The 184,829-nt window shown below is 38.0% G+C and carries 169 protein-coding genes, 30 tRNA genes, 11 rRNA genes, 4 pseudogenes and 2 other annotated features (2 of these 216 cut by a window edge); of the genes and pseudogenes, 16 read left to right on the top strand and 198 right to left on the bottom strand.

Annotated features, from left to right (window positions below):
• The 14 genes from O1A01_RS01415 to O1A01_RS01350 all read right to left on the bottom strand — a co-directional run.
• Positions 1-1,071: ribosomal RNA gene (locus O1A01_RS01415) — 23S ribosomal RNA — on the bottom strand; it reaches 1,865 nt to the left of the window's first position.
• Between the two features lie 418 nt (positions 1,072-1,489).
• Positions 1,490-3,041: ribosomal RNA gene (locus O1A01_RS01410) — 16S ribosomal RNA — on the bottom strand.
• Together the 16S and 23S rRNA genes with 11 tRNA genes alongside form the textbook arrangement of a ribosomal RNA operon.
• A 110-nt stretch (positions 3,042-3,151) precedes the next feature.
• Positions 3,152-3,225: transfer RNA gene (locus O1A01_RS01405), tRNA-Gly, on the bottom strand.
• Positions 3,226-3,241: 16 nt separating this feature from the next.
• Positions 3,242-3,315: transfer RNA gene (locus tag O1A01_RS01400), tRNA-Pro, on the bottom strand.
• A gap of 19 nt (positions 3,316-3,334) precedes the next feature.
• Positions 3,335-3,411, bottom strand: a tRNA-Arg gene (locus O1A01_RS01395).
• Positions 3,412-3,485: 74 nt separating this feature from the next.
• Positions 3,486-3,569, bottom strand: a tRNA-Leu gene (locus tag O1A01_RS01390).
• A 12-nt stretch (positions 3,570-3,581) separates the two neighbouring features.
• A tRNA-Leu gene (locus O1A01_RS01385) sits at positions 3,582-3,665 on the bottom strand.
• A gap of 10 nt (positions 3,666-3,675) precedes the next feature.
• Positions 3,676-3,750: transfer RNA gene (locus O1A01_RS01380), tRNA-Gln, on the bottom strand.
• 12 nt (positions 3,751-3,762) lie between these two features.
• Positions 3,763-3,838 (bottom strand) — tRNA-Asp (locus O1A01_RS01375).
• Between the two features lie 31 nt (positions 3,839-3,869).
• Positions 3,870-3,946 (bottom strand) — tRNA-Met (locus tag O1A01_RS01370).
• 220 nt (positions 3,947-4,166) lie between these two features.
• Positions 4,167-4,238, bottom strand: a tRNA-Glu gene (locus tag O1A01_RS01365).
• A 10-nt stretch (positions 4,239-4,248) separates the two neighbouring features.
• Positions 4,249-4,339, bottom strand: a tRNA-Ser gene (locus tag O1A01_RS01360).
• Between the two features lie 3 nt (positions 4,340-4,342).
• Positions 4,343-4,417, bottom strand: a tRNA-Asn gene (locus O1A01_RS01355).
• Positions 4,418-5,051: 634 nt separating this feature from the next.
• Positions 5,052-5,507, bottom strand: a complete 456-nt coding sequence (locus O1A01_RS01350) for a SprT family protein (RefSeq protein WP_066417820.1) — start codon at positions 5,505-5,507, stop codon at positions 5,052-5,054.
• Positions 5,508-5,587: 80 nt separating this feature from the next.
• Here O1A01_RS01350 and cmpA point away from each other — a divergent pair, with 80 nt between their 5' ends.
• On the top strand, positions 5,588-5,719 hold the full coding sequence (cmpA, locus tag O1A01_RS01345; RefSeq protein ID WP_094366254.1) for a cortex morphogenetic protein CmpA: 132 nt from the start codon (positions 5,588-5,590) through the stop codon (positions 5,717-5,719).
• A 22-nt stretch (positions 5,720-5,741) separates the two neighbouring features.
• Here cmpA and O1A01_RS01340 read toward each other — a convergent pair whose 3' ends face one another.
• From O1A01_RS01340 to acpS, 14 genes are all read right to left on the bottom strand, one after another.
• Positions 5,742-7,925: a Tex family protein gene (locus O1A01_RS01340; protein ID WP_270065414.1), complete on the bottom strand. Its 2,184-nt coding sequence runs from the start codon at positions 7,923-7,925 to the stop codon at positions 5,742-5,744.
• 194 nt (positions 7,926-8,119) lie between these two features.
• Entirely contained in the window at positions 8,120-8,719 is a 600-nt protein-coding gene (locus O1A01_RS01335; RefSeq protein ID WP_270065413.1) for a PP2C family serine/threonine-protein phosphatase, read from the bottom strand.
• Positions 8,716-9,501, bottom strand: coding sequence for an RNA polymerase sigma factor SigB (gene sigB / locus O1A01_RS01330; RefSeq protein WP_270065412.1), 786 nt, complete (start codon positions 9,499-9,501; stop codon positions 8,716-8,718). The genes O1A01_RS01335 and sigB overlap by 4 nt, the downstream gene beginning before the upstream one ends.
• Positions 9,476-9,952 (bottom strand): anti-sigma B factor RsbW, encoded by a 477-nt coding sequence (gene rsbW, locus O1A01_RS01325; RefSeq protein ID WP_270065411.1) that lies wholly within the window; start codon positions 9,950-9,952, stop codon positions 9,476-9,478. Before rsbW ends, sigB begins: the two co-directional genes overlap by 26 nt.
• 22 nt (positions 9,953-9,974) lie before the next feature.
• Positions 9,975-10,283: an STAS domain-containing protein gene (locus O1A01_RS01320; protein ID WP_270065410.1), complete on the bottom strand. Its 309-nt coding sequence runs from the start codon at positions 10,281-10,283 to the stop codon at positions 9,975-9,977.
• Positions 10,284-10,392: 109 nt separating this feature from the next.
• The gene (locus O1A01_RS01315; RefSeq protein ID WP_270065409.1) at positions 10,393-11,397 is read right to left on the bottom strand and encodes a PP2C family protein-serine/threonine phosphatase; all 1,005 of its coding nucleotides are present in this window, start codon (positions 11,395-11,397) and stop codon (positions 10,393-10,395) included.
• Between the two features lie 16 nt (positions 11,398-11,413).
• Complete coding sequence (locus tag O1A01_RS01310) at positions 11,414-11,815, bottom strand: anti-sigma regulatory factor (RefSeq protein ID WP_270065408.1); 402 nt, start codon at positions 11,813-11,815, stop codon at positions 11,414-11,416.
• 4 nt (positions 11,816-11,819) lie between these two features.
• Positions 11,820-12,176 (bottom strand): STAS domain-containing protein, encoded by a 357-nt coding sequence (locus O1A01_RS01305; protein WP_270065407.1) that lies wholly within the window; start codon positions 12,174-12,176, stop codon positions 11,820-11,822.
• Positions 12,173-13,000: an STAS domain-containing protein gene (locus O1A01_RS01300; protein ID WP_270065406.1), complete on the bottom strand. Its 828-nt coding sequence runs from the start codon at positions 12,998-13,000 to the stop codon at positions 12,173-12,175. Before O1A01_RS01300 ends, O1A01_RS01305 begins: the two co-directional genes overlap by 4 nt.
• A 293-nt stretch (positions 13,001-13,293) precedes the next feature.
• Positions 13,294-13,644: a type II toxin-antitoxin system endoribonuclease NdoA gene (gene ndoA / locus O1A01_RS01295; protein WP_066417781.1), complete on the bottom strand. Its 351-nt coding sequence runs from the start codon at positions 13,642-13,644 to the stop codon at positions 13,294-13,296.
• A 4-nt stretch (positions 13,645-13,648) separates the two neighbouring features.
• The gene (locus O1A01_RS01290; RefSeq protein ID WP_066417778.1) at positions 13,649-13,930 is read right to left on the bottom strand and encodes a CopG family ribbon-helix-helix protein; all 282 of its coding nucleotides are present in this window, start codon (positions 13,928-13,930) and stop codon (positions 13,649-13,651) included.
• 146 nt (positions 13,931-14,076) lie between these two features.
• Positions 14,077-15,237, bottom strand: a complete 1,161-nt coding sequence (alr, locus tag O1A01_RS01285) for an alanine racemase (protein WP_270065405.1) — start codon at positions 15,235-15,237, stop codon at positions 14,077-14,079.
• A gap of 152 nt (positions 15,238-15,389) precedes the next feature.
• Positions 15,390-16,418, bottom strand: coding sequence for a LolA family protein (locus O1A01_RS01280; protein WP_268874278.1), 1,029 nt, complete (start codon positions 16,416-16,418; stop codon positions 15,390-15,392).
• Between the two features lie 162 nt (positions 16,419-16,580).
• Positions 16,581-16,940 carry a holo-ACP synthase gene (gene acpS / locus O1A01_RS01275; RefSeq protein ID WP_066417765.1) on the bottom strand — a complete coding sequence of 120 codons (360 nt, stop codon included), beginning with the start codon at positions 16,938-16,940 and terminating at the stop codon, positions 16,581-16,583.
• 74 nt (positions 16,941-17,014) lie between these two features.
• Between acpS and O1A01_RS01270 the strand changes: the two genes are divergently transcribed.
• Positions 17,015-17,740, top strand: coding sequence for a rhomboid family intramembrane serine protease (locus tag O1A01_RS01270; RefSeq protein WP_270065404.1), 726 nt, complete (start codon positions 17,015-17,017; stop codon positions 17,738-17,740).
• 32 nt (positions 17,741-17,772) lie between these two features.
• On the opposite strand, the gene O1A01_RS01265 is transcribed toward O1A01_RS01270, so the two are convergent.
• The 6 genes from O1A01_RS01265 to O1A01_RS01240 all read right to left on the bottom strand — a co-directional run bounded on the left by O1A01_RS01265 (position 17,773) and on the right by O1A01_RS01240 (position 25,192).
• A complete protein-coding gene (locus O1A01_RS01265; protein ID WP_066417761.1) occupies positions 17,773-19,245 on the bottom strand; it encodes a PH domain-containing protein in 1,473 nt (490 codons plus the stop codon).
• Positions 19,235-19,714, bottom strand: a complete 480-nt coding sequence (locus O1A01_RS01260) for a PH domain-containing protein (protein WP_066417758.1) — start codon at positions 19,712-19,714, stop codon at positions 19,235-19,237. Before O1A01_RS01260 ends, O1A01_RS01265 begins: the two co-directional genes overlap by 11 nt.
• 73 nt (positions 19,715-19,787) lie before the next feature.
• Positions 19,788-20,753: a UV DNA damage repair endonuclease UvsE gene (gene uvsE, locus O1A01_RS01255; RefSeq protein ID WP_066417756.1), complete on the bottom strand. Its 966-nt coding sequence runs from the start codon at positions 20,751-20,753 to the stop codon at positions 19,788-19,790.
• Positions 20,754-20,878: 125 nt separating this feature from the next.
• Positions 20,879-22,387: a degradosome RNA helicase CshA gene (locus tag O1A01_RS01250; RefSeq protein WP_066417754.1), complete on the bottom strand. Its 1,509-nt coding sequence runs from the start codon at positions 22,385-22,387 to the stop codon at positions 20,879-20,881.
• Between the two features lie 282 nt (positions 22,388-22,669).
• Positions 22,670-24,034: a UDP-N-acetylmuramoyl-tripeptide--D-alanyl-D-alanine ligase gene (locus O1A01_RS01245; protein WP_270065403.1), complete on the bottom strand. Its 1,365-nt coding sequence runs from the start codon at positions 24,032-24,034 to the stop codon at positions 22,670-22,672.
• An 87-nt stretch (positions 24,035-24,121) separates the two neighbouring features.
• The gene (locus tag O1A01_RS01240; protein ID WP_066417749.1) at positions 24,122-25,192 is read right to left on the bottom strand and encodes a D-alanine--D-alanine ligase; all 1,071 of its coding nucleotides are present in this window, start codon (positions 25,190-25,192) and stop codon (positions 24,122-24,124) included.
• A 667-nt stretch (positions 25,193-25,859) separates the two neighbouring features.
• Between O1A01_RS01240 and O1A01_RS01235 the strand changes: the two genes are divergently transcribed.
• Positions 25,860-27,713, top strand: a complete 1,854-nt coding sequence (locus tag O1A01_RS01235) for a M4 family metallopeptidase (RefSeq protein ID WP_270065402.1) — start codon at positions 25,860-25,862, stop codon at positions 27,711-27,713.
• A gap of 173 nt (positions 27,714-27,886) precedes the next feature.
• On the opposite strand, the gene O1A01_RS01230 is transcribed toward O1A01_RS01235, so the two are convergent.
• From O1A01_RS01230 to O1A01_RS01205, 6 genes are all read right to left on the bottom strand, one after another.
• Positions 27,887-30,013 (bottom strand): beta-propeller domain-containing protein, encoded by a 2,127-nt coding sequence (locus tag O1A01_RS01230; RefSeq protein WP_270065401.1) that lies wholly within the window; start codon positions 30,011-30,013, stop codon positions 27,887-27,889.
• A 195-nt stretch (positions 30,014-30,208) separates the two neighbouring features.
• Positions 30,209-30,829, bottom strand: a complete 621-nt coding sequence (locus O1A01_RS01225; protein WP_066417746.1) for a nitrite reductase — start codon at positions 30,827-30,829, stop codon at positions 30,209-30,211.
• Positions 30,830-30,844: 15 nt separating this feature from the next.
• On the bottom strand, positions 30,845-31,696 hold the full coding sequence (locus O1A01_RS01220) for a DUF8832 domain-containing protein (protein WP_066417740.1): 852 nt from the start codon (positions 31,694-31,696) through the stop codon (positions 30,845-30,847).
• 12 nt (positions 31,697-31,708) lie between these two features.
• Positions 31,709-34,129 (bottom strand): heavy metal translocating P-type ATPase, encoded by a 2,421-nt coding sequence (locus tag O1A01_RS01215; RefSeq protein WP_270065400.1) that lies wholly within the window; start codon positions 34,127-34,129, stop codon positions 31,709-31,711.
• 78 nt (positions 34,130-34,207) lie between these two features.
• Positions 34,208-34,414, bottom strand: coding sequence for a copper chaperone CopZ (copZ, locus tag O1A01_RS01210; protein ID WP_066417736.1), 207 nt, complete (start codon positions 34,412-34,414; stop codon positions 34,208-34,210).
• Between the two features lie 14 nt (positions 34,415-34,428).
• A complete protein-coding gene (locus tag O1A01_RS01205) occupies positions 34,429-34,764 on the bottom strand; it encodes a metal-sensitive transcriptional regulator (protein WP_270065399.1) in 336 nt (111 codons plus the stop codon).
• An 88-nt stretch (positions 34,765-34,852) separates the two neighbouring features.
• On the opposite strand from O1A01_RS01205, the gene O1A01_RS01200 reads away from it, so the two are divergent.
• On the top strand, positions 34,853-35,413 hold the full coding sequence (locus O1A01_RS01200; RefSeq protein WP_270065398.1) for a TVP38/TMEM64 family protein: 561 nt from the start codon (positions 34,853-34,855) through the stop codon (positions 35,411-35,413).
• On the opposite strand, the gene O1A01_RS01195 is transcribed toward O1A01_RS01200, so the two are convergent.
• Entirely contained in the window at positions 35,410-36,363 is a 954-nt protein-coding gene (locus tag O1A01_RS01195) for a nuclease-related domain-containing protein (protein WP_066417730.1), read from the bottom strand. The two genes, O1A01_RS01200 and O1A01_RS01195, sit on opposite strands and share 4 nt — an antisense overlap.
• A gap of 951 nt (positions 36,364-37,314) precedes the next feature.
• Complete coding sequence (gene helD / locus O1A01_RS01190) at positions 37,315-39,615, bottom strand: RNA polymerase recycling motor HelD (RefSeq protein WP_270065397.1); 2,301 nt, start codon at positions 39,613-39,615, stop codon at positions 37,315-37,317.
• A 253-nt stretch (positions 39,616-39,868) separates the two neighbouring features.
• On the opposite strand from helD, the gene bioB reads away from it, so the two are divergent.
• Positions 39,869-40,882, top strand: coding sequence for a biotin synthase BioB (gene bioB, locus O1A01_RS01185; RefSeq protein ID WP_270065396.1), 1,014 nt, complete (start codon positions 39,869-39,871; stop codon positions 40,880-40,882).
• An 83-nt stretch (positions 40,883-40,965) separates the two neighbouring features.
• Complete coding sequence (locus O1A01_RS01180; RefSeq protein WP_066419789.1) at positions 40,966-41,529, top strand: hypothetical protein; 564 nt, start codon at positions 40,966-40,968, stop codon at positions 41,527-41,529.
• 45 nt (positions 41,530-41,574) lie between these two features.
• Here the strand turns inward: O1A01_RS01180 and O1A01_RS01175 are convergent, their stop codons facing one another.
• Positions 41,575-42,426, bottom strand: a complete 852-nt coding sequence (locus O1A01_RS01175) for a VOC family protein (protein WP_270065395.1) — start codon at positions 42,424-42,426, stop codon at positions 41,575-41,577.
• Positions 42,427-42,617: 191 nt separating this feature from the next.
• Between O1A01_RS01175 and O1A01_RS01170 the strand changes: the two genes are divergently transcribed.
• From O1A01_RS01170 to O1A01_RS01160, 3 genes are all read left to right on the top strand, one after another.
• Entirely contained in the window at positions 42,618-42,944 is a 327-nt protein-coding gene (locus O1A01_RS01170; protein WP_066419786.1) for a winged helix-turn-helix transcriptional regulator, read from the top strand.
• Positions 42,945-43,002: 58 nt separating this feature from the next.
• The gene (locus O1A01_RS01165) at positions 43,003-43,923 is read left to right on the top strand and encodes a carbohydrate kinase family protein (RefSeq protein ID WP_270065394.1); all 921 of its coding nucleotides are present in this window, start codon (positions 43,003-43,005) and stop codon (positions 43,921-43,923) included.
• 88 nt (positions 43,924-44,011) lie between these two features.
• Complete coding sequence (locus tag O1A01_RS01160; protein ID WP_066419784.1) at positions 44,012-44,290, top strand: AbrB/MazE/SpoVT family DNA-binding domain-containing protein; 279 nt, start codon at positions 44,012-44,014, stop codon at positions 44,288-44,290.
• Positions 44,291-44,368: 78 nt separating this feature from the next.
• On the opposite strand, the gene O1A01_RS01155 is transcribed toward O1A01_RS01160, so the two are convergent.
• The 26 genes from O1A01_RS01155 to O1A01_RS01030 form a co-directional block, all read right to left on the bottom strand.
• Positions 44,369-44,764, bottom strand: coding sequence for a secondary thiamine-phosphate synthase enzyme YjbQ (locus tag O1A01_RS01155; protein WP_270065393.1), 396 nt, complete (start codon positions 44,762-44,764; stop codon positions 44,369-44,371).
• Positions 44,765-44,779: 15 nt separating this feature from the next.
• Positions 44,780-45,796, bottom strand: coding sequence for a phosphotransferase enzyme family protein (locus O1A01_RS01150; RefSeq protein ID WP_066419782.1), 1,017 nt, complete (start codon positions 45,794-45,796; stop codon positions 44,780-44,782).
• A 147-nt stretch (positions 45,797-45,943) separates the two neighbouring features.
• Positions 45,944-46,306 (bottom strand): hypothetical protein, encoded by a 363-nt coding sequence (locus tag O1A01_RS01145; protein ID WP_066419781.1) that lies wholly within the window; start codon positions 46,304-46,306, stop codon positions 45,944-45,946.
• A 101-nt stretch (positions 46,307-46,407) separates the two neighbouring features.
• Complete coding sequence (locus O1A01_RS01140; protein ID WP_270065392.1) at positions 46,408-48,048, bottom strand: AMP-binding protein; 1,641 nt, start codon at positions 48,046-48,048, stop codon at positions 46,408-46,410.
• Positions 48,049-48,185: 137 nt separating this feature from the next.
• Positions 48,186-48,734 carry a histidine phosphatase family protein gene (locus O1A01_RS01135; RefSeq protein WP_066419778.1) on the bottom strand — a complete coding sequence of 183 codons (549 nt, stop codon included), beginning with the start codon at positions 48,732-48,734 and terminating at the stop codon, positions 48,186-48,188.
• A 76-nt stretch (positions 48,735-48,810) separates the two neighbouring features.
• A complete protein-coding gene (locus O1A01_RS01130; RefSeq protein WP_066419777.1) occupies positions 48,811-49,389 on the bottom strand; it encodes a hypothetical protein in 579 nt (192 codons plus the stop codon).
• A gap of 194 nt (positions 49,390-49,583) precedes the next feature.
• The gene (gene guaD, locus O1A01_RS01125) at positions 49,584-50,981 is read right to left on the bottom strand and encodes a guanine deaminase (protein WP_270065391.1); all 1,398 of its coding nucleotides are present in this window, start codon (positions 50,979-50,981) and stop codon (positions 49,584-49,586) included.
• 163 nt (positions 50,982-51,144) lie between these two features.
• Positions 51,145-52,950, bottom strand: coding sequence for a glutamine--fructose-6-phosphate transaminase (isomerizing) (gene glmS / locus O1A01_RS01120; RefSeq protein ID WP_066419775.1), 1,806 nt, complete (start codon positions 52,948-52,950; stop codon positions 51,145-51,147).
• Positions 52,951-53,386: 436 nt separating this feature from the next.
• A complete protein-coding gene (gene glmM, locus O1A01_RS01115; protein WP_270065390.1) occupies positions 53,387-54,733 on the bottom strand; it encodes a phosphoglucosamine mutase in 1,347 nt (448 codons plus the stop codon).
• Positions 54,734-54,751: 18 nt separating this feature from the next.
• Positions 54,752-55,993 carry a CdaR family protein gene (locus O1A01_RS01110; protein ID WP_066419770.1) on the bottom strand — a complete coding sequence of 414 codons (1,242 nt, stop codon included), beginning with the start codon at positions 55,991-55,993 and terminating at the stop codon, positions 54,752-54,754.
• Positions 55,986-56,819 (bottom strand): diadenylate cyclase CdaA, encoded by an 834-nt coding sequence (gene cdaA / locus O1A01_RS01105; RefSeq protein WP_066419768.1) that lies wholly within the window; start codon positions 56,817-56,819, stop codon positions 55,986-55,988. Before cdaA ends, O1A01_RS01110 begins: the two co-directional genes overlap by 8 nt.
• Before the next feature lie 122 nt (positions 56,820-56,941).
• Complete coding sequence (locus O1A01_RS01100) at positions 56,942-57,574, bottom strand: anti-sigma factor family protein (protein WP_270065389.1); 633 nt, start codon at positions 57,572-57,574, stop codon at positions 56,942-56,944.
• Between the two features lie 17 nt (positions 57,575-57,591).
• Positions 57,592-58,155, bottom strand: coding sequence for an RNA polymerase sigma factor SigW (gene sigW, locus O1A01_RS01095; RefSeq protein ID WP_066419765.1), 564 nt, complete (start codon positions 58,153-58,155; stop codon positions 57,592-57,594).
• A gap of 305 nt (positions 58,156-58,460) precedes the next feature.
• Positions 58,461-59,327 carry an arginase gene (gene rocF / locus O1A01_RS01090; protein ID WP_066419795.1) on the bottom strand — a complete coding sequence of 289 codons (867 nt, stop codon included), beginning with the start codon at positions 59,325-59,327 and terminating at the stop codon, positions 58,461-58,463.
• Positions 59,328-59,561: 234 nt separating this feature from the next.
• Positions 59,562-59,637, bottom strand: a tRNA-Ala gene (locus O1A01_RS01085).
• A 73-nt stretch (positions 59,638-59,710) separates the two neighbouring features.
• Positions 59,711-59,783, bottom strand: a tRNA-Lys gene (locus O1A01_RS01080).
• A 1-nt stretch (position 59,784) separates the two neighbouring features.
• A tRNA-Gln gene (locus O1A01_RS01075) sits at positions 59,785-59,859 on the bottom strand.
• An 82-nt stretch (positions 59,860-59,941) separates the two neighbouring features.
• Positions 59,942-60,025, bottom strand: a tRNA-Tyr gene (locus O1A01_RS01070).
• Positions 60,026-60,041: 16 nt separating this feature from the next.
• Positions 60,042-60,117, bottom strand: a tRNA-Val gene (locus O1A01_RS01065).
• Between the two features lie 12 nt (positions 60,118-60,129).
• A tRNA-Glu gene (locus O1A01_RS01060) sits at positions 60,130-60,204 on the bottom strand.
• Positions 60,205-60,218: 14 nt separating this feature from the next.
• Positions 60,219-60,292: transfer RNA gene (locus O1A01_RS01055), tRNA-Thr, on the bottom strand.
• Position 60,293: 1 nt separating this feature from the next.
• Positions 60,294-60,368, bottom strand: a tRNA-Asn gene (locus O1A01_RS01050).
• A 9-nt stretch (positions 60,369-60,377) separates the two neighbouring features.
• A 5S ribosomal RNA gene (rrf, locus tag O1A01_RS01045) occupies positions 60,378-60,494 on the bottom strand.
• Positions 60,495-60,572: 78 nt separating this feature from the next.
• A 23S ribosomal RNA gene (locus tag O1A01_RS01040) occupies positions 60,573-63,507 on the bottom strand.
• Between the two features lie 417 nt (positions 63,508-63,924).
• Positions 63,925-65,476 (bottom strand): 16S ribosomal RNA (locus O1A01_RS01035).
• Between the two features lie 271 nt (positions 65,477-65,747).
• Entirely contained in the window at positions 65,748-65,993 is a 246-nt protein-coding gene (locus O1A01_RS01030) for a hypothetical protein (RefSeq protein ID WP_066414147.1), read from the bottom strand.
• A 158-nt stretch (positions 65,994-66,151) separates the two neighbouring features.
• On the opposite strand from O1A01_RS01030, the gene pdaB reads away from it, so the two are divergent.
• Positions 66,152-66,919, top strand: a complete 768-nt coding sequence (gene pdaB / locus O1A01_RS01025; RefSeq protein ID WP_066414142.1) for a polysaccharide deacetylase family sporulation protein PdaB — start codon at positions 66,152-66,154, stop codon at positions 66,917-66,919.
• A 23-nt stretch (positions 66,920-66,942) separates the two neighbouring features.
• Here the strand turns inward: pdaB and O1A01_RS01020 are convergent, their stop codons facing one another.
• Complete coding sequence (locus O1A01_RS01020) at positions 66,943-67,545, bottom strand: KinB-signaling pathway activation protein (protein ID WP_066414140.1); 603 nt, start codon at positions 67,543-67,545, stop codon at positions 66,943-66,945.
• Between the two features lie 155 nt (positions 67,546-67,700).
• On the opposite strand from O1A01_RS01020, the gene gerD reads away from it, so the two are divergent.
• Entirely contained in the window at positions 67,701-68,354 is a 654-nt protein-coding gene (gene gerD, locus O1A01_RS01015) for a spore germination lipoprotein GerD (RefSeq protein WP_443081793.1), read from the top strand.
• Between the two features lie 57 nt (positions 68,355-68,411).
• On the opposite strand, the gene O1A01_RS01010 is transcribed toward gerD, so the two are convergent.
• The 6 genes and pseudogenes from O1A01_RS01010 to galE form a co-directional block, all read right to left on the bottom strand.
• Positions 68,412-69,455, bottom strand: coding sequence for an Mrp/NBP35 family ATP-binding protein (locus tag O1A01_RS01010; protein ID WP_066414138.1), 1,044 nt, complete (start codon positions 69,453-69,455; stop codon positions 68,412-68,414).
• Positions 69,456-69,605: 150 nt separating this feature from the next.
• Positions 69,606-70,316: an N-acetylmuramoyl-L-alanine amidase CwlD gene (cwlD, locus tag O1A01_RS01005; protein ID WP_270065388.1), complete on the bottom strand. Its 711-nt coding sequence runs from the start codon at positions 70,314-70,316 to the stop codon at positions 69,606-69,608.
• Between the two features lie 60 nt (positions 70,317-70,376).
• Positions 70,377-70,820, bottom strand: a complete 444-nt coding sequence (locus O1A01_RS01000; RefSeq protein ID WP_066414133.1) for a DUF2521 family protein — start codon at positions 70,818-70,820, stop codon at positions 70,377-70,379.
• A 112-nt stretch (positions 70,821-70,932) separates the two neighbouring features.
• Positions 70,933-71,409: an AarF/UbiB family protein gene (locus O1A01_RS00995; RefSeq protein ID WP_066414130.1), complete on the bottom strand. Its 477-nt coding sequence runs from the start codon at positions 71,407-71,409 to the stop codon at positions 70,933-70,935.
• Between the two features lie 355 nt (positions 71,410-71,764).
• Positions 71,765-72,376 carry an NAD(P)H:quinone oxidoreductase gene (wrbA, locus tag O1A01_RS00990; protein ID WP_066414128.1) on the bottom strand — a complete coding sequence of 204 codons (612 nt, stop codon included), beginning with the start codon at positions 72,374-72,376 and terminating at the stop codon, positions 71,765-71,767.
• Positions 72,377-72,657: 281 nt separating this feature from the next.
• A pseudogene (galE, locus tag O1A01_RS00985) lies at positions 72,658-73,647 on the bottom strand (UDP-glucose 4-epimerase GalE).
• A gap of 135 nt (positions 73,648-73,782) precedes the next feature.
• Between galE and O1A01_RS00980 the strand changes: the two are divergent.
• Positions 73,783-74,763: a glycosyltransferase family 2 protein gene (locus O1A01_RS00980; RefSeq protein WP_066414124.1), complete on the top strand. Its 981-nt coding sequence runs from the start codon at positions 73,783-73,785 to the stop codon at positions 74,761-74,763.
• Positions 74,764-75,040: 277 nt separating this feature from the next.
• Here the strand turns inward: O1A01_RS00980 and rpsI are convergent, their stop codons facing one another.
• The 64 genes and pseudogenes from rpsI to O1A01_RS00660 all read right to left on the bottom strand — a co-directional run.
• Positions 75,041-75,433, bottom strand: coding sequence for a 30S ribosomal protein S9 (rpsI, locus tag O1A01_RS00975; RefSeq protein WP_066414122.1), 393 nt, complete (start codon positions 75,431-75,433; stop codon positions 75,041-75,043).
• A gap of 21 nt (positions 75,434-75,454) precedes the next feature.
• Positions 75,455-75,892, bottom strand: coding sequence for a 50S ribosomal protein L13 (gene rplM / locus O1A01_RS00970; RefSeq protein WP_066414119.1), 438 nt, complete (start codon positions 75,890-75,892; stop codon positions 75,455-75,457).
• Between the two features lie 151 nt (positions 75,893-76,043).
• Positions 76,044-76,790: a tRNA pseudouridine(38-40) synthase TruA gene (truA, locus tag O1A01_RS00965; protein ID WP_066414118.1), complete on the bottom strand. Its 747-nt coding sequence runs from the start codon at positions 76,788-76,790 to the stop codon at positions 76,044-76,046.
• Positions 76,791-76,803: 13 nt separating this feature from the next.
• Positions 76,804-77,601 (bottom strand): energy-coupling factor transporter transmembrane component T family protein, encoded by a 798-nt coding sequence (locus O1A01_RS00960; protein ID WP_066414117.1) that lies wholly within the window; start codon positions 77,599-77,601, stop codon positions 76,804-76,806.
• The gene (locus tag O1A01_RS00955) at positions 77,591-78,466 is read right to left on the bottom strand and encodes an energy-coupling factor ABC transporter ATP-binding protein (protein WP_066414115.1); all 876 of its coding nucleotides are present in this window, start codon (positions 78,464-78,466) and stop codon (positions 77,591-77,593) included. Before O1A01_RS00955 ends, O1A01_RS00960 begins: the two co-directional genes overlap by 11 nt.
• The gene (locus O1A01_RS00950) at positions 78,451-79,278 is read right to left on the bottom strand and encodes an energy-coupling factor ABC transporter ATP-binding protein (protein ID WP_066414112.1); all 828 of its coding nucleotides are present in this window, start codon (positions 79,276-79,278) and stop codon (positions 78,451-78,453) included. Before O1A01_RS00950 ends, O1A01_RS00955 begins: the two co-directional genes overlap by 16 nt.
• Positions 79,279-79,484: 206 nt before the next feature.
• Positions 79,485-79,847 (bottom strand): 50S ribosomal protein L17, encoded by a 363-nt coding sequence (rplQ, locus tag O1A01_RS00945; protein ID WP_066414109.1) that lies wholly within the window; start codon positions 79,845-79,847, stop codon positions 79,485-79,487.
• 74 nt (positions 79,848-79,921) lie between these two features.
• Positions 79,922-80,866: a DNA-directed RNA polymerase subunit alpha gene (locus tag O1A01_RS00940; RefSeq protein ID WP_066414107.1), complete on the bottom strand. Its 945-nt coding sequence runs from the start codon at positions 80,864-80,866 to the stop codon at positions 79,922-79,924.
• Between the two features lie 172 nt (positions 80,867-81,038).
• Positions 81,039-81,428 (bottom strand): 30S ribosomal protein S11, encoded by a 390-nt coding sequence (gene rpsK / locus O1A01_RS00935; protein ID WP_066414105.1) that lies wholly within the window; start codon positions 81,426-81,428, stop codon positions 81,039-81,041.
• Between the two features lie 25 nt (positions 81,429-81,453).
• Positions 81,454-81,819, bottom strand: a complete 366-nt coding sequence (rpsM, locus tag O1A01_RS00930) for a 30S ribosomal protein S13 (RefSeq protein ID WP_066414103.1) — start codon at positions 81,817-81,819, stop codon at positions 81,454-81,456.
• 22 nt (positions 81,820-81,841) lie between these two features.
• A complete protein-coding gene (gene rpmJ, locus O1A01_RS00925) occupies positions 81,842-81,955 on the bottom strand; it encodes a 50S ribosomal protein L36 (protein WP_003156543.1) in 114 nt (37 codons plus the stop codon).
• A gap of 39 nt (positions 81,956-81,994) precedes the next feature.
• Positions 81,995-82,213, bottom strand: coding sequence for a translation initiation factor IF-1 (gene infA / locus O1A01_RS00920; RefSeq protein ID WP_025909748.1), 219 nt, complete (start codon positions 82,211-82,213; stop codon positions 81,995-81,997).
• Entirely contained in the window at positions 82,213-82,527 is a 315-nt protein-coding gene (locus tag O1A01_RS00915; protein WP_066414100.1) for a KOW domain-containing RNA-binding protein, read from the bottom strand. The genes infA and O1A01_RS00915 overlap by 1 nt, the downstream gene beginning before the upstream one ends.
• A 13-nt stretch (positions 82,528-82,540) precedes the next feature.
• Complete coding sequence (map, locus tag O1A01_RS00910) at positions 82,541-83,287, bottom strand: type I methionyl aminopeptidase (RefSeq protein WP_066414097.1); 747 nt, start codon at positions 83,285-83,287, stop codon at positions 82,541-82,543.
• Positions 83,287-83,937, bottom strand: a complete 651-nt coding sequence (locus tag O1A01_RS00905; protein ID WP_066414094.1) for an adenylate kinase — start codon at positions 83,935-83,937, stop codon at positions 83,287-83,289. The genes map and O1A01_RS00905 overlap by 1 nt, the downstream gene beginning before the upstream one ends.
• A 58-nt stretch (positions 83,938-83,995) precedes the next feature.
• The gene (gene secY / locus O1A01_RS00900) at positions 83,996-85,288 is read right to left on the bottom strand and encodes a preprotein translocase subunit SecY (protein ID WP_066414090.1); all 1,293 of its coding nucleotides are present in this window, start codon (positions 85,286-85,288) and stop codon (positions 83,996-83,998) included.
• Complete coding sequence (gene rplO / locus O1A01_RS00895; protein ID WP_066414087.1) at positions 85,288-85,728, bottom strand: 50S ribosomal protein L15; 441 nt, start codon at positions 85,726-85,728, stop codon at positions 85,288-85,290. Before rplO ends, secY begins: the two co-directional genes overlap by 1 nt.
• 31 nt (positions 85,729-85,759) lie before the next feature.
• Complete coding sequence (gene rpmD / locus O1A01_RS00890; RefSeq protein ID WP_066414084.1) at positions 85,760-85,942, bottom strand: 50S ribosomal protein L30; 183 nt, start codon at positions 85,940-85,942, stop codon at positions 85,760-85,762.
• A gap of 13 nt (positions 85,943-85,955) precedes the next feature.
• Positions 85,956-86,456, bottom strand: a complete 501-nt coding sequence (gene rpsE / locus O1A01_RS00885; protein WP_066414081.1) for a 30S ribosomal protein S5 — start codon at positions 86,454-86,456, stop codon at positions 85,956-85,958.
• Positions 86,457-86,476: 20 nt separating this feature from the next.
• Positions 86,477-86,839 (bottom strand): 50S ribosomal protein L18, encoded by a 363-nt coding sequence (gene rplR / locus O1A01_RS00880; protein WP_066414078.1) that lies wholly within the window; start codon positions 86,837-86,839, stop codon positions 86,477-86,479.
• A gap of 34 nt (positions 86,840-86,873) precedes the next feature.
• The gene (gene rplF, locus O1A01_RS00875) at positions 86,874-87,410 is read right to left on the bottom strand and encodes a 50S ribosomal protein L6 (protein ID WP_066414070.1); all 537 of its coding nucleotides are present in this window, start codon (positions 87,408-87,410) and stop codon (positions 86,874-86,876) included.
• Between the two features lie 31 nt (positions 87,411-87,441).
• A complete protein-coding gene (rpsH, locus tag O1A01_RS00870; RefSeq protein ID WP_066414068.1) occupies positions 87,442-87,840 on the bottom strand; it encodes a 30S ribosomal protein S8 in 399 nt (132 codons plus the stop codon).
• A 30-nt stretch (positions 87,841-87,870) separates the two neighbouring features.
• Entirely contained in the window at positions 87,871-88,056 is a 186-nt protein-coding gene (locus O1A01_RS00865) for a type Z 30S ribosomal protein S14 (protein WP_066414066.1), read from the bottom strand.
• 31 nt (positions 88,057-88,087) lie between these two features.
• Positions 88,088-88,627, bottom strand: coding sequence for a 50S ribosomal protein L5 (rplE, locus tag O1A01_RS00860; protein ID WP_066414063.1), 540 nt, complete (start codon positions 88,625-88,627; stop codon positions 88,088-88,090).
• Positions 88,628-88,652: 25 nt separating this feature from the next.
• On the bottom strand, positions 88,653-88,964 hold the full coding sequence (rplX, locus tag O1A01_RS00855) for a 50S ribosomal protein L24 (RefSeq protein ID WP_066414059.1): 312 nt from the start codon (positions 88,962-88,964) through the stop codon (positions 88,653-88,655).
• Between the two features lie 37 nt (positions 88,965-89,001).
• Positions 89,002-89,370 (bottom strand): 50S ribosomal protein L14, encoded by a 369-nt coding sequence (rplN, locus tag O1A01_RS00850; protein WP_066414058.1) that lies wholly within the window; start codon positions 89,368-89,370, stop codon positions 89,002-89,004.
• 45 nt (positions 89,371-89,415) lie between these two features.
• A complete protein-coding gene (gene rpsQ, locus O1A01_RS00845) occupies positions 89,416-89,679 on the bottom strand; it encodes a 30S ribosomal protein S17 (protein ID WP_066414056.1) in 264 nt (87 codons plus the stop codon).
• Positions 89,680-89,699: 20 nt separating this feature from the next.
• The gene (rpmC, locus tag O1A01_RS00840) at positions 89,700-89,900 is read right to left on the bottom strand and encodes a 50S ribosomal protein L29 (protein WP_066414054.1); all 201 of its coding nucleotides are present in this window, start codon (positions 89,898-89,900) and stop codon (positions 89,700-89,702) included.
• Positions 89,890-90,324, bottom strand: a complete 435-nt coding sequence (rplP, locus tag O1A01_RS00835) for a 50S ribosomal protein L16 (RefSeq protein ID WP_066414051.1) — start codon at positions 90,322-90,324, stop codon at positions 89,890-89,892. The genes rpmC and rplP overlap by 11 nt, the downstream gene beginning before the upstream one ends.
• 2 nt (positions 90,325-90,326) lie before the next feature.
• Complete coding sequence (rpsC, locus tag O1A01_RS00830; protein WP_066414047.1) at positions 90,327-90,983, bottom strand: 30S ribosomal protein S3; 657 nt, start codon at positions 90,981-90,983, stop codon at positions 90,327-90,329.
• 3 nt (positions 90,984-90,986) lie between these two features.
• On the bottom strand, positions 90,987-91,328 hold the full coding sequence (gene rplV / locus O1A01_RS00825) for a 50S ribosomal protein L22 (protein ID WP_066414042.1): 342 nt from the start codon (positions 91,326-91,328) through the stop codon (positions 90,987-90,989).
• Between the two features lie 19 nt (positions 91,329-91,347).
• Positions 91,348-91,626: a 30S ribosomal protein S19 gene (gene rpsS, locus O1A01_RS00820; RefSeq protein WP_066414040.1), complete on the bottom strand. Its 279-nt coding sequence runs from the start codon at positions 91,624-91,626 to the stop codon at positions 91,348-91,350.
• A gap of 57 nt (positions 91,627-91,683) precedes the next feature.
• Positions 91,684-92,514 carry a 50S ribosomal protein L2 gene (gene rplB, locus O1A01_RS00815; protein ID WP_066414038.1) on the bottom strand — a complete coding sequence of 277 codons (831 nt, stop codon included), beginning with the start codon at positions 92,512-92,514 and terminating at the stop codon, positions 91,684-91,686.
• A 32-nt stretch (positions 92,515-92,546) separates the two neighbouring features.
• The gene (gene rplW / locus O1A01_RS00810; protein ID WP_066414036.1) at positions 92,547-92,834 is read right to left on the bottom strand and encodes a 50S ribosomal protein L23; all 288 of its coding nucleotides are present in this window, start codon (positions 92,832-92,834) and stop codon (positions 92,547-92,549) included.
• The gene (gene rplD, locus O1A01_RS00805) at positions 92,834-93,457 is read right to left on the bottom strand and encodes a 50S ribosomal protein L4 (RefSeq protein ID WP_066414033.1); all 624 of its coding nucleotides are present in this window, start codon (positions 93,455-93,457) and stop codon (positions 92,834-92,836) included. Before rplD ends, rplW begins: the two co-directional genes overlap by 1 nt.
• A gap of 25 nt (positions 93,458-93,482) precedes the next feature.
• Positions 93,483-94,112 (bottom strand): 50S ribosomal protein L3, encoded by a 630-nt coding sequence (gene rplC, locus O1A01_RS00800; protein WP_066414025.1) that lies wholly within the window; start codon positions 94,110-94,112, stop codon positions 93,483-93,485.
• Positions 94,113-94,147: 35 nt separating this feature from the next.
• A complete protein-coding gene (rpsJ, locus tag O1A01_RS00795) occupies positions 94,148-94,456 on the bottom strand; it encodes a 30S ribosomal protein S10 (RefSeq protein WP_066414024.1) in 309 nt (102 codons plus the stop codon).
• A 533-nt stretch (positions 94,457-94,989) separates the two neighbouring features.
• Entirely contained in the window at positions 94,990-96,180 is a 1,191-nt protein-coding gene (gene tuf, locus O1A01_RS00790) for an elongation factor Tu (RefSeq protein WP_066414023.1), read from the bottom strand.
• 115 nt (positions 96,181-96,295) lie between these two features.
• Positions 96,296-98,374, bottom strand: coding sequence for an elongation factor G (gene fusA / locus O1A01_RS00785; protein ID WP_066414021.1), 2,079 nt, complete (start codon positions 98,372-98,374; stop codon positions 96,296-96,298).
• A 99-nt stretch (positions 98,375-98,473) separates the two neighbouring features.
• Positions 98,474-98,944, bottom strand: a complete 471-nt coding sequence (rpsG, locus tag O1A01_RS00780; protein ID WP_066414018.1) for a 30S ribosomal protein S7 — start codon at positions 98,942-98,944, stop codon at positions 98,474-98,476.
• 42 nt (positions 98,945-98,986) lie between these two features.
• Complete coding sequence (gene rpsL / locus O1A01_RS00775) at positions 98,987-99,409, bottom strand: 30S ribosomal protein S12 (RefSeq protein ID WP_066414016.1); 423 nt, start codon at positions 99,407-99,409, stop codon at positions 98,987-98,989.
• Positions 99,410-99,510: 101 nt separating this feature from the next.
• Positions 99,511-99,759: a 50S ribosomal protein L7ae-like protein gene (locus tag O1A01_RS00770; RefSeq protein ID WP_066414014.1), complete on the bottom strand. Its 249-nt coding sequence runs from the start codon at positions 99,757-99,759 to the stop codon at positions 99,511-99,513.
• A 190-nt stretch (positions 99,760-99,949) separates the two neighbouring features.
• Complete coding sequence (rpoC, locus tag O1A01_RS00765) at positions 99,950-103,543, bottom strand: DNA-directed RNA polymerase subunit beta' (protein ID WP_066414012.1); 3,594 nt, start codon at positions 103,541-103,543, stop codon at positions 99,950-99,952.
• A gap of 51 nt (positions 103,544-103,594) precedes the next feature.
• Positions 103,595-107,149, bottom strand: a complete 3,555-nt coding sequence (rpoB, locus tag O1A01_RS00760) for a DNA-directed RNA polymerase subunit beta (RefSeq protein WP_066414009.1) — start codon at positions 107,147-107,149, stop codon at positions 103,595-103,597.
• A 244-nt stretch (positions 107,150-107,393) separates the two neighbouring features.
• A complete protein-coding gene (locus tag O1A01_RS00755; RefSeq protein ID WP_066414007.1) occupies positions 107,394-107,999 on the bottom strand; it encodes a class I SAM-dependent methyltransferase in 606 nt (201 codons plus the stop codon).
• 145 nt (positions 108,000-108,144) lie between these two features.
• Complete coding sequence (gene rplL / locus O1A01_RS00750) at positions 108,145-108,507, bottom strand: 50S ribosomal protein L7/L12 (RefSeq protein WP_066414005.1); 363 nt, start codon at positions 108,505-108,507, stop codon at positions 108,145-108,147.
• A 67-nt stretch (positions 108,508-108,574) separates the two neighbouring features.
• On the bottom strand, positions 108,575-109,075 hold the full coding sequence (gene rplJ, locus O1A01_RS00745) for a 50S ribosomal protein L10 (RefSeq protein WP_066414001.1): 501 nt from the start codon (positions 109,073-109,075) through the stop codon (positions 108,575-108,577).
• 40 nt (positions 109,076-109,115) lie between these two features.
• Positions 109,116-109,260 (bottom strand) — a sequence feature (ribosomal protein L10 leader region).
• A 49-nt stretch (positions 109,261-109,309) separates the two neighbouring features.
• The gene (gene rplA / locus O1A01_RS00740) at positions 109,310-110,011 is read right to left on the bottom strand and encodes a 50S ribosomal protein L1 (RefSeq protein ID WP_066413999.1); all 702 of its coding nucleotides are present in this window, start codon (positions 110,009-110,011) and stop codon (positions 109,310-109,312) included.
• Between the two features lie 115 nt (positions 110,012-110,126).
• Positions 110,127-110,552, bottom strand: a complete 426-nt coding sequence (rplK, locus tag O1A01_RS00735) for a 50S ribosomal protein L11 (RefSeq protein WP_028397322.1) — start codon at positions 110,550-110,552, stop codon at positions 110,127-110,129.
• Between the two features lie 171 nt (positions 110,553-110,723).
• The gene (gene nusG, locus O1A01_RS00730; protein ID WP_066413996.1) at positions 110,724-111,257 is read right to left on the bottom strand and encodes a transcription termination/antitermination protein NusG; all 534 of its coding nucleotides are present in this window, start codon (positions 111,255-111,257) and stop codon (positions 110,724-110,726) included.
• 155 nt (positions 111,258-111,412) lie between these two features.
• Positions 111,413-111,595: a preprotein translocase subunit SecE gene (secE, locus tag O1A01_RS00725; RefSeq protein ID WP_066413994.1), complete on the bottom strand. Its 183-nt coding sequence runs from the start codon at positions 111,593-111,595 to the stop codon at positions 111,413-111,415.
• Between the two features lie 30 nt (positions 111,596-111,625).
• On the bottom strand, positions 111,626-111,775 hold the full coding sequence (gene rpmG / locus O1A01_RS00720) for a 50S ribosomal protein L33 (protein ID WP_084380300.1): 150 nt from the start codon (positions 111,773-111,775) through the stop codon (positions 111,626-111,628).
• 71 nt (positions 111,776-111,846) lie between these two features.
• A complete protein-coding gene (gene sigH / locus O1A01_RS00715) occupies positions 111,847-112,560 on the bottom strand; it encodes an RNA polymerase sporulation sigma factor SigH (RefSeq protein ID WP_213083728.1) in 714 nt (237 codons plus the stop codon).
• Positions 112,561-112,565: 5 nt separating this feature from the next.
• Entirely contained in the window at positions 112,566-113,075 is a 510-nt protein-coding gene (locus O1A01_RS00710) for an NYN domain-containing protein (RefSeq protein WP_066413988.1), read from the bottom strand.
• Positions 113,076-113,077: 2 nt separating this feature from the next.
• The gene (gene rlmB / locus O1A01_RS00705) at positions 113,078-113,824 is read right to left on the bottom strand and encodes a 23S rRNA (guanosine(2251)-2'-O)-methyltransferase RlmB (protein WP_066413986.1); all 747 of its coding nucleotides are present in this window, start codon (positions 113,822-113,824) and stop codon (positions 113,078-113,080) included.
• The gene (locus O1A01_RS00700; protein ID WP_270065387.1) at positions 113,817-114,242 is read right to left on the bottom strand and encodes a Mini-ribonuclease 3; all 426 of its coding nucleotides are present in this window, start codon (positions 114,240-114,242) and stop codon (positions 113,817-113,819) included. Before O1A01_RS00700 ends, rlmB begins: the two co-directional genes overlap by 8 nt.
• Positions 114,243-114,245: 3 nt before the next feature.
• Complete coding sequence (gene cysS / locus O1A01_RS00695; RefSeq protein ID WP_270065386.1) at positions 114,246-115,646, bottom strand: cysteine--tRNA ligase; 1,401 nt, start codon at positions 115,644-115,646, stop codon at positions 114,246-114,248.
• Entirely contained in the window at positions 115,643-116,302 is a 660-nt protein-coding gene (gene cysE / locus O1A01_RS00690; protein WP_066413981.1) for a serine O-acetyltransferase, read from the bottom strand. The genes cysS and cysE overlap by 4 nt, the downstream gene beginning before the upstream one ends.
• A 448-nt stretch (positions 116,303-116,750) precedes the next feature.
• Positions 116,751-116,981 (bottom strand) — a binding site (T-box leader).
• 36 nt (positions 116,982-117,017) lie between these two features.
• Positions 117,018-118,469 (bottom strand): glutamate--tRNA ligase, encoded by a 1,452-nt coding sequence (gene gltX, locus O1A01_RS00685; RefSeq protein ID WP_270065385.1) that lies wholly within the window; start codon positions 118,467-118,469, stop codon positions 117,018-117,020.
• Between the two features lie 154 nt (positions 118,470-118,623).
• Positions 118,624-119,100 carry a 2-C-methyl-D-erythritol 2,4-cyclodiphosphate synthase gene (gene ispF / locus O1A01_RS00680; protein ID WP_066413979.1) on the bottom strand — a complete coding sequence of 159 codons (477 nt, stop codon included), beginning with the start codon at positions 119,098-119,100 and terminating at the stop codon, positions 118,624-118,626.
• 2 nt (positions 119,101-119,102) lie between these two features.
• Positions 119,103-119,795: a 2-C-methyl-D-erythritol 4-phosphate cytidylyltransferase gene (ispD, locus tag O1A01_RS00675; protein WP_270065384.1), complete on the bottom strand. Its 693-nt coding sequence runs from the start codon at positions 119,793-119,795 to the stop codon at positions 119,103-119,105.
• A gap of 23 nt (positions 119,796-119,818) precedes the next feature.
• Positions 119,819-120,910 carry a PIN/TRAM domain-containing protein gene (locus O1A01_RS00670; RefSeq protein ID WP_066413970.1) on the bottom strand — a complete coding sequence of 364 codons (1,092 nt, stop codon included), beginning with the start codon at positions 120,908-120,910 and terminating at the stop codon, positions 119,819-119,821.
• A gap of 117 nt (positions 120,911-121,027) precedes the next feature.
• Positions 121,028-122,092 carry a DNA integrity scanning diadenylate cyclase DisA gene (disA, locus tag O1A01_RS00665; RefSeq protein ID WP_066413967.1) on the bottom strand — a complete coding sequence of 355 codons (1,065 nt, stop codon included), beginning with the start codon at positions 122,090-122,092 and terminating at the stop codon, positions 121,028-121,030.
• A 1-nt stretch (position 122,093) separates the two neighbouring features.
• Positions 122,094-122,708: pseudogene (locus O1A01_RS00660) on the bottom strand (magnesium chelatase domain-containing protein); the annotation flags it as partial.
• Positions 122,709-123,075: 367 nt separating this feature from the next.
• Here O1A01_RS00660 and O1A01_RS00655 point away from each other — a divergent pair.
• A complete protein-coding gene (locus tag O1A01_RS00655; RefSeq protein WP_270065383.1) occupies positions 123,076-123,438 on the top strand; it encodes a helix-turn-helix domain-containing protein in 363 nt (120 codons plus the stop codon).
• Positions 123,439-123,581: 143 nt separating this feature from the next.
• Here O1A01_RS00655 and O1A01_RS00650 read toward each other — a convergent pair whose 3' ends face one another.
• The gene (locus O1A01_RS00650) at positions 123,582-123,815 is read right to left on the bottom strand and encodes a helix-turn-helix domain-containing protein (RefSeq protein WP_270065382.1); all 234 of its coding nucleotides are present in this window, start codon (positions 123,813-123,815) and stop codon (positions 123,582-123,584) included.
• A 140-nt stretch (positions 123,816-123,955) separates the two neighbouring features.
• Here O1A01_RS00650 and O1A01_RS00645 point away from each other — a divergent pair, with 140 nt between their 5' ends.
• The gene (locus O1A01_RS00645) at positions 123,956-124,471 is read left to right on the top strand and encodes a hypothetical protein (protein WP_270065381.1); all 516 of its coding nucleotides are present in this window, start codon (positions 123,956-123,958) and stop codon (positions 124,469-124,471) included.
• Positions 124,472-124,562: 91 nt separating this feature from the next.
• On the opposite strand, the gene O1A01_RS00640 is transcribed toward O1A01_RS00645, so the two are convergent.
• The 53 genes and pseudogenes from O1A01_RS00640 to spoIIE form a co-directional block, all read right to left on the bottom strand.
• Entirely contained in the window at positions 124,563-127,658 is a 3,096-nt protein-coding gene (locus O1A01_RS00640) for a type I restriction endonuclease subunit R (protein ID WP_270066359.1), read from the bottom strand.
• 1 nt (position 127,659) lies between these two features.
• Entirely contained in the window at positions 127,660-128,937 is a 1,278-nt protein-coding gene (locus tag O1A01_RS00635; RefSeq protein WP_270065380.1) for a restriction endonuclease subunit S, read from the bottom strand.
• Positions 128,927-130,438, bottom strand: coding sequence for a class I SAM-dependent DNA methyltransferase (locus O1A01_RS00630; RefSeq protein WP_270065379.1), 1,512 nt, complete (start codon positions 130,436-130,438; stop codon positions 128,927-128,929). Before O1A01_RS00630 ends, O1A01_RS00635 begins: the two co-directional genes overlap by 11 nt.
• 330 nt (positions 130,439-130,768) lie before the next feature.
• Positions 130,769-130,912, bottom strand: a complete 144-nt coding sequence (locus O1A01_RS00625; protein WP_270065378.1) for a hypothetical protein — start codon at positions 130,910-130,912, stop codon at positions 130,769-130,771.
• A 44-nt stretch (positions 130,913-130,956) separates the two neighbouring features.
• The gene (locus tag O1A01_RS00620) at positions 130,957-132,318 is read right to left on the bottom strand and encodes a nucleotidyltransferase (protein WP_270065377.1); all 1,362 of its coding nucleotides are present in this window, start codon (positions 132,316-132,318) and stop codon (positions 130,957-130,959) included.
• Positions 132,319-132,335: 17 nt separating this feature from the next.
• Entirely contained in the window at positions 132,336-133,421 is a 1,086-nt protein-coding gene (locus tag O1A01_RS00615) for an SAVED domain-containing protein (RefSeq protein ID WP_270065376.1), read from the bottom strand.
• A gap of 176 nt (positions 133,422-133,597) precedes the next feature.
• A complete protein-coding gene (locus O1A01_RS00610; protein WP_270065375.1) occupies positions 133,598-134,248 on the bottom strand; it encodes a peptide arginase family protein in 651 nt (216 codons plus the stop codon).
• 51 nt (positions 134,249-134,299) lie between these two features.
• A complete protein-coding gene (locus tag O1A01_RS00605; protein WP_270065374.1) occupies positions 134,300-135,058 on the bottom strand; it encodes a phospholipase D-like domain-containing protein in 759 nt (252 codons plus the stop codon).
• Between the two features lie 732 nt (positions 135,059-135,790).
• The gene (gene radA / locus O1A01_RS00600) at positions 135,791-137,194 is read right to left on the bottom strand and encodes a DNA repair protein RadA (RefSeq protein WP_270065373.1); all 1,404 of its coding nucleotides are present in this window, start codon (positions 137,192-137,194) and stop codon (positions 135,791-135,793) included.
• Between the two features lie 17 nt (positions 137,195-137,211).
• Positions 137,212-137,886, bottom strand: coding sequence for a hypothetical protein (locus O1A01_RS00595; protein WP_270065372.1), 675 nt, complete (start codon positions 137,884-137,886; stop codon positions 137,212-137,214).
• 12 nt (positions 137,887-137,898) lie between these two features.
• Complete coding sequence (locus O1A01_RS00590; RefSeq protein ID WP_270065371.1) at positions 137,899-139,647, bottom strand: hypothetical protein; 1,749 nt, start codon at positions 139,645-139,647, stop codon at positions 137,899-137,901.
• Between the two features lie 3 nt (positions 139,648-139,650).
• Positions 139,651-142,626, bottom strand: coding sequence for a helix-turn-helix domain-containing protein (locus O1A01_RS00585; RefSeq protein WP_270065370.1), 2,976 nt, complete (start codon positions 142,624-142,626; stop codon positions 139,651-139,653).
• 13 nt (positions 142,627-142,639) lie between these two features.
• A complete protein-coding gene (locus O1A01_RS00580; protein WP_270065369.1) occupies positions 142,640-143,920 on the bottom strand; it encodes a site-specific integrase in 1,281 nt (426 codons plus the stop codon).
• A 192-nt stretch (positions 143,921-144,112) separates the two neighbouring features.
• Positions 144,113-144,877, bottom strand: a pseudogene (gene radA / locus O1A01_RS00575) (DNA repair protein RadA); the annotation flags it as partial.
• Between the two features lie 141 nt (positions 144,878-145,018).
• A complete protein-coding gene (gene clpC, locus O1A01_RS00570; protein WP_066413956.1) occupies positions 145,019-147,460 on the bottom strand; it encodes an ATP-dependent protease ATP-binding subunit ClpC in 2,442 nt (813 codons plus the stop codon).
• Positions 147,457-148,548 (bottom strand): protein-arginine kinase McsB, encoded by a 1,092-nt coding sequence (locus tag O1A01_RS00565; RefSeq protein ID WP_066413954.1) that lies wholly within the window; start codon positions 148,546-148,548, stop codon positions 147,457-147,459. The genes clpC and O1A01_RS00565 overlap by 4 nt, the downstream gene beginning before the upstream one ends.
• A gap of 2 nt (positions 148,549-148,550) precedes the next feature.
• On the bottom strand, positions 148,551-149,093 hold the full coding sequence (locus tag O1A01_RS00560) for a protein-arginine kinase activator protein McsA (RefSeq protein ID WP_066413952.1): 543 nt from the start codon (positions 149,091-149,093) through the stop codon (positions 148,551-148,553).
• A gap of 14 nt (positions 149,094-149,107) precedes the next feature.
• Positions 149,108-149,569, bottom strand: coding sequence for a CtsR family transcriptional regulator (locus O1A01_RS00555; RefSeq protein WP_066413950.1), 462 nt, complete (start codon positions 149,567-149,569; stop codon positions 149,108-149,110).
• A 230-nt stretch (positions 149,570-149,799) separates the two neighbouring features.
• Positions 149,800-149,892: pseudogene (locus O1A01_RS25385) on the bottom strand (hypothetical protein); the annotation flags it as partial.
• Between the two features lie 1,121 nt (positions 149,893-151,013).
• Positions 151,014-151,130, bottom strand: a 5S ribosomal RNA gene (gene rrf, locus O1A01_RS00550).
• A 78-nt stretch (positions 151,131-151,208) separates the two neighbouring features.
• Positions 151,209-154,143: ribosomal RNA gene (locus O1A01_RS00545) — 23S ribosomal RNA — on the bottom strand.
• A 291-nt stretch (positions 154,144-154,434) separates the two neighbouring features.
• A 16S ribosomal RNA gene (locus O1A01_RS00540) occupies positions 154,435-155,986 on the bottom strand.
• A 111-nt stretch (positions 155,987-156,097) separates the two neighbouring features.
• Positions 156,098-156,173 (bottom strand) — tRNA-Ala (locus tag O1A01_RS00535).
• 27 nt (positions 156,174-156,200) lie between these two features.
• Positions 156,201-156,277, bottom strand: a tRNA-Pro gene (locus O1A01_RS00530).
• 4 nt (positions 156,278-156,281) lie between these two features.
• Positions 156,282-156,358, bottom strand: a tRNA-Arg gene (locus tag O1A01_RS00525).
• Positions 156,359-156,376: 18 nt separating this feature from the next.
• Positions 156,377-156,465 (bottom strand) — tRNA-Leu (locus O1A01_RS00520).
• 9 nt (positions 156,466-156,474) lie between these two features.
• Positions 156,475-156,549: transfer RNA gene (locus tag O1A01_RS00515), tRNA-Gly, on the bottom strand.
• Between the two features lie 13 nt (positions 156,550-156,562).
• Positions 156,563-156,643: transfer RNA gene (locus O1A01_RS00510), tRNA-Leu, on the bottom strand.
• A gap of 5 nt (positions 156,644-156,648) precedes the next feature.
• Positions 156,649-156,724: transfer RNA gene (locus O1A01_RS00505), tRNA-Lys, on the bottom strand.
• Between the two features lie 196 nt (positions 156,725-156,920).
• Positions 156,921-156,996, bottom strand: a tRNA-Thr gene (locus O1A01_RS00500).
• A gap of 27 nt (positions 156,997-157,023) precedes the next feature.
• Positions 157,024-157,099: transfer RNA gene (locus O1A01_RS00495), tRNA-Val, on the bottom strand.
• Between the two features lie 9 nt (positions 157,100-157,108).
• A 5S ribosomal RNA gene (gene rrf / locus O1A01_RS00490) occupies positions 157,109-157,225 on the bottom strand.
• A gap of 116 nt (positions 157,226-157,341) precedes the next feature.
• Positions 157,342-160,276: ribosomal RNA gene (locus tag O1A01_RS00485) — 23S ribosomal RNA — on the bottom strand.
• A 291-nt stretch (positions 160,277-160,567) separates the two neighbouring features.
• Positions 160,568-162,119 (bottom strand): 16S ribosomal RNA (locus O1A01_RS00480).
• Between the two features lie 453 nt (positions 162,120-162,572).
• Entirely contained in the window at positions 162,573-164,057 is a 1,485-nt protein-coding gene (lysS, locus tag O1A01_RS00475) for a lysine--tRNA ligase (RefSeq protein ID WP_066417976.1), read from the bottom strand.
• Between the two features lie 164 nt (positions 164,058-164,221).
• Positions 164,222-165,220, bottom strand: coding sequence for a tRNA dihydrouridine synthase DusB (gene dusB, locus O1A01_RS00470; RefSeq protein WP_066417977.1), 999 nt, complete (start codon positions 165,218-165,220; stop codon positions 164,222-164,224).
• Positions 165,221-165,238: 18 nt separating this feature from the next.
• Complete coding sequence (locus tag O1A01_RS00465) at positions 165,239-165,448, bottom strand: helix-turn-helix domain-containing protein (protein WP_066417979.1); 210 nt, start codon at positions 165,446-165,448, stop codon at positions 165,239-165,241.
• Positions 165,400-165,918 carry a 2-amino-4-hydroxy-6-hydroxymethyldihydropteridine diphosphokinase gene (gene folK, locus O1A01_RS00460; RefSeq protein WP_270065368.1) on the bottom strand — a complete coding sequence of 173 codons (519 nt, stop codon included), beginning with the start codon at positions 165,916-165,918 and terminating at the stop codon, positions 165,400-165,402. Before folK ends, O1A01_RS00465 begins: the two co-directional genes overlap by 49 nt.
• Positions 165,915-166,280 (bottom strand): dihydroneopterin aldolase, encoded by a 366-nt coding sequence (gene folB, locus O1A01_RS00455; RefSeq protein ID WP_066417984.1) that lies wholly within the window; start codon positions 166,278-166,280, stop codon positions 165,915-165,917. The genes folK and folB overlap by 4 nt, the downstream gene beginning before the upstream one ends.
• Complete coding sequence (gene folP, locus O1A01_RS00450; protein WP_084380524.1) at positions 166,273-167,052, bottom strand: dihydropteroate synthase; 780 nt, start codon at positions 167,050-167,052, stop codon at positions 166,273-166,275. The genes folB and folP overlap by 8 nt, the downstream gene beginning before the upstream one ends.
• 49 nt (positions 167,053-167,101) lie before the next feature.
• Complete coding sequence (pabC, locus tag O1A01_RS00445) at positions 167,102-167,995, bottom strand: aminodeoxychorismate lyase (RefSeq protein ID WP_066417986.1); 894 nt, start codon at positions 167,993-167,995, stop codon at positions 167,102-167,104.
• A complete protein-coding gene (gene pabA, locus O1A01_RS00440; protein ID WP_270065367.1) occupies positions 167,979-168,572 on the bottom strand; it encodes an aminodeoxychorismate/anthranilate synthase component II in 594 nt (197 codons plus the stop codon). Before pabA ends, pabC begins: the two co-directional genes overlap by 17 nt.
• A complete protein-coding gene (gene trpE, locus O1A01_RS00435; protein ID WP_066417990.1) occupies positions 168,569-169,999 on the bottom strand; it encodes an anthranilate synthase component I in 1,431 nt (476 codons plus the stop codon). Before trpE ends, pabA begins: the two co-directional genes overlap by 4 nt.
• A 231-nt stretch (positions 170,000-170,230) precedes the next feature.
• Positions 170,231-171,157 carry a cysteine synthase A gene (gene cysK / locus O1A01_RS00430; RefSeq protein WP_066417993.1) on the bottom strand — a complete coding sequence of 309 codons (927 nt, stop codon included), beginning with the start codon at positions 171,155-171,157 and terminating at the stop codon, positions 170,231-170,233.
• 96 nt (positions 171,158-171,253) lie between these two features.
• Positions 171,254-172,192, bottom strand: a complete 939-nt coding sequence (locus tag O1A01_RS00425; protein ID WP_270065366.1) for a peptidylprolyl isomerase — start codon at positions 172,190-172,192, stop codon at positions 171,254-171,256.
• 11 nt (positions 172,193-172,203) lie between these two features.
• A complete protein-coding gene (gene hslO, locus O1A01_RS00420; protein ID WP_270065365.1) occupies positions 172,204-173,085 on the bottom strand; it encodes an Hsp33 family molecular chaperone HslO in 882 nt (293 codons plus the stop codon).
• A gap of 15 nt (positions 173,086-173,100) precedes the next feature.
• A complete protein-coding gene (locus tag O1A01_RS00415) occupies positions 173,101-173,880 on the bottom strand; it encodes a type III pantothenate kinase (protein WP_066417999.1) in 780 nt (259 codons plus the stop codon).
• A gap of 245 nt (positions 173,881-174,125) precedes the next feature.
• Positions 174,126-176,063 carry an ATP-dependent zinc metalloprotease FtsH gene (gene ftsH, locus O1A01_RS00410; protein WP_270065364.1) on the bottom strand — a complete coding sequence of 646 codons (1,938 nt, stop codon included), beginning with the start codon at positions 176,061-176,063 and terminating at the stop codon, positions 174,126-174,128.
• An 86-nt stretch (positions 176,064-176,149) separates the two neighbouring features.
• Positions 176,150-176,698, bottom strand: a complete 549-nt coding sequence (gene hpt, locus O1A01_RS00405) for a hypoxanthine phosphoribosyltransferase (protein ID WP_066418004.1) — start codon at positions 176,696-176,698, stop codon at positions 176,150-176,152.
• 1 nt (position 176,699) lies between these two features.
• Positions 176,700-178,115 carry a tRNA lysidine(34) synthetase TilS gene (gene tilS, locus O1A01_RS00400; RefSeq protein WP_270065363.1) on the bottom strand — a complete coding sequence of 472 codons (1,416 nt, stop codon included), beginning with the start codon at positions 178,113-178,115 and terminating at the stop codon, positions 176,700-176,702.
• A gap of 115 nt (positions 178,116-178,230) precedes the next feature.
• A complete protein-coding gene (locus O1A01_RS00395) occupies positions 178,231-179,220 on the bottom strand; it encodes a protein kinase domain-containing protein (protein WP_270065362.1) in 990 nt (329 codons plus the stop codon).
• The gene (locus tag O1A01_RS00390) at positions 179,186-179,923 is read right to left on the bottom strand and encodes a VWA domain-containing protein (protein ID WP_066418010.1); all 738 of its coding nucleotides are present in this window, start codon (positions 179,921-179,923) and stop codon (positions 179,186-179,188) included. Before O1A01_RS00390 ends, O1A01_RS00395 begins: the two co-directional genes overlap by 35 nt.
• Positions 179,924-180,010: 87 nt before the next feature.
• Positions 180,011-182,488 (bottom strand): stage II sporulation protein E, encoded by a 2,478-nt coding sequence (spoIIE, locus tag O1A01_RS00385; protein ID WP_270065361.1) that lies wholly within the window; start codon positions 182,486-182,488, stop codon positions 180,011-180,013.
• Between the two features lie 292 nt (positions 182,489-182,780).
• On the opposite strand from spoIIE, the gene O1A01_RS00380 reads away from it, so the two are divergent.
• Both O1A01_RS00380 and O1A01_RS00375 read left to right on the top strand, forming a co-directional pair.
• Positions 182,781-182,857: transfer RNA gene (locus O1A01_RS00380), tRNA-Met, on the top strand.
• Between the two features lie 8 nt (positions 182,858-182,865).
• Positions 182,866-182,937: transfer RNA gene (locus O1A01_RS00375), tRNA-Glu, on the top strand.
• A gap of 187 nt (positions 182,938-183,124) precedes the next feature.
• On the opposite strand, the gene O1A01_RS00370 is transcribed toward O1A01_RS00375, so the two are convergent.
• The 4 genes from O1A01_RS00370 to yabP all read right to left on the bottom strand — a co-directional run.
• Positions 183,125-183,544: a S1 domain-containing RNA-binding protein gene (locus O1A01_RS00370; protein ID WP_066418018.1), complete on the bottom strand. Its 420-nt coding sequence runs from the start codon at positions 183,542-183,544 to the stop codon at positions 183,125-183,127.
• Between the two features lie 78 nt (positions 183,545-183,622).
• Positions 183,623-184,018, bottom strand: coding sequence for an FtsB family cell division protein (locus O1A01_RS00365; RefSeq protein ID WP_066418020.1), 396 nt, complete (start codon positions 184,016-184,018; stop codon positions 183,623-183,625).
• Positions 184,019-184,031: 13 nt separating this feature from the next.
• On the bottom strand, positions 184,032-184,670 hold the full coding sequence (yabQ, locus tag O1A01_RS00360; protein WP_270065360.1) for a spore cortex biosynthesis protein YabQ: 639 nt from the start codon (positions 184,668-184,670) through the stop codon (positions 184,032-184,034).
• On the bottom strand, positions 184,667-184,829 hold the 3' portion of the coding sequence (gene yabP, locus O1A01_RS00355; RefSeq protein ID WP_066418030.1) for a sporulation protein YabP. The gene runs 143 nt beyond the window's last position; only the last 163 of its 306 coding nucleotides appear in the window; the start codon falls outside the window, past its right edge; its stop codon occupies positions 184,667-184,669. Before yabP ends, yabQ begins: the two co-directional genes overlap by 4 nt.

The raw sequence follows: 184,829 nt of genomic DNA, 5'->3' as shown, positions 1-184,829 counted from the left end.
TCCACTTAACGTATACTTTGGGACCTTAGCTGGCGGTCTGGGCTGTTTCCCTCTTGACTACGGATCTTATCACTCGCAGTCTGACTCCTGAGAAACAAGTCTTTGGCATTCGGAGTTTGACTGAATTCGGTAATCCGATGAGGACCCCTAGTCCAATCAGTGCTCTACCTCCAAGACTCTTTACTCAAGGCTAGCCCTAAAGCTATTTCGGAGAGAACCAGCTATCTCCAGGTTCGATTGGAATTTCTCCGCTACCCACACCTCATCCCCGCACTTTTCAACGTGCGTGGGTTCGGGCCTCCATTCAGTGTTACCTGAACTTCACCCTGGACATGGGTAGATCACCTGGTTTCGGGTCTACGACCACGTACTATGACGCCCTATTCAGACTCGCTTTCGCTACGGCTCCGTCTCATCAACTTAACCTTGCACGTAATCGTAACTCGCCGGTTCATTCTACAAAAGGCACGCTATCACCCATTAACGGGCTCTAACTACTTGTAGGCACACGGTTTCAGGATCTTTTCACTCCCCTTCCGGGGTGCTTTTCACCTTTCCCTCACGGTACTGGTTCACTATCGGTCACTAGGGAGTATTTAGCCTTGGGAGATGGTCCTCCCAGCTTCCGACGGGATTTCTCGTGTCCCGCCGTACTCAGGATCCACTCAAGAGAGAACGAGGTTTCAACTACAGGGTTTTTACCTTCTATGACAGACCTTTCCAGGTCGCTTCGTTTACCCCGTTCTTTTGTAACTCCGTATAGAGTGTCCTACAACCCCAAGAGGCAAGCCTCTTGGTTTGGGCTAATTCCGTTTCGCTCGCCGCTACTCAGGAAATCGCGTTTGCTTTCTCTTCCTCCGGGTACTTAGATGTTTCAGTTCCCCGGGTCTGCCTTCCATACCCTATGTATTCAGGTAAGGATACTACTCCATTACGAGCAGTGGGTTTCCCCATTCGGAAATCTCTGGATCAAAGCTTACTTACAGCTCCCCAAAGCATATCGGTGTTAGTCCCGTCCTTCATCGGCTCCTAGTGCCAAGGCATCCACCGTGCGCCCTTAATAACTTAACCGTCGACAAATGATAAGCGTCGCATCTCTTCGTCAGCTTCCTTCGCTCACGTCCTCATGTACGCTTTTGTACACTCCGGCGCTCGCTCAGTCGCTTCCTCGACCTGCTCGCTTCTAATTTGTCTTAGTATTCAACCTAAAATTAGGTTTCGTTGATAACAGCGAATTGTTATCATTAGAAAATTACTAAGATGAACGATACTTGTGAATGTATCTTGATTACTTATATTATCTAGTTTTCAAAGAACATGGCTACTGACTTCAATCACATCGTGATTAGCTTCGTAGCTTAACCTTCATGCTACTCTTGCTGCTTAAGGAATCCATCATCGTGGATTTCACTTGCAGACGCAAGCGCAATATTAATAGAGAGAATGATCTCTCAAAACTAAACAAAACAATGAGCGTGATTTTCCTTAGAAAGGAGGTGATCCAGCCGCACCTTCCGATACGGCTACCTTGTTACGACTTCACCCCAATCATCTGTCCCACCTTAGGCGGCTGGCTCCAAAAGGTTACCCCACCGACTTCGGGTGTTACAAACTCTCGTGGTGTGACGGGCGGTGTGTACAAGGCCCGGGAACGTATTCACCGCGGCATGCTGATCCGCGATTACTAGCGATTCCGGCTTCATGTAGGCGAGTTGCAGCCTACAATCCGAACTGAGAACGGTTTTATGGGATTGGCTCGACCTCGCGGTTTTGCTGCCCTTTGTACCGTCCATTGTAGCACGTGTGTAGCCCAGGTCATAAGGGGCATGATGATTTGACGTCATCCCCACCTTCCTCCGGTTTGTCACCGGCAGTCTCCTTAGAGTGCCCAACTAAATGCTGGCAACTAAGAACAAGGGTTGCGCTCGTTGCGGGACTTAACCCAACATCTCACGACACGAGCTGACGACAACCATGCACCACCTGTCACTCTGTCCCCCGAAGGGGAACGCTCTATCTCTAGAGGTGGCAGAGGATGTCAAGACCTGGTAAGGTTCTTCGCGTTGCTTCGAATTAAACCACATGCTCCACCGCTTGTGCGGGCCCCCGTCAATTCCTTTGAGTTTCAGTCTTGCGACCGTACTCCCCAGGCGGAGTGCTTAATGCGTTAGCTGCAGCACTAAAGGGCGGAAACCCTCTAACACTTAGCACTCATCGTTTACGGCGTGGACTACCAGGGTATCTAATCCTGTTTGCTCCCCACGCTTTCGCGCCTCAGCGTCAGTTACAGACCAGAGAGTCGCCTTCGCCACTGGTGTTCCTCCACATCTCTACGCATTTCACCGCTACACGTGGAATTCCACTCTCCTCTTCTGCACTCAAGTCTCCCAGTTTCCAATGACCCTCCACGGTTGAGCCGTGGGCTTTCACATCAGACTTAAGAAACCGCCTGCGCGCGCTTTACGCCCAATAATTCCGGACAACGCTTGCCACCTACGTATTACCGCGGCTGCTGGCACGTAGTTAGCCGTGGCTTTCTGGTTAGGTACCGTCAAGGTGCGAGCAGTTACTCTCGCACTTGTTCTTCCCTAACAACAGAGCTTTACGACCCGAAGGCCTTCATCGCTCACGCGGCGTTGCTCCATCAGACTTTCGTCCATTGTGGAAGATTCCCTACTGCTGCCTCCCGTAGGAGTCTGGGCCGTGTCTCAGTCCCAGTGTGGCCGATCACCCTCTCAGGTCGGCTACGCATCGTTGCCTTGGTGAGCCGTTACCTCACCAACTAGCTAATGCGCCGCGGGCCCATCTGTAAGTGTTAGCCGAAACCAACTTTCAATATAGTACCAGGAGGTACTATATATTATCCGGTATTAGCTCCGGTTTCCCGAAGTTATCCCAGTCTTACAGGCAGGTTGCCCACGTGTTACTCACCCGTCCGCCGCTAACTTCTTTAAAGCAAGCTCTAAAGAAGTTCGCTCGACTTGCATGTATTAGGCACGCCGCCAGCGTTCGTCCTGAGCCAGGATCAAACTCTCCGTAGAGTATTTGATTGCTCAAAATGTTGCTGACTTATCGTCAATTTATTGTTTTGTCGATTTTAAAAACCGACTTGCACGCTATTGTTTTGTTTAGTTTTCAAAGAACATTTTATTGGAGCGGGTGATGGGAATCGAACCCACGACATCAGCTTGGAAGGCTGAGGTTTTACCATTAAACTACACCCGCTAAATTATATTTCAAATCGGGAAGACAGGATTTGAACCTGCGACCCCTTGGTCCCAAACCAAGTGCTCTACCAAGCTGAGCTACTTCCCGTCTACTATTTTAAAAATAATGGCGCGCCCGAGAGGACTCGAACCCCTAACCTTTTGATCCGTAGTCAAACGCTCTATCCAATTGAGCTACGGGCGCTCGTTTTAGCGACTTATCTATAATATCATTTCGTTTTTACTAAGTCAACACTTTTTTTATTTTATTTCTTTCGATGCGGTCGAGAAGACTCGAACTTCCACGGGATTACCTCCCACTAGGCCCTCAACCTAGCGCGTCTGCCATTCCGCCACGACCGCTCAAAAATACGATGGTGCGGGTGAAGGGACTCGAACCCCCACGTCAAAGACACTAGATCCTAAGTCTAGCGCGTCTGCCAATTCCGCCACACCCGCTTTTATAAGTTGGCTGGGCTAGCTGGATTCGAACCAACGCATGACGGAGTCAAAGTCCGTTGCCTTACCGCTTGGCTATAGCCCATAAATATTATAGTGGCGGTCCCGACGGGAATCGAACCCGCGATCTCCTGCGTGACAGGCAGGCATGTTAACCGCTACACCACGGGACCTCTTGTTATAATAAATTTTTTAAATAAAGATTGGTTGCGGGGGCAGGATTTGAACCTACGACCTTCGGGTTATGAGCCCGACGAGCTACCGGACTGCTCCACCCCGCGACGATAAAATAGGTCACAATTCCACGCTTCCAAACCGTTTTACCGGACTGTCGCTTCCTCTTCTGGTAGTTCTGAGAAGTTGAATGCGTTGGGGCAACCTTTAGCGTATTCGTTGAATTATTTCTCACCACTACATGACGGGACCCCTAAAACACAAAAACTTCTTTAGGGATAGAAATGGGAGGCAAAACTTTTGTTCTGCATCCCATTTTCCTTAATATGACCCGTACGGGATTCGAACCCGTGTTACCGCCGTGAAAGGGCGGTGTCTTAACCGCTTGACCAACGGGCCAAACATATGATGGCGGAGAAGGAGGGATTTGAACCCTCGCGCCGCTTACACGACCTACACCCTTAGCAGGGGCGCCTCTTCAGCCACTTGAGTACTTCTCCGTATGGCTCCACCAGTAGGATTCGAACCTACGACCCTTCGGTTAACAGCCGAATGCTCTACCGCTGAGCTATGGTGGAATAATAATTATGTTTACTTTTACGAGAAACGGTTTTAGTTGAACCGAATGTCCTCGTCTCAGGAAGCCTAATCAAGCAGCGGCTCGCCGAGTACAACTCGCAGTAATTTCATCGAAGCAATTGCTCGTTGCTCTACCGCTGAGCTATGGTGGAATAATAATTATATTTACTTTTACGAGAAACGATTTCAGTTAAGCCGAATGTCCTCGTCTCAGGAAGCCTAATCAAGTAGCGGCTCGCCGAGTACAACTCGCAGTAATCTCATCGAAGCAATTGCTCGTTGCTCTACCGCTGAGCTATGGTGGAATAATAATTATATTTACTTTTACGAGAAACGATTTCAGTTAAGCCGAATGTCCTCGTCTCAGGAAGCCTAATCAAGTAGCGGCTCGCCGAGTACAACTCGCAGTAATCTCATCGAAGCAATTGCTCGTTTCTCTACCGCTGAGCTATGGTGGAATAGTGAACCATTTGTCCAAAACATTATGAGTCGGACAAGTTTTATTTTACTTTCACTTCTTTAAAATGTCAAGGCTATTCAAGATAGGAATTTTTCCTAATTTTCCGAAGTGCCTTAGCTTTTGTGAGAAGCGACCTTGATAATTTATCACATCTGAAAACAGAAGTCAATATTTTATTTTTCTTGTAATCTCCCTTTACACTTCCCGCATACGTAACGGTTAATATCAACCTTTCTTCTCCTTCTATATTGTAATCCACAGCCAGTACATTCATAGTGTCGATAGCTGCCAGTTGTACGCTTTTGCTTCAACCCTTCTATCGGTTGGCAAAACCTTGGTGCCCCCACTTTTTTTAGAAGTACTTTGAAATCTTGATCCCTATGTTGATAGCCTTTTCCTTGAATATGCAAATGATAATGGCAAAGTTCATGTTTTATTATTCCAATGAGTTCATCCAGTCCGAACTCTTCATAATACTTTATGTTTAATTCTATGTCGTTTGTATGCGTTAAGTACCTTCCACCTGTTGTTCGCAGCCGATGATTAAAGTAAGCTCTATTTACGAACGGCCTTTGGAAGTATTCCAATGAAAGTTCTTCTACTAACATCTGTACTTTTTGATCATCCATAACAATCCCTCACTCGAACCAATACGTAATAAAATGCATAGTATGATAATACCTTAAAAAAAGATAAAGGTGGTATGCATATGCCTACATGGTTTATGAAACAAATGCAACGTGCCTACAAAGAAAAAAATCGATATCAAATAAAGCTTTTAAATCAATGTTGGTATTTTTATTATGAAAAACAAAACACAACAGATATAAAAGAAGACTAGACGAACTAGTCTTCTTCTCTATTTAAACCGTTTGTAGTTCTGGTTGTAACATAGTTAGAGCTACTCGGCCTTTTTTCACATCCACATCTTCTACCCATACAGTAACAATATCTCCTACCGAAACAACATCTAGCGGATGCTTAACATATTGATTACTAAGTTTGGAAATATGCACTAAACCATCCTGTTTAACACCGATATCGACAAAAGCACCAAAATCTACGACGTTTCTTACCGTGCCTTCAAGCTCCATGCCAGGTAATAAATCTTCTAATTGAAGTACATCTTGTTTTAATATCGGTTTAGGCATATCATCCCTCGGATCTCTTTCTGGTCGTACTAGAGATTCCATTATATCTCGTAACGTTACTTCACCAATTTCTAATTCTTCCGCCATTTGTTTTACATCTAACTCTTTTATCGCAGCTTGTAATTGTTCCGTTCCTATGTCACTGACCGACAAATTCAGTTTATCCAATAATGTTTTTGTCGCACTGTAGCTTTCAGGGTGAATGCTCGTGCGATCGAGTGGATTTTTCCCATCGATTACTCGTAGGAACCCAATACATTGCTCAAAAGTCTTAGCTCCTAAGCGAGGAATCCCTTTCAATTCTGATCTACTCGTAAAACGTCCTAGTTCCTCACGCTTTTTTACAATATTCGTTGCGACCGTTTTAGATAATCCAGATACATATTGCAATAGCGAGGTAGATGCGGTATTAACATTCACACCAACTTGGTTAACAACCGTTTCGACGACAAAGTTTAACGACTCTGCTAATCGTTTTTGTGTTACATCATGCTGATATTGACCAACCCCAACTGATTTCGGATCAATTTTTACTAATTCAGCTAAAGGGTCTTGAAGTCTACGAGCGATCGAAGCTGCACTTCTTTCCTCTACTTGTAGGTCAGGGAACTCTTCACGGGCCAATTCCGAAGCAGAATAAACACTTGCTCCTGCTTCATTTACAATTAAGTAGAAAGTGGATAGTCCATTATCTTTTAACACCTCTGCAACAAGCTGTTCTGTTTCTCTCGATGCCGTACCATTTCCTACCGCAATTACTTCGACATTATATTTTGTTATTACTTTTATCATTTCATCTTTTGCTTGTTGACGTTTATTTACGGGTGCATGCGGATAAACAACTCCTATATGCAGTAACTTTCCAGTTGCATCAACAACAGCAAGTTTACATCCTGTCCGATAGGCAGGGTCTACACCAAGTACAACCTTGTCTTTTAATGGTGGTTGCAACAGAAGTTTTCTTAAGTTTTCGGAAAATATATGTATCGCCTGCTCTTCCCCTTTTTCCGTTAACTCTTTTCTAATTTCTCGCTCAATTGCTGGTTCAATTAACCTTTTATAACTATCCTCCATTGCTTCCTTCACAATGATTGTAGCCGGAGAACTTGAAGTTTTGACGACTCGCTTTTCTAAAAAAGTATGTATTTTATCAACAGGAGCCTTTATCGAAACTTTTAATATCTCTTCTTTTTCGCCGCGATTTAAAGCTAAAATGCGGTGAGGTAAAATTTTGCCCACTGGTTCTTCATATTCATAATAAATGGTATATACTCCACGCTCATCTTTTTCTTCATCTTTTACTGATGAGGTAATAACACCTTGTTTAAAAGTAATATCACGAATCCATTGACGGAAAGAAGCATCATCTGAGACAACTTCCGCGATAATGTCTTTTGCTCCTTGGATAACTTCTTCAACTTCTCTCACTTCTTTTTCTTCTGAAAGGAATTTAGAAGCTTCTTCTTCCACCTTTACATTTAGAGGAAATGTAAGTAACCAATTGGCGAAAGGCTCTAATCCTTTTTCTTTTGCTACAGTCGCTTTCGTTCTTCGTTTCTGTTTATAAGGTCTGTATAGGTCTTCTACTTGCTGAAGCTTGTCCGCTTTCATTATTTGACTTTTTAACTCTTGCGTCAGCTTCCCTTGCTCTTCTATAAGACGAAGTACTTCTTCTTTTCTTTTCTCAATATTTTGCAAGTACTGCCATTTCTCAAAAATATTTCGAATTTGCACTTCATCTAACGAACCCGTTTGTTCTTTTCTATATCTGGCTATAAAAGGGACTGTATTGCCTTCCTCAATCAATTCAATGACTTTTTTTACTTGCCCTTTTGGAATTTGTATATCATGAGATAGCTTTTGCAACAATTGCTGTTCTTTTTCATTCCATTCCAACCTACTAACCTCCTAGTCAATCCTTCTATATTCATCATATCAAAATCTTTCTAAAACAACAAAAGAGCATATAGATACAAACATTGCCCTTAAATGTTAATTTATCATAATCATGATTGCTGCTTGTCCTAGATGTAACAATAAAAATTTATAGTTTCATAAAACGAAGAAAAAGGCTAACAAGTCGTTAGCCACTATAAAAATTCCCCTGATATTATCGTTACGTCATCTTCCCCTTCATTTGAGTGATACTTTACTAGTTTCATCAGTAAGGAAGGTGGTAACATTCCTTTTAAGTAATTTCGAACAGAAGGAATTTCAATTCCATCAGAGTATATAAAGAATCTTGTACCTGCCTCGTAAACATAAGAATGTGTTTTCATTTTCAATGGTTTACCGGACAAGTATCCTTTCACCGGTAACGGATATATTAATTTTTCATCAGGAGGATATAAAAAAAAGCGAATATTTCCGATACAGCTGTATTCCAGCCTTTCCTGTTCGTAATACACTTTAAGTATAGAGACAGCCGCTCCTCTTTTTAATCGCAAACTTTTATTACATTCTTCCATAATAGTGGCGACATTTTCGTTTTCATATTCCCTCGCCACTTCAACTACAGATTTAGATGATTCGTAGGCATACTCACCACTACCAAGCCCATCAGCTACTACACATATGAAAAAGTCATTCGTTGCGTTAATGTAGTAACTATCTCCACAATAATATTTACCATTCTTCGCATTTTGATATGCACTCACTTGTACATGACGATGTGTTAGTTGTTCGATCATGTTAAAATCTCCGAATCTAATTGTTCTTTCCCTATTGCCTTTTTCAGTTTTTCTAAAGCTTTCCTCTGTAGTCTAGAAACGTGCATTTGGGAAATACCGAGGCGATCACCCGTTTCTTTTTGACTTAAGTTTTCAAAAAAGATACATTCAATAATTTGACGTTCTCTTTCCGATAGAACAAAAAAGGCTTTCTTAAGTAACAGTCGGTGGTCTACTTTTTCATATCCATCTTCTGTTGAGCCAACTACATCCAATATCGTTACTGTACTACCGTCAGAATCCGCTTCAATCGCGTTATCAACCGATAGCGTTTGATAGTTTTGCCCCATCTCCATAGCTTCTAGCACTTCTTCTTCTGAAACCTCTAAAAACTCAGCTATCTCTATTACTTTCGGCGACCTTTGGAATTTTGTCGTTAACTCCTCAACCGCTACTTTTATACGGGGACCAATCTCTTTAATTCTTCTGGGCACATGTACGCTCCAAGTTTTATCTCGCAGGAACCTTTTTATTTCTCCAATAATAGTAGGAACTGCAAATGCTTCAAAACTTCTTCCAAAACTCGCATCATAACGCTTCATCGCCCCTAGAAGCCCTATCATACCAACTTGGGATAAATCTTCATGGAACGCTTTACCTTTTGAATATTTCCTAGCAAGCGATTCCACAAGCGGTTTATAGTGCTCCACTAATTGTAATTGGGCCTCTTTACATTCATTTTGTTGATATTGGAGTAGTAGCTGGTCAACATCTAGTTTATTGGGCTGAGACTTTTTCTTCATCCCATTCCACCTGCTCTCCTTGTAGATACTTTGTCATAAACACCGTTACGCCTTGATTATTGTGCACTTTGACGGTGTCCATTAGCGTTTCGATTAGGAATAGTCCTAAACCTCCTTCAGGCAAAGTTTCCACAGGGTGGGATTTCGAGATTGGACCAAGTTCATTTTTGATTTCTTCAAAATTAAAGCTTTGGCCATTATCCGCAACAACTAACTCTAGACGATTAGCATAGACACCGAATCCGATACGGATATTCCCACTTTCTTCCCCCTGATAAGCGTGGTCCACTACATTCGTACAAGCTTCACTTATTGCGATTTTCATATCTTCTATTTCATCATAGGAAAATCCCATGCGATTTGCGATTCCAGAGAGGGATAACCGAATGACTCCCACGTATTCTGGTTTAGCTGGGTATACCATCTCAATATAATCGTACGTGCGATTCATCTTTTTCTGCACCACCTTGAACTTATTTTACTTTCATAATTCCAGCTAAGCCTGTTATATCAAATAATCTTTTTAAACGAGAAGATAAACCTGTCAGCACGAACTCTCCCTCGTTTTCTTTAACTAATTTAAAAAAACCTACAAACATACCTAAACCAGTACTGTCCATATAACTAACTTCAGATAAATCAAACACAATTTTGCCATTAAAGTCATGTAATATAGGACTTACACTTTCCTTAATTTTCGGAACAGTAAAAGCATCTATTTCACCAGTTAAGAAAACGGTCGTTTGTTCGTTTTCTGCATTAATCTGGATATCCATATTCATCAGCTCACCCCATTAAAAAATAGTTATCTATTGTATAAAAGGATATTACTACCCATTGTTTTCGAGACTAGCACACTCACTACTGTTTTAATACCCGTTTTTACTCATATTAAACACTTCTTTTTAAAATGATTAGTGTAAAATCATCACGTAATGAAAAGTGTTGTAATTTCTCTAACTTTTTAAATACTGTTTCCGCTATTTGTTGAGGATGTTCATCAATACTTTCCTGAATCATTTGAGTAATAAGGTCAATTTCAATAAATCCATCTTCCGTTCTACACTCCGTAACACCATCCGAATACAGCACTACCATATCGTTCTTTTGGATTTGTTTTTCATATTGAACATACTTAGCCTTTGGGTCTACACCTAGCACAATACCTCTTGCCTCAATTTCAACAAACTCACTTGTATCCGAATCGTAATACAAAGGTGGTTCATGCCCCGCAGATGAATACGTAAATAGATGGTCATTTAAGTCATACATTCCATAAAACATCGTAATAAACATACTTGCATCAATATTTTGTTCAACCACTCTATTTAAGTTGCTTAGTATATAAACAGGATCTTTACTAGTATCAGATACACTGTCCATTGCATACTTAATCATCGACATGCACATTGCTGCTGGTATCCCTTTTCCTATAACATCTGCAATTGCAACACCGAAAGAATGATCGTCTTGTAAAAAGTGAAAATAGTCACCACTCATCTTTTTAGCAGGAACACTAACTACACCAATTTCCACCTCAGGTAAATTAGGGATTTTCGTCTCTAATATTGTCTGCTGCACTCTTGCTGCTATATCAATTTCCGTTTGCAATTCTTGCTGTCTATCTATTAAACTTTGATGACCACGATATGCTATTCCGTACCCTATCATTACTTCTAATAAAAAATCTAACGAATGAAGTATATCATCTGCTATTTCAGGTGAAAGATTTTGTAGCATCGATTTATGTACACTAATTATTTCATCCGGAGAAATCTTTTCAGCTAATAATTTTCTACTAAATTCTTGACCTCTATATAAGATTTCCTCCGATTGGTCTCGTAAATAAGCAGATAGAATCTCTTTATATGTCTTTTCAAAGCCTTGTAGCTTCATAAGTCTACCTCCTAGATTATCGAACCCATTTCACCGCCTCGATTCGAGTACCTTCTCCAACATTAGAGTCAATTTGAAAGTTATCCATTAACCGCTTAACACCAGGAAGCCCCGCTCCAAGCCCCCCAGAAGTGGAATATCCATCTTCCATCACTTGCCTAATATTAACAATTCCTGGGCCGTTATCTTGCGCAATAATACGCAGCCCCGTTTTATTATATTCCGTCACTGCTTCTAAACAAACTTGACCTGTTCCCGCATATAAATAAATATTTCGCGCTAACTCGGAAATAGCAGTAGTAATTCTCGCCTGGTCAACCGTACCAAAGCCCATTTCTTTCGCCACATTTCTACCCATTTGACGAGCCGCTACTATATCCCACTCATTTCTAATCGTAACACAGGATTGGACAGTCATCTTTCTAATCCTCCAATTCCTGTTGTAATTTCTCCAAACCTTTTTCTAGATCAAGCGCTGTTAACACTTCATCTAAATGAATGCCCAATTCTACTAGAGTAATAGCTACTGCAGGCTGAATACCAGTAAGAACAACTTGGGCTCCCATTAATTTGGACATACTTATAACGTCACCTAATACTTTCGCAATAAAAGAGTCAATCATATCGATTGATGTTAAATCAATTACAACTCCACTTACTCCTGTCTCATGAATCCGATTTAAGAGATCTTCTTGGAATTGTAAAGCTGTCTGATCATCTAATTCCCACTGAATTGAAATTAGAAGACAGTCGTAAAGTTTTAAAATAGGTATTCTCAATGACGATCCCCCACATTCACTATCGTTCTATTTGTCATTTCTAATGCCGCTTCCATCCCTTTTTTCAATGAATTTTTCGTAATAATTTGGTCAAGGTTAATGCCTAAATTCACTATCGTTTGAGCAATCTCTGGACGAATACCTACTAACAGGCAGTTAGCACCAACAAGTCTAACTGCTTCTGCTGCTTGAATGATATGTTGCGCAACCATCGTATCTACTACCGGAACACCAGTTATATCAATTAAAACTACTTCCGCACGATGTTTTACTACTCCTTGTAGTAAATTTTCCATAATTTGTCTAGCTCTCTCTGTATCGATTGTACCAACTAACGGCATGACAGAAATTCCTTCAAATACTGGAATTAAAGGCGCAGCTAATTCCTGTAGAGCAATCTTTTGCATTGAAACTGTATGCTCCCATGAACCAGTGTATGTTTTTATTATTTCATCTTGAACTGGTTTCAGCCAATTGTCTAAGTCTGATTGCAACTTTAGTTTAAGTGTGTCATCTTTTTGAACAGACATTAGTTCAAATATAGTATTTTTAAATACTGTTAGTCCTTCGGTTACATAAATTAACGGCCATCCGAAACGAATAATTCGATTTGCAAAATCATGTAAAACGGTAGAAAGGTCATCTAAATCTTGACTAATATTATTTAAAAGCAAATTAATATATTCTCTGCTAGTCGTTATGTACATTTTCTCTGAAATGACTTGGTATTCTTTCTTTTCCCCAACCTCATCCATCTTATAAATCCATTTTTCCGATATTTTTTCCTCATTTTCTATAATAAACTGTAAAATTTCTCTTTTCATTTAACTCTTCCCCTTTACACATTGTTCCGTTATTCGAACTTTGCACTACTACAACTATAAAAGCTAATTGTTTTGACTGTCAATTGGATTTGTTTAAACGTTTCGAAATACTCAATCTTTTAGTGCTAATAAACTATCGTAACGTACTTTATATACCCATTTACACATTAAATGAAACTTCTTAGCATTTGATATATATTAGGCCGCTTATGAGTTAGCATATTCTACTTTTTTGTAAAAAGTATAAAAAAAAAGCACCTCATACTGAAAGAGGAGCTCATACTATTGCTATATTAAAAATCAATAAGACCTAAACTTATTTGTAAAGCCTCGTCAACTCGATCCATCATCTCTTCATCAAGATGAGTGATTTTGTCCGTTAATCTTTGTTTATCAATGGTTCGAATCTGTTCTAACAATATTACAGAGTCACGTTCAAAGCCATAGCGTTTCGCATCAATCTCGACATGTGTCGGGAGTTTAGCTTTTTGAATCTGTGCTGTTATGGCTGCTACGATAATGGTCGGACTAAACCGGTTACCAATATCGTTTTGTATAACCAGAACTGGTCGAACGCCTCCTTGCTCAGACCCAACTACAGGGGATAAATCAGCAAAATAAACGTCACCGCGTTTGACAATCAATTGATTACCCCCCGCTAACTAAGCGCTCAACTGTATGCTCTGCCTCATATTCTGCTAGAAATGCTTCTGATGCAATATTTAGGTTGATCTTTGCCATTTCCATATAGCCACGTCTCATAGATTCACGTATTTGTCGCTTTTTGCGCTCTCGAAGATACATTTTTGTAGCTTGATAAATTAACTCATTTCGATTTCCGTTTTCCTGTTTCACTAATCCATCTAATTCGGATACTAAGTTTTGAGGTAATCGAACCATAATTTCAGTTGTTGCGCTGGATTCTGACACAGCTTACACCTCCAAGAACTACAGACCATTAATACTATTCCAAATACCATAATACCATTATTATAAATAATTGCAAAGCTAAAATTACATTCCTTCTCTATTATCCACCAAACGACTTCTGTTTTATGCATAAGAATGTTTTAACATTAGTTGTCCAGTAAATAATTTCTCACTTCCATTATACTCTTATTTCTCCGAAAAATACGTGGCACTCGATAACTTATCATACAAGGTATTTCGTAATTTATTGTATCTAATAAACGTGCAATATCATTGCTACTAATTTTCTCTTCTTTTTGAGCGCCAATAAGGGTTACTCTAGTACCGATAGGAAGTTCATGCGGTAGTCGAATCATTAATTGATCCATACATATTCTACCTACGATTGGAACTCTTTTTCCATCTACTAATACGTGAGCACCATGTAATTTTCTTAACCAGCCATCAGCATAACCGATTGGTACTGTACCTATCCACTCTTCCTCTTCCGCTGTATAGGTAGCTCCATAGCTAACAGATTGTCCGACTGCTAACTTTTTTACATGCACAAGTTTTGACTGAAGGGAAAAGGCTTCCTGCAGCTCAAAAGGAAGTAGATGTATCATTTCGTTTGAAGGAGTTAGTCCATACATAGCAATACCTAATCGAACGGCATTAAATACTTTATCGGGAAAGCGAAGTGCTGTTGCACTATTTCCACAATGAATCATACGAATGGATGTTTTTTCTTTTATAAAACCAATCATATCCGTTAATGTTGTATATTGTTGTTCAAAATAAGTAGTATCTAATTCGTCTGCAGTTGCAAAATGTGTGTACACTCCTTCTAATTCAAACGAAGAGGTTTCATCTACTAGTTGTAAAACTTCATCCACCTCTCTCATGGAAGTAAAACCAAGTCTCCCCATTCCTGTATCAAGCTTTAAATGAATTTTTAATGGATTTTTGCCGTTCAGTTGTTGAATTGCTTCGACTAACCAATCTTTTCGAAAAACCGTTAAAGTTATATTTTCCTGTAAGGCAATATTAATATCTTTCACTCTAGACGCACCTAATACAAGTATTGGTGCCTTTATCCCTTGCTGCCTTAAAGACAGAGCTTCATCTATAAAAGCGACCGCTAAATATGTGGCACCTGCATCTAACGCTGTTTTGGCGACTTGAGCATCACCATGTCCATAAGCATTCGCCTTCACGACCGCAATAATACTAACCCCATCTGGTAAAAAACTTTTCATTGACTGTACATTGTTATAAATACAATCTAAATCTACTTCCACCCAAGAGTCTCGATGAAAACTTGACATGGCTTTAAGCACTTCCTTTAATACTGTATACTTTGTCCTTTTATCTTATCTAAAATAGGCAAAAATGTCACTTTGAATATTGTTAGATTAGTCAAAAAATTATAAAATAAGACAAAATAACAGGCCCAATAATGGACCTGTAATATGAACATTTATTTTATTACTTGACCTTGAACAGATCGCGCTACCATTAGCATCTCATCTTTTGATAGGTCATTGGAGGCTAACATGTAGTCTACTCCGTTAAGCGTCCAAGTTATCGTATTTTCTGTTAGCGCACCGACCGTAAAGCCTAAATCTACTGGCTCGCCACTCATAAATGATACTGTACTAACAGGAGCTACATACGCTGTTTCTTGTACTAATGTAAAGGATTTATCTCCTTCATACGTCATAATGACGCGTTTTCCAGTTTCTGTAGCAATTTCTTGCTCGTCTTTCAACTCTGTACCAGCTGGAGTATCTTCTGGATAAAATACACTGAATGATTTACTTTCTTCATTTACTGCACCCATCGTTGGAAGCTCTTCATCTAGTCTCATGCTTGTCATATTTTTCTCTACATTAAACGAGTCATCGTCAAATTTAGAGTTAAACTCTACGTCAGAGAATTCTACAAGCACTAATACACGTCGGTCCGGATCTAACACTTTTACCGAAACTGGTGTGTAATCTTTCCCTAATGTAATTTCTTGCATTGGTAACAATTTATTGTTCTGATAATTCGTTTTCGTTTCAAATACATACCCATCTTCCGTTGCCGTAAAAGTAGCTTCCGGATCATTAATAATATCATTAACTAACGATTCGTATAAATAAGCTTGACTGCTATTTTTCGGCCAATCGCTTTGAAAACGGAAGCTTTTGTTTAACGCTGGAGTTAATACAAATACTCCTTCATCGTTACGAATAATCATTTGGTTTTGATCTTTTTCAGAGTTTTTTAAGTTCACGCGATAAAATGTTGGTTTTTTATGCCAAATTTCCACTTCGTAAACTTGAGGTTCTGCACCAGTTTGCAACGTCATCTTTGCATTCGCTTTGTAACCTGTCATCTCCGAAACTTTTTCTTTTAGAGCTCCTGTTACATCTTCTTGTGACTTTGTACCACACCCTGCTAAAATTAGGACTGACACAATACTTACTGCTAATAATAGCCAAATCTTCCTCAATTCCTTCATCTCCTTTGCCTTATACATGTTTACCTATTTGAGAAAAGTGAGAATTGTAGAGGAATATATGTTACTAGTTAAAAGGTCAACTAGTAATTGGATACCTCGTACGTGACACCTTGTCTCTCTTTCTAGAACATGTATATGAGCGGAGTTTTAGGAATATGCAGACTAGCTTGACAAGCTTTCAATAATTACTTGTGCAACTGCATATTGTTCACTATGAGAAATAGAAAGATGGATATTTTCTCCTACAGGCTTTTGAATATATGGTTTACCTGTCGGCTCATTAGCGATGACAATATCATGAAAACTTAAATGTTTGCCAATTCCTGTACCATACGCTTTAGAAAAGGCTTCTTTTGCCGCAAATCGACCTGCTAAAAATTCAAGTTTCCGTTTTCCTTTTAATGTATGGAATTGCGTCCGTTCTTCATCTGCAAGTATTCTATTTATAAACGATGGTTGACGTTCCATCAATTTTTCAATTCTTGAAAGTTCAATAATATCGATACCGATTCCTTTTATCATACGATCACCTTTTTTTCATATATAATAGAGATGTCCAATTAAATATAATTACGTTTATATAAAGGAGAGATTCCATGTTTGTTCGAACCGAAAATTTTCGTACGTTTACTCGATTATATCCTATTATTACCGCTTTAACCGTTATACATATTGTATTATGGTTGTTTATCGCTCTACCTTTCCCATTTTCAAACCTTTTTTACCAAACGACTGTAGGCTTTAACTTTGCTGTAGAACAAGGAGAATGGTGGAGATTAATAACACCTATTTTTTTACACGGTTCTTTAACACATCTTTTATTTAATTCTATTTCTCTCATACTGTTTGGTCCCGGATTGGAACGTATATTAGGGAAAGTGAAATTCTTGGCCCTATACTTTGCTGGTGGAATCATTGCCAATATTGCTACGTTCCTTTTAAAACCTTCTATGTATGTCCACCTAGGAGCATCAGGCGCGATTTTTGCGTTATTTGGAATTTATATTTATATGGTGTTTTTTCGTCCAGAACATATTAGCTCCTCGAACGCACAAATTGTCATCGTTATTCTCGGAGTCAGCTTAGTTATGAGTTTATTAGGTGGTGGAATGCGGAATATTAATGGTACCGCTCATCTTTTTGGCTTCTTAAGTGGTTTTGCTTTATCGCCAATTTTCGTTGGTCGTGGAAACTATACTCGTTCGCTACGAGATATTTTCCCCCGCGGCATGACACAACGAAGAAGCGGTTCCAGTTCACAAAATGTCGTTTGGATTATATTAATCGCTCTTGTTATTTTAGGGATATTGAGTCAATTCTAAAAACAATGGATGAGGAACATTCCTCATCCATTTTATTTTTTATAGGAGTACCACTTATACACATTTGCTCCGTCTTTTACTTTTACATCTATCACTTTAAAGTTTTTAAACGTGAAGCTTGACTTAATTGCCGCTTCTAACGTTCCTACATTTTGACGACGTTGAAATAAAGACTCTCGCCACTCAAGTGACTGTATTCGCTTTTTCTTTAAAATTACTTTATTTTTGTTAATGATTCTAAACGATAGTTGAAGTAGGTCTCCGTCTAACTTCCAACCTCCATCCCTATAACGAAAATAAGCTAACACGCCCGCTATCGGGATTAGTAGCAGGGCAAAATATCCATATGGTGGAATAAAATAAGCGAGTAGTCCACTGACAACAATAGCAGGAACGACATGACGAACTAAATAACGGACAAGTGCTATTTTAGGTAAAGGATGTACATCCTCCTGTAACTTATAATCCGGAACAAAGTCATGTAGCCATTTGCTTACGTCCTTATTCTTTAATAACGGAAATAAAATAGTAGAGTGATCGGATTCTTGTCCAGAAGAGCTCCCTGCACTCTCCACATAAACGGTAGCAAATCCAAGCGGTTGTCGTAATAAGTTTTGCGTTACCCGAATAGCTTGAATTCTTTCGAGCGGAATGGTCATCTGTCTTTTTTCTATTATTCCTCTTGATATAACGATCTCATCTTCACGCTTTACAACGGTAAAATTTCCATACTTTATCATTGTCATTCCAATTGAAATAATCCATGAAATGAACAAAACTAGAAAAATGAAAATAGAAATAATAACAACGCTTCTTTGCAAAAATTCGCCAAACTGGGTAAACACCCTTTCATAAGGAATAAATTGTTCTAATTGAGTAGCAGTCGCAAACACACCAGATAAAACAACACCGATACCTCCAGATGTTGTACCAACTATTAGTAAATCTCCCCACGTTATGCGATATGTATGTGTGATTTCTTCTTGCACTTCTATGTTTTCTTCTACTTCTTTTTCATTGCTATCTATTTCGAAACTTGGTGCATTCTCTACTATTTCCTTTTTCTTCGCTAATAAAATGTTACGCAACTCTTCTGCTTCTTCCTTTGTTACAGCCGAGATCATCACATCAGCTTCTTGTCCTCCGCCCGCAGTTTCCACTTGCAATTTAACGATTCGGAATAACCGTTGAATGATTCCTGCAGACGTATCGATGGATTGTATCCTTTCAATCGGAATAAACCGACGCTTTCTTACAAAAATTCCGTACTCTGTTCGTAATTCACCATTTTCCACCCAGTAATAATAACGGAGCCACTGTAACACCCCAGTTAACAATGCCGCCAATAAACCGAAAATCATGAAAAAAATCGAAAAAAGGTTAAATGAATTACCAGCAGCACCAAAAATAAAAATGAAAATAAACGGCACAATTAAATCTTTTAATTGTTTAATAAACAACACTACTGTAGCGGCTGGATGCATTCGTCTTCGTTCAAACATCATCTTCCGCCACCCTCGCTAACGTTGAAATACGATCGCGAACTTGATCGGCCTCTTCTTCTCCTAATGCAGGTATTTCATGCATTTTGGCGGCTGTTGATATATGTACAGTTGCTAATTTATAGTATCTTAAAAACGGACCTTGATTCGTATCAACATGTTGTACTCGGACCATTGGTATGAGCGTTCGTTTCTTAACAATAATACCATGTTGCAATTCAATTTCTTGTTCATGTATTTCATAACGCCAACGCCTCCATTTTAATGTCGGCAATATCCATATATTAATAACACACGATATAACAAAAATGGCGATGGCGATATAAATAATCCATGTTGGCCAATTAAAAAAGCGAACAGCCCATATTCCTCCAACTAGTAAAGCTAAATTAAATACAGCCTGTAGTGATGCAATGACTCTCCACACTGTAAGTGCTTTTCGATGAATTCTCTGTGTAGGTTCAGGTCTCATATTTCTCTCTCCTTCCACATTTACTACTATACTTTAATTAAAGTACACTTTCTCATTAATTGGAAGGGTTTTATTAAACAATACTAAATGAAGCTCCATCTAACATTTCCACGTTTGGATATTTTTTTATATCTTTTACTAATTGAAAGAGAGCGTGGTCCTTCATTTTCGCTTCTATCATACAATCAATCTCCGGAACACTTCCCTTTATTTTATTTAAAAAATCCATAAACATATCTGGATCAATATAGTCGGAATGAGCTCGGAACATTTTATCATCTTTAGGGCTAGAAATATGCATTTTTATTGGAAGTGGAGAGTGGGACCATGTACTTACAATTCTTTCCCATTCTTCTTCCCAATTCTCATTGTCATGGTTGGCTATGTGATGGTGGTAATCGAATACTAACGGGATGTTTAATTTTTCACAAAGGTATAATGTATCTTGGATATGAAAAGTTGTATCATCGTTTTCTAACATAATCATTTCTTGTAGAGGTTGCGGTAATAACGACCAATTATGAATAAATTGTTCTAGTGCTTGTTCCTTGTCGTTGTAGGCTCCACCAACATGTAGAACACAACGATGCGTTGGGTCAATTCCCATTCCTTTAAGCAAAGCTCTATGCATAGCAAGTGTTTTAATACTTTGATTCATAATATCTTTTTTAGTGGAGTTTAATAAAACAAAATGATCCGGATGAAAGTCAACACGAATAGGATGTGCTTTTAAAAATTCACCTATCTCTTTTAATTTTGATTTTAGCGGTTGTATGTAGTTCCAATCTGCTAATTCTTCATGATTCGCAAGCGGTATTAATTTTGAACTAAAGCGAAAAAAACGTATATTATTACCAACATTATGTTTCAACAAACGTAAACAGTTTTCTAAATTTTCAATTGCGATACGCTCTAACTTCTCAATTGCTGCTTCACGGTCTGCTAATGTTTGAAATTGCTTAAACGTCATCGTTTTAGACGGAGAAGCATTTGCTACCGTGACACTCATCGCTACATATCCAAGCTTTACAATAGTCATTATATTAACTCCTTTTCCCTAGTACATTCTTCAATAATATTCCCTTTAAAAAGCTAATAAAAACTATTTCCTTTTATCATAAGTATAAAAAAAACTGTTCTCTATAATAGAGAACAGTTTCCTCTTTAGACGCGCTCTTTACGAGAGCGTTTATAGCCGCCACCTTGACGTTTGTTACCTGAAGGTTTATTGTTACTTGGACGTTTAGACCAATTATTGTTTTTACCTTTTCCACCGCTTCCGCCACGAGAACGGTTATCCCTAGAGTCTTTACGGTAAACCGGTGATTCTTCCGTTAATTTAACCGGAGTTTGATCTGGTTCATTCGTTAATACCTTTAATGCTGCACAAATTATTGATACAGAATCATGCTCTTCAAGAAGTTGTTCTGCAGCATTACGATAGTAGTTAAGGTTATCCCCTTCAATCGCAGCTGTTAACTTCTCCATGGAAACTTTTTGCTTACCTTCTAATGCTTCATCAAGAGTAGGAGCTTTCATTTTTTCCATTTTACGCTTCGTTACTTTTTCTACATGGTTTAAGTAACTCATTTCGCGAGGCGTTGCGAATGAAATTGCTAGACCACTTTTTCCTGCACGGCCAGTACGACCAATTCTGTGAACATAGCTTTCAGGATCTTGTGGTAGGTCGAAATTATATACGTGTGTTACGCCAGAAATATCTAGACCACGCGCTGCAACGTCTGTCGCAACAAGAACTTCAACAGTACCTTCTTTAAATTTACGAAGTACACTCATACGTTTCGCTTGGGTTAAATCTCCATGAATACCTTCTGCTGCATATCCACGTACATTTAACGCTTCCGCTAATTCGTCAACACGACGTTTTGTACGACCGAAAACAATCGCTAATTCAGGTGATTGAATATCTAAAAGACGAGTTAACACATCAAACTTCTTCTTCTCATGAGTTTCAATGTAATATTGTTGGATATTAGGCATTGTTACTTCTTTCGCTTTAACTTTTACATTTACCGGTTCAGTCATAAAGCGTTCAGCGATTGCTCTAATTTGCGGAGGCATTGTTGCTGAGAAAAGAAGTGTTTGGTGCTCGGCAGGAACTTGCGCTAAAATTTTCTCAATATCCTCAATAAAGCCCATGTTTAACATTTCATCTGCTTCATCAAGTACAACTGTATGCACATTTTGTAAACGGATTGTTTTTCTATTAATATGGTCTAAAACACGACCTGGAGTTCCGACAACAATATGTGGGAATTTCTTTAAAGAACGGATTTGGCGATTAATATCTTGTCCTCCAAATACCGATAAAACACGAGCTCGCTTATGGTAGCTCGCTTTATATAATTCTTCTGCAACTTGAATTGCTAATTCTCTAGTTGGAGCGATAACGATCCCTTGAATGTTGTTGTCATTAACATCAATTTTCTCAATTAACGGTAAACCGAACGCAATCGTCTTACCTGTTCCTGTTTGCGCTTGACCTATTACATCTTTTCCTTGAAGCGCAATCGGAATTGTTTCACCTTGAATTGGAGTTGCTTCCTCAAACCCCATTCTTTCAACTGATTTCATCAATTGTTCTGATAAACCTAAATCTTTAAATAAAGCCAAATTATTCCTACTCCTATCTATACAAATTAATCTATTCATTACGGGCGAAGGTTATTGGTTATAAATAGAAATGTGAAAAACACATTCTGTAATCATAACACTACTGTTACACAATTGCAATAAGACCAATTATTCAATACAGTCTTCACGATTACTTTCCTTATCATCATAATTTATGTTTTTACTCTTTATTAAACAAGACAATAAAGAATTGATTCCACAAATTTAACCTTCCAGTTAATGAACGATTGATGTTATGCTTCCGTCAATAGTTTTAGCTTTGTTAGCCCTTCTATATTCATTTATTCTCGCATATTTTTATTAGGATAAGCTTTGAACTACTTCTTCTAGTTTCATTCCGCGAGAGCCTTTAACTAAAACGATATCACCAGGCTGGACAAAACCATTTAAAAAACTAATTAGTTCCTCTTTCGATTGAAAAGCAGTGACATTCGATTTCTTCATAGCACTTTTAGCACCTGCCGCAATATCCGTTCCTAACGGTCCAAACGTAAAAACATAATCAATATCTTTTCCGCTTACATGTGCACCTGTATCGTAATGAAATTGTTTTTCGTCTTCCCCTAGCTCCAGCATGTCAGCTAATACAGCAATTTTTCTGTTAAACCCTTTTAGGCTAGCTAAAAGGTCAATAGCCGCCTTCATCGACGTAGGACTTGCGTTATAAGCATCATTTATTAGTGTTACTTTATTTTTCCCATGCACCACTTCATTACGCATGCCTGTAATAGAAACATTTTCTAAACCTTCCATTATACTTTGATGACTTACATTCAGATGATGGGCAACTGCAATGGAAGCAACAGCATTCATTACATTGTGTTGACCTAAAACAGGAATAGTATACGTCAATCCGTTTACAGAAAACCTTGTATTATCTTTACTAATTTCTTCGATAGTTGTTTTATAATCATTTTTTTCCTTCATACCGAATGTAATTATTTCAAAAGGCATGGACGATACGTTTTCCGTCAATAACGGCTCATCCCCATTAATAACTAAAATCCCTTTTTCCTTTAGCCCTACCGCGATTTCTAATTTCGCTTTTGCTATTCCCTCTCGACTACCTAATTCCTGCAGATGTGATTCTCCAATGTTTGTTATGATAGCCGCATCTGGTTTTGCAATTTCAGATAACAGTTCAATCTCTCCAAAATCACTCATACCCATTTCTAACACAGCAACCTCTGTATCTTCCTGCATAGAAAGTAACGTTAACGGAAGACCTATATGGTTATTATAATTACCCGCTGTTTTATGTACTCGAAACGTTGTTTTTAATAAAGATGTAACAATATCTTTCGTCGTTGTCTTCCCATTGCTTCCTGTTATACCTATTACGGTTAACTGTAGTTCATCGCGATACACTCTAGCCATTTGCTGAAGAGCTTCTACTGTATCTTCTACTAATATGAGTGGTATTTTAGTCGGTGGGTTTGGCTCACTTTTTTGCCAGAGAGATGCTGCAGCTCCTTTTTCCTTTATCGCCTGTTCTACAAATTGATGCCCGTTAAAATTTTCACCGACGATTGGTATGTATAAACTATTTGTTAAATCTTCTCTCGTATCTTTTGTCACTCCGTGTATTACAACATCCTTAAATTGAGCGTCTACTAGACTGCCGTTAGCCATCATTGCAACTTGAGATAATGTGCGTTTAATCATTGTAATACCTCCTTTAATCTCTATGTTTTTTTATAACTGTTAACGTATAAACAAGGGAGAACGATTCGTCCTCCCCCTACCCTACAATCAAAATGTAAACTTGATTTTTTGTTTTTCATCATGTCTATCTTTTGCTAGTTGCACGAGTCTTTCAATTAATTCTGGGTAAGCAACCCCAGTGTGTTGCCATAATAAAGGAAACATACTATATGGAGTAAAGCCTGGCATCGTATTTACTTCATTAATGTATAACTCACCATCTCTTGTTAAGAAGAAGTCGGCGCGTACTAGCCCTGAGGCATCGATTGCTTTAAAAGCTTTGATCGCCATTTCTTTAACACTTTCATACGTTTGCTCATCCACTTCAGCAGGGATGATCATTGCTGTATTTCCGTCTTCATACTTCGCTTTATAGTCATAAAATTCTTTTTTCGGAACAATTTCACCTAAAACAGAACATTGAGGCTCGTCATTTCCTAACACACCTATTTCAATTTCTCTTGCATTTTCTAAGCCCTGCTCGACAATAATTTTTCGGTCAAAATCAAAAGCTTCTTTAAAAGCAGAAGCGAGTTCTTCGCGGTTTTTTGCCTTATTAATCCCAACACTAGAACCTAAGTTAGCAGGCTTTACGAATACAGGATAACCTAACTCCTCTTCCACTTTTTTATAAGCTAATTCGTCATTTTTCTCCCATTCAGAACGGAGGAAATGTACATATCCGACTTGTGGTAAACCAGCTTGAGCAAAAAGTTGCTTCATTATTACTTTATCCATTCCAGCTGATGAAGCTAAGACTCCGTTACCGACATAAGGTAAATTTAATAGTTCTAACATTCCTTGCACCGTACCGTCTTCTCCATTTGGACCATGTAGCAGAGGGAAAATGACAGGTTTGTCGTCTGTTTGTTCATTAACCTCTGTTAATGCTAATGGAGCAATGGAAGTGCCTTTATCAGTTAGTTGCAATTGTGCTACACTTTCTACTTCCCCTGTCAGTTGTTTCCCGCGTACCCATTGGCCTTCTTCTGTTATAAATAACGGGAAAACATTAAATTTATCTTTATTTAATGCTTTCGTTACCGCTAATGCAGTTTGCAAAGATACTTTATGCTCTGCTGATTTTCCACCATATAATAAATGAAGCGTTGTTTTCATAAGGCTCCCCCTACATAAATATATTATCTACTCAAATTATTCATCACACTAGTATCGTTTTATTATAGCACTTTCTAACAATTGTTCGAAACGTCAACCTTTTATTTAGTCCGTCCACTAATCGACAAATTTTCTTTTCCTGGGAAATATAATGTCTAAATGTGTCATCAGCCTATTTTCCATACCATTTGTTTCATAGTATGCCTCGTAGGCTCGTTTCGTTAAAGGAAGTTACTTCAACAGGTGAATTATACTGATTAAAACGTGAATGAACAACTATTCTTTATAAATTTTTCCCTACAATCGATACAGGTAAATGTTCATATTTTGCACAAATACACTTAACAGAAGACTATCGTACTAAATGGTCGACAATTTTTTTAAAATGGCTTCATCCTCGTATCTTTCACGTTGTCCCTATTTCCCTATTTTTCAGTTAAAAAACTTTTCTTTTTTAACTATTCAATCTGCCAAATAGACTAACTAATTATTTTTCATCGGACTAACGTATGAAAAATTTTTTTCATGCGTTTATTTACATCGCACCAATTGACAGAATCTTCTGTTGATATTTCCTTTCCATTCTTTTACGCTCAAGTTAGTCAAAGTATCATTCAGGTTCCGGTATTTTCGACTAACTAAATAAAATAGGAAAGAGGGATGTTTTTTGAGAAAGTTGATAGCAATATTCGCAGTATTCGTTTTACTAGGTAATCTTTTTTTCTCTAGTGGGTCATCGTTTGCAGCAGGCGATTCCCTATCTGAATTCAAAACATTAAATAAAGGCGACGTTAAGGTTGTTAAAGTAAATGATCAAAAGGGCCCCCCATCATTCGTTACTGGGTTACTTTCTGAAAAACATAATAGGGCCGATGCTCAAAATGCAAAAAAGTTTTTAAACAAACATAAACATTTTTTCCAAATGAATAACCCTACTACTGATTTAACAGAAATTCGTACCAATACAGATGAACTTGGCATGACACATATTAGATTTCAACAAACAAAAAACGGCATCCCAGTTGAACACCATCAATTAAATGTACATTTCAATGAAGAAAACGAGATTGTATCAGTAAATGGGACATTTAATACGAAAATAGACGAGTTACATATTAATACTACACCTGGAATTGAAGAGTCTGCCGCTTTACAAATGGCAAAAGAAGAAGTAAACGCACCTGAAGAGGTAGATATCGAACAGTCGGAGCTTGTTATTTATCCAGTTGAAAATAACTCCCGCTTAGCTTACAAAATTAACTTAGAATATTACAACGAAGAACAAGGGAACTGGAACGTATATGTAGATGCTCATACAGGAGAAATCATCGATAGCTACAATGCTATGTATGGGTTAGGGTTTTTTAGTGATATTTTAGAATTTGCTTCAGTTGAATCGGAAGAATCTAATCACGGACCGAACCCAAGAGCAATTGAAAGGGCTAGTCGTCTAAAACCAGCAGGTGGCTCTGGTTTAGGTACAACTGGTGTAACGAAAAATTTAGATCTATCTCACGGAAATATTCCAACAAGCGGTGAAGGATCTACTTTCTACTTAGCGGATACAAGAGTACCCGGAATGGATGGTATTTTTACTTATAATATGAGAAACACTAGCAATCAAATTTGGTTATATTCTAACAAGGATGCGTCATGGAAAGATGTTTTATACGCTGGTGACAGTAGTTCTTGGGAAGCGGTTGGACAAGGTCCGGCTGTTGATGCTCACGCAAACTCTAAAATTGTTTATGATTATTTCTTAAACAATCATGGACGTAACTCGTTAGACGATAACGGAATGGCCATTCGCTCTCGTGTTCATTACGGAAGAGCATACAACAACGCGTTCTGGAGTAATGGTATTGCAATGATGACGTACGGTGACGGTGACGGTAGACAATTTATCCCACTAGCCTCTCTCGATGTTACTGCACATGAGATGGTACATGGAATTACTCACTATAACGGTGGCTTACGTTACCGCTTTGAAACAGGAGCTATTAACGAAGCATATTCTGATACGTTTGCAAGCATCGTGGATGACCGTAGTTGGGATGTTGGTGAAGATATTATGGGATCGGATTGGATCGCTGATGGCCGTACAGCCTTACGTAGCAGCGAAGAACCTGGTAAATTCAAAGTTGGTGCTCAATATTGGGCTTATAGTATCGATGGAGAAGGACGTTATCCAGCACATATGGATGAGTACTATTACCTTCCTGCTAATATGGATAACGGTGGGGTACACATTAACTGTACTATTTTACAACATTCTGCGTATTTAGTTTCTGAAGAATATGGAATGGGTAGAGAGGTTGTAGCAGACACTTGGTACCGTGCGTATGATTATTTGCATTACGATGCTTCATTCGCTGAGTTTCGCGAAGCAATTCTTCAATCTGCTACCGATCTATATGGGGAAGGCAGTGACGAATATAATGCATTTTTAAGTGCCTTTGATGATATCGGTCTTTACGAAGGCTGGTCTAGCAGTGACAACCCAAGACCGCCACTAAATTAACGCGTTCTTATTAGAAACACATTCAACTCTCGAGCTTTAGACGATGCGAGTTGAGTGTGTTTCTTTTTTGATATAGTGGATATAACGCTCTATATAATTTCTTAATTACTACGCCAAAAAAGGTTGCCCCGTACGAAAAAGGCAACCTTTTTTGCAACTTCAATTATTTGAAACTACCAGCTTATTTTATGTGTCGATATTTTATTAGGCGAAACAGCGTACAAATAATCGTTAATATAGAGCACCCTCAAAATACCATCCTCCCACGATTCGTAACTGTTCGTTTTTTCAGCATGTGTAATTTCATCATGAAGCGTAAATCCTTTTTTCGGATCAATTCCATATACAAGTGCCCCTTGGAACTGTAAAAGTCCCCTTTCGTTGTATGTTGTAATCGGAAAGGCAAAAATATCTTTTTCTTTGTTGAACAACAATGCTTTATGGTCGTGATTTAGAGGAGAATAAGAAAATTCATTGCCTACAATTTCAGAAAATTTCTCTGTCGGATTAGTCGGATCACTAACATCAAATAATGATATTTTCACACCATCTTGCACAACTCGCGGCTGAACACCTATTTCTCCCTTTTCTAAACGTGTATGATGACCAAAACCAATTAAATGATTTTCATCGTACGGATGAAGATAATTACTGAATCCTGGAATTTTCAACTCTCCTAACACTTTTGGCCCATAAGGATCACTCAAATCGAACACAAATAGTGGATCTACTTCTTTAAAGGTTACGATATATCCTTTATCTCCCATAAAGCGTGCGGAGTATATTCTTTCCCCTCTAGCTAAATCCTCCACCGTACTTATAATATTTAGTTGATCATCTAGGATAAATAGATTATTAGAGGATGGAGAGCGCTCATCCCAAGCATCCCCTTTCGTCGTTGCTACTCGGAAATAGCCATTATGTTCATCCATTGAAAACTGATTTAAGAGTCGCCCATCAACTGTTCCAGTATTGACAAACTCAATATTTGGACCGTTAATAGAAAACTTATAAATATCAGTATGCATTGTCCCATAAAAAGAATCTTCCACATTATACGTTGGAACGGTCGTATAAAGGTGCTCTCTGTTCATGTATAGCTCTTGACCACTTCCCAAATACGACACGGTAGAAATTTCTTCTGTTGAATCCTTAATGTTTATTGCTATTATATTCATAAAGTTATTTTCATTCGACTCTGGAATATAATAAATATCTTCGTACTCTGGTTGTGAAATTTTCGTATCTGCCCCTGAGATAGTGTCCATATATCTTGGCCGTAAATCTATTTCACTATTTTCACTTAACTCCCATATATTCGGATATAAATTTGTAATTAAATACACGTAGTCATCTATTTTTCTCGATGTTAAATAATGCCCCTCTAATGAGACTGCTCGCAATTCAACTGGCTCTTCTTTATTCGTAATGTCATAAATTATTACCTTTGCAGATTCATAAATAGGAAGTATCGCCATCCCCCCTCGAGCATTGTTTCCTGCATATGATTTCCAGTCGTTTCCGATTACTACTAACCTATTTCCATCAACATAAAGTTGGAACGGGGAAAAGTTTTGATAACGTACTTCCGCGACCTTTTCAACATTTTCAACCGGTTGTGCTTTGGTGATGGTTAATCTATTATCTATCACTTGGTAAATATAGCTTCCATCCGTTTTCACGATATCCGCTTCATCGACACCAGTAACTTGTATGTTAGTTTCGGAGTATTCCGCCTCTGCGCCACTCATCGCCATTCCACTATCGCTGCTGTCCATTGCTTCGTCTGATGAAGTAAAGGTTTCACCACGCGCCCAGCCAAAGAAGCTTTTTGTTTCCTTTTGCAACTCTTTTAGACGTTGGGAAAATAGTTGATTGAGTTCCTTCTTTGATGTAACAGACGGTAAATTCTCTTTCGCGTCGAAAACTACTTCTAAACCTGATCGAATTTTTTCCCCATTTATCGATTTTATTTTATTACTAAGCTTTAGTTTGTATGGTCCCATATCGATGTCATATCCGTTAGAAGGTGGCAAAATACTTATTGTGTTACTGGTACTATCAACAGTTATAGGAACCCGTTCGCCATTTTTATTTGTAACAAATATCGTCTCGTCCGTTAATGATTGTTCGTCAATCTCTTCTGAGACATTAAACACAAACTTTTTATTCGATAATACAATTAACGGACCATTTCCATAGCCATTTACAACATACGGCTTACTGTAATAATAAATATAGCCAAAAATGGTTACGACGAGTGCTACTAATAACGAAAAGATAATCGCCTTTTTGTTCACGCTCCATACCTCCTACACGTATCTTTCTTACCTCGTTAGACGTTACCTCTTGGAAAACGTTACAGCTTATTTAGAAAATAGAGATAGGGTTTTCAGGTGTGTAAATATTCGAATAAAAAATGAAGGTGTTTTAGAGGACGTAACAGCTCGACTGCAATAAAAACGGCAGGAATCACTAAGATTCCCACCACCGACTTACATTGCATGTTCTTTTAAATTATCTAGCCCGAACCGATGAACAAATTTCGTAAACGGTTCGCGTTTCTTACCATTTTCCGCATATATATTAATTAACTTTTCTACTATTTCGTAAAGCTTCTGTTCTTCTAATTTTTCAGCAAATATCACACCAGTCATAGCATCTTTCCCTTTTGCTTTTCCACCAACATAAAGATCGTAATGTTCCTTCATTTTTATTACACCTATGTCATTGACTAATGGTTCACCGCAAGCGACTGGACAGCCTGTGTAGGCAGGTCGAAGTGTAAAAGGAACAGGTTTTCCAGCGATTCTTTTATTTAATTCGATTGCAACAGGCATTCCCTCTTCTTCTGCCCCTTTACAGAAATTACACGTCCGTAAGCTTTTCACGAAATTACCGACCGGATAAACAGATAAACCTACACGCTCGAACTCTGCTACTATTTCATCCATTTTCTCCTCGGGAATATCGATATATAGCTGTTGAAATGTTGTGAGCTCTAATTCATCATTTTCATCCATATAAGAAGCAATTAACATCAGTTGTTTCGGCGTTAATTTTGCCCCAAAGCCTATTCCACCGTTTATCGCTAATTTCACATTTTTTTCTTCCAAGCTATGCCGTCCCCTTTATTCCGTGATTTCGATTACGAAAGGAAAATCGTATACTTTTCCATCTAATTTGAATTCTGCCCACAATTTATATAGCCCAGCCTCCGTAAAGTGAGCATTAAATGTCGGATTCACATCATTTGTTGGATGAACATGGATGAACTGCTCCATGCTTTCATCAATAATTACAACATGACCTAATGCTCCTAAATACTGTTCTGGCTCCCCGCCATCAATCTCAAATTGCAATAGTACATCCCCTTGAACAGAAAAGGACGGGCTAGTTAACGTTACCTCGTATCCATTTGTCGTTTTCGTCCAATTTTGTTCTGCCGTTAGATCGGGGCCATGTTCATGGTGAGCATGATCTCCCATCATCAGTGACAGTGGCTCAATCTCATATGCTAAATTAGTAGGGACAATATCAACGTATACTTTATACATCCCCTCACTGAGCAAATGGTCTGCTTCAAACACACCAGGAGCTATCCGCTCAGGATGAAGGTGTAAAAATGTCTCCATATCCTCACTTACGACGATTAAATGCATATATTTTTCATGGTTCATTTTCAAATCATCTACCGGATTATTCTCTTCATCTAGCAATGTTACTACTAACTTATCATCCTGTGATTCGATGTTTGGAAATACTTCGTTCTCGCTATGTGAGGGTGAATCGCCATGGTCGTGGTGCGCATGGTCGTCACTGTTTTCTTCCTCATCATGAGCGTGTTGCTCTGGAGTTTGTTTCTCTGCGTCATGTTCACTTGCATGATCAACTGGTTCATTATCTACAAAAGCTCCTACAATATAGTAAGCACCAATGACAACTGCTAAATACGCAACTGCTGCTATTACCCATTTTTTCAAAAGAATCATCCTTTACAGTTTCACTTTTTGAAGACGTAACGCATTTAATACGACAGATACAGAACTAAATGCCATCGCGGCTCCAGCTACCCAAGGGGCTAATAAGCCTATCGCTGCAATCGGTATCCCCATCGAATTATAAGCGAATGCCCAAAATAAATTTTGACGAATGTTTCTAATTGTTTTTTTACTCATAATAATCGCGTCTGCAATACTATTTAGATCGCCACGCATTAACGTAATATCAGCTGCTTCCATTGCTACGTCTGTACCAGTACCAATTGCCATCCCAATATTAGCTGTTGCTAAAGCCGGCGCGTCGTTTATACCGTCCCCAACCATCGCAACCTTTTTTCCTTCTCCTTGCAGTTTTTCAATCTCCTTCGCTTTTCCTTCCGGTAACACTTCTGCTATGACACGATCTATCCCTACTTCTGCAGCAATTGCTTTTGCCGTACGTTCATTGTCTCCAGTTATCATAATAACCTCTATATTTAAAGCTTTCAGACGCTTAATTGCTTCAGCCGAAGTTTCTTTTACTGTATCGGCAACTGCAACAATTCCAACGAACTCATTGTCAACTGCAATGAGCATGGCTGTTTTCCCAACGTTTTCGAGCTCTTCCATTTTAGTTAATGTGCTTTTTTCAATAGTCACTTCATACTTATTCATCAGTTTTCTTGTACCAATTAATACTTTTCGCTCTTCAACAATAGCTTCAATACCGTAGCCGGGTATCGCTTCAAATGCAGTTGGGTCCACAACCGTAATCCCCTTTTGTTGAATACCTTCTACAATTGCTTCAGCTAACGGATGCTCTGATTGTTTTTCTGCACTTCCTATTAAAGCTAGTATTTCTTGTTCTTTTTCCTCGTTTACAAACAAAACATCGGTAAGTGTTGGTGTTCCATTCGTTACCGTTCCAGTTTTGTCTAAAACAACTGTGTCGATATGATGTGTTTGTTCTAAATGCTCTCCACCTTTAAAGAGAACTCCTAGTTCTGCAGCACGACCCGAACCCGCCATTATGGAAGTAGGTGTTGCTAGCCCAAGAGCACATGGACATGCGATAACAAGGACAGCAATTAATTTTACGAGCGCTCCCCCGAAATTCCCTGGATCTACAACTACATACCAAATAACAAATGTTAAAATCGCAATGATTACAACGATAGGTACAAAAATACCAGAAATTTTGTCCGCTAAACGTTGAATTGGCGCTTTCGATCCTTGCGCTTGTTCTACAACTTTAATAATTTGAGCTAAGGCTGTTTCACGTCCAACCTTTGTTGCTTTCATTTTTAAGAAACCATTTTTATTAATGGTTGCACCGATAACAGGGTCACCTACTGTTTTATCGATTGGTAAACTTTCTCCCGTTAACATCGATTCATCAACAGCGGAACGGCCTTCGATAATTTCCCCATCGACAGGAATTTTCTCTCCAGGCTTTACATAAAGAATATCGCCCACCATTACTTTTTCTAACGGAATTTCCTGTTCCACTCCATCACGTACAACTGTAGCCGTTTTTGCTTGAAGGCCCATTAATTTTTTTATCGCTTCCGATGAACGGCCTTTTGCCCTCGTTTCAAAAAGTTTCCCTAAAATAATAAGCGTTATAATAACGGCACTCGTCTCAAAGTACAAGTCCACCATATGAGCATTTGTGCCAATTGCTTCAATTCCTAAATAAATGCTATAGAAATAAGCCGCGGACGTACCTAGTGCAACGAGCACATCCATATTGGCACTTTTATTTCGGAGTGATTTGTACGCTCCTACGTAAAATTGCCACCCGATGTAAAATTGCACTGGAGTTGCAAGAGCTAATTGAACCCACGGATTCATAAACATTTCTGGCAAGTAAATAAACGAAGTAAACGAAAAGTGACTAACCATCGCCCATAGTAGGGGAAGAGTTAAAATCGCGGAAAAAATAAATTTCCCTGTTTGCTTTTCTAATTCTTTTTGTCGAAAGTCAACCCGTTCTTTTTCATTTTCTACCTTTTCCATGGCACCGTAGCCAGCTTTTTCAATTCGAGCAATAATGTCGGCCACGCTAAGTTCGGCTGGATTAAATTCGACTGTTCCAGTTTCTAACGCTAAGTTAACATTCGCGCTATGGATACCTTCCATTTTGCTTAGAACTCTTTCTATACGACTAGAACACGCTGCACACGTCATTCCTGTAATATCGAACTCCGCTTTTTCGGAAATAACTCCGTACCCTAGCTTTTCTACACGACTTTCTAAATTGGCAACTGTAATTTTTTTAGCGTCAAATTGAACTTTTGCCGTTTCCACCGCAAGGTTCACGTTAGCTTGCTCGACACCGTCCATTTTATTTAACACTTTTTCTATTCTCGTTGAACATGCAGCACACGTCATTCCAGTTATCTGCATCGTTACTTCTTTTGAGTTAGAACTCATTGCGGATCCCTCCTATACCACACGGGGGTATATTTATATGAAAAGAAAACGTGCCCTTATGTCAGCACGTAGTATCTATTACTCTACATCGTAACCTTCTTCATCGATTACTTCTTTAATTTTATTAACTGAAACTTTGGAGCCATCAAAGTCCACTGTCACTTTACCAGCTGATAAATCAACTTGAACTGTTTGAACTCCATCTAATGTTCCAACGCTACCTTCTACTGCTTTTACGCAATGACCACATGACATTCCGCCAACATTTAACGTTACTTGTTCCATCTTTATCTCTCCTTTTATTTCATTAATCGTTTTACGGTAACTAATAATTCATCGACTACTTCTGTGTCGCCTTCTTGAATACGTTCGACAATACAAGACTTCATATGCCCTTCTAATAGCAATTTACCAACACTATTTAGCGCAGATTGAATAGCCGCGATCTGTGTTAATACGTCATCACAGTAAGTATCCTCTTCAATTAGCCTTTTTACTCCACGCACTTGGCCTTCAATCCTATTTAAACGAGATGTAAGATTTTTTTTATCCTCTTCAGAATGATGACTTTTTCTAACATCAGATTTCGTATGACAACATGAATCCTGTATACTTTTATCAGTAAGGTTTTCCATCACTTGACCCCCTGTCAATTATAGATTAACATACCCCTATATGGTATGTAAAGTGAAAATGTTTGAATATTTTGTGGAGGTTCCATTAATGGCTCAAGATATAGTTTTGGAATGGCTTCAATCCGCTGGAGCGTTAGCAATTATTATTAGTATTATCATCAATATCTTAATTAGTATTTTAGCGATCATTCCGAGTGTTTTTCTAACAGCCGCTAACATTACGTTTTTCGGCTTTTGGCAAGGCACGGTTATCTCATTTCTAGGCGAATCTGTCGGGGCGATTGTAAGCTTTTATTTATACCGCATGGGGGTAAAAACTTTTGCACCAAATATACTTGATCGTTACAAACCTTTAAGGAAGCTACAGAATACTAGCGGCTGGGAAGCCTTTTATTTAATCGTAGCCTTTCGCCTGTTCCCTTTTGCACCATCCGGTTTGGTGACGTTAGCTGGTTCACTAAGTAGTATGAGTTTAGTTTCCTTTGCCCTTGCAAGTTCAATAGGGAAAATTCCCGCCTTGTTAATCGAAGCTACCTCTGTTTACTATGTGCTCGAGTGGAATTGGGTTGGGCAAGTGATATTAATTATATTTTTTATTATGGTCGTTGGATATTTAATAAAAAGAGGAAAAAGGGTAGACCGAAGTTAGTAGGGGATGTGGTAGGTGCGGTTTTTTTGTGCGCCATTGGGTTTTAGGCCTAGTGAACGGATCATGTGATTAGATGTCGATTTCGATTTAATTCTCATAAAATATCTAAACTGATTATTGGTAATCGTACTAGAAAACAGATATCGGAAATCTAGTAACGAACTCTTTAATAACTGCACTAAGGTAAAGTTACATTCATTTTTACATATCCATCCTTTTGGCTGCTTCGTTATTTCTAAACTATAACAAATTGGGCAATGCGGTCCTACTATTAAGTCAGTTTGCTCCATGCTAAACCTTGTCATATAATCTAATTTTTCTTCAACATGCTTCTTTAAGAGTAATTTTTTTAATTTTTTCATCTCATTCTCAGTGAAGAGTTTCGTTTTATACTTTGATTCCAAATTATCAATTCTAATAGGGAGACTCGGGCTTCTAATCACTTCCTCAAGGTATATAGAAGATTTTATTATGGCTTTCTTGTTACTAATTACAACTAATGTTTCTATAGGTACGGGACGAAACTTATTTTCCACTAACCAATTACTCAATTTCTTCCGTTGCCTATTTGTTTGTACAATAGGATAATCAAATACCTCTTCTACCCCATTAAGTGTCCGAATTAACTGTTGGTATTGATGATCAAAAAACAAGATACCAGCTAAGTTTTTCACCTCTATAATTAATAAATATTTAGGGGTGATTATTAGATTATCCATCTGAAAGAAACTTTCCCCTTCGTAAATTCTTAGACCGGTCATGACATGATAGTTTTCTTTAGGAATTTCTTTTAAATAAAAATCTACTGCCTTTTCGCCCTTATATCCTGCCATCATTATTCCATATTCTTCTTCAATTTGTAGCCGTGCATGATGATTATCAGGTAGCCTCCGCAAAAGCGCTTCTAACGTTAATATCTTCACCGGTAATTTCCGTTCTTCTATTATCATAACATCACCCTTTCCAGTTCAAATAATTGTTATCATGATTTTTTTGATATATCCACTTGAGAAAAAGCTAGTTTTTATGTTCTGAAATTCTTTTTGTAATAACAAATGTTCATTTTGGCTTTGCAAACTTACGTTTTTGTATTAATTTTATTCATTATTATGTTTGGATGTACTTTCTTATTGGTTGTGCTTATTCTGAACAACACAACAGACATTCCGGACATTCAACCTTGATTTTCTGTTCAACATCCACTCACTTCTGCGCAACTACACCTTGTTTGGGTGTAACTTTCCTATCTATTCAACCCTTCTGATCAACACAACGGGATTTGCGTTCAACATCTTTCATTTTCTGTTCAACATCCTCTCACTTCTGCGCAACTACACCTTGTTTGGGTGTAACTTTCCTATCTTGTCTGGTCTTCTGAACAATATAACAGAGATTCCGTTCAACATCTTTGAGTTTCTGTTCAACATCCTCTCACTTCTGCACAACTACACCTCGTTTGGGTGTAACTTTCCTATCTATTCAACCCTTCTGATCAACACAAGGGGATTTGCGTTCAACATCTTTTATTTTCTGTTCAACATCTCACTCACTTCTGCACAACTACACCTCGTTTGGGTGTACCTTTCCTTTCCTGTCTGGCCTTCTGAACAATACAACGGGATTTCCGTTCAACATCTTTCATTTTCTGTTCAACATCCACTCACTTCTGCGCAACTACACCTTGTTTGGGTGTAACTTTCCTATCTATTCAACCCTTCTGATCAACACAACGGGATTTGCGTTCAACATCTTTTATTTTCTGTTCAACATCCCACTCACTTCCGAATCAGACACTTTACTATTTCCTGCCTAATCTCCGTTTAATAACACCTCACTTTCAATTCCAACAACAACACCCCCTCCACAACTGCAGAGGGGGGTAAACTAAACAAAACCATATCCTATTTATATTCTACTAATCCTTCTCCCACATGCTCTAATAAGAACACGGACGGGGAGTGGCCGAACAACGTCAAACGATGTAACGGGCGGGTCATCGCGACGTATAATAGCTTCAATTCGATCTCGTTCAAGCTGTAAACCTCGTCGACCGACCATAGCAATACCGCATCGAACTCTAGTCCTTTCGCGAGTTGTGAGTGTACAATAACGACGTCCTCTTGGTTGATCTCTTCGTTTTCGCGTAACAATTGGGTATTGTATACCCCATTACCGTATTTACTCATAAGCTTCTCCAACTTGACACTTTCTTTTTCTGTTTTTCCTATAATTGCGATTGTTTTCATTCCATCGTCATATAGTCTACTTATTTCCGCTAAAACGAGTTCAACGGCCTCCGCCTCATTAGCCCATTCATAAAAGACTGGTCTAGTACCGTGTCGTACGACTGGTTCGACCTTGGGTAAGTCTAGTGGCAACAGCGCCAGCACCTCATTTGCCACTTGCATAATTTCGACTGTTGTACGGTAGCTTTTTTGCAATGTTGTATAGGTGGCTCGCGGGAAAATTTCTTCCTTTACGAGGTGCCAATCGTTAATACCTCTGTAGGAATGAATTCCTTGTGCAAGGTCCCCAACAATTGTAAACATATCCGTATTTAGTGCACTCTTCAAAGCGTACAGTTGAAAATAGCTATAATCTTGCGCTTCATCAATAACGACATTACGTGCTCGCAACTCTTTTGGAACCCCGAACAGGTGATGCTGTAAGTAAAGAAGACTAGCTAAGTCCTCAACTTCAAATTTCCGCTTAGTACGCAACTTCCCCTGATAATCACAGAAAAAATTAATTTGATAATCATCTAAAATATCGGAAGTGTATTTTTTTAACACAGAACGACTTGTAAATAGCTCATCAAAATAATGATATAAATCATGCTTGGCAACTTGTTTTAAGTAAGCTCGTACCGCTGTTCGCGACTCCTTCTGAATTTCTTCCATTAGCTCGTCTTTTTTATCCATCGCCTTTGTTACGTAGCTTTTTCGCTTTGCTGGGTCTAATTTTAACTTAAACAAAGCCTCTTCAATTTTGTCTTCATAAAATTTGTCGACCTTTTGTAAAAGTATTTTCTTTTCCGTTCGGACGATATTTTTAAGCACTTCGCCAACTTTTTCTAATCTACGATAATAAGGTAAATAGTTATACTGCTCTACTATTAATTTCTCGACCCTTTCCCCACTATATAACTTAAACTTCGATAAATAAAAATCCCCACGCGGGACAATCGATTGCAATACATCTTCTAAGTAACGATTGATAATGTCCTTTAACTCCAATGAACCTTTAAAACTAGAAATCCATTGAACCATTTCGGCATTATTCAAACTGCCATCTATAAACTTACTTAATTTTTCTGATGGCGGGACAAGTTGCACCTTTTTCCCGATACAGCCCTTCACATAATCTATTAGCGTCGTTTGCAAAATACGGTCGACTCCCAATTCTGGAAGGACGTCCGATATGTAATCAATAAACAAATTATTAGGCGCTAAGATCATGAGCTGCTCTGGACGAAATTGTTCTGCGTACGTATAAATAAAATACGAGATTCGGTGTAACGCAATCGTCGTCTTACCACTTCCTGCTGCACCTTGCACAATAATCGGTTTATTTAAGTCTGCACGAATAATCCGGTTTTGTTCTTCTTGAATCGTCGTTACGATGTCTGTTAACCGATTACTCGAACTACCAGCTAACGACTCTTGCAACAATTCATCCGTTGTTGTTAAATCCACATCGCGAATTTCTTGCAATTCACCGTCTTCAATGATGTATTGCCGTTTTAACGAGAGGTTTCCTTCGTAACATTCCCCTTCTGCTTCATAATTGACTTCGCCAAGTCGGCCATCGTAATAAAGGTTCGCAATTGGAGAACGCCAATCGACAATAATTGGATCTTGTGTTTCACGATCAAATAGAGATGCTTTTCCGAAGTAGAGGATTTCTTCTACCTCTTTTCCATCTCTAAGAAAGTTAATTCGAGCGAAATAAGGTTTGTTATAAATCTTTTTTAAATTTCGTATCTCTTCTTGCGTCCGTTGAAGCAAATTCGCATTCATCGACATGTTTAAATAGCTTAAACTACTGTCCTTTAAATCAATGCCTTCTAATGATTCTTTTGCATTTTTCTTAAATGTTTCCTCGTCTAGCTCGGAAGCTTGAATGACCATTTCCATATACTTTTTCGTAAACGTTAACCGCTCTACTTCTTCTTGAAAATCCGGGTGTTGCCTTTTTCCCAAACGATTCACTCTCCTACTATGCTTTTTTTAGGAAACGAATAAAAACCATGAACACTTATCCATGGACTACTCTCTGTATTTTCTTGGGTGTTGCAACAAATAGTTTCGGATTTATATGCCGGATTTACTATTATAAGCCTTGTTACAATTATTTGCAATTTTCTTTTTTATATAAAAAATACATTGATACATAAAAAGGTTATATGTTAACTTAAATATAATAAAAGTTAACATATAAGACAGGGGGATAACGATGAATTTTTCAACAGTAGCTCAAGATGTAATAAACGGGTACGAACTATCAAAAGCGGAGGCTCTATCTATTTTACAGACTGATAACGGAAAGATATTAGAACTGGTGAACGCTGCTTACTTAATTCGTCACCACTATTATCAAAATAAAGTAAAGCTAAATTTAATTATTAACGCAAAAAGCGGCCTTTGTCCGGAAGATTGTGGGTATTGCGCTCAATCTTTTAGAGCAGACACCGAAATTGATACATACCCTATCGTTAGTAAGCAGACTATTGTCGAGGGAGCTAGAGAAGCAAAAAGAAAAAAAATCGGGACGTATTGTATCGTTATGAGTGGTAGAAGACCGACTCACCGGGAAGTGAACATTGTCACGGATTCGGTAAAAGAAATTAAAGATGAAATGGATAATATTAAAATTTGTGCGTGTTTAGGGCTTGTTAATAATGAACAAGCTGCACTGTTAAAAACCGCCGGTGTTGACCGCTTCAATCATAATATTAATACAAGTAAAGAACACCATGAGCAGATTACGACGACTCACACGTATGACGATCGTATTGATACGTTACAGGCTGTTAAACAAGCAGGTATTTCCCCATGCTCAGGTGTTATTTGTGGAATGGGAGAAACGTTAGAAGATATTGTCGATATGGCATTCTCCTTAAAAGAGCTAAATGTCGATTCCATTCCTGTCAATTTCTTGCATCCGATAAAAGGAACGAAATTAGAGAATTTAAATGAACTTACACCAATTAAATGTTTGAAAATATTATCATTATTCCGCTTTGTTAATCCAACAAAAGAAATAAGGATTTCAGGTGGAAGAGAGCACAATTTAGGAACATTACAAAGCTTAGGGCTATATATAGCGAATTCTATTTTCGTAGGTGATTATTTAACAACACGTGGACAAGAGGTTACAGAAGATTACAAAATGATTGAAGATCTCGGATTTGAAATAGAGGATAACCCTTTTGAGACAGACGCAAAACAATTTCATGTTCACTGTTAATTTTTCCTTTCAATATTATTACAATTGCGTTAAAATATAGATGTTTGCTAAATTTCAGAAATTTTAGGCGGGTGATCACTCCTATGAAAAATTACGAAACGAAACATCTATATATGGCAAGTGCACTTATTGCTCTAGTAGCAATGCCATTAGTATTACTTGTAGGTCCATTTATATTACAAGGGATATTTTTCGATAGTACTTCCGTTTTCCTTTTACAAACACCAGTTTCTTCTCGGTGGATTTTTGCCTTTTCTTGTATAGCGTTAGCCATTTTTCTCATTTTGGCAGCATTCTTTTCAAGATTTGCGCCTTTACTTACAGTTGTAGGTGCACTCTTTTGTTTACTCCTTATCGGAGCAGGAACTTACAATTATCAATATTTAAGTCAAGAAGAGATATCATGGAGTGAACCACTTTCCTTTAAAGTTAATACGTATGCTTGGGACGAAATTGAAGAAGTCATTCTCCATGTACCTGAAGAAAAGCAAGATGGAGAAAAAGAAAAACATCGGATGGAATTTATTTTCCAAGATGGAAGTACAGTTTCTTTTATACGTGATATAGAATTTACGGATATTTATCACTATTTTAGCGCGTTAAGAAGACAACATAACTTTAAATATAGTTCAACCAATAATATGTAAACAAAAAGGAGTGTGACCTTATAGTCATACTCCTTTCTTTTTGCATTAAACTTGAAGAACAATACGATTTTTAGATGGATCCTTTGTAGTGATCACTCCATCCGCTTCTTCTACGGTTGCACCAATCGCTTTGAGCTGTTCTACTGTTTTTCCTCTTGATTCTTCGTCTGGGAGTACTAACGTAAAAGTATGGAGACCAACACTATCCTCCGCTGCTGGAGGTGCACCAACCCCTGCCCACGTATTCAAGCCGATGTGATGATGATACTTACCTGTTGAAATAAAGAACGCTTGCCCTCCGTATCGACATACAACTTCAAAACCTAGACCTTCACAGTAGAAATTTACTGTTTCTTTTGTATCCGCGACATGAAGGTGAATATGACCCATTACCGTTTCTGCTGGAAGTCCGGTCCACTTTTCTCCACCTGCTTCTTTCAGTACACCTTCCACATCCATCGGTCTTGTATCCATTAATACTTCTTCCCCTTGCCATTGCCATACTTCTTTTGGACGGTCAGAATAAATTTCAATTCCATTTCCATCTGGATCTGCTAAATATAAAGCTTCACTAACGAGGTGATCAGATGCGCCCTGGACTGGATAACGAGTGTCGATGAAGTGCTGAATTACTTTTCCTAAATCTTTGCGTGTTGGTAATAATAATGCATAATGATATAGCCCTGTCGTTCTTGGGCTTTTTGGAGTTGCGTTTTCTATTTGTTCAATCGTTAAAAGCGCTCTCTTCCCATCAGTAGTTAAATCTGCTTTATTTGCAGTTTTCGATAAAACTTGAAAGCCGATTACATTTTTATAAAATTCTAATGATTGTTCTAAGTTAGCTACTTTTAAGTGTACATTACTCACAAAAATGTTGGGTTTTGTATGAAATCCCATTTCTCTACACCTCTTTTTAATTTTCTATACTTAATATATCCTATTGTTTAAACAACACTATACTTACTTTATGTAAGTAATTATATTTTAGTAATTTCATGTCGTCAAGTATTATATTTTCCAATTATAGTTTATTATTTATTTATCTTCTTACCGTGAATGTAGTAAAATAAAACTAGGAGTGATCGCCAATGAATAATAAACAAATTTGTTCTAGATTTGAACAAGCAATGGGTTTTTTTAGTCAACGATGGACTGGGCTCGTCATTTATCAATTAATGAATGGACCTCAGCGGTTTTGTTCCATAGAATCAGCAATTGGTATTAGCGGAAGAGTACTTTCAGAAAGACTAAAGGATTTAGAAAGCGCCGGGATTGTAAAACGTGAAGTTTTTCCAGAAACACCTGTACGAATAGAATATTCCTTAACGGAAAAAGGATTATCTCTTCAACCAATAATGAAAGAAATAGAAAATTGGTCTCAAACATGGTTAAAAGCTGAAGAAGTTGCAGAATAAATTAGCACACTTCTTATAGCTTTTTCTTTTTATATTTTTTTTCAGTAGGAGTTTACGTATGAAATATGTATTAATTTATGGAGATGTTCTTATTGATCAATTTTCTACTCGTGTAGAAAATAATCAGTGCGAGAAGTTTTTAGGTGGTGCCACTGTTAATGTTGCGGTCGGTGTTAGACGGTTAGGAGTCCCTACAAATTTTGTGACAGTCTTTGGGGAACAAGAAGATTCTACATTTGCAAAGACTAGGCTATTAGAAGAAGGGGTAGACATTACCTATTCACAAACTGTACCGCACAAAATGCTTAGCAACGTTTATGTGAACCTTCTTCCAAACGGTGACCGGATATTTAATCGATATGAAGATAGTACCCCTACTATTCAAGTAACAAAAGAAGCTTTTCAACCGAGTGTTTTCCATGAGGCTTCCATTTTCCACTTTAGTTCCGGTACGATGTTCCAACAGAATGCACTTGAAACAACAATGCATGCCGTGACCGTTTCGAATAAGAATGGTTTAATTGTATCTTTTGATGCAAACATCCGCCCGCTTCGATGGGAAAACGAAGAAATTTGTCGGGAAACGATTACGTCATTTTTACCCTTTGTAGACGTGTTAAAAGTAACAGAGGAAGAGCTTTACTTTCTAACAAAAACAAACAATCGAGCAATGGGCGTTCGAAAACTTGCACCATATCAACTTCCACTTATTTTTGTTACGGCAGGTGAGAAAGGCACATACGCTATTTTTCACGGTATAACATACTATGTACCTGCTGAAAAAGTGAAGGTAATTGACACTACAGGAGCTGGTGATGCTTTTATGGCTAGTATTTTATCTTCCATTTATAAAGAAGGTATTCCTGAAGACGAGTCTTCTTTAATCAAATGTACGAAGCTTGGAAACAAAATAGGTGCGCTAGCGACAACGAAGCGTGGAGCTATTACTGCCTTGCCTAAAGATACAATATTAAAATAAAATATTGCAACTTATTAGAAAATAGTGTAAATTTCCTAACAACTTCTGTTATAATAAACACAAATATACTTTAAAGGGTGAAAGCATTATGCAAGCGACTGGTGTTGTTCGTAAAACGGATACACTTGGAAGAATCGTTATTCCAAAAGAAGTAAGAAAAAACTTTAACATTAACGAAAATGATGGTCTTGAAATATTTGTTGAGAATGATATGATAATTCTCCAAAAGTACAAGCCTCAAAAGGAATGTGTAATGACTGGAGAAATTAGTGACCAAAACTATACTTTCGCTAACGGTAAAGTCACTCTAAGCCGTGAGGGCGTAGACCTATTATTAAAAGAATTGCAACAAATAGTAAATGAGTAAAAGAAATAGCCGTGCTATTTCTTTTTTTGTTGGTTAAAAAACCTAATCGCAAGTATAAACGATTAGGCTCTTAACTATTTATAATAATTTCACAAAAAATGTACGCGTTCTCGGCCCATCCCATTCACAAAAATAAATACCTTGCCATGTACCTAAAAGTAGGCGACCATTCTCGATAATGACATGTTGAGAAGCACCAACTGTACTTGCTTTCATATGTGCTGCTGTATTTCCTTCCATGTGATGGTCTAGTTCATGATGCCAAGGATACATTTCATCAAATCGGCGAATCATATCTCTTTTCACGTCTGGATCCGCATTTTCGTTTATTGTAATTCCTCCTGTTGTATGCGGACAATAGACAATTACCGCTCCATCTGTTAAACCGTGCTCTGTAACATACTGCTGGATAGTATCTGTCACCTCTATCATTTGATCACGTTTCTTTGTATGGATAGTGATTTTTTTCAGCATAACATTCTTTCCTTTCTACTTTGCTATTATTTCCTTTAATACATCTATATTTAATTTTACAATAGGCTCATCTTCCTTAAGACGCTCTCCAATTTGTTGTACAAGTTCTTTCGTTTTATTATCCGCTACCTCCAAATTCACTTTTTTATGAAAGACGGTATATAGCACATAATCTCTAAACTTTATAAACATCGGAATTTTTTCAAGCCATTCTTCCGATAGCGAATTTTCTTCTACATAACCGATTAAAAAATGAGAAAGCATCTCTTGTCCAAATTCGGACCTCTCCTCTAACGTTTCATTTCGATGGGCAAACCAAACTGAGTAGTAAAGCGGGATGGCAATATCACTAATATAGTGAAAATACATGCTATCATCAAAATCAAACACATGAATTTCTCCTTCATGATAGAAAAAATTTCCCGGATGAATATCTGAATGAATAAGGCCAAACACATCTTCTGTTTCCGGTAATTGTTGTAATTCTTTTACTAACTCATTACCACCTTGTATAATATCGCGATCCTCTTCCTTCAAATAGAGGTGAAACTGTAACAAGTCATCTTCATCCCAACGAGGCCTTTCTCTCTTCTCTTCCTTATACAACTTAGTCAATTTATGCATTTTACCAGTCACTTTTCCCCACTCTTTAAAAAGTGCTGACCCAAACCTATTATCATTTCCTCTTATAATTTCACCTGGTGCCTTATTAAAAAGACACACATAAAAAGAGGAACCATTAACAGTTACTTCTTCCACCAATTCACCCATAATAGATAGGTGAACGAGAGAAACGTTTACTCCATGATCATGAAGGTAATTGATCCATTGAACTTCCGCTTCGATCTCTTTTTTTGTACGATGTGAATCATGTGTTAATCTTAGAATATAAGGTTTTCCTTCTTTATGTACTTCATAAACATAGTTTTCAAAGTCTCCTAATTTTTTGGACTGTATCGTACTAGCATTATATTTTTGCGCCGCTTCTTCCAATAGTTCCATACTGAATAACTTTTCAATCCATTCTTCCATATAGCCCACCTCACTGTAGATTTGTAACGAATATATTCTATTCTTCACTCTCTAATCCTGCTTTTAAGGAATGTAAAATGAAAGTTATTTGACTACAACAGTATGTTTAATGACTTAAAAAAGCCTGTCCAATAAGAGAACAGGTTTTTAGTCTTTATAAACTTCTAGCACATGGTACTTTGTTGTGTAATCAGAATCCACGAATGGAATGACATAAACATCATCTCGCTCTAGGACAGTGTATATCTCACCTTTTTTTAACCCGTACGAGTTAGACGAAAAATCTCTTTCTGGAAACTCAGAATCCCAATATTTCACTACGCCGATTTCTTCTTTTAACGTATAGTCACCTTCTGTAGCTGACCCGGAAACAAAATATATTTGATCATGAAATTTTACAAGCTCCATATGCTCATCATCATTATATGTGTTGACAATCATGTTAACTAATATCCCACTCATAATTAACATAATTGCACCGACACCTAGTAATACGATTTTTTTATTCACGTTTACACCTTCTTTCAATTACACTACTCATTATATCAAACAAGGATGAAAATGCATTTAAAAATTAAAACGCTAAAACAAAATGTTTTAGCGCTTTCATCCTATTTCACACTTAATCTTCCAAGAGCTTCTTCCCTTAATTTATATTTTTGAATCTTCCCAGAGGCTGTCATCGGGTACTTTACCGTAAATTCTATGAAACGAGGAATTTTATGACGAGATATTTTCCCTCTACAAAATTCTTTTAATTCTTCATGTGTAGCTGTTTGACCTTCTTTCAATATAATCCAAGCCATTACTTCTTCTCCATACTTCTCGTCTGGTACACCAATTACTTGCACATCTAATACTTTCGGATGTTGGTAGAGGAATTCTTCTATTTCGCGAGGATAAATATTTTCCCCTCCACGAATTATCATATCTTTTAATCTTCCCGTTATTTTGCAATATCCACTTTCATCCATTACAGCCAAGTCACCAGTATGGAGCCACCCATCTTCATCAATTGCCTCACGTGTTGCTTCTGGATTGTTGTAATAACCTTTCATTACATGATAACCTCTCGTACATAGTTCACCTTGAACCCCAATTGGTACTTCTTTATTTGTACCTGGCTCCACTATCTTTACTTCAACATTAGGAAGTGCTTTTCCTACTGATGATACCCTTAACTCTATTGGATCATCGGTTCTCGTTTGTGTAATAACTGGTGATGATTCTGTTTGACCATATGCTATTGATATTTCATCGGCCCCCATTTTCTCCACTACAGCCTTCATCACTTCAATTGGACAGTTGGAGCCTGCCATTATTCCTGTTCGTAACGTTGATAGATCGAACGATTCGAAGTTTTCCAAGTTTAATTCGGCAATAAACATTGTCGGAACTCCATGGAGTGCGGTACATCTTTCATCTTGAACAGTTTGCAGTACCTTTTCTGGATGAAACTCTACTAACGGTACAATGGTTGCCCCTACGTTAACACATGCTAATACACCTAGCACACAACCAAAACAATGGAAAAATGGAACTGGGATACACATTCTATCCTCATACGTTAGCTTCATACAATTTGCAATGTTGAGTCCATTATTTACAATGTTGGAGTGTGTAAGCATGACCCCTTTCGGAAAGCCAGTCGTCCCAGAAGTATACTGCATATTTATTACATCGTCATAATGCAACGAGTTCATACGAAACTGTAGTTGCTCCTCCGTTATTTCCTTCCCTTTTTCTATCACATCTTGCCAATTAAATGTACCTTCATATTTCTTTTCACTCAGCACAATTACGTTTTTTAACTTAGGTAGCCTTTTACTAACCAATTTACCTGGCTCACTGCTTTTTAATTCCGGCACGAGGCTATACAACGTATCAATATAAGAGTGGTCACGAAATTGCTCAATTAAAATAATCGTCGAAGAATCCGATTGCTTTAACAAATATTCTAATTCGGCTTCACGATAATTTGTATTAACCGTTACTAATACAGCCCCCATTTTACCTGTCGCAAATTGCGTAACAAGCCATTCTGGTGTATTCGTTGCCCAAATTGCTACATTTTCTCCTTTTTCAATACCTAAAGCCATAAACCCTCGTGCCGCTTGCCTACAAACTTCATTAAATTGTTCATATGTATATCTCAGACCTCTATCCGCATAAACAACTGCTTCTCGCTTTCCTTGCCGCTTTGCAACATTTTCTAACAGTTCCCCTACCGTTACCTTCAATAAATTAGCCATTCCGTTATCCCCCTTTTAAAAAACGAAAAGTGCATGCGGTAAACATGATGGATACTTTGAACGATGAACGCATGTCAGATAATTAATATTTTAACAGAATATTTAAAATTATTAAATCGTTTTAACTGGCGCAAGAATTAGCTCATACTCCAAATACGTTCTATAGCTACATCTGTTCCTAAAAAAGTTATTTTAAATACATCTGGATTTGTTAACGATTGCCACTCTTTAAAACCAAAAGTGGGCTCGTAATTCTTTAATATTAACGACATTAAATTTCCGTGTGTTGCGACAACTGATACTTTACTATCACTTCGGACTATTTCGTTTATGACAGAACTCCCTCGTTCCATTGCTTGGAAACTAGACTCTCCACCTGGAAATGTTAGGTCTAGCCTTTTAAAAGATTCTTCTAGCATATGTAACCAATTAGGGTGATCATGTTCACTCAATACTCTTTCCCCTAGCCGTTCGTCTTTAACAAGCTGAAGTTGTAGCATGTCGGCTAACGGTTGAACAGATTGAAAAGCCCTTGAAAATGGACTAGTAATAATGGTATCAATCTGTTTATTCGATAAAAATTCAGCTAACACCTTCGCTTGTTCTATCCCTTCCACTGTTAATTGCGCATCAAACTTCTGTCCATCTGCTTTACAATGTCTTACGAGATAAATTATTTTTACCATTTTTCCACGTTCCTCTCATCTCCTAAATGTTAGATTACAGAAAGTAAAAAAAGGCTTATTATAAGCCTTGCTGATCCTACATATCCACTATAACTTCATTATTCTGCACACTACTAACTGACAGTGAGTTCCTACTATTTAAATAACTATTTATACATCCTTCATACTCTAGCTGAAAGTAAGGGGCCAAGCGAAGGTCATTTGGTGTTAGTAGAGTAAGAGGTTTTGGGAAATGTATGTTGTCACACTCTGACAAAACACGCCCCACAAACTGAGAACAACAAAAAGCGTAATCTCTACTAAATTGTATATTAAGCATTATTGCGAACAAACCTATAAAATTATATTTATACTTTTGCTTCTCTCTTTCTATCATTCCAATATAATTTTTCATATTTATTAATTGCTCTTTCGTTACTTCACAACTATAAATAGCACAGGTAGCACCTGAAAATATCGGTGAACTCGTATTCTCTTTAACAAACCCTCCAATAAAAGGGTTCCTTGGCTGTTTCCGACCAAAACTATATAATTCTACTAGTTCTTTATCAAAAGCAATCGAAGCATGATTATAAGGTGTTCCCGTATATAACTTAATCATTTTTGTCAGTACAGTTCCTGTATCAGAAAGTACTAAATATATTTTTTCCCCCATGGACTCGCTCTCCCTAACGAATGCAATTCCCTCTGCACTCACGTCTTTATCATATTTTAGAAAAAACTTCTAAAAAGGTTAACGTACTCGAGAAATATTTCTTATAGAACTTAAGACGTATTTGGAGAACTTTAAGTTTCAAAAATATTAATAAATTTTAGAGTTTTTTGGTGAAAAATAGAAAAAGGGCAGAACTATAATCCGCCACTTTCTATCAGAGCTAGTCTCCCTTCCCTCTTATGCACTTTTTTCCCTTGTACCCACACTTCACGAATATTTTCTGGACGGGCGTGATACAGCATTTTTTGAAAGATATCTAACAACTCTTCATGATCATCGTAAATTGGTAATTTGGCAGACGGGACCTTTGTATCAATAATTTGAATGTCCCAAGTATACTTTTCTTGAATACGACCGATAGGTAAACTTAAACTTTCTCCTCCTCCAGCCGTTGCGAAAAAAAATGCTTCGTTAACTGTAATACTGGAACCTTTTACTCCTCTTATATCAGCTGGTAAAGTTGTATTTACCCCGTCTTCGAGCATTCTTGAAGAAATAACAGCCTGCTTAATATTATCATATAGACTTGGTGAAAACCCTCCCGAAATATCTGTACCTAACCCAATTTCAACACCTTTTGCATGAAGACGGGCTACCGGCAGAACACTATTAGCAAAATAAGCATTAGATATGGGACAATGGCAAACCGCTGTTCCAGTTTCTATAAAAAGCTCCACATCGGATTCATCTAAAAAGTTGCAATGGGCCATTACTGATTTTTCTCGTAATAAGCCAAAACCATCAAGTGCGAAGGCATCATTCTTTTGAAATCTTGTTTTTACAAACTGGTGTTCCCAATCACTTTCACTACAGTGGGACTGCACATGTGTATCATATTTAGCAGCTAATTTACCTAATCCCTCTAACGCTTCATCTGTACAACTCGGAATAAAGCGCGGGGTAACGACTGGGTAAACACCTTGTTTCGTTGACTCGGCTAATTCTTTTACAGCTAAAATAAAATGTTCCGTTTCTTCAAGGGCAGTAGCAGTATTTGTGTCACGATAGTATTCTGGATTTTGTTCCACATCATCCATTACTACTTTCCCCACAAGTCCTCTTTGACCTTTTTCCGCACAAATTTCAGCTAGTAATAAACTCGATTCTTTATGCACAGTCGCAAAATAAAGAGCAGTCGTTGTACCATTTGCGAGCAACGTACTAACTAAGTCTTTATATACCTCTTTCGCAAAATTCATGTCCGAAAACTTTGATTCTATTGGGAAGGTATACGTATTCAACCAATCGTAAAGAGGGATATCTAATGCCGTACCTGCTTGCGCCCATTGTGGAGCATGTACATGTAAATCAACAAATCCAGGTAATATATATTGACCTCTCTCTAAACGGTGAAAATTGTTCGTTCCACCGTACAGGTTTAAAATGATATCGTACTCTTCCTCTTCTGGCGCAACGATTTTTTCAATCATTCCGTCCTCGTTAATGCAAAAAAGATGATCTTTTATTACTTGTATTTCTTTTGAAGATTTACTTGTAAATGCAGTACCTTGAAAGATAACCGAATATCTCATTTATATTTCACCCTATTGTACGTTTTTTATTTAATTAAAATAAATTATAGTAGAGAAAATACGTTAAGTCTATATAAAATACGAATTTTAAGGTGAAAGCGGATATAAATGAAGCAACCATAAAAAACCTCTACTTCTAATTGAAGTAGAGGTCAAAAAATAATTATTCAACTGTTACAGACTTCGCAAGGTTACGCGGCTTATCAACGTCACAGTCTCTGTGAAGTGCTGCATAGTAAGCAATTAATTGTAACGGAATAACTGAAACTAATGGTGTTAACAATTCGTGTACTTGTGGAACAACGAATGTATCTTCTTCAGTATCTAACCCTTTCATTGAAATGATACAAGGGTTTGCACCACGTGCTACTACTTCTTTTACGTTACCGCGAATGCTTAAGTCTACATGCTCTTGTGTAGAGATTGCGATAACTGGTGTCCCGTTTTCAATTAGAGCAATTGTTCCGTGTTTTAATTCTCCTCCAGCGAATCCTTCCGCTTGGATGTAAGAGATTTCTTTTAATTTTAAAGCTCCTTCTAAACCAACATAGTAATCCATCGTACGTCCGATAAAGAAGCAGTTTCTCGTTGTTGATAAGAAGTCACGTGCAATTGATTCGATTTCTTCTTTTGTATCACATAGTACTTCCATTGCAGCAGCAACAATTCCTAGTTCTTTTACTAAATCAAATTCTAAAGAATATCCTTTCGATTCTGCTAGCACAGATGCAAAGATAGCTAATACTGCAATTTGAGCTGTATATGCTTTTGTTGAAGCAACCGCAATTTCAGGACCAGCATGCAATAACAATGTGTAATCTGCTTCACGGGAAAGAGTCGACCCAGGTACATTTGTAACCGTTAATGTTGGGTATCCAAGCTCCTTCACCTGAACTAATACTGCACGACTATCTGCTGTTTCACCACTTTGAGAGATGAAAATAAATAACGGTTTCGCAGATAGGATTGGCATATTGTAGTTAAATTCACTCGCAACATGTACTTCTACTGGAACCTTTGCTAATTTTTCAATCATTTGGCTTCCTACAAGACCCGCATGATAGCTCGTTCCTGCCGCTACGATGTAAATACGATCTGCATCATTTACAGCATTTAAAATGTCTGAATCAATTGTTAATATTCCATTATCGTTTTGATACTTTTGAATAATTTTACGAACAACTAATGGTTGCTCATCGATCTCTTTTAACATGTAATGTGGGTATGTGCCTTTTTCAATATCACTTGCGTCTAACTCAGCTGTATAAGGAGAGCGTTCTACAATTTCACCTGTTAACTTTTTAATAGTTACAGATTCACGCTTCACAATAACAATTTCTTTATCCATAAGCTCTACATATTGATCCGTTACTTGGATCATCGCCATCGCATCACTAGCGACAACATTAAATCCGTCTTTACCGATACCAACTAGTAATGGGCTTTTGTTTTTACCAACAAAAATAGTTTCATCATTTTCGTTATCGATTAAAGCAATTGCGTAAGATCCTTTTAAAATAGATAACGTATGGCTAAATGCCTCTTCTACAGAACGACCTTCGTTAACAAACTTTTCAATAAGCTGTACTACTATTTCTGTATCTGTATCACTAATAAAGTTAACATCTTGTAAATATTCTCTTTTTAAGATGGCATAGTTCTCAATAACACCATTGTGTACTAATGTAAAGCGGCCAGATGTACTTCTGTGTGGGTGAGCATTCACCTTGCTAGGCACACCATGAGTTGCCCAGCGTGTGTGACCGATTCCAACAGTAGCTTTTACACTATCGTCTACAATGGTACGCAAATCCGCAATGCGTCCTTTTTCTTTAAACACATGCACACCTTCATTATTAATAACAGCAATTCCAGCTGAGTCATAACCACGATATTCTAATTTTTCTAAGCCTTTTAGTAAAATTTCTTTCGTATCTTGAGTTCCAATATATCCTACAATTCCGCACATAAGTTAGTTTCCTCCCAAAAAGTAAGGGACTAAACTACACCTAATAAGGGGCAGATTTAGCCCCCACATTTATATTTAATATTGTTTCAATCATGTTTTAATCTTTGTACATAAAGTTGCCTCTATGGTTTTAATTAAAACGTTACAGTTGTGACTGAACAACCGGAAGGTATCCGCCGAACTTTCGATAAACCTTCTCCTCGTCAACTAAACTCTTTTCCGCTCACAGTTTAGTTCAGGCGCTTTTCTATTTTCCCCCACTATGCTCCTTTCTATCTTCGAATAAAGACAATATTTATCTTACACATGATTAGGATAATCGTCAATCAAAATCATTAGTATTCCCCTAGAATTGAAGTAAGATACTTATAAAAAAGATATGCAGTACTAGCATTTTTCGTGCTAGTATACATATCTTTTGTTAGGAATAGTAGCGTTATTCTGTTCCCATTTCTGCTTTTACTACTTCCACTATTTTGTTCACATATTGTTCGCAAAGTTCCTCAGTTGGAGCTTCTGCCATTACACGAACTAAAGGCTCTGTACCTGATGGACGTACTAACACTCTTCCGTTTCCATCCATAGCTGCTTCTACTTCGTCAATTACCGATTTCACACGATTATTATCTGTAACATGATATTTATCTGTTACTTTTACGTTCACTAGTAATTGCGGAAACTTTGTCATTTCGGCTGCTAACTCTGAAAGGCTTTTCTTCGTTGCTTTCATTATATTAACAAGCTGTAACCCGGTTAACATTCCGTCACCAGTCGTGTTGTAATCGAGGAAAATAATATGACCTGACTGTTCTCCACCAAGTTGATAGTTTCCTTTTTTCATTTCTTCCACTACGTATCGGTCCCCAACTGCTGTTTGCTTCGTACCAATTTCAATAGCTTCTAATCCTTTATAGAAACCTAAATTACTCATTACAGTAGAAACGACCGTATTATGACGAAGGCGTCCTTGTTCACTTAAATATTTTGCACATATAAACATTATTTGGTCACCATCGACGATTTGACCTTTTTCATCAACTGCTATTAGGCGGTCTCCATCTCCATCAAATGCTAATCCAACGTCAGCACCCTTTTCAACAACTAGTTTTGCCAACTCTTCAGGGTGAGTTGAACCTACACCATCATTAATATTTAAACCGTTTGGTGAAGTTCCCATCGTAGAAATATCTGCCTCTAAATCTGCAAATAAGTGCGTTGCTAATGATGAGGTTGCACCATGTGCACAATCTAGAGCTACATGTAGACCAGAAAAATCTTCATCCACTGTTTGTTTTAAAAATTGTAGATACTTTTGTCCACCTTCAAAATAATCGTTTACCTGCCCTAAATCAGAACCTACTGGACGAGGAAGTTTGTCTACTTCTTGATCAAGCAACGCTTCTATTTCTGTTTCCTGTTCATCTGACAATTTAAAACCATCTGGTCCAAAAAATTTAATACCGTTATCTTGGACTGGATTATGGGAGGCTGAGATCATTACACCTGCTTGAGCACCTAATGCTTTTGTTAAATATGCTACACCAGGAGTCGATAGAACACCAAGACGCATTACTTCTGCTCCTGTTGACAATAGACCAGCTACTAACGCTCCTTCTAACATATGTCCAGAAATTCGCGTATCACGGCCTATTAATACTTTAGGACGGCTTTCATCTTTCGTAAGTACGTATCCACCAAAACGACCTAATTTAAATGCAAGTTCTGGTGTTAATTCTGAGTTTGCAATTCCACGAACACCATCCGTACCAAAATATTTTCCCATTCTTTTATTCGCTCCTTTTTATTCCTTTTCCGTTAAATTTACCTTTATAGTAGATTGGGGTACTTCCCACGTTACATTTTGAGGTCCATTTACTTCAAGGGACACTTCATGTTCTCCTACTCCTAAGTCGGTAACATTTATATATAATTCCATATCATTGCTACGTAAGTCGGCTAATACAGTCGGTGACCCTAATACCGTTAAATCTAGCCTTCCGGTCTCTGGATCTAAAAAATTTAATTCTAAGTTATCGGATAGTCCAACTGACCGGATTGATAAGTTCGGAAAAGTTTTTTCTTCTTCTCTTTCCACTTCTACTCGAATCGAAACTGTCTCTGGTACCACTCGTCTAACACCTTCTGGTACAGGTACCTTTACTTCTATCTCTGTTGTTTCCGTTATTTCTGACAAATCAATACTGATATTATCAAGAAACTCTATTTTGTCAATAACATTCTTCGGTCCATAAATTGTAATTTCTTTCGTAAGTGGTTCTATATTCGTAATACTTAAATCATCTTCAAGCGTCCCTTTACGGCTCACTCGGAATGGTACATTTTTGTAAGGACTAGTTATCGGAACACTTACATCAACAACAGGTGGTTCTACTTCGACATTCAACACGTTACCATCACGATCATAGACGGTCACGGTCGATTCTGCTTCAAGGGACTCATTAATACCATCTAAATCAACCCTTGCCTTTACGAGTGCAATTCTATCTATCAACTCTTTAGCACCTGTAACTTTTACAACGTTTGGTTTAACTATCGGTTGTTCTGGCTGATATCCCTCTTCAATCTTATTCCGATTTATAAAGTCCACTTCAACTGGGAAATCTCTCGTTACCTTTTCATGTATTGTTATATTTGCAACTGCAGGCTCAATTATAACATCGAGTTTGTCAGATACATTTTGGTAAAGTATTTGCACTTCATGTGTTCCAATTTGTAAATCTGTTAAGTTAACAAACACTTCTATCTCTCGCTGCACAGCTGCAGGTTTTACAATAGAAGTAGGGCCTTCCATCGTGACAACAACCGTTTGTGGTATTCCTGAAACAACTAAGTTCTCCCGGTCATAATAAGCACTAACCGAAACATCTGTAATCGTTTCTGTATCACGATTTGAAAGAGGCGGAAAAGCAGTTGTTTCTGCTTGATTAGCTGTATTATCAATATTCGTAGACAAGTACAATGTTAGTGCTAATAATAGAGCAATGATTTTCATTGCCCAACGGTTATCAAATAGTTTATCCACTCTTCTTCCCCCTCCATTGCCAACGTGTTGAAGAAGCAGATTTGTTTTTTGCTTGCATTTCTTTTTCTAACAACTCTTGAAATGCTTCTGGCTCTAAATCACGGTGTAATTCACCGTTTTTTGTAAGGGAAATACTTCCTGTTTCCTCTGAAACAACAATTGTAATGCTATCTGTTACTTCACTTATACCTAATGCAGCACGGTGTCTTGTACCTAACTCTTTTGATATAAATGGACTTTCTGATAATGGCAAATAACAAGCAGCGGCAGCAACTTGATTTTTTTGCAATATTACCGCTCCATCATGCAACGGAGTATTTGGTATAAAAATATTGATTAATAATTCGGACGAAGTTTTCGCATTAAGCGGTATACCAGTTTCTATGTAATCACTTAATCCTGTTTCTCTTTCAATACAAATAAGCGCTCCAATACGACGTTTTGCCATGTATTGAACAGACTTCGTGATGGCTTCTATCGTTTTTATTTGTTCTTCATCCTCTGGTACGTTACTTCGTGAGAATAGCCGTCCACGACCTAAATGTTCTAACGCACGACGTAACTCTGGTTGAAAAATGATGATAATCGCTAAAAATCCCCAAGTTAGTGCTAGGTCCATTAAATATTGTAATGTTTTTAAACCAAGTAAGTAACTAAAAACTCTTACTAAAACGATAACAATAATTCCTTTTAACAACTGAACCGCTTTAGTTCCCCTAACAATGGTAATTAGTTTATATACAACAAACCATACTAATAAAATATCTATAATACTGGCTAAATAGCTCAAGATTGGATAGTCTCCAATGGGTAGTCCAAAAGGCATTCTCACACTTCCTCATCTGTACAAGAATATGTACGAAAACGTATCATTCGTATTATAACATATATAATAGATATTTTACTCAAACAAACAAGCTTAGAAAATATATTCTAAGCTTGTTTTTATTATTCTTTCACAACTGCAATTGCTTTAGTAAAAATTGTTTTGATTTGATACCAGACCCAATCAAATATTTCATTAATTTCTTTTATTTCCCCTGTTACATTGCCGGCAGAAGCTAAATAATTTTCCCCGTCCAATACAGACCCATTAATGACGGTAACATTGCCATTTACTTCTCCTTCAATTCGGATATTACCATTTCTCACTATTACATCACCTTGTACGATTTCCCCTTCTGGTACGATGACTATTTCATTTTCTACAATGAGGTTAGGCTGTTTTGAAAAAGAGAATTCATTGTTGCCTTGATAACTTCCAAACAGGCTCCCAGTCATTAATATAATAAAAATGGATGCAGCTACTAATAATGGATGCGCTCGGAACCAGCGGTTAACACTTATCGTTTTCTTTTCTTTCGGTAATGCTGCCATCACTTTGTTTGTAAAATCCTCACTCGGAGTAACATGTGAAGTACTTTGGACTAAAGCAATTGCCTTTTCTAACTCATGAAAGTGCTGATAACATCCTGTACACTCCTGTAAATGAGATTTCAATAGTTTTTCTTTTTCCTCTTCTAAATCCCCATCTAAATAATTATGAATATCTGTGACGATGGAATCAGGACACTTCTTCATTAATAACACCTCCGATACTATACATGGCGCAATTGCTTTCGTAGAGCCTCTCGCCCTCTATGAATTCTAGTTTTTACTGTGTTAATTGGTAACTCTAATATTTCACTAATCTCTTTTAGTGACAGTTCGTCGATGTACTTTAAAACAATTACTGAACGATACTTGTCTGGTAATTTTAATATTTGTTGTTGAATTTCCCCTTGTAGTTCCAAGGTCTCAATTTCATCCTCTGGCAGTACAACATCTGCAGCAACCTGAGAGTACATATTTAAACCTTCTGTACCAGCTACCTCCGCGTCTAAATAATAGTCCGGTTTCTTTTTTCTAATTCTATCGATGCACAGATTTGTAGCAATTCGATAAAGCCAAGTAGAAAACTTCCGCTTCAGATCATAACTATGAATGTTAACATAAGCACGTATGAATGCTTCTTGAGATATATCTTCTGCTTCATGTGCATTACCAACCATCCGATAACATAGCTGATATATTTTGTCTTTGTAAAAATCGACAATATCTGCAAATGCATCTTGGTCTCCCTTTTTTAACTGTTTTATTCTTCTTTTTATTAAGTCTTCCATACCCTACCTCCGCTTGTTGCGGTCGTCTATATTATACGGCCTATATTCAAAAAGGTTTCAAATATTTCTTTCTAACTATTATTTTAACAAAAACAATAATACATTTGTTAAAAATAAGGAAATATTGAGAAATATTATCAATTATCTTGAAGTGAGAGTTTTTAGATTAGTTTATTTAATACACTCCTTCTCTAGGATGTAATAATGTGATTCTTCCTATAAAAAAGAAAAGCCAGCTGTTTATAAGCTGAGCTTTCTTTTCTAATGTTGTAGCATATAAATCTTGTCTTTGTCACCTTTTGTTTTTATAATAGTTTTTCACCAAATAATGATCCCATTAATGCAACAGCCACTTCAGCCGTTTTATTTCGTTCATCTAAAATAGGGTTAACTTCCACAAATTCAGCAGAAGTTATTAGTTTTGATTCCTCTAACATTTCCATAGCAAGATGGCTTTCTCGGTATGAAATTCCACCATTAACAGGTGTACCTACACCTGGAGCATCATGAGGATCTAACCCATCTAAATCTAATGATAAATGGACTCCATCCGTTCTTTCTTTTAAATAATGAATTGCTTCATCCATTACAGCAGTCATACCTAATCGGTCAATTTCATGCATTGTATATACTTTGATTCCTTTTTCTTTAATTAACTTTCTCTCACCTTCATCTAATGATCTAGCACCGATAATGACAATATTTTCAGGTTTAATTTTTGGGGCATAGCCACCAATAGAAGTTAATGATTGGTCACCTAATCCAAGGCTAACCGCCAATGACATTCCGTGAATATTACCAGAAGGAGATGTTTCTGCCGTATTTAAATCCCCGTGGGCATCATACCAGATAACTCCTAAGTTATTAAAGTGTTTAGCAACACCTGCAATGGATCCAATAGCAATGCTATGATCTCCTCCAAATATTAACGGAAACTTCCCTTCTCTAAATACCCCATCTACTTTAGAGGCTAATAATACATTAGCATCTGCCACAGCTTTTAAATTCTTTAAATTATTTTCAGAGTTAGCGTTTCTATCTGCACTACCAATTTCTATATCACCAAGATCTTCAATTTCTAAATTTAAATTTTCTAAGCGTTCTACTACACCAGCGTATCGAATAGCACTGGGTCCCATGTCAACGCCTCTTCTCATTTGACCTAGGTCCATTGGAACACCAATGATCGCGATAGACTTTTTCACCGTAATTCCTCCTTCTACTCTCTTACCCTCTACTACATTGTATCTGTTAAGCTGAGGTTGGCTCAACTCGACAAAATAATGAATATATATACACAAGACTTCTCATTTTCTTTACATGTACTAATAACGTTATGAAAATATAAAGAAGCGCTAGATATAATTCTAGCGCTTTTATATTTTTATGTACGTATTTAAGATAGTTGGTGGAGCCTAGCGGGATCGAACCGCTGACCTCCTGCGTGCAAGGCAGGCGCTCTCCCAGCTGAGCTAAGGCCCCAAAAAAAGTAGTTAAGAGGAATAGTTCTTCGAAAAGAATCAACTACCTCTGAACTACTTCCGTTAAATATCTATGTGCCATGAAGGACTCGAACCTTCGACCCTCTGATTAAAAGTCAGATGCTCTACCGACTGAGCTAATGGCACTTGGCTGGGCTAGCTGGATTCGAACCAACGCATGACGGAGTCAAAGTCCGTTGCCTTACCGCTTGGCTATAGCCCAATGTGAGTTGTATGTTATATCCAATTATGTACTATTTATCCTTCCTTAATTAAGGGGAATTATACATAGCAGATAAATTAAATGGTGGAGGGGGACGGATTCGAACCGCCGAACCCAAGGGAGCGGATTTACAGTCCGCCGCGTTTAGCCACTTCGCTACCCCTCCATATGTGAGTTGGTAATGGTGGAGGATGACGGGATCGAACCGCCGACCCCCTGCTTGTAAGGCAGGTGCTCTCCCAGCTGAGCTAATCCTCCGAATATAAAAAATGGTGACCCGTACGGGATTCGAACCCGTGTTACCGCCGTGAAAGGGCGGTGTCTTAACCGCTTGACCAACGGGCCATACTGTTTTCGTAAGCTTCCAACCGGGCTCGAACCGGTGACCTCTTCCTTACCATGGAAGTGCTCTACCTAACTGAGCTATGGAAGCATGGCTCCACCAGTAGGATTCGAACCTACGACCCTTCGGTTAACAGCCGAATGCTCTACCGCTGAGCTATGGTGGAACAATGTTAGCCTGGCAACGTCCTACTCTCGCAGGGGGACAGCCCCCAACTACCATCGGCGCTGAAGAGCTTAACTTCCGTGTTCGGTATGGGAACGGGTGTGACCTCTTCGCCTTCATCACCAGACATATTTAGTTGAAAGAATTATTCTTTCAAAACTAGATAATATATTTTCATCAAGATCATTCATATCGTTCATTTAAATTGGTTAAGTCCTCGATCGATTAGTATTCGTCAGCTACACGTGTCGCCACGCTTCCACCTCGAACCTATCAACCTGATCATCTTTCAGGGATCTTACTAGCTTGCGCTAAAGGAAATCTCATCTTGAGGGGGGCTTCATGCTTAGATGCTTTCAGCACTTATCCCGTCCGCACGTAGCTACCCAGCTATGCCTTTGGCAAGACAACTGGTACACCAGCGGTGCGTCCATCCCGGTCCTCTCGTACTAAGGACAGCTCCTCTCAAATTTCCTACGCCCACGACGGATAGGGACCGAACTGTCTCACGACGTTCTGAACCCAGCTCGCGTACCGCTTTAATGGGCGAACAGCCCAACCCTTGGGACCGACTACAGCCCCAGGATGCGATGAGCCGACATCGAGGTGCCAAACCTCCCCGTCGATGTGGACTCTTGGGGGAGATAAGCCTGTTATCCCCGGGGTAGCTTTTATCCGTTGAGCGATGGCCCTTCCATGCGGAACCACCGGATCACTAAGCCCGACTTTCGTCCCTGCTCGACTTGTAGGTCTCGCAGTCAAGCTCCCTTGTGCCTTTACACTCTACGAATGATTTCCAACCATTCTGAGGGAACCTTTGGGCGCCTCCGTTACTCTTTAGGAGGCGACCGCCCCAGTCAAACTGCCCACCTGACACTGTCTCCCGAGCCGATAAGGCTCGCGGGTTAGAATTTCAATACAGCCAGGGTAGTATCCCACCGACGCCTCCACCGAAGCTAGCGCTCCGGCTTCTCAGGCTCCTACCTATCCTGTACAAGCTGTACCAAAATTCAATATCAGGCTACAGTAAAGCTCCACGGGGTCTTTCCGTCCTGTCGCGGGTAACCTGCATCTTCACAGGTACTATAATTTCACCGAGTCTCTGGTTGAGACAGTGCCCAGATCGTTACGCCTTTCGTGCGGGTCGGAACTTACCCGACAAGGAATTTCGCTACCTTAGGACCGTTATAGTTACGGCCGCCGTTTACTGGGGCTTCGGTTCAAAGCTTCGCGCCGAGGCGCTAACCTTTCCCCTTAACCTTCCAGCACCGGGCAGGCGTCAGCCCCTATACTTCGCCTTACGGCTTCGCAGAGACCTGTGTTTTTGCTAAACAGTCGCCTGGGCCTATTCACTGCGGCTCTCTCGGGCTTTAACACCCTAACAGAGCACCCCTTCTCCCGAAGTTACGGGGTCATTTTGCCGAGTTCCTTAACCAGAGTTCTCTCGCTCACCTTAGGATTCTCTCCTCGCCTACCTGTGTCGGTTTGCGGTACGGGCACCATATTCCTCGCTAGAAGCTTTTCTTGGCAGTGTGGAATCAGGAACTTCGGTACTATATTTCCCTCGCCATCACAGCTCAGCCTTTAGGATAAGCGGATTTGCCTACTTATCCAGCCTAACTGCTTGGACGCACATATCCAACAGTGCGCTTACCCTATCCTCCTGCGTCCCTCCATCGCTCAAACGGAATGAGGTGGTACAGGAATATCAACCTGTTATCCATCGCCTACGCCTTTCGGCCTCGGCTTAGGTCCCGACTAACCCTGAGCGGACGAGCCTTCCTCAGGAAACCTTAGGCATTCGGTGGAAGGGATTCTCACCCTTCTTTCGCTACTCATACCGGCATTCTCACTTCTAAGCGCTCCACCAGTCCTTACGGTCTAGCTTCAACGCCCTTAGAACGCTCTCCTACCACTGTTCGTAAGAACAGTCCGCAGCTTCGGTGATACGTTTAGCCCCGGTACATTTTCGGCGCAGAGTCACTCGACCAGTGAGCTATTACGCACTCTTTAAATGGTGGCTGCTTCTAAGCCAACATCCTGGTTGTCTAAGCAACTCCACATCCTTTTCCACTTAACGTATACTTTGGGACCTTAGCTGGCGGTCTGGGCTGTTTCCCTCTTGACTACGGATCTTATCACTCGCAGTCTGACTCCTGAGAAACAAGTCTTTGGCATTCGGAGTTTGACTGAATTCGGTAATCCGATGAGGACCCCTAGTCCAATCAGTGCTCTACCTCCAAGACTCTTTACTCAAGGCTAGCCCTAAAGCTATTTCGGAGAGAACCAGCTATCTCCAGGTTCGATTGGAATTTCTCCGCTACCCACACCTCATCCCCGCACTTTTCAACGTGCGTGGGTTCGGGCCTCCATTCAGTGTTACCTGAACTTCACCCTGGACATGGGTAGATCACCTGGTTTCGGGTCTACGACCACGTACTATGACGCCCTATTCAGACTCGCTTTCGCTACGGCTCCGTCTCATCAACTTAACCTTGCACGTAATCGTAACTCGCCGGTTCATTCTACAAAAGGCACGCTATCACCCATTAACGGGCTCTAACTACTTGTAGGCACACGGTTTCAGGATCTTTTCACTCCCCTTCCGGGGTGCTTTTCACCTTTCCCTCACGGTACTGGTTCACTATCGGTCACTAGGGAGTATTTAGCCTTGGGAGATGGTCCTCCCAGCTTCCGACGGGATTTCTCGTGTCCCGCCGTACTCAGGATCCACTCAAGAGAGAACGAGGTTTCAACTACAGGGTTTTTACCTTCTATGACAGACCTTTCCAGGTCGCTTCGTTTACCCCGTTCTTTTGTAACTCCGTATAGAGTGTCCTACAACCCCAAGAGGCAAGCCTCTTGGTTTGGGCTAATTCCGTTTCGCTCGCCGCTACTCAGGAAATCGCGTTTGCTTTCTCTTCCTCCGGGTACTTAGATGTTTCAGTTCCCCGGGTCTGCCTTCCATACCCTATGTATTCAGGTAAGGATACTACTCCATTACGAGCAGTGGGTTTCCCCATTCGGAAATCTCTGGATCAAAGCTTACTTACAGCTCCCCAAAGCATATCGGTGTTAGTCCCGTCCTTCATCGGCTCCTAGTGCCAAGGCATCCACCGTGCGCCCTTAATAACTTAACCGTCGACAAATGATAAGCGTCGCATCTCTTCGTCAGCTTCCTTCGCTCACGTCCTCATGTACGCTTTTGTACACTCCGGCGCTCGCTCAGTCGCTTCCTCGACCTGCTCGCTTCTAATTTGTCTTAGTATTCAACCTAAAATTAGGTTTCGTTGATAACAGCGAATTGTTATCATTAGAAAATTACTAAGATGAACGATACTTGTGAATGTATCTTGATTACTTATATTATCTAGTTTTCAAAGAACATGGCTACTGACTTCAATCACATCGTGATTAGCTTCGTAGCTTTACTCCATGTTGCTCTTGCTGCTTAAGGAACCCATCATCGTAGAGTTCACTTGCAGACACAAGCGCAATATTAATAGAGAGAATGATCTCTCAAAACTAAACAAAACAATGAGCGTGATTTTCCTTAGAAAGGAGGTGATCCAGCCGCACCTTCCGATACGGCTACCTTGTTACGACTTCACCCCAATCATCTGTCCCACCTTAGGCGGCTGGCTCCAAAAGGTTACCCCACCGACTTCGGGTGTTACAAACTCTCGTGGTGTGACGGGCGGTGTGTACAAGGCCCGGGAACGTATTCACCGCGGCATGCTGATCCGCGATTACTAGCGATTCCGGCTTCATGTAGGCGAGTTGCAGCCTACAATCCGAACTGAGAACGGTTTTATGGGATTGGCTCGACCTCGCGGTTTTGCTGCCCTTTGTACCGTCCATTGTAGCACGTGTGTAGCCCAGGTCATAAGGGGCATGATGATTTGACGTCATCCCCACCTTCCTCCGGTTTGTCACCGGCAGTCTCCTTAGAGTGCCCAACTAAATGCTGGCAACTAAGAACAAGGGTTGCGCTCGTTGCGGGACTTAACCCAACATCTCACGACACGAGCTGACGACAACCATGCACCACCTGTCACTCTGTCCCCCGAAGGGGAACGCTCTATCTCTAGAGGTGGCAGAGGATGTCAAGACCTGGTAAGGTTCTTCGCGTTGCTTCGAATTAAACCACATGCTCCACCGCTTGTGCGGGCCCCCGTCAATTCCTTTGAGTTTCAGTCTTGCGACCGTACTCCCCAGGCGGAGTGCTTAATGCGTTAGCTGCAGCACTAAAGGGCGGAAACCCTCTAACACTTAGCACTCATCGTTTACGGCGTGGACTACCAGGGTATCTAATCCTGTTTGCTCCCCACGCTTTCGCGCCTCAGCGTCAGTTACAGACCAGAGAGTCGCCTTCGCCACTGGTGTTCCTCCACATCTCTACGCATTTCACCGCTACACGTGGAATTCCACTCTCCTCTTCTGCACTCAAGTCTCCCAGTTTCCAATGACCCTCCACGGTTGAGCCGTGGGCTTTCACATCAGACTTAAGAAACCGCCTGCGCGCGCTTTACGCCCAATAATTCCGGACAACGCTTGCCACCTACGTATTACCGCGGCTGCTGGCACGTAGTTAGCCGTGGCTTTCTGGTTAGGTACCGTCAAGGTGCGAGCAGTTACTCTCGCACTTGTTCTTCCCTAACAACAGAGCTTTACGACCCGAAGGCCTTCATCGCTCACGCGGCGTTGCTCCATCAGACTTTCGTCCATTGTGGAAGATTCCCTACTGCTGCCTCCCGTAGGAGTCTGGGCCGTGTCTCAGTCCCAGTGTGGCCGATCACCCTCTCAGGTCGGCTACGCATCGTTGCCTTGGTGAGCCGTTACCTCACCAACTAGCTAATGCGCCGCGGGCCCATCTGTAAGTGATAGCCGAAACCATCTTTCAATATAGTACCAGGAGGTACTATATATTATCCGGTATTAGCTCCGGTTTCCCGAAGTTATCCCAGTCTTACAGGCAGGTTGCCCACGTGTTACTCACCCGTCCGCCGCTAACTTCTTTAAAGCAAGCTCTAAAGAAGTTCGCTCGACTTGCATGTATTAGGCACGCCGCCAGCGTTCGTCCTGAGCCAGGATCAAACTCTCCGTAGAGTATTTGATTGCTCAAAATGTTTGCTGACTTATCGTCAATTTATTGTTTTGTCGATTTTAAAAACCGACTTGCACGCTATTGTTTTGTTTAGTTTTCAAAGAACATTTTTCAACGCCGCTTCAGAAGCGACTTTTATAATTTAACATGTTTCACACTCAATGTCAACATGTTTTTTCAATTTTTTATCGCCCCGTTTTTATACTGTATCGGAACGACGAAATATAATATAACATCCTTTTATATTCGCCGTCAATATTTTTTCAAAAAAAATTACATAAATTCGTTTCCTTGTACATTAGTATAATTGTGTCTTCTTCTTATGTACTTAACACACTCTGAATGTGGTGCAATTCTCGTATATAATTTATATAACAATTGATATCTTTCTTCCATAGCATGCTTCACTAGATGATCTATTCGATTATCATCAAAGTCCAATAACAGTTCCTCTAGCTCTCTTTTTAATAAATATTCCATTTCTTTTACCTCTTTTTTGTTTAATAGCATGCCTATCAATGTTGGGCCACCTCTTCTAATTTTTTCGGTCCATACTATTTTTTTCCACAAATCAATGTTTTATGAAACCTTTTTTTAAAAAAATGTTCATTATTAGCATAAGTTTTGTCCAAATGAATACTTTTTAGTAAGGACTTGTACAAGAAAGGTGTGGAATGATGAACTTTTTCTTTATCATTAACGGAAAAAAATTAAAGCAAACTGCAATTATATTAATTGCAGCATTTTTTACTGCTGGTATTTTATATATAGAGAATATCTCATATCAGTCAGTGTTCTCTTCTAAGGATGGACCTAAAGCTATTTACAAAGGAGAGGGAAATGAAAAAGAGATTGCATTAACTTTTGATATTAGTTGGGGAGATGAAAAGGCTATCCCAATTTTAGATGTTTTAAAGGAAAATGGAATTTCTGGTGCTACTTTTTTTCTATCAGCCTCATGGGCAGAGCGACACCCACAAATAGTAGAAAGAATTACAAAGGATGGACATGAAATTGGGAGTATGGGCTATAGTCACGAGCATAGCTATACCGAAATGGAACCAGCAAAAGTGAGAAGGGATATCCTACAGGCACAAGATGCATTCCGGAAATTAGGTGTGAAAAATATACAATTACTCCGTCCACCAAACGGAAGCTTTAATAAAGAGATTTTACAAATTGCCAATTCGTTAGGCTTTACTATAATTCATTGGAGTGTTGATTCACATGACTGGATGAGCCCTGGTAAAGATATTATTGTAGATAATGTAATTAAAAACCTTAAAGGCGGAGATATCATCCTGCTACATGCTTCCGACTCAGCAAAGCAAACGAAAGATGCTCTTCCGGATATTATTCAACATATAAAGAACGAAGGTTATGAAAATAAAACTGTTTCTCAATTAATTACAAATGCAAAAGCAAATAGCTCTGAAATAAAATAAAAAAAACGTCCTTTTGGACGTTTTTATTTTTGAACCGATTGTTGATTAATTTTATGCAATATTAATAATTGATACGAATTACATGCTAGTAGTGGAAACAGCATTAATAAAAGCCAAGCGGGCTCGTTAGCTCTCAATACCGGAAACCATTCTACTGTTGTTACGACTACCATAAAGAATATCGCAGGTACGAACGCATGTTTATTAGTTTGGCCACTTTTAATATAAGCAACTAAAAGAGAATAAATGAGAAGGAATATAGGAATTGCTAAGTAAGGTAGTAAGCTCTCCCCCTCGTTTGCGAATGCAATATATCTAAAATATACTAAGTCAAATAATACAAAAACAATCAATACGATTTGCACAAGCTTCCAATACGATTTAAAAATTCCTAAACCGAAACGGTGCACTGTTAAATAAGCAAAAAAGCCCATTTGGCTTACAACACTAAATATAAGTCCTACTCCAATAAACCAAAATGTTACTGATAATATTTCTAATATTTCTCCATTAATAAATAAATCTTGATGTTCATTCCACCTAACAACAAATCCTACAATTACAGTAGAAACTGCTCCAATTAATAAAGTGGTTAGGAACAAACGTACCCAATTTCGACTATTCACTTTCAGTTCCTCCAAGAAAAGATTAAAATTCCTCCCTTGATTGTATCAACTGGTAATTGAAAAATCCACCTTCTCGCAATTTCAAATTTGTATATTTCGTAAAAATTTACCCATATTAAATATAGCTAATACATTTATGAAAGGAGCTGTCTTCTTTGAAAAGGCTGCTTTTATTGCTCCTATTAACAATATTTTTCCCTATAAGCATGGTCGGCTGTGCACCAAATGACCAAGGTGGTGGGCAGGCTGATTACGATCAAACAAAAAAGATGGTTGTCGATATTCTAAAAACTGATGAAGGTAAAAAGGCTATTCAGGAAGTATTACAAGATGAAGAATTAAAGCAAGAACTAGTATTAGATCAGCAAATTGTAAGCCAATCTATCGAACAAACTTTAACAAGTGAAAACGGTGCAAAATTTTGGACGAAAATTTTCCAAGACCCTAAGTTTGCTGAGTCTTTTTCTAAAAGTATGGAAAAAGAGCATGAACAGTTAATAAAAGACTTAATGAAAGACCCAGAATACCAAGGTTTAATGATGCAAATTTTACAAGACCCGGAAATGCAACAGCAATATATAAAAATAATGAGTAGTAAAGAAATGCGTAGCCATTTACAACAAGTAATAACAGAAACGTTTGAAAGTCCTCTATTCAAAGCAAAAATACAGGAAATATTATTAAAAGGTGCAGAAGAAATGCAAGGTGGTCAGCAAGGTCAAGGTGGAGAACAACAGCAAGGTGGCGGTGGCCAAGGAGAAAGTGGCGGCGGTGGCGGCGGCCAAGGTGGTGGAGGAGGAGGAGGTTAATCTTCCTCGCAAAAAGTGGTAAAAGAGGAACCGTCCATGACGATTCCTCTTTTATATTTATGCTAGTTCTACTACTTTCTGGGCAATATCTAAATAAATTTTCCCTAAACGATGGTCATCCTGATATACAGAAGGCGCAAAATCTTCATCATCCCAATCAGGCTGCTGCAAAGGAAGTTGTCCAAGTAAAGGTGCCTGTAGTTCTTCAGACAGCTTTTCACCGCCACCTTTTCCAAACACATATTCCTTCTCTCCTGTAACTTTGCTTTCAAAGTATGACATGTTTTCAATAACACCGATTACTTGATGGTCTGTTTTGATAGCCATTGCACCCGCTCTAGCCGCAACGAAAGCAGCAGTTGGATGAGGGGTTGTTACGATAATTTCTTTACAGGATGGCAACATAGAGTGCACATCCAGTGCTACATCACCAGTCCCTGGAGGTAAGTCTAACAACAAGTAATCTAACTCTCCCCATTCTACTTCTGTAAAAAAGTTATTTAACATTTTTCCTAACATCGGGCCTCTCCAAATTACAGGAGAGTTGTCTTCTACAAAAAAGCCCATCGAAATAACGCTCACTCCTTTTCTTTCTACCGGAATGATTCGTTCTCCTCTTATTACAGGTCGTTTTGTAATTCCCATCATATCAGGAACACTAAATCCATAAATGTCTGCATCAATAAGCCCTACTTTTTTGCCAAGACGAGCTAACGCAATTGCTAAGTTAACAGATACCGTTGATTTACCGACTCCACCTTTACCACTCGCTATAGCAATGAATGTTGTTTTATTATTATTTAATAAGTTTGTTGTATTTTCTGTTGCCACTCCAAATTGAGCTAACGTTTCTTCTGGTAACTCGGAAAAACGAATCCCAACAGTCGTTGCCCCAGCGGATTTAAGTCCATCTACAATCATTGTTTGAAGCTGCATTTGCTCAGGAGTACCAGTTTTTGCGATTGCTACTTTTACACTCACATGATTTTTTTCCTCTTTTATTGAAATGTCCTCAATTGCGTTCAATTCTACTAGAGATTTATGTAAAAAAGGATCTTGAAGATTACCAAGTACTTCAATAACTTTGTCTTTTGTTATCACGTTGACCCCACCCTTATGTATTTTGAATTCGTTTACAATATTAGTATAACATATCGTTATTCTTTTGGAGAATAAAGAAACTCACACTTTCAAAGTATGATTTTATATAAAACAAATATAAGCCCGCTATTTAAGCGAGCTTGATTTTTACTATTCTGGTGCTTCTACTTCATTCGTATAATGGCGCATAATTCCGTTATAAATAGATGCCGCTAACGCTTTTTGATATTCTTCAGATCGTAATAGTTCTCGCTCGCTAGGATTGGATAAAAAACCAACTTCCACTAATGCACCTGGTATATTCGCATGCTTTAATAAATAAATTCCATTTATGGATTTTGCACTTCTATTTGTGTTTTCTAAGTTTTTTCTGAATTCGTCTTGAACAAATTTGGCAAGACGTTGGTTTTCTTCTATTGATCGATAATAAAATGTCTGGGCCCCCCGCCATTTTGGTGAAGGAATGGCATTAAGATGTATACTTAAAAAGAGATCCGCATCCGAATGGTTAATCATTTCCACTCTTTTTCGTAAGTCTTCCGCTTTTCTTCTACTATAGCCCCTTGTACCTTCACTTGCTAGGTCTACATCCTCTTCCCTTGTCATCATGACTAATGCACCTTGTTCTTGTAAAAAATCTTTTAAATATAAGGATACTTGGAGAGCAACGTCTTTTTCTAAAATATCTCCCCCTACCGCTCCACCGTCAGGGCCACCATGTCCAGGGTCTAAAATTATAATTTTCCCGGACAAAGGTAAATTCCATTGCTCCCACGTATCTTTGTTAAAAAATTGAAATTGAACGATATATATCAACAAAAGAGCTCCGGTAAGAAAAGCCCAAAACTGCCATTTTCTCATACATTCCCCTCCCGCATGTCCTCCTTACACTATATGGGACAAGGGGGGAGTTTATGATTATTAATGTAGTCTCATACGATATCTTTTTATGCTTTTTTCAAAACCATCTCTCCACCAATATAAAATAAACGATTCACATTTATAATAAAACGATTCGCATTCCATATCACTTTCACAAAATACTCCCCAATATAGAAAGTAATCGTATAAAGTATCAATTAAATATTTCTCTTCTCTATAGCATCTTGTTCGCACCTTTTCTTCATTCTCTCCTTGGTAACCAAACTTTCCATATGAGGCGCCTAACAAATACGCTTCAATTGCTACATCAAGACAACCTTCCTCCACCGCTTCGATAGGACGCCCATTCATCTTTAGTTGTGGTCCAAAAAACTCTCTTACCTTGTTTCTCAAGAGCTCTACTGAGATTTCACGAAGCATTTTCCGCTCATATTTCTGTTGCTTTTCTCTTCGCTTCTCTTTAAAGGTTGTGACTACATTCATTTTTCTCACCCTTTCATACAAATAGTGTTTAACCTGTAAACACACCTCATGCGTAGAAAGAATGAGTACGTTTTTCCAAGAAAGGAAATGTCCTTAGATTATATAAAATGACTTATTTATGCATTCTTGCTTTTTCCCAACGCTTAAATAAAGGGGGATCTAATTTTTCTAGTTGTTGTAAAAAAACTGTTAGATACCCCAATTTTTTTAATCCTCTATAAAGGTGAATAGGATAATCTGTTTTATATCTAAAAGCACTAACATGATCTATAACTTTGATATTTTGGTCATCCTTTACAAAAATATGCCTTAATCGAGCATCAATTCTATTGAACTTTATATGTTCTAAATCCTTCAGCATTAATACTAATTCTTTAGCAAGTTCTTTACTTAATACTTTTCTTTGCTTCAAATATACATCCAACGGTTTTCCTTCTATATATTCCATTACATTATAGTTTTGCCCTGTTTTATATAATTTAGGAAGATAGTTAGTTCCTGCTCCATGTTTTAATGCCTTCGCTTCTTCCCTAGCATCCCCACGCTTCTTATATATTTTAATACATGTGTCATGAGATAACTTGTACACTTTTCCTTCACTACCAGCACCTATACATTCGTTATTTTCCTTTATATAATCGATATTTACCTCTATAAATAAACCCTCCTTTTTATGCCAAAATATTTGATATATATTATGTAATTTATTGTAAATAAGTTCTCCTTATCTCCTACGCACTAATACAATTTTATTTCCTATAAAAGCCTTTTTTACTTTTCTATTCAACAATATTCACTTAGGTATTTATACAACATATAATAAAAAGCTCGCTATTTAAGCGAGCTTCCTATAAAATCTATCCATTACTGCAACTTCTTTCGTATGATGTTATTTTTGAGAGATTCTACCTTGCCTTCTAGTGAACACACTTTAATCCAATAACCTATTGATTTCCTTTCTTAACCCACTCCGCAACGGTAACCGTCCGTTTCGCCTGGTGTTTTACTGCCACTTGAACATCTTCAATCATTTTCCCATCTTGCCCAACTGTAACACTTGTCCCATATGGATTTCCACCTGCCCCAAAAAGAACTGGGTCTGTATATCCTGGAGCTGCAATAATAGCACCCCAATGCATCATAGAAGTGTACAATGAAAGTATAGTCGCTTCTTGTCCACCGTGTGGATTTTGTGCTGAAGTCATCGCACTAACAACCTTATTTACCGTTTTACCGCTAGCCCATAGTCCACCTAAAGTATCAATGAATTGCTTCATTTGAGACGGCATATTTCCAAAACGTGTCGGCACACTAAAGATAATTGCATCTGCCCATTCAATGTCATCAGCTGAGGCAACTGGAACGTCTTTCGTAGCTTCAACAGTCGATTTCCAAACTTCATTACCTTCAATGACTGATTGTGGTGCTAATTCTTGTACTTTTAATACTTTAACTTCAGCACCTGCTTCTTTCGCTCCTTCTTCTGCCCATTTTGCTAACTGATAATTAGTTCCGCCCATACTGTAGAATACAACCGCTAATTTTGCATTTGACATATTTTCTATCTCCTTTTACTCTCAAGTTTTATATTGTAGCCCAATTATCTTATTCCCATAATGAAGAAAGTTTATTATTATTTCTATCAAGCTTTGAGGATTTCATACTTTTTTATAGAAACAAAAAGGGTACCTCATTATAATTGAGATACCCTCTGAATGTATTGCCACCTTTTTAAGAAAAAAGCACGACGATCGCTTTTAAGGCCGTATTTCTTACGCTTCTTTATGTGTGCATATTATATGGAGAAAAGCGATGTTGCCCCTTTACCGTATACTTTTTATTTGCTCTTATAACCTTTAGGAAAGCGTGAAAACCACTTCCAAGCAGTTTCAATCATATCCTCCAATGAGTACTTTGGCTCCCACCCTAATTCTTTAGAAATCTTTTCTGAAGAGGAGATCAATTTGCTAGGGTCACCTTTTCGCTTTTGCTTATATAGTATAGTTGCTTCCTTACCGGTAACTTTTTCACACTTATTAATCACTTCTTTTACAGTAAACCCTTCTTCATTACCGACATTGTAAATTTTATTTATTGCCTTCTCTTTTTTTAGGCCTTCAAGTGCTAATATATGTGCATTCACTAAATCAGTAACATGGATATAATCACGAATACACGTACCGTCCACCGTATCATAATCATCGCCAAAAACACTAATATGTTCTGATCTGCCAAGTAAGTGAAAGAGTATATTTGGAATCAAATGTGTTTCAGGTTGATGGTCTTCACCAATTCTTCCAAAGTGATCTGCCCCAGCTGCGTTAAAATAGCGTAAAATTATATAGTTTAATCTATAAGCAATAGAAAAATCTTTAATAATTTGCTCAATCATTAATTTTGAATGACCGTAAGGATTAATTGGGGCTGTTAAAGTTGATTCATTTATTTTTTCTATATTAGGATTTCCATAAACTGCACAAGTTGAGGAAAAGATTAAGTTGGTAATCTGGTGCTTTCTCATCATTTTAAGTAATGATATCGTACCCGCTACATTATTTTCATAGTACTTCAAAGGTTCTGTTATTGATTCTCAAACATAACAATTGGCAGCAAAATGAATGACATTCGATATTGAATAATTTTCAAATATATTTGTTAATAAGTTTGTATCTTTCATATCACCTTTTGTAAAAATGGCTCTCTTATCAACGGCTTCAATATGTCCCGTAGAAAGATTATCTAATACAACCACATCATATTTATGATCAAGTAAACTTTTGACTGTATGACTACCAATATACCCTGCTCCACCTACTACCAATATCATAATTTCCCTCCACATTTAAAACTTTTATTCCATTATATTCATTTATCATTTTAATTAATGACTGCATTTACCCCGTGTCAAAGATATACGGAATTCATACATTATCTTAAGCAATAAATCGAGGGGAGAGTTTCTATGTTAGTTTCCATCGTTATGGCAGTTCATAATGGAGAACAGTATTTGAAAGATGCGATTGTAGGAATTTTGGAACAAACCTATAGTAATATCGAAGTTATTATTGTTAATGATGGCTCATCTGACAAAACAAAGGAAATTTTAGATAGAATAACTGATAAGCGAGTTCACGTTTTACATTTAAGAAGAAACAAAGGAGCAGCTATTGCACTTAATCTTGGAATTGATCATGCAAAAGGGAAATGGATTGCTATTCATGATGCTGATGATATCAGCTATCCTGAGCGAATTGAAGAACAAGTCAAACATATTAAAAATAATAAAAATTTAGTAGCGGTAGGTACATTTATAGAATGTATGGACAAAAAAAACAGAACACTACCACAAAATTTGGGTCGAAACAAATTTACGAGTCATAAAGAAATTCGTTCCTTACTCTATACGGGTTGTCCACTAACCCACGGTTCGGTAACGTTCCTAAAGTCAGCTTTTTATGAAGCTGGGAAATATAATCCTATGTATAAAATTGCATATGACTATGAATTATGGTGCCGTCTTATTAACATAGGGACAATTGAAAATATTCCAAAGGTTTTATATAAGTATAGAATTTATAAAGAATCTTTATCTCACAAAAACGACGAACTTACTTCTATAGAATTATTCACTTCTTTTTCAAAATTTCTATTAACGAATAATTTTTCTCATAAGAGTAAAAAGCCAACCTTTGTTTTAGTTGGAACGATAAATGGGTGTAATAAATTTATTCAAGCTACAAAAAAAAATGTAAGGGTTAGAAAAACGATTCCAATTAAAACAAAAAAGGCAAGCTCTGAAATTATTAACTATATTCAAAGCAAAGATATAGACGGAGTGATCGTACTAGGAAGGCCAAGAGATAAGAAAGACTTATTAAACGATTTAATAAATGCTGGTATGAAAAAAAATAAAAATTTATTTGATCTTTGGAGTGGAATATAACAATAAATTAAATTCCTTAAAAACTAGCAAGGGTGTCTAAAAGTTGACAGAAGCTTGAGTCACCCCTTTATTTTTGAAATCAAATTGGTTTAATACAATACAGCCATCAATCACAATGACTACTATTACACTTTAATAATTACTAAATCTACTTCTTGAGTTTTTCTATAAAAAACCTCCATAGCAAGGACCATGGTGTGACAAAATTATATACTCTTTTATTTAATAAAAAAGACTCTTTCCACCGAAGTGAAAAGAGTCTTGAAACGTAAATATATTAACGTTTTGAGAACTGAGGCGCGCGACGTGCACCTTTAAGACCGTATTTTTTACGCTCTTTCATACGTGCGTCACGAGTTAATAGACCTGCGCTTTTTAAAGTTGCGCGGTACTCAGGATCTGCTTGTAATAGTGCACGTGCGATACCGTGACGGATAGCACCAGCTTGACCAGTGTAACCTCCACCGTTTACGTTTACTAATACATCATAGTTTCCTACAGTTTCAGTAGCAGTTAATGGTTGCTTTACAACGTTACGTAAAGCTTCGAATGGAATATAGTTTTCAATGTCACGGTCGTTGATTACGATACGTCCGTTACCAGGTACTAAACGTACGCGAGCAACAGAGCTTTTACGACGACCAGTTCCGTAATATTGTACTTGTGCCAAAGTAATACCCTCCCTTTTTTATTATCCGCGAAGTTCGTAAACTTCCGGTTGTTGTGCTTGGTGTGGATGTTCGTTACCAGCATAAACGTGTAACTTTTTGAACATTTGACGTCCAAGACTTCCTTTTGGAAGCATTCCACGGATAGCAAGCTCTAACATTCTTTCAGAGTAGTTTGTACGCATTTCTAGAGCAGTTCTAGATTTTAAACCACCTGGATGTTGACTATGACGGTAATAAATTTTATCAGTTAATTTTTTACCAGTTAATTCGATTTTAGATGCATTAATTAGAATTACATGATCTCCAGTGTCTACGTTTGGAGTATATGTTGGTTTATGTTTACCACGTAAGATGGACGCTACTTCACTAGAAAGACGACCTAAAGTTTTACCTTCAGCGTCAATCACGTACCATTTACGATTTACTTCGCTAGCTTTCGCCATGTAAGTTGTACGCATTGTTTTCCCTCCTAAAAAAATAAAAACTTTTACTCTTATATTATTTCAACACGATGAAACTCTTCCGGGGCTTTATCGTGGGGCTGAAATACATACCATAGGATATCTTATAACTTTCTGGCTCTAATGTCAAGAAAATGTTACACCAGGATTAGTTGTCATTGTAAACAACATTCCATAAGTATAAACCATGCGCAGGTGCTGTTTTACCAGCCTGTTCACGATTTCCCTCTTTTAGAATAGTTGTTAGATTATTAGCATTTATTTTACCTCTTCCAACATCTAACAATGTACCTACAATGATTCGAACCATATTATATAAAAATCCATTGCCTACTACACGAAAAACAAGAACATTTTCTTCTTCATAAATGTCTAGTTCATAAATCGTCCGAACTTTATCTTCTATTTCTGTCTTACTAGAACAAAAACTAGTAAAATCGTGAGTTCCAATTAAATATTGTTTAGCCACTTCCATCGAAGCAATATTTAATTTAAACGGATAGAAATATGTGTAGTGACGTTGAAAAACATCTTGCCGCTCCCCAATCCATACTTTGTATCGATACTCTTTTTGAACTACAGAAAAACGAGCATGAAACGATGAAGGAACCTCTTCTACCGAGAGAATTCGAATATCTGCTGGTAGCTTCGTATGCATAGCATATGGCCATTTTTCAGGTGGTATGTGTAGATTCGTATCAAAATGAATTACTTGACCAGCAGCATGCACTCCCGCGTCTGTTCTCCCGGATGCATACACTTTTACTTTTGATCCTTTATGAAGCTGATTCAAAGCACTTTGGAGCTCTCCTTGAACAGTTCTTCCATTCGGTTGGATTTGATAACCTTCGAAATTTGTACCGTCGTATGCGATTGTTGACTTTAACCTTTTCATATTCATACTCCCATTATGTCCGAATAAAGATAAGGATAATCGTCAGAACTACTAATCCTATTAACATAACAGTGTCTTTTCCACCCCAATGTAACAATCGATATTTCGTTCTACCTTCCCCACCTTGATAGCCTCGTGCCTCCATCGCAATTGCTAGCTCCTCAGCACGCTTAAATGAACTAATAAATAGCGGGACAAGGAGCGGAACTAACGCCTTTACACGATCCTTTATAGGGCCTGAGGAAAAGTCGACACCTCTAGCACTTTGCGCCTTCATGATCTTGTCCGTTTCTTGTAGTAACGTTGGAATGAATCGTAAGGAAATTGACATCATTAACGAAAGTTCATGAACTGGTACTTTCCACTTTTTTAATGGCCCAAATAATGTTTCCATCCCATCCGTCACTTCAATTGGAGTCGTCGTTAACGTCAAAATCGTCGTAATAGTAATTAAATAAAGAAATCGTAAAGAAATAAAAATAGCTTGTCTAATTCCTTCTTCATAAATAGAAAGTGGCCCAATTTGGAATAAGAGCTCTCCACCTCTTGTTAAAAAAATATGGAAGACCATCGTAAACAATATAATCCATATTATCGGCTTTAGTCCTTTTAATATAAATGTGATCGGAATTTTTGTAAGTGCCGTAACGAATAAAACATACAGACCTAATATAAGATATGCCCACGTATTATTAGCAAGAAATACGATAAAAACAAATAAAAAAACTAGTATTAGTTTAGCTCTAGGATCCATTCGATGAACAAATGAGTCTTTAGGAACATATCTGCCAATAATTAGGTTATTTAACATCTGTATCCCCCTCTTTCAAAAGAGATACAACTATTTCTGTAGCATCACTTAATGTTAAAGCAACTTTTCCTGATTGCTTATTCAGCCTACTTTCTAACTCTTTTATAAAGCGAACGGTTTCTGGAACATCTAAGCCAAGCTGTTGCAACGTTTCATATTGCTCAAATATTTCTATCGGACTTCCTTGTAAAGCGATAGTCCCTTTACTCATTACGATAATTTGATCAGCATATTTTGCTGCATCTTCCATACTGTGTGTAACTAAAATGGTTGTCATCTCTTTTTGTTTATGCAATGAGTAAAATAAGTCCATTATCTCTTCTCGGCCTCTTGGATCAAGTCCTGCTGTTGGCTCGTCTAAAACTAATATTTCAGGCTCCATTGCTAAAACACCCGCAATTGCCACCCTTCTCATTTGACCACCACTTAAATCAAAAGGAGAAACTTCTAAATATTTTTCATCAAGCCCAACTAATCGAAGTGCTTCTCTAGCTTTTCTTTTCGCTTCTTTCTCTGATACACCAAAATTCATAGGACCGAAACAAATATCTTTTTCTACTGTTTCTTCAAAAAGCTGATGTTCTGGAAACTGAAAAACAATTCCAACTTTTTTCCTTAATGATTTAATTTTTTTTTCTTTTTCATTTGCGCTGATTTTATATTCTCCAATATGCAGAGAACCACTAGTCGGTTTTAATAAGGCGTTTAAATGCTGTAGTAATGTCGATTTCCCAGAACCAGTATGCCCGATAATTGCAGTATAACTATTAGAGAGGATCGTTGTATTTATATGATATAGAGCCCTTCGTTCAAAAGGGGTGTTTTTTTGATACGCATGTTCTAAATCCCTTATCGTAATTTCCATAGCTCTTCTATCAACCCTTCACTACTAATTACATCCCCGATACGTATGCCATGCTTTTCAAGCTTATCTCTAAGTTTCACAGCAAAAGGCAAATCTAACCCAATGTCCTTTAGTTGTTGCCCTAAACGAAAAATATCTTTAGGTGTTCCTTCTGCAAACACTTTTCCTTCATTTAACACATAAACACGATCAGCTAAGGCAGCTTCTTCTAAATCATGTGTAATGGATAATACAGTAATACCTAACTCATCCTTCAAACTTCGAAGCGTATTTATTACCTCTATTCTTCCCTGTGGGTCCAACATACTCGTAGCTTCGTCCAAAATAATGATAGAAGGCTGTAGTGCAATAATACCCGCTATCGCTACTCGTTGCTTCTGTCCTCCTGATAACTGATGAGGCTCCTGGTCAAAATACTGTTCCATCCCCACTTTATTAATGGCATGATGTACTCTAGTGACCATTTCATTACGAGGCACACCTAAATTTTCCAATCCAAATGCAACATCATCTTGAACAGTAGTCCCTACGAATTGATTATCCGGATTTTGAAAGACCATGCCAACTTTTTTCCTTATTTGCCATACTGTCTCTTCGGTTAATTCAATAGCATCAATAAAAACAGATCCAGATGTAGGCATTTGTAAACCGTTTAATATTTTTGCAAAAGTAGATTTTCCAGAACCGTTATGACCAACAATCGCAATCCATTCTCCACGTTCTATTTGCAAAGATAATTCGTGTATAGTTTGCTCTTCCTGGTTTGGATATTGAAATGAAAGATTTTCAACCGTTAAAATAGGATCTTTCATGATACCCCCTCCTCTCTGCTCTTCTATCTCATCTTAGTATACTTTCTCTCACTATAGAAAAAAAGCCCTTTCCTTACCTTTCGTCACCTACACTTACGATGCGAAACTACTTCAGAATGGGTTGTGAAAAAAGATAATATTAAAAAAATAAAGGGCTAGAATCAGTCATTACAACTGTCCGCCCTTCTATTTATGACTAATTATAATTAGACTAGTTCGATAATAACCATTGGTGCACCGTCTCCACGACGAGGTCCAAGCTTCATGATACGAGTGTATCCGCCTTGGCGCTCTTCATAGCGAGGAGCAATGTCACCGAATAATTTTTGTACTGCGTCTTGACCAGTTTCTTCGTTAGCAACTTCTTTACGAATGAAAGCAGCTGCTTGACGTCGAGCATGTAAATCTCCACGCTTACCAAGAGTGATCATCTTTTCAACTACAGAACGTAATTCTTTAGCACGAGCTTCAGTCGTTTCAATACGCTCGCTGATGATTAAATCAGTTGCTAAGTCGCGTAATAACGCTTTACGTTGAGCACTTGTACGTCCTAACTTTCTGTAACCCATCTTGAGGTCCCTCCTTTGTTGAAAGTATGGATAAGTTCAAACACATAAAGATGCCTAGTTTTCGTTACAAAAAACTAGTCATCTTTACGTAGGCCTAAACCAAGTTCTTCTAATTTATGCTTCACTTCTTCTAGTGATTTGCGACCTAAGTTACGAACTTTCATCATATCTTCTTCAGTTTTATTAGCAAGCTCTTGTACAGTATTAATTCCTGCACGTTTTAAACAGTTGTAAGAACGAACAGATAGATCTAGTTCTTCAATAGTCATTTCTAGAACTTTCTCTTTCTGATCTTCTTCTTTTTCAACCATAATTTCTGCATTTTGAGCTTCGTCCGTTAATCCAACAAATATGTTGAGATGTTCCGTTAAGATTTTAGCTCCAAGCGCAACTGCTTCTTGTGGTCCAATGCTACCATCAGTCCATACATCTAACGTAAGTTTATCGTAATTACTTACTTGACCTACACGAGTATTTTCTACAAAGTATGAAACACGAGAAACAGGAGTAAAAATAGAGTCAATTGGAATTACACCAATTGGTTGATCTTCACGTTTGTTTCCATCCGCTGGTACGTATCCACGTCCTCTTTTAGCAGTAAAGCGAATACGTAAGTGTGCGTCTTTTGCTAACGTCGCAATATGAAGGTCGGGATTAAGAATCTCAACGTCGCTGTCATGAGTAATATCTGCGGCAGTAACCGTTCCTTCACCTTGTACGTCAATTTCTAACGTTTTTTCTTCATCTGAATAGATTTTTAACGCTAGTTTTTTAACGTGCAAGATTATAGTAGTAACATCCTCTACGACGCCTTCAATTGTTGAGAACTCATGGAGTACACCATCTATTTGAATAGATGTAACAGCGGCACCAGGGAGTGAGGATAGTAGGATACGACGTAAGGAGTTACCCAAAGTAGTACCATATCCACGCTCAAGTGGTTCGACAACGAATTTACCGAAATTGGCGTCGTCGCTGATTTCAACCGTTTCGATTTTTGGTTTTTCGATTTCTAACATTCATAACCCTCCTTCAAAACGTCGAAACCCCGGAAAGACATTTTTATGTCTAACCGAAATTCCCATATGGTATGTCCCGAATGTGCACAACAACATTTAATATTATCTGTATGTTCTTTTTTTCTTTAACATAAGCCATTATTGCCAAAAATAAAAATTTTATACAGACAAATTAAACACGGCGACGTTTTGGTGGACGGCAACCGTTATGAGGTACAGGAGTTACGTCTCTAATAGCAGTTACTTCAAGACCAGCTGCTTGTAAAGCACGGATAGCTGCTTCACGACCAGCTCCAGGGCCTTTAACTGTAACTTCTAAGCTCTTTAAACCATGCTCCATAGCTGTTTTCGCAGCAGTTTCTGCAGCCATTTGAGAAGCAAACGGAGTTGATTTACGAGAACCTCTAAATCCAAGAGCACCAGCACTTGACCAAGAAAGTGCATTTCCATGTACGTCTGTGATTGTTACAATCGTATTGTTGAATGTAGAACGGATATGCGCAACACCAGTTTCAATATTCTTTTTCACACGGCGTTTACGAGTATTAGTTTTACGTGCCATAACTGAAATCTACCTCCTTACTTTATTATTTCTTTTTGTTCGCTACTGTACGACGTGGACCTTTACGAGTACGAGCGTTGTTCTTAGTGTTTTGACCACGAACAGGTAATCCACGACGATGACGTAATCCACGGTAACATCCGATTTCGATTAGACGTTTAATGTTAAGTGAAACTTCACGACGAAGGTCACCTTCTACTTTTAAACGATCCACAACATCACGGATTTTTCCAAGTTCTTCTTCTGTTAAATCACGAACGCGTGTATCTTCAGAAACACCAGCTTCTGCAAGTACTTTCGCTGCAGTCGTACGACCAATACCGAAAATATATGTTAAAGATACTACAACGCGTTTGTCACGTGGAATATCAACACCAGCAATACGTGCCATAATTGCGCACCTCCCTCAATAATTATCCTTGTTTTTGTTTATGTTTAGGGTTTTCACAGATAACCATAACTTTACCTTTTCTGCGGATAACTTTACATTTTTCGCAGATCGGCTTAACAGATGGTCTCACTTTCATCTTATATACCTCCTTGATAGTACGGAGTGCTGTAATAATTTATTTGAAACGATACGTAATTCTACCGCGAGTTAAATCATAAGGAGAAAGCTCTACTGTAACTTTATCACCAGGAAGTATTCGTATGAAGTGCATACGGATTTTTCCAGATACGTGAGCTAACACAGTATGGCCATTTTCCAATTCTACTTTAAACATCGCATTTGGTAAAGTCTCAAGAACCGTACCTTCTACTTCAATTACATCGTCTTTCGCCATTAATTAAGTTCTCCCTTCTTCAAATCAGTAACATGCTCATTGACAAAATTTAAGAGCGCAAAACGCAATTTGCTATTTGTCACACGACCTGTTTCCATAATACTGTTCTGAACTTCTGGAGACACGTAATCAAAAAATTCAAGGTGATGAATATTTTTCTTCTTAGGTCGGTCGAATTTTCGCTTATCTCCATCTGCCAGGACGACAAAACGTTCATCAAGAATTTTAACAACGAGAGCAAACTGACCTGAATCTCTGCCCTGTACAATCCTTACTAACTGTCCGACTTGTGGTAAAAAGTTCTGATTACTCATCTTCTTTCACCGACTAAGCTTTAGTTAGAATTTCGTAACCTGTTTCTGTAATCGCAATTGTATGTTCAAAGTGAGCACACATTTTACCGTCAACAGTTACAACTGTCCAGTTGTCTTCTAACGTTTTTACATAGCGAGAACCTGCATTCACCATCGGTTCAATCGCAAGTACCATTCCAGGTTTTAACCTTGGTCCTTTATTAGGAGGACCATAGTGTGGAATTTGAGGATCCTCATGTAAGTTTTGACCAACTCCATGACCAACATACTCTCTTACTATAGAAAAGTTATTTGCTTCTACAAAAGTTTGTATCGCATGAGAGATGTTTGAAAGTCTTACATTTGGTTTCGCTTCTTCCAAACCTTTAAACAATGATTCTTCCGTAACCTCTAATAAACGTTGGGTATCTTCAGAAATAGTTCCTACTGGATAAGTCCAAGCAGAATCTCCATGATAGCCGTTTAATTTTGCACCAATGTCAACGCTAATGATGTCACCATCTTTTAGAACTCGGTTACCCGGTATTCCATGAACCAGTTCTTCGTTTACAGAAGCACAAATACTACCCGTAAATCCATTATACCCTTTGAACGAAGGTGTTGCATTATGACTCCTAATGAAGTCTTCTGCAATTTTATCAAGCTGCTTCGTCGTAACGCCGGGAACAATGTGTTTTTTTAGTTCTTGATGCGTTAACGCAACTATTTTACCTGCTTCCTTCATGATTTCAATCTCACGAGGAGTTTTACAGATAATCATTACGCGCGTCCTCCAAGCAACTCAGTTATATCAGAGAATACTATGTCGATTGCTTGCTGACCGTCAATATTTCGCAAATATCCTTTAGACTCATAAAAATCTAACAAAGGTTTTGCTTGTTTAATGTTTACCTCTAAACGGTTACCAACTGTTTCTGCATTATCATCAGCACGTTGATATAATTCACCGCCACACTTGTCACAAACACCTTCATTTGCAGGAGGGTTGAAAACTAAGTGGTAAGTGGATCCACATTCTTTACAAATACGTCTTCCTGTTAAACGTTCTAATAATATGCTTTGATCTACATCTATATTAATAACATAATCAAGTGTACGACCAAGCTGATTCATTAGTTCCTCTAGCGCTTCTGCTTGAGGTACTGTTCTAGGGAAACCGTCTAGTAAGAATCCGTTTTGACAATCTTCTTTTTCCAGTCTTTCACGAACGATACCGATCGTTACTTCATCTGGGACAAGTTGTCCTTGATCCATAAAAGATTTAGCCTTAAGGCCTAGTTCAGTTTCTTCCTTCATTGCAGCCCTAAACATATCTCCGGTAGAAATATGAGGGATATTATATTTTTCGACAATACGTTCTGCTTGAGTACCTTTACCGGCACCAGGAAGTCCCATAAGAACTAAATTCATTCTTTTGCCCCCTCAATATCTGATGAAGCAGTGGGATAATTGATATCCCATCACTTCATTATTTAATAAATCCTTTATAATGACGCTTAACTAACTGACTCTCCAATTGTTTCATCGTATCTAGGGCAACCCCAACAACGATAAGCAAGCCAGTTCCACCTATTTGTACAGCAGGTGGTAGTTTAGCTAAATCCATAAAGATTACAGGAAGGATAGAAATGACTGCTAGGAAAAGAGCCCCAACGAACGTTAATCGATAGATAATTGTTGTTAAATACTCTTGTGTATTTAAACCAGGACGAATTCCTGGGATATATCCACCTTGTTTTTTCAAGTTATCTGCCATTTGTTCAGGATTAGACTGTACAAATGTGTAGAAATACGTAAAGGCAATAATTAATGCTACATATATTACCATACCAATCGGTTGAGTATAATCAAATACCGTTTGAATCCATTCAGTCGTACTATTAGTACCAAAGAAAGATGCAATTGTTGGTGGAGTGATAATAAATGAAACTGCAAAGATTACAGGAATAACTCCCGCAGCATTAACTTTTAACGGTAAATGTGATGTTTGCCCTCCAACAGGATTACGACCAGAATTACCTTTCGCATATTGGATCGGAATCTTTCGTAATGCTTGTTGAATAAAGATAACACCGACAATAACTGCTAATATTGCTAAAACGATTAAAGCAACAATAACAAGGTTTAGGAATAATTGGTCTCCTGCGCCTTCTATTAATTGTGCATAAACTTGGTTAGCGCCATTAGGGATGGCTGCAACGATACCAGCGAAAATTAAAATGGAAATACCATTACCAACACCATGGGCTGTGATTTGTTCACCAAGCCACATTAAAAATGCTGTTCCTGCTGTTAATACAATTGCAATCGTTACATACGTCGTAAACGATGGATTCATAATTAGTTGGCCACCCATTAAATTATTAAATCCAATCGACATCCCGATACCTTGGATAAAGGCAAGGACGATTGTAAAGTATCTAGTGAATTGAGCTAGCTTTCTTCGGCCAACTTCACCTTGCTTAGACCATTCCGTAAATTTAGGTACAACATCCATTTGTAGTAATTGTACTATGATAGATGCAGTAATATACGGCATGACACCCATTGCAAAGATGGAGAAATTCTCTAACGCTCCTCCACCAAATGTATTCAAAATACCAAATACATTAAATTCATCACTGAATCTTAATACTTCACGTTCTACACCAGGTACTGGAATGAACGTCCCGATACGAAATATTACTAACATAATTAGGGTGAACAAAATTTTGTTTCTAATGTCACCCACACGCATAAAATTGGAGAATGTCTGGAACATTAAATCACCTCTACAGTTCCGCCAGCTGCTTCGATTGCTTCTTTGGCTGAAGAGGAAAACTTATGTGCACGAACAGTTAGCTTTTTATCGATTTTACCGTTACCTAATACTTTTAAACCTGCGTTTAACTTACTTACTACACCAGTTTCAATAAGTAATTCAGGTGTTACTTCAGTACCTTCTTCAAATCGATTTAACGCTTCAAGGTTTACGATTGCAAACTCTTTGCGGTTGATGTTCGTAAATCCACGCTTTGGTAGACGTTGGAATAGAGGTGTTTGACCACCTTCAAATCCAGGACGAACGCCACCACCCGAACGAGCGTTTTGACCTTTGTGTCCTTTACCAGAAGTTTTACCGTTACCAGAACCTGTACCGCGACCTACACGATTACGCTCTTTACGGGAACCTTCTGCTGGTTTTAACTCATGAAGTTTCATTGTGGCACCTCCTTATTATGAAAACTTATTTTTACTGCTCTTTTACAGTTACAAGATGAGCTACCTTGTTAATCATACCGCGGATAGCTGCATTATCCTCATGAACTACAGTTTGATGTAGTTTTTTAAGTCCAAGTGTTTCCACAGTAGTACGTTGATCTTGTGGACGACCAATAACACTGCGAGTGAGGGTGATTTCTAATTTGTTTGCCATTGTTTTTCCCTCCTTATCCTAACAGTTCTTCTACCGTTTTACCACGCAATTTAGCAACGTCCTCTGCACGTTTTAATTGCTTTAATCCGTTTACTGTAGCACGAATCATGTTAATTGGTGTGTTAGATCCTAAAGATTTAGATAAGATGTCTTGAACTCCAGCTAACTCAAGTACCGCACGAACCGGTCCACCAGCGATAACCCCAGTACCTTCTGAAGCAGGTTTTAATAGGATTTCACCAGAACCAAATTGTCCTAATACTTGATGTGGAATAGTAGTACCAACGATAGGTACAGCTACTAAGTTTTTCTTCGCATCTTCGATTGCTTTACGAATTGCATCAGGTACCTCTTGTGCTTTACCAGTACCGAAGCCAACATTACCGTTTTTGTCACCTACTACTACAAGAGCAGCAAAGCGGAAACGACGTCCACCTTTTACAACTTTCGCAACGCGGTTAACAGTAACAACGCGTTCTTCAAGTTCTAATTTATTTGCATCAATACGACTCATCAGTGTCCCTCCTTTGTCGATTAAAATTCTAGTCCAGCTTCACGTGCAGCATCTGCTAATGCTTTCACACGTCCATGATATAAATATCCTCCGCGGTCAAATACTACGGATTTAATTCCTTTTTCTACAGCGCGTTTTGCAACAAGTTCTCCAACTTTTTGAGCAGCTTCTACGTTTCCACCGTTCTCAAGAGAAAGCTCTTTATCTACAGAAGATGCACTAACGATCGTTACAGAGTTAGTATCATCAATTAATTGTGCATAAATGTGCTGATTTGAACGGAATACATTCAAACGCGGACGAGTAGCTGTTCCTGATAATTTTGAACGAACACGAGCATGTCTTTTCTTACGAGTAGAATTTTTATCAGGCTTAGTAATCATCGAGCAGTCACTCCTTTCTTCTCATTATGCTGTATTACTTCGCAGTTTTACCTTCTTTACGACGTACATATTCACCTTCGTAACGAATTCCTTTACCTTTGTAAGGCTCAGGTGGACGAACATCACGAATGTTTGCTGCTAAAGCACCAACGCGTTCTTTGTCGATTCCTTTAACAACGATTTTTGTATTAGCAGGAACTTCAACTTCAATTCCTTGTTCTGGAGTAATTTCTACAGGATGAGAATATCCTACGTTAAGAACTAGTTTGTTACCTTGTTTTTGAGCACGGTAACCTACCCCGATAAGTTCTAATCCTCTTTCAAAACCTTTAGATACACCTTCAACCATGTTCGCTAATAGAGCACGAGTTGTTCCGTGTAATGCACGGTGTTCTTTGTTGTCAGTTGGACGAGTAACAGTGATTACGTTCTCTTCAACATTGATAACCATATCTTCGCTGAAAGTACGAGTTAATTCACCTTTAGGTCCTTTTACTGTAACAGTGTTGTTGTTGTTAGTGATTGTAACACCACTTGGTAGTTCAATTAGTTTTTTACCTACACGTGACATAGAGTTACACCTCCGTTCATTTCAAAAATTATTACCAAACGTATGCTAATACTTCTCCACCAGTTTGCTTTTGACGAGCTTCTTTGTCAGAAATTACACCTTGAGAAGTAGAGATGATCGCAATACCTAATCCGTTAAGTACACGAGGTACTTCGTCAGCTTTTGCATATACACGTAAACCTGGTTTACTAATACGCTTTAAGCCTGTGATTACACGCTCATTGTTCGCACCATATTTTAAGAAAATGCGAATGATACCTTGTTTGTTATCCTCAATATATTCAACATCACGAATGAAACCTTCACGTTTTAAGATTTCAGCTACTTCTTTTTTGATTTTAGAAGCAGGAATTTCAAGCTTCTCATGACGTACTGTATTCGCATTGCGGATGCGAGTAAGCATATCTGCAATAGGATCTGTCATAACCATTAATTTTACCTCCTTCCCTAATTTCGGGTTTTACCAACTTGCTTTTTTCACGCCAGGAATTTGGCCTTTATAAGCTAATTCACGGAAACAAATACGGCAAAGCTTAAATTTACGAAGTACAGAGTGTGGACGTCCGCATCTCTCGCAACGTGTGTAAGCTTGCACTGCATGTTTAGGTGTACGCTTTTGTTTCGCAATCATTGATTTTTTAGCCACATTTTCGCCTCCCTTTTACCAGTCAATGGTATTATTTTTGGAATGGCATACCGAATGAAGATAATAGCTCACGAGCTTCTTCATCTGTGTTAGCAGTCGTAACGATAACGATATCCATACCACGCACTTTACTAATTTTATCGTAGTCAATTTCAGGGAAGATAAGCTGTTCTTTTACACCCAAAGTGTAGTTTCCACGACCGTCGAATGACTTTTTAGAAATACCACGGAAGTCACGCACACGTGGTAAAGAAACAGATACTAACTTATCTAAGAATTCGTACATACGCTCACCGCGTAATGTAACCTTTGCACCGATAGGCATTCCTTCACGAAGACGGAAACCAGCGATAGATTTTTTTGCTCTTGTTACAACAGGTTTTTGACCAGTGATTAAGCCTAGCTCTTCAACCGCGTTATCTAACGCTTTTGCGTTAGCAACCGCATCACCGACTCCCATGTTGATAACGATCTTTTCAAGTTTTGGAGCTTGCATTACAGATTTATAGTTAAACTTGCTCACTAGAGCAGGAACGATTTCTTGTTGATATTTTTCTTTTAGGCGGTTCATCTAAAGTACCTCCTTTCTTTACTGTCTATTTATCTAATTGTTCACCAGATTCTTTTGCAACACGTACTTTTTTACCGTCTACTACCTTATAACCAACACGAGTTGGTACACCTGTTTTAGGGTCTAAAGGCATAACGTTTGATACATGAATAGGTGCCTCATGGCTAATGATTCCACCTTGTGGGTTTGCTTGGGAAGGTTTAGCGTGTTTTTTCACGATGTTTACACCTTCAACAAGTACTCTGTCTTTTTTAGGGAAAGCCTGTAGGATTACACCTTGCTTACCTTTATCTTTTCCAGAGATAACTTGAACTTTATCACCTTTTTTTACATGCATCTTTTTGCACCTCCTTAGGAAACAAAACTTTATCTTATTAAATAACTTCTGGAGCTAAAGAAACGATCTTCATGTAGTTGCTATCACGTAATTCACGAGCAACAGGTCCGAAGATACGAGTTCCGCGTGGACTCTTGTCATCCTTGATAATTACACATGCATTCTCATCAAAACGAATATAAGAACCATCAGTACGTCGAACTCCACGTTTTGTACGTACAACTACAGCTTTTACAATGTCACCTTTTTTAACAACGCCTCCTGGTGTTGCTTGTTTCACTGTACAAACGATAACATCACCAATATTTGCATAGCGACGTCCAGTTCCACCTAGAACTTTAATTGCAAGTACTTCACGAGCGCCAGAGTTGTCAGCAACTTTCAAACGACTTTCTTGTTGAATCATACATGGTACCTCCCTTCGGAATGTTTATATCCGAACTTTATATAATTATATAATTACTGCTTTTTCTACAACCTCTACTAAACGGAAACGTTTTGTCGCCGATAACGGACGAGTCTCCATGATTTTAACGATATCGCCAGTTTTAGCTAGACCGTTTTCATCATGCGCTTTGTACTTTTTAGAGTACTTTACACGTTTACCATATAGTGGGTGAGTTTTGTAAGTCTCTACTAACACTGTAATTGTTTTGTCCATTTTATCAGAAACAACACGTCCAGTGTAAACCTTACGTTGGTTACGTTCACTCATTCCCGCGAACCTCCTCTTCATTATTTATTAGAAGCGATCTCTCTCTCGCGAATAACAGTTTTCATACGAGCGATTGACTTACGTACTTCGCGAATACGAGTAGTGTTTTCTAATTGACCAGTCGCTAATTGAAAGCGTAGGTTGAATAATTCTTCTTTTAATGATTTAACTTTTTGTTCGATCTCAGCAGTGGTTAAATCACGGATTTCATTAGCCTTCATTAGATTCACCACCAATTTCTTCACGTTTTACGAATTTACATTTAACAGGTAGTTTATGTGCTGCAAGACGAAGTGCTTCGCGTGCAACTTCTTCAGATACACCAGAAATTTCGAACATAACCTTTCCTGGTTTTACAACAGCTACCCAACCTTCAGGAGCACCTTTACCGGAACCCATACGTACTTCAAGAGGTTTTGCAGTATATGGTTTTGAAGGGAAAATTTTAATCCAAACTTTACCGCCACGTTTCATGTAACGAGTCATCGCACGACGTGCAGCCTCGATTTGACGGTTTGTAATCCAAGAAGCTTCAGTTGATTGTAAACCGAACTCACCGAAGTGAACTTCTGTACCGCCTTTAGCTTTACCGCGCATTTTTCCACGGTGTTCGCGACGATATTTAACGCGTTTAGGCATTAACATAATTATTTTCCTCCTTCCTCAGTGTTCTTCTTTGTAGGAAGGACCTCTCCACGATAAATCCATACTTTCACACCTAATTTACCATAAGTTGTATCAGCTTCAGCTGTACCATAGTCGATATCAGCGCGAAGTGTATGAAGTGGAACAGTACCTTCACTGTATTGTTCAGAACGAGCAATGTCTGCTCCTCCTAGACGACCAGAAACCATTGTTCTAATCCCTTTTGCTCCTGCACGCATAGCACGTTGGATTGATTGCTTTTGCGCACGACGGAATGAAACGCGGTTTTCTAACTGACGAGCAATGTTATCAGCAACTAACTTTGCATCTAAATCAGCTCTCTTAACCTCCATAATGTTGATGTGTACACGTTTACCAGTTAACTGGTTTAAAGCTTTACGTAAAGCTTCAACTTCTGTACCACCCTTACCAATTACCATACCAGGTTTAGCAGTATGAACTGTGATGTTTAAACGGTTAGCCGCACGTTCGATTTCTACTTTAGAAACAGAAGCGTCGCTTAAGCGTTTTGTGATATATTCGCGTACTTTGATATCTTCATGTAAAAGATTAGCATAATCTTTTCCAGCGTACCATTTAGATTCCCAATCGCGAATGATCCCGACACGAAGACCGACTGGATTTACCTTTTGACCCACAGCTTATCCCTCCTTCTTTTCTGATACCACGATAGTGATGTGGCTAGTGCGTTTATTAATTTGGCTTGCGCGACCCATAGCGCGTGGACGGAATCTCTTTAATGTTGGACCTTCGTCAACGAATGCTTGAGAAACAACTAGGTTGTTAGCGTCCATTTCATAGTTATGTTCTGCGTTTGCGATAGCAGATTTTAGAACCTTTTCGATAATTGGAGAAGCTGCTTTCGGTGTTAAAGTTAAGATAGAAATAGCTTCACCAACTTGCTTACCTCGAATTAAATCCATTACTAGGCGTGCTTTACGAGGAGCAATACGAACTGTTCTTGCAACAGCTTTTGCTTGCATGTAAATGCCTCCCCTCTAATTAACGTTTAGTTTTCTTATCATCATTTGCATGACCTTTGTAAGTACGACTTGGAGCGAATTCACCAAGTTTGTGACCTACCATATCTTCAGTTACATATACCGGTACATGTTTACGGCCATCATATACTGCAATCGTATGACCAATAAATTGCGGGAAAATAGTAGAACGACGAGACCAAGTTTTTACAACCTGCTTGGATTCAGTTTCATTTAACTTTTCTACTTTTTTCATTAAATGATCATCTACAAAAGGCCCTTTTTTTAAGCTGCGACCCATTTGGAAACCTCCCTTCGTGATTGCTCTACGGTTCCTATGAACCGTAGTACAACCCCGTTATTTTTTACGACGACGAACGATAAATTTATCAGACTTGTTTTTCTTCTTACGAGTTTTGTAACCAAGAGTTGGTTTACCCCAAGGTGTCATAGGTGACTTACGTCCGATTGGAGAACGTCCCTCACCACCACCGTGTGGATGGTCGTTAGGGTTCATTACAGAACCACGTACAGTTGGACGAATACCTAACCAACGAGAACGTCCAGCTTTACCAATGTTGATAAGTTCATGTTGCTCGTTACCTACTTGACCTACAGTAGCACGACAAGTAGCTAAGATCATACGAACCTCACCAGAATTTAAACGTACTAATACGTATTTTCCTTCTTTACCAAGTACTTGTGCAGATGTACCTGCAGAGCGAACTAATTGTCCACCTTTACCTGGTTTTAATTCGATATTATGAATCACCGTACCAACTGGAATGTTGATTAATGGTAATGCATTACCTACTTTAATATCTGCCTCTGGACCAGCCATTACTTCTAAACCTACTTTTAAATTTTTCGGAGCTAGAATGTAACGTTTTTCTCCATCAGCATAATGAATTAACGCGATGTTTGCAGAACGGTTTGGATCATACTCGATTGTAGCAACGCGTCCTGGTATACCATCTTTATCGCGTTTGAAATCGATGACGCGGTATTGACGTTTATGTCCACCACCTTGGTGACGAACTGTCATTTTACCTTGATTATTACGACCACCTTTTCTCTTAATTGGTTGAAGTAGAGACTTTTCTGGTTTGTCAGTTGTAATCTCAGCAAAATCAGAAACTGTCATTCCACGACGACCGTTAGAGGTTGGTTTGTATTTTTTAATCGCCATCATGTTTCCCTCCTTTTTCGTAAATTTATGAATTATACCTCGAAGAACTCGATTGGTTCACTATCTTTAGTAAGTGTTACAACTGCTTTTCTACGACGGTTAGTTAATCCGCTGTAACGACCTACACGACGGAATTTCCCTTTGTAGTTCATGATGTTAACTTTTTCAACTTTTACGCCAAAGACAGCTTCAACAGCGTCTTTTACTTCAGTTTTATTAGCTTTAACATCTACTTCAAAAGTGTATTTCATCTCTGTCATTAAGTCAGTAGAACGCTCAGTGATAACGGGGCGCTTAAGAACATCACGATGATCTCTCATTATGAAAGCACCTCCTCTAATTTTTGAACAGCGTCTTTCGTAAAGATTACTTTGTCATGGTTCACAACATCAAGCACGTTTACACCATTCGCAGCAATCACTGTAACTCCTGGAATATTACGCGCAGATAGAACAACGTTTTCGTTGTCATCACCAGTAACGATTAATGCTTTACGAGTGATATCAAGGTTTGATAAGACACCCTTCATATCTTTTGTTTTTGGTGCATCAAATGCTAAACCTTCTAATACTAATACTTCGTTTTCTTTAACTTTAGATGATAAAGCTGATTTGATAGCTAAACGACGTACTTTTTTAGGTAATTTATAGCTGTAGCTTCTTGGAGTTGGACCGAATACGATACCACCACCACGCCATTGTGGAGATCTAATAGATCCTTGACGTGCACGACCAGTACCTTTTTGGCGCCAAGGCTTACGTCCACCGCCTGCTACTTCTGAACGACCTTTTACTTTATGAGTTCCTTGACGTAATGAAGCACGTTGCATCATGATAGCATCAAAGATAACACTGTTATTTGGTTCGATACCGAATACAGCATCATTTAACTCGATTTCACCAACTTGAGAGCCAGTTTGGTTAAATAATGATACTTTAGGCATTTACAGTTCCTCCTTTCCTACACAATTACTTCGCTTTAACAGCAGTTTTAACTGTAACTAATGCTTTTTTAGGACCTGGTACATTACCTTTTACTAAAAGTAAGTTACGCTCAGCGTCCACACTAACGATTTCTAAATTTTGAATAGTAATACGATCTCCACCCATACGTCCTGGTAATAGTTTACCTTTGAAAACGCGGTTAGGAGCTACAGGACCCATTGATCCTGGACGACGATGGTAACGAGAACCGTGGGACATAGGTCCACGAGATTGTCCGTGACGCTTAATAGCACCTTGGAAACCTTTACCTTTAGAAATTCCTGTTACATCTACCACATCGCCTTTTGCGAATACATCTACTTTGACTTCTTGACCAACTTCGTATTCTTCTAAGGTAACTCCATTAATTTCACGAATGAAGCGCTTAGGTGCAGTGTTTGCTTTTGTAGCATGACCTTTTTCAGGTTTGTTCGCTAATTTTTCACGCTTATCATCAAAACCTAATTGGATAGCTTCGTATCCATCAGTCTCAACTGTTTTCTTTTGAAGCACTACGTTTGGAGCAGCTTCGATTACAGTTACAGGGATAAGATCGCCGTTTTCAGCAAAAACTTGAGTCATACCGATTTTTCTTCCTAAGATTCCTTTGGTCATGAGTCACACCTCCATTATAAGTATTATTTATTTCATTAAAGTTTAATTTCAATGTCTACACCAGACGGTAAGTCCAAACGCATTAAAGAATCAACCGTTTGTGGTGTTGGGTTTACGATATCGATTAAACGCTTATGCGTACGCATCTCGAATTGTTCACGAGAATCTTTGTACTTGTGTACAGCACGCAAGATTGTGTAAACAGATCTTTCAGTTGGAAGTGGAATCGGTCCAGATACAGCAGCACCAGAACGTTTTGCAGTTTCCACGATTTTCTCAGCTGATTGATCAAGAATTCTGTGATCATAAGCTTTTAAACGAATGCGAATTTTTTCTTTTGCCATTATTTTCCCTCCTTCTTTCGCCTATTTACTCATAGACATTCTCCGCGGAAATTAACCTGAGACACTCGCCATGGCAAAGCGGCCGGGTGTGTCAGCAACCTTCCGTTTCATCGCAAGTCAAAGACCAACATTATTTATTATACATAACTATAATATATAATGCAAATGTTTTTTTGTGTATCTGTGAGCACTTAACTATTATAACTAGTTACTATTAAGATTGCAATAAAAGTTATGCATTCTACTACTAATCAGTTATTACCAATTAATTGTTTAATGATTCCACCCAAACATATTTTTCTCTCTATTAATATAGAAGAAACTAGTCGTTATATAACGTCGGCATTGAGGAAGAATACTTACTTTGCAGTATCTGTCTCCTAGAAAACTGCTAATGTTAGTAAAGGGAGCTTGATAGGACTCGGACCTGGAATGTAGTATATATAGTTGATTTAATTATAAACTGTTTAAATAATAGTAAAACATATAAAAAAGCTGGTATGTTTACACATACCAGCTTTTAATCTGTAAAATTACTCTTGAATAGTTGCTACTACTCCAGCACCTACAGTACGTCCACCTTCACGGATAGAGAACTTAGTTCCTTCTTCGATCGCGATTGGAGCGATTAGTTCAACAGTCATTTCGATGTTGTCACCAGGCATAACCATTTCTACACCTTCAGGAAGGTTACAGATACCAGTTACGTCAGTTGTACGGAAGTAGAACTGAGGGCGGTAGTTAGAGAAGAATGGAGTATGACGTCCACCCTCTTCTTTAGATAGTACGTAAACCTCAGCTTTAAATTTTGTATGTGGAGTGATAGTACCAGGCTTAGCTAATACTTGGCCACGTTGGATATCGTCACGAGCTACTCCACGAAGAAGTGCACCGATGTTGTCTCCAGCTTCAGCATAGTCAAGAAGCTTACGGAACATCTCTACTCCAGTTACAGTTGTTGATTTTGGCTCTTCAGTTAAACCGATGATGTCGATAACGTCACCAACTTTAACTTGTCCACGCTCAACACGTCCAGTTGCAACTGTTCCACGACCAGTGATCGAGAATACATCCTCAACAGGCATCATGAAAGGCTTATCAGTGTCACGTGTTGGAGTTGGAATATACTCATCAACAGCGTTCATTAGTTCGATAATTTTTTCTTCCCACTCAGCTTCTCCTTCAAGAGCTTTAAGAGCAGAACCTTTAATTACAGGAATGTCGTCTCCAGGGAAATCGTACTCAGAAAGTAAGTCACGTACTTCCATTTCAACTAGTTCTAATAATTCTTCGTCGTCTACCATATCACACTTGTTCATGAATACAACAAGGTAAGGTACACCTACTTGACGAGATAAAAGAATGTGCTCACGAGTTTGTGGCATTGGACCATCAGCAGCAGATACTACTAGGATACCACCGTCCATTTGAGCAGCACCAGTGATCATGTTTTTAACGTAGTCAGCATGTCCTGGGCAGTCAACGTGTGCATAGTGACGAGTGTCAGTTTCGTACTCAACGTGAGAAGTTGAGATAGTGATTCCACGCTCTTTTTCTTCAGGAGCTGCGTCAATCATATCATAACCCATTGCTGCACCTTTACCACTGCGCTTTGCAAGTACAGTTGTGATAGCAGCTGTTAAAGTTGTTTTACCATGGTCAACGTGTCCAATTGTACCGATATTGGCATGCGTCTTGGAACGGTCGAATTTTTCTTTAGCCATTCGTAATTCCTCCTTAATTTACAATAAAAGTTTTTATTTATATGAGATGCTAGAAAGCGAATCTCACTTTATAGCCTACATAATTATTTATAAAGGATGATAACTATAAAATCAATTATTCACCTTTATTTTTTTTGATAATTTCTTCTGAGATCGACTTAGGTACTTCTTCATAATGGTCGAAATGCATTGTGAACACACCGCGTCCTTGTGTATTAGAACGTAATGATGTAGCATAACCGAACATTTCAGAAAGTGGAACCATTGCACGAACTACTTGAGCGTTACCACGAGCTTCCATACCTTCTACACGTCCACGACGAGCAGTGATACCACCCATGATATCTCCCATATATTCTTCTGGTGTTACTACTTCAACTTTCATAACTGGCTCTAAGATTACTGGGTTACATTTAGAAACTGCGTTTTTAAGAGCTAAAGAAGCAGCAATTTTAAACGCCATCTCACTAGAGTCAACATCATGGTAAGATCCATCTACTAGAGCAGCTTTCACATCGATTAATGGGTAACCAGCAAGAACACCGTTAGCCATAGCATCTTCAAGACCAGCTTGAACTGCAGGAACGTATTCACGTGGAACTACACCACCAACGATTTTGTTTTCGAATTCAAAACCTTTACCTTCTTCGTTTGGTTCGAATTCAATCCATACATGTCCGAATTGACCACGACCACCAGATTGACGAGCGAATTTACCTTCAACTTTAGCAGATGCACGGAACGTTTCGCGGTAAGCAACTTGTGGAGCACCCACATTAGCTTCTACCTTGAATTCACGTTTCATACGGTCTACTAAAATGTCTAAGTGAAGTTCACCCATACCAGCGATAATTGTTTGACCTGTTTCAGGGTCAGTATGTGCGCGGAATGTTGGATCTTCTTCTTGTAATTTTTGCAACGCTGTAGTCATTTTGTCTTGGTCTGCTTTAGATTTAGGTTCAACAGACAACTGAATTACCGGCTCTGGGAATTCCATAGACTCTAGAATTACTAGGTTTTTGTCATCACATAGAGTGTCACCAGTTGTTGTATCTTTTAAACCAACTGCAGCCGCGATATCTCCAGAATATACAATGGAGATTTCTTCACGAGTGTTTGCGTGCATTTGTAGGATACGACCTACACGTTCACGTTTACCTTTTGTAGAGTTGATAACATAAGATCCAGAGTTTAATGTACCGGAGTACACACGGAAGAATGTTAATTTCCCTACATATGGGTCAGTCATAACTTTGAATGCTAGTGCAGCGAATGGAGCGTCGTCACTAGACTCACGAATTACTTCTTCTTCTGTATCAGGAATAATACCTTTAATAGCAGGTACATCAGTTGGTGCTGGTAAGTAATCGATAACTGCATCCAACATTAATTGTACACCTTTATTTTTGAAGGCAGAACCACAAATTACTGGATAGAATTCAACATTTACTGTACCTTTACGGATAGCAGCTTTGATTTCATCTATTGTTAGTTCTTCACCTTCTAGGTATTTCATCATTAATTCTTCATCAAGCTCAGCAACCGCTTCGATTAAACTATTGCGGTATTCTTCTGCTTGCTCTTTGTATTCTTCAGGGATTTCACGAGCCTCAGTACGAGTCCCTTGATCATCCTCATAGTAATACGCAACATTTTCTACTAGATCAATAATACCGTTGAACTGATCTTCTGCACCAATTGGTAATTGGATTGGGTGAGCGTTCGCTTGTAAACGATCATGTATTGTACCTACAGAGTATAAGAAATCCGCACCAATTTTGTCCATTTTGTTTACAAATACGATACGTGGTACTCCGTAAGTTGTTGCTTGACGCCAAACAGTTTCTGTTTGTGGCTCAACTCCAGATTGCGCATCTAGAACTGCAACCGCACCATCAAGTACACGTAGTGAACGCTCAACTTCAACTGTGAAGTCTACGTGTCCAGGAGTGTCAATGATGTTTACGCGGTGGCCTTTCCATTGAGCTGTTGTAGCAGCAGATGTAATCGTGATTCCACGTTCTTGCTCCTGCTCCATCCAGTCCATTTGAGAAGCACCTTCATGAGTTTCACCAATTTTATGGATACGTCCAGTGTAGAATAAAACACGCTCAGTTGTAGTTGTTTTACCAGCATCGATGTGAGCCATGATACCGATATTACGTGTTTTTTCTAAGGAGAACTCTCTTGCCATTGGGTATTTCTCCTTCCTATAGTAAGTATAGATTTTATTATTTTATACCTAAAGCTGTTAGGCGGATTGCACGTAACAGCTTTAAGTTTGTATGTGATCTTACCAGCGGTAGTGAGCAAACGCTTTGTTTGCTTCTGCCATTTTATGCATGTCTTCACGTTTCTTAACGGAAGCACCTGTGTTGTTTGCAGCATCTAGGATTTCGTTAGCTAAACGCTCTTCCATCGTTTTTTCTCCACGAAGACGAGAGTAGTTAGTTAAATAACGAAGACCTAATGTGATACGGCGCTCAGGACGCACCTCAACTGGTACTTGGTAGTTTGCACCACCAACACGACGAGCTCTTACTTCAAGAACTGGCATGATGTTTTTAAGTGCTTGTTCGAACACTTCCATTGCATCTTTACCAGAACGCTCGCTTACTAGTTTGAATGCATTATAGATGATTGCTTGAGACTTACCTCTTTTTCCATCGATCATCATTTTGTTAATTAAACGAGTAACTAACTTTGAATTATAAAGTGGATCTGGTAACACGTCTCTTTTCGCAACTGGGCCTTTACGTGGCATAGTATTTCCTCCTTTCAAGCGATATTCTTGTATGTTTTAATATTATTTCTTAGCAGCTTTAGGTCTTTTTGCTCCGTACTTAGAACGACCTTGCATACGGTTGTTAACTCCAGCAGTGTCAAGTGCACCACGTACGATATGGTAACGTACCCCCGGTAAGTCTTTTACACGACCTCCACGGATTAACACAACACTGTGCTCTTGTAGGTTGTGCCCGATACCTGGGATATAAGCAGTTACCTCGATACCGTTAGTTAAACGTACACGAGCATATTTACGTAATGCTGAGTTTGGTTTTTTCGGTGTCATAGTACCAACACGAGTACAAACTCCACGCTTTTGCGGAGACGTTAGGTTAGTTTGAGCTTTTTTAAAGCTGTTATAACCTTTGTTTAAAGCAGGTGACTTAGAAGCAGTCGTTTTGCTTTCGCGTCCTTTACGTACTAATTGGTTAATAGTAGGCATTATTTGTTTCCTCCTCCCTAAATTTTTAAGACCACACATCCAGGTGGTTCATTTTAAATTAAAAAACAAAGTCTTTGTGTTTAAAAGCACAAAAACAGTTTTTATTTAATGATTGCAACAGCAGAAGCTCCCACTTCAATTCCACAAGCTTTGCCAAGCTTTTTCATAGAATCTACTTTTGTGATAGGCACGTTATGCTCTATTGCAGTTTGGATGACTTTTTGTGTAACTTTCACATCAGCATCATCTGCAATAACTACTTCTCTAGCTGTTCCTGCTTTCAGCGCCTTCACTGATTGTTTTGTACCAACAATGAAGTTCGTAGCCTGCATTACTTTTTCATAAGACATATAATATATCCTCCAAAGCAACAGGTTATATAAGCACCTTTGCTATATTATCACCTTTGTTTTTAAAAGTCAACTTTATTTAAAAGAAAAATCATAATAAGAAGTTGAGTGCATATTATATACTCTCACTTTCTATTAGTTATTCTTTAAAATAGATTGCCGGGCGAGATCCGCCCGACAATCACTTTATTTATTCAGCCGGAACTGCTTCTTCGTCCGTTTGCTTTGATAATTCAAATTTACGGTAACGATTCATTCCTGTTCCTGCAGGTACTAATTTACCAATAATTACATTTTCCTTTAATCCTAATAATTCATCGCGCTTACCTTTAATTGCAGCATCTGTTAGGACACGAGTTGTTTCTTGGAATGATGCAGCAGATAAGAATGAATCAGTTTCAAGAGATGCTTTTGTAATACCTAGTAATACAGGGCGACCAATTGCTGGTATACGACCTTCTAGTAATACTTTTTCATTTGCATCTGTAAATTGGTGAATGTCGAGCAGAGTTCCAGGTAATACATCTGTATCTCCCGCGTCGATAACACGTACTTTACGAAGCATTTGGCGAACCATTACCTCTACGTGTTTATCTCCTATTTCTACCCCTTGCATACGATAAACTTTTTGTACTTCTAAAAGTAAATATTCTTGAACTGCGTTCATATCTTTTACTCTTAGTAGCTCTTTCGGATCGATAGAACCTTCTGTAAGCACCTGTCCGCGCTCTACTTCACTGTTAACAGCAACCTTTAATCTTGCTGTATACGGTGCAGTATACGTTCTAGTTTCTACTTCACCTTGGACAACAATCTCTTGTTGACGATCGCGACCTTCATTTATCGCTGTTACAACTCCTGAAATTTCAGAAATAACTGCTTGACCTTTCGGGTTACGAGCTTCAAATAACTCTTGAATACGCGGTAAACCTTGTGTGATATCGTCTCCTGCTACCCCACCTGTATGGAACGTACGCATTGTAAGCTGAGTTCCTGGTTCTCCGATGGATTGAGCCGCTATAATTCCGACAGCTTCCCCAACTTCTACTTCTAAACCAGTCGCTAAATTACGTCCATAACATTTCTTACAAACACCGTGTCTTGTGTTACAAGTGAATACGGAACGAATCCAAGTAGTTTCAATACCTGCATCTACAATAATTTTAGCGATATCTTCAGTTATTAAGCCGTTTTCTTCAACAAGTATTTCACCTGTCTCTGGGTGTTTAACATTTTTTCTAGCATAACGACCAATTAGTCGTTCTTCTAGTTTTTCTACTACCTCTGTACCATCCTTTAGAGAAGATACTTCTAAACCACGGTCTGTACCACAGTCTTCTTCACGAACGATTACATCTTGCGCCACATCAACAAGACGACGAGTTAAGTAACCAGAGTCGGCTGTTTTTAACGCTGTATCTGCTAGACCTTTACGAGCCCCGTGGGTAGAGATAAAGTACTCTAATACGGTTAAACCTTCACGGAAACTAGATTTAATCGGTAACTCAATAATACGACCAGATGGGTTTGCCATAAGTCCACGCATACCAGCTAACTGTGTAAAGTTAGATGCGTTACCACGGGCACCAGAGTCACTCATCATAAAGATATGGTTTAGACTTGGTAGGGAAGCCATTAGCTTACCTTGAATATTATCCTTTGCAGCACTCCAGATGGCAATTACACGATCATAACGCTCTTCTTCCGTAATTAAACCACGGCGGAACTGCTTAAGAACAGTGTCTACTTTTGTTTGTGCTTCTGTTAAAATTTCTTCTTTTTCTTTCAATACTACGATATCAGCCACACCAACTGTAATACCAGCTTTTGTCGAGTATCTAAATCCTAGGTTTTTCATTCTATCAAGCATTTTTGATGTTTCAGTAATTTTGAAACGCTTAAATACCTCTGCAATGATATTACCTAAAATTTTCTTTTTAAATGGATCGATTAGCGGTTGTGCCACAATAAATTCTCTCACATTTACTCCCGGCTCAATGAAGTACTTAGATGGTGTTTCTTTTTCCAAGTTATATTGAGTAGGCTCATTAATGTATGGGAACGACGTTGGTAAAATTTCATTAAAGATCATTTTTCCAACAGTTGTAACGATAAGTTTTCTTCTTTGTTCTTCAGTAAACGTTTCGTTCGTTAAAGATCCTGCGTGAACTGCGACACGTGAATGTAAATGTACATATCCGTTTTGGTATGCAATTAGTGCTTCATTTACATCTTTAAACACCATACCTTCCCCTACTGCACCTTCTCTTTCAAGAGTTAAGTAATAGTTACCTAAAACCATATCTTGAGAAGGAGTAACAACAGGTTTTCCATCTTTAGGGTTAAGGATGTTTTGAGCAGCTAACATTAGGATACGTGCTTCTGCTTGCGCTTCTGCAGATAGAGGTACGTGAACAGCCATTTGGTCACCGTCGAAGTCAGCGTTGTAAGCTGTACATACTAACGGATGCAAACGAATCGCACGACCTTCTACTAATGTAGGTTCGAATGCCTGAATTCCAAGTCTATGTAACGTTGGAGCACGGTTTAGTAGAACCGGGTGTTCTTTAATAACACTCTCTAATACATCCCAAACTTCAGGTTGAACTCTTTCGATTTTTCGTTTTGCACTCTTAATGTTATGCGCAAGTCCTCTTTCAACTAGCTCTTTCATAACGAAAGGCTTAAATAGTTCAAGTGCCATCTCTTTTGGAAGACCACATTGATACATTTTTAAGTTCGGACCAACGACGATAACAGAACGTCCAGAGTAGTCAACACGTTTACCTAATAAGTTTTGACGGAAACGACCTTGTTTCCCTTTTAACATATGTGATAGGGATTTCAATGGACGGTTACCCGGTCCAGTAACAGGACGCCCACGTCTACCGTTATCAATTAGTGCGTCAACCGCCTCTTGAAGCATACGCTTTTCGTTTTGAACGATAATGCTTGGCGCACCAAGATCTAACAAACGTTTTAAACGATTGTTTCTGTTAATAACACGGCGATATAGATCGTTTAAATCAGAAGTTGCAAAACGACCACCGTCTAACTGTACCATCGGACGAAGTTCTGGTGGAATTACCGGCAGAACATCTAAAATCATCCATGAAGGTTCATTACCAGACCCTCTAAATGACTCTAAAACTTCAAGGCGCTTGATTGCTCTTGTACGTCTTTGTCCTTGTGCTGTTTTTAATTCTTCTTTTAATGTATCTACTTCTTTTTCTAAATCGATATCAGATAAAAGTTTTCGAATTGCTTCTGCTCCCATAGAAGCTTGGAAAGTTTGCCCGTATTTTTCACGATACGCACGATATTCCTTTTCTGAAAGCAATTGCTTTTTCTCGAGTGGTGTATCTCCCGTTTCCGTTACAACGTAAGAAGCAAAATAAATTACTTCTTCCAGCGCACGCGGTGACATATCTAGAACAAGACCCATTCTACTTGGGATTCCTTTGAAATACCAAATGTGTGATACAGGTGCTGCAAGCTCAATATGCCCCATACGCTCACGGCGTACTTTTTGTCTCGTTACTTCAACTCCACAACGATCACAAACTACTCCTTTATAACGGACACGCTTATACTTACCACAGTGACACTCCCAGTCCTTTGTTGGACCGAATATTCTTTCGCAAAATAAGCCGTCTTTTTCAGGCTTAAGTGTACGATAGTTGATTGTTTCCGGTTTTTTTACTTCTCCGAAAGACCATGATCTGATCTTATCCGGAGAAGCTAAACCTATCTTCATATATTCAAAGTTATTAACATCTAGCAAGGGGCCTACCTCCCTTATAATATACAGGTTTTACCCAAATGCCTGTCAGCACTATTCTTTCACTACTGTTTCTTTTACTTCTTCTTCATTTGCGTTTACGTTTAAGCTTTCAGAAGAAGGATCTTCATCATCTTCTAAGTCACGCATTTCAATCTCTTCATCGTCTCCAGATAGGATTTTAACATCCATTCCTAAACTTTGAAGTTCTTTGATTAATACTTTGAATGATTCTGGTACTCCTGGTTCAGGTACATTCTCACCTTTAACGATCGCTTCGTAAGTCTTAACACGTCCTACAACATCATCCGACTTAACTGTCAAGATTTCTTGAAGTGTATAAGCTGCACCGTAAGCTTCAAGTGCCCAAACCTCCATCTCACCAAAACGCTGACCACCAAATTGTGCTTTACCACCAAGCGGCTGTTGCGTAACTAATGAGTACGGGCCAGTGGAACGAGCATGTAATTTATCGTCAACCATGTGGGCTAACTTAATCATATACATAATTCCTACAGAAACACGATTATCGAACGCTTCACCAGTTCTTCCATCGTAAAGAACAGTCTTCGCATCACGCGCCATTCCTGCTTCTTCTAACGTACTCCAAACATCGTCCTCCGTTGCACCATCAAATACAGGAGATGCTACATGAATTCCAAGTCTACGAGCTGCCATTCCTAAGTGAAGCTCTAGCACCTGACCGATATTCATACGAGATGGAACTCCTAATGGGTTTAACATGATGTCAACAGGTGTTCCGTCCGGTAAATATGGCATATCTTCTTCTGGTAAGATGCGGGAAATAACCCCTTTGTTACCATGTCGTCCAGCCATTTTGTCACCTTCGGAAATCTTACGCTTCTGAACGATGTAGACACGAACTAGTTGATTAACTCCTGGAGGTAGTTCATCTCCATCTTCACGATTAAACACTTTTACATCTAGAACGATTCCTCCACCACCATGTGGTACACGTAGAGATGTATCACGAACTTCACGAGCTTTTTCACCAAAGATTGCATGTAAAAGTCTTTCTTCTGCAGTAAGTTCCGTTACACCTTTAGGAGTTACTTTACCTACTAATAGATCGCCATCCTTTACCTCTGCACCGATGCGAATAATTCCGCGCTCATCTAAATTCTTTAATGCATCTTCCCCTACGTTAGGAATATCTCTTGTAATTTCTTCTGGTCCAAGCTTCGTATCACGGGACTCAGACTCATACTCTTCAATATGAACAGAAGTATATACATCATCTTTTACAAGGCGTTCACTCATAATGATAGCATCCTCATAGTTGTAACCATCCCATGTCATGAATGCAACCATTACGTTTCTACCAAGAGCAAGTTCCCCTAATTGCATAGATGGGCCGTCAGCGAGGATTTCTCCTTTTACCACTTCATTGCCTACTGCTACGATTGGGCGTTGGTTATAGCAAGTACCTTGGTTCGAACGGATGAACTTTTGTAAGCGATATTTATCTAAATTACCTTTTACTTTTTGTCCGTCTACCTCTTCGATACGACGAACATGAACTTCACGAGCCTCAACACGCTCTACAATTCCAGGATATTTACAGATTACTGCAGCACCTGAATCTCTTGCAGATACATGCTCCATACCAGTACCAACAATTGGTGACTCTGGATTTAGTAAAGGAACTGCTTGACGTTGCATGTTCGCTCCCATTAATGCACGGTTTGAGTCGTCATTCTCTAAGAACGGGATACAAGCCGTTGCAGCAGAAACTACCTGCTTAGGAGAAACGTCCATGTAGTCAATTCGTTCGCGTTTTACTACTGTGTTTTCACCACGGAAACGAGCTACTACATTTTCATCTAAGAAAGATCCATCGTCACCTAGCAGTACGTTTGCTTGGGCTACAACGTAATTATCTTCCTCATCTGCTGTTAAGTAGTCGATTTGCGAAGTTACTTTACCAGTCTCCGGATCAACCTTACGGTAAGGAGTTTCAATAAATCCAAACTTGTTTACCTTTGCAAAAGAAGATAACGAGTTTATTAACCCGATGTTTGGACCCTCTGGAGTTTCGATCGGACACATACGACCGTAGTGAGAATAGTGAACATCACGAACCTCAAATCCAGCACGTTCACGAGTTAAACCACCTGGTCCTAAAGCAGACAATCTTCTCTTATGTGTTAATTCTGCAAGTGGGTTTGTTTGGTCCATGAATTGTGAAAGCTGAGAGCTTCCGAAAAACTCTTTAATAGATGCGATAACAGGACGAATATTAATTAACTGCTGCGGAGTAATCGTGTTTGTGTCTTGAATAGACATTCTTTCACGTACTACACGCTCCATTCTGGATAACCCAATTCTAAACTGGTTCTGTAAAAGTTCACCAACAGAACGTAAACGACGGTTACCTAAATGGTCAATATCATCTGTATCTCCAACTTGATGTAGTAAATTAAAGAAATAACTAATAGAAGCAATAATATCTGATGCAGAAATATGTTTAACGTTTTCCTCGATAAACCCATTTCCGATTACATTAATTTCCTTTTCTCCATCAGCATCACTTGGTGCATAAATCTTAATTGATTGAAGAGCAACTTCCTCTTCAACAACACCGCCAGATGGATGGAACGAAACTAATCCAATACCGTTTTCTAAGTAAGGTAGGATACGATCTAACGTTCTGCGATCTAACATAGTCCCTTTTTCTGCGATAATTTCACCAGTTTCAGGGTCAACTAATGTTTCAGCTAACGTTTGATTAAATAATCTGTTTTTTATATGAAGCTTTTTGTTGATTTTGTAACGACCAACACTTGCTAAGTCATATCGTTTTGGATCGAAGAATCTTGATTCTAACAAACTTTTTGCGTTCTCAACTGTTGGTGGTTCACCTGGACGTAAACGCTCATAGATTTCTAGTAGCGCTTTTTCCGTACTTTCTGTATTATCTTTATCAAGCGTGTTGCGTAAATACTCATTATCACCTAATAAATCGATAATCTCTTGATCCGAACCGAATCCTAGCGCACGCAAAAGAACCGTTACCGGTAGTTTACGAGTACGATCGATACGAACGTACACAACATCTTTCGCATCTGTCTCATATTCTAACCAAGCACCACGGTTTGGGATAACAGTAGCTGTAAAGCCCTTTTTCCCGTTTTTGTCCATTTTCCCATTGTAATAAACACTTGGTGAACGTACTAATTGCGAAACGATAACACGTTCTGCACCATTAATTACAAACGTACCAGTATCCGTCATTAACGGGAAATCGCCCATAAATACATCTTGGTCTTTAACTTCCCCTGTTTCTTTATTAATGAGGCGCACTTTTACACGTAAAGGTGCTGAGTATGTAACATCTCTTTCCTTCGATTCATCTACTGGATATTTCGGCTCTCCAAGGCTATAATCAATAAATTCTAATGATAGATTTCCAGTGAAATCTTCAATAGGAGAAATATCGTGAAACATTTCTCTTAAGCCTTCATCTAAGAACCATTGGTAAGATGAAGTTTGAATCTCAATTAAATTTGGTAATTCTAACACTTCACTAATGCGAGCATAACTTCTGCGTTGGCGGTGTCGTCCGTATTGAACTAGTTGACCTGTCAACTGATTCACCCCTCGTATCTAGCGTAATTGATGGAATACTACTATTATTTTTAGCAATAAAACTAATAAATGCTAAAAAAGAAAAATGGCTTCTAATAGAAAACCACATTTTTACTTAACGCTCTATTGATTTTACTATCTTTTCCATATGTACTAAATTTATACACAAAAAGTGCGCAAAGTTTTACAACACATGAAAATACATATTGGCATTAAACAATGCTACCACAAGTAAAAAAAGTCGTCAACCTTTTTTTGATTTTATGATATAATAACCTTTTTTCTTCAAAACCACTTCGACTTCTTCAAAAACTTCATTTAATTTATCTATAGCCGAGGGAGCTCCTTGCTTCTTTTGAATAACTACCCACAATTCCCCTCCGTTCACTAAGTGTTCATAAGAAGTTTCTAAAATTTCATGCACAACTTTTTTCCCAGCCCGAATAGGTGGATTTGTTAAAATAGCTGCAAAAGTGTCGCTCTTTTCTAAACCTTTTAAAGCATCGCTTTTCTTTATTTCTATATTATCAACTTCGTTTTGAACCGCGTTTTGTTTCGCTAATTGTAACGCTCTCTCATTTACATCTACCATTTTAATGAGTCTATCCTGAAACTGTTTCGCCAAAGTTATGCCAATAGGTCCATAGCCACAACCTACATCTAATACATCTCCCTCTACCAACGGCATTTCAAACGCTTCGATCAACACCTTTGAACCGAAATCAATTTCATTCTTTGAAAACACACCAGCGTCAGTTGTAAAACTTAAAGTAAAATCTCTCAACTTGTACTCCCAAGTTTTTCTGTCACTTTCGACCGTTGGATTTTCTGAATAATAGTGATTACTCAATTGTATTTACCCTCCTTTTTCTCAATGTAAATGCAATAAGACAACATAAAAATTAGCAACTTTATTATTATGTCTTATTCCCATTAATCTTACACATTTATATACATAAAAAAAGCCCGCTAAATTAATAGCGAGCTTTTTGTTATTACTTAACTTCTACAGAAGCTCCAACTTCTTCAAGTTTAGCTTTCATTTCTTCAGCTTCTTCTTTAGATACGCCTTCTTTAAGAGCTTTAGGAGTGTTGTCTACTAATTCTTTAGCTTCTTTTAATCCTAAACCAGTGATTTCACGTACTACTTTGATAACTTTGATTTTTTGTCCACCAGCAGATTCAAGTACTACGTCAAATTCAGTTTGCTCTGCAGCAGCTTCACCAGCACCAGCAGCAGCAACAGCTACAGGAGCTGCAGCAGTTACACCAAACTCTTCTTCGATTGCTTTTACTAAGTCATTTAATTCTAAAACAGTCATATTTTTAACCGCTTCAATGATTTGTTCTTTAGTCATTGTTATTTCCTCCTTGTTTTTAAGTGATTCATTTATAAAAAAATCTAGTTAACTTGCTTTAAGACAATTATGCGCCTTGTTCTTCTTTTTGATCTGCAACTGCTTTTGTTGCAAGAGCAAGGTTACGAATAGGAGCTTGAAGGACGCTAAGCAACATAGAAAGTAAACCTTCGCGAGACGGAAGTTCCGCAAGAGCTTTTACCTCTTCTAAAGTAGCAACATTACCTTCGATTACACCCGCTTTAATTTCTAACGCTTCATGCTTTTTAGCGAAATCATTTAAGATTTTCGCAGGAGCAACTACATCTTCTTTAGAGAAAGCGATAGCGTTTGGTCCTGTTAATGCATCGTTAAGACCTGCTAACTCAGCAGCTTCTGCTGCACGACGAGTTAATGTGTTTTTGTAAACTTTGAAGTCGATGCCCGCATCCCGTAATTGCTTACGTAATTCTGTTACTTCCGCAACATTTAGTCCACGGTAATCTACTACAACTGTCGAAACTGACTCGCGTAGTTTTGCAGCGATTTCATCAACTACTTGTTTCTTCATTTCAACTGCTTTGCTCATTATTACACCTCCTAATAAAGTGATATATCCTTATACCGTTTGGTGTACATAAAAAATACCTCCATCAGACATGGAGGTATGAATTTAATCGTTAAAACGAGAAAGTTTTACGTTCAAATTACACCTCGGTAGGAAATTAAGCCTTTAAGGGCACCTACTGTCTACGGTACAAACAATATTTATTTCAACACAACGTTATTTATTATAACCGCGTGTATTTATAATGTCAATATGTTAGTTTTTTACAGTGAAAGTAGATGGATCCACTTTAACACCAGGGCCCATTGTAGAAGTTACAGAAACGTTTTTCACGTAAGTTCCTTTAGCCGCAGCTGGTTTCACTTTTAACATAGTTTCATAAATTGTAGCGAAGTTTTCAGCAAGTTTGTCGTTTTCGAAAGATACTTTTCCGATTGGAACGTGGATGTTTCCAGCTTTATCTACACGATACTCTACTTTACCTGCTTTAATTTCATTAATTGCTTTTGTTACGTCAAAAGTAACTGTACCAGTTTTAGGGTTCGGCATTAAACCTTTAGGTCCTAACACACGACCAAGTTTACCAACTTCACCCATCATGTCTGGAGTAGCTACGATAACATCAAAATCAAACCAACCTTGTTGGATCTTGTTGATATAGTCTGCATCTCCAACGAAATCTGCTCCAGCAGCTTCTGCTTCTTTCGCTTTTTCGCCTTTAGCAAATACTAACACACGTTGAGTTTTACCAGTACCGTGTGGTAATACTACTGCACCACGAATTTGTTGGTCGTTTTTACGAGGGTCAACTCCTAAACGGAATGCTACCTCTACAGTTGCATCGAATTTAGCGATGCTAGTTTTCTTCACTAATTCAATTGCCTCTTCAACAGAGTAAGCTGTTGTGCGGTCAACTAATTTAGCTGCTTCTACATATTTTTTACCTTTTTTTGCCATTTTAAAAATCCTCCTTATGTGGTTTTAGCGGAATAACCTCCCACGAATAAAGGTTGCGAATTGGCCAAGACCTTTTTCGCAACCTAGAACAAGAAAAGCTAACAGTTACATAGGATTAGTCTTCAATAACGATACCCATGCTGCGAGCTGTACCTTCAACCATGCGCATTGCAGCTTCTACGCTTGCAGCGTTAAGATCCGGCATTTTTGTTTCCGCAATCTCGCGTACTTTATCGCGCTTAACTGTAGCTACTTTATTACGATTTGGTTCACCAGAACCTGACTCAATACCAGCTGCTTTTTTAAGTAAAACTGCAGCAGGTGGAGTTTTCGTAATAAATGTAAATGAACGGTCTTCAAATACCGTAATTTCAACAGGGATAATTAATCCAGCTTGATCAGCTGTACGAGCGTTAAACTCTTTACAGAAACCCATGATGTTAACACCTGCTTGACCTAATGCAGGACCAACTGGTGGAGCTGGGTTTGCCTTACCTGCCGGAATTTGTAATTTTACCATTTTTATTACTTTTTTAGCCACGAGACACACCTCCTTAAGTCCGTGATGTGGTATTTGGGATTGCTCCCTCCCACTCATCCTAATTCTTTATATTATGAGATAAAGAATATTTAATATTAGAACATCTCAATTGAGACATACTGACCTTTGAAATAATATCATTTTCCTTCGATAATTTCAAGTTCTTTTCAATTATAATTTTTCTATCTGTGAAAAATCAAGTTCTACCGGTGTTTCTCTACCAAACATATTTACTAAAACTTTTACCTTATGTTTCTCTTTGTCCATTTCATCGATAAACCCAGTAAAATTAGCAAATGGACCTTCTTTTACTTTAACAGTTTCTTTTAATTCAAAATCAACATCTAACTGTTTTTCTTGCATTCCCATTCTCTTTAAAATGGAATTAACTTCCTCTGGTAGTAGCGGTGTTGGCTTTGAACCAGATCCAGCAGATCCAACGAATCCTGTTACACCTGGAGTGTTTCTTACTACATACCACGAATCATCTGTCATGACGATTTCTACTAACACGTAACCAGGGAATACTTTTTTCTTTGCTACTTTTTTCTTTCCATTCTTTAATTCTGTTTCTTCCTCTTCCGGTACAACAACTCGGAAGATTTTATCTTGCATATTCATTGATTCTACTCTTTTTTCAAGATTCGCCTTTACTTTGTTTTCGTATCCTGAATAAGTATGAACGACGTACCAGTTCTTTTCCATCCGCAAGGACTTACTGTCCGTCCCCCCTCTATTTATATATTTTTACCAAATGAAAAAACCCGGTAACCGGGCTTTTTTTGTCAATCGATATTATTCACATTATACCATGATTTGCGAGCCGTTATTCAACCATAAATGAAAATATACATAAAAAATTAATTAATAAGGAATCGCATAAGTGCAGAAAGACCTGTATCAATAACAGCAAAGAAAATCGCAACAATAAGAACGGTTACAACAACTGTAATCGTGTATCTAGTTAGTTCTTTTTGTTTTGGCCAGCTTACTTTCTTCATTTCTCGTTTGACACCACGGAAAAAGTTAGTTAAACGTTGCATCGATGTTACCTCCACCTAGAATAGTACGAACTACTTTGTTTCTCGATGTATCGTGTGTATGTTACATACTTTACAAAACTTATTTATCTCTAAACGAACGTTGCTTTGTTTTTCACTTTTCATCGTTGTATAATTTCTAGCTCCACAATTAGAGCAGGCAAGTACAACTTTTTTGCTCATCTTTTATCACCACTTGACAATTTAAGTCTTTAAAACTTTACCATATTGGTAATCTAAGTGTCAACAAAGCATTAAAGTGTTATTTCTCTAAGTTCTAAATATCTTTCTAACTTACGTTTTACTCTTTGTAAAGCGTTATCAATAGATTTGACGTGTCGGTTTAAATCTTCTGAAATTTCTTGGTAAGAACGACCATCTAAGTAAAGGGAAAGAACCTTTCTTTCAAGATCACTTAGTAACTCCTCCATCTTCACTTCAATATCATCAAATTCTTCTTGATTTATTATTAATTCTTCTGGATCTGACACTTTTGCTCCTGAAATAACATCCATCAACGTACGATCTGATTCTTCGTCGTAGATAGGCTTGTCCAAAGAAACATAAGAGTTAAGTGGAATATGCTTTTGTCTTGTTGCTGTCTTAATAGCAGTGATGATTTGTCTTGTAATACAAAGCTCTGCAAACGCCTTAAAAGAAGTAAGCTTGTCTTCCTTAAAGTCACGAATTGCTTTATATAACCCAATCATCCCTTCCTGAACAATATCTTCACGATCCGCTCCGATAAGAAAGTAAGAACGCGCCTTCGCTTTTACGAAGTTTCTATATTTATTAATTAAGTAATCTAGCGCTTCACTATTTCCATCATGAACTAATTCCACTACTACTTCATCTTCCATTACATCAAAGTTTGTTATTCGATCTCTCTGGCCGCTAACTATCACACGCATCCCCCCGATCGCACAGTAGATAGCAATATTATACAGTACATAGAAAAAGAGCGTCAACCCACTTAACGCTCCCCTCTTCTCCATTTTTCGAATTTTTTTAAAATTATATCATCTAATTCAATTCGTTTTGATGGTTTTTCATTTTTGAAGTTTGTTACTTTTTTCCTAATTCTTGATTCGATAACATTTACTTCTGTTAATAGCTCCCTCGCTGACTTTCTTAACGCACCTTGTCCAAAAATGGCCCATTGTTCGGTAAAATCAGAAGTTGCTACATGAATTTGTGTTCGTATATTTGAAAGCTCTCTTGCTAATTTTTCTATACGTTCATCTGCTGTCTCATTTTCTCTAGTATAAATAACATCGACTCTGGAGTTTGTATATTTTTTTTCTACACCTTGAGTTAAATGAGCGTCAAATATAATAATGACTTGATAACCAGTATAAGCTTGATATTCGGCCATTTTTGACACTAAAATATCTCGTGCAAGTGCAAGGTCTTCTCCTTTTAACCTTCTAAGTTCGGGCCATGCCCCGATAATATTGTATCCATCCACAAGTAGGATATCCATTTTTATTTTTCTCCAATTGGGTATCTTTTCCTATACACTTCGTACATAAGGAGGCTCGCCGCTACAGAAGCATTTAACGATGTAACTTTTCCAACCATCGGTAAAGAAAGGAGGAAATCACACTTATCCTTTAACAATCGACTCATTCCTTTACCTTCACTGCCGATAATTAATCCTAACGGTAGCGTACCGTCCATATTCCGATAGTCATCGCTACCTTTTGCATCTGTTCCAAATATCCAAAGCCCTTTATCTTTTAGCTCGTCCACTGTTCGAGCTAGATTTGTTACTCTTACTACTGGAATATGTTCAATGGCTCCTGTTGACGCCTTTGCTACCGTAGCAGTAAGTCCGACTGCTCGTCTCTTCGGAATAATAATACCATGAGCACCAATCGCATCAGCTGTTCTCATAATAGATCCTAAATTATGAGGATCCTCTAGTTCATCTAAAATGAGGAAAAATGGAGATTCTTGTCTTTTTTCTGAAAGTGCAAATAAGTCATCTAACTCCGCATAATCATATGCCGCTACAGATGCAATTACTCCTTGATGGTTCCCTTCAATCATTTGATCTAACTTTTTTTTCGGAACATATTGTACAAGGACATTCGACTCTTTTGCTAGATGTACCACTTGTTGGATTGATCCTTTTGCAGCGCCTTCTGCAACCCATAACTTGTTAATTTCCCGCTTTGCCTTCAAAGCCTCTAGTACGGGATTACGACCAATAATAAATTCTTTAGACATTTTTCGCACCCCTTTCTTCATCAATTAATTTTAGACATAGTTCGATAATTTCTATCATTCTTTCTGTTTGTTCCGTTACGTATAAAAAGCCAATTAGTGACTCGAATGCAGTAGCGTATCGGTATATTTGCACATCTGTATTTTTCGGTACAGTTCCAGATTTTGCATTTCTACCTCGTCTTACTACTCCTTCTTCCTCTAGAGTAAACGGTAATATTTCCTTTAACTGTTGAAGCAATTTTGCTTGAGCCTTTGCTGAAACATATTTGGTTGCAATTTTATGCAATTGATGTGGCCTAACGTTACCTTGCTGTAATAAATGAAGTCTTACATATTGCTCATAGACGGCGTCGCCTAAATAAGCTAAAGCTAAACTATTTAATTGACGTCCGTCTATTGCTTTCTTTTCTACATTCACTTTTTAGCCTCTTTTCCATCTCGTTCCTTGAGCTGTATCTTCTAAAATAATGTTTCGCTCTTTTAATTCATCTCTAATTTGATCGGCTAAGGCAAAATCTCTATTTTTCCTTGCATCTATTCTTTGTTGTATAAGCTGTTCAATTTCTTCATCAAGTAGTTCCGCTTTCTCCTTTAATGTTATTCCAAGAACATTTACTAACTCATCATATAAATTAATAAAAGAAGTTAAAACGTTCGTTGATGTGTTTTTTTCATTTAAATAAAGATTCGCTTGCTTCGCGAGATCAAATAAAACAGAAATGGCATTAGCTGTATTAAAATCATCATCCATTGCCTCTTCAAACTGCTCTTTCAAACTAGTGATGCTAGATAACCACGCTGCGTCATTATCTGTTAAGTTAGCAGCACTGGTTAATCGATGTTGCAAGTTATTATAAGATGTTTTTAATCTTTCTAATCCATTTTTAGTATTTAGAAGTAACTCTTCACTAAAATTAATTGGATGACGATAATGAACAGATAGCATGAAAAATCTAATTAACATCGGATCATACTGTTTAATAATGTCATGAACTAAAATGAAATTCCCTAGTGATTTGGACATTTTTTCATTATCGATATTAATATACCCATTGTGCATCCAATATTTTGCGAATTCTTTCCCATTCGCTGCTTCTGATTGAGCAATTTCATTTTCATGGTGAGGGAAAGCTAAGTCTTGACCGCCTGCATGAATATCTATAGATTCTCCTAGGTATCTTTTAGCCATCGCAGAGCATTCGATATGCCAACCCGGTCGCCCTTTCCCCCATGGACTATCCCAATATATTTCTCCTTCTTTAGCAGCTTTCCATAGTACAAAATCTAACGAATCTTGTTTTTTCTCACCAACTTCTATTCTTGCCCCTAGGCGAAGTTCATCAATTGCCTGATGTGATAACTTACCATACCCATCAAATTCTCTCGTTTTATAGTAAACATCGCCTTCAGATTCATAAGCATACCCTTTTTCGATTAACGTCTCGATAAACGTAACAATTGTATCAATATTATCCGTAACTCGAGGGTGCACTGTCGCTCGTTTGCAACCTAGTGCTTCAACATCTTCAAAATAGGCAGAAATAAATCGATCTGCAATCGTTGGGACATCTTCACCAAGTTGATTTGCTGCTTTTATTAATTTATCGTCCACATCCGTAAAATTCGAAACAAAATTAACATCAAAACCTCTATATTCTAAATATCTTCTTACCGTGTCAAACACGATTGCAGGTCTCGCATTTCCTATATGAATATAGTTATAAACAGTTGGTCCACAAACATACATTTTTACCTTACCAGGCTCTAATGGAATAAAAGGTTCCTTCTGTCTTGATAACGTATTAAAAATTTGAATGGTCATTCTTTCGTGCCCTCTCTTTCTGTAACCTTTATCAACTCTTTTTGAAGTTCTTCCATTTGTTTTTCTAACTCTTTAAATCTGTCAGCAATTGGATCCGGTAAGTCTTGATGGTTTAAATCTTTACTTCTGGCTATTTTTATTCCATCTTGAATAACGACTTTTCCTGGAATACCTACAACTGTTGAATGAGGCGGTACGTCTTTTAAGACGACTGATCCCGCTCCTACTTTAGAATTTTCTCCAATAGTAATGGAACCTAATACTTTTGCACCAGTTGCTATTAACGCGTTATCATGAATGGTCGGATGTCTTTTTCCTTTTTCTTTTCCCGTACCACCTAACGTCACCCCTTGGAACACAGTAACATTATTCCCTATTTCACACGTTTCTCCAATGACAACCCCCATGCCATGGTCGATAAAAAATCTTCTTCCTATTTTTGCGCCAGGATGAATTTCTATGCCAGTAAAGAAGCGACTGACTTGAGAAATAACTCTTGCTAAGAAGAAAAATTTACGTTTATATAATCCGTGAGCTAGTCGGTGTGACCATATAGCATGTAAACCTGAATACGTTAAAATTACTTCTAAATAACTTCTAGCAGCTGGGTCCTGTTCAAACACTACTTCAATATCCTCTTTTAATAACCGAAACAATTTTCTCCCCTCCTTAAATTTTCCCGTGAAATGTAAAGAACAAACGCGTGAGTACATTTGAATGGATGTCTACCATGAAAATAGACTTCATTATGAAATTTAGCATTTCATTATAAGCAACATTGATTAACGTTTTAAGTTAGTCCGTTTCACTTCGCTACAGGTGTTCGCTTTCCGCGGGGAGGGAGCTGAGCCTCCTCGGGCTAAAGCCCTGTGGGGTCTCAGCCTTCCCTCTTCTCCCGCAGGACAAGGAAGGCTTCGGCAGCGTTACATCGCACGAAGGAAAATGCGCTAGCATTTTTCGAGGAGTCTCACACCTTCCGCTACGTTCCACTCTCAGTTCTTAATTTTGAAAGGCAAAACATTATAGCAGTTCTACATATTCCACTTATCGCAGACTTCCCACGTGAGTAAATTCAAATAAAAAAGTCTCTGTGTCTTTTAAAGACACAGAGACGCTTTTTGGCGCGGTTCCACTCTGTTTGGGTATAGTAAAAAACTATACATCCCACTTTTCCTCATAACGGGAGGCGACCGCTATTACTTACTAGGTAAGTACTGTTTAGTAATAGACTCCGAGGTGCATTTCAAAAAGTTTTTTCATAAATCGCTTTCAGCCGATGACGATTCTCTCTAATATGAAAAGGTACTTTTCTACTCTCCTCATCTTCGTTCTTTATTGATACTTATACTATATTACTTTTTCTTCAATTTGTTAACTAATTAGTTTTTCTAATCGTGCTAATACCGTTTCTTTTCCTAGTAGCGATATAGCTTGTGGTAGTTCAGGTCCGTGTGTTTGGCCAGTTGTTGCTACTCGAATTGGCATAAATAGCTTTTTCCCTTTATGACCAGTTGCTTTTTGTACGTGTTTAATCGATTGCTTAACATTATCTGCAGAAAAATCTTCTACATTTTTTAGTTCCTCTGCAAAAGCACTTAACACTTCTGGAACCTGGTCTTCAGCTAGCACTACCGATGCTTCTTCATTGTATTCAATATGCGTCTTAAAGAACATTTCTGTTAGCTCTACAATTTCAGCTCCGAAACTCATTTGCTCTTGGTAAAGAGAAATAAGATCTTTTGCCCATTGTTTCTCCGTATCAGACATATTCTCTTGGAAACGACCAGCTTTAATTAAATGCGGTAAAGAAAGTTCTACCACTGTGTCTAAATCTAACTTTTTCAAGTATTGATTATTCATCCATGTTAATTTTTGTGTATCAAATACAGCCGGAGATTTAGATAAGCGGGCAGGATCGAAAATATTAATAAACTCCTCTTTCGAGAAAATTTCCTCTTGGCCGACCGGTGACCAACCTAATAGTCCTATAAAATTAAAGAGAGCTTCCGGTAAATATCCTAGTTCCTCATATTGCTCGATAAATTGAATAATACTTTCGTCTCGTTTACTTAATTTTTTACGCTCTTCGTTTACGATTAAAGTCATATGACCAAATTGTGGAATATCCCAGCCAAATGCTTCGTATATCATCATTTGTTTAGGAGTGTTAGATATATGATCATCTCCACGTAATACGTGAGAAATTTGCATTAAATGGTCATCTACTGCAACTGCAAAATTGTAAGTAGGTGTTCCATCCTTTTTCACAATTACGAAGTCACCAATTCCATCCGATTCAAAGGCAACTTCTCCCTTTACCATATCATTAAACTTATAAACTTTCCCTTCTGGAACTCGGAAACGAATACTTGGTTGACGTCCCTCGTTAACGAATGCATCTTGTTGCTCTTTCGTCAAATTACGATGTTGACCTGAGTATCGTGGCATTTCTCCACGGGCGATTTGTGCTTCGCGTTCTGCTTCTAACTCTTCTTCCGTGCAATAGCATTTATATGCAAGTCCTTTTTCCACTAGCTCATCATACAGTTTTTTATAAATTTCATTGCGCTCTGATTGGCGATATGGACCGTACTCTCCTCCCATATCAACACTTTCATCCCAGTCGATTCCTAGCCATTTTAAAAATTTTAGTTGGCTTTCTTCTCCACCTTCAATATTACGCTTTTTATCAGTATCTTCAATACGGATAATAAATTTGCCATTTTGATTACGAGCAAATAAATAATTAAAAAGTGCTGTTCGTGCGTTTCCAATGTGTAGATGTCCTGTTGGACTTGGCGCATAACGTACACGTACTGTCATTGTATGTAACCTCCGCTAATTAATTGGCTCTGTTAAACTAATGACCGACTTGTCATAACACAGCCTTTTTATTTTATGTAGACCTTTTTTTATCTTTAAAAATCTATTGCTTATTTTATCATCTATTACAATGAGTTAAAAGTATTCACTTTATCTATTTTTTTACGATTAGTACTGCCGCTTGAGAAGCAATTCCTTCCTCTCTTCCAGTAAAACCTAATTTTTCTGTTGTTGTTGCTTTAACATTCACCCGATCAACTGTACTGTTTAATAGTTGTGCGATTCGTGCACGAATGCTTTCAATATGAGGTGCCATTTTCGGCTTTTGTGCAATAATTGTACAATCAATGTTGCCTAATGTATATCCTCTTTCCTCAACCATTTTCCATACTTGTTGCAATAACTCAGCAGAGTCTGCATCTTTAAAATTAGGATCTGTGTCAGGAAAATGCTTTCCAATATCACCTTCACCAATTGCTCCTAAGCAAGCATCGGCTACCGTATGTAAAAGAACATCTGCATCTGAATGACCTAATAGTCCTCTTTCGTACGGAATTGTAATTCCACCGATAATGAGAGGGCGCCCTTCTGAAAATTGATGAACGTCAAATCCTTGTCCAATTCGAAACATATCTATCTTCCTCCGCTTTGTTTTTCTAATATAGCTTCAGCATACAGTATATCATCAGGAGTAGTAAGCTTAATATTTTGATAATCTCCTTCAACAATATGAACAGGAATACCTATCTCTTCTACTAAGCTAGCTTCATCCGTCCCAATAAATCCTTTTTCCTTCGCTACTTCATGCGCTTTTTCTAATACAGAAACACGAAAAGCTTGTGGGGTCTGGATCGCCCACAAGCTAGATCGCTCCATTGTTTCTAGTACTACACCATCATCACTTACTCGTTTAATTGTATCTTTAACTCGGACTGCTGCAACAGATGCTCCTTTTTCCGCTGCGACATCTACTAAACGATGAATGATATTATGAGTAATAAACGGTCTTGCCCCATCATGCACTAGTACAATTTCGGCATCCTTCAGTGATTGTAATCCGTTATATACACTATGTTGCCTTTCAGCACCACCAGTGACAAGCTTTCTTGCTTTCGTTATTTTGTGTTGTGTTAATAACGATTCTACCAACTGTTTCTCATTTGGATTAATCACAAGAATAATCTCATCACAACGCTCATCCATTTCAAATATATTTAATGTATGAATCATGACAGGTAATGCTTGCAACTCAATAAATTGCTTGTTTTTACCAGCGTTCATTCTTTTACCTTGACCGGCAGCTGGAATAATTACTTGATATTGCATACGTACTCTCCATTTAGCATTTTTTACAGTGCTTTTTCTAGTAATTTAGGTTTTGCAAAAATCATACGCCCGGCAGAGGTTTGAAGCACACTCGTAACCAACACTTCGATATGTTTGCCGATAAAGTCTCTTCCTTCTTCCACAACGATCATCGTCCCATCGTCTAAATATGCCACACCTTGATTATGTTCTTTCCCATCCTTAATTACTTGTACCGTTAATTCTTCTCCTGGCAAAACTACTGGTTTGACGGCGTTAGCTAGATCGTTAATGTTTAACACGTCAACATTTTGAAGCTCACAAACTTTATTTAAGTTAAAATCATTTGTTACGACGACTCCAGAAGTCAATTTAGCTAATTTTACAAGTTTACTATCGACTTCTTGAATGTCCTCAAAATTCCCTTCATAAATCTCAACTTTAATCGAAAGCTCTTTTTGAATTCGGTTTAGTATATCTAAACCACGTCTTCCTCTATTACGTTTTAACACATCCGAAGAATCTGCAATGTGCTGTAATTCTTCTAAAACGAAGCGCGGAATAACTATAGTTCCTTCTAAAAATCCTGTTTGACATATATCTGCTACACGACCGTCAATAATGACACTTGTATCTAATATTTTAAGCTTTTTGGAGGAAAGGTCAACTTCCTCTTCTTCCAGCACTTTTTTCTTACCGAACTTACCAGAAATCGAGAAAAGACCAACTAATTCATCTCTCTTTTTAAACCCAACTTGGAATCCTAAATAACCTAATAAAATCGTTAGGAAAATTGGTATTACTGTACTTACTAATTGAAATGGTATTTTCCCTAAAGGGATAACCGCAAGAAATGCAACAATCAAACCAAAAATTAATCCTAAACTACCAAATAACACGTCTGTAACAGGTGCTTTAACAAGTGATTCTTCCATCCATTTAATGAATCCAACTACATAATCAACTAACCAAAAAGTAAGGATAAAAAATATAATTGCTCCTAAAATAGCAACCGTATAAGGCTTCGTTAATAATGTATCTCCCCAACCAAATAGATAAAACAATTCAGGGATAAAGAAGATGCCTAGCATCCCACCAATAACGACGAAGAAAATTTGAACAATGCGCCTTAACATTGTGTCACCTCCCTATATTCATTATAAACAGTTTTGACCGATTATAACGTGTTGAAACAATCAAAATGAATATTTGTTAGATTTTTGACACGTTTTTGAAATATCAACGTCATTTTTCTAAATTTGGCGATCAATTTGTAATTGATCTTGTATTCTTTTTAGCCCTTCTTTAATTTTACGGGCCCTCACCTCTCCAATACCATCAACTTCATCTAATTCTTCTACGGTTGCTTTAATAATATGTTTCAAATTTTTAAAGCTACAAACTAAATTTTCAATAACAAGTGGTGGTAATCTTGGAATTTTATGAAGAATTCGATACCCTCTTGGGTACACTAGCTCTTCAACATTAACAAAATTAGAAAAACCTAATAACTTTAAGACGATACTATCTTCTAAAAGTTCTGTGTTTGCCATACTTTGTAGTTTTTTTATAATTTGTGCAGCATCCATTTCTTTATCGACACAATAATCTTTTATTAATAGAGTTGCTTCATCTTCAACATGAGACAGTAACTCAGTCATTTGTAAACGGATAAGTCGACCTTCTGTTCCAAGTTCATTTATATAACTAATAATCTCATTTTTAATGCGAAGGACCATTTCTATTCGGTGTATAACTTGTAATAGTTCAGACAACGTTACTTGCTCTTCGAATTCTAATGCACCTAAATTAGTAATTCCCTGCTCTAGCACCGTTGTATATTTTTCTAACGTTTGGATAGCTTGGTTTGCCTTAGTGAAAATAACGCCGATATCTTTTAATGCGTACCGGTAATTACCTTTATACAATGTAATAACGTTTCGCCTTTGAGATATAGCAACAACTAAGCACCCTGTCTGTTTTGAAACTCGTTCTGCGGTTCGATGCCTCATTCCTGTTTCTGTTGATAATATCGTTGGGTCTGGTGTTAATTGAGCATTTGCATACAAAATTTTCGTTCCTTTTTCATTTAAAATAATCGCACCATCCATTTTTGCTAATTCGTATACATAGGCAGGGCTAAATGCACAATTAATATAAAATCCACCATCAACTATTTGTTTTACTTTGTCATTAATACCTAGGACTACTAAACCACCCGTTTTTGACCGTAAAATATTGTCCATACCTTCACGAATAGGTGTTCCTGGTGCAATAAATTGCAGTATTTCTGCTTTTATTTTTTCACTCGTTTCCATGTTAACCTCCTAGTGTGTACTTCAGGGCTTGATTAATTGTGGAAACTCCTAGGATTACAATACCTTCTGGTGGGGTCCATCCTCCTAAATTTCGTTCTGGAATAATAATACGTTTAAATCCAAGCTTTGCCGCTTCCTGTACACGTTGCTCAATACGCGACACTCGCCTAACTTCTCCGGTTAATCCGACTTCTCCAATTACAACATCAGTAGCTTCTGTAGATTGGTTTCGAAAACTTGAAGCTATACTTACAGCAACTGCTAAATCAATCGCAGGCTCATCTAGTTTGACTCCTCCAGCTACTTTTAAGTACGCATCTTGATTTTGTAATAACAGCCCTGCTCTTTTCTCTAAAACAGCCATAATTAACGAAACACGATTATGATCGATTCCTGTTGCCATCCTACGAGGATTACCAAAACTTGTTGGTGAAATAAGTGCTTGTATTTCGACTAGGACTGGTCTTGTACCTTCCATTGAGGCAACAACTGTAGAACCGGCAGCTCCCTTAGAACGTTCTTCTAAAAAGATTTCCGAAGGATTGGCAACCTCTCGCAACCCTTCCTCCTTCATTTCAAATATTCCCATTTCATTTGTAGAACCAAATCTATTTTTTTTGGAAAGCCTAAAGATTACTTTTTAATTTCTTTAATTTTTTAAACGTTATTTTTTTACAATTTAAATCTTGAACAACTCCTTTTATATACATATTATATTTTATTTCCATTATATCCTCCTTTGTTGTTTTAATTAAATTATTTTATTTCAACATAACTATTTCTTTCCCCTAAATTTAGGTAACCAAAACCCTTAATTAATAAACAAACATTACTTTACTGAAATTTTATTGACTATAGTTTATAGTCATTGCTTATAATCAACAAAAACATAAGTTTATTTATTTTTTATTGACTTTAGACATAAATGGTAGTAAATTCTATATTAAGTAGTTTAATTCTAATTAATAGGAGTTGTTAAAGGGATGGGAACAAGATCATTTGGTGAAATTTTAAAAGAGAAAAGAATGGAAAGAGGCTTATCACTAAGGCAACTTTCCGAAATATCCAATATTGAAGCCTCGTACATAAACCGTTTAGAAAAAGGAGATAGAGAGAATCCTGGTTTTTCAACTGTTTGTGCATTAGCTAAAGCCTTAAATGTAAGTGGAGATGAAATTCTTAATTCATTTGGATACGAACAATTGGGTTCTAATCAAAAATCAGAAGTAACTGAAGTAGACTCATTAATACAAGGATATATTACCGAGGTAGATGCGAAAGGTTATATTCCAAGAATTATATCCTTGCTTGAAGATGCTCGGCATGAATATCAAAATAAGAATTAATAAATTCTCAACACCGTTTCTAATGTTTCTAATAAGTTTGAACTATTTAAATATAAGAGAAGAATAACTTTCCTATTCTTATGTTATTCTTCTTTTAATTCTAAACTACGCTAATTATGGCCTTTATTATCGTTAAGCAAATTTCAATTATTATCCTCTACTAATTTTTCAACTTCTTTAATTAACTCATTTGGCCTTATATCTAATTCTTTAGCTAATTTAAAAATACTTGCCAACGTGGGGTTCCTCTTTCCTCTTTCAAGTAAACTTATATAGGTTCTATCCAATTCACAATTGATTGCGAGTTTTTCTTGTGATATTGACTTTCCTTGTCTGCATTTTCTCAAAACTATACCAAATGCTTCTTCCGTATTCATTTACATCACCTTATTCTTTTTATTAAATACTCAAAGAAATGCGATGTTCAGTCTACGGACTATAGTCTGCAAAACTTATAAAATTGTGGTAAACTAAGTTATGACTTTTTATAATTAATCATTTTTTGGAGAGCTGAGTTATGAATGATATCCATAACATATTAGAAAAATCACGATTACCTATACAACTAAAAGATTACTTTAGTGAAAGTAAGAAAATACAAAAACTTTTAACAGAAAAACTAATTCATGACATTGAAGATTTGTATTTATATTACGATTCTTTATACTATTTTGAGCTAACTGAGTTTGGGGTACGAGTGATTGACTCATTAATAAGGTGTAAAGATTTTACAACTTATTACTTCTATCTAAAGAAAATCTTAGATAATCACTTAGAGGTTGAATGGAAAAATAAAAATAACTCTATTATTATAAGTACAGATTATATTACCGAGTTGTTTAAAAAATCTGCATCAGAAATTATAGAGTTGTTATCTATTGATTCGGATGAAAAATTAGATCATTTAAATTATCAATTAGGGAAATTAGAATTGATTAATGAATTAATAGATGATGATGATTTTATAGAGTTTTACGAAAAAATTATCCAGTTGAAAGATGATTACTACTACCACAAAAAGGATCAACAATAACTTTAATCTTAATATAAGTATATAAAGAACCAAAAACAGCATTTGGGAGTACAAAAGTTCCCAAATGCTGTATAAACTGTTTCATAATTACTTAGTAATTTAAATCAAATTCTAATTGTGCCATTAACTCTGCTTGTTTTATTACTGTTTCAACGGCTTCCTTTTGCAAATCTGGTGGGTAGCCGTACTTTTTAAGTAACCTTCTGACAGATACACGCATCTTAGCTCTCGCTGACTCTCGCAAATTCCAATCGATACTCATATTCTCTTTTATAGACTTAGTTAATTCATGTGCTATAAGTTTAAGTGTATCATCACCTAATACTTGTTCCGCTGTTTCATGTGATGCTAATGCATCATAGAAGGCGATTTCTTCCTTTATTAACCCTGCTTCTTCTCCACGTTTATATGCTGAATCCATTTCCTTCGCTAAAGCAATTAACTCTTCAATAACTTTTGAAGTTTCTATTGCCCTCTTATTATATTTATTTAAAGCACCTGTAAGCATCTCAGAAAATTTACGTGCTTGAATTAAATTTGTCCGTTGGACACTTTTTACTTTTCCGTTTAGTAATTTATTCAATAATTCAACAGCCAAATTTTTATGTGGCATTGCTTTAACATCTTCTAAGAACTTATCAGATAGTATTGATATATCTGGATTTTCTATTCCAAGAGACTCATAAATATCAATTACCTCTTCTGAAATAACTGATTTAGAGATTAGTTGGTTAATTTTCGCTTCCATTTGTGCATTTGTTTTCTTTTTACTGCCATCACCAATGCTCTTTATCAGACTTGCTTTAACCGCTTTAAAAAATCCAATATCAGCATTTAAGTCCTGTGCTTCTGGTGTAGTTGCACATAAAGCGAAAGCCTTGGAAAGCTCTGTTACAGTGTTTATGAACCGTTTCTTTTCTACCTCTTCAAGTCCCAAAACATAATCCATTGTCGAAACAATCGCATTCATTCTCTCAGTAGCTTTTTCAGAGAGATATCCACTGTAGTCATGTTCATACAGCATCTCAAGAATTACTTCATATTTCTCTAACATGATGTTGACTGCAACGGATGTATCAACACCTGCTGTTGCCTTATCACTTTCTGTATATTGGTGTAGGGCTTCTTTTAAGCTATCTGCAATTCCAATATAATCAACAATTAAACCACCTGGCTTATCTTTAAACACACGATTAACTCTTGCAATTGCTTGCATTAAATTATGACCTTTCATTGGCTTATCAATATACATCGTATTCATAGAAGGTACATCAAATCCTGTAAGCCACATATCTCTTACTATAACAATTTGGAGTGGATCATCATTATCCTTCATACGTTTCGCCAAATATTCACGTCTTTTTTTATTCCCGATGTAAGGTTGCCATTCAGCAGGATCACTTGATGAACCTGTCATAACGATTTTAATAACCCCTTTATCATCGTCATCAGAATGCCATTCCGGCCGCATTTCTATGATTGTTTTATATAAATCTATCGCAATTCTACGTGACATAACAACAGCCATGGATTTTCCAAATATGGCTTCTTGTCTTTCCTCGAAATGCTTAATTACATCTTCTGCTAACCGTTTTACTCTTGATTCAGCACCCGCCAAAGCCTCTAAACGTGACCATTTTGACTTCAAACGTTCTTTTACCGACTGTTCTTGGTCTTCTGTAATCTCTTCATATTCATCATCTAAGCGAAGGTCGCTTGGCAAATCTAAAGGAATAATCCGACTTTCATAGAAGATTTTAACGGTTGCACCATCTTCAACTGCTTGTGTCATATCGTAAATATCAATATAATCTCCAAATACAGCTGGTGTGTTTTTATCTGTCGCTTCAACAGGTGTTCCTGTAAATCCTACGAACGAAGCATTTGGCAAAGCATCTCGAACATATTTCGCAAAACCATACTTCGTTTCAGCATGTTTGCCACGAACTGTTGCAGAAAAGCCATATTGCGACCTGTGTGCTTCGTCTGCCATTACAATGACATTAGAACGATCCGTTAGACATGGCATATTGCCATCTTCATCAGGTGTAAACTTTTGTAATGTTGTAAAAATTATGCCTCCTGATTCAACAGATAGGAGTTGACGGAGTTCATCACGATTATTTGCTTGGCTTGGTGTTTGACGCAAAATGTCACTTGAAATAGAAAACGTATTGAACAATTGGTCATCTAAGTCATTTCGGTCTGTAAGTACAACTAAAGTTGGGTTATTCATTGCTTGAATTAGTTTTCCTGCATAGAATACCATGGACAAACTCTTACCACTACCTTGCGTATGCCAAACGACACCAATTTTTCTGTTACCTTGTACAGCTATTTTTGCCTTCTCTACCGCCTTATTTACTGCATGATACTGATGATACCCTGCCAGGATTTTGTATGTATTTTCTCCATCTGTTTGAAATAAAATGAAGTTTTTGATGATGTCCATTAACCTTGATGGTTCTAACATACCTTTTAGTAACACTTCTAACTGAGAAAGAGATCTTGGGGCAAGTTCAAGACCATCAATAGTTCGCCACTTCATAAATCGTTCTTCATTAGCTGTTAGTGAACCTGTACGGGCATTTACACCATCACTGGTAACCATGAAGGCATTGTAACGAAAAAGTGAAGGTATCGTTTGTTTATATGTTTGGAGCTGATTATATCCCTCTGAGATGCCTGTATTTTCATTTGTAGCGTTTTTTAATTCAATAACGACCAATGGTAATCCATTCACAAACAAGATCACATCAGGTCTTTTATTGTACTTTCCTTCGATAATGGTAAATTGGTTGACCGCTACGATATCATTAATCGCTGAATTTTCAAAATCAAACAACCATACTTTTACTGTTGGGTTGTAGCCCTCTGAACCTTGCAATTCTATGTCTAAACCATCAGTCACCATGCGATGAAATTTTTGATTATTTATTACCAGATTTGGAGATTCATTCGCTTCAATTCTTTGCACCGCAAGTTCTATTGCTTCATGTGGTACATTTGGGTTAATACGGCATAGAGCTTCCCTTAAACGCTCAGTTAAAACAACATCTTGGTAGCTATCTCGCTCAGGATAATCCCCTTCGTGAGCAATATCAGGCCCAGCCAAGATGGAATAATCCATCTCAGCTAACCATTCAAGCGTAGCTTCTTCTAAATCAGACTCCAAATACTTAAACATTTTATCCAACCACACTTTCTTCTGGTATTTCAATTTCACCTGAAAGAAGTTCTGGGAGTAATGTATCTCTTAACTGCTCTAAACTATTGTTTTCATTCGTTAATTCGATAATCTGTTCTGAAAGTTCTGTAACAATTGTTTCGTAGGTTATTAATATATCTTTTAGTGGACAAATTATTTTAAACTTAGAGATAACATCCTTACTTAAATTTTGCTGTGCTGAGCCAGTTGCCAAATCTCTTAATCGTTCTTGATTTAAACGCAGATATGAATAAATGAAATTTGGTATATCGCTTACTATTGCACAGCACGCTTGATTACTTGTCATTTCTTTAGCAAGATATCCTAATTGACCTGCTGTAGCACCATACATCGCTACGACTACAGAATGTGGTGGAATCCATTTCGCTGAACTACCCTCTAAACCTTGTTTTGTAATTGATTCTTCCGCATTGATAATATATTTATTTTTAATTTCCTTGGTTTTTAACCAAGGTATATTTCCATTCAGCCAATATTCTTCTTTTTTTCTGCTTGGCGTACCTCCTGCATACAACTTGTTTGCCAGTTCTTGAAGTTCTCCTACTTTCCATCTTTCTGGAATCTCACCTAACTCACTTTCCACCATCTTCCCACCGTTTGATTTATAAGGTAGCCCATCCTCATTCGGAAATTCAAAATCTATGAACCAATATTTGAAGAGGGTTTGAGCAATTTGTTCTAATAAATGAACAGCATTTTTATTAGTTTCCTCCTTTAGTAGTAGGTTTATCATGGTATCCGCAATTTGTTTTTGTATTGTTAAAGGAGGCACTTTTATTGTTAATTTAGAGATCATTTCATTATTTAAACTTGCCCTTGTTGTCATGCTCGCAAATGAAGTCACTTGATTGCGAAATTCTGCACTTCTCAGGTAAAATGCTACATATTCAGGAATTAATAATTCAACACATTTTCCATTTGGTCTTAACCGTTTTGTAAAACCATTAAATGTTGCATTTGGATAATCCTTTAGTGCAACTGAACTTAATCCTAATTCATCAAGTTTTTCACTTGTTCTCGTTAAGAAGACATCTCCACGTTTAATGGAACATCTTTCCCTTTCTTTATCGGTGGTATTTGCTAATTCAGGGAGCTCATTTGGAACAATTGGATTATGAAAAACCTCTTTAAATGTTAAAAATGGATATCCAAAACCAAACTCTTCCCGTTTCTTTGATAAACCCGAAGAGATTGTATAAAGTTCATGCAAGGTGTAGATTTTCCATTTAGATGTCATACCCAATCCTCCCAAGTGCTTTTCGAATTAAGTCTTCTAACTCCTTGGACTTTGCAAATTGCTCAGATAATTCACTTGTCAAACGAACCATTTTCTCTTCAAATGGTTCTCCATCTTCTTCTACATCTTCTAAACCAACATACCGACCTGGCGTTAAGATGTAATCATTCTTTCGCACTTCTTCTATTGTTGCTGATTTACAGAATCCTTGTACATCTTTGTACTCTCCATCACGCCATTTATGAAATGTTTCTGCAATCATATGGATATTTTCTTCGGAAAATTCCCTGTGTGTACGATCCGCCATATATCCGAGTTTCCGTGCATCTATGAAAAGAATTTCATTGTTACGTTGTCTCTTCCCGGTTTTTGATTTATCCTTTGAAATAAACCAAATACAAACAGGTATTTGTGTAGAATAGAACAACTGACCTGGTAGTGTAACAATACATTCTACTTTATCATCTTCAATCAACTTTTTGCGTATATCTCCCTCACCAGAAGTGTTGGAAGACATCGAACCATTCGCCAATACAAAGCCTGCTGTACCTGTGGGTGCAAGTTTAGAAAACATGTGCTGAATCCAAGCGTAGTTGGCATTCCCTACAGGTGGTACACCAAACTGCCAACGAGCGTCTTCACGTAGTTTGTCTCCACCCCAATCTTTAATATTGAACGGGGGATTTGCTAATATATAGTCTGCCTTTAAGCCTTTATGAAGATCATTATGGAAAGTATCTGCATTGTGTGAACCTATATTGCCATCGATACCTCGAATAGCTAAATTCATCTTGCAAAGTCGCCATGTTGTCGGATTGGATTCTTGTCCATAAACCGCAATGTCCACTAATTTACCTTGATGCTCCTCAACAAACTTTTCACTTTGTACGAACATACCGCCAGAACCGCAACAAGGATCATAAATTCGACCTTTATACGGTTGAAGCATTTCAACTAATAGCCGTACTACGGATGATGGCGTATAGAACTCGCCTCCGTTCTTGCCTTCCGCACTTGCGAATTTACTTAAAAAGTATTCATATACTCTACCTAAAACATCTTTAGAGCGACTTTCTTTATCACCAACTTTAAAAGAAAACAGATCAATTGTTTCACCAAGTCGCACTTTGTCCAATGCTGGTCTTGCATAATCCTTCGGCAATACACCTTGTAGTGATGGGTTTTCTTTTTCAATTGCAATCATTGCTTTATCGATTATTTGGCCGATTTCAGGCTTTTTAGCATTATCTTTGATAAATGACCAACGTGCTTCTTTAGGAACCCAAAAAATATTCTCTGCTAAGTATTCATCTTTGTCTTCTGGATCTGCATATTCATCCGTTTCTAATTCTAAAAATTTCTCCTCGAACGAATCAGATACGTATTTTAGAAACAATAGGCCTAATACAACGTTTTTATATTCTCCCGAATCCATAGATCCTCTTAATTTATCAGCCATACTCCATAACTTCTCTTCAAAACCTAAATTTGCAGTCGTCATACTAATGTCCTCCCTATAACTCTTAATTATATGATGTCAACATTATAGAGTAATGTAAAGTTTTTTCCATATTTTTTAGGTATTTAGTCATATTCATAAAAATACTGTATTTAAATATAATACAAATAGGTTAGCCTCGGAAACTACCTTGTGAAAGGGAATAATGTTAGTAACATGTAATTCTCTTTCAAAAAACAAAACAAGAGTATGAAAATTAATTCTCATACCCTTGTTTTGCAAATGATTAAAGAAAATTATTTTAGAATCACCTTAACCTCATGCTATTCTATTTTAAAGGTATACTTATTGAAGTTGTTCCTCAAAGTATTGCTATCCAAACATTCCTTTTATTGAACGGATTATGGTTAGAGCCTTCTCATTTTCAATTTGTATTTTTGTTTTTCCGATAATGCGAGTAAATCCACCAGGTTTCTTTGATGAAATTATTCTTTTTGGCCGCCTCCGTAAATGCATTTAGTTGCCCCCCTTTATAAACAATATTACTAATCTTTGTTCAACTACATTGTAGTAATAGGAACATTCATTTTCTGTCTTGCTACACACACACCATTTTTAACAATGTAGACTTCCACAAAGTGTTCTCCTTTGAATCTTGTATTCTCAGTATGGTACAGTGTACGTTTAATAATTTGACCACGAACTTCATTTCTTTTCTTTGCAACAATCCCTTTATTTTTCACCTTCCAATATACATCAAAAGTACCTGGTACGTCAGTTTTAGCAAAGAATTCCAACTTCTTTTTTGGTTGTAGCATTTCCTTTTTTCGTAATATTTCACTTAATAGAAAAGTTCTCCAACCACTTTGAGTAACTTTACAATCTAATTCCACACTGTAATTTAAATCAATTGGGAAAAGGTATTCAATAAACTCCTCTGTGTCTTGATAATCCTGATCATCCTCATTTTCAGAAAGATAGGCATAAGATTTTGATACCTGCTCTTGCACCATATCTTGTTCCCAAAAATCATTATTGAAAAATTCCTTCCATACAGCTAATGCTTCCTCTTTTGTACAGTCTGGCTTAAACAAAACTTCCAGTTTCGCTAAATATGTATTTAGCCTATTATACAAGTTATTTATTTTTTCATTATCTTTTTTTATAAGTTTTAGTGTTTGAGTTTCATCAGTAGGATTGTTTACATCTTTATCTGTATTCAACCTGTCTTTTATTTCTTTTAATGTATAATAGAACCGTTCATCAATACGTTTATACTCCGATTGAAATTTTTCATTTACCAAAACACTTTGAACAAGACCTCCAGGCATTTTCCATTCCTTTCTTGATCTTGAAAACATCTTCATTAACCTTACAAGTTCACGAAGTTGATAATTCTTTTCCTTATTTTCTTTTATAAACCATGCTGTAATAGATTTGGGATCTCTACTTCTCCATTTGCTACCACAATGCTCGTATTGATAATTTCCATCTTCGTCTTTAAACCTTCTGTATATCGCAAAGTCTATATGGTATCCATCGCTATATTCAATTCTTACACAATTTGTCTTAGCGTATGGTGCTACTTTAAAGCCTGTACATTTTCTGGTTAACGCATTAACCACGATGTTTTTAACTTTAATAGTCCCATCTGGTATTTTATCTTTCTCGAAAACAATAGCTACATCGATATCATAGTCATTGCTCTCGTTTTTTATTACCGTAGACATAGCCACACTTCCTTGAACCATTGACTCTGCGATTTTGTATTCTGTTCCTTTTTCCTTGTTATACTCGCCTAAACCATCTTTCAAGCGTTGGAGATTTAAATCTTTTTTTTCAAACAGCTTTGTCTTTTCTGTTTTTGGCAAAACAACATGTTTTTTGTAAAAACTATGAAACTCAGAACTCAAATCATACATAGACAGCCTCCTCCTATTTATAGAATCTTAATTTCACCATTCTCTTTATCTTTTGATAGTTTTATCCCCCAAGGGTATTTCACAGTCGATGAACCAACATAATTATATATCCAGAATTCCTTATTTGAATCCATTCTTGCTGAAATTGAACTTCCAAAACTGAATGCCACAGAGGGTTGTGCAGATAGGAATATATGCACTTTTTTGAGCTTTTGATATTTATGGTGTATCTCCGTTAGTAATGATCTAAACTCTTGTTTGTAATGATTTAGTTGCTTAATAGAGGTTACCGCATCTAAACGAGGTGGTTCCAATTTGAAGTAAAAGGAGTTAAGGTTTTCGAGATCATGTCCCTCTAATTGCCAATCAAATATTTCGAAAGTAATCCCTACTTTAATAACTAACTCTTCAACATCATTTGGAGTTTGCTTTGATTCATCTTTATGTAAAACTAATTTCGGAAAGGATTCATCTTCTACAGTTAATGGCACCCAGGATTTTTCCGTTCGATTCCATTCAAAAAATCGCACATCAGTTTTATCAGCAATTTGATACCCTAACAAGAATTGAAAAGGAATATGTGCCATTCCCATATATGCTATCTCGTTTATTGTTGGATCGTTTATATATACGAGTAAATCATTTATAGTTTGGTCTTGCTTCTTCCAAGCCATCTTCAGATTAAACTCGTCAATTTTTTCCAAATCTTGAAATTGGTTAATTGTAATTGGTATCACATCATAATCATCTAAGTTAGCACGAACACTATTATAAGTATTACCTTCAATTGAAGAATGACGAATTTGTACCATTTTTTTATTTTTGAAATTTGACCATTTTCTATATTTAATCCCCAAAATAACCAATAATAGCCCTACAGCTACAGAAGTTACCATAACGATATAGTCGACATCTGAATTAGGTACAGGGATGTTAGTTTCTAATTTTTCATTAAAAAGTTGAATAAGTGGTACCAACCAAATTGGAGAAGAAAAACCTGCTAAAATAGCAGAACATCCTGTCCCAATTAGCATTAGAGTTATTTTTTTGTCATGCCAATTTCTAAACCATACCTTTGCATTTTCCATAACTGTTCTCCACAAAACGACATCCCCCGATTCAACATTTTTCTATATGGTATCAATATTTTACAAAAATTGACTGAATTTTCATTATATCATAGGGGGCTATTTTCGTAAATTTAATTTACCTGTTATTGAACCTAAAAAAATAAACAAAACAGCCCTGTACCTATCAAGGTTGTTTTGTTTATTTTGTATCACCAAGCACTTGCATTTTTTATATCAAGACCAAATACATCAAGGAATAGCCCAAATAAGTAATCACTCTGAACTTTACCTCCACAATATTCAGGTGATAAAGCTACAGTAATCATATCCCATTCCCACATATATTTTTTCATATGATTTAATTGTTGCCTTAATAAAGGTTCAGGTAAAAGAACTGGATTACAGTCCATATCTTGATAGTTATAGTTAAAGAAATCTAAATCAAGATCTAAAATGACGCTCTTACCTTCAGTATCATCAAACCACTTTCTTCTATATATATGCTCATAATGGTTTAACGTATAAGCTCTTTCAACCCTTGTATCGTTTATGGATACATTATCGTTACTAATTATATATACATTTCCCACAGTTCCCGTCTTTTGTGCGGGAATGATGAACTCTGCTATTCCTAATTTCCTTCCAATAATAATTGCGTCTTTAACAGATTCGATTTCCTCAATATTAATCTCTGGATCAAGATAATCCAAGTGACTATCAATATGTACCACTGTTGCACCTGGTTTTATGTAATTTCTTAGCCGACCTATTTCCCAAGCCGAAAAAGCCCAATTATGGTCTCTTGAAATAAATATTCTCTGCTCTGGAAAACAAATTCTATACTCACTATCATACTTCACGATACCCCTCCTCAAAAGGGTGGCCTATTATTCTTGTCCTCTTATATAAAGCTACCCATTCTTAACAAATAGTCTTATAAATTCATCTGCAAATTTCCTTACAAAATCTCGGTCAAGTGCAGTTGCCCAAGTTTCGTCATTGTTTCTTGCGTTTTTACTCCAATTATACGAACCATGCATTACATATTCTAAATCAATTATACAAAATTTATCATGTAGTCGATTTGAGAGTTTATCACCTGTTAATTTTACTTTCACAACTTCAAAGTTTCGTTCTAAATCTGCTAACAAATACCTATTAGAATGTTCATCTGATGTGATAATTCGGACATAAACACCCGCACGTTTTCTCAATAATAATTCTTCGAAAATGTCTCTATCAGTAAACCAAGCTACAGCTATCCATATCATGTATTTAGCATTTCTAATACCTTGAACTATTTCTTCCTTAATCTCGTTAAAAACAACATTATGTTCAACATACACTTCATTATCAAGTTCAACAGGTTTTGGCTTTATTCGTAAACCCCAAAATTCAAAATCTTGATAAGTATCTGTAGGTTCTATATAAACCTCAGATGCCAACTTTTCCAATACATCTTGTAGGCCTTTTGCTGTTTTTAACATAGGAATTGGTACTCTTAAACAGACGTACTCACGATAATAATTTGATTTACTCCCATAAGTGCCTGTCCTATCGTAAGTAATAATTGAGTTTCTTAATATACCGAGTAATTCATCTTTTTTATGATGCTCGAAATCATATTTTACTGTTTCTATCATCGTTTTCAAGTATTGTTGCCCGTTCATTGCCTTTTTCCTCCCCCAAACCCTTTAAATCTCTATCCTTAATATACCACAATGTAGTCCTGTAACTAACCTTGACTGTTAATGATAAAACGAAAAAAGGCTCTACCCATTATTGAGTAAAGCACAATACATCATTTCCCTAATTGATATCACTTCAAAAGTCATTATCCAAAGGATTTACGCCAAGCCCTGATTATTTCTTAATTCATTTTTTCAGCTTTAGTCTTTCCTACAAAGCTCTTCAGCACGATTTTCTTAGTTGGCCCTTCCTTCTGTATTGACATAGCTTTTTCTTATTTGGTGATAATGTTCACACCAAAAAAAACCACTCCATATTTGACATAGTATCCCGCAATGTCGTTAGAGTGGTTTTTGTATCCGTAGCACTTCTGTCAAAAAGCTCGGACTGTTTTGCCTTTTGGAAAACCTATCATTATTTTATCAACTTTTGTAAAGGATACGAAAGGCGTTTAATGAAATCTATAACTCTTCCCATACCATCACCGCTGTTTAGAGGGTCTATAGTAACATTTAACACATTATTTATTAGGAGAACATAAGTTTACGAGCTTTCACCAAACGGCATGCTAATAAAATTGCTAATTTTAGATTGAACATTAAACTTTGATACATTAAACAAGCGTACAAAATCATTGTTGGAAGCTAAATTACTAATGTATCAGTCATTTTCTCGCCAAAACTGAATCCTTATTAAAAATGAGGCGGCCTTTTTTAAAATGGCAACTTTTTTCCTTCAAAGACATGTCCAATAACATCATTTAGTGTATTCAACTCTATCACTTCAAGGTTTTTAAAGTTGATTTTTTTATTAAGAGACCTTTTCGCTACATATGCAATTTTGAATCCCATTCTATCAGCCTCTTTTAGCCTTGCTTCAAGCGATGGAACTCTTTTAAGCTCGCCTGTAAGCCCCATATCTGCAATGAATACTGTGTCATTAGATATCGCTTTATCTTTCGCTGAGGAAACAATACTCATAATTATTGCAAGATTTACAGATTGCTCTCTTAATTGTAATCCTCCTGTAGACTTTACAACAACATTTTTGTTAAATAGTTCTATCCCACCTCTTTGTTCAAGAATCGATATCAACGTATTTAATTGCTCTCTCTTTAAGTTTTCACTTATTCTCGAAGGATATGGTGTGAAGGTAGTAGCAACTAAACTTTCAATTTCAACAATAATAGGTCGAGTTCCTTCTCGAACTACCGTTAAAGCACTCCCTGAAACCTCCATATTGCCTTCTCTTTGTGTCATAAAGTATTCTGAAGGGTTTTCTATTGGTTTCATTCCATCCTCTATCATAGAGAAAAATGATGTTTCTCCCGTACTTCCAAAACGGTTCTTGCTTGCTGTTACACCTCTAAGTTCTTCACCGCTTTCTCCATCTATTATTAATACCGTATCAACTAAATGTTCTAACGCTCGTAAACCCGCAATTTCTTCATTTTTATTCATCTGTCCTACTAATAAAATAGCTCTGGGCCTCGAACTATTTTTTGCAATCCTTGTTAATTCATTAGCACATTCCATTGTTTGTGTTGGTGATCCTGCTCTGGATGGTAGATATTCTTCTAAAATAAAAGTCTGAATGCTATCAACAATAATCAAGTCTGGATCTATTTCATCTATCGACATTACTACATTATCCAAACTTGTATCTGAAACAACCCAAATATTATTATCCAAACCAGTTAAAATTCGATCTGCTCTGCTTTTTATTTGAGTTTCACTTTCCTCACCAGAAGCATATAACACTTTAAGTCCTTTTGATGAAACATCCTCTGCAACTTGTAGTAATAGTGTAGATTTTCCTGCTCCTGGCTTTGCTGTAATAATGGTAATCGAATCCTTTACAATCCCACCACCCATTACTCTATTGAATTCACTAATACCAGTTATAATTCTATCATTTTTCCCAGTCTGCACTTCGCTAAGTTTCTTCGGCTTTACTAATCCTTGTCTATTTTCTTGATTAGATTTTGAAGTAGATCTCTTGGAGTTAACAACAGCCTCTTGTAGCGTATTCCAGGACTGGCAAGAATCACACTTACCTTGCCACTTTGGGTGTGAGTGTCCACAGTTAGAACATGTAAAAATCGTTTTAGTTTTCATTGCAAGATCCTTTCAGGTTAGTCAAAAATATCACTATACTCATTTAATAAATTCTCCAAGTCTTTTTGTTCTTCTAATTTGGAAATATCCTCATGTGCAACAGCAACTTCTTCTTCACGTTTTATTAAAATTACTTCTGTTGATTTTAATGCACTTATAAATTGTTTTTCTTCTTCTCTATTTAATGCTTCTGCCAACACAAGTGAACGTTCTTTTAATTCCTCAAACTGCATCTGTAATTCCTTATACTTTTCTTTAATTCTTATATTCTTTCCTAACGCTGTCTTCAATTGATTTTCTAAATCCTTATTTTTAAGTTCAGTTCTTATTGTCCTTTGATATAAACTTTGCTGACTTTCTTGTAGCTTTGTAAGGAAGAATATTAATTGGTCTGGCTTACCACTATTTAATTTTACAAATTCCCTTACGTTTAATTTAGTAAACGACTTATTGTCACCCGAAAGTTCTAAATTGCTTTGCTTTAAGGTTTTAGAGTACCCCTTAATAATTTCTTTAATTTCACCATTTCTTGAAAAATGATAGTAGGAGATACCACCTAATTCTAAATTGTTTTTTGCGAAGTCTGCCAAATTTTTATAGTTCATCTTCATCATTTGATGTTGGCCTTGATCAATAAATTGGCTTATCACTTCTTTTAGTTCATCTGTAGTAAACTTACTTTCTCTCGGCAAATGAACACCTCTTTAAACATTATATTTGCTCATTAATAAAGCATTTTGATTTGCATAACTTTTTATCTTATTTACTTTTTGGTCATAATTCTCTTTAAAGTCTTTTACCTTCTTATACGTTTTTACTAATTCTCTTAGAGCTTCAATTTCTCTCGTTACAGTTTTTTCATTTTCAGATACTATTTTAGTAATCTCCTCTTTATTATCAGGATAGAAATGAGGGCAGTTCCCCACTTTACATTTAAAGTTTACTACTTTGCAATCTTCAAGGTCATTTGACTGTTGAGAAGAACATTTGCCTCCACTAACACTTTTTAGGCTGTGAATCTCATTTTGATAAAGTTTATCTCTGAAATCTGAATTAAAATTGTTGTTGTTTAATTCAGTTGTATTATTAACGAATAGCCCTTGGTCACTTAGTCTTCTCGCGATACTATAAGTAAAGCATTTTACAAATTTATCAACATGAGAAAAGTAATGCATACTACTCTCAATTGAACTATGACCACCTAATCGTTTTACAAATAACGGTTCGATATCATTTAACACCATGTTTATAAAAGCGTGATGTCTTGTGTCCATCAAGGAAAGTAATTCAATTTGATATTCCTTTATTTCCTTATCTTCTTGTTGCTTAGATATTACTTCATAGTTGAATTGATTTTGTACAACCTTGAAATAAAACGACTTTAATAGATTTTGCAATCTACCATAAGTAAAAAAATCTTGAGTATAGGAACGTTTAATTATCGCACCTTTTGCTCCATCATTTCCAACACGTTCAAAGTAACTTCTATTGGAGAATAAAAATTTCCTCCTTTCAGTTTTGCTATTCTCTTGGTTATAAAAATTGGGAACAAAATCATAATGATCTACGACCTGCATGTATTCCAAAATTAAGTCATAGAGATCTTTACTAATAGAAATATCTTCTATCCTGTAATCTCCCTCTATAGTATGTGTTACCACTTTCTTCCCATTGTCTCCTTTTTGATCAGTCCTTCTAATTGTTAAAAAATAATTGTCATTTTCTATCTTTAAGCAATTATATGGAGTTAATATTAGTTCATTAGTTCTTAATGGAATTATGGTAGTAATTCTCCACCAAAGGATAATTGGAAAGAAAGTTTCCTTTTCTACGGAATTAGCATTCTCCCAAAAAATATCAATTATTTCGCCTAATTTAAAAACACTTTCAAAATTACCAAGTTCTCTTTTATTTCCCTTTTGTTCTCTATCAATTTGATTTTGTTCATAAAGTATTTCAATTATCTCGATATACTTTTCATCAACATTCAATAAGGGATAAAATTCAATAAATTCCAAAACATGATGATAATAATTAACCCAACTCATAACCTCAAATAAACTATTTTTAGTGGATGGATTAAAGTAACGTGTTGTTAGTAATACGTTTTTTAATGAATAATAAATACCTTGAATAGTATCTAATCCTTTTGAATCAAGTTGATAGACCAGGTAAGTTTTAAATGCATATAATAGATTCTCAAACTTATCAATATCCCTTTTCTTAGCTTCAACAGCAAACAATAATTCATCTAATTGGAATCGTAAAGAAAATGAACCTTTTGGATTTGAAAAATACCATATTTCATCATCAAATCCGCAGTCTCTTATAGTTCCCCGTTTCAAAAACTTATTAAATAACTCCATCACTTCTTTTTTGGATATTTTATGGAACTCTACCGATTGAATCATAGAAACATCAGTATCCTCCATTTTATTCATTGTTAATAGCATAGTTCACCCCAGTAACAATTGCTTGTTTTCATGCAGTTTCTTTATTGATTCCTTTAACTTATCTGTATCTATGAAACTCTTTACTTTTTGACTCCCAAATGAAGCTACAGCCTCTTTAAGAATAGGAAAGTAAATAACAGTTATAGCGTGTGATAATCTCTTTTTATCAAATTCGTGTTTTGTATTTTGCAGTTGCCATAATATTTCTTCGAACATTTCTCTAAATTCTAATAAAAAGTACATTTCCGGAATATGGAAATCGCAACCTATACAATCTGTATAAGAAGGATTAATACAAGCAGATCTATCAATACACTTAATTAGACACTGGCTATGTTCCATCTTTGAGGGTGCATCTCCGTTAGAAATTTTCTTCATTACTTCTAACAACTCCGCTCGACTTGAATTACTTATTATTTCTTTCAATATATCTTTTGTTCTACTTCTATTAGCAATTGACTCTTTTACAATCCTTTCAATTTCATATGGCTTTAGGGGTAATAATTTATTAATTTCATTGTTCTGCTCAGACATATCTAATTCACTAAAATTAGATCCTTTAATAGTATTCAAAATAAGGTATGGAATAAATCCAAAAGTCCCTCTCTCAGTTAAAGCAGAGGTTATAAGGTCTATATCCTTCCCTTTATTTAGATGTTCCAAATATACTTGGGTTGAAAGTGCATTACCTCTTTTGTTAGGTTTGTGACTGCGTATAATAGAAGCCATTTGATACCCAATGTGCCACCCATGCTCCTGGCTTTTCTTTTGAAAAATCCCCATAAAAGTTTTATTTGCTCTTTGATTTGTAAAGCCCTCTTCTCCAAATATTTCATGATAAATTTCACCAAAGAATTTTATGTGATTTTCCCGTCTGGTCGCACTTTCAGTTATTAAACTTGAAAAATCGCCGTATCCACTTCCACTCTGCCCCTTATTATTACTTGAAACATTATTTCTATAGACCTTTCTTCTGTGTACTTCACACAACGCTATGAGTAAGCCTAATTGATAGACATAACTTTCCTCAACTACAAATTTTAATGATGGATTAGCCTTGTCCTTTTCTCTTTTGCTTGGTATTTTTTCGAATGCCTTAATCTCACTTACTATTGATATGATAACCCTTCTTGCCATTTCCTTAGTGAAATTTCTACTTTTTATAGTTGTCAGTACTTCTTCCTCATTCATTTTTAGAATCGTCTCTAATGAGGGAATTGGTAATTTTGAAATTAGATCTTTCGATCTCCATGCACATGTATAATGAATGGCACAAAATAGCCACGACATAGCATAGCCCCTTCTCTCCATAGCCTTCTTTATTAAATCGCCATAGAAATCTCCCTCCGTATTAAATAGAATTCCTCCGAAATCAATCCATTGTTGGAAAGTATATGGGTTCTTTCCGTCTCCACCCGCATATAATTCCACTTTATATACATTGTTATATTTGGTTAAATAACTATCTTTGCAAAAATCAATAAAAAAAGAAAACTCCCTCTTTGATATTTTTGTTTCTAAGGAACTGATAAACTCAGTTATTTCATGGTCATTATGCTCCATTATCTCTTTTGAAAGTTGGGAAATTATTTTACTAAATATAGTAAAAAGTGCATTAACAATATATTGACCTTCATTATACTTAATTCTATCCTGAACAAATTTTTCATAAGCAGTATTTGTTTTAACAAGCTCATTATTAAATACTGCATCTTCTATCATTACTTTGTATTTTTCATAAGGATGGTTAGCTTTTTTAATCCTTCTTTCCTTCTGAATAAAGGTATTTATTTTTAATAAATCTGATTTATAAATTAAATGGCTATTCCCCAATATAGGGAAATTTCCTCGGTGGATATAACTGATTTGTAGTTCTTTTAAAGCTCGATTGATAGTTTTTTCTCCTACATTAAGTTCTTCCATTACTGTCTTCGTAGGTAACGTGTTATTAAGGATAGCGACTATTTCGTCTATTTTTTTCTTGCTCATATAGTATTTGTTCTCAACTTTTATTGCGTCTACATATTCTGCTACCCTTACTGTATTTTTTATTTGAAAGATTTCTTGTACTTCTGAATTTGTATAATATTCATCTGAATTCTCTATTGTTTCAATTAATTTATAATAGTAAAGGTATTGTTCCTGATCTTCATTTCTTATATAAATATTGTCCATTTCTTTATTTACGTACAACTGAACATTTTGGTTTTTACAAACATGTACAACATGCCGTACAATTTTACTAAACCCTGTACTTTTGTACTTTTTTTCATACATATTTTTAAAGAATTCTATGTCTAAATAATTTTCTTTATTTAGCATCTCATTCAGATACTTATACTTCTTACCCTTAAAAACCTTTGATATATCAAAATCATTATCCTTTGGAACATAGAATTCGTATACCTTTTCAATTAACAAACGAATATCTCCTCTGTTAATTCTGATATCATAATTATCTATAGGATTTTCAAAGTATGTTAAGTATTTTTTTATATAGCTTCTAATAGTTACTTTTGCTAAATCTGAATGATTACTTGATTCATGAACCTTTTTTACTATTTCCTCAAATCCTAAAGTTTGTGAAAGAAAATTAACAATAGAGTCTATATCGCTTTTTGAAAAATAAAAGGTTCCAATTATAGTCTGTACGCTAAGGATATTTCGTTTTACCAATTGTGAAATATGTGCTGAACTACAACCAAATAACTCGGCTACTTCATTTGAGGAATAGTATTCAACCTCATTATTAAAAAATAACCATCTATTTATCATTACTTCCTTTAATTTTTCGAACCCTTCAAAACTAATTTTGATATCACTATCTGATAGATAATACGGTATTTTTAATTTGCCACACAGCCCTTTTACATACTTTAATATGTAACTATTTCCTCCCTGCCTTTTATAAGTTGGCAAAACATATTTATCAAATAATTCTTTTATATCACTAAGATTATAAGAGTCTTTTCTCCCCATCTGTGTTTCTCCTCTATTCAACATTATTTGAAAATTTATTATATATTTCTTTCTGTATGACTCTAATTTTTTCATCAATTTTAGGATTTTGGGTTAAGTAAGTAATGGATGAATTAAGTGAGCTGTCTCCACGCCAATATGCAAGTTCATTGGGATTTGAAACATACTCAGAAATATGTTGTGTAAAAAAGTGTCTTAAAATATGTTTATTTACTCTTCCAGATAGCAAAATATTAGCTTGTCCAACTAAATAGAAGTTATCTGTACCTGATAAGCGATCAATAAGTATCATAACAATTTTTTTAAAATAATCATTGTAACTGGATTCTGTCATTGCCTCTCCACTTCTATTTAAAAAAATTGCACCAAAATGATTATTCTCACCTTTAATTAGTTCTAAATGTTGATCATAAACTTTTTTAAAGTAAGATAGAAAAGCAGGGTGAATTGGTTGAACCCTGGGTTTCTTTATATCACCCGTTCTTTTAAAATCGGTTCGCATTCTTGTTTTATAGCGTAAATCTACATTAAAATATGAAAATTCATTGCCCACATAACCGATTAATATTTTATCCAAAGAAACATTACACACTTCTCCTGCACGAAGTCCTCCAAAAGCCTGTAAACACAAAGCTAATTTTAACTTTGGATAATACTTTCCACATACGTCAATCAGTTCAATAAGAATATCCAACGGAATGTGTTTTAGTTTTTGTGGTGGCTGATAGTTTGGATACATTACCGAAAATAACGTCTGTATTTGTCCCTCTTTCTTTCTACTATGCTTTCCGTTTCCATACCTAATACTTTTATAAAATTCATTTTCATTTAGATATTTTAGTCCTTTAATCTCTTCATATATGTACCTGTAAAACTTATTTAAGATAGCCTCTGCTTTTTCAACCGTATCTCTTGTTTTATTCTTTTGTCCTATATCACCATACGAATAATCCCTTAAAAATTCATTCCCATGTTTGATTTGCAATTCTTCAATGTTGGTTAATTTATAGTTGTCATATTTATCAAAAAAGATATAATTCAAAAAAAGAACGATTATCTTTGCGTAATTCTCCTTTGTCCTAAAGCTATTATTTATCATTCCTTTTTTATAGAAGAAGTTACTAAATGCTGATATTTTAAATCTTTTCTTTTGAAGGTTCTGTAATACAATAAATATAAACTCCCTATCCAAGTCCTCTTCATCCACCATCATATATTTTTTCACTTTGAACCTTATTTTCTTAATTCTTTCCTCATAGCGTTTCTTCTCGTTGTATAGAATTACGTCTCCCATAATAACTCCCCTATAGAATAGCGTTTATTTTAATTTTATGTCCTCCAAAACCAAACGAACAAAAAGTTTATACGTTTATTTATAAATTTAATTATAAACAAAATAAAATCCCCTGAAAACACTTCTATTTCTATGCCCAGAGGATTTTATTTCGTTTATATTCAGTTTTATTATTTCGTTTATAAACTTCAAGTTTTTCACAGAGCGAAGTATTCGATATGTATGATGGCGTTCTCCCTCAAAATAAAGGACGGTATCTACCATATGTTCTAATAATCTCGGCCCCGCAATAGCACCTTCCTTCGTCACGTGACCGACAATGAAGATAGCTATATTTTTTGTTTTTGCTATTCTCATAAGTTCAGATGTACACTCACGTACTTGTGAAACACTTCCAGGTGCAGATGTTACAGCTGGGTGATAGATTGTTTGAATAGAGTCAACAATAACAAAGTCTGGTTTTACTTCGTCTATTGCCTTGGAAATGAATTCAAAATCCGTTTCTGCTAGGACGAAAAGTTCATCGGCACTAACATTTAATCGGTCTGCGCGTAATTTCGTTTGCTGAACAGATTCCTCACCAGATAAATAGAGTACTCGTTGCTTGTTTGAAGCGAGTTGTGCACATACTTGTAATAGTAAAGTAGATTTCCCTATCCCTGGATCTCCTCCAATTAAAACGAGGGAACCTTGAACAATTCCACCGCCAAGTACTCGGTTTAATTCCTTCATTTCCGTCCTTATTCTAGGCTCTTTCCTAGATTCAATCGAGGTGATTGGCTCTGGCTTTCGAACGATAGAACTGTCTGAAGTAGTAAACCCACCTCTTCTCGAAGCTTTTTTTTCTATTTCCTCCGTCATTGAATTCCAAGCATTACACCCTGGACACTTCCCCATCCATTTTGGAGATTCATAACCGCAATCTTGACAAATAAATTTTGTTTTTGTCTTAGCCATACATAAACCCTCTCTATATTAAAATACCTTTGTTTCGTTTCTTTTATGATAAAAATTTCTCGAAAAGATAGCCTAAAACATTTTAAAAAAGGAGGTAATCCATTTTTTCTTTCATGGCTTACCTCCTAGATGCTAAGGCTTTTATTTTATTGCTTTTTCCGCTGCTTTCACGACAAACTGTCCATCTTGCACATCTAATACAACTTTTTGACCTTTTTCTATTGTGCCTTTTAAAAGCTCTTCTGATAAACGGTCTTCAATATGTTTTTGAATTGCTCGGCGAAGTGGTCTTGCACCGTATTCAGGGTCATATCCTTCTTCTGATATTTTTTCTTTTGCTGCTTCCGTCAATTCAAGATCAATATCTTGCTCTTTTAAACGTTTTGTTAATTGATCTGCTAATAACGTTACAATTTCTTTTAAGTGTTGTTTTTCTAAAGAGTGGAATACAATCATTTCATCGATACGGTTTAGGAATTCAGGACGGAACGCTCTCTTTAGTTCATCCATTACTTTCCCTTTCATATCTTTATACTGTTGGTTTTCATCTTGTATATTGAATCCTACAAATTTATTACGTTTTAATGCATCTGCTCCGACGTTAGATGTCATAATTAAAATTGTATTTCGGAAATCTACTGTTCTTCCTTTAGAATCTGTTAAGCGACCATCCTCTAAAACTTGTAATAAAATATTAAATACGTCAGGGTGTGCTTTTTCAATTTCATCTAACAATACGACTGAATATGGTTTACGACGAACTTTTTCTGTTAATTGACCACCCTCATCATAACCTACATACCCTGGAGGCGACCCAACTAAACGTGATGTTGAATGTTTCTCCATATATTCTGACATGTCGATACGGATCATTGCATCTTCGTCTCCGAAAATAGACTCTGCAAGCGCTCTAGCTAATTCTGTTTTCCCTACACCTGTTGGTCCTAAGAAAATGAAAGAACCTATTGGGCGTTTTGGATCTTTTAGCCCTGCACGAGCACGACGAACAGCTTTTGAAACGGCTATAACCGCTTCATCTTGACCAATTACTCGACCGTGTAAAAGTTGTTCCATATTTAATAACTTATCTGTTTCAGTTTGTGCTAATCTCGATACTGGTACTCCCGTCCAGCTAGAAACGACCATTGCGATGTCTTCTACTGTCACTTCCGTATTTTCTTTACCTTGTTTCTCTTTCCACGTCTTTTTCGTTTCTTCTAGTTGTTCTCTTAATCTCTGTTCTGTATCTCGGAGTGATGCTGCTTTTTCAAACTCTTGGCCTTGAACTGCTGCATCCTTTTCATTACGAACTGTCTCTAACTTTACTTCTAACTCTTTTAAGTTTGGTGGAGTAGTAAAAGAGCGTAAACGTACTTTCGAACCAGCTTCATCGATTAAGTCAATCGCTTTATCCGGTAAGAAGCGGTCTGAAATATAACGGTCTGATAGCTTTACTGCTTGCTCAATTGCTTCATCTAAAATGGATACACGGTGATGAGCCTCGTAACGATCACGTAACCCTTTCAATATTTGAATAGACTCTTCCACTGTTGGTTCGTCAACACGGATTGGTTGGAAACGTCTTTCAAGAGCAGCATCTTTCTCAATATATTTTCTATATTCATCTAATGTCGTTGCACCAATACACTGTAATTCTCCACGTGCTAATGAAGGTTTTAAAATATTCGATGCATCGATAGCACCTTCTGCTCCTCCAGCACCAATTAACGTATGAAGCTCATCAATAAATAAAATAATGTTGCCTGCTTGACGAATTTCATCCATTACTTTCTTTAAACGATCTTCAAATTCCCCACGATATTTCGTACCTGCTACTACCGTACCCATATCGAGTGTCATTACTCGTTTATCACGAAGTATTTCAGGAACTTCATTATTTACAATTTGTTGAGCTAAACCTTCAGCAATAGCTGTTTTACCTACACCAGGCTCTCCTATTAATACTGGGTTATTTTTTGTTCTACGACTAAGAACTTCAATAACACGTTGAATCTCTTTGCTTCTTCCTATTACAGGATCCAAGCTACCTTCTCGAGCTACGGCTGTTAAATCACGAGCTAAACTATCTAAAGTTGGTGTATTAACATTAGACGCAGCACCACCTTGGTGTCCACTTGAAGTCTCACTACTACCTAGCAATTGTAGCACTTGTTGCCTTGCTTTATTTAGACTAACTCCTAAGTTATTTAATACTCGAGCTGCTACACCTTCACCTTCGCGAATTAGCCCTAATAAAATATGCTCTGTTCCGACATAGGAATGCCCTAGTTTTCTTGCCTCATCCATAGAAAGCTCAATAACTTTTTTCGCTCTTGGTGTGTAGTGAGGTATTGATTGACCACTTTCTTGCCCATGTCCAATTAAATTTTCAACTTCTTTTTGTATCTTTTCTGGACCTAAGCCAAGTGCAATAAGTGCTTTTGCCGCAATACCTTCTCCTTCACGTACTAGACCTAGTAAAATATGCTCTGTACCAATATTATTATGTTTTAAACGAAGTGCTTCTTCTTGGGCTAGTGCTAATACTTTTTGTGCTCTTTCTGTAAATCTACCGAACATCATTTTACATCGCCTCCATTATCTTTTAACTCTTCTAGTTTTAATCTTTCACGTATAAAAGTAGCTCTTCTTATATCACGCTCATTTGGTCGAAGTGGACCACCAGCGTACTGTTGTAAAAATCCCGGTTGTGTTAAAATCATTAACTCATTTAATATCGTTCTTGAAACATTTTTAATTAATCCTAAATCAATCCCTAAACGGACATCAGATAAGCAAATAGCAGCTTCTTTCGATTCAATTATTCGACTATTGGCTAATATTCCGTAAGAACGAAAGACTCTGTCTTCTAATTGTATGTGAGAAGTTTTTAGTAATGCTTCTCTCGCTGTTCTCTCTTGAGTAATTAATTGATGTACAACACTTAATAGATCATCAACAATATCCTCTTCAGATTTACCTAAAGTAATTTGATTTGATATTTGAAAAATATTACCCTGTGCCTCACTACCTTCACCATATGTGCCCCTTACCACTAAACCTAATTGATTAATAGCTGGTAGCATTCGGTTTATTTGCTGAGTGATGACAAGAGCTGGCAAATGCATCATAACGGAAGCTCTCATACCTGTACCTACATTTGTTGGACAACTCGTTAGAAATCCTAATTTTTCATCAAATGCAAAATCTAGTTTTTCTTCCATCCAATCATCAAATTGCTGAGCTAACTCCAACGCTTCATTTAATTGCAAACCCGGAAAAAGACATTGTATCCGTATATGATCTTCTTCATTAATCATAATGCTAACTTCTTCATTTGGTGATAGTAAGCAAGCACCATAGTTAGATTCTTCTGCAAGTTGAGGGCTTATTAAATGTTTTTCCACTAACACCCATTTTTCTAATGATTTTAATTCACTAATGTTTAGGAACTCAAGTTTCCCAACTTTTTCGACTTCCTTTTCAGCAAAATGCTCCATCATTAATCCGATAATTTGTTGACCTTCTTCGTTTGTTGCAACCGTTGGGAACTGAATATTATTTAAATTTCGAGCCAATCTAATTCGACTACTTAACACGATATCAGAGTAGGGGCCTTCCTCATTCATCCAAGAATTTACCGTATGATTTAAAAAATGCTCAAGAGACATAACTATCGATCCCCCTGTTCATTTAGCACTTTTTCTAAATTCCGTATACGATCTCTCACTTCCGCAGCCTTTTCAAACTCTTCTGTTGCGATGAACGATTGTAACTGTGTTTTTAATTCTTCTATTTCTTTTCGAATATGCAAGCCACCGCCGATACGTTTAGGTATTTTCCCTGTATGACTTGTATTTCCTGCATGCAACCTTTTCAAAATCGGCAAAATGTTTGGTTGAAATGTTTTATAACAATTAGAGCAACCAAACCTTCCAATCTTCGTAAATTGTTCATATGTTAATTTGCAACGATCACATTGAAGTACTTTATTATTCTGTACAGCACTCTCTTTGGACTGTGACATTTGTTGATTATTATTTAATAACCCCGACAATAAATCATTAATGGAAAAAGCCGAGTTCCCTGGGAACATAAACATTTCTCCTTTTTCTTGTGAGCATTGATCACACAAATGAGACTCTGTTTTATCACCATTAATAATTTTCGTAAAATGCATTGTAGCTGGTCTTTGGCCACACTCTTGACATATCATCGATACACTCTCCCCTATCGATATTTTAAAGAATTTAGCATTGCCACGAGCATCCTCGCCCGCAATTCATCTCTTTGAGGTAATTCTAAATATAATACGGAACGATCCATAACACTAATCATTATTTTTGCTTCCCTCGCAGAGATTACTTCTTCTTCCACTAAACGGTATATTATATCTTCGGCACTCGATTGCGAAACCCTGTTTCGTACAATATCAATTATTTGATCTATGAGATGTATATGACTATGTGGTTTAATTTTCATTATTCGAATATAGCCGCCGCCACCTCGCTTACTCTCAACAATATAACCACGCTCTAACGTAAATCTTGTATTAATGACATAATTAATTTGGGAAGGTACACATTCAAACTTATCAGCAATTTCACTTCTTTTAATTTCAGCAAAATTATTATCATTTCGCTCTAATACTTGCTTCAAATATTGCTCAATGATATCTGAAATGTTTCTCATTGCCGGATTACCCCCTCTCTTGACCTTGACTATCTTTGACTATAATAAAAATATATAATGTCCGAGAAGATTTTTCAACTATTAGAACCTCCATAAACAGAATTCCACATTTTGCCTCTAGTTAAACTTAATTAGTAGAAAATATTAGTCAGTAAATTTCTCTTTTGAATATTCACATAGTTGAAGTTAAACAAAAGATAGTAAAGAGTTAGACAGTAGCGCCTTTATCTATATACATAACCATGTTCAATTATTTGACGCATATAATGATAAAAGAACGTTAGTAGTAGTGTGAGGATATGTGCACCATCATCATTCACATCCAAAGGTAACGTTAAGTGATTTGCATTTATTGACCAACTTTATGGGCTAATCCTATTTACCATAGCCAGACAACAAAAAAACGGTCAGAGCCTATTAGCACTAAACCGTTTTTCTTTTTGCCTGGCGACGTCCTACTCTCACAGGGGGGCAGCCTCTAGTGTTGTGAACCTTCCAAAAGTAGTACTGTTTATTTTTTTGAATTAAAAAGGGCAAATTCATCACTTTTAAGTAAATAAGTCGGTCTGTTAAGTTTTTTTCAACATGTTAAGTAAATCAGCAGATCTGTTAAGTAATTTTCTCAACTTGTTAAGTAAATCAGTAAATCTGTTAAGTACCTTACCTATTTTTATAATAAAACATATTTTACACCATCATTTTACTCGCAATGAATAGAATGAACCCCATGTTATCTCAATAATTGTACATTAATGTTTCAAATGAGTTTCTTTTGCTCCATGTAATATGATGAAACGGATATAGACACTGTATAACGTAGGTGTTCGAGTTTGCTATTATTAACCGATAAAAATAAACCACCCTTGAGCCGATTCAGCATTACAGAGCGGGATTTTTTGCTTATATAAATGGCATTAACCACTAACGCCTGAACTAGACAAAAAAACGGTCAGCGCCTATTAGCACTAAACCGTTTTTTCCTTTTGCCTGGCGACGTCCTACTCTCACAGGGGGACAGCCCCCAACTACCATCGGCACCGAAGAGCTTAACTTCCGTGTTCGCCGCTGGCGCCCGATAAGCGTCGAACCTCTTCGTCAGCTCTGCCGCTCCGGTCCTTACTGCCTTCGCTTCCTCGATCTTCTCGCTTCTCTGGCACCATCGGGAGTGTACTGTTTTATTTTCTATTCCATTTTAATAATATTTACTTTTCGACCTTCGGTCGTTCCCATACCGAACAAAGTAGAAAAGTGGAAGGCGTTCGATCAGCGGCGTACAAACTGGACTATTCTGGTAGGAGATAAAGGAAACACGGTGAATGCGTTAGCATGAACCGATGTTGACTTATCGTACGGACAGAATGGGAAGTTTGTTAGCCGCTAACGCCTGGAACTAGACAACAAAAAAACGGTCAGCGCCTATTAGCACTAAACCGTTTTTTCTTTTGCCTGGCGACGTCCTACTCTCACAGGGGGACAGCCCCCAACTACCATCGGCGCTGAAGAGCTTAACTTCCGTGTTCGGTATGGGAACGGGTGTGACCTCTTCGCCTTCATCACCAGACATATTTAGTTGAAAGAATTGTTCTTTCAAAACTAGATAATATATTTTCATCAAGATCATTCGTATCGTTCATTTAAATTGGTTAAGTCCTCGATCGATTAGTATTCGTCAGCTACACGTGTCGCCACGCTTCCACCTCGAACCTATCAACCTGATCATCTTTCAGGGATCTTACTAGCTTGCGCTAAAGGAAATCTCATCTTGAGGGGGGCTTCATGCTTAGATGCTTTCAGCACTTATCCCGTCCGCACGTAGCTACCCAGCTATGCCTTTGGCAAGACAACTGGTACACCAGCGGTGCGTCCATCCCGGTCCTCTCGTACTAAGGACAGCTCCTCTCAAATTTCCTACGCCCACGACGGATAGGGACCGAACTGTCTCACGACGTTCTGAACCCAGCTCGCGTACCGCTTTAATGGGCGAACAGCCCAACCCTTGGGACCGACTACAGCCCCAGGATGCGATGAGCCGACATCGAGGTGCCAAACCTCCCCGTCGATGTGGACTCTTGGGGGAGATAAGCCTGTTATCCCCGGGGTAGCTTTTATCCGTTGAGCGATGGCCCTTCCATGCGGAACCACCGGATCACTAAGCCCGACTTTCGTCCCTGCTCGACTTGTAGGTCTCGCAGTCAAGCTCCCTTGTGCCTTTACACTCTACGAATGATTTCCAACCATTCTGAGGGAACCTTTGGGCGCCTCCGTTACTCTTTAGGAGGCGACCGCCCCAGTCAAACTGCCCACCTGACACTGTCTCCCGAGCCGATAAGGCTCGCGGGTTAGAATTTCAATACAGCCAGGGTAGTATCCCACCGACGCCTCCACCGAAGCTAGCGCTCCGGCTTCTCAGGCTCCTACCTATCCTGTACAAGCTGTACCAAAATTCAATATCAGGCTACAGTAAAGCTCCACGGGGTCTTTCCGTCCTGTCGCGGGTAACCTGCATCTTCACAGGTACTATAATTTCACCGAGTCTCTGGTTGAGACAGTGCCCAGATCGTTACGCCTTTCGTGCGGGTCGGAACTTACCCGACAAGGAATTTCGCTACCTTAGGACCGTTATAGTTACGGCCGCCGTTTACTGGGGCTTCGGTTCAAAGCTTCGCGCCGAGGCGCTAACCTTTCCCCTTAACCTTCCAGCACCGGGCAGGCGTCAGCCCCTATACTTCGCCTTACGGCTTCGCAGAGACCTGTGTTTTTGCTAAACAGTCGCCTGGGCCTATTCACTGCGGCTCTCTCGGGCTTTAACACCCTAACAGAGCACCCCTTCTCCCGAAGTTACGGGGTCATTTTGCCGAGTTCCTTAACCAGAGTTCTCTCGCTCACCTTAGGATTCTCTCCTCGCCTACCTGTGTCGGTTTGCGGTACGGGCACCATATTCCTCGCTAGAAGCTTTTCTTGGCAGTGTGGAATCAGGAACTTCGGTACTATATTTCCCTCGCCATCACAGCTCAGCCTTTAGGATAAGCGGATTTGCCTACTTATCCAGCCTAACTGCTTGGACGCACATATCCAACAGTGCGCTTACCCTATCCTCCTGCGTCCCTCCATCGCTCAAACGGAATGAGGTGGTACAGGAATATCAACCTGTTATCCATCGCCTACGCCTTTCGGCCTCGGCTTAGGTCCCGACTAACCCTGAGCGGACGAGCCTTCCTCAGGAAACCTTAGGCATTCGGTGGAAGGGATTCTCACCCTTCTTTCGCTACTCATACCGGCATTCTCACTTCTAAGCGCTCCACCAGTCCTTACGGTCTAGCTTCAACGCCCTTAGAACGCTCTCCTACCACTGTTCGTAAGAACAGTCCGCAGCTTCGGTGATACGTTTAGCCCCGGTACATTTTCGGCGCAGAGTCACTCGACCAGTGAGCTATTACGCACTCTTTAAATGGTGGCTGCTTCTAAGCCAACATCCTGGTTGTCTAAGCAACTCCACATCCTTTTCCACTTAACGTATACTTTGGGACCTTAGCTGGCGGTCTGGGCTGTTTCCCTCTTGACTACGGATCTTATCACTCGCAGTCTGACTCCTGAGAAACAAGTCTTTGGCATTCGGAGTTTGACTGAATTCGGTAATCCGATGAGGACCCCTAGTCCAATCAGTGCTCTACCTCCAAGACTCTTTACTCAAGGCTAGCCCTAAAGCTATTTCGGAGAGAACCAGCTATCTCCAGGTTCGATTGGAATTTCTCCGCTACCCACACCTCATCCCCGCACTTTTCAACGTGCGTGGGTTCGGGCCTCCATTCAGTGTTACCTGAACTTCACCCTGGACATGGGTAGATCACCTGGTTTCGGGTCTACGACCACGTACTATGACGCCCTATTCAGACTCGCTTTCGCTACGGCTCCGTCTCATCAACTTAACCTTGCACGTAATCGTAACTCGCCGGTTCATTCTACAAAAGGCACGCTATCACCCATTAACGGGCTCTAACTACTTGTAGGCACACGGTTTCAGGATCTTTTCACTCCCCTTCCGGGGTGCTTTTCACCTTTCCCTCACGGTACTGGTTCACTATCGGTCACTAGGGAGTATTTAGCCTTGGGAGATGGTCCTCCCAGCTTCCGACGGGATTTCTCGTGTCCCGCCGTACTCAGGATCCACTCAAGAGAGAACGAGGTTTCAACTACAGGGTTTTTACCTTCTATGACAGACCTTTCCAGGTCGCTTCGTTTACCCCGTTCTTTTGTAACTCCGTATAGAGTGTCCTACAACCCCAAGAGGCAAGCCTCTTGGTTTGGGCTAATTCCGTTTCGCTCGCCGCTACTCAGGAAATCGCGTTTGCTTTCTCTTCCTCCGGGTACTTAGATGTTTCAGTTCCCCGGGTCTGCCTTCCATACCCTATGTATTCAGGTAAGGATACTACTCCATTACGAGCAGTGGGTTTCCCCATTCGGAAATCTCTGGATCAAAGCTTACTTACAGCTCCCCAAAGCATATCGGTGTTAGTCCCGTCCTTCATCGGCTCCTAGTGCCAAGGCATCCACCGTGCGCCCTTAATAACTTAACCATGTGCTAATTAAATTAGCGGTTTTCGATAACAGCGAATTGTTATCATTAGAAAATTACTAAGATGAACGATACTTGTGAATGTATCTTGATTACTTATATTATCTAGTTTTCAAAGAACATGGCTACTGACTTCAATCACATCGTGATTAGCTTCGTAGCTTACTTTCATGCTGCTCTTGCTGCTTAAGGAATCCATCATCGTGGATTTCACTTGCAGACGCAAGCGCAATATTAATAGAGAGAATGATCTCTCAAAACTAAACAAAACAATGAGCGTGATTTTCCTTAGAAAGGAGGTGATCCAGCCGCACCTTCCGATACGGCTACCTTGTTACGACTTCACCCCAATCATCTGTCCCACCTTAGGCGGCTGGCTCCAAAAGGTTACCCCACCGACTTCGGGTGTTACAAACTCTCGTGGTGTGACGGGCGGTGTGTACAAGGCCCGGGAACGTATTCACCGCGGCATGCTGATCCGCGATTACTAGCGATTCCGGCTTCATGTAGGCGAGTTGCAGCCTACAATCCGAACTGAGAACGGTTTTATGGGATTGGCTCGACCTCGCGGTTTTGCTGCCCTTTGTACCGTCCATTGTAGCACGTGTGTAGCCCAGGTCATAAGGGGCATGATGATTTGACGTCATCCCCACCTTCCTCCGGTTTGTCACCGGCAGTCTCCTTAGAGTGCCCAACTGAATGCTGGCAACTAAGAACAAGGGTTGCGCTCGTTGCGGGACTTAACCCAACATCTCACGACACGAGCTGACGACAACCATGCACCACCTGTCACTCTGTCCCCCGAAGGGGAACACTCTATCTCTAGAGGTGGCAGAGGATGTCAAGACCTGGTAAGGTTCTTCGCGTTGCTTCGAATTAAACCACATGCTCCACCGCTTGTGCGGGCCCCCGTCAATTCCTTTGAGTTTCAGTCTTGCGACCGTACTCCCCAGGCGGAGTGCTTAATGCGTTAGCTGCAGCACTAAAGGGCGGAAACCCTCTAACACTTAGCACTCATCGTTTACGGCGTGGACTACCAGGGTATCTAATCCTGTTTGCTCCCCACGCTTTCGCGCCTCAGCGTCAGTTACAGACCAGAGAGTCGCCTTCGCCACTGGTGTTCCTCCACATCTCTACGCATTTCACCGCTACACGTGGAATTCCACTCTCCTCTTCTGCACTCAAGTCTCCCAGTTTCCAATGACCCTCCACGGTTGAGCCGTGGGCTTTCACATCAGACTTAAGAAACCGCCTGCGCGCGCTTTACGCCCAATAATTCCGGACAACGCTTGCCACCTACGTATTACCGCGGCTGCTGGCACGTAGTTAGCCGTGGCTTTCTGGTTAGGTACCGTCAAGGTGCGAGCAGTTACTCTCGCACTTGTTCTTCCCTAACAACAGAGCTTTACGACCCGAAGGCCTTCATCGCTCACGCGGCGTTGCTCCATCAGACTTTCGTCCATTGTGGAAGATTCCCTACTGCTGCCTCCCGTAGGAGTCTGGGCCGTGTCTCAGTCCCAGTGTGGCCGATCACCCTCTCAGGTCGGCTACGCATCGTTGCCTTGGTGAGCCGTTACCTCACCAACTAGCTAATGCGCCGCGGGCCCATCTGTAAGTGTTAGCCGAAACCAACTTTCAATATAGTACCAGGAGGTACTATATATTATCCGGTATTAGCTCCGGTTTCCCGAAGTTATCCCAGTCTTACAGGCAGGTTGCCCACGTGTTACTCACCCGTCCGCCGCTAACTTCTTTAAAGCAAGCTTTAAAGATGTTCGCTCGACTTGCATGTATTAGGCACGCCGCCAGCGTTCGTCCTGAGCCAGGATCAAACTCTCCGTAGAGTATTTGATTGCTCAAAATGTTTGCTGACACTATCGTCAATTTATTGTTTGGTCGATTCATAAAAAACCGACTTACACGCTATTGTTTTGTTTAGTTTTCAAAGAACATTTTGGTGGAGCCTAGCGGGATCGAACCGCTGACCTCCTGCGTGCAAGGCAGGCGCTCTCCCAGCTGAGCTAAGGCCCCATAAGTTAATTCATTTAAATTATAATCTGGTCGGGAAGACAGGATTTGAACCTGCGACCCCTTGGTCCCAAACCAAGTGCTCTACCAAGCTGAGCTACTTCCCGTGAATGGCGCGCCCGAGAGGACTCGAACCCCTAACCTTTTGATCCGTAGTCAAACGCTCTATCCAATTGAGCTACGGGCGCTATTCTTCTTTTTAAAAATGGTGCCGAGGACCGGAATCGAACCGGTACGGTAGTCACCTACCGCAGGATTTTAAGTCCTGTGCGTCTGCCAGTTCCGCCACCCCGGCAACTTTTCGTGGAGCGGAAGACGGGATTCGAACCCGCGACCCCCACCTTGGCAAGGTGGTGTTCTACCACTGAACTACTTCCGCTAATATTTACTTATGCGGGTGAAGGGACTCGAACCCCCACGTCAAAGACACTAGATCCTAAGTCTAGCGCGTCTGCCAATTCCGCCACACCCGCGTAGATGGTGTGCCATGAAGGACTCGAACCTTCGACCCTCTGATTAAAAGTCAGATGCTCTACCGACTGAGCTAATGGCACTTAATTATTATTCTGCCTAAATCTTAATACTACTGTAAGAATAATGCTATTCGAAGAAGTATTTGCTTTAGACGTCCATGCCTCAGGATGTCACTTCAAGTAGCAGCTCGGCATGTACGCTGAAGCTAATGCTTCGTAGCTTATTCCGACGTGCTCTACCGACTGAGCTAATGGCACTAGCTAATGGCACTAAAGATGGTGCCGGCGATAGGAGTCGAACCCACGACCTACTGATTACAAGTCAGTTGCTCTACCAACTGAGCTACACCGGCATATATAACTTAAATGATTAATAGTTATGGTGGAGGATGACGGGATCGAACCGCCGACCCCCTGCTTGTAAGGCAGGTGCTCTCCCAGCTGAGCTAATCCTCCGTTATAACAGCCTGGCAACGTCCTACTCTCGCAGGGGGACAGCCCCCAACTACCATCGGCGCTGAAGAGCTTAACTTCCGTGTTCGGTATGGGAACGGGTGTGACCTCTTCGCCATCATTACCAGACTATTTGATTGACAAGAATAATTATATTCACTTTTCATAAAAAATCAAGTGTTTTTTTATTCTTTCAAAACTAGATAATATATTTTCATCAAGATCATTCGTATCGTTCATTTAAATTGGTTAAGTCCTCGATCGATTAGTATTCGTCTGCTACACGTGTCGCCACGCTTCCACCTCGAACCTATCAACCTGATCATCTTTCAGGGATCTTACTAGCTTGCGCTAAAGGAAATCTCATCTTGAGGGGGGCTTCATGCTTAGATGCTTTCAGCACTTATCCCGTCCGCACGTAGCTACCCAGCTATGCCTTTGGCAAGACAACTGGTACACCAGCGGTGCGTCCATCCCGGTCCTCTCGTACTAAGGACAGCTCCTCTCAAATTTCCTACGCCCACGACGGATAGGGACCGAACTGTCTCACGACGTTCTGAACCCAGCTCGCGTACCGCTTTAATGGGCGAACAGCCCAACCCTTGGGACCGACTACAGCCCCAGGATGCGATGAGCCGACATCGAGGTGCCAAACCTCCCCGTCGATGTGGACTCTTGGGGGAGATAAGCCTGTTATCCCCGGGGTAGCTTTTATCCGTTGAGCGATGGCCCTTCCATGCGGAACCACCGGATCACTAAGCCCGACTTTCGTCCCTGCTCGACTTGTAGGTCTCGCAGTCAAGCTCCCTTGTGCCTTTACACTCTACGAATGATTTCCAACCATTCTGAGGGAACCTTTGGGCGCCTCCGTTACTCTTTAGGAGGCGACCGCCCCAGTCAAACTGCCCACCTGACACTGTCTCCCGAGCCGATAAGGCTCGCGGGTTAGAATTTCAATACAGCCAGGGTAGTATCCCACCGACGCCTCCACCGAAGCTAGCGCTCCGGCTTCTCAGGCTCCTACCTATCCTGTACAAGCTGTACCAAAATTCAATATCAGGCTACAGTAAAGCTCCACGGGGTCTTTCCGTCCTGTCGCGGGTAACCTGCATCTTCACAGGTACTATAATTTCACCGAGTCTCTGGTTGAGACAGTGCCCAGATCGTTACGCCTTTCGTGCGGGTCGGAACTTACCCGACAAGGAATTTCGCTACCTTAGGACCGTTATAGTTACGGCCGCCGTTTACTGGGGCTTCGGTTCAAAGCTTCGCGCCGAGGCGCTAACCTTTCCCCTTAACCTTCCAGCACCGGGCAGGCGTCAGCCCCTATACTTCGCCTTACGGCTTCGCAGAGACCTGTGTTTTTGCTAAACAGTCGCCTGGGCCTATTCACTGCGGCTCTCTCGGGCTTTAACACCCTAACAGAGCACCCCTTCTCCCGAAGTTACGGGGTCATTTTGCCGAGTTCCTTAACCAGAGTTCTCTCGCTCACCTTAGGATTCTCTCCTCGCCTACCTGTGTCGGTTTGCGGTACGGGCACCATATTCCTCGCTAGAAGCTTTTCTTGGCAGTGTGGAATCAGGAACTTCGGTACTATATTTCCCTCGCCATCACAGCTCAGCCTTTAGGATAAGCGGATTTGCCTACTTATCCAGCCTAACTGCTTGGACGCACATATCCAACAGTGCGCTTACCCTATCCTCCTGCGTCCCTCCATCGCTCAAACGGAATGAGGTGGTACAGGAATATCAACCTGTTATCCATCGCCTACGCCTTTCGGCCTCGGCTTAGGTCCCGACTAACCCTGAGCGGACGAGCCTTCCTCAGGAAACCTTAGGCATTCGGTGGAAGGGATTCTCACCCTTCTTTCGCTACTCATACCGGCATTCTCACTTCTAAGCGCTCCACCAGTCCTTACGGTCTAGCTTCAACGCCCTTAGAACGCTCTCCTACCACTGTTCGTAAGAACAGTCCGCAGCTTCGGTGATACGTTTAGCCCCGGTACATTTTCGGCGCAGAGTCACTCGACCAGTGAGCTATTACGCACTCTTTAAATGGTGGCTGCTTCTAAGCCAACATCCTGGTTGTCTAAGCAACTCCACATCCTTTTCCACTTAACGTATACTTTGGGACCTTAGCTGGCGGTCTGGGCTGTTTCCCTCTTGACTACGGATCTTATCACTCGCAGTCTGACTCCTGAGAAACAAGTCTTTGGCATTCGGAGTTTGACTGAATTCGGTAATCCGATGAGGACCCCTAGTCCAATCAGTGCTCTACCTCCAAGACTCTTTACTCAAGGCTAGCCCTAAAGCTATTTCGGAGAGAACCAGCTATCTCCAGGTTCGATTGGAATTTCTCCGCTACCCACACCTCATCCCCGCACTTTTCAACGTGCGTGGGTTCGGGCCTCCATTCAGTGTTACCTGAACTTCACCCTGGACATGGGTAGATCACCTGGTTTCGGGTCTACGACCACGTACTATGACGCCCTATTCAGACTCGCTTTCGCTACGGCTCCGTCTCATCAACTTAACCTTGCACGTAATCGTAACTCGCCGGTTCATTCTACAAAAGGCACGCTATCACCCATTAACGGGCTCTAACTACTTGTAGGCACACGGTTTCAGGATCTTTTCACTCCCCTTCCGGGGTGCTTTTCACCTTTCCCTCACGGTACTGGTTCACTATCGGTCACTAGGGAGTATTTAGCCTTGGGAGATGGTCCTCCCAGCTTCCGACGGGATTTCTCGTGTCCCGCCGTACTCAGGATCCACTCAAGAGAGAACGAGGTTTCAACTACAGGGTTTTTACCTTCTATGACAGACCTTTCCAGGTCGCTTCGTTTACCCCGTTCTTTTGTAACTCCGTATAGAGTGTCCTACAACCCCAAGAGGCAAGCCTCTTGGTTTGGGCTAATTCCGTTTCGCTCGCCGCTACTCAGGAAATCGCGTTTGCTTTCTCTTCCTCCGGGTACTTAGATGTTTCAGTTCCCCGGGTCTGCCTTCCATACCCTATGTATTCAGGTAAGGATACTACTCCATTACGAGCAGTGGGTTTCCCCATTCGGAAATCTCTGGATCAAAGCTTACTTACAGCTCCCCAAAGCATATCGGTGTTAGTCCCGTCCTTCATCGGCTCCTAGTGCCAAGGCATCCACCGTGCGCCCTTAATAACTTAACCATGTGCTAATTAAATTAGCGGTTTTCGATAACAGCGAATTGTTATCATTAGAAAATTACTAAGATGAACGATACTTGTGAATGTATCTTGATTACTTATATTATCTAGTTTTCAAAGAACATGGCTACTGACTTCAATCACATCGTGATTAGCTTCGTAGCTTACTTTCATGCTGCTCTTGCTGCTTAAGGAATCCATCATCGTGGATTTCACTTGCAGACGCAAGCGCAATATTAATAGAGAGAATGATCTCTCAAAACTAAACAAAACAATGAGCGTGATTTTCCTTAGAAAGGAGGTGATCCAGCCGCACCTTCCGATACGGCTACCTTGTTACGACTTCACCCCAATCATCTGTCCCACCTTAGGCGGCTGGCTCCAAAAGGTTACCCCACCGACTTCGGGTGTTACAAACTCTCGTGGTGTGACGGGCGGTGTGTACAAGGCCCGGGAACGTATTCACCGCGGCATGCTGATCCGCGATTACTAGCGATTCCGGCTTCATGTAGGCGAGTTGCAGCCTACAATCCGAACTGAGAACGGTTTTATGGGATTGGCTCGACCTCGCGGTTTTGCTGCCCTTTGTACCGTCCATTGTAGCACGTGTGTAGCCCAGGTCATAAGGGGCATGATGATTTGACGTCATCCCCACCTTCCTCCGGTTTGTCACCGGCAGTCTCCTTAGAGTGCCCAACTGAATGCTGGCAACTAAGAACAAGGGTTGCGCTCGTTGCGGGACTTAACCCAACATCTCACGACACGAGCTGACGACAACCATGCACCACCTGTCACTCTGTCCCCCGAAGGGGAACACTCTATCTCTAGAGGTGGCAGAGGATGTCAAGACCTGGTAAGGTTCTTCGCGTTGCTTCGAATTAAACCACATGCTCCACCGCTTGTGCGGGCCCCCGTCAATTCCTTTGAGTTTCAGTCTTGCGACCGTACTCCCCAGGCGGAGTGCTTAATGCGTTAGCTGCAGCACTAAAGGGCGGAAACCCTCTAACACTTAGCACTCATCGTTTACGGCGTGGACTACCAGGGTATCTAATCCTGTTTGCTCCCCACGCTTTCGCGCCTCAGCGTCAGTTACAGACCAGAGAGTCGCCTTCGCCACTGGTGTTCCTCCACATCTCTACGCATTTCACCGCTACACGTGGAATTCCACTCTCCTCTTCTGCACTCAAGTCTCCCAGTTTCCAATGACCCTCCACGGTTGAGCCGTGGGCTTTCACATCAGACTTAAGAAACCGCCTGCGCGCGCTTTACGCCCAATAATTCCGGACAACGCTTGCCACCTACGTATTACCGCGGCTGCTGGCACGTAGTTAGCCGTGGCTTTCTGGTTAGGTACCGTCAAGGTGCGAGCAGTTACTCTCGCACTTGTTCTTCCCTAACAACAGAGCTTTACGACCCGAAGGCCTTCATCGCTCACGCGGCGTTGCTCCATCAGACTTTCGTCCATTGTGGAAGATTCCCTACTGCTGCCTCCCGTAGGAGTCTGGGCCGTGTCTCAGTCCCAGTGTGGCCGATCACCCTCTCAGGTCGGCTACGCATCGTTGCCTTGGTGAGCCGTTACCTCACCAACTAGCTAATGCGCCGCGGGCCCATCTGTATGTGATAGCCGAAACCATCTTTCAATATAGTACCAGGAGGTACTATATATTATCCGGTATTAGCTCCGGTTTCCCGAAGTTATCCCAGTCTTACAGGCAGGTTGCCCACGTGTTACTCACCCGTCCGCCGCTAACTTCTTTAAAGCAAGCTCTAAAGAAGTTCGCTCGACTTGCATGTATTAGGCACGCCGCCAGCGTTCGTCCTGAGCCAGGATCAAACTCTCCGTAGAGTATTTGATTGCTCAAAATGTTTGCTGACTTATCGTCAATTTATTGTTTTGTCGATTTTAAAAATCGACTTGCACGCTATTGTTTTGTTTAGTTTTCAAAGAACATTTTTCAGTGCCGCTCTCAGAAGCGACTTTATTATCTTACCAAATCAAAAACTATAAGTCAACATCTTTTTTGATGTTATTTATTTTTCGATGTTTGTTGTTTTTTGTTTTTGAACAACGAATATTAATATACCACCTTCATCATTCGATAGCAACTGTTTTATGCACATTATTTAATGGTAAATTATAGATTAGTATTTAAATGATAGTATACCGTAATAAAGAATATTTGATAATATCTTCTATCCACTCTGAATACAAATAAACTAATGGAATAGAACCCCTCATTCTTTATTAGCTATCGATAAAAAAGTACCACAGGTCATTTTGCCTGTGGTACTAACATTATTATTTATGACGCATTTGCGGGAATAGTAGTACATCTCGAATAGATGGTGCGTTTGTTAATAGCATAACAAGTCGATCAATACCAATACCTAGTCCACCAGTTGGAGGCATACCGTATTCTAACGCTTCAATAAAATCATGGTCCATTTCATGAGCCTCATCGTTACCTTGCTCTTTTTCTACCAATTGAGCTTCAAATCTTTCTCTCTGATCAATTGGATCGTTTAATTCAGTAAATGCATTTGCATGCTCACGCCCCACGATGAATAGTTCAAAACGGTCAGTAAACCTAGGATCATCTGCATTTTTCTTTGCTAATGGTGAAATTTCTACAGGATGTCCATAGATGAAAGTTGGTTGAATTAGCGTTTCCTCAACTTTTTGCTCAAAAAATTCATTTACAATATGGCCAAATAGCATATGTTCAGTTATTTCAACTCCATGCTCTTTTGCTAACTGTTTCGCTTCTTCGGTAGTCATCTCTTTCCAGAAGTCTACTCCAGTTACTTCTTTAACTGCATCTACCATATGAAGCCTTTTCCATTGAGGAGTTAAATCTACTTCGTGTTCTCCATATGTTACTATCGTTTTTCCTAACACTTCTTTAGCAATATGTGCCACTAAGTTTTCTGTTAGGTTCATAATATCTTGATAGTCTGCGTATGCTTCGTACAATTCGATCATTGTAAATTCAGGGTTATGCCTAGTAGAAATACCTTCGTTACGAAATACTCGTCCAATTTCATACACTTTTTCTAATCCACCGACAATTAGACGTTTTAAATGCAATTCGATGGCAATACGCATATAAAGTGTCATATCTAACGCATTATGGTGTGTAATGAATGGACGCGCAGAAGCTCCACCAGCTATTGAGTGTAACATCGGTGTTTCAACTTCTAAATAGCCATTATCATCTAAATAGCGACGCATCGCTTGGATAATTTTACTTCGAGCAATAAACGTTTCCTTGCTTTCCGGATTTGTAATTAAGTCTAGATAGCGTTGACGGTAACGTTGTTCTACATCTTTCAATCCGTGATATTTCTCAGGAAGAGGTCGTAATGCTTTTGTTAAAAGCTCAAAAGAATTTACTTTAACAGAAAGTTCCCCGACTTTTGTTTTAAATATTAATCCTGATACACCGACTATATCCCCGATATCCGCACTATTAAAAATCTCATATGCTTCGTCGCCAACTGCGTCTTTTCTTACATACAATTGTATTTGTCCAGTAAGATCTTGTATATGGGCAAATCCAGCTTTACCTTTACCACGTTTCGTCATAATACGACCTGCAATGGTAACGGACACTTCTTTTTCATCTAGTGCTTCTTTTTCAGTTTCACCATAAAGAGTAAATAGTTCTTTAGATTGGTGTGTGCGTTCAAACTTACCACCAAATGGGTCTAAACCTTTCTCTCTTAAAGATTTGAGTTTCTCTCTACGGACTAGCAACTGGTCATTTAATTCTTCATGACTCATTATTCTTCATCTCCAATTATTAAATTATTGTATGTACAATATCTAAATATCTAGTTCTTACTATATATTTTTTCCGAATAATTATAAAGCTAAAACTGCCAGTTTACGCACTGGCAGTTTCAAAGAGTAATATAGGGGTATTATAGGATAGCCTTATCGGCATGTCAAACGACTTGAGTTGATACGTCTTCTGTTTCAGCTTGCTCGACTAGTTGATCAAGAACTGAAACTAGATCTAATCTAGTATTCATTTCATTAATAGCATTACGTACTTTCGCATTACCGCGCATACCTTTTAAATACCAAGCTGCATGCTTACGCATTTCTCGTACAGCTACAAATTCACCTTTTAAGTCGATAAGACGATCTAAATGTAACTTACAAACGTCCATCTTCTCTCTTACAGATGGTTCACCTACAAGTTCACCTGTCTCTAAATATTTAACAGTACGATATATTACCCATGGGTTCCCGAGTGCTGCACGACCTATCATCACGCCGTCAACACCTGTTTCATCTAACATCCGTTTTGCATCTTGAGGAGTTTGAACATCACCGTTACCGATTACTGGGATCTTCACAGCCTGCTTTACGTCCTTAATAATATTCCAGTCCGCTTTCCCTTCGTACATTTGTACTCTTGTTCGACCGTGAACTGCAACTGCTTGACCGCCAGCTTTTTCTACAGCTTGAGCATTCTCAATTGCAAAAATGTGGTCTTCATCCCAACCAATTCGCATTTTAACGGTAACTGGCTTATCCACCGCATCGACAACAGCAGAAACCATTTCATAAATTTTATTAGGATCTAACAACCATTTAGCTCCAGCATCGCATTTTGTAATCTTTGGAACAGGACAGCCCATATTAATATCTATAATATCTGCTGTTGTATTTTTATCTACAAATTTAGCCGCTTCTACTAGTGTATCTTTTTCCCCGCCAAAAATTTGTAAGCTTAACGGCTTTTCTCTTTCATCTATATACAGCATTCCCATCGTTCTTGCATTGTTCAAAAGAATCGCTTTATCGCTAACCATTTCAGCGCATACTAAACCTGCACCAAATTCTTTAACTGTTAATCGAAAGGCAGAATTACAAACACCAGCCATTGGTGCTAATACTACCTGATTTTTCATGGTGATATTACCAATCTTCAGCATACTCTCCTCCTTTCTTCATTATTCATCGTTCGGTCTTAATTCATCTATAGAAACGTTTAATTCTTTACTAACAGATATAATAAGTTGTTCGGACGGTTTTCTATTTCCTCTTTCTACTTCACCTAAGACTGACACCGATATCCCAAGACTTTTAGCTAATGATTCTTGTGTGAATCCTTTTAACTTTCGATAAGCCCGGATACGCCTTCCCCATTTTTCGGCTTCCATACTCTTACCCCTTCTTTACTTCGTAGTTCTTGTAGCTTTTCGTCATTTATCTCTTTAGGGATATGTTTGTAATCTGCAATCTCCCGTAATGGAATTAATACAAAACCTCTTTCCCACATTCTTGGATGAGGAATGATTAAGTCTTTAATTTCAATATTTTCTTGGTTATAAAGCAAAATGTCAAGGTCTAATGTTCTCGGACCCCACTCCACTTCCCTTTTCCTTCCAAAATATTGCTCGGTAGCCTGTAGGAATGAAAGAAGTTCAGTAGGTTCCAAATTCACATTTACACTAATTACCATATTTAAAAAGGTAGGCTGATCTTTATAACCTACCGGGTCTGTTTCATAAATGGAAGAAATATCTCGAACTTTGATAGCCTTATGACTATCTAAATGTCGTATAGCTTCCAATAAAGTTTCCTCTCGGTTCCCTATGTTTGATCCAAGAGCAATATAAGCTACATTCATATTTCCCTGCTCCTCGTCATTTCTACCGCTACAGAATCATAATGTCCTTTGATAGGCGGGTCTGGCTTTATTACCTTTACCGTACATTCATTGATTAACGGGAAACGCTCCAACATTTCTTGGGCAATTCTTTCTGTTACTGTTTCAACCAATTTATACGTTTCCCCTTCCACTACCTTTTTACAGGTTTCATATAGCTCAGCATAATTAACGGAAGCGTTTAAATCATCATTTTGACTAGCTTTAGATAAATCCAACAACACTACTAAATCAACATTAAAGCGTTGACCCAGCTTTGTTTCCTCTGGGAAGACACCATGATAACCGTAAAACTTCATACCAGTTACGTATATTTTATCTATAATGATTACCTCCCTTATTTATCATCGCATCCATCATTTTCGCCATTCTAGCAATTTCCTTCACATCGTGAACTCTCATGATGGAACAACCTTTCTCAATCCCTAAACAAACAGTTGCACCAGTACCCTCCATTCTCTCTGCTGGTGGAAGGTCATTTAAAACCGCTCCTATAAACCTTTTTCTAGACGTCCCTAATAAAACCGGATAGCCTAGATTCGTAATCTGATCTAAATGGTTCATTACCTTTAAGTTATCCTCCATCGTTTTAGCAAAACCGATGCCAGGATCTAATATTATTTGATCATCGGTTACTCCAGCAGCTTTAACAATTTCGATACTTTCATTTAAATCTTCAAGCATATCCGAAATTAGATTCGTATAATTCATGTTATCTCGATTGTGCATCAATATGATTGGCGCATTGAAATCAACTGCCACTTTCGCCATATTAGCGTCTGCTTTTGCGCCCCATATGTCATTAATAATATGAGCACCAGCTTGTAACGATGCTCTTGCAACTTCTGACTTGTAAGTATCAATTGATATCGGAACATTTATTTCGCTCGTTAACGCTTCTATCACAGGAACTACTCTTTCTATCTCTTCTTCCACCGATATTTGTGTATAACCAGGTCTTGTAGATTCCCCACCAATATCAATTATATCTGCCCCGTGTTCTACCAGTTCCTTCGCCCGCTTAACTGCAACCTCGATATTATTGAACTTTCCTCCATCAGAAAAGGAGTCAGGTGTGATATTTAATATTCCCATTATTAATGTTTTTTCATTTATTGGGAGTTCATAAGTGCCTACCTTCCACTTATTTCGCAATGATGCAATCCCCACGTTCGTTAACCCCCTTAATATGTTTAGTAGAAGCTAGTTTGGAAGGACATAAAGAAATTAATGTTTGTAGTTTTTTTGTTACTTCACCTTGAGTACCGAAAAAAGACTTATCCTCAATTTCTGTTATCGGTAATACTTCTTGACCGGAGTTCGTAACAAAAACTTCATCGCTATCCATTAACATATCTATCGAATAAAACCCTTCCTCTACTTTAATATTACAATAATGAAGTAGTTGGATAATTAATCTTCTCGTTATACCGTCTAATATTCCTGTATCAACATGTGGTGTAAAAACTCTTTGGTCTTTCACCCAAAAAATGTTAGTAAGGATACCTTCCGCAATATACCCCTCTTTTGTTAAAAAAATCCCTTCCACATCTTTTCGACCTTGAAGCTCTTGGTACGCTATTAAGTTATTCAAATAATGATGGGATTTTAAACGAACATGACCTTCCGGTGTATTTCTTCTCGTCGATAAAATTACACCTGCTTTCGTAGAGTATGGGGCCATAGTTGCTTGCCGGGCAAAAATTAGCGTCGTTGGATTTTCATAAGGATAACTCGGCATTCCCCAAACATCTTCCCCTGCACTAACATTTAATCGAATACTACCATTCTCTATATTATTTGCTATTAACGTTCTCTCTATAGCTTGCAATACTTGTTCATCCGTATAGTCCCATTTTATTTTTACACTTTCAAGCCCTAAACGAAGTCGAAGAAGGTGATCTTCATATAAAAACGGGTATTGATTGTTAATTTTCATCGTTTCAAATAACCCAACACCGTACATATACCCATGGTCCATCACAGAAACAGCAGCTTTCTCTAATGGAACTATTTGACCATTATGATAAATTCGCATTCGAATAATCACCGTATTTATTAATAAAATTTAACAACATTTCTTTTCCGGCATTCGTCATAATCGATTCAGGATGAAATTGTACACCTTCTACTGGTAATGTTTTATGTTTAATTGCCATTATTTCTCCTTCATCCGTCCACGCCGTCATTTCAAAACAATCTGGTAATGTCTCTTTCTTTACAATCAATGAGTGATATCGTGTTGCCTCAAACGGGTTTGGTAAGCTCTGAAAAATCGATTGTCCGGTATGATGAATTTCAGACGTTTTACCGTGCATCAGTCGCTCTGCTTGAATAACATCCCCACCGAATACTTGAGCAATAGATTGATGACCAAGGCACACCCCAAAAATAGGAATTTTCCCTGCAAAATGTTGAATAGCCTCCATACTAATTCCAGCTTCATTAGGAGAGCATGGACCAGGTGAAATCATTAAAAATCGTGGTTGGAGTTCCTCTATCTCCTTAATCGTAATCTCATCGTTTCTTTTCACGATTAATTCTTGTCCTAATTCACCTAAATATTGTACTAAGTTATACGTAAAGGAATCATAATTATCAATCATTAATATCATCTTTCTAGCTCCTCTCGAAAAAATCTCTCATCTTCACTCAACTGTTTTGCTTTCCAAAGTGCGGCTGCTTTCTTTAACGATTCTTTATATTCTCTTTTTGGAACAGAATCAATAACAATTCCTGCTCCTGCTTGTACATAAGCCCATCCATTTTTTACAACCATGGTACGAATTGCAATATTTAGTTCTGTATCTCCATTATAGCCAATCCACCCTATAGATCCTGTATAAACGGAACGTCTTACTGGCTCTAATTCTTCAATAATTTCCATCGTTCTTACTTTTGGTGCTCCCGTAATTGTCCCGCCCGGAAATGTTGCTTTTATTAAATCAAATGTATCTTGACCATTTCGTAATTTTCCTCTGACATTAGAAACGATATGCATGACATGTGAATACTTCTCAATAACCATAAATTCATTCACTTCGACGGTACCAAACTGCGCTACCCGACCTAAGTCATTACGTTCTAAGTCCACTAACATGACATGTTCGGCCCGTTCTTTTTCGTTTTCGATTAACTCGGTTGCTAATGCGAAATCCTCCGCCTCTGTCTTTCCTCTCGACCTAGTACCCGCAATCGGCCTTGTACTAATTTCATCTCCATCCTTTTTTACAAGCAACTCTGGTGAACCACTTACTATTTGGAATTCAGGAAAATGTAAATATCCCATGTAAGGAGAAGGATTAAATTCTCTTAATTTACTATATACTTCTATCGGGTGTGTATGTAACGGTTCCGCTTGTCTAACCGATAAATTAACTTGAAACACATCCCCTTGTCCGATATATTGTTTAATTTTTTCAACTGCTTCTATAAACTTCTCTTCTGATAAGGAAACTTCTCGATCACTTGAACTAGATAAGGACTCATATGAATAATGAGATAGTTGTTCCTGTTCAGATTGCCAAAGTGCTTCATAATAGCGCAACTTTTCAGTAGCATCACTATCTTCATCTAGTTCTTTATGGACAATAATATACAACGTTTCCGTTTCTTTATCTAAAATAAACACATCGTCAAATAGTAAGAAGTATAAATCTGGAAGCATTAAATCATCTTCAGCTATGCTTTCTATTTTTTCTATATATCTCATACAATCGTATGTAAAATATCCTATCGCACCTCCACTAAATGGGGGAAATCCTTCTAACGTTTCGGTTCTATACTGCCTCATCCAACTTTTCATACTTTCTAGCGGATTTCCTTCGATTATTTCGGTCCCGTTTGCGGAAGTAATGTGCAATTTGTCTCTTTTCCCCATAATTGTTGCAACTGGGTCCATTCCTACAATACAATAACGGCCTCCACGACCACTCTCTAACAATATATGATGTCGTTTATCCTTCACTAACGACTTATACTGGCGAAAAAATTTCTCCTGAGGATATGGAAAGCTAATTCCAGTAGGTATCTTCTTCATCATATTCACGCCCTATCTTCAATCTCTCTCCTATTTTACATGAAGCCTTTTCATTGTTGAATGCCCAAATTTAGAAATCTATTGATAAGATTTTAGTTAGTGTGTTCCGATTATGAAATTTATAATAAAAACGTGAGAAAAAATATAAAAAAAGACCAAAAAAGGAAAACAGTATATTACCTGTTTTCCTTAGTTTGTAAAAATTAATTATAATTATTTCATACCTTTTAATAATTAGTCTTCAAATTGATATAAAGGAGTACTTAAGTAGCGTTCACCATTACTCGGTATAATCGCTAATACTTTTTTCCCTTTACCTAATTCTTTTGCAACTTTAAGTGCAGCGAATATTGCAGCACCAGAAGAAATACCTCCTAGAAGCCCTTCCTTCTTCGCAGCAAGTCGAGCATATTCAAAAGCTTCTTCATTTTTCACAGTAATTATTTCATCATAAATATTCGTATCTAAAATGGATGGAACAAATCCAGCTCCAATTCCTTGAATTTTATGTGGACCTGGTTTACCTCCAGATAGAACTGGTGAATCTGTTGGTTCTACTGCGACAATTTTTATATCAGGATAAGCTTCTCTTAAAACTTCTCCTGCTCCTGTGATCGTACCACCTGTTCCAATCCCTGAAATAAAAGCATCTAACTGGTTACCCATCTGTTCAACGATTTCTTTCCCAGTCGTTTTACGATGTATTTCTGGGTTTGCTTCATTATTAAACTGTTGTGGCATGAATAAGTTCTTTTCAGCAGCAAGTTCCTCTGCTTTACGAATCGCTCCACCCATTCCTTCTGGTCCTGGAGTTAACACTAGCTCAGCACCGTATGCACGTAGTAAGTTTCGACGCTCCATGCTCATTGTTTCAGGCATTACTAAAATAGCCTTAAGTCCTTTTGATGCTGCTATCATTGCTAAACCGATTCCTGTATTACCACTAGTCGGTTCAATAATCGTATCTCCTTCTTTTAATTCCCCTTTTGCTATTGCATCATCAATCATCGCTAAAGCAATACGATCTTTTACACTACTACCTGGATTCATAAATTCTAGTTTTAAATAAACATCTGCCATTTCTTCTTCTACTATACGGTTTAACTTCACAATTGGCGTTTGCCCTACAAGCTCATCAATCGAGTTTGCTACACGAACCATATTATCAGCCCCTTAATAACTAAGTAATCTTATCGGATTTAATCTTATTAAATCACTTAATGGTCGAAATTGTCAATCAATTAGGCTTTTCAAAAATTAATTCGTTTCCTCGTTGTCGTAAAGCCATTCAACACCAACTTCATTCCAAAACATTTCTACTCGGACTGGTTCCTCAATTTGTTCTAGTGCTAACATACGACGAACTTGGTCTTTCACATCCTCATAAGAAAAGTTTGTAGCATCTATCTTTTCATGCAAGTAAATAATGGCATAAGCTTCGTCCTCTAGTTGAATAGGGGTGCTCCACTTTCCACTTTGTAACTCACTAGCCTCTTTTATATATATTTCTGGATAATTCCCGATATGCTGTGAAGATAAATAACCAATATCGCCACCTTGATTTGCTGATAAATCATCTATCGACTTTTCCATTGCTAGAGCAGAAAAACTGGAGCCTTCTTTCAATTCTTTCATTACTTGTTCTGCTGTTTTTTTATCATTTACGATAATTTGTGAAAGATGGTATGACTCTGGAATATTGTATAATACTTTATTTTGTTCATAAAATTTTTGTACTTCATCCTCAGGAATGGTTACGTCTTTAACTAATAATTCCTCTAATTGAAGGCTAGTACGAATATGTTCTTTCATCTCTTCTACAGAATTCGAAGAAAAATTCGTATTATGCTGATAGATGGTCTTAATTAGCTTCCATTCTCGATCTACTTCTTCATCTGAAATGGTAATGTTATATTTATTAGCCATTACATTAACAACTTTTCTGTTTACTAACTCCTGTAACACTTCTGATCCGAAACGCTTTTCTAGTTCTGTCAGTAGCTCTAATTTCGTTATCGGTGTCTCATCAACTTCCGCAACTACATCATCAACACTTTGCACTAAACTAACAACTTCCTGTGATTTGCTATTAGCTTTGTTTGTTGTAATAACAATTGTAATAATATTTATTACAATTAACCCAATAACACAATACCATAACGTTTGTTTTGATAACCTTTTAATATAGTGCAACATATATTTTTACCTTATCCTTTTGCTTGATCTAACATTTGTTCTAATTCTTCTTTTGTAAAATTGTATTTTGCATTGCAAAAATGACAATGCGTTTCTGCTTCGCCACCTTCTGTAATGATTTCCTGTATTTCATCTTTTCCTAATGAAATAATTGCACTTTCAAATCGTTCTCTTGAGCATTTACACTGAAAGTGAACTGGGACAGTTTCTAAAAACTTTACATTTCTTTTACCTAATATCTCTTCGATTAATTGCTCAGGCGTTAAGCCTTTTTCAATTAATTTAGATACTGGCGTCATATTATTAATTTTTGATTCTATAATGTTAATTGTTTCGTCATCTGTTCCAGGTAATAGCTGAATAATAAAGCCCCCAGCTGCTAAAATGGAATTGTCAGGGTTGACTAAAACACCAACTCCTACCGCTGACGGAACTTGCTCAGAAACAACAAAATAGTATGTGAAATCTTCCCCAAGTTCTCCAGAAACAATTTCTGTTTGACCAGAAAAATGATCCCTCATTCCAATATCTTTTACGACCGATAATGTTCCGTTCGTACCAACTGCACGTGCAACATCTAATTTCCCATGCTTATTTAATTCAAAATGTGTTTGTGGGTTTTGCACATAACCACGCACACTTCCACTAGCATTACTATCTACAAGAATAGTCCCTAATGGACCTCCTCCATCAATTTTCACAGTAATTTTGTTGTCTCCCTTTAACATACTGCCCATCATCACAGTTGCTGTCATTGCTCTTCCGAGTGCAGCAGATGCAGTCGGCCACGTATAATGCCTTCTTTGGGCCTCCGCTACAGTTTCTGTTGTATTGGCAGCATATGCACGCACTTGTCCATTAAACGCTAGTGCTTTTACTAAGTAATCTTTCATCGGTGAAACTCCTTTCTATATGTCCTCTTCTCTTTTATTTTTTGTATATATTAAATATAAACCCTTTAACGTAAGAAACGGATCCACTATATCAATAACTTTTGATTCTTTTGCTATTAATTCTGCTAATCCTCCTGTTGCAATAACTTTAGGTTTTTCTTTACTTTCTTGCTTCATTCTCTCAACAATTCCTTCGACTTGTCCAACGTACCCGTATAAGATCCCTGCTTGCATTGCACTTACTGTTGTTTTTCCAATTATCCCCTCTGGTCTTGCGATTTCGATTCTTGGAAGTTTAGCTGCTCTTGAATATAACGCTTCTGTAGATATTCCAATCCCAGGTGCAATAGCCCCACCCATATATTGTTTTTTCTCGTTTATGTAACAATAGGTAGAAGCAGTACCAAAGTCCACAATAATTAAAGGACTTCCATATTCACGAATCGCAGCAACAGCATTTACAATTCGGTCTGCCCCTACTTCCCTTGGGTTTTCGTATTTTATGTTTAGTCCAGTTTTAATTCCAGGACCTACTACGATCGGATTAATTCCAAAGTATTTATTGCACATTCTTTCTAGAGAAAACATAATGGGAGGTACTACGGAGGAAATAATAATTCCATTGAAATCTTTAAATGATATTCCAACATGTTGTAATAAGTTTTTTACAATCATCCCGTATTCATCTTCTGTCTTATTACGACTTGTTTCAATTCTCCAATGATGAACAAGCTTATCCTTTTCGTAAACGCCTAGCACAGTATTTGTATTCCCTACATCTAAGACAAATATCATATGTATACCCCAACTTTGCTTAAGAATAATTCATGGCAACATCATACCATACAATGTTTTCTTATGTTTAAACAAACGTTCTATTTCTCGGGAAATGTTTTTTCGACATGCACGTGGATTATTCTACTCTTTTCGACTTAATGTTCCCTTTTTTATGTAGATTAAATACTTTGTTTCTTAAAATAAGTGTCATTTAAAAAACTTGTATTAAACAAACAAAAAGATGCCATGATGGCATCTTTTTGTTATTCGGATTTTGTATCGTCTTTATCCTTTTTTTCTTCATTGTCATCTCTTTTAGAGTTAATGTTTACTTTTACATCGTCCTCTTTTGGAGTATCTAACTTTGGTTCTGGTTTTTCCGGTAAAGTTCCGTGATCAACTAAATGTTTAATTTGTTCTGCATCTAGCGTTTCAACCTCTAATAACGTTTGTGCAATGATTTCTAGTTTATCTCTATTTTCCGTTAAAATAGTTCTTGCACGTTCATAACAATCTTTAATGATACGTTGGATCTCCATATCAATTTCATGTGCAATAGCATCACTATAATTTTGCTCATTTTGGATGTCTCTACCTAGGAAAACTTGACCACCTGATGCTTGACCGAATTGTAATGGTCCAAGTTTATCACTCATTCCATATTCGGTAACCATTTTACGAGCAATATTCGTTGCACGTTGGAAATCGTTGTGAGCTCCCGTACTTACTTCGTTAAATACTACTTCTTCAGCCACACGGCCACCTAATAGTCCAGTAATTTTATCTAATAGCTCCGGCTTTGTCATGAAGTAGCGATCTTCTTTAGGTAACATTACTGCGTAACCACCGGCTTGACCGCGTGGAACGATTGTTACTTTATGTACCATATCTGCCTCATCTAACATGACACCGATAATAGTATGACCACCTTCATGGTAAGCAACAATATTTCTTTCTTTTTCTGATATAACACGACTCTTTTTAGCCGGTCCTGCAATGACACGATCGATTGCTTCATCTACATCTAACATGTCAATATACTTTTTATTTTGCCTTGCTGCAACTAAAGCTGCTTCATTAAGCAAGTTCTCTAGGTCTGCACCTGAAAATCCAGGAGTACGCATAGCAATAGTTTTCATATCAATATTTTGATCGAGTGGTTTATTGCGAGCGTGTACTTTAAGTACCGCTTCACGACCTTTTAAGTCTGGACGGTCAACTGTAATTTGACGGTCAAATCGTCCTGGACGTAATAATGCAGGGTCTAAAATATCTGGGCGGTTTGTTGCGGCGATGATAATAATACCTTCGTTTGCTCCAAAACCATCCATTTCAACTAGTAATTGGTTTAAGGTTTGCTCACGCTCATCGTGACCTCCACCTAAACCAGCTCCACGTTGACGACCTACAGCATCAATCTCATCAATAAAGATAATACACGGCGCGTTTTTCTTTGCATTTTCGAACAAGTCACGAACACGTGATGCCCCGACACCAACAAACATCTCAACAAAGTCAGATCCACTGATAGAGAAGAATGGAACTCCCGCCTCACCAGCAACAGCACGAGCTAATAATGTTTTACCTGTCCCAGGAGGTCCCACTAAAAGAACTCCTTTTGGAATACGCGCTCCTAATTCAGAAAATTTTCTTGGGTCTTTTAAAAACTCTACAACCTCTACAAGTTCTTGTTTTTCTTCATCCGCACCTGCTACATCTTTAAATTTTACTTTTTTCTTCTCTTCACTATACAGTTTTGCCTTACTCTTACCAAAATTCATTACACGGCTTCCGCCACCTTGTGCTTGGTTGAGTAGGAAGAAGAATAAAATAAAGATGATGACAAACGGAATGATTGAAGTAAAGAATGTAACCCAACCGCTAGTTTCCTGTGCCTTTTCTACCTTTACACCAGGGTTTTGTGCAGCGAAAGCTTCGATTCTTTCTAAACCACTTGGCAACACATCAACAATAAATGTTTTCCCTTCTTCAGCCCCTACTAAGGAACCTCTTACTTCATAAACTGAACGGACCGGTTGAATAGAAAACTGTTCTACTCTTCCGCCTTCTAGTTCTTGAATGAATTCACTATAAGACATTGGCTCCTGATTTGTTCCAGGATTGTTAAAAAAGCTAACTACACCAATGACAACTAAAAAGATTAATAAATAAAATATTGTATTACGAAATATTCTGTTCATCCCTTACCTCCTCCCGCAATAACAAGCTAAAGACAATAGTATCATAGAGAATTAATTCCATTCAAGAAATGTACTTTGAATGAATATTATTCTTCATTATTAGTATAAACTTCTGGTTTTAAAACACCAATATAAGGCAAGTTGCGATATTTTTCTGCATAATCTAGCCCATACCCTACTACAAACTCATCTGGTACGATAAATCCTACGTAATCCGCTTTGATGTTCGCTTTTCTTCCTGTCGGTTTATCTAACAATGTAACGATTTTAATGGATTTAGCCTTACGATAGCGAAATAGCTCCACTAAGTAACTAAGAGTTAGACCACTGTCAATAATGTCTTCGATAATTAAAATATCTCGACCTTCAACAGAAGTATCTAAATCCTTTAAAATCTTTACTTCACCGGAGGAAACTGTAGAGTTTCCATAGCTTGATACATCCATAAAATCTAATTCTAAATATGTATCGACACGTTTAATAAGGTCTCCCATAAATGGCATTGCACCTTTTAAAACGCCAATGACTAACGGAAAACGATCCTTATACTCCTCCGTTAATTGCTTGCCTAACTCTCTTATTTTTTCTTGTAGTTGTTCTTCGCTGTAAAGTACTTTTTCAATATCTTGATTCATTTCAATAATTGCCTCCCAAACTTCGACTCGACTTCCATGTAATAAGTAAAACTGGACCACCTGTATCCTCTTTTGCTTCATAGATTGATCGTGCTAACATTGGAACCCATAATATATTACCGTTTTTATCTGTAATAATTGGCCAGCGACTCCGCTCATGTATAGGGACTTTTTGGTCGATAAATATATTTTTTACCTTCTTACTCCCAACCATTCCTTTAAGTTGAATTCGGTCACCAAATATTCTAGATCTTACAATTAGCGGTAACGTTACGTGCGTTAAGTCAACTATAGCTGTATTAGAGGATTTACGAATATCCTTTTTATATTCTGCTAAAACTGCACAATTAACCTCATCCCCACTAGGTAAAATAATTTTCCCTGGAATATTTACAGTTAATGCATACGGTTGATTACTTTCCGTTTCAAAAGTAAACAAACATTCATTATAAGAACGTTTAACCGTTAATCCGTTTGGAAAATCCAATGAACCTGAAGGATGTTCACTTGTTAATAACGATAATAAATTATTAATATGTATAGAGGATAAAGCTGGAGGAATTTCATTATTATAGAGATATTTTAATATTAGTTGAATCCCTCTTCTTTGTAAAGGTTTTGCCAGTAAACAGAATTCATTTCTGTCGATTTTAACGGAGCCTACTTCTTTACTTTTCATTACTTTATTCATTTTTTGATGCGTTAATTCCTGTAAGTACAATTCATCTTCTGTTAACCGCTCGCTAAACGTTTGGAATTTTTCATGAACTGTTGGAAATTCAGCTTTTAATGAAGGAAGAACAAAATGCCTTATTCGATTCCTTGTATAAGCATTCTCTTTGTTACTAGGATCCGTTCGGTACGGAAGATTTTCATCGTTTATGTATTTCTCAATCTCGTCTTTATCTACGCATAAAAGTGGACGAATGAGAAATCCAGTTGCAAATGGACGTAAAGGTTGAATACCTGCATAACCTAATGATACTGCACCTCTTCCGAACCGCATTAACATTGTTTCAATTTGGTCATCACCGTGATGCCCAAGAGCTAAGTATTCGGCTTTATATTTTTTCATTACTTCTTTAAAAAAGTGGTAACGACATTCTCTTGCAGCTGTCTGTGAGCTCATTTTTCGCTTTTTCATAAAATCAGTAACATTAATTTGAGTAGATTCAAACGGAATGTCCCATTGTTCACATAAAGCCTTTACAAAATACAGATCCTCTTCCGATTCTTTTCCTCTAAACATATGGTCTACATGAGCACATATAATTGTTATGTTTTTACTTAATTGTATGCTCTTTAGCAAATGTAATAGACAGACAGAATCCGTTCCTCCACTTACACCAACAACAACCGTTTTTCCACTCTTCAATAATTTATGCTTTTTTATAAAGGCTAACACTTTTTCCTTCATATACTAAACTCTTTTCCATAAATGTCATTTTCAATGCTTATCGTATCATTTTCACTTACTTAAGAGCAAAAAAGAAACATCATTTTTTTAAAAAAGTTAGCAAATGACTTTTACCCTATAATAGGTGACTGTAAACATAAAGAAAATAAATCATACAAACGACCGCAACTAACACGATAGTTTCTGAAAATCTTTTAATAAACTTTTTTGTCTTTCTTTGGTTTCTTCGAGCTACTCTACTTGTAACAGTTTGAGTTTTTGTAACCTTTGTTATTTTTTCCTTGTTTCTTGGTGCGTTACTCAAACTTTTTGCTAAAGCTTCCTTCATTTGTAAAGCATTCACAAAGTTCCCGTTCAATGCACTAGTAAGGAATTTTTCATGCGCTAATAAAAAAGGATGATGTTTAATCTTTTCTTTTAATTGTAAAACACCTCTACCGTCTTTTTCAAAACGGTTTGGATAGGCAGCATTAATCATAATCATTGCTACTGAAAACAAATCATACGACTCTTCTGCTCTTCTTGTTCCTAAGCCCCAATATCCTCGGTCAAAGAACTCCGTAAATTCCTTTACTGATCTACCTTTTAACGTAGTACCTCCTACGTCTAACATTCTCACTTTTGGTGGGTGTAGAGAAATCATTAAATTGTCTGGTTTTAAGTCACCAAACACCCAACCTTCCTTATGTAATATATGTAAATCAGAAAGCAACTGTAAAATTAATATACCTATCCATTCCTGCCCTCTTTGGTTAATAAAGGTGAGAAAGCTTTCTCCTCGAACGTATTCCATCACATAAAAAGAAATCGATTTTCCATGCATTATTTCCCAATCATCTACATCGATTAAAGAAGGTCCGAGGGCAAACCCTTGGACCTTCTCAAAATGACGTAATACATTAACTTCCGAAGTAATCGAAAGACTATTATCACTTATCTTTAGAGCTACTTGCTCTCCATTTGTACAATTCGCCAAATAGACATGACCTGTCGCCCCGTACCCAAGTGTTTTTATTATGCTGTAACGATTTTTATGCCATTTCCCAACAACCGTTGTCCCAGGGACGATTTTATAATCCGGACTCTTCCATGTACTGTTCATCATAAGCCACCTTGCTCCTTATGCCACTATTATTCTTAAAGTGGGAAATTGCCTCTTGAATTGCTGGACCAGTAGGTGTGATACCACCTGTTGTTAGTTTTGGAAAAATAGTAGAGAGTGATTCAAGCTTTGGTGTCCAATCTAACACTTTTTCTACTTCTTGGCGCTTCCCCGGGAAAACGAATACCCCATAGCTATTATGGCCAATTCTAGCATTTAGACTTAAACTAAGGTCAAACAACGCTTCCTTTACCGTTGGAAGTTTTGTCTTCATACTAGCACTAGTATCTACTAAAATTAAAATTTCAAGTGAAACTGTTTCACCTAGCTCATCTACTACTTCCATAACCTCTCCTCGTTTTTCTGGAGGTAATTCTTCCATACTAGAATTCGGACCTAATATTTGCTGTAGTTCTTTATTAATAACACCTTGTAATGTTTGCGTCATCGCTTTACGGGTAACCATTTGTACTGTTTGTGACAGCTGCTTAGCATACACTACTTGGCTTACCCCCCCACCAGACATTGCAATACCTTCAATTTCTTTCATTCCTCTATCATCAATAACATCACGGTCCATGACTCCGATAACATTTACTGTAATTCCATACTCTCGTGCTAATGCCGCCATTGCAATTGGGTCTTCACCTGAATTTGAACACCCGTCTGTAATTAATAGAATTTGTTTTAATGTACCTTTATACATTTTCCATCCCCTCCTAATGCTTACATACGCATTAGCATCATCGCCTAGATGGGAGTTTTTTATACATATTTTACTAGATTTCGTAATTTATAATGCTGCTTTCATTGTTGGTTTTTTCGAAATATATTGATGGACAGGAATCGATGCCCACTTTGGAGTATTTCTTTGTACTTTCGAAACGACTACCGTCATGTCATCTTGAATATGGCCAGACCGGGTACGGATTACTTCCTCCATTAAAAGGTCGGCAATTTCTTGTGGATCCTCTGTTTGGATTTCTGATATTTTTCGCTTCATCCATAAATCGTAGTTTTCGACATGTTTTGGTCCTTCAAATATTCCATCGCTCATCATGATGAGTAGATCTCCTGCTTTCAGTTGTTCACTTACAACGTCCACATCAAAATCTTGGATGATACCCATTGGAAGATTACTAGCCTCAATTTTAATAACTTTATCTCCTCTCTTAATAAAGCTTGGAGTTGAACCGACCTTCAAAAATTTAGCAGATGCATCTTGCAAATCGATAATCGCTAAATCTAACGTTGTAAAAATTTCATCTGTTGTGCGCAACGATAAAATAGAGTTAATCGATTTAATTGCCACTCTTTCTTCGATTCCTGATTGTAAGATTTTTTGAAGTAGTTTAATCGTTTCGTTACTTTCAAAATGTGCTCTCTCTCCATTTCCCATCCCATCACTAATTGCTACTGCATATTTCCCTAACCCTAGCTCTATCGTCGAGTAACAATCACCTGAAACTAACCCCCCACCTTTCGCTGCATGAGCCGCACTTGAATTCACTATATAAGTTTTGGCAGAACTAAACGATACGTGACAATATCCGTTATTGTCTGCATTGCAATCTTCATTTTTCACTACTATATTTTCTTGTAAAATGTCCGAAAGCATCGGAGCAATTAATTTTTCACACTCACCATGGCCATTACAGAACGGAATTGTCATTTCTATATCTACATTCCCTTGTTCTAAACAATATATCTCTACATGTTCAATTTCGACTCCAAAAGCTTGCATTGCCTCTAAAATTTGATCTTCTTGTGCATAATGATTTTCACGTTCCCTTTGAATTTCTTTTGCAAAGTTTTCCATTACCTGTGAAACACCTAATAATTGATCCGCTACCAATCTCCTACTTTCCTTCAATTGTTTTTTTAAACTATTACTTGCCTGATAATGTAATAACTCTTGTGACATTGCCGTTTTTACTTTGTCTGCTTTAGAACAATGCCGTTCAAATTGTTTTTGAAGTTTAATATTCGAGGTATATGTTCCGTTATTCATTTCGTCCATCATATCATTCATTAATTCATATGTTTGTTGAAATTTTTGCGCCCAACATTGCTCCTTTTTAAAACACGACTGACATGTTTTTTCCGTAACATTACTTAAAAAGATATCTTTACTATAATCTTCTTGGTCGTGTTGAAATGGAATTTTTGAAAAGCTATTGGATAGCGCTTGAAACACTTGTGAAAATTGATCTACTCGGTTCGCTGTTACATCTCTTACTTTCCGCATATACAACTGCTGTTCAGCAGCATATTCTGCTGTTCCTGGTATATGTTTTGCAATAGATGAAATAGCTTTTTTTGGTGTAAATAAAAAGATGGTAACAGCTATTAATGATTCCAATAAAGATGGTAGTAATGTTTGGAATCCCTCTCCGTATATACCGATTAACAATGTCCCTAATAGTAACCCTACAGAAACACCTACTTTATTCCCTTCTTTTAATAATCCACCTAATAGCCCGGCGAACGCTAACAAACTCATTTGATACAAACTACTAACAGTAGCTAAACTTAAAATTAACCCAGTTACTACTCCTACTGTAGACCCAACTGTTGCCCCTGCAACGAATGCGAATAATAACACTAAGTATCTAGATAATACGTGTACTACTTCCATTTCATAAAGGGACCAACCGATTGTACCAGTAAGAACAGAGGCTAGAAGAATAATAAGTGAAATTATTTCTTCCGTACGAAACGTTTGTTTTTTCTTTTTCATCGTTAATAACGGAATACTTTGTAAAAATATGAGCGTCAATATAAAGCCTAGTCCTGCCTCTACACCAATCATCATCCAGTCATACATGACAATTTCGGAAGTCATGTAATGTAAAGCAGCCTTTGATAGAAAAGCAGCTGTAAATACGAGAAATGGTAATAGTTTTAGCGTTTCGTATTTTAAAGACCTTGTCCATTTCATTAACAACGCTAATAATAAAATACCACCACCTATATGCAAGGCCGTAAATCCAGAGATCGTAATAGCTCCTAAAACTAACGCAATTAACGTTAAACCTGCTCTTTTCGGTCTCATTAAATAGACTGCCGCAAAGAACGGTAATGCAAATGGTGTAATTTCACCTAATATTAGAGCTCGTCCCAACAGAAAGCCGATAAAAACTAAAAGAAATCCTTGGCGAAACAGTACAGTCATTACATACTGCTTCATTTTTTTAAACGGTAGTAAATAACCTTTTTGAATTTTTTCCATTGGAACTTCCGATATTGCCTGTGCCATATTTCTTTCCATAAAAAAATCCTCTCCCGTTTTTCATTGTTGTGAACATTATATAAGGACAGAAGAGAAAGATTTGTCAAAGTAACTACAGTAAAAAGAAGAAATGTTCGACTTATTTCATGTTAATGGCAGAAAAGATGTCACAATCCTTTTCTGTTTGTCATCTTTTCGCTTCATATTTTGTAAAATGGCAACAGAAAAGGGGAGAAAATGTTTAAATTTTCTTTCATTAACTTTTTATATTGACATATATGCAATATGCTAGTACTATATTCCTTGTGCTTTAAAAAAGTTTTTGAATTATGGCGGTGTAGCTCAGCTGGCTAGAGCGTACGGTTCATACCCGTGAGGTCGTGGGTTCGACTCCCTCCGCCGCTACCATAATTTTAGGCCCGTTGGTCAAGCGGTTAAGACACCGCCCTTTCACGGCGGTAACACGGGTTCGAATCCCGTACGGGTCATACTTAAAGACATTCTCAAGAGAGAATGTCTTTTTCTATTTGCCAGAACTAACACTTTAAGGCTGATCGTTTTCATTTCACATTTAGTTATTATAAAATTATGAAATATAAAAAACCACACTCTATACGAATGTGGTTTAACTTGTATCTTATTATTTCTTCTATATATGTGGATTTCAGCAGCAAATTATCCTCTTCTTGCTCCACGACCTCCGCGTTTTGATTCGGTATTACGCTTTAAAGAAGCTAAACGGTCTTCACTATCTTTTAAGAAGCGAGCCATTTTTTGTTCGAAGTTCTCCTTCGGACGGAAATCGTCACGCTGCTTTTTCGGGCGTTGCTGGTTGGAACGTTGTTGTGGTTCACGGTAAGTTTCACTAGCCTTTTTAATAGAAAGACCAATCTTTCCATCTTTTTCAACATTAATAACTTTCACTTGAACTTCATCGCCGACTTTCAAATGCTCATTAATGTCTTTTACATAGTTATCCGCTACTTCACTAATGTGAACTAAACCAGTTATATTACCTGGCAGCTCCACAAACGCACCAAAATTTGTTATACCTGTTACTTTCCCTTGTAATTTGCTGCCTACTTCGATTGACATAAAAAAAATGTTCCTCCTTAAAATCTTTAAAAAAATAATTCACTTTACCTCTATTATAACTAGAGCAAAATTAAGGTGTCAATATGACGAGGTATCTCTATCCTTTTGTTTAGGGATATTAAAGATAATTTCTCCCTTTTCTGACATAAAATAATCTCGCCTTGCGATCTTTAATATATACTCATCATCATTTAATTTTACAATCTCATCTTCTAAATGTTGTTGTTCTTTTTGTAGCTGACTTAACTTTTGTTCCAATACTTCTTTCTGCTCTAACTTATCGTTTAGTACGACATGCTGATTATAAAAAGCCTTTCCGATAAAGCCCGCTACTATTAAGGTGAAAGTAAAAAACACTGCTAGTCGCATATATAGACCGCGTCTTTTTTTTATTTTCTTTTGCTGTTCTTCTTCTAGCTGTTGATAGTATTGTGAACGAATTTGACTTACCTTATCATTATTAGCAGTGCTCATACGTCTTCCTCCTTTAGCGCACCTTTCGGAAATTTTTCAAATATTTTATAACCTTCACTGTTGTATTCTTTATTATCTCATAAAATCCTGCTAATTTGCGAATAAAAATTTCCAAATACTTTTTGACAAAATTAGGAGTCAATTTCCACAGAAGTAATCCAACTGCTTTTAAAGGCCATAATAACACTAACGTAACTTTCCATAGTATGATTACTAGCATTTTCCCAATATTATATAATCCTTTACCAATAGCTATTATAAGCACAATGATAGCTTGTACGACTGCTTGAATCGGTCGAACAATTATCAATCGGAAGATCTTTTCTAAAACAAGGTACAAGTTAATGGTCCATTGAATAAGTGTTTCAAGTAACCTTAAAAAAATATTCCGCAATAGTGCTTGATATGCAGCATAGCCACATAGTAGGGCAATTAATATATAAAAACGTAGTTCTCCTTCATTGACCAGCAGCAAGACGTAAAAGGTAATTAAACCTTGTAAGAGCCAAAAGAGCACATCATTAATGAAGATGAACCATTTAGCTCTTTTTTCTCTTTGTAAAAACCGTCCGTACGTATCAATCGCCGCACCTAACCAGCTTCCAACACCTATCATTGCGGCCATTGTATAAAATTGTATAGTTAAACTCATTTGAACAACTTACTAAAGAAGCCTTTAGTTTTGTCTGCATGCTGGTCGTCTAAATAAATTATTTCCATAATTTTACCTTTTATAGACACTACTCCTTTGTCCACATCAAGGTTTTTCATTTGTAAGTTTTGACCTCTAACCGCCAGGAAACCCATTACC

It is taken from the genome of Sutcliffiella sp. NC1 (assembly GCF_027594365.1).
Classification (GTDB): domain Bacteria; phylum Bacillota; class Bacilli; order Bacillales; family Bacillaceae_I; genus Sutcliffiella; species Sutcliffiella cohnii.
This window is presented reverse-complemented; position numbering and strand designations above follow the sequence as displayed.

Coding starts and splice junctions, on each gene's coding strand:
- O1A01_RS01310 (WP_270065408.1), bottom strand. CDS start 11,815: ATGACTGTCCAATCCTGTGTTACGATTAGAAATGAGTGGGATATAGTA.
- O1A01_RS01300 (WP_270065406.1), bottom strand. CDS start 13,000: ATGAAAAGAGAAATTTTACAGTTTATTATAGAAAATGAGGAAAAAATA.
- guaD (WP_270065391.1), bottom strand. CDS start 50,981: ATGAGATATTCGGTTATCTTTCAAGGTACTGCATTTACAAGTAAATCT.
- wrbA (WP_066414128.1), bottom strand. CDS start 72,376: ATGTCAAATGCAAAATTAGCGGTTGTATTCTACAGTATGGGCGGAACT.
- O1A01_RS00915 (WP_066414100.1), bottom strand. CDS start 82,527: ATGAGTAATCAGAACTTTTTACCACAAGTCGGACAGTTAGTAAGGATT.
- folK (WP_270065368.1), bottom strand. CDS start 165,918: ATGAATGTAGCTTATATTGCTCTTGGATCAAACATAGGGAACCGAGAG.
- rplM (WP_066414119.1), bottom strand. CDS start 75,892: ATGCGTACAACTTACATGGCGAAAGCTAGCGAAGTAAATCGTAAATGG.
- glmS (WP_066419775.1), bottom strand. CDS start 52,950: ATGTGCGGAATTGTAGGATATATTGGAACTCAAGATACGAAAGAAATT.
- O1A01_RS01140 (WP_270065392.1), bottom strand. CDS start 48,048: ATGGCTAATTTATTGAAGGTAACGGTAGGGGAACTGTTAGAAAATGTT.
- rsbW (WP_270065411.1), bottom strand. CDS start 9,952: ATGAATCGCACGTACGATTATATTGAGATGGTATACCCAGCTAAACCA.
- O1A01_RS01135 (WP_066419778.1), bottom strand. CDS start 48,734: ATGGTAAAAATAATTTATCTCGTAAGACATTGTAAAGCAGATGGACAG.
- cysK (WP_066417993.1), bottom strand. CDS start 171,157: ATGGTTCGTGTAGCAAACTCGATTGATGAGCTTGTAGGGCAAACGCCA.
- rpsG (WP_066414018.1), bottom strand. CDS start 98,944: ATGCCACGTAAAGGCCCAGTTGCGAAAAGAGACGTGTTACCAGATCCA.
- rpsS (WP_066414040.1), bottom strand. CDS start 91,626: ATGGGTCGCAGCTTAAAAAAAGGGCCTTTTGTAGATGATCATTTAATG.
- rpmC (WP_066414054.1), bottom strand. CDS start 89,900: ATGAAGGCTAATGAAATCCGTGATTTAACCACTGCTGAGATCGAACAA.
- rplQ (WP_066414109.1), bottom strand. CDS start 79,847: ATGGGTTACAGAAAGTTAGGACGTACAAGTGCTCAACGTAAAGCGTTA.
- secY (WP_066414090.1), bottom strand. CDS start 85,288: ATGTTCCAGACATTCTCCAATTTTATGCGTGTGGGTGACATTAGAAAC.
- O1A01_RS01335 (WP_270065413.1), bottom strand. CDS start 8,719: ATGATCGAACAACTAACACATCGTCATGTACAAGTGAGTGCATATCAA.
- rpsE (WP_066414081.1), bottom strand. CDS start 86,456: ATGAGTCGTATTGATGCAAATAAATTAGAACTTGAAGAACGCGTTGTT.
- O1A01_RS01170 (WP_066419786.1), top strand. CDS start 42,618: ATGAATAATAAACAAATTTGTTCTAGATTTGAACAAGCAATGGGTTTT.
- O1A01_RS01265 (WP_066417761.1), bottom strand. CDS start 19,245: ATGATGTTTGAACGAAGACGAATGCATCCAGCCGCTACAGTAGTGTTG.
- rpsH (WP_066414068.1), bottom strand. CDS start 87,840: ATGGTTATGACAGATCCTATTGCAGATATGCTTACTCGCATCCGCAAT.
- rplA (WP_066413999.1), bottom strand. CDS start 110,011: ATGGCAAAAAAAGGTAAAAAATATGTAGAAGCAGCTAAATTAGTTGAC.
- O1A01_RS00955 (WP_066414115.1), bottom strand. CDS start 78,466: ATGGAAATTACGATAAGGGATTTAGAACATGCGTATCAAAAAAACACC.
- infA (WP_025909748.1), bottom strand. CDS start 82,213: ATGGCGAAAGACGATGTAATTGAAGTAGAAGGTACGGTTCTTGAGACT.
- O1A01_RS01200 (WP_270065398.1), top strand. CDS start 34,853: ATGGCTCAAGATATAGTTTTGGAATGGCTTCAATCCGCTGGAGCGTTA.
- tuf (WP_066414023.1), bottom strand. CDS start 96,180: ATGGCTAAAGAAAAATTCGACCGTTCCAAGACGCATGCCAATATCGGT.
- glmM (WP_270065390.1), bottom strand. CDS start 54,733: ATGGGAAAATATTTTGGTACGGATGGTGTTCGTGGAATTGCAAACTCA.
- O1A01_RS00950 (WP_066414112.1), bottom strand. CDS start 79,278: ATGAAAGATCCTATTTTAACGGTTGAAAATCTTTCATTTCAATATCCA.
- O1A01_RS01270 (WP_270065404.1), top strand. CDS start 17,015: ATGTTTGTTCGAACCGAAAATTTTCGTACGTTTACTCGATTATATCCT.
- pabA (WP_270065367.1), bottom strand. CDS start 168,572: ATGATATTAATGATTGATAATTATGATTCCTTTACGTATAACTTAGTA.
- rplX (WP_066414059.1), bottom strand. CDS start 88,964: ATGCATGTAAAAAAAGGTGATAAAGTTCAAGTTATCTCTGGAAAAGAT.
- rplL (WP_066414005.1), bottom strand. CDS start 108,507: ATGACTAAAGAACAAATCATTGAAGCGGTTAAAAATATGACTGTTTTA.
- O1A01_RS00645 (WP_270065381.1), top strand. CDS start 123,956: ATGAATGATATCCATAACATATTAGAAAAATCACGATTACCTATACAA.
- rplR (WP_066414078.1), bottom strand. CDS start 86,839: ATGATTACTAAGCCTGATAAAAATTCTACTCGTAAGAAAAGACATGCT.
- O1A01_RS00980 (WP_066414124.1), top strand. CDS start 73,783: ATGTTAGTTTCCATCGTTATGGCAGTTCATAATGGAGAACAGTATTTG.
- rplF (WP_066414070.1), bottom strand. CDS start 87,410: ATGTCACGTGTAGGTAAAAAACTAATTGAACTACCAAGTGGTGTTACA.
- rplP (WP_066414051.1), bottom strand. CDS start 90,324: ATGTTAATGCCTAAACGCGTTAAATATCGTCGCGAACACCGTGGAAAA.
- O1A01_RS01205 (WP_270065399.1), bottom strand. CDS start 34,764: ATGGAAAACCTTACTGATAAAAGTATACAGGATTCATGTTGTCATACG.
- O1A01_RS00905 (WP_066414094.1), bottom strand. CDS start 83,937: ATGAATTTAGTTCTTATGGGACTTCCTGGTGCCGGTAAAGGTACTCAA.
- yabQ (WP_270065360.1), bottom strand. CDS start 184,670: ATGAGTTTAACTATACAATTTTATACAATGGCCGCAATGATAGGTGTT.
- rplB (WP_066414038.1), bottom strand. CDS start 92,514: ATGGCGATTAAAAAATACAAACCAACCTCTAACGGTCGTCGTGGAATG.
- O1A01_RS00580 (WP_270065369.1), bottom strand. CDS start 143,920: ATGGGAGACGTAATTCTATACAACGAGAAGAAACGCTATGAGGAAAGA.
- rpsQ (WP_066414056.1), bottom strand. CDS start 89,679: ATGAGTGAACGTAACCAACGTAAGGTTTACACTGGACGTGTTGTTTCT.
- O1A01_RS00370 (WP_066418018.1), bottom strand. CDS start 183,544: ATGTCAATCGAAGTAGGCAGCAAATTACAAGGGAAAGTAACAGGTATA.
- O1A01_RS00960 (WP_066414117.1), bottom strand. CDS start 77,601: ATGTTAAATAACCTAATTATTGGCAGATATGTTCCTAAAGACTCATTT.
- rplV (WP_066414042.1), bottom strand. CDS start 91,328: ATGCAAGCAAAAGCTGTTGCAAGAACAGTTCGTATTGCTCCTCGTAAA.
- rpsM (WP_066414103.1), bottom strand. CDS start 81,819: ATGGCACGTATTGCTGGTGTTGATATTCCACGTGACAAACGCGTTGTA.
- secE (WP_066413994.1), bottom strand. CDS start 111,595: ATGCAACGTTTAACTAACTTTTTCCGTGGTGTCAAACGAGAAATGAAG.
- ftsH (WP_270065364.1), bottom strand. CDS start 176,063: ATGAACAGAATATTTCGTAATACAATATTTTATTTATTAATCTTTTTA.
- O1A01_RS01315 (WP_270065409.1), bottom strand. CDS start 11,397: ATGAAGCTACAAGGCTTTGAAAAGACATATAAAGAGATTCTATCTGCT.
- O1A01_RS00390 (WP_066418010.1), bottom strand. CDS start 179,923: ATGTATAAAGGTACATTAAAACAAATTCTATTAATTACAGACGGGTGT.
- cdaA (WP_066419768.1), bottom strand. CDS start 56,819: ATGCCTTTTGGACTACCCATTGGAGACTATCCAATCTTGAGCTATTTA.
- rplE (WP_066414063.1), bottom strand. CDS start 88,627: ATGAACCGCCTAAAAGAAAAATATCAACAAGAAATCGTTCCTGCTCTA.
- rpsK (WP_066414105.1), bottom strand. CDS start 81,428: ATGGCACGTAAAACTAATACTCGTAAACGCCGTGTGAAAAAGAATATT.
- O1A01_RS00640 (WP_270066359.1), bottom strand. CDS start 127,658: ATGTTTAAGTATTTGGAGTCTGATTTAGAAGAAGCTACGCTTGAATGG.
- radA (WP_270065373.1), bottom strand. CDS start 137,194: ATGAAAACTAAAACGATTTTTACATGTTCTAACTGTGGACACTCACAC.
- pabC (WP_066417986.1), bottom strand. CDS start 167,995: ATGCGAATTTATCATAATGGTCAAATAGTTCCATTAGAGAAAGCTGCT.
- O1A01_RS01350 (WP_066417820.1), bottom strand. CDS start 5,507: ATGGATGATCAAAAAGTACAGATGTTAGTAGAAGAACTTTCATTGGAA.
- cmpA (WP_094366254.1), top strand. CDS start 5,588: ATGCCTACATGGTTTATGAAACAAATGCAACGTGCCTACAAAGAAAAA.
- cysS (WP_270065386.1), bottom strand. CDS start 115,646: ATGACCATTCAAATTTTTAATACGTTATCAAGACAGAAGGAACCTTTT.
- O1A01_RS00465 (WP_066417979.1), bottom strand. CDS start 165,448: ATGGAAGCCGAAAAATGGGGAAGGCGTATCCGGGCTTATCGAAAGTTA.
- O1A01_RS00630 (WP_270065379.1), bottom strand. CDS start 130,438: ATGACGACTGCAAATTTAGGTTTTGAAGAGAAGTTATGGAGTATGGCT.
- O1A01_RS00650 (WP_270065382.1), bottom strand. CDS start 123,815: ATGAATACGGAAGAAGCATTTGGTATAGTTTTGAGAAAATGCAGACAA.
- gltX (WP_270065385.1), bottom strand. CDS start 118,469: ATGACAGTACGTGTACGTTATGCGCCAAGTCCAACAGGACATCTACAC.
- O1A01_RS01280 (WP_268874278.1), bottom strand. CDS start 16,418: ATGAAGGAATTGAGGAAGATTTGGCTATTATTAGCAGTAAGTATTGTG.
- O1A01_RS00655 (WP_270065383.1), top strand. CDS start 123,076: ATGGGAACAAGATCATTTGGTGAAATTTTAAAAGAGAAAAGAATGGAA.
- O1A01_RS01195 (WP_066417730.1), bottom strand. CDS start 36,363: ATGATAATAGAAGAACGGAAATTACCGGTGAAGATATTAACGTTAGAA.
- disA (WP_066413967.1), bottom strand. CDS start 122,092: ATGGAAACGAGTGAAAAAATAAAAGCAGAAATACTGCAATTTATTGCA.
- copZ (WP_066417736.1), bottom strand. CDS start 34,414: ATGGAACAAGTAACGTTAAATGTTGGCGGAATGTCATGTGGTCATTGC.
- O1A01_RS01250 (WP_066417754.1), bottom strand. CDS start 22,387: ATGAATAGATTAATTTGTATAGATAGGAGTAGGAATAATTTGGCTTTA.
- O1A01_RS00770 (WP_066414014.1), bottom strand. CDS start 99,759: ATGTCTTATGAAAAAGTAATGCAGGCTACGAACTTCATTGTTGGTACA.
- ispF (WP_066413979.1), bottom strand. CDS start 119,100: ATGTTTCGAATTGGACAAGGATTTGACGTTCATCAATTTTCAGAAGGG.
- O1A01_RS00365 (WP_066418020.1), bottom strand. CDS start 184,018: ATGAGCACTGCTAATAATGATAAGGTAAGTCAAATTCGTTCACAATAC.
- hpt (WP_066418004.1), bottom strand. CDS start 176,698: ATGAATCAAGATATTGAAAAAGTACTTTACAGCGAAGAACAACTACAA.
- lysS (WP_066417976.1), bottom strand. CDS start 164,057: ATGAGTCATGAAGAATTAAATGACCAGTTGCTAGTCCGTAGAGAGAAA.
- tilS (WP_270065363.1), bottom strand. CDS start 178,115: ATGAAGGAAAAAGTGTTAGCCTTTATAAAAAAGCATAAATTATTGAAG.
- clpC (WP_066413956.1), bottom strand. CDS start 147,460: ATGATGTTCGGTAGATTTACAGAAAGAGCACAAAAAGTATTAGCACTA.
- O1A01_RS00620 (WP_270065377.1), bottom strand. CDS start 132,318: ATGTATGATTTGAGTTCTGAGTTTCATAGTTTTTACAAAAAACATGTT.
- nusG (WP_066413996.1), bottom strand. CDS start 111,257: ATGGAAAAGAACTGGTACGTCGTTCATACTTATTCAGGATACGAAAAC.
- O1A01_RS01215 (WP_270065400.1), bottom strand. CDS start 34,129: ATGAGTTCTAACTCAAAAGAAGTAACGATGCAGATAACTGGAATGACG.
- rplO (WP_066414087.1), bottom strand. CDS start 85,728: ATGAAACTTCATGAGTTAAAACCAGCAGAAGGTTCCCGTAAAGAGCGT.
- O1A01_RS00710 (WP_066413988.1), bottom strand. CDS start 113,075: ATGGATATCCTACTTGTGGATGGATACAATATTATCGGGGCATGGCCC.
- O1A01_RS00625 (WP_270065378.1), bottom strand. CDS start 130,912: ATGCATTTACGGAGGCGGCCAAAAAGAATAATTTCATCAAAGAAACCT.
- O1A01_RS01130 (WP_066419777.1), bottom strand. CDS start 49,389: ATGGGGGAAAAAATATATTTAGTACTTTCTGATACAGGAACTGTACTG.
- rpmG (WP_084380300.1), bottom strand. CDS start 111,775: ATGAGCAAAAAAGTTGTACTTGCCTGCTCTAATTGTGGAGCTAGAAAT.
- rplJ (WP_066414001.1), bottom strand. CDS start 109,075: ATGAGCAAAGCAGTTGAAATGAAGAAACAAGTAGTTGATGAAATCGCT.
- fusA (WP_066414021.1), bottom strand. CDS start 98,374: ATGGCAAGAGAGTTCTCCTTAGAAAAAACACGTAATATCGGTATCATG.
- O1A01_RS01320 (WP_270065410.1), bottom strand. CDS start 10,283: ATGAATATGGATATCCAGATTAATGCAGAAAACGAACAAACGACCGTT.
- rpmD (WP_066414084.1), bottom strand. CDS start 85,942: ATGGCAAACAAATTAGAAATCACCCTCACTCGCAGTGTTATTGGTCGT.
- O1A01_RS01245 (WP_270065403.1), bottom strand. CDS start 24,034: ATGATTAAACGCACATTATCTCAAGTTGCAATGATGGCTAACGGCAGT.
- dusB (WP_066417977.1), bottom strand. CDS start 165,220: ATGCTGAAGATTGGTAATATCACCATGAAAAATCAGGTAGTATTAGCA.
- hslO (WP_270065365.1), bottom strand. CDS start 173,085: ATGAAAGATTACTTAGTAAAAGCACTAGCGTTTAATGGACAAGTGCGT.
- O1A01_RS00605 (WP_270065374.1), bottom strand. CDS start 135,058: ATGAACGGGCAACAATACTTGAAAACGATGATAGAAACAGTAAAATAT.
- map (WP_066414097.1), bottom strand. CDS start 83,287: ATGATTATCTGTAAAACTCCTCGTGAGATTGAAATCATGAAGGAAGCA.
- rlmB (WP_066413986.1), bottom strand. CDS start 113,824: ATGTCTAAAGAATTTATTATTGGTCGTAATCCCGTACTAGAGGCTTTG.
- O1A01_RS01180 (WP_066419789.1), top strand. CDS start 40,966: ATGAAAAATTACGAAACGAAACATCTATATATGGCAAGTGCACTTATT.
- acpS (WP_066417765.1), bottom strand. CDS start 16,940: ATGATAAAAGGAATCGGTATCGATATTATTGAACTTTCAAGAATTGAA.
- O1A01_RS01100 (WP_270065389.1), bottom strand. CDS start 57,574: ATGAAGAAGTGTCCTGATTCCATCGTCACAGATATTCATAATTATTTA.
- sigW (WP_066419765.1), bottom strand. CDS start 58,155: ATGGAAGACTTAATAAAAAGAAGAATAAAACAGTTAAAAAAGGGAGAC.
- O1A01_RS00585 (WP_270065370.1), bottom strand. CDS start 142,626: ATGGGGAGAAAAGACTCTTATAATCTTAGTGATATAAAAGAATTATTT.
- bioB (WP_270065396.1), top strand. CDS start 39,869: ATGAATTTTTCAACAGTAGCTCAAGATGTAATAAACGGGTACGAACTA.
- O1A01_RS00425 (WP_270065366.1), bottom strand. CDS start 172,192: ATGTTGCACTATATTAAAAGGTTATCAAAACAAACGTTATGGTATTGT.
- O1A01_RS01175 (WP_270065395.1), bottom strand. CDS start 42,426: ATGGGATTTCATACAAAACCCAACATTTTTGTGAGTAATGTACACTTA.
- rpsJ (WP_066414024.1), bottom strand. CDS start 94,456: ATGGCAAAAGAAAAAATTCGCATTCGTTTAAAAGCTTATGATCACAGA.
- O1A01_RS00565 (WP_066413954.1), bottom strand. CDS start 148,548: ATGTCTCTTGAGCATTTTTTAAATCATACGGTAAATTCTTGGATGAAT.
- O1A01_RS01260 (WP_066417758.1), bottom strand. CDS start 19,714: ATGAGACCTGAACCTACACAGAGAATTCATCGAAAAGCACTTACAGTG.
- trpE (WP_066417990.1), bottom strand. CDS start 169,999: ATGATGAAGAAGATACCTACTGGAATTAGCTTTCCATATCCTCAGGAG.
- ispD (WP_270065384.1), bottom strand. CDS start 119,795: ATGCAATATCAAGTAATTATTCCAGCTGCCGGTCAAGGTAAAAGAATG.
- O1A01_RS01150 (WP_066419782.1), bottom strand. CDS start 45,796: ATGGAAGAATGGATTGAAAAGTTATTCAGTATGGAACTATTGGAAGAA.
- sigB (WP_270065412.1), bottom strand. CDS start 9,501: ATGAAGAAAAAGTCTCAGCCCAATAAACTAGATGTTGACCAGCTACTA.
- O1A01_RS00555 (WP_066413950.1), bottom strand. CDS start 149,569: ATGAGAAACATTTCAGATATCATTGAGCAATATTTGAAGCAAGTATTA.
- rpsL (WP_066414016.1), bottom strand. CDS start 99,409: ATGCCTACTATTAACCAATTAGTACGTAAAGGACGCGAAAGCAAAACG.
- folP (WP_084380524.1), bottom strand. CDS start 167,052: ATGGGAATATTAAATATCACACCTGACTCCTTTTCTGATGGAGGAAAG.
- uvsE (WP_066417756.1), bottom strand. CDS start 20,753: ATGACTATTGTAAAGCTTGGATATGTAGCGATGAGTGTCACGGTAGCA.
- O1A01_RS01165 (WP_270065394.1), top strand. CDS start 43,003: ATGAAATATGTATTAATTTATGGAGATGTTCTTATTGATCAATTTTCT.
- O1A01_RS00635 (WP_270065380.1), bottom strand. CDS start 128,937: ATGACATCTAAATGGAAAATCTACACCTTGCATGAACTTTATACAATC.
- O1A01_RS01240 (WP_066417749.1), bottom strand. CDS start 25,192: ATGAAAACAACGCTTCATTTATTATATGGTGGAAAATCAGCAGAGCAT.
- rplD (WP_066414033.1), bottom strand. CDS start 93,457: ATGCCTAAAGTATCATTATTTAACCAAACTGGCTCTCAAGTTGGTGAA.
- cwlD (WP_270065388.1), bottom strand. CDS start 70,316: ATGAGAAAATGGCAGTTTTGGGCTTTTCTTACCGGAGCTCTTTTGTTG.
- O1A01_RS01000 (WP_066414133.1), bottom strand. CDS start 70,820: ATGAATGTAGTCACAACCTTTAAAGAGAAGCGAAGAGAAAAGCAACAG.
- rplW (WP_066414036.1), bottom strand. CDS start 92,834: ATGAGAGATCATCGTGATGTTCTTAAGCGCCCCGTTATCACTGAGCGT.
- rpmJ (WP_003156543.1), bottom strand. CDS start 81,955: ATGAAAGTGAGACCATCTGTTAAGCCGATCTGCGAAAAATGTAAAGTT.
- rplC (WP_066414025.1), bottom strand. CDS start 94,112: ATGACCAAAGGAATCTTAGGAAGAAAAATCGGTATGACTCAAGTTTTT.
- spoIIE (WP_270065361.1), bottom strand. CDS start 182,488: ATGGAAAGAAATATGGCACAGGCAATATCGGAAGTTCCAATGGAAAAA.
- O1A01_RS00415 (WP_066417999.1), bottom strand. CDS start 173,880: ATGATATTTGTCTTAGATGTAGGGAATACAAATACTGTGCTAGGCGTT.
- rplN (WP_066414058.1), bottom strand. CDS start 89,370: ATGATTCAACAAGAAAGTCGTTTGAAAGTTGCTGACAACTCTGGCGCT.
- alr (WP_270065405.1), bottom strand. CDS start 15,237: ATGTCAAGTTTTCATCGAGACTCTTGGGTGGAAGTAGATTTAGATTGT.
- O1A01_RS01160 (WP_066419784.1), top strand. CDS start 44,012: ATGCAAGCGACTGGTGTTGTTCGTAAAACGGATACACTTGGAAGAATC.
- O1A01_RS01155 (WP_270065393.1), bottom strand. CDS start 44,764: ATGCTGAAAAAAATCACTATCCATACAAAGAAACGTGATCAAATGATA.
- O1A01_RS00670 (WP_066413970.1), bottom strand. CDS start 120,910: ATGTTAAGGCGCATTGTTCAAATTTTCTTCGTCGTTATTGGTGGGATG.
- rocF (WP_066419795.1), bottom strand. CDS start 59,327: ATGGACCTAGGTCAAATGAGAAGAGGCGTTGACATGGGACCCAGTGCT.
- O1A01_RS00560 (WP_066413952.1), bottom strand. CDS start 149,093: ATGATATGTCAAGAGTGTGGCCAAAGACCAGCTACAATGCATTTTACG.
- pdaB (WP_066414142.1), top strand. CDS start 66,152: ATGAACTTTTTCTTTATCATTAACGGAAAAAAATTAAAGCAAACTGCA.
- O1A01_RS00590 (WP_270065371.1), bottom strand. CDS start 139,647: ATGCTATTAACAATGAATAAAATGGAGGATACTGATGTTTCTATGATT.
- O1A01_RS00940 (WP_066414107.1), bottom strand. CDS start 80,866: ATGTTAGAAATCGAAAAACCAAAAATCGAAACGGTTGAAATCAGCGAC.
- O1A01_RS00395 (WP_270065362.1), bottom strand. CDS start 179,220: ATGATGAACAGTACATGGAAGAGTCCGGATTATAAAATCGTCCCTGGG.
- truA (WP_066414118.1), bottom strand. CDS start 76,790: ATGAAAAGGTTAAAGTCAACAATCGCATACGACGGTACAAATTTCGAA.